This window comes from Williamsia sp. Y712, assembly GCF_059445525.1.
Genome location: NZ_JCAIUN010000002.1, coordinates 1 through 230,686 on the forward strand (window position 1 = coordinate 1; position 230,686 = coordinate 230,686).

At 63.5% G+C, this 230,686-nt stretch carries 210 protein-coding genes, 1 tRNA gene, 1 pseudogene and 1 riboswitch (1 of these 213 cut by a window edge); of the genes and pseudogenes, 127 read left to right on the forward strand and 85 right to left on the reverse strand.

Annotated elements, in window-relative coordinates; genetic code table 11:
• Positions 1-318: 318 nt before the first annotated feature.
• The 5 genes from AC1D75_RS14815 to AC1D75_RS14835 are packed head-to-tail and all read left to right on the forward strand — an operon-like array spanning position 319 to position 4,838.
• On the forward strand, positions 319-1,836 hold the full coding sequence (locus tag AC1D75_RS14815; RefSeq protein ID WP_495516097.1) for a catalase: 1,518 nt from the start codon (positions 319-321) through the stop codon (positions 1,834-1,836).
• 42 nt (positions 1,837-1,878) lie between these two features.
• On the forward strand, positions 1,879-2,529 hold the full coding sequence (locus AC1D75_RS14820; protein ID WP_495516885.1) for a glycosyltransferase family 2 protein: 651 nt from the start codon (positions 1,879-1,881) through the stop codon (positions 2,527-2,529).
• A complete protein-coding gene (locus AC1D75_RS14825; RefSeq protein ID WP_495516098.1) occupies positions 2,526-3,470 on the forward strand; it encodes an acyl-CoA dehydrogenase family protein in 945 nt (314 codons plus the stop codon). Before AC1D75_RS14820 ends, AC1D75_RS14825 begins: the two co-directional genes overlap by 4 nt.
• Entirely contained in the window at positions 3,467-4,231 is a 765-nt protein-coding gene (locus AC1D75_RS14830; protein ID WP_495516099.1) for a PIG-L deacetylase family protein, read from the forward strand. The genes AC1D75_RS14825 and AC1D75_RS14830 overlap by 4 nt, the downstream gene beginning before the upstream one ends.
• Before the next feature lie 10 nt (positions 4,232-4,241).
• On the forward strand, positions 4,242-4,838 hold the full coding sequence (locus AC1D75_RS14835; RefSeq protein ID WP_495516100.1) for a class I SAM-dependent DNA methyltransferase: 597 nt from the start codon (positions 4,242-4,244) through the stop codon (positions 4,836-4,838).
• A 7-nt stretch (positions 4,839-4,845) separates the two neighbouring features.
• Here AC1D75_RS14835 and AC1D75_RS14840 read toward each other — a convergent pair whose 3' ends face one another.
• Together AC1D75_RS14840 and AC1D75_RS14845 are read right to left on the reverse strand one after the other, a co-directional pair.
• On the reverse strand, positions 4,846-5,463 hold the full coding sequence (locus AC1D75_RS14840; RefSeq protein ID WP_495516101.1) for a GAF and ANTAR domain-containing protein: 618 nt from the start codon (positions 5,461-5,463) through the stop codon (positions 4,846-4,848).
• 147 nt (positions 5,464-5,610) lie between these two features.
• Positions 5,611-6,018, reverse strand: a complete 408-nt coding sequence (locus AC1D75_RS14845; protein WP_495516102.1) for an STAS domain-containing protein — start codon at positions 6,016-6,018, stop codon at positions 5,611-5,613.
• Between the two features lie 429 nt (positions 6,019-6,447).
• Here AC1D75_RS14845 and AC1D75_RS14850 point away from each other — a divergent pair, with 429 nt between their 5' ends.
• From AC1D75_RS14850 to AC1D75_RS14860, 3 genes are all read left to right on the forward strand, one after another.
• Entirely contained in the window at positions 6,448-6,603 is a 156-nt protein-coding gene (locus AC1D75_RS14850) for a hypothetical protein (RefSeq protein ID WP_495516103.1), read from the forward strand.
• 119 nt (positions 6,604-6,722) lie between these two features.
• A complete protein-coding gene (locus tag AC1D75_RS14855; protein WP_495516104.1) occupies positions 6,723-8,255 on the forward strand; it encodes a flavin monoamine oxidase family protein in 1,533 nt (510 codons plus the stop codon).
• Positions 8,256-8,401: 146 nt separating this feature from the next.
• Complete coding sequence (locus AC1D75_RS14860; RefSeq protein WP_495516105.1) at positions 8,402-10,429, forward strand: HAD-IIA family hydrolase; 2,028 nt, start codon at positions 8,402-8,404, stop codon at positions 10,427-10,429.
• Positions 10,430-10,491: 62 nt separating this feature from the next.
• Here AC1D75_RS14860 and AC1D75_RS14865 read toward each other — a convergent pair whose 3' ends face one another.
• Positions 10,492-11,346 carry a shikimate 5-dehydrogenase gene (locus AC1D75_RS14865; RefSeq protein ID WP_495516106.1) on the reverse strand — a complete coding sequence of 285 codons (855 nt, stop codon included), beginning with the start codon at positions 11,344-11,346 and terminating at the stop codon, positions 10,492-10,494.
• A gap of 51 nt (positions 11,347-11,397) precedes the next feature.
• Between AC1D75_RS14865 and AC1D75_RS14870 the strand changes: the two genes are divergently transcribed.
• The 15 genes from AC1D75_RS14870 to der all read left to right on the forward strand — a co-directional run bounded on the left by AC1D75_RS14870 (position 11,398) and on the right by der (position 27,833).
• Complete coding sequence (locus AC1D75_RS14870; protein WP_495516107.1) at positions 11,398-11,682, forward strand: hypothetical protein; 285 nt, start codon at positions 11,398-11,400, stop codon at positions 11,680-11,682.
• An 11-nt stretch (positions 11,683-11,693) separates the two neighbouring features.
• Entirely contained in the window at positions 11,694-12,512 is an 819-nt protein-coding gene (locus tag AC1D75_RS14875) for a TlyA family RNA methyltransferase (protein ID WP_495516108.1), read from the forward strand.
• A gap of 29 nt (positions 12,513-12,541) precedes the next feature.
• A complete protein-coding gene (locus AC1D75_RS14880; protein ID WP_495516886.1) occupies positions 12,542-13,513 on the forward strand; it encodes an NAD kinase in 972 nt (323 codons plus the stop codon).
• A complete protein-coding gene (recN, locus tag AC1D75_RS14885; RefSeq protein ID WP_495516109.1) occupies positions 13,513-15,288 on the forward strand; it encodes a DNA repair protein RecN in 1,776 nt (591 codons plus the stop codon). The genes AC1D75_RS14880 and recN overlap by 1 nt, the downstream gene beginning before the upstream one ends.
• Before the next feature lie 92 nt (positions 15,289-15,380).
• A complete protein-coding gene (gene steA, locus AC1D75_RS14890; RefSeq protein ID WP_495516110.1) occupies positions 15,381-16,568 on the forward strand; it encodes a putative cytokinetic ring protein SteA in 1,188 nt (395 codons plus the stop codon).
• Positions 16,569-16,654: 86 nt separating this feature from the next.
• A complete protein-coding gene (locus AC1D75_RS14895) occupies positions 16,655-17,578 on the forward strand; it encodes a copper transporter (RefSeq protein WP_495516111.1) in 924 nt (307 codons plus the stop codon).
• A 209-nt stretch (positions 17,579-17,787) separates the two neighbouring features.
• Positions 17,788-19,554 (forward strand): CTP synthase, encoded by a 1,767-nt coding sequence (pyrG, locus tag AC1D75_RS14900; RefSeq protein WP_495516112.1) that lies wholly within the window; start codon positions 17,788-17,790, stop codon positions 19,552-19,554.
• On the forward strand, positions 19,551-20,198 hold the full coding sequence (locus AC1D75_RS14905) for an NUDIX domain-containing protein (RefSeq protein WP_495516113.1): 648 nt from the start codon (positions 19,551-19,553) through the stop codon (positions 20,196-20,198). The genes pyrG and AC1D75_RS14905 overlap by 4 nt, the downstream gene beginning before the upstream one ends.
• 16 nt (positions 20,199-20,214) lie before the next feature.
• Positions 20,215-21,141: a site-specific tyrosine recombinase XerD gene (xerD, locus tag AC1D75_RS14910; RefSeq protein ID WP_495516114.1), complete on the forward strand. Its 927-nt coding sequence runs from the start codon at positions 20,215-20,217 to the stop codon at positions 21,139-21,141.
• 134 nt (positions 21,142-21,275) lie between these two features.
• Positions 21,276-22,172, forward strand: a complete 897-nt coding sequence (locus AC1D75_RS14915) for a ParA family protein (protein ID WP_495516887.1) — start codon at positions 21,276-21,278, stop codon at positions 22,170-22,172.
• A gap of 2 nt (positions 22,173-22,174) precedes the next feature.
• A complete protein-coding gene (locus tag AC1D75_RS14920; RefSeq protein ID WP_495516115.1) occupies positions 22,175-23,089 on the forward strand; it encodes a segregation and condensation protein A in 915 nt (304 codons plus the stop codon).
• Entirely contained in the window at positions 23,082-23,924 is an 843-nt protein-coding gene (gene scpB, locus AC1D75_RS14925; protein ID WP_495516116.1) for an SMC-Scp complex subunit ScpB, read from the forward strand. The genes AC1D75_RS14920 and scpB overlap by 8 nt, the downstream gene beginning before the upstream one ends.
• A gap of 47 nt (positions 23,925-23,971) precedes the next feature.
• A complete protein-coding gene (locus AC1D75_RS14930) occupies positions 23,972-25,714 on the forward strand; it encodes a pseudouridine synthase (RefSeq protein ID WP_495516117.1) in 1,743 nt (580 codons plus the stop codon).
• Positions 25,715-25,740: 26 nt separating this feature from the next.
• On the forward strand, positions 25,741-26,409 hold the full coding sequence (gene cmk, locus AC1D75_RS14935; protein WP_495516888.1) for a (d)CMP kinase: 669 nt from the start codon (positions 25,741-25,743) through the stop codon (positions 26,407-26,409).
• Entirely contained in the window at positions 26,406-27,833 is a 1,428-nt protein-coding gene (gene der / locus AC1D75_RS14940; RefSeq protein WP_495516118.1) for a ribosome biogenesis GTPase Der, read from the forward strand. Before cmk ends, der begins: the two co-directional genes overlap by 4 nt.
• A 59-nt stretch (positions 27,834-27,892) precedes the next feature.
• On the opposite strand, the gene AC1D75_RS14945 is transcribed toward der, so the two are convergent.
• The 3 genes from AC1D75_RS14945 to AC1D75_RS14955 all read right to left on the reverse strand — a co-directional run bounded on the left by AC1D75_RS14945 (position 27,893) and on the right by AC1D75_RS14955 (position 30,331).
• Positions 27,893-29,464 carry an HNH endonuclease signature motif containing protein gene (locus AC1D75_RS14945; RefSeq protein ID WP_495516119.1) on the reverse strand — a complete coding sequence of 524 codons (1,572 nt, stop codon included), beginning with the start codon at positions 29,462-29,464 and terminating at the stop codon, positions 27,893-27,895.
• Between the two features lie 64 nt (positions 29,465-29,528).
• A complete protein-coding gene (locus tag AC1D75_RS14950) occupies positions 29,529-29,879 on the reverse strand; it encodes a DUF4180 domain-containing protein (RefSeq protein WP_495516120.1) in 351 nt (116 codons plus the stop codon).
• Positions 29,876-30,331: a helix-turn-helix domain-containing protein gene (locus AC1D75_RS14955; RefSeq protein WP_495516121.1), complete on the reverse strand. Its 456-nt coding sequence runs from the start codon at positions 30,329-30,331 to the stop codon at positions 29,876-29,878. Before AC1D75_RS14955 ends, AC1D75_RS14950 begins: the two co-directional genes overlap by 4 nt.
• Positions 30,332-30,522: 191 nt before the next feature.
• Here AC1D75_RS14955 and AC1D75_RS14960 point away from each other — a divergent pair.
• Positions 30,523-30,596: transfer RNA gene (locus AC1D75_RS14960), tRNA-Pro, on the forward strand.
• Between the two features lie 628 nt (positions 30,597-31,224).
• Here AC1D75_RS14960 and AC1D75_RS14965 read toward each other — a convergent pair.
• The 3 genes from AC1D75_RS14965 to AC1D75_RS14975 form a co-directional block, all read right to left on the reverse strand.
• Positions 31,225-31,743: a methylated-DNA--[protein]-cysteine S-methyltransferase gene (locus tag AC1D75_RS14965; RefSeq protein ID WP_495516122.1), complete on the reverse strand. Its 519-nt coding sequence runs from the start codon at positions 31,741-31,743 to the stop codon at positions 31,225-31,227.
• A 93-nt stretch (positions 31,744-31,836) separates the two neighbouring features.
• On the reverse strand, positions 31,837-32,448 hold the full coding sequence (locus AC1D75_RS14970; RefSeq protein WP_495516123.1) for a DJ-1/PfpI family protein: 612 nt from the start codon (positions 32,446-32,448) through the stop codon (positions 31,837-31,839).
• Between the two features lie 126 nt (positions 32,449-32,574).
• Positions 32,575-33,393, reverse strand: coding sequence for an Fpg/Nei family DNA glycosylase (locus tag AC1D75_RS14975; RefSeq protein WP_495516124.1), 819 nt, complete (start codon positions 33,391-33,393; stop codon positions 32,575-32,577).
• A gap of 106 nt (positions 33,394-33,499) precedes the next feature.
• On the opposite strand from AC1D75_RS14975, the gene AC1D75_RS14980 reads away from it, so the two are divergent.
• The 4 genes from AC1D75_RS14980 (at position 33,500) to crtI (ending at position 37,572) form a co-directional block, all read left to right on the forward strand.
• On the forward strand, positions 33,500-34,261 hold the full coding sequence (locus AC1D75_RS14980; protein WP_495516125.1) for a class I SAM-dependent methyltransferase: 762 nt from the start codon (positions 33,500-33,502) through the stop codon (positions 34,259-34,261).
• 194 nt (positions 34,262-34,455) lie between these two features.
• The gene (gene idi / locus AC1D75_RS14985) at positions 34,456-35,022 is read left to right on the forward strand and encodes an isopentenyl-diphosphate Delta-isomerase (RefSeq protein ID WP_495516126.1); all 567 of its coding nucleotides are present in this window, start codon (positions 34,456-34,458) and stop codon (positions 35,020-35,022) included.
• Between the two features lie 49 nt (positions 35,023-35,071).
• On the forward strand, positions 35,072-35,992 hold the full coding sequence (locus AC1D75_RS14990) for a phytoene/squalene synthase family protein (protein WP_495516127.1): 921 nt from the start codon (positions 35,072-35,074) through the stop codon (positions 35,990-35,992).
• Positions 35,989-37,572 (forward strand): phytoene desaturase family protein, encoded by a 1,584-nt coding sequence (gene crtI / locus AC1D75_RS14995; RefSeq protein WP_495516128.1) that lies wholly within the window; start codon positions 35,989-35,991, stop codon positions 37,570-37,572. Before AC1D75_RS14990 ends, crtI begins: the two co-directional genes overlap by 4 nt.
• Positions 37,573-37,615: 43 nt before the next feature.
• Here the strand turns inward: crtI and AC1D75_RS15000 are convergent, their stop codons facing one another.
• The 5 genes from AC1D75_RS15000 to AC1D75_RS15020 all read right to left on the reverse strand — a co-directional run bounded on the left by AC1D75_RS15000 (position 37,616) and on the right by AC1D75_RS15020 (position 44,859).
• Positions 37,616-39,121: a phytoene desaturase family protein gene (locus AC1D75_RS15000; RefSeq protein ID WP_495516129.1), complete on the reverse strand. Its 1,506-nt coding sequence runs from the start codon at positions 39,119-39,121 to the stop codon at positions 37,616-37,618.
• A complete protein-coding gene (locus AC1D75_RS15005) occupies positions 39,118-40,266 on the reverse strand; it encodes a glycosyltransferase family 2 protein (RefSeq protein ID WP_495516130.1) in 1,149 nt (382 codons plus the stop codon). Before AC1D75_RS15005 ends, AC1D75_RS15000 begins: the two co-directional genes overlap by 4 nt.
• A 78-nt stretch (positions 40,267-40,344) precedes the next feature.
• Complete coding sequence (locus AC1D75_RS15010) at positions 40,345-41,451, reverse strand: polyprenyl synthetase family protein (RefSeq protein WP_495516131.1); 1,107 nt, start codon at positions 41,449-41,451, stop codon at positions 40,345-40,347.
• 155 nt (positions 41,452-41,606) lie between these two features.
• Entirely contained in the window at positions 41,607-43,034 is a 1,428-nt protein-coding gene (rox, locus tag AC1D75_RS15015) for a rifampin monooxygenase (protein WP_495516132.1), read from the reverse strand.
• 223 nt (positions 43,035-43,257) lie between these two features.
• Positions 43,258-44,859 (reverse strand): alkaline phosphatase D family protein, encoded by a 1,602-nt coding sequence (locus AC1D75_RS15020; protein ID WP_495516133.1) that lies wholly within the window; start codon positions 44,857-44,859, stop codon positions 43,258-43,260.
• A gap of 226 nt (positions 44,860-45,085) precedes the next feature.
• On the opposite strand from AC1D75_RS15020, the gene AC1D75_RS15025 reads away from it, so the two are divergent.
• From AC1D75_RS15025 to AC1D75_RS15040, 4 genes are read left to right on the forward strand one after another with little or no spacing between them, the layout of a single operon-like run.
• Positions 45,086-46,351: an MFS transporter gene (locus AC1D75_RS15025; RefSeq protein WP_495516134.1), complete on the forward strand. Its 1,266-nt coding sequence runs from the start codon at positions 45,086-45,088 to the stop codon at positions 46,349-46,351.
• 8 nt (positions 46,352-46,359) lie between these two features.
• On the forward strand, positions 46,360-46,737 hold the full coding sequence (locus AC1D75_RS15030; RefSeq protein ID WP_495516135.1) for an ArsR/SmtB family transcription factor: 378 nt from the start codon (positions 46,360-46,362) through the stop codon (positions 46,735-46,737).
• Positions 46,738-46,783: 46 nt separating this feature from the next.
• Entirely contained in the window at positions 46,784-47,233 is a 450-nt protein-coding gene (locus tag AC1D75_RS15035) for a helix-turn-helix transcriptional regulator (protein WP_482139787.1), read from the forward strand.
• A gap of 5 nt (positions 47,234-47,238) precedes the next feature.
• Complete coding sequence (locus AC1D75_RS15040; protein ID WP_482139785.1) at positions 47,239-47,649, forward strand: VOC family protein; 411 nt, start codon at positions 47,239-47,241, stop codon at positions 47,647-47,649.
• A 23-nt stretch (positions 47,650-47,672) separates the two neighbouring features.
• Here the strand turns inward: AC1D75_RS15040 and AC1D75_RS15045 are convergent, their stop codons facing one another.
• Positions 47,673-48,770 carry an ATP-binding protein gene (locus AC1D75_RS15045; protein WP_495516889.1) on the reverse strand — a complete coding sequence of 366 codons (1,098 nt, stop codon included), beginning with the start codon at positions 48,768-48,770 and terminating at the stop codon, positions 47,673-47,675.
• A gap of 157 nt (positions 48,771-48,927) precedes the next feature.
• Between AC1D75_RS15045 and AC1D75_RS15050 the strand changes: the two genes are divergently transcribed.
• On the forward strand, positions 48,928-51,315 hold the full coding sequence (locus AC1D75_RS15050; protein ID WP_495516136.1) for an ATP-binding cassette domain-containing protein: 2,388 nt from the start codon (positions 48,928-48,930) through the stop codon (positions 51,313-51,315).
• Positions 51,316-51,441: 126 nt separating this feature from the next.
• Positions 51,442-52,071: a class I SAM-dependent methyltransferase gene (locus AC1D75_RS15055; protein ID WP_495516137.1), complete on the forward strand. Its 630-nt coding sequence runs from the start codon at positions 51,442-51,444 to the stop codon at positions 52,069-52,071.
• Positions 52,072-52,080: 9 nt separating this feature from the next.
• Here the strand turns inward: AC1D75_RS15055 and AC1D75_RS15060 are convergent, their stop codons facing one another.
• Positions 52,081-53,388, reverse strand: coding sequence for a TerD family protein (locus AC1D75_RS15060; protein ID WP_495516138.1), 1,308 nt, complete (start codon positions 53,386-53,388; stop codon positions 52,081-52,083).
• A gap of 142 nt (positions 53,389-53,530) precedes the next feature.
• Between AC1D75_RS15060 and AC1D75_RS15065 the strand changes: the two genes are divergently transcribed.
• On the forward strand, positions 53,531-55,906 hold the full coding sequence (locus tag AC1D75_RS15065; protein WP_495516139.1) for a Tex family protein: 2,376 nt from the start codon (positions 53,531-53,533) through the stop codon (positions 55,904-55,906).
• 15 nt (positions 55,907-55,921) lie between these two features.
• Here AC1D75_RS15065 and AC1D75_RS15070 read toward each other — a convergent pair whose 3' ends face one another.
• On the reverse strand, positions 55,922-56,719 hold the full coding sequence (locus AC1D75_RS15070) for an MBL fold metallo-hydrolase (RefSeq protein ID WP_495516140.1): 798 nt from the start codon (positions 56,717-56,719) through the stop codon (positions 55,922-55,924).
• A 34-nt stretch (positions 56,720-56,753) separates the two neighbouring features.
• Here AC1D75_RS15070 and AC1D75_RS15075 point away from each other — a divergent pair, with 34 nt between their 5' ends.
• Complete coding sequence (locus tag AC1D75_RS15075; RefSeq protein ID WP_495516141.1) at positions 56,754-58,733, forward strand: phage holin family protein; 1,980 nt, start codon at positions 56,754-56,756, stop codon at positions 58,731-58,733.
• A 16-nt stretch (positions 58,734-58,749) separates the two neighbouring features.
• Here AC1D75_RS15075 and AC1D75_RS15080 read toward each other — a convergent pair whose 3' ends face one another.
• Positions 58,750-59,796 (reverse strand): aldo/keto reductase, encoded by a 1,047-nt coding sequence (locus AC1D75_RS15080; RefSeq protein ID WP_495516142.1) that lies wholly within the window; start codon positions 59,794-59,796, stop codon positions 58,750-58,752.
• A 164-nt stretch (positions 59,797-59,960) separates the two neighbouring features.
• Between AC1D75_RS15080 and AC1D75_RS15085 the strand changes: the two genes are divergently transcribed.
• Both AC1D75_RS15085 and AC1D75_RS15090 read left to right on the forward strand, forming a co-directional pair.
• The gene (locus tag AC1D75_RS15085) at positions 59,961-60,569 is read left to right on the forward strand and encodes a TetR/AcrR family transcriptional regulator (RefSeq protein ID WP_495516143.1); all 609 of its coding nucleotides are present in this window, start codon (positions 59,961-59,963) and stop codon (positions 60,567-60,569) included.
• 25 nt (positions 60,570-60,594) lie between these two features.
• Complete coding sequence (locus AC1D75_RS15090; protein WP_495516144.1) at positions 60,595-61,755, forward strand: endonuclease/exonuclease/phosphatase family protein; 1,161 nt, start codon at positions 60,595-60,597, stop codon at positions 61,753-61,755.
• Positions 61,756-61,860: 105 nt separating this feature from the next.
• Here AC1D75_RS15090 and AC1D75_RS15095 read toward each other — a convergent pair whose 3' ends face one another.
• Positions 61,861-64,284 carry an ATP-dependent Clp protease ATP-binding subunit gene (locus AC1D75_RS15095; RefSeq protein ID WP_495516145.1) on the reverse strand — a complete coding sequence of 808 codons (2,424 nt, stop codon included), beginning with the start codon at positions 64,282-64,284 and terminating at the stop codon, positions 61,861-61,863.
• Positions 64,285-64,444: 160 nt separating this feature from the next.
• On the opposite strand from AC1D75_RS15095, the gene AC1D75_RS15100 reads away from it, so the two are divergent.
• Positions 64,445-66,772 carry a galactose oxidase-like domain-containing protein gene (locus AC1D75_RS15100; protein ID WP_495516146.1) on the forward strand — a complete coding sequence of 776 codons (2,328 nt, stop codon included), beginning with the start codon at positions 64,445-64,447 and terminating at the stop codon, positions 66,770-66,772.
• Positions 66,773-66,777: 5 nt separating this feature from the next.
• Here AC1D75_RS15100 and AC1D75_RS15105 read toward each other — a convergent pair whose 3' ends face one another.
• Positions 66,778-67,551 (reverse strand): hypothetical protein, encoded by a 774-nt coding sequence (locus AC1D75_RS15105; protein WP_495516147.1) that lies wholly within the window; start codon positions 67,549-67,551, stop codon positions 66,778-66,780.
• A 210-nt stretch (positions 67,552-67,761) separates the two neighbouring features.
• Here AC1D75_RS15105 and AC1D75_RS15110 point away from each other — a divergent pair, with 210 nt between their 5' ends.
• From AC1D75_RS15110 to AC1D75_RS15120, 3 genes are all read left to right on the forward strand, one after another.
• On the forward strand, positions 67,762-68,112 hold the full coding sequence (locus AC1D75_RS15110) for a cupin domain-containing protein (RefSeq protein WP_495516148.1): 351 nt from the start codon (positions 67,762-67,764) through the stop codon (positions 68,110-68,112).
• An 80-nt stretch (positions 68,113-68,192) separates the two neighbouring features.
• Positions 68,193-68,573, forward strand: a complete 381-nt coding sequence (locus AC1D75_RS15115; RefSeq protein ID WP_495516149.1) for an ArsR/SmtB family transcription factor — start codon at positions 68,193-68,195, stop codon at positions 68,571-68,573.
• Positions 68,570-69,043 (forward strand): SRPBCC family protein, encoded by a 474-nt coding sequence (locus AC1D75_RS15120; RefSeq protein ID WP_495516150.1) that lies wholly within the window; start codon positions 68,570-68,572, stop codon positions 69,041-69,043. The genes AC1D75_RS15115 and AC1D75_RS15120 overlap by 4 nt, the downstream gene beginning before the upstream one ends.
• A 4-nt stretch (positions 69,044-69,047) precedes the next feature.
• Here the strand turns inward: AC1D75_RS15120 and AC1D75_RS15125 are convergent, their stop codons facing one another.
• The 3 genes from AC1D75_RS15125 to AC1D75_RS15135 all read right to left on the reverse strand — a co-directional run bounded on the left by AC1D75_RS15125 (position 69,048) and on the right by AC1D75_RS15135 (position 72,025).
• Complete coding sequence (locus AC1D75_RS15125; protein ID WP_495516151.1) at positions 69,048-69,995, reverse strand: phosphotransferase family protein; 948 nt, start codon at positions 69,993-69,995, stop codon at positions 69,048-69,050.
• Complete coding sequence (locus tag AC1D75_RS15130) at positions 69,992-71,521, reverse strand: hypothetical protein (protein ID WP_495516152.1); 1,530 nt, start codon at positions 71,519-71,521, stop codon at positions 69,992-69,994. The genes AC1D75_RS15125 and AC1D75_RS15130 overlap by 4 nt, the downstream gene beginning before the upstream one ends.
• A 99-nt stretch (positions 71,522-71,620) precedes the next feature.
• Positions 71,621-72,025, reverse strand: coding sequence for an NTP pyrophosphohydrolase (locus AC1D75_RS15135; protein WP_495516153.1), 405 nt, complete (start codon positions 72,023-72,025; stop codon positions 71,621-71,623).
• Between the two features lie 81 nt (positions 72,026-72,106).
• Here AC1D75_RS15135 and AC1D75_RS15140 point away from each other — a divergent pair, with 81 nt between their 5' ends.
• On the forward strand, positions 72,107-73,093 hold the full coding sequence (locus AC1D75_RS15140) for an LLM class F420-dependent oxidoreductase (RefSeq protein WP_495516154.1): 987 nt from the start codon (positions 72,107-72,109) through the stop codon (positions 73,091-73,093).
• A 19-nt stretch (positions 73,094-73,112) separates the two neighbouring features.
• On the opposite strand, the gene AC1D75_RS15145 is transcribed toward AC1D75_RS15140, so the two are convergent.
• Positions 73,113-73,772, reverse strand: coding sequence for an SRPBCC family protein (locus tag AC1D75_RS15145; RefSeq protein WP_495516155.1), 660 nt, complete (start codon positions 73,770-73,772; stop codon positions 73,113-73,115).
• A gap of 95 nt (positions 73,773-73,867) precedes the next feature.
• On the opposite strand from AC1D75_RS15145, the gene AC1D75_RS15150 reads away from it, so the two are divergent.
• A complete protein-coding gene (locus tag AC1D75_RS15150; RefSeq protein ID WP_495516156.1) occupies positions 73,868-74,371 on the forward strand; it encodes a DsbA family protein in 504 nt (167 codons plus the stop codon).
• 29 nt (positions 74,372-74,400) lie between these two features.
• On the opposite strand, the gene nhaA is transcribed toward AC1D75_RS15150, so the two are convergent.
• Positions 74,401-75,807: a Na+/H+ antiporter NhaA gene (gene nhaA, locus AC1D75_RS15155; protein WP_495516157.1), complete on the reverse strand. Its 1,407-nt coding sequence runs from the start codon at positions 75,805-75,807 to the stop codon at positions 74,401-74,403.
• A gap of 118 nt (positions 75,808-75,925) precedes the next feature.
• Between nhaA and AC1D75_RS15160 the strand changes: the two genes are divergently transcribed.
• A complete protein-coding gene (locus AC1D75_RS15160) occupies positions 75,926-77,473 on the forward strand; it encodes a carboxylesterase/lipase family protein (protein WP_495516158.1) in 1,548 nt (515 codons plus the stop codon).
• A gap of 6 nt (positions 77,474-77,479) precedes the next feature.
• On the opposite strand, the gene AC1D75_RS15165 is transcribed toward AC1D75_RS15160, so the two are convergent.
• Positions 77,480-77,725: an alkyl sulfatase C-terminal domain-containing protein gene (locus tag AC1D75_RS15165; RefSeq protein WP_495516159.1), complete on the reverse strand. Its 246-nt coding sequence runs from the start codon at positions 77,723-77,725 to the stop codon at positions 77,480-77,482.
• Positions 77,726-78,071: 346 nt separating this feature from the next.
• On the opposite strand from AC1D75_RS15165, the gene AC1D75_RS15170 reads away from it, so the two are divergent.
• The 3 genes from AC1D75_RS15170 to AC1D75_RS15180 are packed head-to-tail and all read left to right on the forward strand — an operon-like array spanning position 78,072 to position 81,968.
• Positions 78,072-79,871: an alkyl/aryl-sulfatase gene (locus AC1D75_RS15170; RefSeq protein WP_495516160.1), complete on the forward strand. Its 1,800-nt coding sequence runs from the start codon at positions 78,072-78,074 to the stop codon at positions 79,869-79,871.
• 55 nt (positions 79,872-79,926) lie between these two features.
• Positions 79,927-80,415, forward strand: coding sequence for a PH domain-containing protein (locus tag AC1D75_RS15175; protein WP_495516161.1), 489 nt, complete (start codon positions 79,927-79,929; stop codon positions 80,413-80,415).
• Positions 80,412-81,968, forward strand: coding sequence for a PH domain-containing protein (locus AC1D75_RS15180; protein ID WP_495516162.1), 1,557 nt, complete (start codon positions 80,412-80,414; stop codon positions 81,966-81,968). Before AC1D75_RS15175 ends, AC1D75_RS15180 begins: the two co-directional genes overlap by 4 nt.
• Here AC1D75_RS15180 and AC1D75_RS15185 read toward each other — a convergent pair.
• Both AC1D75_RS15185 and AC1D75_RS15190 read right to left on the reverse strand, forming a co-directional pair.
• On the reverse strand, positions 81,961-82,845 hold the full coding sequence (locus AC1D75_RS15185; protein WP_495516163.1) for an AraC family transcriptional regulator: 885 nt from the start codon (positions 82,843-82,845) through the stop codon (positions 81,961-81,963). The two genes, AC1D75_RS15180 and AC1D75_RS15185, sit on opposite strands and share 8 nt — an antisense overlap.
• Before the next feature lie 79 nt (positions 82,846-82,924).
• Positions 82,925-83,740 (reverse strand): HAD family hydrolase, encoded by an 816-nt coding sequence (locus AC1D75_RS15190; protein WP_495516164.1) that lies wholly within the window; start codon positions 83,738-83,740, stop codon positions 82,925-82,927.
• Positions 83,741-83,866: 126 nt separating this feature from the next.
• Here AC1D75_RS15190 and AC1D75_RS15195 point away from each other — a divergent pair, with 126 nt between their 5' ends.
• Positions 83,867-84,838, forward strand: a complete 972-nt coding sequence (locus tag AC1D75_RS15195; RefSeq protein WP_495516165.1) for a sterol desaturase family protein — start codon at positions 83,867-83,869, stop codon at positions 84,836-84,838.
• A 44-nt stretch (positions 84,839-84,882) separates the two neighbouring features.
• Positions 84,883-86,397, forward strand: coding sequence for an ATP-dependent DNA ligase (locus tag AC1D75_RS15200; RefSeq protein WP_495516890.1), 1,515 nt, complete (start codon positions 84,883-84,885; stop codon positions 86,395-86,397).
• A gap of 28 nt (positions 86,398-86,425) precedes the next feature.
• Here AC1D75_RS15200 and AC1D75_RS15205 read toward each other — a convergent pair whose 3' ends face one another.
• From AC1D75_RS15205 to AC1D75_RS15215, 3 genes are all read right to left on the reverse strand, one after another.
• A complete protein-coding gene (locus AC1D75_RS15205) occupies positions 86,426-87,343 on the reverse strand; it encodes an SDR family NAD(P)-dependent oxidoreductase (protein ID WP_495516166.1) in 918 nt (305 codons plus the stop codon).
• A gap of 104 nt (positions 87,344-87,447) precedes the next feature.
• A complete protein-coding gene (locus AC1D75_RS15210) occupies positions 87,448-88,866 on the reverse strand; it encodes an acyl-CoA reductase (protein ID WP_495516167.1) in 1,419 nt (472 codons plus the stop codon).
• Positions 88,863-90,227: a hypothetical protein gene (locus tag AC1D75_RS15215; RefSeq protein ID WP_495516168.1), complete on the reverse strand. Its 1,365-nt coding sequence runs from the start codon at positions 90,225-90,227 to the stop codon at positions 88,863-88,865. The genes AC1D75_RS15210 and AC1D75_RS15215 overlap by 4 nt, the downstream gene beginning before the upstream one ends.
• Positions 90,228-90,343: 116 nt before the next feature.
• Between AC1D75_RS15215 and AC1D75_RS15220 the strand changes: the two genes are divergently transcribed.
• The 3 genes from AC1D75_RS15220 (at position 90,344) to AC1D75_RS15230 (ending at position 94,053) form a co-directional block, all read left to right on the forward strand.
• Complete coding sequence (locus AC1D75_RS15220; RefSeq protein WP_495516891.1) at positions 90,344-91,006, forward strand: TetR/AcrR family transcriptional regulator; 663 nt, start codon at positions 90,344-90,346, stop codon at positions 91,004-91,006.
• A gap of 243 nt (positions 91,007-91,249) precedes the next feature.
• Positions 91,250-92,527, forward strand: coding sequence for a cytochrome P450 (locus tag AC1D75_RS15225; RefSeq protein ID WP_495516169.1), 1,278 nt, complete (start codon positions 91,250-91,252; stop codon positions 92,525-92,527).
• Positions 92,528-92,658: 131 nt separating this feature from the next.
• Positions 92,659-94,053: an ABC transporter substrate-binding protein gene (locus AC1D75_RS15230; protein ID WP_495516170.1), complete on the forward strand. Its 1,395-nt coding sequence runs from the start codon at positions 92,659-92,661 to the stop codon at positions 94,051-94,053.
• 104 nt (positions 94,054-94,157) lie between these two features.
• Here the strand turns inward: AC1D75_RS15230 and AC1D75_RS15235 are convergent, their stop codons facing one another.
• From AC1D75_RS15235 to AC1D75_RS15245, 3 genes are all read right to left on the reverse strand, one after another.
• Positions 94,158-94,796: an FMN-dependent NADH-azoreductase gene (locus tag AC1D75_RS15235; protein WP_495516171.1), complete on the reverse strand. Its 639-nt coding sequence runs from the start codon at positions 94,794-94,796 to the stop codon at positions 94,158-94,160.
• Between the two features lie 98 nt (positions 94,797-94,894).
• Positions 94,895-95,647: a dienelactone hydrolase family protein gene (locus AC1D75_RS15240; RefSeq protein ID WP_495516172.1), complete on the reverse strand. Its 753-nt coding sequence runs from the start codon at positions 95,645-95,647 to the stop codon at positions 94,895-94,897.
• A 56-nt stretch (positions 95,648-95,703) separates the two neighbouring features.
• Positions 95,704-96,069: a YybH family protein gene (locus AC1D75_RS15245; RefSeq protein WP_495516173.1), complete on the reverse strand. Its 366-nt coding sequence runs from the start codon at positions 96,067-96,069 to the stop codon at positions 95,704-95,706.
• Positions 96,070-96,160: 91 nt separating this feature from the next.
• Here AC1D75_RS15245 and AC1D75_RS15250 point away from each other — a divergent pair, with 91 nt between their 5' ends.
• Genes AC1D75_RS15250 through AC1D75_RS15265 form a run of 4 tightly spaced genes read left to right on the forward strand, consistent with a single transcriptional unit; the run spans position 96,161 to position 99,083 of the window.
• Positions 96,161-97,039: a LysR family transcriptional regulator gene (locus tag AC1D75_RS15250; protein ID WP_495516174.1), complete on the forward strand. Its 879-nt coding sequence runs from the start codon at positions 96,161-96,163 to the stop codon at positions 97,037-97,039.
• Complete coding sequence (gene bluB / locus AC1D75_RS15255; RefSeq protein ID WP_495516175.1) at positions 97,039-97,680, forward strand: 5,6-dimethylbenzimidazole synthase; 642 nt, start codon at positions 97,039-97,041, stop codon at positions 97,678-97,680. Before AC1D75_RS15250 ends, bluB begins: the two co-directional genes overlap by 1 nt.
• A 58-nt stretch (positions 97,681-97,738) precedes the next feature.
• Entirely contained in the window at positions 97,739-98,089 is a 351-nt protein-coding gene (locus AC1D75_RS15260) for a GntR family transcriptional regulator (RefSeq protein WP_495516176.1), read from the forward strand.
• 1 nt (position 98,090) lies between these two features.
• A complete protein-coding gene (locus tag AC1D75_RS15265; RefSeq protein ID WP_495516177.1) occupies positions 98,091-99,083 on the forward strand; it encodes a DUF1648 domain-containing protein in 993 nt (330 codons plus the stop codon).
• Between the two features lie 124 nt (positions 99,084-99,207).
• Here AC1D75_RS15265 and AC1D75_RS15270 read toward each other — a convergent pair whose 3' ends face one another.
• The 5 genes from AC1D75_RS15270 to AC1D75_RS15290 form a co-directional block, all read right to left on the reverse strand.
• The gene (locus AC1D75_RS15270; protein ID WP_495516892.1) at positions 99,208-99,879 is read right to left on the reverse strand and encodes an isochorismatase family protein; all 672 of its coding nucleotides are present in this window, start codon (positions 99,877-99,879) and stop codon (positions 99,208-99,210) included.
• Between the two features lie 5 nt (positions 99,880-99,884).
• Positions 99,885-101,411 (reverse strand): sugar ABC transporter ATP-binding protein, encoded by a 1,527-nt coding sequence (locus tag AC1D75_RS15275; protein ID WP_495516178.1) that lies wholly within the window; start codon positions 101,409-101,411, stop codon positions 99,885-99,887.
• Entirely contained in the window at positions 101,408-102,445 is a 1,038-nt protein-coding gene (locus AC1D75_RS15280) for an ABC transporter permease (protein WP_495516179.1), read from the reverse strand. Before AC1D75_RS15280 ends, AC1D75_RS15275 begins: the two co-directional genes overlap by 4 nt.
• A 52-nt stretch (positions 102,446-102,497) precedes the next feature.
• The gene (locus tag AC1D75_RS15285) at positions 102,498-103,628 is read right to left on the reverse strand and encodes a substrate-binding domain-containing protein (RefSeq protein WP_495516180.1); all 1,131 of its coding nucleotides are present in this window, start codon (positions 103,626-103,628) and stop codon (positions 102,498-102,500) included.
• A gap of 70 nt (positions 103,629-103,698) precedes the next feature.
• Positions 103,699-104,442 carry a maleate cis-trans isomerase family protein gene (locus tag AC1D75_RS15290; protein ID WP_495516181.1) on the reverse strand — a complete coding sequence of 248 codons (744 nt, stop codon included), beginning with the start codon at positions 104,440-104,442 and terminating at the stop codon, positions 103,699-103,701.
• 360 nt (positions 104,443-104,802) lie between these two features.
• On the opposite strand from AC1D75_RS15290, the gene AC1D75_RS15295 reads away from it, so the two are divergent.
• Together AC1D75_RS15295 and AC1D75_RS15300 are read left to right on the forward strand one after the other, a co-directional pair.
• A complete protein-coding gene (locus tag AC1D75_RS15295) occupies positions 104,803-105,216 on the forward strand; it encodes a GlcG/HbpS family heme-binding protein (RefSeq protein ID WP_495516182.1) in 414 nt (137 codons plus the stop codon).
• 57 nt (positions 105,217-105,273) lie between these two features.
• Positions 105,274-106,110, forward strand: a complete 837-nt coding sequence (locus AC1D75_RS15300) for a mycofactocin-coupled SDR family oxidoreductase (protein ID WP_495516183.1) — start codon at positions 105,274-105,276, stop codon at positions 106,108-106,110.
• A 181-nt stretch (positions 106,111-106,291) separates the two neighbouring features.
• On the opposite strand, the gene AC1D75_RS15305 is transcribed toward AC1D75_RS15300, so the two are convergent.
• The 4 genes from AC1D75_RS15305 to AC1D75_RS15320 form a co-directional block, all read right to left on the reverse strand.
• The gene (locus tag AC1D75_RS15305) at positions 106,292-106,717 is read right to left on the reverse strand and encodes a cupin domain-containing protein (RefSeq protein ID WP_495516184.1); all 426 of its coding nucleotides are present in this window, start codon (positions 106,715-106,717) and stop codon (positions 106,292-106,294) included.
• A 62-nt stretch (positions 106,718-106,779) separates the two neighbouring features.
• Positions 106,780-107,565, reverse strand: a complete 786-nt coding sequence (locus AC1D75_RS15310) for a 2OG-Fe(II)-dependent halogenase WelO5 family protein (protein WP_495516185.1) — start codon at positions 107,563-107,565, stop codon at positions 106,780-106,782.
• A gap of 134 nt (positions 107,566-107,699) precedes the next feature.
• A complete protein-coding gene (locus AC1D75_RS15315) occupies positions 107,700-108,932 on the reverse strand; it encodes a CaiB/BaiF CoA transferase family protein (RefSeq protein WP_495516186.1) in 1,233 nt (410 codons plus the stop codon).
• 141 nt (positions 108,933-109,073) lie between these two features.
• The gene (locus AC1D75_RS15320; RefSeq protein WP_495516187.1) at positions 109,074-109,745 is read right to left on the reverse strand and encodes a GntR family transcriptional regulator; all 672 of its coding nucleotides are present in this window, start codon (positions 109,743-109,745) and stop codon (positions 109,074-109,076) included.
• 166 nt (positions 109,746-109,911) lie between these two features.
• On the opposite strand from AC1D75_RS15320, the gene AC1D75_RS15325 reads away from it, so the two are divergent.
• Together AC1D75_RS15325 and AC1D75_RS15330 are read left to right on the forward strand one after the other, a co-directional pair.
• A complete protein-coding gene (locus AC1D75_RS15325) occupies positions 109,912-110,835 on the forward strand; it encodes a hydroxymethylglutaryl-CoA lyase (protein ID WP_495516188.1) in 924 nt (307 codons plus the stop codon).
• Between the two features lie 45 nt (positions 110,836-110,880).
• Positions 110,881-111,204 carry a DUF4286 family protein gene (locus AC1D75_RS15330; RefSeq protein WP_495516189.1) on the forward strand — a complete coding sequence of 108 codons (324 nt, stop codon included), beginning with the start codon at positions 110,881-110,883 and terminating at the stop codon, positions 111,202-111,204.
• A gap of 94 nt (positions 111,205-111,298) precedes the next feature.
• Here the strand turns inward: AC1D75_RS15330 and AC1D75_RS15335 are convergent, their stop codons facing one another.
• From AC1D75_RS15335 to AC1D75_RS15345, 3 genes are all read right to left on the reverse strand, one after another.
• Positions 111,299-113,473, reverse strand: coding sequence for a glutamine synthetase III family protein (locus tag AC1D75_RS15335; RefSeq protein WP_495516190.1), 2,175 nt, complete (start codon positions 113,471-113,473; stop codon positions 111,299-111,301).
• Positions 113,474-113,638: 165 nt separating this feature from the next.
• The gene (locus AC1D75_RS15340; protein ID WP_495516191.1) at positions 113,639-114,178 is read right to left on the reverse strand and encodes a GNAT family N-acetyltransferase; all 540 of its coding nucleotides are present in this window, start codon (positions 114,176-114,178) and stop codon (positions 113,639-113,641) included.
• 31 nt (positions 114,179-114,209) lie between these two features.
• Positions 114,210-114,647, reverse strand: coding sequence for an NUDIX hydrolase (locus tag AC1D75_RS15345; RefSeq protein WP_495516192.1), 438 nt, complete (start codon positions 114,645-114,647; stop codon positions 114,210-114,212).
• An 83-nt stretch (positions 114,648-114,730) separates the two neighbouring features.
• Here AC1D75_RS15345 and fadD8 point away from each other — a divergent pair, with 83 nt between their 5' ends.
• The 8 genes from fadD8 (at position 114,731) to AC1D75_RS15385 (ending at position 125,429) form a co-directional block, all read left to right on the forward strand.
• A complete protein-coding gene (gene fadD8 / locus AC1D75_RS15350) occupies positions 114,731-116,356 on the forward strand; it encodes a fatty-acid--CoA ligase FadD8 (protein ID WP_495516193.1) in 1,626 nt (541 codons plus the stop codon).
• Positions 116,357-116,517: 161 nt separating this feature from the next.
• Complete coding sequence (locus tag AC1D75_RS15355) at positions 116,518-120,228, forward strand: nitrate reductase subunit alpha (protein ID WP_495516194.1); 3,711 nt, start codon at positions 116,518-116,520, stop codon at positions 120,226-120,228.
• Positions 120,228-121,892: a nitrate reductase subunit beta gene (narH, locus tag AC1D75_RS15360; RefSeq protein ID WP_495516195.1), complete on the forward strand. Its 1,665-nt coding sequence runs from the start codon at positions 120,228-120,230 to the stop codon at positions 121,890-121,892. Before AC1D75_RS15355 ends, narH begins: the two co-directional genes overlap by 1 nt.
• Positions 121,889-122,533 carry a nitrate reductase molybdenum cofactor assembly chaperone gene (gene narJ, locus AC1D75_RS15365; protein ID WP_495516196.1) on the forward strand — a complete coding sequence of 215 codons (645 nt, stop codon included), beginning with the start codon at positions 121,889-121,891 and terminating at the stop codon, positions 122,531-122,533. The genes narH and narJ overlap by 4 nt, the downstream gene beginning before the upstream one ends.
• A gap of 5 nt (positions 122,534-122,538) precedes the next feature.
• Positions 122,539-123,285 carry a respiratory nitrate reductase subunit gamma gene (gene narI, locus AC1D75_RS15370; RefSeq protein ID WP_495516197.1) on the forward strand — a complete coding sequence of 249 codons (747 nt, stop codon included), beginning with the start codon at positions 122,539-122,541 and terminating at the stop codon, positions 123,283-123,285.
• Positions 123,282-124,496, forward strand: coding sequence for a nitrate/nitrite transporter (locus tag AC1D75_RS15375; RefSeq protein WP_495516198.1), 1,215 nt, complete (start codon positions 123,282-123,284; stop codon positions 124,494-124,496). Before narI ends, AC1D75_RS15375 begins: the two co-directional genes overlap by 4 nt.
• 8 nt (positions 124,497-124,504) lie before the next feature.
• Entirely contained in the window at positions 124,505-124,918 is a 414-nt protein-coding gene (locus tag AC1D75_RS15380; protein ID WP_495516199.1) for a helix-turn-helix transcriptional regulator, read from the forward strand.
• Positions 124,919-125,000: 82 nt separating this feature from the next.
• Entirely contained in the window at positions 125,001-125,429 is a 429-nt protein-coding gene (locus tag AC1D75_RS15385) for a VOC family protein (RefSeq protein ID WP_495516200.1), read from the forward strand.
• Positions 125,430-125,500: 71 nt separating this feature from the next.
• Here AC1D75_RS15385 and AC1D75_RS15390 read toward each other — a convergent pair whose 3' ends face one another.
• Positions 125,501-126,700 (reverse strand): RtcB family protein, encoded by a 1,200-nt coding sequence (locus AC1D75_RS15390; RefSeq protein ID WP_495516201.1) that lies wholly within the window; start codon positions 126,698-126,700, stop codon positions 125,501-125,503.
• Positions 126,701-126,808: 108 nt separating this feature from the next.
• Here AC1D75_RS15390 and AC1D75_RS15395 point away from each other — a divergent pair, with 108 nt between their 5' ends.
• A complete protein-coding gene (locus AC1D75_RS15395) occupies positions 126,809-127,375 on the forward strand; it encodes a DUF1990 domain-containing protein (RefSeq protein ID WP_495516202.1) in 567 nt (188 codons plus the stop codon).
• A 92-nt stretch (positions 127,376-127,467) separates the two neighbouring features.
• Here AC1D75_RS15395 and ppk2 read toward each other — a convergent pair whose 3' ends face one another.
• Positions 127,468-128,331, reverse strand: a complete 864-nt coding sequence (gene ppk2, locus AC1D75_RS15400) for a polyphosphate kinase 2 (protein WP_495516203.1) — start codon at positions 128,329-128,331, stop codon at positions 127,468-127,470.
• Positions 128,332-128,348: 17 nt separating this feature from the next.
• On the reverse strand, positions 128,349-131,537 hold the full coding sequence (locus AC1D75_RS15405; protein ID WP_495516204.1) for an ATP-binding protein: 3,189 nt from the start codon (positions 131,535-131,537) through the stop codon (positions 128,349-128,351).
• An 87-nt stretch (positions 131,538-131,624) separates the two neighbouring features.
• Between AC1D75_RS15405 and AC1D75_RS15410 the strand changes: the two genes are divergently transcribed.
• The gene (locus tag AC1D75_RS15410; RefSeq protein WP_495516205.1) at positions 131,625-132,674 is read left to right on the forward strand and encodes an LLM class flavin-dependent oxidoreductase; all 1,050 of its coding nucleotides are present in this window, start codon (positions 131,625-131,627) and stop codon (positions 132,672-132,674) included.
• Between the two features lie 62 nt (positions 132,675-132,736).
• Positions 132,737-133,897, forward strand: a complete 1,161-nt coding sequence (locus AC1D75_RS15415; protein ID WP_495516206.1) for a hypothetical protein — start codon at positions 132,737-132,739, stop codon at positions 133,895-133,897.
• A 19-nt stretch (positions 133,898-133,916) separates the two neighbouring features.
• Here AC1D75_RS15415 and AC1D75_RS15420 read toward each other — a convergent pair whose 3' ends face one another.
• Entirely contained in the window at positions 133,917-135,482 is a 1,566-nt protein-coding gene (locus AC1D75_RS15420) for a hypothetical protein (RefSeq protein WP_495516207.1), read from the reverse strand.
• 177 nt (positions 135,483-135,659) lie between these two features.
• Here AC1D75_RS15420 and secA2 point away from each other — a divergent pair, with 177 nt between their 5' ends.
• The 8 genes from secA2 (at position 135,660) to gcvP (ending at position 145,359) form a co-directional block, all read left to right on the forward strand.
• Entirely contained in the window at positions 135,660-138,119 is a 2,460-nt protein-coding gene (gene secA2 / locus AC1D75_RS15425; RefSeq protein WP_495516208.1) for an accessory Sec system translocase SecA2, read from the forward strand.
• 46 nt (positions 138,120-138,165) lie between these two features.
• Entirely contained in the window at positions 138,166-138,765 is a 600-nt protein-coding gene (locus AC1D75_RS15430) for a CDP-alcohol phosphatidyltransferase family protein (RefSeq protein WP_495516209.1), read from the forward strand.
• Positions 138,766-138,816: 51 nt separating this feature from the next.
• A complete protein-coding gene (gene gcvH / locus AC1D75_RS15435) occupies positions 138,817-139,221 on the forward strand; it encodes a glycine cleavage system protein GcvH (RefSeq protein ID WP_495516210.1) in 405 nt (134 codons plus the stop codon).
• A 230-nt stretch (positions 139,222-139,451) separates the two neighbouring features.
• On the forward strand, positions 139,452-139,907 hold the full coding sequence (gene garA, locus AC1D75_RS15440) for a glycogen accumulation regulator GarA (RefSeq protein ID WP_495516211.1): 456 nt from the start codon (positions 139,452-139,454) through the stop codon (positions 139,905-139,907).
• Between the two features lie 35 nt (positions 139,908-139,942).
• Positions 139,943-140,632: a transcriptional regulator FtsR gene (gene ftsR / locus AC1D75_RS15445; protein ID WP_495516212.1), complete on the forward strand. Its 690-nt coding sequence runs from the start codon at positions 139,943-139,945 to the stop codon at positions 140,630-140,632.
• A gap of 112 nt (positions 140,633-140,744) precedes the next feature.
• On the forward strand, positions 140,745-141,263 hold the full coding sequence (locus AC1D75_RS15450; protein WP_495516213.1) for a bifunctional nuclease family protein: 519 nt from the start codon (positions 140,745-140,747) through the stop codon (positions 141,261-141,263).
• A 309-nt stretch (positions 141,264-141,572) separates the two neighbouring features.
• Positions 141,573-142,226 (forward strand): MerR family transcriptional regulator, encoded by a 654-nt coding sequence (locus AC1D75_RS15455; protein WP_495516214.1) that lies wholly within the window; start codon positions 141,573-141,575, stop codon positions 142,224-142,226.
• 28 nt (positions 142,227-142,254) lie between these two features.
• A riboswitch (glycine riboswitch) is annotated at positions 142,255-142,349 on the forward strand.
• Between the two features lie 193 nt (positions 142,350-142,542).
• Positions 142,543-145,359: an aminomethyl-transferring glycine dehydrogenase gene (gene gcvP, locus AC1D75_RS15460; RefSeq protein WP_495516215.1), complete on the forward strand. Its 2,817-nt coding sequence runs from the start codon at positions 142,543-142,545 to the stop codon at positions 145,357-145,359.
• Positions 145,360-145,402: 43 nt separating this feature from the next.
• On the opposite strand, the gene AC1D75_RS15465 is transcribed toward gcvP, so the two are convergent.
• The 9 genes and pseudogenes from AC1D75_RS15465 to AC1D75_RS15505 all read right to left on the reverse strand — a co-directional run bounded on the left by AC1D75_RS15465 (position 145,403) and on the right by AC1D75_RS15505 (position 157,004).
• A complete protein-coding gene (locus AC1D75_RS15465; protein ID WP_495516216.1) occupies positions 145,403-146,575 on the reverse strand; it encodes a substrate-binding domain-containing protein in 1,173 nt (390 codons plus the stop codon).
• A 183-nt stretch (positions 146,576-146,758) separates the two neighbouring features.
• On the reverse strand, positions 146,759-148,942 hold the full coding sequence (locus tag AC1D75_RS15470; protein WP_495516217.1) for a malate synthase G: 2,184 nt from the start codon (positions 148,940-148,942) through the stop codon (positions 146,759-146,761).
• Positions 148,943-149,041: 99 nt separating this feature from the next.
• On the reverse strand, positions 149,042-149,950 hold the full coding sequence (locus AC1D75_RS15475; RefSeq protein WP_495516218.1) for a 3-methyladenine DNA glycosylase: 909 nt from the start codon (positions 149,948-149,950) through the stop codon (positions 149,042-149,044).
• Positions 149,947-151,023 (reverse strand): hemolysin family protein, encoded by a 1,077-nt coding sequence (locus AC1D75_RS15480; RefSeq protein WP_495516219.1) that lies wholly within the window; start codon positions 151,021-151,023, stop codon positions 149,947-149,949. The genes AC1D75_RS15475 and AC1D75_RS15480 overlap by 4 nt, the downstream gene beginning before the upstream one ends.
• Positions 151,016-152,407, reverse strand: a complete 1,392-nt coding sequence (locus AC1D75_RS15485; RefSeq protein ID WP_495516220.1) for a hemolysin family protein — start codon at positions 152,405-152,407, stop codon at positions 151,016-151,018. The genes AC1D75_RS15480 and AC1D75_RS15485 overlap by 8 nt, the downstream gene beginning before the upstream one ends.
• Before the next feature lie 115 nt (positions 152,408-152,522).
• Positions 152,523-153,964: pseudogene (guaB1, locus tag AC1D75_RS15490) on the reverse strand (GMP reductase).
• Positions 153,965-154,086: 122 nt separating this feature from the next.
• On the reverse strand, positions 154,087-155,529 hold the full coding sequence (gnd, locus tag AC1D75_RS15495; RefSeq protein WP_495516221.1) for an NADP-dependent phosphogluconate dehydrogenase: 1,443 nt from the start codon (positions 155,527-155,529) through the stop codon (positions 154,087-154,089).
• Between the two features lie 98 nt (positions 155,530-155,627).
• Positions 155,628-156,575, reverse strand: coding sequence for a M56 family metallopeptidase (locus tag AC1D75_RS15500; RefSeq protein ID WP_495516222.1), 948 nt, complete (start codon positions 156,573-156,575; stop codon positions 155,628-155,630).
• Between the two features lie 12 nt (positions 156,576-156,587).
• Positions 156,588-157,004: a BlaI/MecI/CopY family transcriptional regulator gene (locus AC1D75_RS15505; RefSeq protein ID WP_495516893.1), complete on the reverse strand. Its 417-nt coding sequence runs from the start codon at positions 157,002-157,004 to the stop codon at positions 156,588-156,590.
• Positions 157,005-157,322: 318 nt separating this feature from the next.
• On the opposite strand from AC1D75_RS15505, the gene AC1D75_RS15510 reads away from it, so the two are divergent.
• From AC1D75_RS15510 to AC1D75_RS15545, 8 genes are all read left to right on the forward strand, one after another.
• Positions 157,323-157,754: a PaaI family thioesterase gene (locus tag AC1D75_RS15510; protein WP_495516223.1), complete on the forward strand. Its 432-nt coding sequence runs from the start codon at positions 157,323-157,325 to the stop codon at positions 157,752-157,754.
• Positions 157,755-157,762: 8 nt separating this feature from the next.
• A complete protein-coding gene (locus tag AC1D75_RS15515; protein ID WP_495516224.1) occupies positions 157,763-159,022 on the forward strand; it encodes a DUF6986 family protein in 1,260 nt (419 codons plus the stop codon).
• Between the two features lie 273 nt (positions 159,023-159,295).
• Positions 159,296-159,598: an urease subunit gamma gene (locus tag AC1D75_RS15520; protein ID WP_495516225.1), complete on the forward strand. Its 303-nt coding sequence runs from the start codon at positions 159,296-159,298 to the stop codon at positions 159,596-159,598.
• 8 nt (positions 159,599-159,606) lie between these two features.
• Positions 159,607-159,936: an urease subunit beta gene (locus tag AC1D75_RS15525; protein ID WP_495516894.1), complete on the forward strand. Its 330-nt coding sequence runs from the start codon at positions 159,607-159,609 to the stop codon at positions 159,934-159,936.
• Positions 159,936-161,657, forward strand: a complete 1,722-nt coding sequence (locus AC1D75_RS15530) for an urease subunit alpha (protein ID WP_495516226.1) — start codon at positions 159,936-159,938, stop codon at positions 161,655-161,657. The genes AC1D75_RS15525 and AC1D75_RS15530 overlap by 1 nt, the downstream gene beginning before the upstream one ends.
• Positions 161,657-162,319, forward strand: a complete 663-nt coding sequence (locus AC1D75_RS15535; RefSeq protein WP_495516227.1) for an urease accessory protein UreF — start codon at positions 161,657-161,659, stop codon at positions 162,317-162,319. The genes AC1D75_RS15530 and AC1D75_RS15535 overlap by 1 nt, the downstream gene beginning before the upstream one ends.
• A gap of 107 nt (positions 162,320-162,426) precedes the next feature.
• Positions 162,427-163,104, forward strand: a complete 678-nt coding sequence (gene ureG / locus AC1D75_RS15540; protein WP_495516228.1) for an urease accessory protein UreG — start codon at positions 162,427-162,429, stop codon at positions 163,102-163,104.
• A 10-nt stretch (positions 163,105-163,114) separates the two neighbouring features.
• The gene (locus AC1D75_RS15545) at positions 163,115-163,795 is read left to right on the forward strand and encodes an urease accessory protein UreD (protein ID WP_495516229.1); all 681 of its coding nucleotides are present in this window, start codon (positions 163,115-163,117) and stop codon (positions 163,793-163,795) included.
• A 1-nt stretch (position 163,796) separates the two neighbouring features.
• Here the strand turns inward: AC1D75_RS15545 and AC1D75_RS15550 are convergent, their stop codons facing one another.
• Both AC1D75_RS15550 and AC1D75_RS15555 read right to left on the reverse strand, forming a co-directional pair.
• Complete coding sequence (locus AC1D75_RS15550; protein ID WP_495516230.1) at positions 163,797-165,323, reverse strand: NAD(P)/FAD-dependent oxidoreductase; 1,527 nt, start codon at positions 165,321-165,323, stop codon at positions 163,797-163,799.
• Positions 165,324-165,465: 142 nt separating this feature from the next.
• On the reverse strand, positions 165,466-166,140 hold the full coding sequence (locus tag AC1D75_RS15555) for a GNAT family N-acetyltransferase (RefSeq protein ID WP_495516231.1): 675 nt from the start codon (positions 166,138-166,140) through the stop codon (positions 165,466-165,468).
• A gap of 127 nt (positions 166,141-166,267) precedes the next feature.
• Here AC1D75_RS15555 and AC1D75_RS15560 point away from each other — a divergent pair, with 127 nt between their 5' ends.
• From AC1D75_RS15560 to recD, 9 genes are all read left to right on the forward strand, one after another.
• A complete protein-coding gene (locus tag AC1D75_RS15560; protein ID WP_495516232.1) occupies positions 166,268-167,527 on the forward strand; it encodes an NAD(P)/FAD-dependent oxidoreductase in 1,260 nt (419 codons plus the stop codon).
• Entirely contained in the window at positions 167,524-168,339 is an 816-nt protein-coding gene (locus AC1D75_RS15565; protein ID WP_495516233.1) for a DUF1365 domain-containing protein, read from the forward strand. The genes AC1D75_RS15560 and AC1D75_RS15565 overlap by 4 nt, the downstream gene beginning before the upstream one ends.
• Entirely contained in the window at positions 168,339-169,601 is a 1,263-nt protein-coding gene (locus AC1D75_RS15570) for a class I SAM-dependent methyltransferase (RefSeq protein WP_495516234.1), read from the forward strand. The genes AC1D75_RS15565 and AC1D75_RS15570 overlap by 1 nt, the downstream gene beginning before the upstream one ends.
• Positions 169,602-169,607: 6 nt before the next feature.
• The gene (locus tag AC1D75_RS15575; protein WP_495516235.1) at positions 169,608-170,360 is read left to right on the forward strand and encodes an SDR family NAD(P)-dependent oxidoreductase; all 753 of its coding nucleotides are present in this window, start codon (positions 169,608-169,610) and stop codon (positions 170,358-170,360) included.
• Between the two features lie 82 nt (positions 170,361-170,442).
• Complete coding sequence (locus tag AC1D75_RS15580) at positions 170,443-170,946, forward strand: pyridoxamine 5'-phosphate oxidase family protein (protein ID WP_495516236.1); 504 nt, start codon at positions 170,443-170,445, stop codon at positions 170,944-170,946.
• A 26-nt stretch (positions 170,947-170,972) separates the two neighbouring features.
• Positions 170,973-171,410 (forward strand): acyl-CoA thioesterase, encoded by a 438-nt coding sequence (locus AC1D75_RS15585; protein WP_495516237.1) that lies wholly within the window; start codon positions 170,973-170,975, stop codon positions 171,408-171,410.
• A gap of 73 nt (positions 171,411-171,483) precedes the next feature.
• Positions 171,484-174,774 carry an exodeoxyribonuclease V subunit gamma gene (recC, locus tag AC1D75_RS15590; protein WP_495516238.1) on the forward strand — a complete coding sequence of 1,097 codons (3,291 nt, stop codon included), beginning with the start codon at positions 171,484-171,486 and terminating at the stop codon, positions 174,772-174,774.
• Positions 174,775-174,777: 3 nt separating this feature from the next.
• Positions 174,778-178,080, forward strand: a complete 3,303-nt coding sequence (locus tag AC1D75_RS15595; protein ID WP_495516239.1) for a UvrD-helicase domain-containing protein — start codon at positions 174,778-174,780, stop codon at positions 178,078-178,080.
• Positions 178,077-179,918 carry an exodeoxyribonuclease V subunit alpha gene (recD, locus tag AC1D75_RS15600; protein ID WP_495516240.1) on the forward strand — a complete coding sequence of 614 codons (1,842 nt, stop codon included), beginning with the start codon at positions 178,077-178,079 and terminating at the stop codon, positions 179,916-179,918. The genes AC1D75_RS15595 and recD overlap by 4 nt, the downstream gene beginning before the upstream one ends.
• Here the strand turns inward: recD and AC1D75_RS15605 are convergent.
• Positions 179,898-180,692 (reverse strand): PIG-L family deacetylase, encoded by a 795-nt coding sequence (locus AC1D75_RS15605; protein ID WP_495516241.1) that lies wholly within the window; start codon positions 180,690-180,692, stop codon positions 179,898-179,900. The genes recD and AC1D75_RS15605 overlap by 21 nt on opposite strands.
• A gap of 120 nt (positions 180,693-180,812) precedes the next feature.
• Here AC1D75_RS15605 and AC1D75_RS15610 point away from each other — a divergent pair, with 120 nt between their 5' ends.
• From AC1D75_RS15610 to AC1D75_RS15630, 5 genes are all read left to right on the forward strand, one after another.
• Positions 180,813-181,070, forward strand: coding sequence for a LapA family protein (locus AC1D75_RS15610; RefSeq protein WP_495516242.1), 258 nt, complete (start codon positions 180,813-180,815; stop codon positions 181,068-181,070).
• A 77-nt stretch (positions 181,071-181,147) separates the two neighbouring features.
• Positions 181,148-182,818, forward strand: coding sequence for an alpha/beta hydrolase (locus tag AC1D75_RS15615; protein ID WP_495516243.1), 1,671 nt, complete (start codon positions 181,148-181,150; stop codon positions 182,816-182,818).
• A gap of 48 nt (positions 182,819-182,866) precedes the next feature.
• A complete protein-coding gene (locus AC1D75_RS15620; RefSeq protein ID WP_495516244.1) occupies positions 182,867-183,460 on the forward strand; it encodes a sulfite oxidase-like oxidoreductase in 594 nt (197 codons plus the stop codon).
• Positions 183,457-184,173 carry a ferredoxin reductase gene (locus AC1D75_RS15625; RefSeq protein WP_495516245.1) on the forward strand — a complete coding sequence of 239 codons (717 nt, stop codon included), beginning with the start codon at positions 183,457-183,459 and terminating at the stop codon, positions 184,171-184,173. The genes AC1D75_RS15620 and AC1D75_RS15625 overlap by 4 nt, the downstream gene beginning before the upstream one ends.
• Positions 184,170-185,243, forward strand: a complete 1,074-nt coding sequence (locus AC1D75_RS15630; protein ID WP_495516246.1) for a threonine aldolase family protein — start codon at positions 184,170-184,172, stop codon at positions 185,241-185,243. The genes AC1D75_RS15625 and AC1D75_RS15630 overlap by 4 nt, the downstream gene beginning before the upstream one ends.
• Here the strand turns inward: AC1D75_RS15630 and AC1D75_RS15635 are convergent.
• The 4 genes from AC1D75_RS15635 to AC1D75_RS15650 are packed head-to-tail and all read right to left on the reverse strand — an operon-like array spanning position 185,218 to position 188,534.
• The gene (locus tag AC1D75_RS15635) at positions 185,218-186,588 is read right to left on the reverse strand and encodes a TIGR01777 family oxidoreductase (RefSeq protein ID WP_495516247.1); all 1,371 of its coding nucleotides are present in this window, start codon (positions 186,586-186,588) and stop codon (positions 185,218-185,220) included. The genes AC1D75_RS15630 and AC1D75_RS15635 overlap by 26 nt on opposite strands.
• Before the next feature lie 31 nt (positions 186,589-186,619).
• Positions 186,620-187,213 carry a TIGR03086 family metal-binding protein gene (locus AC1D75_RS15640; RefSeq protein WP_495516248.1) on the reverse strand — a complete coding sequence of 198 codons (594 nt, stop codon included), beginning with the start codon at positions 187,211-187,213 and terminating at the stop codon, positions 186,620-186,622.
• Positions 187,210-187,965, reverse strand: coding sequence for a class I SAM-dependent methyltransferase (locus AC1D75_RS15645; RefSeq protein ID WP_495516249.1), 756 nt, complete (start codon positions 187,963-187,965; stop codon positions 187,210-187,212). The genes AC1D75_RS15640 and AC1D75_RS15645 overlap by 4 nt, the downstream gene beginning before the upstream one ends.
• A gap of 41 nt (positions 187,966-188,006) precedes the next feature.
• A complete protein-coding gene (locus tag AC1D75_RS15650; protein ID WP_495516250.1) occupies positions 188,007-188,534 on the reverse strand; it encodes a VOC family protein in 528 nt (175 codons plus the stop codon).
• A 26-nt stretch (positions 188,535-188,560) separates the two neighbouring features.
• Here AC1D75_RS15650 and AC1D75_RS15655 point away from each other — a divergent pair, with 26 nt between their 5' ends.
• The gene (locus AC1D75_RS15655; RefSeq protein WP_495516251.1) at positions 188,561-189,400 is read left to right on the forward strand and encodes a helix-turn-helix domain-containing protein; all 840 of its coding nucleotides are present in this window, start codon (positions 188,561-188,563) and stop codon (positions 189,398-189,400) included.
• A 9-nt stretch (positions 189,401-189,409) separates the two neighbouring features.
• Here AC1D75_RS15655 and AC1D75_RS15660 read toward each other — a convergent pair whose 3' ends face one another.
• Positions 189,410-189,790 (reverse strand): hypothetical protein, encoded by a 381-nt coding sequence (locus AC1D75_RS15660; RefSeq protein WP_495516252.1) that lies wholly within the window; start codon positions 189,788-189,790, stop codon positions 189,410-189,412.
• Between the two features lie 159 nt (positions 189,791-189,949).
• Between AC1D75_RS15660 and AC1D75_RS15665 the strand changes: the two genes are divergently transcribed.
• Together AC1D75_RS15665 and AC1D75_RS15670 are read left to right on the forward strand one after the other, a co-directional pair.
• Positions 189,950-191,611, forward strand: a complete 1,662-nt coding sequence (locus tag AC1D75_RS15665) for an FAD-binding dehydrogenase (protein WP_495516253.1) — start codon at positions 189,950-189,952, stop codon at positions 191,609-191,611.
• Between the two features lie 322 nt (positions 191,612-191,933).
• The gene (locus AC1D75_RS15670; protein ID WP_495516254.1) at positions 191,934-192,617 is read left to right on the forward strand and encodes an AbiV family abortive infection protein; all 684 of its coding nucleotides are present in this window, start codon (positions 191,934-191,936) and stop codon (positions 192,615-192,617) included.
• 86 nt (positions 192,618-192,703) lie between these two features.
• Here AC1D75_RS15670 and AC1D75_RS15675 read toward each other — a convergent pair whose 3' ends face one another.
• From AC1D75_RS15675 to AC1D75_RS15685, 3 genes are all read right to left on the reverse strand, one after another.
• The gene (locus tag AC1D75_RS15675) at positions 192,704-193,504 is read right to left on the reverse strand and encodes a hypothetical protein (protein ID WP_495516255.1); all 801 of its coding nucleotides are present in this window, start codon (positions 193,502-193,504) and stop codon (positions 192,704-192,706) included.
• Between the two features lie 347 nt (positions 193,505-193,851).
• The gene (locus AC1D75_RS15680; protein ID WP_495516256.1) at positions 193,852-194,466 is read right to left on the reverse strand and encodes a hypothetical protein; all 615 of its coding nucleotides are present in this window, start codon (positions 194,464-194,466) and stop codon (positions 193,852-193,854) included.
• 166 nt (positions 194,467-194,632) lie between these two features.
• Positions 194,633-195,796, reverse strand: a complete 1,164-nt coding sequence (locus AC1D75_RS15685) for a hypothetical protein (RefSeq protein ID WP_495516257.1) — start codon at positions 195,794-195,796, stop codon at positions 194,633-194,635.
• A 156-nt stretch (positions 195,797-195,952) separates the two neighbouring features.
• On the opposite strand from AC1D75_RS15685, the gene AC1D75_RS15690 reads away from it, so the two are divergent.
• From AC1D75_RS15690 to AC1D75_RS15705, 4 genes are all read left to right on the forward strand, one after another.
• A complete protein-coding gene (locus AC1D75_RS15690; RefSeq protein ID WP_495516258.1) occupies positions 195,953-196,411 on the forward strand; it encodes a cupin domain-containing protein in 459 nt (152 codons plus the stop codon).
• A gap of 199 nt (positions 196,412-196,610) precedes the next feature.
• Positions 196,611-197,432, forward strand: coding sequence for an SDR family oxidoreductase (locus AC1D75_RS15695; RefSeq protein ID WP_495516259.1), 822 nt, complete (start codon positions 196,611-196,613; stop codon positions 197,430-197,432).
• A gap of 39 nt (positions 197,433-197,471) precedes the next feature.
• The gene (locus tag AC1D75_RS15700; RefSeq protein ID WP_495516260.1) at positions 197,472-198,695 is read left to right on the forward strand and encodes an acyl-CoA dehydrogenase family protein; all 1,224 of its coding nucleotides are present in this window, start codon (positions 197,472-197,474) and stop codon (positions 198,693-198,695) included.
• Positions 198,692-199,723, forward strand: coding sequence for a phosphotransferase family protein (locus tag AC1D75_RS15705; RefSeq protein ID WP_495516261.1), 1,032 nt, complete (start codon positions 198,692-198,694; stop codon positions 199,721-199,723). The genes AC1D75_RS15700 and AC1D75_RS15705 overlap by 4 nt, the downstream gene beginning before the upstream one ends.
• Before the next feature lie 31 nt (positions 199,724-199,754).
• Here the strand turns inward: AC1D75_RS15705 and AC1D75_RS15710 are convergent, their stop codons facing one another.
• Complete coding sequence (locus AC1D75_RS15710; protein ID WP_495516262.1) at positions 199,755-200,429, reverse strand: winged helix-turn-helix transcriptional regulator; 675 nt, start codon at positions 200,427-200,429, stop codon at positions 199,755-199,757.
• Positions 200,430-200,601: 172 nt separating this feature from the next.
• Between AC1D75_RS15710 and AC1D75_RS15715 the strand changes: the two genes are divergently transcribed.
• Positions 200,602-201,423, forward strand: coding sequence for a class I SAM-dependent methyltransferase (locus AC1D75_RS15715; RefSeq protein ID WP_495516263.1), 822 nt, complete (start codon positions 200,602-200,604; stop codon positions 201,421-201,423).
• Between the two features lie 12 nt (positions 201,424-201,435).
• Here AC1D75_RS15715 and AC1D75_RS15720 read toward each other — a convergent pair whose 3' ends face one another.
• The 3 genes from AC1D75_RS15720 to AC1D75_RS15730 form a co-directional block, all read right to left on the reverse strand.
• Positions 201,436-202,392 carry an alpha/beta hydrolase family protein gene (locus tag AC1D75_RS15720; protein ID WP_495516264.1) on the reverse strand — a complete coding sequence of 319 codons (957 nt, stop codon included), beginning with the start codon at positions 202,390-202,392 and terminating at the stop codon, positions 201,436-201,438.
• Between the two features lie 52 nt (positions 202,393-202,444).
• The gene (locus AC1D75_RS15725; RefSeq protein WP_495516265.1) at positions 202,445-203,653 is read right to left on the reverse strand and encodes a polysaccharide deacetylase family protein; all 1,209 of its coding nucleotides are present in this window, start codon (positions 203,651-203,653) and stop codon (positions 202,445-202,447) included.
• A gap of 131 nt (positions 203,654-203,784) precedes the next feature.
• Entirely contained in the window at positions 203,785-204,408 is a 624-nt protein-coding gene (locus tag AC1D75_RS15730; RefSeq protein WP_495516266.1) for a QsdR family transcriptional regulator, read from the reverse strand.
• Between the two features lie 64 nt (positions 204,409-204,472).
• Here AC1D75_RS15730 and AC1D75_RS15735 point away from each other — a divergent pair, with 64 nt between their 5' ends.
• Entirely contained in the window at positions 204,473-205,705 is a 1,233-nt protein-coding gene (locus AC1D75_RS15735) for an acyl-CoA dehydrogenase family protein (RefSeq protein WP_495516267.1), read from the forward strand.
• Positions 205,705-206,853, forward strand: a complete 1,149-nt coding sequence (locus AC1D75_RS15740) for an acyl-CoA dehydrogenase family protein (RefSeq protein WP_495516268.1) — start codon at positions 205,705-205,707, stop codon at positions 206,851-206,853. The genes AC1D75_RS15735 and AC1D75_RS15740 overlap by 1 nt, the downstream gene beginning before the upstream one ends.
• 14 nt (positions 206,854-206,867) lie before the next feature.
• Here the strand turns inward: AC1D75_RS15740 and AC1D75_RS15745 are convergent, their stop codons facing one another.
• Positions 206,868-207,152: a 4a-hydroxytetrahydrobiopterin dehydratase gene (locus AC1D75_RS15745; RefSeq protein ID WP_495516269.1), complete on the reverse strand. Its 285-nt coding sequence runs from the start codon at positions 207,150-207,152 to the stop codon at positions 206,868-206,870.
• Positions 207,153-207,237: 85 nt separating this feature from the next.
• Between AC1D75_RS15745 and AC1D75_RS15750 the strand changes: the two genes are divergently transcribed.
• The 5 genes from AC1D75_RS15750 (at position 207,238) to AC1D75_RS15770 (ending at position 211,894) form a co-directional block, all read left to right on the forward strand.
• Complete coding sequence (locus AC1D75_RS15750) at positions 207,238-207,747, forward strand: SRPBCC family protein (protein ID WP_495516270.1); 510 nt, start codon at positions 207,238-207,240, stop codon at positions 207,745-207,747.
• A gap of 274 nt (positions 207,748-208,021) precedes the next feature.
• Positions 208,022-208,366, forward strand: coding sequence for a hypothetical protein (locus tag AC1D75_RS15755; protein ID WP_495516271.1), 345 nt, complete (start codon positions 208,022-208,024; stop codon positions 208,364-208,366).
• A 182-nt stretch (positions 208,367-208,548) separates the two neighbouring features.
• Positions 208,549-209,055, forward strand: coding sequence for a MarR family winged helix-turn-helix transcriptional regulator (locus AC1D75_RS15760; RefSeq protein ID WP_495516272.1), 507 nt, complete (start codon positions 208,549-208,551; stop codon positions 209,053-209,055).
• Entirely contained in the window at positions 209,048-210,646 is a 1,599-nt protein-coding gene (locus AC1D75_RS15765; RefSeq protein WP_495516273.1) for an MDR family MFS transporter, read from the forward strand. Before AC1D75_RS15760 ends, AC1D75_RS15765 begins: the two co-directional genes overlap by 8 nt.
• A gap of 333 nt (positions 210,647-210,979) precedes the next feature.
• Entirely contained in the window at positions 210,980-211,894 is a 915-nt protein-coding gene (locus tag AC1D75_RS15770; RefSeq protein ID WP_495516274.1) for an alpha/beta fold hydrolase, read from the forward strand.
• Here AC1D75_RS15770 and AC1D75_RS15775 read toward each other — a convergent pair.
• Entirely contained in the window at positions 211,842-212,285 is a 444-nt protein-coding gene (locus AC1D75_RS15775) for a MarR family winged helix-turn-helix transcriptional regulator (RefSeq protein WP_495516275.1), read from the reverse strand. The genes AC1D75_RS15770 and AC1D75_RS15775 overlap by 53 nt on opposite strands.
• Before the next feature lie 82 nt (positions 212,286-212,367).
• On the opposite strand from AC1D75_RS15775, the gene AC1D75_RS15780 reads away from it, so the two are divergent.
• The 3 genes from AC1D75_RS15780 (at position 212,368) to AC1D75_RS15790 (ending at position 216,569) form a co-directional block, all read left to right on the forward strand.
• On the forward strand, positions 212,368-212,739 hold the full coding sequence (locus AC1D75_RS15780; RefSeq protein ID WP_495516276.1) for a cupin domain-containing protein: 372 nt from the start codon (positions 212,368-212,370) through the stop codon (positions 212,737-212,739).
• Between the two features lie 126 nt (positions 212,740-212,865).
• The gene (locus tag AC1D75_RS15785; RefSeq protein ID WP_495516277.1) at positions 212,866-214,599 is read left to right on the forward strand and encodes an ABC transporter ATP-binding protein; all 1,734 of its coding nucleotides are present in this window, start codon (positions 212,866-212,868) and stop codon (positions 214,597-214,599) included.
• Entirely contained in the window at positions 214,596-216,569 is a 1,974-nt protein-coding gene (locus AC1D75_RS15790; protein WP_495516278.1) for an ABC transporter ATP-binding protein, read from the forward strand. Before AC1D75_RS15785 ends, AC1D75_RS15790 begins: the two co-directional genes overlap by 4 nt.
• Positions 216,570-216,587: 18 nt before the next feature.
• On the opposite strand, the gene AC1D75_RS15795 is transcribed toward AC1D75_RS15790, so the two are convergent.
• The 3 genes from AC1D75_RS15795 to AC1D75_RS15805 all read right to left on the reverse strand — a co-directional run bounded on the left by AC1D75_RS15795 (position 216,588) and on the right by AC1D75_RS15805 (position 218,653).
• Entirely contained in the window at positions 216,588-217,022 is a 435-nt protein-coding gene (locus AC1D75_RS15795) for a VOC family protein (RefSeq protein ID WP_495516279.1), read from the reverse strand.
• Between the two features lie 84 nt (positions 217,023-217,106).
• Positions 217,107-217,508, reverse strand: coding sequence for a YybH family protein (locus AC1D75_RS15800; RefSeq protein ID WP_495516280.1), 402 nt, complete (start codon positions 217,506-217,508; stop codon positions 217,107-217,109).
• Positions 217,509-217,627: 119 nt separating this feature from the next.
• Positions 217,628-218,653 (reverse strand): LLM class flavin-dependent oxidoreductase, encoded by a 1,026-nt coding sequence (locus AC1D75_RS15805; protein ID WP_495516281.1) that lies wholly within the window; start codon positions 218,651-218,653, stop codon positions 217,628-217,630.
• 187 nt (positions 218,654-218,840) lie between these two features.
• Here AC1D75_RS15805 and AC1D75_RS15810 point away from each other — a divergent pair, with 187 nt between their 5' ends.
• Complete coding sequence (locus AC1D75_RS15810) at positions 218,841-219,959, forward strand: phosphotransferase family protein (RefSeq protein WP_495516895.1); 1,119 nt, start codon at positions 218,841-218,843, stop codon at positions 219,957-219,959.
• The gene (locus AC1D75_RS15815; protein WP_495516282.1) at positions 219,956-221,071 is read left to right on the forward strand and encodes an Rv3169 family protein; all 1,116 of its coding nucleotides are present in this window, start codon (positions 219,956-219,958) and stop codon (positions 221,069-221,071) included. The genes AC1D75_RS15810 and AC1D75_RS15815 overlap by 4 nt, the downstream gene beginning before the upstream one ends.
• 12 nt (positions 221,072-221,083) lie before the next feature.
• On the opposite strand, the gene AC1D75_RS15820 is transcribed toward AC1D75_RS15815, so the two are convergent.
• Positions 221,084-221,569, reverse strand: a complete 486-nt coding sequence (locus tag AC1D75_RS15820) for a MarR family winged helix-turn-helix transcriptional regulator (protein ID WP_495516283.1) — start codon at positions 221,567-221,569, stop codon at positions 221,084-221,086.
• A 117-nt stretch (positions 221,570-221,686) separates the two neighbouring features.
• Between AC1D75_RS15820 and AC1D75_RS15825 the strand changes: the two genes are divergently transcribed.
• The 3 genes from AC1D75_RS15825 (at position 221,687) to AC1D75_RS15835 (ending at position 223,634) form a co-directional block, all read left to right on the forward strand.
• Positions 221,687-222,151: a DoxX family protein gene (locus AC1D75_RS15825; RefSeq protein WP_495516284.1), complete on the forward strand. Its 465-nt coding sequence runs from the start codon at positions 221,687-221,689 to the stop codon at positions 222,149-222,151.
• 105 nt (positions 222,152-222,256) lie between these two features.
• Positions 222,257-222,736: a nitroreductase family deazaflavin-dependent oxidoreductase gene (locus AC1D75_RS15830; protein WP_495516285.1), complete on the forward strand. Its 480-nt coding sequence runs from the start codon at positions 222,257-222,259 to the stop codon at positions 222,734-222,736.
• A 4-nt stretch (positions 222,737-222,740) separates the two neighbouring features.
• A complete protein-coding gene (locus AC1D75_RS15835; RefSeq protein WP_495516286.1) occupies positions 222,741-223,634 on the forward strand; it encodes a hypothetical protein in 894 nt (297 codons plus the stop codon).
• 33 nt (positions 223,635-223,667) lie between these two features.
• Here AC1D75_RS15835 and AC1D75_RS15840 read toward each other — a convergent pair whose 3' ends face one another.
• From AC1D75_RS15840 to AC1D75_RS15850, 3 genes are all read right to left on the reverse strand, one after another.
• Positions 223,668-224,885: a cation:proton antiporter gene (locus AC1D75_RS15840; RefSeq protein ID WP_495516287.1), complete on the reverse strand. Its 1,218-nt coding sequence runs from the start codon at positions 224,883-224,885 to the stop codon at positions 223,668-223,670.
• Positions 224,886-225,025: 140 nt separating this feature from the next.
• Positions 225,026-225,415, reverse strand: a complete 390-nt coding sequence (locus tag AC1D75_RS15845; protein ID WP_495516288.1) for a DUF732 domain-containing protein — start codon at positions 225,413-225,415, stop codon at positions 225,026-225,028.
• A gap of 44 nt (positions 225,416-225,459) precedes the next feature.
• Positions 225,460-226,857, reverse strand: a complete 1,398-nt coding sequence (locus AC1D75_RS15850) for a hypothetical protein (RefSeq protein WP_495516289.1) — start codon at positions 226,855-226,857, stop codon at positions 225,460-225,462.
• A gap of 170 nt (positions 226,858-227,027) precedes the next feature.
• Between AC1D75_RS15850 and AC1D75_RS15855 the strand changes: the two genes are divergently transcribed.
• On the forward strand, positions 227,028-227,459 hold the full coding sequence (locus AC1D75_RS15855; protein ID WP_495516290.1) for a DUF309 domain-containing protein: 432 nt from the start codon (positions 227,028-227,030) through the stop codon (positions 227,457-227,459).
• Here AC1D75_RS15855 and AC1D75_RS15860 read toward each other — a convergent pair.
• Complete coding sequence (locus AC1D75_RS15860; protein WP_495516291.1) at positions 227,422-228,960, reverse strand: flavin-containing monooxygenase; 1,539 nt, start codon at positions 228,958-228,960, stop codon at positions 227,422-227,424. The genes AC1D75_RS15855 and AC1D75_RS15860 overlap by 38 nt on opposite strands.
• 60 nt (positions 228,961-229,020) lie before the next feature.
• Here AC1D75_RS15860 and AC1D75_RS15865 point away from each other — a divergent pair, with 60 nt between their 5' ends.
• Entirely contained in the window at positions 229,021-230,112 is a 1,092-nt protein-coding gene (locus AC1D75_RS15865) for an AraC family transcriptional regulator ligand-binding domain-containing protein (protein WP_495516292.1), read from the forward strand.
• Here the strand turns inward: AC1D75_RS15865 and AC1D75_RS15870 are convergent.
• Positions 230,015-230,686, reverse strand: partial view of a HugZ family pyridoxamine 5'-phosphate oxidase gene (locus AC1D75_RS15870; RefSeq protein ID WP_495516293.1) — the 3' portion only. 159 nt of this gene lie beyond the right edge of the window; 672 of the gene's 831 nt are visible here — the last part of the coding sequence; its start codon lies off the right edge, out of view — the gene reads right to left on this strand; it ends in the stop codon at positions 230,015-230,017. The genes AC1D75_RS15865 and AC1D75_RS15870 overlap by 98 nt on opposite strands.

Here is a 230,686-nt window from a genome sequence, read left to right on the forward strand (position 1 = left end):
CGATGGTACTGCACCCTAATCAGTGTGGGAGAGTAGGACACCGCCGAACACAATTTGCGAATACCCTGTATTCACAGTCTCCGGACTGCGAATACAGGGTATTTTGCTATCTCCACCCGATTCTTCATTACCCTTCCGCTGTGTGTCCGTTTCTATGCGGTTTACTAGGCTGCTTCTTCGGTGTGCGTCCATCAAGGACCATTTGTTTCGGTAGCTACCGGTTTCGGGAGTTGCCGTTGTGGGTACCTGAGACGTGGGAGAGCGGCTCCAGCCCCAACGTCGGCCTCCCGATGGCCTATTCCGAGCATGGAGGTGCGCATGTCTGACGAGCAGATCTTCACGACAACTGACGCCGGCGCCCCGGTGGCAAGCGATGAGCATTCGTTGACCGTTGGTGCAGGCGGTCCGATTGTCCTGCACGATCACTACCTGATCGAGCAGATGGCCCAGTTCAACCGGGAACGAATCCCGGAACGGCAGCCCCACGCCAAAGGCAGCGGCGCGTTCGGTGTTTTCGAAGTCACTGCGGACATGTCCGCCTACACGTGCGCCGCAGTGTTCCAGCCGGGTGTCGCCACCGAGATGGCGGCACGGTTCTCCACTGTCGCAGGGGAGCGTGGGAGCCCTGATACGTGGCGGGATCCTCGCGGATTCGCGCTGAAGTTCTACACCACCGAGGGCGTTTACGACATGGTCGGAAACAACACCCCGGTCTTCTTCATGAAGGACCCGATGAAGTTCCAGCACTTCATCCGGTCTCAGAAACGTAGGGCCGACAACAACCTCCGTGACCACGACATGCAGTGGGACTTCTGGAGCCTATCCCCGGAGTCGGCGCACCAGGTGACCTGGTTGATGGGTGATCGCGGTATTCCGCGCAGTTGGCGCCATATGAATGGCTACAGCTCCCACGCGTACCTCTGGGTCAACAGTGAAGGTGTGAAGCACTGGGTGCAGTATCACTTCATCACAGACCAGGGTCACGAGTTCTTCACACAGGACGAGGCCGATCAGATGGCTTCGATCGACACGGACTATCACACGCGAGACCTGTTCGAGCACATCGATGATGGTCAGTTTCCGTCGTGGACGCTGAAGGTTCAGTTGATGCCATTCGATGATGCGGTGTCGTATCGCTTCAATCCCTTTGACGTGACGAAGGTTTGGCCGCACGGCGACTACCCGCTGCATGAGGTCGGGCGAATGACGTTGAACCGGAATCCCACTGATCACCACACGGAGATCGAACAGCTGGCGTTTGAACCGAACAATCTTGTTCCCGGTATCGGGCTGAGTCCGGACCGGATGTTGTTGGCCCGTGGGTTTTCCTACGCCGACGCGCATCGGTACCGCATCGGTGCCAACTACAAGCAGATACCGGTCAACGCATCGAAGTATCCGGTGCATTCGTACTCCAAAGATGGCGCGATGCGCGTCACGAAAGTGAGTGATCCGGTCTACGCGCCGAACTCGAAGGGCGGACCCGCCGCGACCACAGGTTTCCAAGTGGATCCGGGGTGGGCGGCCAACGGTGAGATCGTTCGGTCGGCCTACGTGGACCACCCGGAAGACGACGACTTCGGGCAGGCCGGGACAATGGTGCGTGAGGTTCTCGACGACGCCGCACGAAAGCGGTTGACCGACAACATTGTTGGTCATCTGCTGAATGGTGTCACTGAGCCGGTGCTGGCCCGGGCCTTCGACTACTGGAAGCGAGTCGATCCTGATCTGGGCAGCGCGGTCGAAGCCGGCGTTCGTGCCAAGGCCGATGAGCTCGACCCCAAGGCCGCTGAGCAGAGCAATCCGGCACGGGCCGGCGCACAACAGAAGGCGTAGGGAGTGTCAGGTCCTGGACGTGGGCCGCAGGAGATCGTGGTCGTGGTTCCTGCGCACAATGAGATGGCAGTTTTGCCTGAGTGTTTGAGTTCGATCGAGATCGCCAGAGGAGAGGTGGATGTTCCGGTTCGGGTGGTTGTGGTGCTCGATGACTGTACGGATGGAACTGCGGGTTGCATCCCGTCCGACATCGCCGCGATCGAGGTGACGGGACGGTCCGTTGGCCAGGCCCGCAAGGCTGGGTTCGACCACGGCACATGGGGCAGCAACACGTGGTTCGCCACCACAGATGCCGATTCGGTGGTTCCTCCGAACTGGCTGAGCGAACAGGTGATGGCGGCTGCCGAAGGCTGGGACGCCTTCGTCGGCACCATTGCCGCCCGCGATTGGAAGGAGTGGCCACCGGAGGTTGCCGAGAAGTTCTTGTCCGAGTACCAGCCCATGGACGGGCATCGCCATGTGCATGGAGCAAATCTGGGAATGTGGGCGTCGGTCTATTTCGAGGTTGGTGGGTTTGCGCTGGTCGATCATGACGAGGACGTCGATCTGATCGCCCGCCTGCGACTTGCAAGGGTGCCGATCTGTTGGAGCGGACGGGCCCCCGTCCTGACGTCGACGCGACGTGTCGGCCGTGCATCGGGCGGCTTTGCCGACTATCTGGCGGACCTCGGCAGAGCCGGGGAAGCGTCGTGACCAGCGAAGCGATAGCGCGAGCGATCAAGATCGTCTCTGACTCCGAGTTCAGCCTTCCGTTGCCGGGGGAAGGTGACACCGGCGGGCGATTTCGCGCGTTGACGCGCTTGACCCGCAACGACATCGCAGTGGGGCGCATGGTCGAGGCGCACTGCGATGCCGTGGCAATCCTGCACGAACTCGGTGGGCCGGGAGTCGGCCCTGGTGAATTATGGGGTGTGTGGGCTGCGGAACCGCCGGCCCCCGTGGTGACTGCGGTAATCGAGTCGGGGACGTGGACGCTGAACGGGACCAAGGTCTGGTGTTCGGGCGCTGTGGGCTGCACCCATGCGCTGGTGACAGCGAAAGCCGATGGATATCGGCGCTTGTTTGCGGTGGATCTTCGGTCCAGCGGCGTGCACGCGGTGGCGAGTGACTGGCACACCCCGGGCATGGCCGAAACCAACACTGCCGCGATCGAATTCGACCATGTTGCAGCCCGGCCGGTCGGTGAACCCGGGGCCTACCTGGACAGGGCCGGATTCTGGCACGGCGGTGTGGGTGTTGCCGCCTGCTGGTTTGGTGGTGCAGTCAAGGTGGCGCAGCCTTTGTATGACAAAGGAGAATCCGCCGGCGATGACATCACGCTGATGCATCTGGGTGCGGTCGATGCGCTCCTGGCCACCGGAAGTGCACAGCTGAACCAGGCTGCGCTCGACATCGACCAGAGCCCGCACGATATGGCAGCCGCGCGTCGTCGCGCCTTCGGTGTGCGGTGGTCGATCGAACAGATCGCGACCGGGGTTCTCGACCGGGTGGCTCGTGCGCTCGGGCCGGTTCCACTCGTCGGCGACGCCGAGCATGCGCAGGCGGTCGCAGATCTGAGCGTGTACATCCGGCAGTCGCACGCCGACCGGGATCTGGTGGAACTCGGCAAGCTTGCCGCGGTGCAGGCGCCATGACCTCATCAGAGCGTTTCGGTGCTGTACCCATCAACGAGCAGGGGACCACCGAGGATCATTGGCAAAGCTGGCTGTCCGGACGTGATTGGCCGCTGTTCGAAGCGCAGGTCGAACGACTGATCGTGCTTGCCGCGCACCCCGACGACGAGATTCTGGGGGCAGGCGGCATCATGATCGCCGCAGCCGCGGCCGGCATCGAGGTGGTGCCGGTCTGTCTGTCCGACGGATCGGGTTCGCATCCGGGATCTCCAACCTTGTCACCGGGTGAGCTCGGCGTCCGTCGGCGCGATGAGCTCGACGTCGCGACGAAGGTTCTGGGAGTCAGCACATCTCGTTGGGCGGGTCTGGCGGATGGAGAACTCGACCGGGAACACGATGCGATGACCGCAATCATCGATGAGATCTGCGACGAATCGTCCGTTGCATCCACGGGCCTACTCACGGTGTGGGAGAACGACGGTCATCCGGACCATCAGGCGGTGGGACGTTGTGCGCGGGAGATCGCCGTGCGTCGTGGGCTCGATCTGTGGCAGTACCCGATTTGGATGTGGCACTGGGCAACTCCCGGTGATCCACAGGTCCCGTGGGACCGTTTGCGGTGCCATCGACTTTCGGCGGCCGCACTTGCCACCAAGCGTGCCGCGATCGCGGCTTTCGACACTCAGATCAACCCGCTGTCACCGGACCCGGCTGACCAACCGGTTCTGCTGCCACACATCCTCGAACGGTTGACCCGCACACACGAGTACGTTTTTGCCTGAAGGGGCCATATTGGACAACAGCTATTTCCACGCGATGTATCGCGCCAGCGATGATCCCTGGGGCTTCAACACCCGCTGGTACGAGCAGCGCAAGTACCAGCTGACGCTGGCGGCGTTGCCGCAACAGCGGTATCGGAACGCCTTTGAAGCGGGTTGCTCGATCGGTGTGTTCTCCGAACTGCTGGCCGAGCGGTGCGACACGTTGTTGGCGGTTGATCTCAGTGAACGGGCCACCGCGATCGCTACAGAACGACTGGCTCCGGTCGCCGATCGGGTGCAGGTTCAGACGCGGGATTTCGTCGAGGACTGGCCGAACGGGAGATTCGACCTGATCGTCCTCAGCGAGGTGCTCTATTACCTCGACCCGACGCAATTCGAGGCGGTGATTCGCCAATCACGGGAGGCCCTGACCGACGATGGCGACCTGGTTGCCGTGCACTGGCGTCGCAAAGTCGAGGAGTATCCGACGAGCGGAGACGTCGTTCACGACCGGCTGTCGCGGACCGATCTGTCGCAGGTTGCTGGGTACGGCGACCGTGACTTTCGACTGGACATCTATCGCAAGACACCGGGGCAGACGGTCGCCGAACTCGAGGGGCTTGTGTGAACCCGGTTCAGCGGTTTTCGGGACCTGCTTCGACCACGCTCTTTGCCACATCGACGAGCTTGACGTTGGAATCCTGTGACAGTTTGGCCAGGAGTCGGAAAGCCGCAGTCGAATCGAGGCGATAACGCTCCATGATCATGCCCTTGGCCTGACCGATCAGATCCCGGCTGTTCAGGGCAGTGCGGAGTTGTTCCTTTTCGCGCACGGTCGAGAAGGCGATGGCGGCGTGCGCAGCAAAGAGCTGACCGATCGAGCGCGCTTCCTCGTCGAAGGTTGCGACGGACGTACTGTGCAGGTTCAGCGCGCCGAAGTTCTCGCCGTCGACGTACAGACAGAAACACGCCATCGAAGCGATGCCGAGTTTGTCCGCTGCGGTCGTGAATCGTGGCCACCGGGGCTCGGAACGCATATCGTCGATCCACACGGTTTCTTCGCCGACCGCGGACCTGATGCAGGGGCCTTCACCGAGCTGTTGTTGCAGCGCATCGGAGTGGCCGGCGAGGTCGCCGATGTATACCGGCGTCTCCACCTGGGTATTTGCGGATACAACCGTGACGCTTGCGTATTCGGTCCCGGGAATCGTGTCAACCGCCGCCTTGGTTATTGCACGCAGAATGGTCTCCATATCGTTGCTTTCGGAGCGCAATTCTCGCGCCACCTCAGCCATGCGATTCGTCAAAACCAACTGTGAACAATCCATCGCTGCCCCCTTTTTCTTCAGACCTTCGACACTATAGATACGTGATACGCCGCGTTCCTATCTTCGTGGAGATCAGGGGCTGATCGGTCCAGACATCGCGGCGATGGCAGCTTCGATGGTGGGGTAGATCGTCAACGTCTGGTCGAGACCGACCAATCGCAGGGGTCGGGCGGTCGATGGGCCATCCGCGACGACCCCGAACGAGCCGAAAGGTGCGATGGCCTCGTGCGCGGTGACCAGCACGGACATACCGGCAGAAGACAAGAACTCTGCGGCGGTCAGGTCGATGATCAAGCCGCTGGGCTGACCGGTCAAGATCTTGCCAACCGCTTCTGCGAGTTCTGGTGCGGTCAGGATGTCCATGCTGCCGGTGACAGCCAGCACGGCCAGCTCACCGTCGTGGGCGGTGACCACCGATACGGCAGCACTACCAGAATTGGTGGCGCCGGAATCAACGAATTCCGGGTTCTTGGGGTGCACAGCCAGTCCTTTCGACCTCTAATACAAAGAGCTCGACCGTGCCAATTCTGGCGATCGAAACTCGCGGCTGCTGTCTCGACCGGCTTACCCATTTTGCCACACTGCCGTGGTGCCCGTACCCACCGCACTACCCGGCTCGCACAGTGCCTGACGCACAGCCCGACGCAGCAGGGTGAGCGCAGGCGGCGAGGATTGGGGACGAGCTGTGGGTCAGGCGGAGCGGGCGGAAGACGTGGTGATGGCGCTGGATACCTCAAGTCGGGTGCCGGGAATGTGAGCCCCAGCACGGGGGTGTTTGAGTCCGTTATGTCTGGGTAAACAGACACAGCGGGTTACGGCACACACGTGCTGAAACAGTCAAAGCCCAGCGAGTGGGAGTACGGGCCGCCGGCCTGTAGCCCCCCCACCGCAACGACGTCTGGAGTTCATTTGATCACCATCGGAGCTATCCTCCTCATCCTCGGATTCATATTCAGCGTCCCGATTCTCTGGACGATCGGACTGATCTTGGTTGTTGTCGGCGCAGTTCTGTGGGTGCTCGGTGCCACCGGGCGCAAGGTCGGAGGCCGGACTCACTATTACTGAGTCTCGATACTGATGAGCCCAAGCCCTCTGGGGGTCCACGGACCCCGGAGGGCTTCTCATTGCCCAGACTGGGTCGCTTGACCCAACTTTTTCCTCTTCGCCGGGTTACGATTCCGGCCATGCTCACCCACGATGCGAACAGTGCAGGTCAGCGGCCACCAACGGCGGGTTCGATGTCCAGGCGGCAGCTCCTCGGAGCTGCCGCTCTGGGAACCGTCGGCTTCTCGGTCGGTGGGAGCCTGTTCGGTGCCGGGGCGGCGTTCGCGGGTCCGGGCGGCAATCCCGACTCGCAGACGTATGACGTTGTGGTGGTCGGTGGTGGGTTGTCCGGTCTGGCTGCGGCCAAGTCGGTCGCCGAATCCGGCCGGTCGGTGCTGGTTCTCGAGGCCCGCGAACGCGCAGGCGGACGAGTCCACAACATTTCGACACCCAAGTTGGGTGTGACCCTGGATGCCGGTGCGGAGTTCATCGGGCCGACGCAGACGCATATCGCTGCGCTGGCCCGCGAATACGGTGTCGCCACGTTGCCCACGTACAACGAGGGAGACAGTGTCTTCTGGAACAGCGGACAACGGTCCACCATGCCCAGTGCGCTGGGCCTCCCCATCGATCCGGCGACCCCGGAAGCAGGCCTGGCCCTTGCGGAGGTTGAACTCCAGGGACTCCTGAACTTTCCGGTGGGCCAGCCATGGAATCATCCCGACGCCGCGTATCTGGACTCGGTGACGTGGAAACAGTGGCTGGAAAGCCGGACCATGTCGCCGACCGCACGCATGTTGCTCGGTTTGGCCAGTTCGGCTGCGCTGTCGGCGGAAGCCGATGAGTTTTCTGCCCTCTACTTCTTCAACTACGTGGCAGCTGCGGGTGACGAAGCGAATCCGGGCAGTCTCATCCGGCTGCTGAGCACCGCAGGCGGCGCGCAGGAACGACTGTTTGTCGGCGGCGCGGCGCTGATACCACTTCGCATGGCCGCCGAACTCGGTGAGCGGATCGTCTATAACGCGGCAGTTCGTTCGATCGGGTGGACCGACGACGTCGCCACGTTGTCCACCGATGTCGGAAACATCAAGGCGCGCAAGGTGATTGTTGCCATGTCGCCGGCGATCAGCGGCCAGATCGACTATCTGCAGGGCTTGCCTGCGCAGCGTGCGGGACTGCACGCGGGGTACCGGATGGGTGCAGTGAGCAAGTTCGCCGCCGTCTACAGCAAACCGTTCTGGCGGACCAAGGGGCTGTCGGGACAGGTGATCGGAAACGGTGACCCGATCGACGTCTGCTTCGAGAACTACGCCGAAGGCAACCACGTCCTGATGGGTTTCATCTCCGGTGACGCCATGCGTCGACTGGACGGGGCTCCCGAGGAACAGATCGTCGCCGAATGCACCGAGAACCTCGTCGACTATTTCGGGCCCGAAGCGCGTGATCACCTCGACCACGGCATCTTCAAATGGGATCTCGAGCCCTGGTCACAAGGCGGGCCGGTGGCAGTCAGCAGTCCGGGCACGCTCACGCGGTACGGCTGGGCACTGCGCGCGCCCGTCGGCCCGATCCACTGGGCGGGCACCGAGACGTCCGACTACTGGACCGGATACATGGACGGGGCCGTTCGTTCCGGGCAGCGGGCCGCCGGTGAAGTGGTGAGCCGGCTGTGAGGAATGCTTTTCTCGAATTAACTGTTTGACGTAGTAAGCGGCTATCCTGGCTAGCGGCCATTTGGCCATTCCAACCGAACTACATAGCGTGAATCCATCGATTCTGCGGTCTCCGCAGGTGGTGTGATCGTGACGAAAAGGCAGACGTGAACGACAGACGTAACGGCAACGGCAGCAGTCGAGGCAACTCCAACACCGGTCGGCCGACCGATCGCCGCGATGGATCCGACCGTGGTGGATCCGACCGGGGTGGTTTCGTCCGCAGTGGTGCTGACCGGAGCGATCGCAACTTCCGAAACGATTCGAACGCACGTCGTGGCACCGGCTCGGCCAACCGTCCGCCGGAGCCCCCGCTTCCCGAAGACGTTCGCCCGCAAGACCTCGACACCGAGGTGCGTCGCGACCTGCTCAGTCTCGACAAAGCGAACTCCGACATGGTTTCACGCCACCTGATCATGACGTTCCGCCTGCTGGACGAAGATCCGCCGCTGGCCCTTGAACATGCCCGTGCCGCCCGCCGCCGTGCCGGTCGTATCGCCATGGTGCGCGAAGCTGCCGGCCTCGCCGCATACAACGCCCAGGAATGGGCAGAGGCGCTCTCCGAACTGCGCGCGGCAAAGCGTATGTCGAGCGGCAATGCGTTGCTGCCGATGATCGCGGACTGCGAACGCGGCCTGGGCCGTCCCGAGCGGGCGATCGATGTGGCACGCAGCGACGAGGGTCGCACTTTGACCGGCGAGGCCGCCGCCGAGATGCGGATCGTCGAATCCGGTGCACGTCTGGACCTCGGTGAATTCGACAAGGCAATCGTCACGCTGCAGACCAGTGACCTCGACCCGTCGCGGGTCGGGACCGATGCAGCCCGCTACTTCTACGCATACGCCGCGGCCCTGCTCGCCGGTGGACGTCGTGAAGAGGCGATCACCTGGTTCATGAACGCGGCCGCTGCCGACGAAGACGACCTCACCGACGCCGAACAGCGTCTGATGGAACTGTCCGACCCGGACTACGACTCCGAGTCCGACTCCGAGTCCGAGTCGGAGTCGGCGGACGAGGTTTTGACCGCACCTGTGCAGCAGGTCCGTGCGCAGGCCCCGGCAGCTGTTGCCGAGCAGGCAACCGTTGTCGAGACGGTCCGACCCACGCTCGTCCCGGCCGCGCCCGCCGCAGCCGGTGACCGGTTGCGGGATGCCTACGACGCCCTGCTGCTCGATCTCGACGGCACGGTCTACGCAGGCAAGCTGGAGATCCCGGGTGCCAAGACGGCGCTGGACGCCGGAGATCAGAAGAACTTCTACGTCACCAACAACGCCAGCCGATCGCCGGACACGGTCGCAGAACATCTGCGCGAGTTGGGTTTTGCCGCCGAGCCCGACGAGATCGTCACCAGCGCGCAGACCGCAGCCCGGATGTTGGCCGAGCGACTGCCGATGGGTTCTCGGGTGCTGGTCGTCGGCACCGAAGCACTGGTTCACGAGATCCGTTCGGTCGGACTCGGCGTGACCCGTAGCGCTGACGATCGTCCGGCCGCTGTGGTGCAAGGACATTCGACCCAAACCGGGTGGGAGATCCTCTCCGAGGCGGCTCTGGCGCTGCGAGCCGGTGCCCTGTGGGTGGCCTGCAATGTGGACGCGACGGTTCCGACCGAACGCGGTCTCCAGGTGGGCAACGGTTCGATGGTCGCGGCCGTCGCCCATGCCACAGGTCTGGAGCCCTTGGTCGCCGGTAAGCCGGCTGCGCCGTTGATGATCGACGCCGTGAACCGCAGTGGCGCGAAGACCCCGCTGGTTGTCGGCGACCGTCTCGACACGGACATCGAAGGCGCCAACGCGATCGAGGCGGACAGCCTGCTGGTGCTGACCGGTGTCAGCACCGCCACCGATGCGCTCAACGCACCCGAAGCGCAGCGTCCGACGTTTGTCTCTGCTGATCTGAGCGGACTCAACGCCGCCGCGGACGACATCATCGTCGGACCCCGCCCGGGCTGGCATGTCAGTGCACTCGACAGCACGCTGACCGTGGTCGCGACCGACGATGACGTCGATCCGGCAGGTGTCCTCTATGCGGTCCTGCATGCCGGCTGGTCGAACGAACCCACCGCAGCAACGTGGACGGTCGAAGCTGCTGAAGAGAAGGCACAGGACGCGCTGAAGAGCGCAGGCCTGCTCGCCTGAACTGATCCAGACCTGAACAGATCAGGCCTGAACAGATCAGACCTGAACAAGATCTGATCTGTTCAGGCTCGGGAGAACTCCGAGGCTGCGGTGACCTGCGCGTCGGTGGGTCGCACTCCGGTGTAGAGCACGAACTGCTCTGCGGCCTGGAGTGCGATCACCTGCGCGCCGGTGATCACGGTCTTCCCTCCGGCGGCGGTGATGAGCGGCGTCTGCGAAGGCATCGCCACCACGTCGAACACCGCGTGGGCCGCCTCGACCGCGGCGGCGGTGAACGGCATCCCCTCGGCATCTGGGCCTGCCGCCATCCCGATCGGCGTCGTATTCACCAGCAACTCGGCGTGTTGCGTACCCAGATCGGGTTTCCAGGTGAAGCCATATCGCTCCGCCAGCGCGGCCCCGGTCGACTCGTTGCGCGCGACAACAACGGTGTCCGTGAAGCCCTCGTCGCGCAATGCGGCGACCACGGCCTTGGCCATCCCGCCGCTGCCTGCGACCGCAACCGAGCTGCTGGTGGGGATGCCGCTGTTGCGCAACAGGTTTGCCGCAGCCTGATAGTCGGTGTTGTAGGCGTGCAGTGTGCCGGACTCGTTGACGATCGTGTTCACCGAATCGATCGCGGCTGCCGAATCGTGCATCACATCGATGAGGTCGATGACCGCTTCCTTGAACGGCATCGAGATCCCGGCGCCGCGAATGTCGAGTCCCCGGATTCCCGCGATCGCCGCCGGTAGATCCGTGGTGCGAAATGCCTTGTAGACGTAATCGAGATCGAGTGCGTTGTAGAGGTAATTGTGGAACTTGGTGCCGATATTGCTCGGCCGTCCCGACAACGAGATACACAGCCGAGTATCGCGGCGCAGGACTCGAGCGTCGGGTGCGGTCGGATCCGGGCGCGTTCCGGTGGTGGAGGTCATCCCTGGACGCTAACAATCAACTGGCCCGAGATCGACTAACCTTGGCAGGCGATGAACCAACCCCTGCCCGGACCCAGACCCACTCCTGGACCGACTCCCGGACCACGACCGACCCCGGGCCCCGTTCCGGCCCCGGTCGCACCTGCTGCTGCCGTCGATCCGGAGACGATCCGGCGCGATGTTTCGGCGTTGCTCGAGCAGGCCGACAGTGTGGCGGCTTCGGCGGATGAGAGTACCGGCGGCGAGGCTCTGGTTCAGCTGGCCAAGCAGGCTCACCTGCTGGAACAAGCCCATACGGTGATCACCGACGCCCTGGAGAAGGTCGATCGTGTCTGAGCGTGTGCGCAATGGCGCGTAGGGCACGCCTCGATGCCGAGCTGGTGCGTCGGGGTGAGGCCCGGTCTCGGGACCATGCACGGGACCTGATCGAATCGGGTCTGGTCAAGGTCAACGGCACGGTGGCCACCAAACCGGCAACCAATGTGGACCTCGGCGCGCCGATCGTGGTTGCAGAAACCAACGATGAGGGCTGGGCCTCACGTGGTGCCCACAAGTTGCTCGGCGCGCTGGCGGCTTTTGAGCCGCTCGGTGTTTCGGTGTCCGGCAAGCGATGCCTCGATGCGGGTGCGTCGACCGGCGGTTTCACCGACGTCCTGCTTCGTCGCGGTGCCGCCGAGGTGGTTGCGGTCGACGTCGGTTACGGCCAGCTCATCTGGCGCATCCAGAATGACGACCGCGTATACGTGCACGATCGCACCAATGTCAGGAGTCTGACCGCTGAGCAGATCGGTGGTCCGGTGGACCTGGTGGTGGCAGACCTGTCGTTCATCTCGCTGAACCTGGTGCTGGCAGCGTTTGCCGATTGCGCCAACATCGGAGCCGACCTGTTGCCCATGGTCAAACCGCAGTTCGAGGTGGGTAAAGACCGGGTTGGATCCGGGGGAGTGGTGCGCAGTGCCGAACTTCGTGCGCAAGCGGTCACTGCCGTGGCGGAGACCGCCGCGGGTCACGGCCTGCAGACGCTGGGTGTTGTGGCCAGCCCGTTGCCGGGTCCGTCGGGCAATGTTGAATACTTCCTCTGGCTGCGTAAGCAGACCGAACCCGCCGTCGTAGATGACAATGTGCGCATGGCAATTGCCGAGGCGATCGAGAAAGGGCCCCAGTGAGCGATCTGGTGGGTGACCCTGTTGTAGAGATGCCGGTTGGAGAGGTGGAGCCCGAGGAACGTCAGTTCCTTGTTGTCGCCCACACCGGCCGCGACATCGTGCACACGACCATGGCGGTGATAGCGAAACGGTGCGCGGACGCCGGAATCGGTTTGCGGGTCATCGATCACGACATCATGCCCACACCGCCGGGACCGCCAAGTTTGGGCACCGTGTACCCGCTCGACCTCGAGGAACTCCGCGATATCGGCGCCGACGTCGCTGTGACTCCGGCCGGTGGACAGTCGGCGGCAGGCTGCGAGGTGGTCATCGTGCTCGGCGGCGACGGCACATTCTTGCGGGCCGCCGAACTCGCGCATCCGCTGTCGGTGCCGGTGCTCGGAATCAATCTGGGGCACATCGGTTTTCTCGCCGAGGCAGAGGCGAATCGGGTCGACGAGGTGATGACGAAACTCGTCGACCGCGATTACTCGATCGAGGATCGCATGACGCTCGACATCAGCATCCGGGTCGACGGGCGGGTGGTCGCACAGACCTGGGCCCTCAACGAGGTCAGCATTCAGAATCTATCGCGGCAGGGTGTGCTGGAGCTGATCACCGAGGTCGACGGACGTCCGGTTTCCGCATTCGGTGCCGACGGCATCCTGGTGTCGACGCCGACCGGTTCCACGGCTTACGCGTTCTCCGCGGGCGGTCCGGTGATGTGGCCTGATCTCGAGGCCATCCTGCTGGTGCCGTCGAATGCTCATGCTCTGTTCGCTCGGCCGATGGTGACCAGCCCCCGCTCGCTCGTTGCGGTCGAGGTGATGGCACGCGGGCAGGACGCACTTGTCGCCTGCGACGGGCGCCGCAACATCGAAGTACCGGCCGGTGGCCGGATCGAGGTAGTCCGTGGTCGCAAGCCGGTGCGCTGGATCCGTATCGATTCCGATCCGTTCGCCGACCGGTTGGTGCGCAAGTTCGAACTGCCGGTGACCGGGTGGAGGGGAAGGCAAACCTAGTGCTCGAAGAAATCTCGATCAGCGGTCTGGGAGTCATCGACAAGGCCAGCGCCGAGTTTCATGAAGGCCTGACGGTGCTGACCGGCGAGACCGGTGCCGGCAAGACCATGGTGGTCACCAGCCTGCATCTGTTGTCCGGTGCGCGGGCCGATGCCGGCCGCGTCCGCACCGGCCAGAGCCGGGCCGTTGTGGAAGGACGTTTCCGGACCGCGGGAACCGATGCCGCGGAGGTGCTCGATTCATCCGGCGCCGAGTTGGACGACGACGGCACGGTGATCGCTGTTCGCACTGTCAATGCCGATGGCAGGTCCAGGGCTCATCTCGGTGGCCGTTCGGTCCCGGTCGGACTGCTCGGTCAGTTCACCAGTGGCCAGTTGGCGATCCACGGACAGAATGACCAGCTCCGGTTGCTGCGCGCGGAACATCAGCGCGTTGCGCTCGACCGGTTTGCCGCCGGCGCCGTGACCAAACCGCTCAAGGCGTACCGCGAGGCGCGCGAGCGGTGGGTGACGCTGGCCGATCAGCTGCGCGAGCGACAGGCCAATTCGCGGGAGATCGCGCAGGAGGCCGACCGCCTGCGGTTCGGCGTGGACGAGATCGACAAGGTGGCGCCGCAGGCCCGCGAAGACGAAGAGATCGCGGCCACGGTCCGACGCCTCGGCGATCTGGAAACCGTGCGCGCCGCGGCCGCAGCCGCCCTGGTGGCGGTCACCGGTGCCGACCCGAACTCCGACGCACAGCTCGGAGGTTCGGTGCTCGATGGTCTGGGTGTGGCCCGTACCGCCGTGAGCACGATCAGCGACGACACGCTACGGGGCCTGTTGCCGCGGATCGAAGAGGCACTCAGTGTCGTCGGGGACATCGGCGAGGAACTGAGCGGATTTTTGTCGGGCCTGCCGGCAGATGCGGCAGAACTCGAACAGTTGTTACAGCGCCAGGCCGAACTCAAGTCGCTGGTCCGCAAATATGCCCCGGACATCGACGGGGTGATTGCGTGGGCCGATGCCGCCCGGTCGCGACTGACAGAGATCGGTGACTCCTCGGAAACCCTCGAGGACCTCTCTGCCCGGGTCACCGCCGCCCGCGACGACGTGGGTGCGGCGGCAGGCAAGCTGACCAAGGTGCGCCTCAAGGCCGCCAAGTCGTTGGCCACCAAGGTCAGTTCCGAACTGACCGGCCTGGCGATGGGGGATGCCCAGCTCGAGGTCACCGTCTCGCCGGATGATGCGACCGACAACGATCGCCGGTCGCTCGAGATCGACGGACGGAAGGTTCATGCCGGTCCCGATGGCACCGACAAGGTGGAGTTCGGGCTCGTGGCGCATGCAGGTGCGCCGGTGCGGCCGATCGCCAAATCGGCGTCCGGTGGTGAGCTGTCCCGCGTGATGCTGGCGTTGGAGGTGGTCCTCGCCGGCCCGGGTGGGGGCTCCACGATGGTGTTCGACGAGGTCGATGCCGGTGTCGGTGGTCGCGCGGCCGTCGAGATCGGTCGCAGACTCGCCCGCCTGGCACAGGCACACCAGGTCATCGTGGTCACGCACCTGCCGCAGGTGGCGGCCTTCGCCGACAATCACCTGTTGATCGGAAAACAGACCTCGTCGGGGTCGAAATCGGCCAAGGCTTCGTCGGTGACGAGTTCGGTGGCCGTCCTCGATCGGGACGAGCGGGTGGCAGAATTGGCCAGAATGCTTGCCGGACTGGGTGATTCGGATACCGGAAGGGCACACGCCGAGGAACTTCTTGGGACCGCAGAGCAAGAGAAGGCGGCTTTCTAAGCCTGATGCACGTGTTGCTCGTGTGACAAAAGTGGCGTGTGTTACGGCGCGCCTCCAACAAAAGTGTCGAGTAGTGGTTCAGTGTTGCCCGCATGAGGATGCCTGCCCTGCTGTCACGCACAACCGAAACTCTGCCTGGGATCAGCGGTATCGCCAGGATCGACAAGAACACAAAACGACTGCTGTCCAGAGTCGGCCCCGGGGACATCGTGATCCTCGACGAGGTCGACCTGGACCGCATCACGGCCGACGCACTCGTCGCCGCTGATGTGCTGGCCGTCGTGAACGCTTCGACGTCCATCTCCGGTCGTTTCCCCAACCTCGGACCCGAGCTGCTGGCAGCATCGGGCATCACCTTGATCGACGATGTCGGCATCGAGGTCTTCAAGCGCATCAAGGACGGCGCCAAGATCCGCGTCGACGAAGGTGGCCTGTACTCCGGCGAGCGCAGGCTGGCGAAGGGCACCGAACTCGGCGAGCGTGAGATCGCCGATCTGATGATCGACGCCAAGACCGGCCTGGTCGATCACCTCGAAGCCTTCTCCGGCAACACCATCGAGTTCATCCGCAGCGAGTCACCGCTCCTGATCGACGGCGTCGGCGTACCCGATGTCGACGTCCGCATCGAGGGTCGCCACGTCGTGGTGGTCGCTGACGGACCCGATCACGTGGCCGACCTCAAGCGACTCAAGCCGTTCATCAAGGAGTACCAGCCGATCATGGTCGGTGTTGATGGTGGCGCCGACACCCTCATGGACATGGGCTACCGCCCGGACCTGATCGTGGGCGATCCCGAAGGGATGCGGGCGGCAACACTCAAGTCCGGCGCCCAGGTTGTCCTGCCCGCCGACCCGGACGGCCATGCCCCGGGACTCGAGCGCATCCAGGACCTCGGAATCGGGGCGATGACGTTCCCGGCCGCCGGATCCGCAGCCGACCTCGCGCTGCTGCTCGTCAACCACCACGAAGCCGCGCTCATCGTCACCGTCGGCCACCCTGCCTCGATCGACGAGTTCTTCGATCGCAGCCTTCGGGAGTCGAATCCATCGACGTTCCTCACGCGGCTCAAGGTCGGCGCAAAACTCGTCGACGCAAAGGCTGTCGCCACCCTGTACCGCTCGCGGGTTTCCGGCGCGGCCATCGCGCTGCTGATCCTGGCCGCACTGGTGGCCATGATCGTTGCGGTGATGATGTCGAGCAGTGGCTCGGAAGTAACCGACTGGGTCGTCGACCAGTGGGACCGCCTCACCGACTGGGTCCAGCGCGTGTGGAATGAATGATCGCCGCCACTGACCTCTGACCCCCACCGAACCCGCAGGGGTTCGCTCTGGCTGGTCCGATCCAATACCCTTGGAATGAGATTTTTGTGATTTCGCTTCGCCAGCACGCTATTTCGCTGGTCGCGGTGTTCCTTGCCCTCGCCGTCGGGGTGGTGCTGGGATCCGGATTTGTTGCTGACACGTTCGGATCGGCCAGTGATGCCCAGGACGAGCGGGAGCAGGAACTGCGCGACGAGAACCAGCAGCTGACCAACAACCTCAACGCCGCCAACAACTTCGACACCGCGATCGCGGGACGACTGTTGGCGGGCTCCCTGACCGATCGTCCGGTGTTGATCATCACCGCGCCGGGCGCCGACGAGGGTGATGTGGCGGCGGTCAAGGACAACCTGAACAAATCGGGAGCCATCCTCAGTGGACAGCTGGCACTGACGGACACGTTCGTGAGTGATCAGAGCGCGGAGAAGATGCGTTCGATCGTCGACCAGTCGATACCCGCAGGCAGCACGTTGAACACCGAATTGACCGACTCCGGTGGTCGCGCCGGTGATTTGTTGGGATTGTTGCTCGGCCTGTCACCGGACGATGCGGAGCCGCAGGTCGACTCCGTTGACACAGACGCCGGTCTGGCAGCACTCAAGCAAGGCGGATTCATCGACTACGCCGAAGGCACGGTTGCGCCGGCTCAACTCTCGATCATCGTGACAGGCAACAAGTTTGCCGATGACTCCGGTGCGCGTGGACAGGTGATCGCACGTTTTGCAGGCGCCTACTCCGAGCGTGGCGCCGGCACTGTCCTGGTGGGCCGGGCCGGTTCGGCCGAGGGCTCGTCACCGATCGCTGTGGTCCGGGCCGACCCGGCGTTGAACGCAGAGGTCTCCACGGTCGACAACGTCAACCAGGCGACCGGCCGGATCACCGCCGTCCTGGCGCTGACAGACGAGCTCGGCAACAAGCACGGCGCCTATGGCACGGGGCCCGGAGCCACCGCAATCGCGCCGGAGAGCTGATCTGGATCTGCACTCGACAGGATCTGCATAAGACGCCACGTGTCATCTGCGCCACAATGGGGTGCAGGGCACGTGGCGTTCATGTCTGCATAGCCCGATTCTGAGCAAGCGCCACGTCGTGTCAACAGCAAGAAACCCGGCCATTGGTGTTACCGTGGAGTCCCGTAGGTAGGCAAGGATTTCTTGCCGCAGTACTAACGGGAGAAGCGTTGCGTCCATTACGTCATGTGCGGTCAGGCACAAAGCACATCTTCGTGACCGGGGGCGTTGCATCGTCGCTCGGTAAAGGTCTGACGGCTTCGAGCCTCGGCCAGTTGCTCACGGCGCGCGGATTGCGCGTCACGATGCAAAAGCTAGATCCTTATCTCAACGTTGATCCGGGAACGATGAACCCGTTCCAGCACGGCGAGGTGTTCGTCACCGAAGACGGCGCGGAGACCGATCTCGATGTCGGCCACTACGAGCGCTTCCTCGATCGGGATCTCTCCGGATTCGCGAATGTGACCACCGGACAGGTGTATTCCACCGTCATCGCAAAAGAGCGTCGCGGTGAATACCTCGGTGACACCGTTCAGGTGATCCCGCACATCACCGACGAGATCAAGCGCCGCATCCTGGCGATGGGCCAGGCCGACAACGACGGCCAGATCCCCGATGTCGTCATCACCGAGATCGGTGGCACGGTCGGCGACATCGAATCGCAGCCGTTTGTCGAGGCGGCACGTCAGATCCGTCACGACGTGGGCCGGGACAATGTGTTCTTCCTCCACGTGTCGCTGGTCCCGTACCTGGCACCCTCGGGCGAGCTGAAGACCAAACCCACCCAGCACTCGGTCGCCGCGCTGCGCAGCATCGGTATCCAGCCCGACGCGTTGATCCTGCGTTGCGACCGCGACGTCCCCGAGGCGCTGAAGAACAAGATCGCGCTCATGTGTGACGTCGACATCGAAGGCGTCATCTCGACACCGGACGCGCCGTCGATCTACGACATCCCCAAGGTGCTGCACGCCGAGCAGCTCGACGCGTACGTCGTCCGCAAGCTCGGTCTGCCGTTCCGGGACGTCGACTGGACCGTGTGGGGCGAACTGCTCAAGCGGGTCCATGAGCCTCGCGAAGAGGTCACGATCGCGCTGGTCGGCAAGTATGTCGAGCTGCCGGACGCGTACCTGTCGGTGACCGAGGCCATCCGGGCCGGCGGGTTCGCTCATCGGGCTCGCGTGAACGTGATGTGGGTGCAGTCGGATGACTGTGCCGACGACGCCGGAGCGCAGGCAGCGCTTGCCGATGTCGACGGCATCCTGATCCCCGGTGGATTCGGGATCCGCGGTATCGAGGGCAAGGTCGGCGCCGTCCGGTATGCGCGCACCCACAACGTTCCCCTCCTGGGACTGTGCCTGGGCTTGCAGTGCATCGTCATCGAGGCGGCGCGTACTGCAGGGCTTGCTGATGCGAGCTCCACGGAGTTCGATCCCGAGACCCCGTACCCGGTGATCTCGACGATGGCGGATCAGGAAGATGCCGTCGCCGGTGAGGCCGATCTCGGCGGAACAATGCGGCTCGGCGCGTACCCGGCGAAGCTGGAGCGCGGCTCGGTTGTGGCCAATGCCTATGGCTCCGTTGATGTTTCAGAACGTCACCGGCATCGTTTCGAGGTCAACAACAGCTACCGCGACAAGATCGCCGAAAGCGGTCTGGTGTTCTCGGGCACGTCGCCGGACGGCCATCTCGTGGAGTTCGTCGAGTACCCGCGTGAGGTTCACCCGTTCCTGGTCGGCACACAGGCCCACCCGGAATTGAAGAGCCGCCCGACGCGTCCGCATCCGTTGTTCAGCGCATTCGTGCGGGCATCGCTGCGGTACAAGATGGCCGAGCGTCTTCCGGTGAACGTCCACGGTGACGAAGAGGTCGATCCCGATCTCGACTCCGCTCTCGACGTGACCGCTGCCGAGGCGGGCGCCAAAGAGGCCGGCATTTGAGCGAGCGTCATGAGTTCCGGACTCTCGGAACCGACGTTCACTACGACGGGGCGATTGTTGCGCTCCGTGTCGACGAGGTCGCGATGCCGGGGGGGACCACCGCCAAGCGTGAGGTGGTCGAACACCACGGCGCGGTGGCGGTGGTCGCGGTGAACGATCAGGACGAGATCGCGATGGTGCTGCAGTACCGCCATCCGATCGGCCGGCGTCTTCTCGAACTCCCTGCGGGTCTGCTCGACGGGGGTCCGCAGGAGAGTCCCGTCGATGCGGCCCGCCGGGAACTGCTCGAGGAGACCGGTCTTGCCGCCGCTCAGTGGCAGGTCCTGGTCGACATCGACGTCTCACCCGGATTCACCGACGAAGCCCTGCGGGTGTATCTGGCCGCCGGGATAACCGAAGTGCCGCAGCCGGATCCGGAGCACGAAGAAGCCGACATGACGCTGCACTGGGTGTCGCTCGGTGAGGCGGTGCGACAGGTGTTGTCGGGCGAGATCGTCAACGCGACGGCCGCGGCCGGGATTCTGGCCCTGTCCGCCGCACGGTCACAGTCGATTCCGTTACGTGATGTCGACGCTGCCTGGACCGACCGTCCGGTGGCGTTCGCCAACCGCAAGGCCGACAACGACGGGGCCGGTCGATCATGAACGCGCGCCGAACCTCATGAACCTCGCGGATCAGGTGCAGGTGTACCTGGACCACCTCGAGGTCGAACGGGGTTCGGCGCGTAACACTTTGCAGTCCTATGCCAGGGATCTGCGGCGGTATCAGGAGTATCTGAGCTCACGTGGGATCGAGGCGCTCACCGACGTCACCGAGGCTGACATCCGGGAGTTTCTGGTTGCGCTGCGCCGCGGTGATGCCGACAACGGCAAGCCGCCGCTGGCCGACAGCTCGATCGCGCGAACCCTGGTGGCCACGAGAGGTTTTCACAAGTTCGCCGCCGCCGAGGGGATCGTGCCGGACGACGTCGCGCATGGCGTGGCGCCGCCCAAGGCGCCGCGCCGGCTCCCGAAGAGCCTGCCGGTCGACGAGGTCCTGGCGATCCTGACCGCCAGCGGCGGTGAGGATGCTGCGGACACCCCGCGGTCGTTGCGGAATCGGGCGTTGCTCGAACTGCTGTACAGCTGTGGTGCGCGGATCTCGGAGGCGGTCACCCTCGACGTCGACGACATCGATACCGAGTCCCGATCTGTGGTGTTGCGGGGCAAGGGGGGCAAAGAACGGATTGTGCCCGTGGGGCGTCCGGCCATCGCCGCGCTCGACGCCTATCTCGTGCGCGGCAGGCCCGTGCTCGTCTCGAAATTCAATCCGGCGCTGTTCCTCAACTCACGTGGCGGCCGGCTCAGTCGTCAGAGCGCCTGGCAGGTCCTGGTCGACGCATCCGAGCGGGCCGGATTGGACAAGGCGGTTTCACCGCACACATTGCGACACAGTTTCGCCACGCACCTGCTCGACGGTGGCGCGGACGTCCGCGTGGTGCAGGAGCTGCTCGGGCATGCGTCGGTGACCACCACGCAGGTCTACACGCTCGTGACCGTCGGAACGATGCGTGAGGTGTACGCCCTCGCGCATCCGCGCGCCCGATGAGACCCGTCAATATCGGGCTGTGGACCCTCATAGCGGTGAGCCTCCACAGCGCCGACGCGCCGACCCACTAGGCTCTGGGTGTGACAACGCCGCAGCCACCTGAATACGGGCGCGGGCGTGATGCGAATCAGTTGATGATCTCGGCACCGCCACGCGGTGTAGAGGAACTCGACCGCGAAAAGCCCAGCGCACCCGGAGAGCTCGGGCCGACCGGTCGCGAACTGCGTCCGGTGCCCGAACCGACGCCGCTCGATCGGCATGGTCCTGCCACGGTGGTCGCTGTCTGTAATCAGAAGGGTGGCGTTGGTAAGACCACGTCGACCATCAACCTGGGTGCCGCGCTGGCCGAATGCGGCCGTCGGGTGCTGTTGGTCGATCTCGACCCCCAGGGCGCGTTGTCTGCCGGCCTTGGCGTGCCGCACCATGAACTCGACCTGACGGTCCACAACATGCTCGTCCCACCGCAGATCTCGGCTGAAGAAGTCCTGATGCGTACCCGGGTCGAGGGCATGGACCTGCTGCCGTCCAACATCGACCTCTCTGCGGCCGAGATCCAGCTGGTCAACGAGGTGGGCCGCGAGCACACGCTGGGCCGCGCACTGCATCCGCTGCTCGACCGCTACGACTACGTGCTCATCGATTGCCAGCCGTCGCTGGGACTGCTCACCGTCAACGCGCTTGCGTGTGCCGATACCGTCGTGATCCCGATGGAGTGCGAGTACTTCAGCCTGCGCGGACTGGCGCTGCTCAACGACACCATCGACAAGGTGCGCGACCGACTCAACCCGCGGCTCACGCTCGGCGGCATCCTGGTGACGATGTTCGACGCCCGCACCCTGCATTCCCGCGAGGTGATGCAGCGCGTGGTCGAGGTGTTCGGCGACAAGGTCTACGACACCGTGATCAGCCGGACCGTGCGATTCCCCGAAACCAGTGTCGCCGGTGAACCCATCACCTCATGGGCACCGAAATCAGGCGGCGCCAAGGCGTATCGGGCACTGGCCCGCGAAGTCATTCACCGCACGCGCTAGAGATGACCGAACCGTCAGAGACCGAGCCTTCAGAGATCGGGTCCTCGCAGGTTGAGGCGCCGGAAGATGACACGCCCGGAGTTGATTCAGCGGTACCGACGCCCGCGACAGAGCCGGTGATTACCGGGAAATCGCGGTTCCAGGTCAAGCTGACGAACTTCGAGGGCCCGTTCGACCTGCTCCTCAATCTCATCGGTCAGCACCGCCTCGATGTCACCGAAGTCGCGTTGCATGAGGTGACCGACGATTTCATCGCCTATACCAAGCTCCTCGGTGCCGAGATGGAACTCGACCAGACGACGGAGTTCCTGGTGGTGGCGGCGACGTTGCTCGACCTGAAGGCCGCACGTCTGCTGCCCTCGGGTGAGGTCGAGAACGATGAGGACCTGGCGTTGCTCGAAGCCCGCGACCTGCTGTTCGCGCGATTGCTCCAGTACCGGGCCTACAAACAGGTCGCGATGCTCTTTGCGGAGCTGGAAGCTGCCGCACTGCAACGTTATCCACGCGGGGTTTCGTTGGAACCCCGATTCGAGTCGCTGCTGCCCGAGGTGACGATCGGTGTCAGTCCGGCGGTGTTTGCCGAGGTGGCGGTGGCGGCGATGACACCCAAACCGGTCCCGCAGGTGGGGCTCGGGCATCTGCACATCGAGAAGGTGTCGGTACCGCAACACGCGTTGCGGATAGGGGAGATCCTTCGGCACGCCGGTGCCGGGGTGTGGGTCAGCTTCACCGATCTGGTTGTCGAATGCGGCAGCGGCCTCGAGGTGGTTGCCCGGTTCTTGGCACTGTTGGAGCTGTTCCGCGAGCGGGCCGTGGCGTTCGAACAGCCCGAGGCCCTCGGATCGTTGTTGGTGAGCTGGACAGGCGAACTCGTAGACGCTCAAGTGATCGTCGAGAAGGGCGAAGACTATGGCTGAGGAAGTGCCGGCTGAGGAAGTGCCGGCTGAGGAAGTGCCGGCTGAAGAAGTGCCGGCTGAAGAAATACCAGCTGAAGAGTCGCAGGAGACTCCCGGGCCCGAGGCGGACGAGGTGTCGGATGCGTTGGCCGATGCTCTGTCCGAGGACGATGCTCCAGGCGGCGACACGTCGGACGCCGACCTCCCGGTGGAGGACCTCCTCGCCGACGACGAACTCCGGTCGGCACTCGAAGCGATGTTGCTCGTGACGGACACACCGGCGCCCACCGATCAGCTGGCGTCGGTGCTGGAAGAGAAGACCTCGCGGGTCCAGGCGATGCTGCGGCAGATGTCGAATGAACTGACCGATCGAAACAGTGGCATGGATCTCCGCTACGCCGGCGACGGCTGGCGGTATTACACCCGCAACGACTACGCGCCCTACGTCGAGCGACTCCTCCTTGACGGAGCTCGGACGAAGCTGACGCGTGCGGCGCTCGAAACCCTGGCCGTGATTGCCTACCGCCAACCGGTCAGTCGATCTCGGGTCAGTGCGGTGCGTGGGGTCAACGTCGACGGTGTGGTGCGCACACTGCTGGCACGCGGATTGCTCGCCGAAGTCGGAACAGACTCCGATTCGGGTGCAGTGACGTACGGCACGACGGAACTATTCTTGGAACGTCTGGGGTTGGCTTCTTTGGGCGAGTTACCGGATCTCGCGCCGTTGCTTCCTGACGTGGACGTCATCGACGCCCTCGGAGATGAGATCATCAGCGACCCGCGATTCGCCAAACTGGCAGGTAACCCGTCAGACTTGAAGAACAAAACCAACAACATCACCGTCGATGACGATTGAGCTGCGCATTGCAGATCGATCAATACGACGGGAATTAGGGATAGAGAATGGCACCCGCTAGCCGAGACGGCAAACCGGACAGAAGCAACAACAACCAAGGCAAAGGGCGAGCTCCTCGCGAGGGCGGACGGTCGTTCGACGACCGTGACGCCAAGCCTTACTCCGAGCGTGGCAGTCGGCCCACCGGAGATCGTGGTGGCAGGCCCACCGGCGAACGCGGAGGTCGACCTACGGGTGACCGCGGCGGACGGCCCACCGGCGGCGAGCGTGGCGGACGGCCCACCGGTGATCGCGGCGGTCGGCCCAGCTTTGGCGATCGTGGCGGACGGCCCGATGGCGAACGTGGCGGACGGCCCACCGGAGATCGTGGTGGAAGGCCTACCGGCGGCGGCGATCGTGGCGGACGCCCCAGCTTTGGCGATCGTGGCGGACGGCCCGATGGCGAGCGTGGCGGTCGGCCTACCGGTGATCGCGGCGGACGGCCCACCGGCGGCGAGCGCGGTGGCAGGCCCACCGGTGATCGTGGAGGTCGGCCCAGCTTTGGTGATCGTGGCGGACGGCCCGATGGCGAACGCGGTGGACGGCCTACCGGTGATCGCGGCGGACGCCCCACCGGCGGCGAGCGCGGTGGTCGGCCCACAGGTGAGCGCTACGGCAACCAATCGCATGAGCGTGGCGGAAAGCCGGCTCATGAGCGTGGCGGAAAACCGTCGTACGAACGCGGTGGAAAACCGGCATTCGAACGCAGTGAAAGGCCCGCTTACGAGCGTGGCGCGCGGCCCAGCGGCGAAGACTTCGGTCGTCCGACCGGTGACCGGCCCGCGAATCCGAGCGCAGAGCGCAGTGGCAACGCCACTGCCGGAAGGCCCGCGGGTAAGGCGACCAAGGGTGCCGCCGAAGCACGGTTCAAGAAGACTCATCGCAAGGGCGTCAACCCGGAGCGCGGAGCTCGTTCGGCCCCTGACGCGAAGAGCGGCCAGGCTCGGCTGAACAATGCAAAACCCGCCCGCGACCAGAATCCGCTGGATGCTTCGGAAGATGGCGCCACCTATGTCGAGGGTGGATTGCGTCTGCAGAAGGTGCTCGCGCAGGCCGGAGTCGCCTCACGGCGCGGTGCCGAGGAATTGATCGCGGCCGGTCGCGTCGAGGTCGACGGTGAGGTCGTCCTCGAACAGGGTCTGCGGATCAATCCCGAGACTGCGGTGGTCCGCGTTGACGGATCCCGTGTGGTGGTCAACGAGGAACATCAGTACCTCGCGCTCAACAAGCCCAAGGGCTGGCAGTCGACGATGTCCGACGAGTTCGCCCGTCCGTGTATCGGTGACCTGGTTGCCGAGCGCGTCATGTCGGGACAGAGGCTGTTCCACGTCGGCCGCCTCGACGCCGACACCGAAGGACTCATTCTGCTCACCAATGATGGTGAGCTGGCGCATCGTTTGATGCACCCGTCGTTCGAGGTACCCAAGACCTACATGGTGACCGTGCGCGGAGAGGTGCATCGCAACCTGGGTCGCACCTTGCGCGACGGTATCGAGCTCGACGACGGTCCGGCCAAGATCGACAAGTTCGCGTTGCTCGACGTGAACCAGGGCATTTCGCTGCTCCGTCTGACGCTGCACGAAGGTCGTAAGCACATCGTCCGTCGAATCCTTGACGCTTCCGGCTTCCCGGTTATTCGCCTGGTGCGCACCGACATCGGTGCGGTCAACATCGGCGAACAGCGTCCGGGCACCTTGCGGGTCATGGGCAACGATGAGATCGGCGCGCTCTACAAGGCGGTGGGAATGTGACCAGCCCAGGGGTGATCACGTCCGGTGTGATCGCCATCGATGGTCCGGCCGGAACCGGCAAATCGAGTGTGGCGCGCCGCGTGGCTACCGCGTTGGACGCCAACTACATCGACACCGGAGCCATGTATCGGGTCGCGACCCTGCGCGCACTGCGGGCGGGTGCGGCTCTGGACGATCCGGACGCGATCGACAAAGCGACTGAGGGCGTACGCATTTCCGTCAACAGCAACCCGACCAAGCAGGTCGTGTTGATGGACGACGAGGATGTCTCCGATGAGATTCGTCGCGACGAGGTGACTCGCGCGGTGTCGGCCGTCTCGGCCGTGCCCGCGGTGCGTACTCGTCTGGTGCAGGCTCAACGTGATCTGGCACAGAACGGACTCAGCGTGCTCGAGGGCCGCGACATCGGGACCGTTGTGTTCCCTGATGCCGCGCTCAAGGTGTACCTGACCGCATCACCCGAGGTTCGTGCGCAGCGGCGACATGATCAGAACCTCGCCGCAGGAATTGACAGTGACTACCAGACGGTGCTCGCGGACGTGATCCGTCGGGACCATCTGGATTCGACACGGCCGACGTCGCCATTGCGGCCGGCCGATGATGCCGTACAGGTCGACACCACCGACATGGGCATCGAAGAGGTGATCGCCAAGCTGGTTGAGTTGGCGCGCAACCGGATTGGGGTAGAAGCATGAGTGACAATTTTGACGGGGCAGCAATCTCGTCTGACGGAATGTGGTCGGATGAATCCGACTTCGAGCTCGCTGAGCTCACCGATCTGGGCGTTGATGGCGCACCGTTGGCGGTGCCCGTTGTCGCGATCGTCGGTCGCCCGAACGTGGGCAAATCGTCGCTGGTGAACCGCATCCTCGGACGCCGTGAAGCGGTGGTCGAGGACATCCCCGGCGTGACCCGCGACCGTGTCTCCTACGAGGCATCGTGGGCCGGACGTCGATTCATGGTGCAGGACACCGGCGGTTGGGAACCTGACGCCAAGGGTCTGCAGCAGTCCGTGGCTCGCCAGGCCGAGATCGCTATGAAGACGGCCGACGCAATCGTGCTGGTTGTCGACACCACCGTGGGCGCCACCGCCACCGATGAAGCGGTGGCCAAGGTGCTGCGGCGCTCGAAGACCCCGGTGTTGTTGGCGGCCAACAAGGTCGATGACGAGCGCCTGGAAGCCGAAGCGGCCGCCCTGTGGTCGTTGGGACTGGGGGAGCCGTTCACGGTGTCCGCCGCCCACGGTCGCGGTACCGGTGACCTGCTCGACCGAATCCTCGAAGCCCTTCCTGAAACGCCTCGCGAATCCACCACGATGGGTGGCCCGCGCCGAGTTGCGTTGGTTGGCAAGCCCAACGTGGGCAAGAGCTCGCTGATGAACAAGCTCACCGGTGAAGAGCGTGCAGTGGTCGACAATGTCGCCGGAACCACGGTCGACCCCGTTGACGAACTGGTCGAACTCGGTGGACGGGTCTGGAACTTCGTCGACACCGCCGGCTTGCGCAAGAAAGTGACGCAGTCGAGCGGACATGAGTTCTACGCGTCGCTGCGTACCCGGTCGGCCATCGAGGCCGCCGAGGTCGCGGTGCTGCTGATCGACGCGTCGGAGCCGATCACCGAGCAGGACCAGCGAGTTCTGACGATGATCATCGAAGCCGGTCGCGCATTGGTGATCGCGTTCAACAAATGGGATCTGGTTGACGAGGATCGCCGGTTGCAGTTGGCCAAGGAGGTCGACCGCGACCTGTCCCGCGTGCCCTGGGCTCGGACGGTCAACATCTCCGCCCACACCGGTCGGTCTGTGGCAAAGCTCGTGCCCGCACTCGATACGGCGTTGGCGTCATGGGACAAGCGGATCTCGACCGGACAGCTCAACAACTGGCTCAAGGATGTCATCGCCGAGACCCCGCCACCGATGCGTGGTGGGCGTCTGCCTCGCGTGATGTTCGCGACCCAGGCTGCCACTCGGCCGCCGACGTTCGTCTTCTTCACCACGGGCTTCCTGGAGGCCGGCTACCGCCGATTCCTGGAGCGAAAGCTGCGTGAGGCCTTCAACTTCGACGGTTCGCCCGTCCGGGTGAACGTCCGAGTCCGTGAGAAGCGCGAGCGCACGAAGTAGGACGAGATAGCTTGCACCCCCTGCCCCGATCAACATTGTTGGTCGGGGCAGGGTCATGTTCAGGCAACTTTAAGCCACTTGAAGTTTCGCCATCCGTAGTCGATGTTGAACACCTGCGCCTCGACAGATTTCTTATCGAACACGGTGCGGGCGCGTTGCAGGAACCATTCGGCGTCGGCGTCGCTGTTCGGGTTCCACATCTCCGGGTTGGTGAAGTATTTCTCCGGGAAATGAGTGTTGTTCGGCTGCAATGGTTCCAGCGATCCGCGGTGGCGCCACCCGACCCGTCCCTGCCAACCCGGCGGGCCGGTACCTTCGGTGATGATCTCGGTGATCCACCCGGTATCACCATCGGTGACCTGGGCATGATCAGGCCCACAGACCAAGGTCAGCACGGTGATATCGGTGCGACCGCCTTTGGCCCACTCCCGAATGTGGTGGACCGCGCACTCTGAGGCCGGGGCATCACAGCCCGGACGCGAACAGCCCCGCTCGGCGGCAATAAGGGCGAGTCTTTGGTCTGCGGTGGCCAACCGTTCTTCACGTCCCAGATATAGCGGGCGGTGTTTGTCGTCGAGCAACGCCAAGAACTTGCGGCTCACTCCGGCGAGCTTGAGGGCATCCTTGACGGCCAGGACCCCGCCGGAGGCGGTGGTGGCCAGGCCGGTTTCCTGTTCGAGTTGCTCCAACGTCATCGTGACGATGACCTGCGCGGGTAGACCGCGGTGAGTGCCGAGTTTGCCCTGCCCGACCACCATTTCCATCAGCTTCTTGAATGCATCATGGTTGCGTTGCCCCGGTGTGCGGGTATCGCGCTCGGCCGCCGCGCGGAGGGCGTCTTTGTCGGCCTTGTCGGCGTTGCCGGTCGGTGAGTCCGGATCGTTCGGATTGTTCATGCCCTTGGCTGCCCACTTCGCGGCCACCACATCCCACAGCGCTTTGGTCGCAGGATCCAACGTGCCTTTGATCCCGGCCATATGGTCTGCGCCCTGTTTGGATACTGATAGCTCTCGTTTCTGCGCACGGTCGGCGTCGTCGAACTCGCCGTCCGGGTTCAGATGGGCATGTAGGTGCAGACCCACCTTTTTCAGCTCATCCGGGTCCATCGTCCGAGCGGCATCGGCCATCAGCCTTTCTCCGTCGGACCACAATTCGAGGTTGCTGCGGATCGTGCCGGGCAGGTTACGCAATATGTCATCGATGACGTTGTAATGCGCCACCCCGATCGCACCATCACGCAACGCCGACCACGTGTTGGGGTAGACCGGTGCGGTGACTTCACCCGATGGGGTGTGCCACTGGCCCACGCGTTCAGCGCGTTTGGACCGGGCGCTGGCCTGAGTCGTGGAAATCCGTAAATGATGACGCAGGAACTTGTTGTGTTTGAGCCCTTGTTTGGCGGCGACCGAGCGTTCCCGTAGTTCGACCGCCACCCGTACTTTGACGGCTTCATCACGGCGGGTTTGGGTTTCGATCGCTTGGGCGAGTTCGACGGTCTCCTTGTCCGACAGGTTCGCCAACGAGATATCAACAAGTCTGCGGGACAACACTTCACGGACAGCAACGACCTCCTCCGCATCAAGAGCCATGCCCTCGATACGGTCGATGAGATGTGCCACCCCCGCGGTCATGAAACAGTTCTATCAGCACCCACCGACAAGCCCTTGACCAGGAGTTTTTCGAAAGGTGGTGCAGTCAGGCAAGTCTGGCTTGTACGTCATCGATCGAGTCGACAAACCACACATGACGTCCGCGGTTGGATTCGCGCACAAACGCCGCCAGCGGTTCGCTGTGTGAGACCTCTGTGGAGATATCGCCGACGATGGCGATCACGACGCGGTACTGGACCATCTTCTGGAGGTACTCACCTGCGACGCCCGTTCTGAGGTCCAGGAAGCCCTCTGGCAGACGATTGATGGGTATCGCTACTGCTGCCACCTTGTGCCCCCATGTTGCTCCGATGGCGTCCAGAGCTGCCACGGGTTCCCCGGTGTCGTGATAGATCATCAGATCGTCGCCGTTTCGGGTCTGCTGGAACATCGTCATGAGAAGTTGCCTCCTTCGGTCAGGTCGCGGAGCAGGATCAGGACGTCTGCGGTGTCGCTGATGCTGCCTTGCGCAATCACTTTCAGTGAGCGGCCATCGGGGCCGGGGGCTGTGGTCAGTCGTAGTGGGTGACCGCGATCCCGGCCGCCCGCCGCGGCGGTGAGCACGGTGGCGATGCGGTCCCAGTCGCCTGGTTTGAGGTTGTCGAGGTCGACGACAACGGTGCTGTGTTCGGTGACGTCCGCTTCGGGAAGCAGTTGAGGCATTGTTCGGGGGCTGGTGTTGCCGGCACCTGCGACAAACGCGGCCAGATCAGTTCGGGTGATCCGATACTGCTTGCCCACGCGGGCGGCGTGCAGCCTCCCATCGCGGATGTATGCGCGGATGGTTCGCACATGCAGTCCGAGTTCGTCCGCCACCTCGTCCGCCGACAGGTAATTCGAGGTCGTCACGAAAGGTCAATATACATACAGATAGGGAAGTTTAGGGAGTTCTTTTGAGTGGGCGTCTGTGAGCTATCGCCAGTGCGGACAGCTGTCGAGGACTTGGAGCTGCACGGCCGTGTCGGGCCGTCTACCAGGCGATTTTCGCTGTGGGCGGTGCCTGAGGTAATCTCATTCAGCGCCCTTAACGGGGAGTGCCACGGGCTGTGGCGCAGCTTGGTAGCGCACTTGACTGGGGGTCAAGTGGTCGCAGGTTCAAATCCTGTCAGCCCGACAACAAAAAGCCTGGTCAGAGACACTCTGACCAGGCTTTTTCTGTTTCTGTAGACGTTGCGGATGATGACGTGAAGTCCCCGGTGTTCGCCGGCTGTAGGAAGCAGGAGGCCAGCAGGGAGGCAGCAGGATCAGTCCGGCCAGACGTGAAGGATTGGGATCAGGAGTCCGGTTGTTATTGGCTCGCACCTCGATCACCACCCGGTCGCCCTCAACTTCACAGAGCCCACACCCAGATGGGATCTCTCGGGCATCAACAGCCGGAAACCTCAGGGAAGAATGTAGGATCCCCGAGACACCCGCCATCGTCCACCACTGCACTGGAGAAACGCGATGAACAAATACATGGCAGACAGAGGGATTCAGGCCAGCATCGTCACGACGGGTCTACTGGCAGTCCTTACCGCCGTGTCCTATAGCCCGCCAATGCTCGCGGTGTGGGCGGTGTCGCTGGCGACGACGAGTTGGGCCATTTGGAACGTGACGGCCAAGCATCGTGCCGCATAAGCCGCGGACGTCTCTGTCGTAGCGGCAAGTTGCCGAGCGCATCGGGGGTTGTTGACTCTGCGTTCGGCCGCTACAAATTGCCCGGCCTTCGCCTATATGCCTTTGGCTGCCGATGTTCGCTTTCAGAACAACGTGGGCGGAGTCGCACCCTCGAAGTCGAGTAGCCATCGTTTTGTCTGCAGGCCTTGCCCTTTGTCGCCGCCTGAGTAGCCGCCCAGGCCGTCAGCGGCGACGACGCGGTGGCATGGGATGAGCAGAGGTACGGGGTTGATGCCCATGAGGGTGCCGATACTTCGGGCGGGGACGCCGGTGCCGCTTCGCGCTGCGAGTTCGCCGTAGGTGATCGTGTCTCCTCGCTTCACGGTTTTCTCGAGTGTGGTGAGGACGGCGCGGGCGACGTCGGACATGTGGTGCAGGTCGAGCGGAAGATCGAATTCGGTCAAGTTCCCGTCAAAGTAGGCGCGGAGCTGGGCAAGCCCCTCGACAAGCAGGGGATCGTCTGGCGCAGCGTTCGTCCGCGGTGGAGCCCGCCACGCGACTCGCACGATCGTCTCACCGCTACTGGAAACGGTGATCGCGCCGACAGGTGTTGGCAGCGAGCCGGAGGTGATTCCGTCAACCTGCTGATCTTCGTGCGTCACGTAGGCCGAGGATAGTCTCACCAACTGGCTGACTTGCCGGCGTTGAACTGGATAGACCCATTGTTGGGGTGAGTAGACAGCTGCTGTCGCAGTTCACAACCCGTGTAGTTCCGCGAATCGATCGTGCGTTGGGTCGGTCTGAATTGCGAGTTCGATCACGTCGGCAGCTCGTTGGGCTGTCTCCGCGCCGCATAGTGAGCTGATCAAGGCCGCGGTCATGTCCATGCCCGCCGCGACACCGGACGAGGTCCAGCGATCACGGTCCTGCACCCACCGCGCCCGGGGGAGCCAGTCCACCGTGCTGCCCTGCTCTTGCGCCCATCTGAACGCCAACTTGTTCGACGTTGCTCTGTACCCGTCGAGGAGCCCGGCCGCAGCGAGCACCGCCGATCCCGTACACACCGATGTCACCAGTCGGCATTGTGTCGCGTACGTGCGCAGCCAGTCGAGGAAAGCTGTGTCTGACACCAGTGTGCGGGTACCGATGCCGCCGGGGATGAGCATGATGTCGGCAGGTGGTGCGTCGTCGTAGTTGCGATTCGCAATGACAGTGACGCCCTGGGAGCTTGCGACGGGCCGCGCCGCGGGCCCGAGGAAGCTGACGTCGAACTCATCCGGCAGAACACTGAACAACTCGACCGGGCCGAATACGTCGAGAAGTTCAAAGCCGTCGAACAGAACAATGGACACTGTGCGTCGAGACATGCGGCGACGTTACCGCCTGATTCTGGGAGATGGACTGTGCAACAGGGAATCCTTCGTAGGCGGAACCTGTGATTGCGTGAATGCGACAAACCAGCTTCCGCTGCGGCCTGCTGTCTGCTGAGTTGCTCACGACTGCTCTCGTGAACACCACCATGTCGTGCGCCCACCGACGGTGCCGCGTGACATCGGCGCCCCACACCGGGGGCACACGGCGCCAGTCTTCCGATACGGGATGATCTCCCCGGTGTGGACGCCGCCCTTCTTGATCGCGGATCGGATGGCACGGCGCAGGACGACACGCAGGTTGTCGAGATCGTCGGTGGTGAGGGTCTTGGCGCGGCGTGCCGGCGACAGCTCACACTCCCACAGGACCTCGTCGGCGAGCAGGTTCCCGATCCCGGCGATGGCCGACTGGTCGAGCAGCCTGGCCTTGAGAGGCGCTCCACTGGAACCGATCCGATGCCGAAAGTCCTCGCGCGAGATCTCCGCGGCATCCGGGCCGAGTGCGTCGATATCTGGTTCCAGGCGCACGCGGCCGAGGCGGCGTTTGTCGAAGAGTCGGAGTTGACCCCCGTCGTCAAACGTCATGGCGAAGCGCGTCCACTCGGGTTTATCTGTGTCGCGCTCACCAACGTGCGGATCACCGCCACCGTAAAGCGAGGTCTGGTCACCGTCGGGTGCTGTGACGATGATGCGTCCGCCCATGCCGAGATGGATGCCGAGCCTGGGACCCGCTGACCCGTCGGCTGTTTCGGTCTCGCACCACATGGCTTTGCCGCGACGGCGGGCCTCGGTGAGCTTGCCGCCCTTCAGCGCCCGGGCGATCTCACCCGGGCGGTGTGGGCGACACTCAAACGTGTCGGTGTCGTCGATATCGACTATGACCCGGTTCAGCGCTTTCTCGACGACCTGTCTGGCGTTCTCGACCTCGGGAAGTTCCGGCATTCGTCCGGTATACCCGGCGCGACCCACTCACGTGGGGAAGCCCCGGGTGCTGAGTACTTTGTGCAACGTTCCTCCGATGCGGTGGGTGCGGAGTAATTTCGAGCCTGTGTCGTTCGAAGTTCCGCCGGACGCTTACGCCCGGTTCATGGGTCGCTACTCCGAACCTCTGGGCGCTGCATTCGCTGATGCCGCGGGGGTTGGGGGAGAACAGCGTGCAGTCGATGTCGGGTGCGGTCCGGGAGCTCTTACCGCCCATCTGGTGTCGCGACTCGGAGTCGATCACGTGTGGGCCATCGACCCGTCATCGTCCTTCGTCGACGCCACCCGCGCCAGATTCCCCGGGATCGATGTTCGCCCGGCGGTAGCCGAGGACCTGCCGTTCGAGGCGAACTCGTTTGACGTGACGCTCGCGCAGTTGGTCGTGCATTTCATGACCGATCCCGTACTCGGACTTGCCGAGATGGCTCGCGTGACACGGCCGGGCGGGACCGTCGGAGCCTGCGTCTGGGACCTCGGCCCGAACGAGCGAGGACCTATCTCGCTGTTGTGGAGGATGGTTCGCGAATTGGATCCGGATGCTCAGGATGAATCCGACCTGGCCGGCGTACGGCAGGACCAATTGGCGTCGCTGTTCACTCGAGCAGGCATCCGCGACATCGAGCCCAGCGAACTCACAGTCCGGGCGACGTACAACAGCTTTGACGAATGGTGGGAGCCCAACACCTACGGGATCGGCCCCGCGGGCACCTACGTTGCCGGACTATCCCCAGAGCGGCGAAACGCTTTACGTGAGCGATGTGCCGCTGCACTGCCGGACGCGCCCTTTGAATTGGGGGCCACTGCCTGGTGTGCGGTCGGCAGGACTTGATGTCGGCAGTGTGTGACCGTGCAATCAGCCGACTCATCTCGCCAGGATCGCGGTTTTCATAACCGTCGGGGGAGACGGTTGATTCTTCGAGAGCGCGCACGAACTCGGGTTGGTGTTTGTGTAGGACATCCATCGCTTCGTCGGTTCCGAATATCGGATGACAAACTACAGATACCCGAGTGAACGAGGTATGCATGACCGACGACTTGGTCGTCCTGGCCGACTCCGATGGACAACCGTGTGGGACCGCCGACCGGACGACGGTGCACACCACGGACACGCCTTTGCACTTTGCCTTTTCCTGCCATCTGGTGGACGAAGGTCAGCTGCTGATGACCCGACGTGCGTTGAGCAAGCGCACCTGGCCGGGAGTGTGGACGAACTCATTCTGTGGACATCCGCGACCAGGCGAATCGGTCGAGGACGCGATTCACCGATATGCGCAGCGCGAGTTGGGGATCGATGTCGAGGGGCTGCGGTGCGTGCTTCCGGAGTTCCGCTACCGGGCGGTCGATGCCAGTGGTGTGGTGGAGAACGAGATATGTCCGGTATTCGTCGCGAGTCCGGTGGGCGAGCTGCGCCCGGACCCCGACGAGGTCGCGGAGTACGCCTGGTCGGCCATCTCGGACATATGGACGCTCGCTGAACGCACCCCCTGGGCGGTGAGCCCGTGGTTTGTCGAACAGGTCCGCTCGTTGCCGGGACCAGACCCGTACGACCATGTGGCCGAGCCCATCCGGATTGCCCGCCGGCCCGAATAGAGGGCAGTAGGTGACGAGAGCAAACGATCCGAGGGCAAGGACAGATCTGATGGTGCAAACACGGAGGCGCAACGCAGACGCGTTGCAGCCCTATCTGCGGTACGACGCAGCCGCCGACGCCAGTGCCGCGTTGGTGATTCGCCGATACTCATCGTCCTTCGGGCTCGCGACGCGGTTGCTCGGCGGACAGGTCCGACAGGATGTGTGCAACATCTACGCGCTGGTGCGCGTGGCCGACGAGGTCGTGGACGCGCCGCGACCCGGCCAGGGCAGCGTTGATCGGCTGATCGAACTCGACAAGCTCGAGCAGGAAACGTACGCGACGTTGGAGACCGGATCGAGCACCAATCTTGTTGTCCATGCGTTTGCGCGCAGTGCCCGGCGGGTCGGCATCGGACAAGAGCTGATCGCCCCCTTCTTCGCGGCGATGCGCACCGACCTCCAGCACGTGGACCACGATTTCGCGAGCCTCGCGACCTACATCTACGGCTCGGCTGAAGTGGTCGGCTTGATGTGCCTGCGGGCCTTCGTCGCCGATGAACCAAATCCGGCACCGCTCTATGACGAGCTCGCCCCAGGGGCGAGACGACTAGGGGCGGCGTTCCAGAAGATCAATTTCTTGCGAGATTTCGGCGACGACACCGACGGGCTCGGACGGCGTTACCTCGTCGGACTCCAGCCTGATGAACTCGACGAAGAGATCTGGCACAACTGGCTCGACGACGTCGAATTGGACCTGTCCGCGGCCGCGGAGGTCATTCCCTGGCTTCCGCGCGGCTGCCGCGTGGCGGTGTGCACCGCTCACGATCTGTTCGCTGAGTTGACCCGCCGTCTGCGAGCGACATCACCGGCCGAGGTGCGACGTCGCAGAGTGCGCGTGCCCAATCCGGAGAAGGTACGCATCGCTGCCTCGGCCGCACTTCACCGCGGTCGACCTGTCACTTTCGACAAGGAGACCAGTCTTTCGTGACCGCCACACCGAAAAAAGTAGTCATCATCGGCGGTGGTGTTGCCGGGTTGGCGACTGCCGCCTTGCTCGCGCGTGACGGACACGACGTCGACCTCGTCGAAAAGAATGAGGACCTCGGCGGTCGGGCCGGATCGTGGGCGCACGATGGGTTCCGGTTCGACACCGGCCCCTCCTGGTGGTTGATGCCCGAGGTGTTCGACCACTTCTTCGAACTGTTGGGCACCTCGACGGCAGAGCAGGTCAAGCTGGTGCGCCTCGACCCCGGGTATCGGGTGTTCTTCGAGGGCTTCGACAAACAGATCGACGTCGAGGGTGACGAATCGAGCAATCTGTCGTTGTTCGAAACCATCGAACCGGGCGCCGGCACAGCGCTGAGTGGCTACCTCGACTCCGCCCGCAACGCATACGACATCGCCGTCAAGCGTTTCCTGTACACCAGTTTCGACTCTCCGCGCGCTTTCCTCAGTCGCGAGGTGCTGCGAAACCTCCCGACGCTGGCGGTGCTGCTCACCAAGTCCCTCGAGTCGTTTGTCTCGCAACGGTTTTCTGATCGAAGGTTGCAGCAGGTGCTCGGCTATCCCGCGGTGTTCCTCGGTTCTTCACCCGAGCGCACACCGGCGATCTATCACCTGATGAGCTGGCTCGACCTGGCCGACGGTGTCCGCTACCCCGATGGCGGTTTCACGACGTTTGTCGATGCGCTGTCCAGGCTCGCCACCGAGCAGGGGGTGCGGGTGCACACCGGTACGTCGGCGACCGCGATTCTGACGCAGTCGCGAAAAGGCCGGGCGGCCATGGGGCGCCGTCGACATGAGGTTGTCGGGGTCCGGGTGCAGGATCGCCGCGGTGGTGAACGAGAAATCGCAGCGGACATCGTGGTCGGTGCCGCGGACCTGCACCACGTCGAGACCAAACTCCTGCCGACCAATCTGCAGACATTCCCCCAACGATGGTGGGACAAGGCGACATCGGGGCCAGGAGCGGTACTGGCGTATCTCGGCGTGAGTGGCAATCTGCCGGAGCTGGCCCATCATTCGCTGTTTTTCACCGACGACTGGACGACGAACTTCGACGCGATTTTCGAGGAGCCGACCCACATGCCGGATCCTGCGTCGCTGTACGTGTGTCGGCCGTCCGCGACGGACGACTCGGTGGCCCCGGCCGGCCACGAGAACGTTTTCATCCTGGTGCCCTCGCCCCCGGACCCAGGTCTTGGGCACGGCGGGATCGACGGCAACGGTGATCCCGACATCGAAAAGGTCGTCGACCACGCGATCGCGACGGTGGCGCAGTGGGCTCAGATCCCTGATCTTGCCGAGCGGATCGTGGTCCGCGGCACCGTGGGACCGGCCGACTTCGTCGACGACGTCAACTCGTGGTCGGGCAGTGCGCTCGGACCGGCACATACATTGCGCCAGAGCGCATTCCTGCGGGCAACCAACCGATCACGCAAGGTCGAGGGTCTGTATTACGCGGGTTCGAGTACGCGTCCGGGGATCGGCTTGCCGATGTGCCTGATCAGCGCCGAACTCATCCGAAAGCGACTGCGGGGCGACCGGTCGGTCGGGCCGTCCAGCTGAACCTCGCCCGGTGAATCCAGTGCCCTCCACGAGGACATCGGATTCACCGGCCCGGTGGCCGACCGGCCGGACCGATGAGGTCTGAGACGATCCGCGCCGACATCATCACCAGCGGGAGTCCGCCTCCTGGATGGGCCGAGCCGCCCACCAGATAGAGGCCGGGTACCGGTGAGGTGTTCGGTGGCCGAAGGAATGCCGCGCGTGCACCGTTCGACGACGACCCGTAGATCGAACCGCCCGGAGTCAGCGTGCGCCGCTCCAGATCGGCGGGCGACACCACAATCCGGTGGCGTACGTGCGACCGCAGATCGAGGCCGCGGTCGGCCATCACCTGCATCACGTGATCGGCGTGTGCGTCGACGACTCCCGGTGCATCCCAATCCATTCCGTGCTCGGGATCCTGGCGGGCCGCGTTCACCAGCACAAACCAGGCACCCGTTCCGGGACCGGGAACGATGGCGGGGTCATCGGGTGCCGAGACGTACACCGTCGGACGTTCCACGGGCCGCGGTGATCCCTTGAACCCGAAGACTGCATCGAACTCGGCGTCATAATCCTCGGCAAACAGAACCGTGTGGTGGGCCACCTCGGGTGGATTGTCGAGCGCAAGCAGGATCGCGAACCCCGACAACGACGGAGTGGCGCTGCGCAGTCGGGCTGCCACCCGGCGGGTGGTGCGCGAGGGGATCAGGCGCTCATACACCTGTGTGGCATCGGCGTTCGCGACCACCAGATCCGAGCTCCGGACGGTCCCGTCCACGAGCTGTACTCCGGTGATATGTCCGCGTGAATCCGTGGTGAGACGGGTGACCTCGGTGTCGAGCTCGATCGTGCCACCGAGGGCAACAAACCGATCGCGGATCGCTGTGGCGATCTCGCCAAGGCCCCCGGCGACGTACCACGACCCCCAGGCCTGCTCCGACCACGGAACCGATGCGAGAGCCGCGGGCGCGCGCCGGGGATCGGATCCGGTGTAGGTGGCGTACCGGTCGAGCAGTTGCACAAGACGTGGGTCCTGCACGTAGCGGCGACCGAGTCCGCGCAGAGAACGCCACGGCGCGATGGTCACGAGGTCAGACCAGGCCCGGAACCCGCCGAGCAACCGCCGGATCTCCAACGGAGACTCCAGGAATGGTTCGTGCGTGACGTCCCAGATGGACTCCGCCCGATCGAGCAGCGCCGACCACTGCGCACCACAACCAGGGCCCAGCATCGCATCCATGGCGGCCGGTATTTCCTCGAGCGTGCCCGGCATGTCCAGTTCTGTGCCATCCGGGAACCGGTATCGGGCAGCCGTCGAAAGCCGTTGCAGTGACAGCACATCGTGCACCGACGCTCCGGTGGAGGTGAACAATTCTTCGAGCACATGCGGCATCGTCACCAAAGAAGGTCCGGTGTCGAAACGAAAACCGTCATTTTCGATGACCCCGAGCTTGCCGCCGATGTCCGCGGTCTGCTCCAGCACGGTGACGTCATGTCCACCGGCCTGCAACCGCAATGCGGCAGCCAGACCGCCGACTCCGGCGCCGACAACGATGACCCGGCTCATCTGTTCACCTCGATCGATCGACCTTTCCACTGGAGGAGCCCCCTCCGGCGCGCGACCGCGGAATCGACTGTGAGGGCGGCAAATGTGAGGACCGAGACCGGATGGGCCAACGCGTCCGGCCACACTTGTCCACCGGTGGTACGCGCAGCGATCACCCGTGAGGCAACTCCGGCGACGTATCCGACTGCGCCGGTGCGTGATCCGGTCAGTGCGCCCAAAAATGGGACCACATACATGAGCACGAGCAACGCCATGACCGCAAGTGAGCCCGGCGCCGAACCGAAAGCGTTCCACAGCGACTTGCCGTATCCCGCCCGGACTGCGCGCCACCCCTCGTACATTCGACAGGCTGCGATCTGGCTGCCGTCCGCCGCGACTCCGTGACCGCCGGCCCGTTTCACCGCACGCAAGAGTGCGATGTCCTCGAGTATTTCGTCGCGCACGGCGGCGTGTCCGCCCGCGCGTCGGTAGGCGGCGGCGTCGACGACGATCAGCTGCCCATTCGCTGCCGACATGGACGGACGCGGCGATCGTTCTGCGATACCCAGGGGGAGGGTGCTCATCCAAGACCATTGCAGCAGTGGTTGCACCAATCGCTCGCCGACCCCGACGGCGATCTGCCGGGGATAGGGGCTCAGCAGGTCGAGGCCGGTGCGCCGCAACAAAGCCACCGAGGACGTGAATGCGCACGGTTCGAGTACGACGTCGGCGTCCACGAACACAAGAACGCCACCGGGCGGTGCCGATTGCGATTGGGCCAACTCGGAGAGCTGGTGGCAAGCCCACGGTTTGCCCAGCCACCCGGGCGGAAGAGGCGCGCCGGCGACGATCTCGAGTCGGGGATCGCGCCGCGCAAGCGCCTCGAGCACGGTACCGGTGCCGTCGGTGGATCCGTCGTCGAGCACGATGACACGCGCCGGCCCGGGCCATTTGTCGGCCGCGGCCAGGACGCTGGTCACGCAACGCTCTGCCACCGCCACTTCGTCTCGCATGGGAATGAGGACGGTCAGGGGTTCGGCATCCGCGGAGTCGGTGGGCACCGGTCGCCGGACCCGGATCGCGTTGTCAACGGTCAACGCGAGTGAAGCCGCTGCCAGTGCGGTGCCGATCGCCACCAATCGCCGCGGAATGTCACTGCGTCGCATCGAATCTCTTCTGCACCAGAATCTTCCGGTGCTGTGGTCGGGTGTCAGGTCCTTGTATCGACCATATCGCCTCGATCATCAGGATTTGCGCCACACACACCGCTCGACCAGGCCGGTCAATGCTGTCCGGGTCAGATCATCGACCGGCAGCGACTCCACGATGCGCATCGCATTGTCGGTCAGCTCGGCGATTTTCTCCTCGATTGCAGAGTCAGCTCCGGTTGCGACGAGCACGGACCGGATCGCTTCGAGATCGTCGTCGTCGACGTTCGGGTTGCCCAGGCAATCCCGGAGGAGCTCCCTTTGCGACCAGTTACCCCGCGATTCGGCCACGGCCATCAGTAGCGTGCGTTTGCCCTCGCGGATGTCGTCGATCGCCGGTTTGCCGGTGACCTCGGGATCGCCGAAGACACCCAGCAGATCGTCGCGAAGCTGGAACGCCTTGCCTGCCGTCAGTCCGATCTGGTCGTAGAGATGCAGGAGAAGCTCGTCCGCTCCGGCCAGGGAGCCGCCGAGGCGGAGCGGATGGCTGATCGTGTACTTGGCGCTCTTCAACCGGAGGATGAGGTCGGTGCGAGATCGGGAGATGTCCGCTTCGGTCTGACTGAGCATGTCCAGGTACTGGCCTGCGTAGGCCTCGTCACGCATCTGCGACCACATGGCCCGGACCGCGCGACGCGAATGGACGTCCAGGGAATCGGTGGCCATCACGGCCAGATCGTCGGACCACGACAGGCACATGTCTCCGACGAGGATTGCGACGGCCGAACCGTGATTGTCGCTGTCACCCAGACGATGCTGTCGAGCGTGGTCGTCGGTGAACTGTCGATGCATGGTGGGAAGTCCGCGACGGGTGTCGCTGTTGTCCATCAAGTCGTCGTGGATCAGTGCCGCGAGATGGAACAGTTCGATTGCCGCGGCCATCTCCGGAATCCCCGTGACCTGATCGCCGCCGGTCGCACCGTATGCACCCCACATACAGAACTGTGCGCGGATCCGCTTTCCACGGGCCAGCGTGTCCGTGATCGCGGTGGTCAGCGGCGCGACTTCTGCACTCAGGCCGCGTAAGAAGTTGGAGTGATCGAACACGTGAGTGCTCAGGGCATCGTTCGCGAGTGCCGTGATCTCACGGTGCCGGTCGCGGACGAGCTCATCGACGGACGGGGTGATGGTTTGGTACTTCATCGACTGCATGTCTCGTTCTCCGTGTCCGGGCGTCAGTTCGGCAAAAACTTGTTGCACTGACCGTTCGGAACAGATGGCGGGATCGGATGGGTACCGATCACGATGGTGACGGTGATTGTGACGTTCAAGCGGGTGTGTGAACGCGCGTCGAAGATTCAGGTCGCGGCAGCGCCAAACCATCGGGGCAGGTGATCGAGGAGATCGTGCTGATCGTCGCCGATCCAGGCCACATGACCGTCCGGTCGCAGCAATACCGCGGGCACGTCCAACTCTTCGCTTTTGTCCACGATGTGGTCGACCCGATCGGCCCAACCCACCGCCGACAGCCGGCCGGTCTGGTCGAGGAGTAGCCCGCGACCGGCATGCATCAGCCCGTAGAGGCGACCGTTTTTCAGCTCCAGGTCGCGCATACGCCGGCCGACGAGCTCATGGCCCTCACCGAAGTCGTAGCGGATCCCGATGGCAGTGATGATCTCGGTGATGAACGTGTTCGCATCGTCGAAATCCATCAGCGACGAGAACAGTTCGCGTAGCGCGAGCGCGCCGGGATCGGTTGCCATCAGCGCCATCTGGGCGCGGGTGTTCTTCAACACGGCCGCCCCCACGGGATGTCGTTCGGCTTCGTAGGTGTCGAGCAAACTGCGTGGCGCCCAACCGTTGATCTCGGCGGACAGCTTCCAGCCGAGGTTGAAGGAATCTTGGATGCCGAGGTTCAGTCCTTGCCCGCCGACCGGCGGGTGGATGTGTGCCGCGTCGCCCGCCACGAACACCCGGCCGACCCGATACCGCTCGGCCTGCCGGGTGGCGTCACTGAATCGGGACAACCATCGCGGAGAATGCACCCCGAAGTCGGTGCCTGCAGTCACCCGCAGCTGTTGTCTGAGTTCGTCCAGAGTGGTTGGAGTGGTGCGGTTCTCGGCCACCGCCGCCGCGGGTACGACGACCCGGTACAGACCGTCACCCAGCGGTCCGATGCCGAACCGCAGCTGTGTTTTACGGATTTCGGTCATCACAGCGACGAGAGTCTCTGGATCGGCCGTCAGCTCTACCTCACCCAACAGTGTGTCGACGCTGGAGTTTTCGCCCGGAAATGCCACGTCAAGTAGTTTGCGCACCGTGCTACGGCCGCCGTCGCAACCGACGACGTAACGCGAGCGCAGTGTTGTCCCGTCGGCCAATTCGACGCTCACGCCCTGATCGTCCTGTTCCAGGCCGACCAGCTCACGACCCCGCCGGATCTCGGCCTCGAGTACGGTGGCGCGCTGCGCCAGTAGTCGGTCGGTGACAGGTTGCGGTATTCCGAGTACATAGCCATGTGCGGTGTTCAGATGGTTGGGCGGTGGCTTGGCGATGCCCGCGAAGAATCCGCCGACCGGATACTTTTGGCCCGCTTCGAGAAACTGTTCCAGTACACCGCGCTGATCCAGCACTTCGATGCTGCGCGCGTGCAGGCCGAGCGCGCGGACGATCTTCGTCGGCTCTGTGTCCCTCTCCAAGACCACGGTGTGTACGCCGTGCAATCGCAGTTCGGCCGCCAACATCAAGCCGGTCGGGCCACCGCCGGCGACGATCACATCAATCATGGAATTCCCATCAGCAGAGCCATATTTCACGACTCCGCGAGTCCTGAACGCAGTGTGTTCTGGTTACGACGGGTGATTCTGCAGCACTACCGGGGTCTTGCGGCAAGACCCCGGTTGCGCTATATGTTGAAAGAGGCAGGGATCGGGAAACCGCCCTGCTTTTGTGTTTGTCAGAGCTTCTTCAGCGCGATATCCGTGCGGTCGACTGTGCTGTGTACTGGGGTTACGACGCGGTGAGCACCTTGGAGAACAGGCTGGCGCCCTGCTTGTCACGCAGATTCACCGTGAATGTCCGGTTCTCTGGGTCGATGGTCACCTCTCCGAAGTGCTGAAAGCCCTCCGCAGGAGAGATGTTTGATTCTTTGGGGGCGTGTACGAACTCGTACTGGGCACCGAATGTGCCGTCCAATGGACTTTCGGGAAACGCGCCGGCGTTGAGTGGGCCGGACACGAATTCCCAGAAGGGGGCGAAATCGGAGTATCCGGCGCGATTCGGATCGTAGGAAATTGCCGCGGTGTAGTGCACGTCGGCAGTCAGGTACACGATATTCGGGACGTTCTTGGTCTCCGACAAGATCTTCGCGAACGCGATCTCGCGACCCAACGGTGCACCTGGATCGCCCTGGGCCACCGCCTCCATCGATTTTGGTCCGTTGCCGGGGTCGGTTGCCTTATCGGGCACCACAATGGAGATGGGTAGGTCGTTGGCGACGACCTTCCACCTCGCCTTCGACGTCTTCAGCCCGTCGATGAGCCACTGGGTCTGCTTCGCGCCCAACACACCTTCTGGGCTGTTGGTACTCCAGGCATTGGGATTCGGGTCCTTGTAGCTGCGCATGTCCAGCACAAAGACGTCCAACTCGGGACCGTACGAGATCTTTCGGTACAACCGCCCGCCGACTGCCTCGCTTGGCAGCACCGGCTGCCACTCCTGCCAGGCCTGCGCGGCGAAACCGGCCAGCTTGTCCACATCGTTTTCGGTGTATCCCTTGCGGTCTTGTCCGGCCAATGATTCGCCGGGGAACCAGTTGTTCACCACTTCGTGATCGTCCCACTGCACCACCTGTGGCACGTGCGCGGCAAAACGGCGGTAGTTGTTGTCGGTCATGTTGTAGGCGTAGTTACCGCGGAAGTCGTCGAGTGTCTGTGCCACATGTGATTTCGCCGGCGAGGTGACGTTGACATAGGTTCCGCCATCACTCTGCTGCTGAGTGCCGGGCACCGGCCCGTCTGCGTAGATCGCATCACCGGAGTGGATGAAGAAGTCCGGTTCCAGATCGGCCATCGCGCCGAAAATGGTCATCCCGCCGAGGCTTTCGTTGATGCCCCAGCCCTGTCCGACAACGTCGCCAGACCAGAGGAAATGAACTGGCGCCGACTTCTGGGGGACGGTGCGGAATACGCCGGTCGCGGCCTCGGATTTCGCGCCGTCCTCGCCCTCCAAAGTGACGCGGTAGTGCACGGTTTGCCCTGGCTCGAGGCCGGTCAGCCGAATCCGGCCGGTGCCGTCGGAGGTCGGGGACAACACAGGTCCGGTGAATCGTTGTGTGTTGGCGAAGGACTCGGTCGCCGACGTCTCGACGATCATCGTCGATTGAGCGTCTGACCGTGCCCAGATCAGTGCGCCGTCAGTGCGTGGATCGCCTGATGCGATGCCGTGGGTCAGGCGTGGACGCGGTACCACCAATCCGGTCGACAGCGGCGCTGCCGACGAACCTGAGTTTCCGCAGGCGGCAAGTGCGCCTCCGGCGGGAACAAGAAGGGCGCCGATGGCGGACGCGCGGAGCAGGGTTCGGCGGTTCATCACCGGAGTTTTCTGACGCATCGCTAAAGGTTGTCTTGGGTAGGAAGCGCATGACCGAACTCCAGGCACCCGGGCAGCGAACGGGAGATTTCGGACAGATGAAGCTTGCCGGCTCAGCCGAGACTGCCCTGATCAGCCGAGACTGCTTTGCGCGTGTCAGACCCACTGTCGTCGACCCCCGATAGGTTGTATAGTTGCGCAAGTATGCACGTATTAGACACGACGAGCCCAGTTGGGATGGGGGATCGTGCTTGAAGTTCTGGCTGTGCGAACGTTCCGCAGGCTGTTCGCTGCGCAGCTTGTCGCGTTGGTGGGCACGGGGTTACTGACGGTCGCACTTGGTTTGCTCGCGTTCGACATTGCAGGTAGCGATGCAGGCGCGGTGTTGGGTACGGCGTTGGCGATCAAGATGGTTGCGTATGTTGTTGTGGCGCCGGTGATGTCGGCGGTGGTCGATAGGATTCCCCGCAAGGTCGTGTTGGTTTCTGCGGATGGCGTGCGCGCGATGATCGCGGTGCTGCTGCCGTTTGTGGATCAGGCCTGGCAGATCTATGGACTCATCTTTGTGTTGCAGGCGGCGTCGGCGACGTTCACCCCGGCATTTCAGTCGATCATTCCGTCGGTGCTTCCCGAGGAGGACGACTACACGCGGGCGTTGTCATTGTCGCGGTTGGCGTACGACCTGGAATCGTTGGCGAGTCCGGTGATCGCGGCGGGATTGTTGACGGTGATCACCTACAACTCACTGTTTGTCGGTACCGCACTCGGGTTCGTGCTGTCCGCAATATTGGTTGCCACCGCCGTTCTGCCGTGTGTGCAGCCGGCGGATCGGTCGGGACCGTTGATGCGCAGGGTTACCATCGGATCTCGAATCATGTTGGCAGATCCGGTCTTACGCTCCCTGCTTGCGCTCAACATGGTGGTTGCCTGCGCGTCGGCGATTGTTCTCGTGAACACCGTTGTCTACGTGCGTGGAATGCTCGGCGGCTCCAGCGCGGGCGTGGCCTTGGCGTTGGCCTGCTTCGGGACCGGTTCGATGGCAGCGGCCATCGGTGTGCCACTTCTGCTGCACGTGCTCGGGGTGCGCCGCGTGATGATCTGTGGCGCAGCCATTTTGCCGGTTGGCCTGGCTGTGACCGTGGTGATGCTGTACTCATCACCGCCACCCGCGGTGGGATGGACGGTGCTCGGCACGGTGTGGGTGGTGTTGGGTGTCGGAACCTCGCTGGTCAACACGCCGGCGGCGCGATTGATTCGGGATGGGTCCACGCAGCAGAACTGGGCTCAGGTATTCGCAGCCCAGTTCTCGTTGTCCCACGCGTGCTTTTTGCTGACCTACCTGATCGCGGGCTGGGTTGGATCGCAGGTGAGTCAGTCGGCGGCCGCGATCGTGTTGGCCCTGATGGCTACACTTGCCACCACTGGCGCGGCGATGATCTGGCCGGCACGTCCGGTACATCCGGCGCACAGACCGGTAGGGGACAAACAGGATGCCCGGAGTGGCGCGAAGTGAAAAGGGCGATGACTGCGATGGCAAAGAAGTCACCAGCAGTGCAGAATGCGCCGTCAAGCCTGGCGCATCCGGTCGCGCCTGATCAGGCCCGTCTGGACGCCGCGTCGAGCACCTTTCGCATGCTCTCGGATCCAACTCGTCTACATATCTTGTGGCTGCTGACCCACGGCGAGGCTGACGTCTCCGCTCTCATCGAGTCTTCTGCAGCATCGCGGACAGCTGTCAGCCAGCATCTGGCGAAGCTGCGATTGACCGGACTCGTCGACACCCGTAAGGACGGCAGGCGGGTCATCTACCGGATCCGCGATGGTCATCTGGCCCGTTTGGTGGCTGAGGGCATGAACCATGCCGATCACGTCGTCACCGGTGAACCGCCGCATGAGTAGGGCTTTGCCCTCGACCCAGAAGTGAGCGCGTGGCACGATTGGACGCGTGACCAGCGCCCCCACGCATACGCAGAAGCTGACTGATCTTGCACTGTTGCGCCGTGTGCGCGACCGCATCGACCGGGAACATGCGCAGCCATTGAACGTGGAAGAACTCGCGCGGGGTGTGAACATCTCCGCCGGCCACCTGAGTCGTGAGTTCAAGCGTGCTTACGGTGAGTCGCCCTACTCCTATCTGATGACTCGGCGCATCGAGCGTTCGATGGCGTTGCTCCGTCGCGGTGATATGAGCGTCACCGAAGTGTGCTTCGAGGTCGGCTGTTCATCGCTCGGCACATTCAGCACCCGCTTCACGGAGTTGGTCGGAGTGCCGCCGAGTGTTTATCGCCGTGAGTCGGCCGACGGGTCCGCCGGGATTCCGTCCTGTGTGGAGAAGCAGGTGACCAGACCGGTCAGGAATCGAGAAGCGCGCACCGCCGACCCACAGCTAGCGTGAAACCCATGGACATCACAATTCATTCAAGTTTCCTTCCGCACAACGATGCTGAGGCCGCGCTGGGCTTCTACCGCGACACGCTCGGCTTCGAAGTACGCAACGACGTGGGCTACAACGGGCTGCGCTGGCTCACGGTTGGCCCGGTCGGCCAGCCCGACGTGAACATCGTTCTGTCCCCGCCGGGTGCCGACCCCGGAACCACCGACGAAGAACGCCGGACCATCGAAGAGATGATGGCCAAGGGCACGTACGCAAGTCTGTTGCTGGCGACCAAGGATCTCGATGCCACCTTTGAAAAGGTGCAGGCCGGCGGCACCGAGATCGTTCAGGAACCGACCGAACAGCCATACGGGGTCCGCGACTGCGCCTTGCGTGATCCGTCGGGCAACATGGTGCGGATCCAAGAACTGCGCTGACTCCGGCAGCCCGGTCGCCCGCGTCAGCCGACGGCGGCCGGCATCGGGACCTGGACGTCGGCCCCGCCTTCCTCGGTGATGCGTGCACCCATTTGTGTGAAGGTCGGTGAGGTGATGAAACCACCCGCGAACAGTGCCTGACCTTGGCGGAACTCCGGGGATTCGGCGAGCATGTGTTCGGGCACGAACCCGAACACGTCGGCCAATTCTGCGAGATCACGCGGCGCGTTCATCCGCATCAGGCACAGGTTGTCGCACTGGGACAGCACGTTCGGGTGGATCTTCGTCGGACGCTGCGTCGATAGAAGCAGCCACAGTCCGAACTTGCGTCCTTCGGCGGCGATCTGGACCAACTGATCGATCAGTGCTTTCTCGACAGCCGATGTCGCGACCGGCGGACAGATGTTGTGCGCTTCGTCGATGACGATCAGGATCGGGCGACGTTCTTCTCGTTGTGCCCACAGCTGTTCGAGCACACTGAGTGCGGCCACTTTGGGTTCTGCCGCGTGCGAGAAGCCACCGAGGTCGAGAACGGTGGCACGGGGCCGCGAGGCGACCACGTCGGTGACCGGCACGGCACCGCGAGACCAGAGATCCCAGTCGAGCACCTGCAAATTTTCGATGCGGGTGGCGAGTCGTTGCTTGCCCTGATCGTCGGAGTTGCGTAATGCGGCCAGGAAGGTCTGCTCGTTGAAACCTGCGACGGCATCCGAATCGGCATGTAGGAGCACGTTGTATTCGTCGGCGTCCGCGATCGGATCAATCTGAAGCACCGCTGCTTTGGCCGCCAGCGACAATGCGAGGAACCGCGTTCGAAGCTGTTCTCCGTTGCGGTTGGTGGAGTGCAGAACCCGGATATCGGACTCTGAGATTTCACGGGCGATATCGGGGTCGGCGCCGTCGCGGACGTCCTGCAGGCGAGTGAAATCCGCATTCGGGTCGAGGATGAGCAGCGGTAACTCGGTGTGGAGGATCAGTTGTTCGAGAATCACGCCGAGTGCGTAGGTCTTACCTGAGCCGCTTTGTCCGCACCAGAACGTGTGCCGATTGAACTTTGCGGCCGAGATCGTCACCTCGACATCGGGGTCGTTCTTGTCGGTTCCGACCTTCATTGTCACCATTGTTGCGCCTTTCTCCAGACTCTGCGGCATCACAATATCCCGCAGGGACTTCTCGGAGATCTTCATCGGCGATGCCTGTTCGACTGAGCAAACGTCGGGCACCATGGTCGTAGCCCAGAAACGACGCTTGTCCGCAGATATGGAGACTTGACCAAACATGGCCACCAAGAAGCAGACCCAGCCGCCAGAACTGCACGTGGCCGACAGTCACGACATGATTCGGGTGCAGGGCGCCCGCGTCAACAATCTGAAAGACATCAGCGTCGAGATCCCGAAGCGCCGGCTGACGGTGTTCACCGGGGTGTCCGGCTCGGGTAAGAGTTCGCTCGTGTTCGGCACCATCGCCGCGGAGTCTCAGCGGATGATCAACGAGACCTACAGTGCGTTTGTGCAGGGGTTCATGCCCACCCTCGCGCGGCCCGAGGTCGACGTCCTCGACGGTCTGACCACCGCGATCATTGTTGATCAACAACGGATGGGTGCTGATCCGCGGTCGACGGTTGGTACGGCCACCGATGCCAACGCGATGCTGCGCATCCTCTTCAGTCGAATCGGGAAGCCGCACATCGGCTCACCCCAGGCGTTCTCGTTCAATGTCGCCTCGATTTCCGGAGCGGGCGCGGTCACCATCGAAAAGGGTGGTCGCGAGACCAAAGAGCGCCGGAGCTTTTCGATCACCGGCGGTATGTGCCCGCGATGCGAGGGCCGCGGATCGGTCTCCGACATCGATCTGACCGCGCTGTACGACGAAACCAAGTCGCTCAACGAAAGTGCCATCACGATCCCGGGTTACAGCATGGATGGCTGGTATGGCCGCATCTATCGCGGTTGCGGCTATTTCGATCCCGACAAGCCGATCAGCAAGTTCACCAAGAGGCAGTTGAACGATCTGCTCTACCGCGAGCCGACCAAGATCAAGGTCGACGGGATCAACCTCACCTATGCCGGTCTGGTCCCGCAGATCCAGAAGTCGTTCCTGTCCAAGGACGTTGACGCGATGCAGCCGCATATCCGCGCGTTTGTGGAGCGGGCCGTCACGTTCACCATCTGTCCCGACTGTGACGGCACCCGACTCAACGAAGGGGCGCGGTCGTCGAAGATCAACAAGGTCAGCATCGCTGACGCCTGTGCGATGCAGATCAGTGACCTTGCCGACTGGGTGAGTGGACTCAAAGAGCCGTCGGTGGCCCCGCTGCTGACAACCTTGCAGCGGACCCTCGACTCTTTTGTCGAGATCGGCCTCGGCTATCTCTCGCTGGACCGCTCGTCGGGCACGTTGTCCGGTGGTGAAGCCCAGCGCACCAAAATGATTCGACATCTCGGATCGTCGCTCACCGACACCACCTACGTCTTCGACGAACCATCCATCGGCCTGCACCCCCATGACATCGAGCGGATGAACACGCTGCTGCTGCGTCTGCGGGACAAGGGAAACACCGTACTGGTCGTAGAGCACAAGCCGGAGACCATCGCCATCGGTGACCACGTGATCGACCTCGGTCCGCGGGCAGGCAGCGACGGTGGCCAGGTGATGTACGAGGGAACGGTCGAGGGGTTGCGGGCCAGCGACACGATCACCGGTCATCACCTCGACGACCGGGCTTCGCTCAAGACCGAGGTGCGCGCCGGCTCCGGGATTTTGGAGGTGCGTGGTGCGTCCACCCACAACCTGCGTGATGTGGACGTCGACATCCCGCTCGGTGTGTTGGTTGTCGTCACCGGTGTGGCGGGCTCGGGCAAGAGTTCACTGATCCACGGTTCAGTGGCCGGCAACGAAGGCGTGGTCACCGTCGACCAGTCCGAGATCCGCGGCTCACGGCGCAGCAACCCGGCGACATACACCGGACTGCTCGAACCCATCCGCAAGGCGTTTGCCAAGGCCAACAACGTGAAACCGGCACTGTTCAGCGCCAACTCCGAAGGTGCCTGCCCCACCTGCAAGGGCGCCGGCGTGATCTACTCGGACCTCGCGATGATGGCCGGTGTGGCGACTCCCTGCGAAGAGTGTGAGGGCAAGCGTTTCCAGGCCGCGGTACTCGACTACCTCCTCGGTGGACGCGACATCAGCCAGGTATTGGAGATGTCGGTGGCTGAAGCCGAGGCGTTCTTCGGCGAGGGCGAGGCCAAAATACCTGCCGCACACAAGATCCTTGAGCGGCTGGTCGATGTCGGCCTGGGATACATCAAACTCGGCCAACCGCTTCCGACCCTGTCCGGTGGCGAACGGCAGCGGCTCAAGCTGGCGACCCAGATGGCAGGCAAGGGCGGCGTCTATGTGCTCGACGAGCCGACCACCGGCCTGCACCTCGCGGACGTCGAAAATCTGCTCGGTCTGCTCGACCGCCTGGTCGACTCCGGTAAGTCCGTCATCGTCATCGAGCACCATCAAGCGGTGATGGCCCACGCTGACTGGATCATCGACCTCGGTCCCGGCGCCGGTCACGATGGCGGCCAAGTCGTCTTCGAAGGCTCACCGGCGGACCTCATCGCTGATCGGTCGACGCTGACCGGCGAACACCTCGCCGCATACGTGGGAGTTGAGTGACCGGCTCCGGACCTTGGTAGCAGCTGACCGGGGTCACATGGCACTAGGGTTGTAGGGGAGTGGCAACGTCGTCCTACCGGGTCGACGTTGTTCGAGCACCGGTCTGACCCCAGGGAGTTACGTAAAGTGAGCGACGACGTGCCACGTGATCGTGTGCCGACCAAGTGGGAAGAGATCACTGCGGCTGACCCCACACATTCGACTCGGTACGCCGAGCGGTTTCGGTCGATGGCTGCCAAAGGCCAGGACATCGTGGGTGAAGCGCGGTTGATCGATGCGATGTTGGTCCGCGGCGGGCGGATCCTCGATGCAGGTTGCGGTCCGGGCCGTCTCGGTGGGCACCTGTATGCGACCGGGCATCAGGTGGTCGGGGTCGATGTCGATCCGGTGCTCATCGCGGAGGCCGAGGCGGATTATCCGGGCCCGACGTGGATTGTCGGTGATCTGGCCGAACTCGATCTGCCGGGCCAGGGGATAGCCGCAGACTTCGACGTCATCCTGTGCGCGGGCAACGTGGTCACGTTTGTTGCACCGTCAACCCGGCGCGATGTACTCAGCGGATTTGCACGGCATCTGGCTCCAAATGGCCGGGTGGTCATCGGATTCGGTGCCGGCCGGGACTACGAGTTCTCCGCCTTCTTCGCCGACGCCGAGGCGAGTGGTCTGGTGGTCGACCTGTTGATGTCCACGTGGGACCTACGTCCGTTCTCCGACAACTCCGACTTCCTGGTGGCGGTGTTCTCGAAGCCGCAGTGACGACTGTCTCTACGTGGGGCACTTCCCGCTGTACTTGTTGAGGCCAAGACCCTTGTTGGCTTTCTTGCTGCGGCCTTTGGGTCCGTCTGCCGGTGAGCGCACCCAGTTGCTCTTCGAGTCCAGGCCGGGCATCTTCTCGCTACCGATCCGGCTGTAGCGGGTCTCACCGTCGACGGTCAGAACGCCGTCCTGGACATCGATGTGGGCAACGGTCGCCCAGAACGAGTTCTTGCTGTTGCCGACGTAGACAAGGATCTCGTCGGCATCAGCGTCAGGCAGACCACCTTTGCCGGCGCGGCCGTAGCGGATCGCCACCCGTGGTCGACCGAACTTGTCGATGGCGCCACCGCCGTTGTCGACGCTTTGATAGATGTTGACGAGCAGATCACCGTTTTCATTCGGGATGACCCGAACCTGTTCTGTGGCAGGCTTATTGCCTTTACCTGGGCCCCTGCTGTCTCCATAGTGGTGCATGAACGGCCACTTCTTCAGGTTTCCCTGATGGCCTTTGTCGCCGCTGATGACGACGTAGTCGTTGGTGACCTCGTTCCGGCAGAAGAAATAAACGTCAAGGTCGCCGGTGCCGTATTTTGTGACATTGCCGTTGTCGTCGTAGGTCGCACCGCGGCCATCCCATTCCAGCCCGACGGTCAGCACCCAGTCGTTGTCGCCCTGCGACTTTCGGAGATCAATCTTCGCGATCTGACTGGGGGAGTCCTTGGTGAGAGCGACCTTCACCTTGTCGAATGAGATCGTCGACGACGATGCCGCTTGTGGCTGCGATTCGGCCGGCACGGGCGGGATGACGCCAGGCTGGGCAACCTCCGGCGTTGTGGGCTCCTCGACGTCGATGCCGTGCTCGACAGCGAGTGCAGCAAGACCTTGGCTGTAGCCCTGCCCGATGGCATCGATCCGCCAGCCGGCGCCGCGACGGTACAGCGCGACGGCCTGAAGGACGGTCTCGGTTGTCAGGTTCGGCGGAGCGAAGCGAAACTGCTGGGAGCTACCGGCAACTTCGATCGAGAGTCCCGGTACCGCGGCGAAATCGATGTTCTGGGCCTCGGTGCTGGCAGTGAGAAGAATGCGCTGGACGCCATCGGGAATCGAGCTGAGATCGACCGTGATGCTGTCGTCCGACGTCAGTGCAACGCCAAATGCCTTCGGGTTGTTGAAGAAGATGAAGTCACCATCCGAACGCACTTTGCCGTCCTCGGCGAGCAACACCGCAGCGAGATCCACCAGCCCGGATTGCCCGGTCGTGGATATGCGGACGACGTAACGATCGTCGACCAGATCTGTTCTCGAGCCCTTGGTCATCTCCAGCACAGATCAGTCCCGTTCTGTAGTAACAGTCGACGGTTCGTCGGTCTCGCCCATGTTAACGACGTGGCCATGCCACCGCTGTCGGCCATTGTCAGCCTGCTTCGGTAGGGTTCAGCGGGTGATATCGACCCCAGCTGTGAAGTCCGTGAATGCTCGTATCGCCGAAGAACTCGATGTTCGGGAAGAACAGGTGGCGGCAGCGGTAAAGCTGCTGGATGAGGGCTCGACGGTGCCGTTCATCGCCCGGTACCGCAAAGAGGCCACAGGCAGTCTGGATGACATTCAGCTCCGTACCCTGGATGAACGGCTGCGGTACCTGCGGGAGCTCGATGAGCGGCGGGCAGCAGTGCTGGCCTCGATCGAGGAGCAGGGCAAGCTCACCGACGAACTGAAGGCCGCGTTGAACGCCGCCGAGACCAAGTCGCGCGTCGAAGACATCTACCTGCCGTACAAGCCCAAGCGGCGCACCAAGGCGCAGATCGCTCGCGAGAATGGCCTGGCCCCGCTGGCCGAGCAGCTGCTGAGTGATCCGTCGCTGGTTCCTGAAGATGTCGCGGCCGGATTTGTGTCCGAGAATGTTGCGGATGCGGCAGCAGCCCTGGAGGGCGCGCGCCACATCCTGATCGAGCAGGTCTCGGAAGACGCCGAGCTCGTCGGCGCGGTGCGGGAGAAGTTCTGGAAGGAAGGGTCGCTGCGGACTGCCGCCAAGTCGGAATCGGTGGCGAATACCCCTGCGGCACAGAAGTTCCGCGACTACTTCGAATACGGCGAACCACTCGACAAGATGCCGTCGCACCGCGTGCTCGCTGTCATGCGCGGTGAGAAGGAAGAAATGCTGTCGCTGACACTCGACGGGGGTGACGACGACGGCTACCAGGCGATGGCGGCAGCGTCGCTGGGCGTGGACGTCGCGAACTCCGGCCCGGCAACGCCGTGGCTCATCGGAACCGCTCGTCTGGCCTGGCGCACCAAACTGATGATCACTGCGATGGTCGACGCCCGCGTCCGGCTGCGTCGTGCTGCTGAAGAAGATGCGGTGGCGGTGTTCGCCCGCAACCTCGGCGACCTGCTCCTGGCCGCGCCCGCCGGCGCTCGCACGACCCTGGGCCTGGACCCCGGATTCCGGACCGGTGTGAAGGTGGCGGTGGTCGACGGCACCGGCAAGGTCCTCGACACCTGCGCGATCTTCCCGCACCAGCCGCAGAACCAGTGGGACAAGTCCAAGGCGACACTGGGCGCGTTGGTGGCCCGCCACGGCATCGAACTGATCGCGGTCGGCAACGGCACAGCCTCTCGGGAAACCGACGCGCTGGCCGGTGAACTGATCGCCGAGATCGGCAAGGCCACCGGTAAAGCCCCGGCCAAGGCGATGGTCAGTGAGGCCGGCGCCTCGGTCTACTCGGCCTCGGAATACGCCTCGCATGAGTTCCCGGACATGGACGTCTCGTTGCGCGGTGCGGTCTCGATCGCCCGCCGGTTGCAGGATCCGCTGGCCGAGCTCGTGAAGATCGAGCCGAAGTCGATCGGTGTCGGGCAGTACCAGCACGACATCACCCCGGGCATCCTCGCTCGCAGCCTCAACGCGGTGGTCGAAGACGCCGTGAACGCCGTCGGTGTCGACCTCAACACCGCATCGGTGCCGCTGCTCTCGCGGGTATCCGGCGTAACGAACACGCTGGCGGAGTCCATTGTGGCTCACCGCGATGCGACCGGACCGTTCCAGAGCCGCAAGGCATTGCTCAAGGTTCCGCGCTTGGGGCCCAAGGCTTTTGAGCAGTGTGCCGGCTTCCTTCGCATCCGGGAGGGCGACGACCCCCTCGATGCGTCGGGTGTGCACCCCGAGGCGTACCCCGTGGTCCGCAAGATCCTTGATCGATCCGGTGTCACCCTCGCGGAACTGATCGGCAACGAGCGTGCGCTGCGTGCGCTGCGTCCGGCCGAGTTCGCCGATGACCGGTTCGGTGTCCCGACGGTCACCGACATTCTCGCCGAACTCGAAAAGCCCGGTCGTGACCCGCGTCCGGCGTTCACCACCGCAACATTCGCCGCGGGCGTCGAGAAGGTCGCCGACCTCAAGCCCGGCATGGTGCTCGAAGGCGTTGTCACCAACGTGGCCGCATTCGGCGCCTTCGTTGACGTGGGCGTCCACCAGGACGGACTGGTTCACGTTTCCGCGATGTCCGACAAGTTCATCTCCGACCCGCATGAAGTGGTCAAGTCCGGACAGGTCGTCCGCGTCAAGGTGATGGAGGTCGACGTCGACCGGCAGCGGATCGGGTTGTCGCTACGCCTGAACGACGAGCCCGGTGCCGGAAAGGCCAAGCCCGAGCGCGGCAGCAATCAGGGTGGAAATCAAGGCGGCAATCAGGGTGGTCAGCGCCGTGGACCGCGTCCCGATCAGCGGGGCAACCCCAAACGCGACAACAACTCCGGGCGGAAGTCGTCCACCCCGGTGCCTGCCAACGGGTCACTTGCGCAGGCGCTTCGCGACGCGGGGTTCGGGAACAAGTAGCCACACTCGCCGGGTCTACTCAGGCAGCGATCCGCCGGGCTCCAGCTCGGTCGCACGCAATCCGGTCTCGGTGGCGAGCTGTACGAACTCGCCACCGGGACCGAAGAACCGCTCGGGCCGGACCCTGCCCATCCCGACCGGCCACAACGTTCCGAAGTGAATGGGCACCACACGGTGGGCCGAGATGATCTCCGCGGCGCGCACTGCGCGTGACGGATCCATATGTCCCGCGCCCAGCGTCGGACCCCAGCCGCCGACCGGGAGCAGGGCCAGGTCGATGTCCGAAACCCAGTCGGCCAGAGCCGGATAGAGGTCGGTGTCACCGGCGAAATAGGTGCGCTTGTCGCCGGTGATCACGTAACCCAGCGCCGGCGTTGTCTGCGGCCCGCGGCGCCACCTGCGCCCGTCGTGGTCGGCGGGCACTGCCTGAATCGACAGTTCGCCGATCGATACGGCGTCACCCGGCCGCACCTCGATCAGCCGGTCGCCGACGTCGCGTAGCGCAGGCAGCGAGTCGGGAGCACCCGACGGCACCACGATCGGCACGTTCTCGGACAGGAGCCGAAGCGACGGTAGATGCGTGTGATCGGCGTGCAAGTGGGACAGCAGGACGACGTCTGGACTCTGAACCGTGAGGCCGGAGGGGACAGGGCCTCGTCGGCGGCGTAGATGTCCGACCCGTGAGGTGAGCACCGGATCGGTCATCACGGTGGTGCCGCGGTCTTCGATCACCGTGCTCGCATGCCCGAGCCAGCGCAGCGCCACGCCGACACGGTCATCGTCGTCTGCGCCCGGTGTCGCCCCCACACGCATTACGATCCCAGAGATCACGCGAAAGGGATGCCCTATGCGCACCACCGCCCGGCTGGTCGGCCTTCTCATCGAATTCGCCGTGTTGTGGCTGTCATCGGCGATCGCGATCTTGCTGCTCGATGTGGTGTTCGACGGAATCTCACTGGTTTCGGTGAACATCGGGATCCCGACGTTGTCCAAGTTGCCGTCGGCGTTGTTGGTTGCGCTGGTCTTCGGTGTGCTCAGCGCAGTGTTGTGGCCACTGTTCGTTCGGCTGATGTCGTGGGTCGGGCCAGCGGTGCTCTTCTTGTTGGTCTTCTTCGCCAGTGGCGCAATCATGCTGTTGACGCTGTACATCGTCCCGGTGGCATCGGTCGAAAGAGCCTGGGATGCAGTCTTGATGGCGACGCTGCTGTCGTTGTTCACCTCGTTTGTCGGCGGCGCGATCGCGTCCCGCTCGAATACCGCCTATCGGCTGATGCAGGTGCGCAGGCAGAGACTTCGTCGCAATCACCCGCCCGTTTCCGGCGAACCCGGACTGCTGTGTATTCAGATCGACGGCCTCGGCCACGATGTGCTGCGTCGGGCCATCGCGGACGGTGTCACCCCGGGACTGGCTGCGATGGTCAGACAGACGCACACCCTGATCCCGTGGCACACCGATTGGAGCAGTCAGACGGGGGCAAGCCAGCTCGGCATCTTGCACGGCTCGAACCACAACGTGCCCGCATTTCGTTGGTATGACAAGGCCACCGGCAAGATCGAGGTCTTCAGCAATCCGCGTGACAACGAGGACCGCGAACTCGAACGCGCCGACCACCCCGGGCTTTTGGCAATCGACGGTGCCAGTCGCGGCAACCTGTTCACCGGAGGTGCAGAAGACAATGTCCTTGTCGTGAGCCGAATGCACGGGGCGCGCCTCGGCGGTGGTGCAGGCTACTCGTCGTATTTCGCCGATCCCTCGAGCGCGTTGCGCACCCTGATCAGGATGGTCGCCGAGGTGCAACGGGAGTTGCGGCAGTCGTGGCATCAGCGTCGCGCCGACATTCGACCGCGCGTACCCCGCGGCGGCACGTATCCGCTGGTGCGAGCGTTCACAACGGTACTGGCCACGGATGTCACCGTGGCAGCGGTTGTTCGGGATCTGATCGGTGGTCGGAGCATCATCTACGCGGACCTCATCGGCTATGACGAGGTGTCACATCACTCGGGGATCTCCCGACCCGAAACGCTGAAGGTGCTGACCAAGATCGACGAGGAGGTCCGGATGCTCGTTGCCGTGCTCGATCAGGCGGATCGGCCTTACCACGTCGCCATCCTGTCCGATCATGGGCAGAGTCAGGGTGCGACCTTTCTGCAGCGCTACGGAGTGAGTCTGGAACAGCTCGTCCTGCGACTGTGCGGTGAATCAGTAGCAGTCAGCACATCTGGCGACCAGCAGGCCGGTGCCGAGGGCGCCGGGTACGCCGCGGCCAGCGTCCGCTCAGCGAAAACGCCCGAGAAGCAGGCCCCAGACGAGGGGATACCGGTGGTACTCGGGTCGGGCAATCTCGGATTGATCAGCTTCCCGGCAATATCCGGCCGTGCCGACATGGACGCCATCGACGCCGCACACCCGGGACTTCTCGATGCGTTGCGTGCACACCCCGGTATCGGATTTCTGCTTGTCGCACGGGCATCGGGCGGCTCTGTTGTCCTCGGTGCCGACGGCACGGTGGATGTCGCCACCGGCAGCGTCGAGGGCATCGACCCACTGGTGGACTTCGGGCCGGACGCACTCCAAAAGATCCGCCGGACCGACACATTCGAGAATGTCGCCGACATCATGGTCGGGGGTGCGTACTGGCCCGAGACCGACGAGGTGGCCGCATTCGAGGAGCAGGTGGGCTCACACGGCGGGATGGGTGGCCCACAGAGCAGGCCATTTCTGCTGTGTCCCAGCGTGTTGCCCGCGCCGCCCGAGAACCTGCACGGTGCCGAGGCAGTTCATGCGGTGCTCGCCGGCTGGCGGGACCAGGCAGATACCCGACGGTGACGAGAACTACTCGGGTTCAGCCTGTTTGGCCGGCACCACGCTCAGGGAGGGGACGCCGCCGCAGCGTTTTGTGTTGCAGCGCGGGAGGTACGTAGGCCTGGTCGAGCGTGCCGATATCGGTACCCGGCGGGACGATCTCGTCGATGCGGTCGAGGATGTCGTCGGAGAGCGTCACCTCGAGGCCGGCGAGAAGATCGTCGAGTTGCGTCATGGTGCGTGCTCCGATCAGCGCGCTGGTGACGCCGGGGTGGGCGATCGCGAACGCCATCGCGAGATGCGTCATCGGCAGGCCCGCCTCGGCGGACAGCGGTATGAGCGCTTCGACGGCGTCGAGGCGACGTTCATCGCTGATGGCTTTGAAGAAGCCCGCGCGGACCAGGTCGGACTGTTGGCCCTTTCGGGCGCGGCCGGTGAGCATTCCTTGCCCGAGTGGACCCCAGACGAGCACGCCCATTCCGAAGCCTTGAGCTGTCGGCAGTACCTCGGCTTCGATGCCGCGGTTGAGGATCGAGTAGGGCGGCTGTTCGGTGCGGAGCCGCTCGAGTCCTCTCTGTTCGGCCACCCACTGAGCGTCGATGATGTTGGAAACGGGGGTATTTGACGAACCGATCGCCCGGACCTTGCCGCTGCGGACCAGGTCGGTCAGTGCCGACAGGGTTTCCTCGATGTCGGTCTGCGGGTCGAGGCGATGGATTTGATACAGGTCGATGTAGTCGGTCTGCAACCGGCGCAGGGATTCCTCCACCGCGGTGATGATCCAACGTCGGGACGTTCCCTGCCGGTTGGGATCGTCGCCCATCGGTCGACCGAATTTGGTTGCCAGGACGGCGTTTTCGCGACGGCCCTTGAGTGCTTTGCCGACGACCACCTCGGATGCACCTTGCGGGGGTAACGAGTAGGCGTCCGCGGTGTCGATGAAGTTGATGCCGGCGTCGAGTGCCTTGTGAATGATGCGAACCGAGTCGTCGTGGTCGGGATTGCCCATCGATGCGCCGAGCATCAATGTGCCGAGAGCGTAGGGGCTGACCTTGATGCCGGTCCGGCCGAGGGTGCGGTACTGCATGGGATGCCTCCGATGGAGTGGGATCTGATGGCGATCGGCGGTTCGGGCGGTAGGGTTTACACCCATAAACGGAAAGCTCTTCCACAACTATATGGAATAGCCTTCCGGTATGGCAATACCTAAGCGGAATATCTTTCCGAAATAGCTGCAAGAGGGGGAGGACCATGGATACCGTGGAGTCGGACGAATCGCCGCAGCGGCCTCGTCGCAAGCGGGCCGATGCGCAGCGCAATGTCGATGCCCTGCTCGACGCCGCGAAGGCTGTCTTCGCGGCCTCTGGGGTGGACGCGCCCGCCAAGGAGATCACCGACCTGGCCGGCGTGGGCGTCGGGACGCTGTACCGGCACTTTCCGCGCCGCGCCGACCTCGTCGCGGCGGTGCTGGAACATGGGATCGACGCCTGTGTCGACGCTGCGGTGGCACTCCGCGACACATATGAGCCGACCGAGGCGCTCGCCAAGTGGGTGCTTCGGTACACCGAGTTCGTCGGGACCAAGCGCGGGCTCGCCTCGGCGCTGCATTCGGGTGACCCGGCGTTCGACTCGCTGCCCGACTACTTCATGCAGCGTCTCGAACCGGTTGTCGCATCCTTGCTCGATGCTGCGGGCGGGGAGGTCCGTTCTGATGTCAGTGCGACGACCGTGCTGCATGCAGTCGCGTTGCTGTGCCAGCCGGTCCCCGGCGAGGATCTCGCGTACAACCAACGCATGGTCTCTGTGTTCGTGGATGGTTTGCGGCCGACCGCCGATAGTCTGTCTTCCCAGAGAGGCTAATTGGTAGCAAGGGGAGGGCGGCGGCATGGCGCTTTCGGTGGATCAGAACGTCCATGCGGTCAAGGACTGCCCGATGGCGATCGGGGCGGCACTGCCCGCGCTGGCCGAACCTGCTCATATTCGCAGTGCAATCGACAGCGTTGGAACACGATTGCGTGATCAGGCGCCTTTTGTTGCCGGCGGCTCGGGTATTGGTGCGGCCGTTGGTGCGTCGACGGGTCTCGGGATGGGTCGGGGTCTGTTGTTCGGCGCCACGACGGGTGCCTTGTTCGGGATGCGCGTGGGTCGCGTCCGTCTGCGCTCAGCGGTGGGATCAGGTGCGGTGCCGGCGATGACGCCCGTCGCGACCGAGACGTTGCGAGTCATGGAGTTCAACGTGCATGGCGGGATGGGTGCACCCGGAAAGTTCTTCGCCACCGCGGCCAAACTCGATCTCCTCGCCGAGACGATCAAACGGGAACGACCCGACATCCTCCTCCTGCAGGAACTCGACAACTATGCGGTGCGGTCGAATTTCGTCGACACGCTGGGCGCGCTCGTCAAGCGTCTGAGGCCCACCGGGGCCGTGATGACCGCGGCGATCGACAAGGTCAACGGGCGACGAGAAGGTACCGGCGTCATGACGTTCAACGGTGTCACAATCACCGATGCGCGAGGTCTGCGAATAGGAGATGCGCTCGGCGACAACACCGCCCGCCGTTTCCGGGCAACCGCTGATGCCTGGGCCGCGGTGGTGAGCGCAAAGCTGGGCCAGACCTGGCTACCGTTCGGGGGTATGAAGGAATACCAGCCGCGGGTGGCCACCGATGCGATGGTGCGCACCGTGGGCGGCAACAGTATCCGGGTGCTGTCGGGGCATTTCAGTCCACCGCAGCATGGGATCGACGAGCCGAAACGTCAAGTCGATCCGGTGGTGGCAACGATCGGCGCGTGGCAGGGGCCGACGATATTCGGCGCCGACTTCAACATCCGCGACGGATCACCCGAGTTTGCTCGGGAACATGAGGTATTCGCCGCGGCCGGCATGACCGAATCGACCGCCGGGGCACCACCCAACAGCGATCGGGTGTACGCGTCGGGCCACTTCTCGGCCGCGGATCCACGCAAGTTGGTGACCCCGCAGGCGGTGACGCGAGCAAGTGATCACGATCCGGTCGTAGTCGAGCTGACGCTCCGGGCCGACTGACCCAGAAAATCTGCTCCACATACAACGATCGCTCCACCTGCAGCGCACTGCAAGTGGAGCGGATCGTGTTATGTGGAGCGGATCGGAGGGGTTACCTGGATCAGGTCAGCTGACGGTCAGTTCCAGCTCACCGTCGTTGACCTCCACCGAGACCTTGCCGCCGTCGATGAGGACCTCGTCGAGCAGCAGGTCGGCGATGCGATCGTCGACCTCCCGCTGGATCGAACGCCGCAACGGGCGCGCACCGAACTCGGGCTGATGCCCGTGCTCGGCAATCCAATCGACCGCAGCATCGGTGAAGTCGATCTCGATGCCCTTGGCGCCGAGCCGTTTCCGGCTGTCCTCCAGCAGCAGATCGGTGATCTGGTGCAGCTGTTCCTCGTCGAGCTTGCGGAAGATGACGATCTCATCGATCCGGTTGAGGAACTCCGGCCGCATCGATTCACGCAGCCGCCCCATGATCCGGTCGCGAATCGGCTTCTCCGAGGCCTCGGTGTCACCGGAATTGAATCCGAGTCCACCGGACTTGCTCGAGATGATGTCCGACCCGAGGTTGCTGGTCATGATCAACACGGTGTTCTTGAAGTCGACGGTGCGGCCCTGACTGTCGGTCAGGCGTCCGTCGTCGAGAACCTGGAGCAGCGTGTTGAAGATGTCCGGGTGGGCCTTCTCGATCTCGTCGAGCAGGATCACCGAATACGGATTGCGACGGACCTGCTCGGTGAGCTGCCCGGCTTCGCCGTATCCGACGTAGCCCGGAGGCGCCCCGATGAGCCGGCTGACGGTGTGACGCTCGCCGTACTCGCTCATGTCCAGTCGAAGCATCTTCGACTCGTCTCCGAACAGCGAGGCAGACAACGCCTTTGCCAGCTCGGTTTTGCCGACGCCGGTGGGTCCGAGGAACAGGAAGCTGCCGACCGGACGATCGGGATCACTCATTCCCGTCCGGTTACGACGCACCGCCCGGGCGATCGCCTTGACAGCGTCGTCCTGCCCGACGACCCGCTCGTGCAGTTCGTCTTCGAGCCGGCGGAGCCGTTCCTTCTCCTGCTCGGTCATCTGAGCTGCCGGAATTCCGGTGGCCCGCGACACCACATCCGCGATGTCCTCGGCGGTCACGTCGAGCACAACTGCCGGCTTGTCGCTGCCGCCGTCGAGACGCGCCTGAAGCCGGGCGGTCTGGTCTCGAAGCTGAGAAGCCTTCTCGTAATCTTCGTCCGCCACCGCCTTTTCTTTCGCGGATTCGATTGCAGCGAGCTGCTTGCGAATCGCCTCGCTGTCACCACTGGGTGTGGTCAGCTGCATGCGGGCACCGGCCTGGTCGATCAGGTCGATTGCCTTGTCCGGCAGGAACCGATCGCCGATGTAGCGTGCAGACAACTCGACCGCGGCAGTGATCGCCTCGTCGGAGTAGCGCACACCGTGGTGCTCCTCATACCGGCCACGTAGACCGGTGAGGATCTCGATGGCATCGGCGATGCTGGGTTCGGGAACCGTCACGGGCTGGAACCGGCGTTCGAGCGCCGGATCCTTCTCGATGTTCTTTCGGTACTCGTCGAGTGTGGTGGCACCGACGATGTGCAGTTCACCGCGAGCCAGCTTGGGCTTGAGGATGTTTCCGGCATCCATCGAACCGTCGGCTCCGGCACCTGCGCCTGCGATGGTGTGAACCTCGTCGATGAAAACGATCAATTCGTCGGAGTGTGCGACGATCTCGTCGATCACGCCGTTGAGTCGTTCCTCGAAGTCGCCGCGGTACCGCGTACCCGACACCATGCTCGAGAGATCGAGTTGGACGATCCGTTTGCCGACCAACCGGTCGGGGACGTCACCGTCCACGATTCGCTGGGCGAGACCTTCCACGATCGCGGTCTTGCCGACACCGGCCTCGCCGACCAGCACCGGGTTGTTCTTGGTGCGCCGAGACAGGATCTCGATGGTCTGCTGGATTTCGTCGGCGCGTCCGATCACCGGGTCAACGCCGCCCGAACGTGCGCGTTCGGTCAGGTCGAAACCGTATTTGTCGAGACCTGGGGTGGCGCTGTCAGCGGTTTCGGTCGCTGCTGAACCGCCCTGTACGGCGGACTGCAGGCGTTCGGGGGTGACCCCGGCAGATGCCAGGAGTCGTCCCGCCGCACGATCCTGATCCCCGGCGAGTGCCAGGAACAGGTGCTCCGGATCGATGAAGGCCGATCCAAAGGCCTGGGCAAGCTGATGTGCCTCGAAGACCGCGGTCCTCACTGCGGCGCTCAGGGTGGTGGTGCCGACACCTGTCGCGGGACCGTGGTTCGGCAAACCCTTGTCGACGGCGGCGATGACGGTTGCAGGTGCAGCGCCCGCACGCTCCATGAAGCTGCGGACCGGTTCCTGATCGGCCATGACCCGCAGGATGTGAAGGGCGTCGAGCTCGGTGTCGCCGCGACCCGCGGCAAACTTGGCCGCGTCTGCAACGAGGGCCTGGGTGGATTTGCTCATCAATCGGCTGATGTCGATGCGGCGCGGGCCTTCGGGCCCGAAGAATGCTGCCATTCGGAAGCCTCCCTTAAAGAGTTGAGTGCATACGACTCAATTAACATGAGCGTGGTCCGATCAATTCCCGTACGCGGGTGCCATTCAGCTGAACGACATGATGTGCGTCACAGTCCGCCTAAACTTCGAGGAACGCGCATCGCTGTCGAGGGGGCTCGTCATGGCCGGAGTTGCAGTACCCGTTCCAGGGTGGTTCTCACCCATCAATCAGGACTGTGGGGTCGCGGTCGGTGATGTCGACGGCGACGGCACAGACGACGTCGTCGTCTTGTTGGTCGACAACCCGCCGGGCCAGAACGGGGCCTCATATCGAGTCGGCCATGCCGTTGCCGGTGATGGCACCGCGACCAACTGGAGTCCTTGGCATGCGATCCCGGACTGGTTTGGTTGGGAGAATCAGGGCGCGTCCATAGCGCTCGCGGACCTCGACGGCTCAGGACAACTGGATCTGGTTGTACTGGTCGTCGACAACCCCGCCGGGCAGAACCAGGGCTACCTGAAAATCGGTCGGAACCTCGCGCCCGATGGTGCAGTCGCCGGCGGCTGGACGGGATGGCAGCAGATCCCGGATTGGTTTGGTTGGGAGAACCAGGGCGCGGACATCGCGTTGACCATGCTGGACGGGGCGCACGCGATCGTGGTGCTCGTCGTCGACAATCCGAACGGTCAGAACAGTGGTCAGTTCCGCGTCGGGCGGGGCCTGCGTGCGGACGGCACGCTCGCCGGCGGCTGGGGCGACTGGATCGGGGTGCCTGATTGGTACGGCTGGGAAAACCAGGGCGCCGGCCTCGCGGTGGCCGATCTCGACGGCGACGGTCGTCCGGAGTTGATCGTGCTGGCCGTCGACAACCCGAACGGGCCCAATACCGGGCAGGTCACCGTCGGGTGGGGTTTGACCGCCTCCGGGCACTGCGTCGACGGATGGAGTGTGTGGGATGAGCTGCCCGACTGGGGTTTCGACGACAATCAGGGTGCCTCCCTGGCGTTGTTGCCACATCCCGGAGCGCGGCCGGAGCTGGCGGTGCTCACCGTCGCCGGACCTACGGGCACCGGGTCGCTGCGCATCGCCCCACTGGTCCTGGACATCGACGAGGGCCATCACCACGGCGCGTGGCGGATCCTGGACTTCGGCACCGAGATCAACCCGGTACACGCGGCATTGCTGCACACCGGAGACGTCCTGTTCTTCGCAGGCTCCGGCAACGACGAGATCGCCCATGCCGCACACGCATTCCGCACCAGGCTGTGGCACTACCCGGCCCCTGATCTCGATGCCCCTGGCACCCCGATCGACCTGTTCTGCGCCGGGCAATGCGCGCTGCCGGACGGGCGGATCCTCGCTGCGGGTGGCACCGAGCGCTATGACCCGTTCTACGGACTGACCGACGCGCTGATATTCGATCCGGCGGCCGGGCAGTGGGTGCGGACGGCCGATATGGAGTTCGGACGGTGGTACCCGGCGCTGGTGACCCTGCCGGATGGACGTGCACTCTCGGTGTCAGGGCTCGGCGACAACCACCTGTCGGTGATTCCCGAGGTCTACGACCCGGCGACAGGCACGTGGTCGACGCTGCCGAACCCGGGGCCGATACCGATGTACGCGAATCTGGTGGTGCTCATCGGCGGCAAGATCTTCTATACCGGCGCCCAATACGGCGGCAACAACGGGATGCGGCCGAGTGTGTGGGATCCGGCAACCGGGCATGTCACAGAGGTGCAGGGCTTGCTGGACCCAGGTCTGCGCAACCAGGCGTCCAGCGTCCTGCTGCCGCCCGCCCAGGATCAAAAGGTGATGATCGTCGGTGGCGGCGGATTCGATATGCACAGTCCCGCACCAGCTCTGGCCGATACGCGCATTGCGGATCTGTCGGAGGCAGAGCCGAAGTACATCGCTGGGCCGCCGCTCATGCATGCCCGGATGCACGTCTGTGCGGTGTTGTTGCCCGACCGGTCGGTACTCGCGACGGGCGGTTCGGGGATGGAGGAGATGGCACACGACGCGCCGCCTTTTGCCGAACTCTTGAAGTCGGGAGCGGGTGCGTGGGAGCACACGGCCACCTCGCGGGTTCCGCGGCTGTACCACTCGGTGGCCTTGCTTGCCCCGGACGGGAAAGTCATCACGGCGGGGTCGAATCCGCAGCGCCGCACCGTGGAGACGCGTATCGAGATGTTCTTGCCGCCGTATCTCTTCCACGCCGAGCGGCCCGCATTCGATCTTGCGCTCGATCATGTCGACTACGGCGACACGCTCACCGTGACAGTGCAGGGGCAGCGGGCATCGCGGGAATTCTCGCTGATGCGGCCGGGGGCGACAACGCACTCGTCAGACAACGAACAACGCCTCGTCGACATCCCGTTCACCGGAGCGGCGACCGCGACGCTGCAGTTGCCAAGTGATCCGTCGCTCGTTCCACCGGGCTGGTACCTGTTGTATGTGGTTGACACCCATGGCGTTCCGTCGATCGGGAGATGGCTGAACATCTCCTGACCGCCTCAGTCGGACGCTTGCTGAACGCCGGCCTGTTCAACTATCGATGCAGCCTGCTCGACCCAAAAGGCGGCATGCGCCTGGCCGGTGGCCAGTGCGGCGTTGACATCCCCGGTGGTCGCCAACACGTCCGCCGATGTGTTCGCGGTCTCGGTTGCCCCGAGCAGCAGTAGTTCGGGCGCTTGGAACAGCACCGCGGATGCTGCTTCGATGCCGTCGACCGCGGCGGCCTGCTGCTCGGTGGTGACAATTGCAGTTGACGGCGGGTTCGGCGTGATCGGTTGATTGAGTGCATCGAGGACCCTGGTCCGGCCGGTGTCGAGGTCTTGTCCGCCCGCGATCTTCATCGATTCGACAACGGCGACGGTGAGTGCGTTCTGCGCCCGGGGGAGTACCAGGGTCAGATCGTTCACGATGATCCCCGTCATCGCGGAGTGTGCCGGTTCGGTCACCGAATGTGCCGCAATGCCAGTCGATTTCGGAACCGATCCGGTGGTCGCATACGCTGCGGCGAAGACTCCGGGCGATTGGAAGGCGGCGATCGGCACGGTGGTCACACCCTGGATGAGATACGGGCAGATGAGACTGCAATACAGTGACTGATTGCGAAGCACGGTCGCTGGTATCTCACCGGTGATCACCACGGTGGGCTGGACCGCGAACGAAACAGGTTCGGCGGATCGCCTGGCGTCGGGTGACAGGGTGCCACCGAACGCGATGGCGCCGATGACTGTGATGGCCGCGGTCAGAGCAGTGAATACGCGAACAGTCGGATTCATCGGCCGACTCCTGAATGCATTGATGGCGGATGGGCGGTGTGCACTGAAATCTACGCTCGTCGCCCCACCATCACCCATGGTTCACACGTATGAGGGGGAGGCGACGGGGCGATTACCGTTTTGTGCCCGTCGATCGGATCGTGCAACGCTCAGGGTCCGATAGCGTGTTCCCTTGAGGCTCCGCCGCCACGATGTGAAAGAGGTTCGAGTATGGACGAGACTGATTCCACCCTGGACGTGCTCTCCGCCGAGCGCCTGGATCTGGCCCGCGACGACGCTCACGGACGCAGCGCCGACATACTTGTGCACGACGGGCCGCTGCGGCAGAGCTTGGTGGCAATGATCGCCGGGTCTGAACTCCGGGAACATAATTCACCACCTGCGGCCAGCCTGCTGGTCCTTCGCGGTTCGATCAGGGTCTCCAGTGGTGAGGGCGACGTTGTTGTCGGGGCGGGCGAACTTCGTGGACTGCCTCATCATCGGCACAGTGTCACCGCAATCGATGACGCAGTCTTCATCCTGACCACGGTCACCGGAACCGGTGAGCCCTCTCGTCGTTGAGCTGACGGCCTGGATGTATCGGGTTAAGTAACCAATACTTAGCCCTTGCGCTCACTGTTGCGTTCTTGATAGTTTGCCTTATGGCTCAGTATCAGCAGGAATTGAACGGCGTCTTTCAAGCCCTCGCCGACCCGACCCGTCGGGCGGTGCTGGGACGACTGGGTCAGGGGCCTGCCAGTATCACCGAGCTGGCCGAGCCGTTCGACATGGCGCTGCCGTCATTCATGAAACACATCCGCATGCTCGAAAGCAGTGGCTGGATCCGGACGCACAAAGCCGGGCGGGTGAGAACCTGCGCGATCGAGCAGAGGCAGTTCACGGTCGCCGAAAGCTGGCTGGCTGAGCAACGCGCGGTCTGGGAAGGCCGCACCGACAGACTCGAACAATTTGTCATGTCCAACCAGAGCGGCATCTCCGATCAAACAGACACTTCCGATGACAAAGAGGAGACAACACCATGACCATCACCGATTCTGCCCTCGACCTCACCGTGTCCCGAATCATCAAGGCACCGCGCGACGCCGTCTGGTCGGCATGGACCGACCCCACAAAGTTCGCGCAATGGTGGCTGCCTGCTCCCGCGACCTGCAAAGTCGTGCAGATGGATCTGCATCCGGGCGGCGCGTTCGAAACCGAGATGAGCGAGGACGGCGCCGACTTCTCACCACATATCAGCGGCTGTTTTCTCGCGGTCGACAACCTCGAACGCATCGTGTTCACCACCGCACTGGTCGCCGGGTGGCGGCCGGCGCGTGAACCCTTCATCACCGCGGTCATCACGTTCGCCGATCATCCAGAGGGCACAGAGTATGTGGCCACCGCGATGCACAAGGACGGCGCAGATCGGGAGATGCACGACTCGATGGGCTTTCACGATGGGTGGGGGACCGTCACGCGGCAGCTCGCAGAACTTGTCGAGCGCGGGGCCTGACCACTCATCCGGTGACAAACGTGTGCCGAAAGGTGCTGTGCGCGTTGTCCAGATACGCTGCCCGTCCCGGCTCGTCGGGCTCGTTGGTGTCGACGGCGTTGGTGTCGAGGGCGTAGGCGTAGTCCTCGATCCACTTGCATCTCGCCAGAAATGCGGCGCGTTCGAGAAGGCTGGGCTCCGCGATCACGGCGATGCGTGCGACCGCGGTTGCCGCGGTGGGTCCGAGATCCCGGTAGATCAACGCGATATCGCGGGCCGGGTCGGTGAGTGCCGCGTCGGTCCAGTCGATGATTCCGGTCAACGCTCCGGATGGCGGGTCGACGAGCAGGTGTTCGGCCCCTAAATCGTTGTGGCACAAGGTGCTATAGGTCGGGTTGGCAGGTGGCGCCGTGGCGAGGAACTGCCAGAGGTGGGTCCGGTGGCCGGCCGGGAGATAGGCGTCGATCCGGGCCGCGGCGGACGTCGCCTCGACAAGCCACAGCTCGAGCGGATGGTCGTCGTGCGGCAGATCGACCTCATCGGACAGCCGGTGCAGGGTGCGCAGCAGTGCGCCGAGTTGACTTGTCATGGATCGAAGATCGTGGCGTGTCGACGGATGGGGTGTCGAATGCAGGTATGGCTGTCCCGGCAGCTTTCGATAGATGACCACTCCTGCGACTTCATCGGTGACGAGAAAGTCGGGGATCGCCACGTCGAGCTGGGGTCGCAGATGTTTGAGCAGTCTGCTCTCGGTCGCGACGGCGACTGCCCGCTGCGGTGGGGATTGCACGTTGACGCGCACGATGAACTCGTCGGCAACCTCGAGCACCAGGTTTTCGTCCCCACGCGAGAGGACGCGATGACGGGCATCGGTCGCCCACAAGCGGTGCTCAGAACACAGCTTGCTGACCAGCAACCCGATCTCTTCGGTCGGCGGGGCCTTGGCGGACATCCATTCAAAGGTAGCGCTCACTCGTCCCCCTCGATGATCTGAAAGACCGGAGTCGATGTTTTGGTCGGCAGCGCAACAGCATTCGAATACGCCGTAGCCCAATCGTCCGGCAGATTCGCTTCGATACCCTGCCGGCGGCCGCGGGATTTCAGCTCCTTCATCAGTAGCCCGCCACTGAAGCCGAAGAAGGTCTGGGCAGTCAGATTTGTCAGGATTCGTGGGTCCTCCGGTCGTCGCGGAACGTGTTTTGACTGCCGTCGGACGATCTCGAACACCGTTGGCTGCGCGGCGCTGTTCCATTGATCCCAGCGCAATCCGCCCCAGTGCACGCAGTGCGCGACGAAGACGATGACCGGTATGCCGGGCCAATTCGCGATGACCTGCTCGGGCACCGCGGCCGCACCGCCGGCACCTTTCATGGCTTTCCATTCGGCCTCCATCCACTGGCGACGCATTTCGGTGTCATTCGCGGTGTCGAGGAATGCCTTGATCAGTCCGGTGTCCTGCGACAGCAGGGTGAGGGCAGCGTCGCCGGACTTCACCGTTTTACTCGTCGGATCGACGACGTACCAGGTATTCGACTCGAAACTCACACCCGCTCTGCGGAGGGCGTCGGTGACTTCGGGACCCTCTTTGGCGAGGTTGTCCATGACCTTGCGCAGAAGGCCCGGCGCGGCAAATCCTGGACCGAAGCTGAACTTCGCCGAGTCCCAGGTGTTGATCGAGGCCTGCGAACCCTCGCCGACCCCGAGTTCGTGCCAGATCGCCTGGTTCACCGCCTGGCGTTTTGCCGAGTCGGATGCCAGTCCGGAGGGTTTGTCGCCGGCATGGCTGGGGCCGACGTAGATGTAACCGCCGGGAACTCTGTCGGCCGGGCGGGGTTTCACCGTGCGAAGCAGGTAGTTCCCGGTCAGCAATCGATTTCGTCGGATCGCGTCGTACAAGGCGTCGATGTATCTCGGATCGTCGCGTGGATCGGAGCGCGCTGAGTCGGAGTTCGGTACACCGCCCGATCCCGTCGAGGCTCTGGGACCGATGATGGTCGGCCAGTTCGCGGCGTCGTGCATGGCCCGGAACTCGAGTGCCTGATCCACCGGAACGCCGCCGGTTCCGGGCGCTCGACCTTCCACCACATCGACGGCCGCCGCCAACCGCGCGTCCTGCTTGATCCGTGGGATGGCGAGGACGGCAGACCAGGCGGCGGGATCGAGTTTGAGTACCCGCATGGTGTCGACCATGCCTCTGACCCACAGCATTCCGAGCGAGATGGCGAGCCTGTCCGTGTCACCGCGAAGTAGCAGATCGCGCATGGCGGCAGACATGCTGACCGGATCACCGGTCCACGGGACGTGTCCCAGCGGAGCCTTTGACTGCAAACCCGAACTCTGGTCGTCGCGCTGCAGGAAAGCTTGGACGGCACGGTTGCCTGCGTGGTGTTGCAGGTGTGCGAGATTTCGGCCCGTGGGCGGTGATGCCCGCTGTGGTGGCGCCGGATGTCCGGCTGAGGTACTGGCCACCTTCTCGGTCGCCGCTCCGTGCGATCCCATATCCCAAGTGAACCCGTGAATCGCGCTTTCGCGAATCGTTCCCAGTCAGCCGTCAGGGCATAGATTGTGGCGCCAAAGGGCATCCGATCGCGCGGCCACTCAATCTCGGACGCTGCGCGGGCCGAAGATCTGCGCACCAAGTGTTGTCACACGATCTCGGAGTTCTCGATCGGCGGTGACCACGGCGCAGGGCCGGTCTGATTGGGCAGCAACGAGTTCGACGATCTGATCGTCGCCCGATCCGGGTGCGTTGACCACCTCCACGGTTGGTGACGAATCGATGCCGCGGGCCTGTCCTTCGACCACGAGGACGACGTGTGGGCGATCGGCACCGGTGAATCCACGCTCGCCGAGTCCACGCTCGGCAAGATCTGCCAAGCCGTCGCGAAGTCGTTCCGTCGCGGCTTTTCGATCCCGCCACCACCCATCAGGTTTGGATCCCACCACGTTGGCGGCGTCGATCACGATGATCGGTCGCTGGTCCGCGTTGTTGTTCTCCGGCATCGGTCCATTGTGGGCGCACGTCCGTCATCCGGGCCAGTCTGTGCGGAGGCGGCCGTCGTCTTCGCTGGCTAGGATCAGGGGATGCGATTCGGAATGTTTGTTCCCCAGGGTTGGCGTTTGGATCTGGTCGGTATCGACCCCGCAGAGCAGTGGGCGGTGATGCGCGACCTCGCGGTACGCGCCGACCAGGGCGATTGGGATTCGCTATGGGTCTATGACCACTTCCATACCGTTCCGGCTCCCACCGAGGAGGCGACGCACGAGGCGTGGACGCTGATGGCTGCTTTTGCCGCATCGACCTCTCGGATCCGGCTCGGTCAGATGTGCACGGCGATGAGCTACCGCAACCCGGCATACCTGGCCAAGGTGGCGGCCACCACCGATCTCATCTCGGGTGGCCGCGTGGAAATGGGGATCGGCGGCGGTTGGTACGAACACGAATGGCGCGCGTACGGCTACGGATTCCCCTCTGCCGGAGAACGTTTGGGGCGCCTCGACGAGGGCGTGCAGATCATGAAGCAGGCCTGGACCACCGGGTCGGCCACACTCGACGGCAAGCACTACCAGGTTGATGGCGCCATCTGCCGTCCACTTCCGTTGCAGGACGGCGGTATTCCGCTGTGGATCGCCGGTGGTGGCGAGAAAGTGACGTTGAAGATCGCCGCCAAGTACGCGCAGTACACCAACTTCGACGGCACCCCCGAAGGGTTTGCGCACAAATCGGCCATTCTGCGCACGCACTGCGACAACGTCGGAACCGACTTCGACGCGATCGTACGTTCGGCCAACTACAACATCGCAATCGGTAGCACCGAGGCCGAGGTGCAGCAACGACTGGACACCTTGGTAGAACGCCTGACCCCCTACGTCGGCCCAGAAAAGGCCGAAGCGTCGCTGGGTGCGTTCCGTGACATGCCGGGTGTCGGCACACCGGAGCAGATCATCGAAAAGCTGGGCGCACTCAAAGACCAGGGCTTGGCGTACGGCATCTGCTATTTCCCAGAAGCCGCCTACGATCTGTCGGGAATCGAACTCTTCGAAAAGGAAGTGATCCCCGCGCTCCGGTAGTCCCACCGGCCGACAGCGGCTAGGCGTCAGGGGTTCCGGTACCGAGATAGAAAGCGGTGGTACGCATCTCGGCGGCGCGAGCAAGCTCCTCCGGCGTCCCCGAGGCGATCGAGGCGTCGGCCCAACGTCTGCTGCTGTCCGACAGGAACGCCTGGGCCTGCTCGGTCTGCGCCCAGCCGGTGTCCTGAGCGGGTGCAGCGCCGCTGTTGGCGAGATGGTGTGCCAAGCCGAGTAGGCCCAGGTCCCATCCGATACCGACGGCGCCTGGACCGAACGCCTGCCACCGAAGGGGTTCGACGTCGGCGCTGTGCTCGAGAACAAGCCGCGAGCTGTCTGTAGTCAATGATTCGAGGCGGACGGACAGCTCGCTGACCTCGCCGCCGAACTCCCAACTGACGGTGAAGCCGCGCGGTGCCTCGCAGCTCTTGATGGTGCCGCCGGCGTTTCCTTCGATCTGGTAGGTGCCACCCAGACGTAGATCACCACTGACCGGTGCAAACCACCGCACCAGACGCTCGGGGTTGGTGCAGGCATCCCACAGGTCATCGATCCCGGTGGCGTAGGCCTGACGCAGTGACGCGACCGTTCGGACCGCCGATCCGTTGTCGGTGATGGTGACGGTGCGCGTCACGGCGTCGATCTGTCCCTGCGCGGTGGTGGCGAGATCCGGGTCCGTCATTGTCTGCTCCCTCGGTGTTGGTGCGATTGTGTCCATTCTCCGTTGTGGGCGCAGGCGGTCACAAAGGTGGTCGAGCACGAAGATTCTCTGTGAGAATGTTCCGGGTGATCGATTTCAATCCAGACCGGCACCGCTATGGAGACGCCGACGCTCCGGTTCGCATCGTCGAATACGGCGACTTCCAATGCCCGGGTTGCAAGATGCTCGCGCCCATTCTCAAACAGTTGGTCGATGAGTCCGGCGGCCGGATCTGCTTGGTGTTCCGGCATTTTCCGGTGTTCGAGGTGCACCCCTTCGCGCTGACAGCGGCTCTTGCAGCGGAAGCCTCGGGCAGCCGCTTCTGGGAGATGCACGAACAGCTCTACGCACACCAGGACCATCTCGACGACGACAGTCTGGCCGAGTACGCCGCGCGCGCGGGTGTTGCCGGAGCGGTGACCGGTCTGCAGGCGCAGCAGTACAAGGCGGGCGTCTCGGCCGACTACACGCGCGGCATCGACGAGGGCGTCCGCGCGACACCGGCGCTGTTCATCAACGGTGCCCGGTACGAGGGAGACTTCGATCTCGAGACCCTGCGTGCGGCAACAACCGACCGCTGATCGCGTCAGGGTATGGGTCAGGGTCAGGGTCAGCGGAGCGTGGGATCGAGCCACGGGCCGTCGGGAAGACTCGGCGGATTGTCGACATCGTCGACGCTGCACAGCGGAAGTCGCTCACCGAGATAGCGGAGCAGCAGCGACCCGATGATTGCGGCGATGGCGGAGCCGGCGAGGACTCCGATCTTGGCGTCCTGCCGGAGCACTGGATCGGTGAACGCGAGATCAGTGATGAACAGCGAGATCGTGAATCCGATTCCCGCGAGCACGGCTCCACCGATCAGATGGCCGTACCGCACCTGCCCGGGCAGGCGCCCCCAGCCCAGTTTGAGTGCGATCCCGGTGGCAACCGAGATGCCCACGCCGTTGCCCACCACCAGGGCCACGATGATGCCGATGGTCACCGACGACGAGGCAGCTGCGGAGATTGCGTCTGCGTTGAGCAACACTCCAGCGTTCGCCAGACCGAACAGCGGCACCACAACCAGCGCGCTCACCGGGTGCAGGGCGTCTTGCAGCCGTTCGTTGGCGGGCACGGTCGCGCGCAGCGCTGTCGCGGCCAGTCTGGCCCGCCGCGCGTCGACCCGCTGCAAGGCCAGCCGTCCATAGACCCGGACGCGGACCTGCTGTTCGGGTTCGACCGCGGCCGTCGGGATCAGGACACCCAGGATGACTCCGGCCAGCGTGGGGTGAAGCCCAGACTCGTAGACCGCCGCCCACAGCACGAGTCCCACCAGGATGTACGGGCGCAGCATCCAGACCCCGGCCCACCGCATCACGGCCAGCGCGGCGACCGCCACGAGGACAACGGCCAGTGCGACGAACGAGACGTCATCGGTGTAGAACACCGCCAACACGGTGATGGCGCCGATGTCGTCGACGATGGCCAGTGCGAGCAGGAAGAGCCGGATCTGGTCGGGACAGCGCGGACCGAACAAGGCGAGGATTCCGAGTAGGAACGCGGTATCCGTGGAGATCGGGATGCCCCAGCCGGCGGCCGCCGGGCCGGTCGGCTGGAAGGCCAGATAGATCAGCGCGGGGAGTATCAGCCCGCCGAGCGCGCCGAGCACCGGGACGATGACGGTGCTGCGATCACGGAGATCGCCGACGGTCACCTCCCGGCTGATCTCCAGTCCGACAACCAGGAAGAAGATCGCCATCGCCGCGTCGTTGATGATGTGCTGCAGATCCAGCTCTGTGGACCAGTTGCCCACTTGCAGCACCACTTCGGTGTGCCAGAACGAGAAGTAGCTCTCGCCGGGGATGTTGGCCCAGACCAGTGCGAGGACGGTGGCGGCGAGCAGAAGACCCGCACTACCCGACTCCTTGGAGAGGAACTGCAGGGTGCGTGGGGAGATCGGACGTCTCGTCGACCTGAGCCGCGTGGTCGGACCTGGACCGATCGGCAGTGCCGTTGCCTGGGGGTTGTCGCTGGGCATGGTGGATATTGTGCGCCAGTGCGTCGGCTTGTACCGGCCAGCACCCCTCGAAACACATACTGTGGATCACCTACTGTGACCAGAGCGGGCACTGTGGCGCCGAGCGGAGACTCCTGAGATGACTGATGATCGCACCGTGGTGAAGACCACGAATGGCCCGGTTCGTGGACTCGATGACGGAACCACCAGGTCGTGGCGTGGAATCCGTTACGCCGCACCGCCGGTGGGTGAACTACGGTGGCGTGCGCCCGTACCGCCACAGCCGTGGACCGATGTTGCCGACGCGACGGTGTTCGGTGCGGTGGCACCGCAACCGAGCAACCCCGTGATCAGACTCGGGCAGGACGTCATCCAGGACGAGGACTGTCTGAGTCTCAACGTCTGGTCGGCGTCGACCGTCGGCCCTGCCGATCGTCGACCGGTGATGGTCTGGCTCCACGGCGGCGCGTATGTCTTCGGATCGTCCAGCCAACCGCTCTACGACGGTCGTGCCCTGGTGTCCGGCGGTGACGTGATGTTGGTGACGGTCAACTACCGACTCGGCGCCCTGGGATTCCTGGACCTCTCGTCGTTGAGTACCGACCAGCGGACTTTCGACTCGAATCTGGCTCTGCGCGACATCATCTTGGCGCTGGAGTGGGTCCGCGACAACATCGAAGCGTTCGGCGGGGATCCCGATCGGGTGACGCTGTTCGGTGAATCGGCAGGCGGTTCGCTGGTCACCACCTTGTTGACCATTCCGTCGTCGCGTGGGCTTTTCGCCAGGGCGATCGCTCAGAGCGCCCCGGCGACATCGGTGTACGACAGCGCTCGCGCGGCACGGGTGGCCGGGATGTTCTTGGAGAAGGTGGGGGTCGAGGCGGACGACGTCGCGGCGTTGGCCGACCTCGATGTGGACCGAATCGTCGCGGCGGGTCAGGCGTTGTTCAACGATGTACCGGCCAGCTCGCCGGGCACGCTGGCGTTTGCGCCGACGGTCGATCGTGACCTCTTGCCGGACTACCCGTTGGCCGCCTATCGCGGGGGGAAGTCCCATCCGGTTCCTCTGATCATCGGAACCAACAAAGATGAAGCATCCCTGTTCAAGTGGATGAAATCGCCGCTGATGCCGATCACGCCGGACGCGATTCGGTCGATGTTCGCCGAGATCGCCACTGAACAGCCAGGATTGACCCTGCCGACTGAAGCCGAGATCGGGTCGGCCTACACGGGGATGAAACTCAAGGCCGCAGGCCTCGCGGTGGCGCGGGACATCGGGTTTCGGATGCCGACGCTGTGGCTGGCCGACGGACACAGTGCGGTGGCTCCGGTGTACCTGTACCGGTTCGACTGGGCCACACCGATGTTGCGGGCGCTCCGAGTCGGAGCCACACACGCCACCGAGTTGCCGTACACGTGGGGAAATCTGGTGATCGGCAGCAAAGACATCACCTTCAAACTCGGTGGGATGAAGGTGGGTAAGGCGTTGTCTGCCCGCATGCTGAAGCGATGGGTGTCGTTCGCCATCGAGGCCATTCCGAACGGGCTGCCCGGTGATCCGGAATGGCCACCCTACGAACCCGGACGGCGCGCGACGCTGGTGATCGATCGATCGGATTCGATCGTCGACGACCTCGACAAAGAATTGCGCGAAGCCTGGGGCGACGACGTCTTGAATTTCTTGTGACCGCTGCTACGGGGTCACGATCGGGAACGCCGGATCGAACTCATCGACGACGTCGGCCAGAGTTGACAATGCTGATTGATCGCCGCCGAATGCGACGACCCCCGCTGTGGCGATCTCTGGCGCTGTATCAGGCCGAAGCAGGAGCGCTGTCAGCGCTTGTTTGGGGCCGGCGACGGTCAAATCGCATTGTCCTGTGGTCGTTGCCGGGCGTTGAGAACACCGCGTTTGACATAGCCATGCAGGCGTCCTCAAAAGTTTGCCTCACCTTTTCCGATCTGTCGCGATAACCGGATATTCGTTCGACAACAATTGATTATCTATTATCGCTACGACACCGATCGTCGAACGGTCTCGAGGGTGGGCGGACGGAAGTTCGAAACATGCTGGTCTGCAGGCGAAGTCAAGGTTGCGGTCGGTCGTACGGTAGGTTGCCGGGCCGATTCGGGCGGTATACCTGAGATGAATGCGGGATCAATATGAACTTTCCGACTCGATATAGCGCTTTGGCGATGTTGCCTGCGCAGTGAGTGATATTTTTTGCCACACGGCCGTTTCGGCGGTCCACAAAGGTCGATCACCAGCTTTTCGAGGAGTGCCGATGTCTGCTGACTTTGCCGATCGCACTGACTTCACCAACGCCAATCGCGGCCTGGTCGCAGTGTTGGAACCCGCGCAAGTGCACGCCGCTGATGGTCGCGTGGTTTACGACGCGGCCGGTTTTGCATCTGCAACGAGTGGGGATTGCCCGGACACCGCGAATCCGAGTCTGTGGCGCCAGGCGCAGCTGACCGCGATTCACGGGTTGTTCGAGGTCACCGGCGGCATCTACCAGATCCGCGGCTACGACCTGTCGAACATGACGATCGTCGAGGGCGACGTCGGGGTGGTCGTGATCGACCCACTGGTGTCTGCCGAATGTGCGGCGGCGGGGCTCGCGCTGTACCGGGAGCACCGCGGCGACCGTCCGGTCAGCGCTGTCATCTATACGCATTCGCACATCGACCACTTCGGCGGTGTGCTCGGTGTGGTCGATGCCGATACCACTGTCCCGATCGTCGCACCCGAGCATTTCCTGCAGCACGCGGTCTCCGAAAACGTCTACGCCGGCGGCGCGATGCTGCGACGTGGGATGTTCCATACCGGGATCGTGCTCCCCGTGGGTGCAACCGGCACTTTGGGTGCGGGACTCGGACCGAGCACTTCGAATGGGACGGTCGGGCTCATTGCACCCACCTTGGACATCACGCACACCGGTCAGGAGGAGACCTTCGACGGGGTGCGGATGATCTTTCAGGTCACGCCAGGCACCGAAGCCCCGTCGGAGATGAACTTCTACTTCCCCGACCATCGCGCACTGTGCCTGGCGGAGAACGCAACTCACAACCTGCACAACCTCCTCACGCTGCGCGGTGCGGAGGTGCGCGATGCCCGCAACTGGTCTCGCTATCTCGCCGAGGCGATCGAGATGTTCGCCTATGAGTCCGATGTCGCGTTCGCCTCGCATCACTGGCCGACGTGGGGCACGAATGAGTTGATCCGGTACCTCACCGAGCAGCGCGATCTCTACGCCTACCTACACGATCAGACGTTGCGTCAGGTGAACCAGGGATTGGTCGGCACCGAGATCGCCGAGAACTTCCAGATGCCACCCGCCCTGGACGCCGCGTGGCACACCCACGGGTATTACGGCTCGGTCAGCCACAACGTCAAAGCGATCTACCAGCGCTATCTCGGTTGGTACGACGGCAACCCGGCGCATCTGTGGCAGCACCCACCGGAGGGTGCCGGTGCCCGGTACGTCCGGGCGATCGGGGGGATCGATGCGACCGTCGCACAGGCGAAGGGGTTTGCCGATGAGGGTGATCTGCGTTTCGCTGCCGAGCTGGCGAGTCACGCGGTGTTCGCCGAGCCGGACCACGCCGGCGCGAAGGCGGTGTTGATCGACGTCCTGACGCGCCTGGGCTACGGCTCGGAGTGCGCGACGTGGCGGAACAATTTTCTGGTCGGTGCGAGCGAGGTCGACGGTCCGACACATCCCGCCGAAGTCAGCGCGGCGGGCATGGCCACCGCACTCACCGTCACGCAGGTCTTCGACAGCATCGCCATCCGCGTCAACGGACCCCGAGCCTGGGACGTGACGGCGCGAATACGCTGGCACTTCACCGATCTCGACGAAACGTACCGGATGGAACTCTCCAACGGCGTCCTGATCCACTACCCGACGCGCCGGACCGACCCGGCCGACCTGGTGGTGACACTGACGAAGCCGCAACTACTCGGCTTGCTGGCCGGTGCCGGTACCGACGGCATCACCCTGGACGGCGACGCGACGGTGATCAGCAGGATCGTCGGACTGACCGACGAACCCGACCCCGGATTTGCGATCGTCACCCCGTGATCGCGTGAGCGCCTCCTGAATTTGCCTCAGCGCCAGAACGAATAGGCTGTGCGGCATGGACCGCGCGCCACGAGCACCACGAAATCGCATCGATCCGCGGGCCCGGTTGTACTGGTTGATCGAGTGTGGTCTCTGGTTGCTCGTCAGTGTGATCGCGCTCCTGCTGCCTGCGATCATCTGGACCTCTGTGCGTCCCGGCTTCCTGATCGCCTTCGCCGTCGTCGGGTTGGTGCTCCTGTGCTGGTCGGCGACGATGCCGATCCTGCGGTACCGGGTCCACCGCTGGGAGGCAACGAACACCGCGGTCTACGCAAAGACGGGATGGCTCTCACGGGAGTGGAAGGTCGCACCGCTGTCGCGGATCCAGTCGGTGGAGGCCAAACGCAATCCACTGCACCAACTGCTGGGGTTGGCGCAGGTCTCGGTGACAACGGCATCCGCCCACGGCGACATCATCATTCAGGGACTCGACAAGGACGTTGCCGACAACCTGGTCGCCGAGCTGACCGTGGCCACCGAGGGAACCGTCGGAGATGCCACGTGAGTGAAGTCCCAGTCCAAGGGTTTCCGGCAGAGGAAGACTGGCAGCGCCTCGACAGCGGGATGATCGGCGCAGCGTTGATCCGGATGGTCATCCTCATCGCTCCGGTGGCGTTCGGGTGGGTGGTTCTGGGACAACGTGATCCGTCGGTCGCAGGCACGCTTGTCGTTCTGACCGTGATGGCGGTGCTGGTGCCGAGTTTCTACATCTTGCAGTACCTGCGATTTCGATATCGGCTGACCGCCACGGAACTCCAGATCACCTCAGGCCTGTTCGTCCGTCGTACACAGCGGATCCCGCTGCACCGGATCCGGACCGTGGACATCATCGCCAAACCTGTTCTGCGTCTGCTGTCGCTGGCGATCGTCACCATCGGAACGGGGGAGCAGGTCACGGCGCGGAACACCGCACTGCGTCTGGATGCGGTGAGTACATCCGTTGCGGCCGCGCTCCGCGCGGAACTGCTGGGGGCAGCCGGGATGCGCCGCGCCGGTACCTACGGCGCTGGTACAGACAGCGCTGAACCACGTGGCGCCGAGACGGCATCGGTTGATTCTGTGCCGGTGGTACTGCGGTTGCGGTGGGTGTGGATGGTCTACGCAATAGTCGGCGTGTGGTCGCTGGTTGCTCCGGCCGCGGTTTTCGGATTTGCATACCAGGGCCTGCAGGTTCTGGGTCGCAGGCCCGACACCGTTGTGGGCTGGTACTTTTCGGAGTACCTCGAGCAGGTGTCGTTCGCGCTGTGGTTTCTCACGACCGTCGGGCTCTTCGTGCTGATCGGTGTGGTCGGGGCGGCGGCGCTGTTTGTCGAAGCCTGGTGGAACTACACGCTCGTGTACGAACAGCACGGACGGTTTGTGGCCACCCGAGGATTGCTGACCACGCGCTCGTTCACCGTCGATCAGTCCAGACTGCGTGGCGTGACGGTGTCCGAGGCACTGACGACCAGACTTCTCGGAGGGGCTCGGCTCGTCCCGATTCTCACGGGTGTCAGCGCGGATCAGCAGAACACCAAATCGGGGGTGTTGGTGCCGACGACCACCCGCGACGTGCCGATCGTGTTGGCCAACACCTTGTTGTCGCAGCCGGTGCTCAGTGACGAGCGACTCGGACATCATTGGCTGCACCGGCATCCGCGGGCAGCGCAGCGGCGCATCATGTTCCGCTACCTCATGCCCGTGGTTGTCGCTGCGGCCGCGCTGGCCGTGGCCGTCTACCTGTGGTCTTGGCCGCCCGCGCTGTTCGTCATACCGGTGGTGGCTGCTGCGGCGCTCTATCCGGCGGCCATCGGAAACTTTTCCGGTCTCGGCCATCGGATCGAGGATGGCTACCTGTTCAGCAGGCGCGGATACTTCTTTCGGAGGTTCGACGCTGTGCAATTGCGTGGCGTGAGCGGCGTTGCGATGTGTCAGACGATCTTTCAACGACGGCTCGGTTTGGCGTCGGTCATCGCAACCACGGCCTCGGGCGAGAAGGCTTATCACGTGGTCGACGTCGACCTGGCGACCGCGACGGATCTGGCGGTCGCACTTGGTGGCCGTGTGTTCGTCAGCTGAGCGCGGCCGGGCTGTGGTCCTGGGCTGGTTCGATGGGCAGCCACAATTCCCCGGTGCCGGTCTGCTTGTCGTCGGAGAGTTCGACCTTGACCATCTCGGGCCCATCAATGAGCCGGAACGGGTTGGCGGGAAACCACTCTGAGTACGCGGCAGGCCACAGTTGTTGCAGGGACTCGGGAAGTGGGCCGGAGGATTCGAAAACAACCCACAGGCCGGCCGCGACATCAAGGGTGTCGAGGCCTTCTGGGGCGGGCCGACTCGTGGCAATCGCGTGGTAGTAGTCGATTTCCGTTCCCTCGGCGCGAGTCTCGTCGAAGTCCGTGCAAACGGAGACGATTCCGTTCGGTTCCTGATCGCCGATTTCGGTGAGGATCTTGTCGAGCGAGTCGGGGATGCTGCGTTCGAATTCGATGATCGCCGGGTTGCCTCCGGAGTACACCAACGGGATTCGGCGTTTGCGTCCGACGATCCGGAACGCATCCTTCTGAACAAGGCGGTATTGCATGTCTGTACGTCCTTCGATTGTCAGGTGAAAGGTCAGTCGCGGCTGGGAACGCAGGCGAGTACCGGGTTGTCTCGCCTCGACGGGGCCCACGCCATGCATCCGTTTGAAGGCCCGCGTGAAGGCATCGGCGGACGAGTAGCCATACCGCACGGCGATGTCGATGACGGACTCTGTGCCGCCAACCACAGCTGCAGTGGCAACCGTGAGCCGACGACGGCGGATGTAGTCGGACAACGACATTCCGGCGAGTGCGGAGAAGACCCGCCGAAAGTGATGCTCGGAGGTCAGCGCCAGGCGAGCCAGGTCGGACACGTCGATGACACCGCCGAGATTGTCTTCGATGGCGTCCATTGCGCGATTCCAGCGTTCCATGGGATTCACGCTAGCGGCGCAGGTAGACCTGCCGCCCGACAATCTGTGCCCGGATCTATCGGGTCGATCGGGACCTGCGTCAGCGGCCCGCGACGAGAGATTCGAGGTAGACCGCGACACCGTCGTCGTCGTTGCTCGGCAAGACCGCGTCGGCAACTGTGAGTGTGTCCGGGGCCGCGTTCGCCGGACACAGTGCGACCCCGGCCCAGTGCAGCATGGGCAGATCGTTGATCGCGTCGCCACAGGCGGCGACTTCGGACGGATCGATACCCCACTGGGTGCACAGGCGCGACAGTCCGGTGGCCTTCGAGACACCGTCGGCTGCCATCTCGAGATACGGGGCGCCGGAATGGGTGGGGGTCACCTGCGGCATGCCTGCCGCGGCGACCGTGCGGAACAAGTGTTCACTGGTCACCTCGGGATGTCGGGCGACGATTTTCACGATCGGTTCGGTGTCGAGCACGGACGAATCAGACAGCTCCATCGTCGCCGGGTCGCGATGATGATCGGTGAACTCGCACAACGCCGCGTAATCGGGATCGGCAACAAACCTGGTGGGTCCGACGGAAGCGAAGACCGTTCCGGGGACCAGCGCCCGCACCCGCGACATCGTGTCGTGCGCGATGTGTACCGGTAATGGTTGTACGTCGATGACTTTCGGGGTGCCGTCGGCGAGGTCGAGGAGGACCGCGCCGTTGGCCGCCACCGCGAATCCGCGGAAGCCGCAGGAGGCCGCCAACGTGTGGACCGAGTGCTGCGCACGGGCGGTCGCCCACACCACGATGATGCCCGTCTCGGCTGCCGCGGCCATCGCCGACGCCGTTCTCGCGCTCACCGCTCGGTCGGAGTTGAGAAGTGTTCCATCGAGGTCGGTTGCCACCAGGCGAATGCTCACTCGTACATGATGCCAACACAGCTCAGGGGTCCTGTACGCTCACGTACCAATCAAGAGTTACACCCTGGATCACAGTGTAACGTCAAGAGGTGAATCTGGGTCTGACCAGTTGAGAAGGGGACCAGTATGGACACCGCAGTGCCGGTGTTGACGGCATTACCTGAGCCGTTGCGTGATCCGGTGGCCCTGGCGATCCCGTTCTTCATCTTGTTTCTGCTGCTCGAGATCGCAGCAGCCCGCATCCTTGAACACCGGGAGGCCGCTGTCCCCGAAGGGGCACATCAAGCCGCTGTCTCCGAGGATGTGACTGTTGCTGATCGACCAGGTCCCGGCGCCTATCTGAGGGCTGATGCGCGAGCCAGTATTTCGATGGGCCTGGTCTCCATCGTCACCACCGCGCTGTGGAAGGCACTTGCCCTACTGGTCTACGCCGCACTGTTCGCCTACGTGGCGCCCTGGCAGTTGTCCGCCGACCAGTGGTACACGTGGGTCATCGCACTGGTCGGCGTTGATGTGCTCTATTACGTCTATCACCGCTGCGCTCATCGGATTCGGCTGATCTGGGCCACACACCAGGCGCACCACTCCAGCGAGTACTACAACCTTTCGACGGCCCTGCGGCAGAAGTGGAACAACAGCGGCGAGATCGTCATGTGGTTGCCTTTGCCGCTCTTGGGTGTGCCGCCGTGGATGGTCTTCTTCGCGTTCTCGGTGAGTCTGGTGTACCAGTTCTGGATTCACACCGAACGCATCGGGCACCTCGGTCGCCTGGTTGAGTTCATCTTCAACACCCCGTCCCATCACCGCGTCCACCACGGCCGCGATCAGGAATACCTCGACAAGAATTACGGAGGCATCCTGATCATCTGGGATCGCATGTTCGGGACTTTCCAGAAGGAACTGCATCGTCCGCACTACGGGCTCACCAAGCCGGTGGACACATACAACATCTGGCGACTGGAGACGCGCGAGTACGTCGCGATCGCCGGCGATGTCCGGCGTGCGGCGCGGTGGCGGGACAAATTCGGGTACGTCTTCGGTCCGCCGGGATGGCAGCCACGACAGTCCGCCGCCGCCGAGGTCATGTCGGCGAGCTGAGCGACCCGCAATCGGGTGTCGGTGCTGATCGCTACCGTGGTGGTGTGTTGCTTGCAGAGGTTGTGTCCACGAGTGCGGCTGTGGCCGGTACCCGGTCGCGGAAGACCAAGTCGGCCGCACTTGCGGCGCTGATCAAGGCGTGTGCGCCCGACGATGTCCCCGCCGTGGTGTCGTGGTTGTCGGGCGAAGTGCCGCAGGGACGTCTGGGTATCGGATGGCGCACCCTGGCCGACGCGCGAACCGAGCCTGCGGCGGATTCCGCGTGGACCGTCGCAGAGGTCAACCAGCTCTTGACCGAACTGGCCCAGACGTCCGGTGCAGGGTCTGTGGCCCGGCGCAAAGAACTGCTCACGCGGCTGATGTCCGCGTCCACGGACGATGAACAGACATTCCTCATCCGTCTACTCACCGGCGATATGAGGCAGGGCGCGGGCGAAGGGGTGATGACCGATGCGATTGCGGTCGCGGCCGACCTGCCTGTCGACGTGGTCCGGCGTGCATTCATGCTGTCCGGTGATCTGGCGGTGACAGCTGTCGCCGCGATCAGCGGTGGGGCGCAAGCGCTGGGGGAGTTCGCCTTGAGCGTGGGTCGTCCGGTGCGACCCATGCTGGCGTCCCCGGCCACCTCACTTGCCGATGCCCACACTGCGCTCGGTGGTGCGGTGAGTGTCGAATACAAGCTCGACGGTGCCCGTATTCAGGTGCATCGCAAGGGCGATGAGGTCGCCATCTATACCCGCACACTCAACGACATCACCGATCGAGTGCCTGAGCTGGTCGACCTGATTCGCGAATTGCCGTGCGAATCCGTGGTTCTCGACGGTGAAACGCTGGCGTTGAACGACTCCGGCCGCCCACGCCCATTTCAGGAGACGATGAGCCGGTTCGGTGCCACGTCCAAACGTGAACTCCTACTGCACCCCTACTTCTTCGACTGTCTCCATCTCGACGGCGTCGACCTGCTCGATGAACCCCTGTCCCGTCGTCTGGATGCACTGGACCGCGTTGCGTCCGAGCATCGCATCCCATCACTGGTCGCCCCGGATCTCGCCGCGACCGAGATGCACCTCGACGCCGCGCTCGCGGCCGGCCACGAGGGCATCATGATCAAGGCCCTCGACTCGGTGTACGCGGCCGGGCGACGCGGCAAGACCTGGCAGAAGGTCAAGCCTGAGCACACGTTGGACCTGGTGGTGATCGGTGCCGAATGGGGATACGGCCGCCGGACGGGCTTTCTGTCCAACCTGCATCTGGGTGCGAGGGATCCCGACGGCGGCGACCCGATCATGGTCGGCAAGACGTTCAAGGGTTTGACCGACGAACTGTTGCGTTGGCAGACAGACGAATTCCCGAAACACGAACGCAACCGCGACGACCACACGGTGTACCTGACGCCGGCACTGGTTGTCGAGATCGAACTCGATGGTGTGCAGGTCAGTTCGCGCTACCCGGGTGGGGTGGCGCTCAGATTCGCCAGAGTTCTCCGCTATCGACCGGACAAGACTGCGGCGCAGGCCGATTCGATCGATGCGGTCCGTTCTCTGTTGCCCGGCCGGTGACCGGCAGTGTTCTGAGCTGGGGAGTGTCTCAGATCGGAAAGGCGACCCCGGTCAACTCCTCCGAGACTGTCCATAGCCGCTGCTGGACGTCCACTTGATGAGACTTTGGGCTGGACGTGACCAGCACAGGATTGCCGCGTTGTTCCATGAAGCCACCGGGTCCGTAGTACTGGGCCCCCAGCACGCCAGGGTCGGTCGAGGCGCGCAGGATCGGTAAGGCCCCCATGTCTGCGGACTGGAAAAGGAACTTCGCGGCCAGGTCCTGAGCCCAGCGGAGCTTCGCGGGAGTGTGTCGGGTCAAATTGGTATTCGCGCCGCCAGGGTGGGCCGCGACGGCGATGGTGGTGGTGTCCGCGGCCGCGAGTCGTTTGTCGAGTTCGTAGGTGAACAAGAGGTTGGCCAATTTCGACTGTGCGTAGGCTGCTGCCGGGGAGTAGCTGTGTTCGGAGTGCAGGTCTGCGAAATTGACGCCGGCCCGGACCTTATGGCCCAGGCTAGTGACCGTTATGACTCGTGATCCCTCGACAGGTAGCAGGTGGTCGAGGAGGAGCCCGGTCAGCGCGAAATGTCCGAGATGGTTGGTGGCGAATTGCAATTCGTAGCCATCTTCGGTGACGGTCTTGGGAGTGAACATCACCCCGGCATTGTTGATCAACAGATCGATGCGGGGGTGCATGGATCCGAGCACGGCCGCGGCGTCTCTGACTGATTGCTGTGATGCCAGATCCAGTTCCTGGACAGAGACTTTCGCGTGGGGGTGGGATGTGAGGATCCGTTCGGCGGCTTCCTTGCCCTTGGTCGTATCGCGCACGGCGAGGACCACGTGTGCTCCGCTGCCCGCGAGTACAAGTGCGGTCTGGTATCCGAGACCCCCGCCGCCGCCGGTGATGATCGCGACGCGGCCGCTTTGGTCAGGTACTTCGGTCGCGGTCCATCGACTACTCATTGGGATGCTTCTTCTTTCAGATCTGGCGGTAGAGGAGTGCCCAGCTCGACTGAGGGACGAGCTGAGCGCTCTACCTGGGAGGCCCCAGCAACTGCTGATCTTGGTCAGGCGTCTTCGTCGGACATCCAGTGCACGAAGCGCTGAAGCGAGTACATGGCGTCGTGGGGGCTTCCGAGGACGTGTTTGGCCGCGGACCCCAGACGGACGACGCGTTGCGCGCCGGCGCAGGCGAGTCGATCGCGCAGCGCGGTTTTGCGTTCGTAGGGGTAGATACCGATCGTCTGTGTCGCGACATTGACGAACGGAACTGCAGCATCGAGTGATTCGACGTGGACGACATTGATGGTCTTGCCGCTGGGGTGAAAGGAGACTCGCTCATCGGAGAGCACGACCATGCCGGCTCCGTCGAAGGTGCCCCACACTTTGTATTCGCCGCCCATCATCTGAAGCATTTCGATCTCTTCGCGCATCTCGGAAGGGATTGGTGGTGCTGTGGCAGAGGCGGTCTCGCGGTCGACACCCAGGCGTTCAACGAGCTTCGCGCAGTATTCTTCGATGCCTTTGCGGTCGCCTTCGGCATACACGAATCGGCTCGCGAGGCAGGCTTCCTGGTTGAACAGTGTGGCGTCTTCGGCAGTCTGTTCGGCCACCGCTTCGATGGTCGCCTGGTCGGTGAAGGCTTCTTTGCCGAGCATCGAGATCGACGTCTTGGGGTCGAACGACACGAGTTGCAGACCTGGTCCGAGGTAGCGGATGACGTTGTCGATGGCCGGTCCGCCGCCCCAGGCTGCGATCTTGTCGAAGTACTGCGGGCGGTACAGGGTTCGTTCGATGGTTTCGTCGCCACCGCGCCAGTAGATGGCTGACATCGAGCGCACAACCGGGTGGTCGGGATCAATGTCGGCCATGGTGCGCAGTACGGCGACGGTGGTGAACGGGTCGCTCGATGGCATCTTGAAGAGGTTGACCGCCTTGACCAACGCGCCCTGGGCAATCGAGGAGATGCAGCCCGCCGGCGAATTACCTGCCAGCATGTGGACCATGCGTGGTGGGAACGCGCGGATCGCTCCGGAGTTGCCGTGGATGTCGGTCCGTGAAACCCAGCCGTCGAGGGCGGCGGGGTTTGCGAAGTTCGACTCGATCATCGAGGTGAGCATGCCCCGTTCGAGTAGATACGGCGCACCGCGGTACAGGTTTTCGACCACGCGACGTGGTAGTGGATTGGTCTCCACGACGCGTTCGAGTGCTTCCTGCATATACGGGTTACGTTCCAGCGCAAGTTGTTCGCCGGTCTCGACCAGGAAATCGATGATGTCGTCGACCTTCACGTCGAGCAGAGGCGGAAGTTCCGAACGCGGTTGGATCAGCTGGTCCAAATCGATTTCGGGCGTGGTGAAGTCGACGCCGAGGTCGCGTGACCGGTGCCGGACCGAGGCGTCGGTGACGAGTTTGCCGCGAATAAAGAAGTGTGCGGCGACAGCAGGTTCTTGATCGGTCGGCTGAGAATTGAGGTCGATACTCATGAAATCCCCCGAACATAGGCGTCGGTGGTGCCGGAGCAGCTGATCTTGTCGCCGCCGGGCAGATCGGAGTATCGGCTGATGTTGTCGCGGATGGAGGGGCTGCGGTTCCCGCAGGCGCAGGGGTTGTAGTCTGCGACGATCTTGTCGCCTGAGATGACACCGTTCCAGCGACCATCGAGGGACAGGTCGAAAAACGCTGCGCGCCCTTCGATTTCTCCGGTCGACGACGGAAGGAGATTTTCACCCGTCTCATCAAGGAGTAGCAGCATCAACCATGGCGGGACGTGATAGCGCTTGGCGCTGCAGCGTGGCATGGCCGCGTTGATCTCCTGCATGCCGTACATCTGGAACACGCGCTCATCTGCGAGGTTGAAGGTCTCCATGATGTATTCGAAGTAGTCGGGTGGGAGGTTTGCCCCTTTGAGCCCGCCGCCGATGTAGATGGTGTTCTCTGGATGAAAGTCGTTGCCGCCGAATCCCATTTCGCGTACTGCCGCTGCGATCGGATAGAGCGAGGCAAACATTCCCGAAAGGAGCATCTTCTCGTTGCGGCCGATCACAAGGGCTTCGGCCGAGATCGTCAACGCCTGTTCCATGATCTGCTGACGCGCGGCGGAGGTTGCCTCGAACCTGGCCATGTCCGCGGGCCGCGCGGTGCCGTCTGCCATCGCTTTGCGCAAGGTCACCATGCTGGTGATCTGGCCGATCGTGATCGGCGGGACCGGATACAGGAAGGGCTCGGAGTCCGGGGACGTGAAGCCATCGATGAGCGCATCACGGATCGTGAGATTGCGCGGCGCTGTCGCTGTCGGAGCCAGGCCATACAGCTTGCGGCCGTCGCCCGGCGTTGAACCCGAACCCCAGGCGAACGAGCGAATCGCCTCACGCCGGTTCCATTCGAGGTCCGCTTGTGAAGAGTTCATCATCGCCGACTTGCCGGTGGTACCACTGGAACAGCACAGAAAATGCCCGGCACGTTCCAACCTGCCGAGCCATTCGTCGATATCCGAAACGTCTTCTAGATCAACATTTTCCACCGGGTTGGTGGATATGGTTTCGAGCCACCTGCTGAGCCTGTCCCACTTCTGTTCCACAAGCCACCCCTCGGGATAGCTCTTGTAGGCGGTGTGTGCGAACAGTAGCGGGACGAGGTCTTCCTGCGTCTTCACCTCAGTGATGCCGGCCTCGTCAGCGCGGTTCTGCAGCAGTCGGATTCGTCCGAGCCGATCCTGAAACAACTCGTTTGCCGCCTCCAGCTGAAGAGGTAACAACTCGGCTGCGGGAACGTCGTAACATTCGTTCGCATCCACCATGCTGGTCAACCTCGTGAGGGCCGACCCCGTATCGAGCGATGTGGCCATCTGATTTCCCCTTTAGTTGTGGACTGTCGGTGGACTGCACTTAACCGTATTGGCACCACAGACGTATACTTATTGAGAAAATCGGGTCTCCGGTCCTGGCGGTGGTAGACGTGTCGATGCACGTCGAAGCGGTAATCCGCGCTATTTTTGAACAGATGACAACACGTCGAGGACGGCCGACCCATGCCGAGGCCAAGGAGCTGGACCAGCAGTTGCGCGAAGCTGCGGTTGCAACCTTCCTTCAGCACGGGTACGACGGCACCACGATGGAAGCGATCGCGCGCGCTGCGGGGATCACGAAGCGGACGCTTTACGCCCGTTATGCGGACAAGCACGAACTCTTTGTCACGGTGATTCCATGGGCGCTTTCGCGTCTTGATGAGCAAGACGTGGTCCACGAACCCGAGGGGGACGACGTGGCCGCATCGCTCATCGCGATCGGTCGCGGGGCGATTGCCCGCGCCGTGGATCCGCGGACTACGCAACTCATGCGGCTGGCGATGTACGAGACTTCCCGGTTTCCCGAGTTCGATGTCAAACCAGAATCGATGGCGTGGTCAGCCCAACATCGGGCTGTCGCTGACGCTCTACGCCGTCACCAGAGTCGACAGGGTCTCGTGATCGCCGATGTCGAACTGGCGGCGGAGCAGTTTCTTGCCATCGTTGTGGTCTTGCCCGGTCGGCTGGCCGACTTCGGGGTCTTCCGCTCACCCGAGGAAGAGGAACTGCGCCTTCAGCACGCGGTCACGCTGTTTCTATATGGCATGCTGCCCCGCTGAGCCCTCGCGGGGCTTGGTCACCACGAATGGCGAGCCGGTGGGACCGGCTGATCGGTGCTGAGATTTTAATATCCGGTTTCGTGTACATAATCGAGTCTTGGGGTTATGCTCGTCACACCTTGCGCCATATGCCCAGGTCAGGCGAGCGGAGCCCTCTTCGCGACGCGATCTGCCGGCGTCGGCAATGCACACGACCGCAGGGGATAGTGCCATCAGGCGAGCCCAATGATCCCGGGAGATTCCATGAGCGACTTCGACTCGATCGACTACTTCACCAACGCTTCGATTGTCGATGATCCGTACCCCTACTACGACCACTTGCGGTCGAAATGCCCCGTTCAGCACGAACCGGTTCACGATGTGGTCACGGTGACCGGCCTCGAGGAAGTGGTCGAGGTCTACCGGGATACGGAAACCTACTCGGCCTGCAACTCGGTGTCGGGACCCTTTCCTCCACTTCCTTTCGTACCGGAAGGTGACGACATCGGCGCTCAGATCTTGGAGTTCCGTGACCAGATGCCGCTGAGCGAACACATGGTCACGATGGACGCTCCGGAGCACACGCGCGCTCGAGGGCTCCTCAATCGTCTGTTGACTCCCAAGCGACTCAAGGAAAATGAGGAGTTCATGTGGCGCCTCGCGGATAGTCATCTCGACGAGATTGTTGACAAGGGTAAATGCGAGTTGATCGAGGAGTACGCAAAGCCGTTCTCGCTGTTGGTGATAGCTGACCTGCTCGGTGTTCCGTCAGAGGACCATGAGATCTTCCGTGATGTGCTCGGCGCACCCCGAAAAGGTTCGCGCCCAGGCACGTTGGAAAACGAACCGCTGATGCACAACCCGCTCGCGTTTCTCGATGACCGTTTCACAACGTACATCGAAGATCGCCGCCGCGAGCCTCGCGATGACGTACTCACCGGCCTCGCCAACGCCAAATATCCAGACGGTTCAACTCCCGAGGTCATCGACGTCGTGCGTTCGGCGACCTTTCTGTTCGCCGCCGGTCAGGAAACCACCGTCAAGCTGATCAGCGCCGCGCTCAAGGTTGCCGCCGAGCGTCCGGACCTGCAGCAGTTGCTCCGCGAGGACCGGAGCCGCATCACGCTGTTCCTCGAAGAGACCCTCCGGTTGGAAAGCCCGGTCAAGAGTGACTTTCGACTTGCTCGCACCAGCACGACACTCGGTGACGTCGAGATTGCCGCCGGGACCACGGTGATGTCCGTACTGGGCGCGGCCAACCGCGATCCCCGTCGTTTCGAAGACCCCAATCAGTTCAAGATCGATCGCCCGAATGTTCGTGAGCACGTCGCGTTCGGGCGTGGAGTCCACTCGTGCCCTGGTGGACCGCTCGCTCGCGCCGAGGGCCGAATCAGCCTCGAGCGCATGCTTTCACGGATGGGTGACATCAGGATCTCCGAGACCGAGCATGGTCCGGTGGACAACCGCCGCTTCTCCTATGAGCCGACCTACATCCTGCGCGGTCTGACCGAGTTGCACCTCGAGTTCACACCTATCTCATGAGCGGGTCGCGACGGTAGTCGCCGCAGGCTCCGACTGATCCATTGGCGACGCGGCGCAGGAACTCCGCGGTCGGTATGCAGATTCAATGGCACAGCCTTGCAGATGTGCCCTTTCGACATAGGAGGAGCAAGTTGAAATCACACCACTCGGTCATCGCTTTGATGGCCGTTGCGCTGATCGTCGCCGGCTGTAGTAGCCGTAGTGGCGACAGTGGTGACAAGAACGACGGCGGCGGCGGCGGTACGTCCGCGTCTGGAGAGGCCTCAGCAACCGCATTCGGTGACCTGGGTGAGATCTGCGGCACCGGATCGCCGAAAGGTTCTCCTGCACAAGGGGTTACCGGCACCGAGATCCATGTCGGTGTAGCATCGGACATCGGCTTCACCAAGGTTTCCGAATTTCCGGATGCGGCGAAGGTCTTCACGTCATGGTGCAACGAGCAGGGCGGAATCAACGGTCGCAAGATCGTCGCGACCACCCGCGATTCGAATCTGCTGCAAGTGCGCCAGCAGATGGTGACGGCTTGCCGTGAGGACTTCGCCCTGGTCGGCGGAGGTCATGCGTTCGATGGGCTGGGCGTCAAGGAACGTCTTGGGTGCGGGTTGCCGAGCTTCCCGGCTCAGGTGGCCCAACCACAGTCCGTGGGCTCAGACCTGGAGGTCAGCGCATCGCCGAGTCGGGTCGCCGGCTACGACCCGTTCTACGGAATGGGAGAGTGGCTCATCCAAGATGCCTATCCTGAATCTGCTGGAGCGATCGGGATCATCAGCGGAGATTCGCCGGTTGTGAAAACCACGGGCGATCAGTCAGAAGAAGCCCTGACTGCGGCGGGGGGCACCGTGATCTATCGCGATTCATATCCCCCGACAGGGATCGCCGACTGGACGCCCTATGCGCAGACCATCAAGAACAAGGGCGTGAAGGGTCTGTTCTTCTACGGGGTGCCGGAGCAGTTGGCGAAGCTCGAAAGTGCGCTCACCGACATGGATTACAAGCTCGATTGGATCAATCCGGGAAACAACGCGTACAACGACTCGTTCATCGAGGCATTGGGCACGTCTGCCGGCGAGCAGAACAATGTGGTCGAACTCGGCGGAGTTGCGCCGTTGGAGAGTTCGGATGAGGTGCCGGCGATGCAGCAGATCCATGACCTCTACAAGCAATATGCGCCGGACGCAGAATTGACGTTGCCGTCGATCCGAGCATTCTCTGCGTGGCTGCTGTTCGCCAAGTCGGCGGCAAGTTGCGGGGATGATCTGACGCGGACGTGCACCTACGACGCTGCCATCCAAGAATCGGCGTGGACAGGTGGTGGGCTCACGGCACCGGTCGATTTGACACCGGGCGCCGCGCCGTCGCCCTGCTTCAACGTCGAGCAGGTGACGCCGGACGGCTGGATAGCCGCCGATTTCCAACCTGACAACGGTCCGTATCGCTGCAACATTCCGGCCTACAAGTACCAGAAAGACTATGGCAAGGCGATGACACTCGCTGATGTCGGCAAAACCATGGCCGACATAAACTAGAGGCCGTGACCGGGTAGCGACTCTGCGAGTCGCTACCCGGTGACGCAGGCCGCATCAAGACGGCGATGCGCGGGCTCCATAAACGATTCCTGGGTCGCCGCCGCTCAAATCTGTTGTGCGAGTTCGACAACTCTGTCGCGGGCGGCCGCCGTGGAGGTGGTGGCCTGCTCGGTGAACGGATCCAGAGCCGGGATCCGTCCGACGAGCGTCAGATCGGAAGTCACCACATCGACTTTCATGCCCAGAGCCGTACCCAAGACCTGTACCAGCGGGGGCACGGTGTGGTCGAGGCCTTCGTCTTTGGCGCCGGGACCATATGCCAGGCCACGTGAGGAGATGATGACCACCGGGATCCCGGCGAATGGCTGATCGGGTGTGTCGTACGGTGCGGTGGTTCCCAGAACGTGGATGTGGTCGATCCAGGCTTTGAGGGTGGACGGAATGGACCAGTTGTACATCGGTGCGCCGATGACCACCGCATCTGCGGTGGCTACCTCGGCGATCAGTTCGGCCTGCAACGTTTCGGCTTCCGGCGCCACATCCTCGACATCAACCCGGAGCCGCGGCGCGTAATGCAGGCCGGCATCGGAGATATGCGGTACCGGATCGGCGTGCAGATCTCGATACGTCACGGTGCGGCCCTCGCCGCCCTCGAGCCACGTTGTGGCGAACAGTCCGGTCAGGTCGCGGGAGACCGATGTCTTCGGATTGGCGGAGGAATCGATGTGCAGCAGCGTTGGCATCTACCCATTCTTGTTGTTGCCGGCGACAAAAGCACAAATTGCAGTCATAAACACACGTAGCAACGTGTGCTTATGACTGCAATTTGTGCTTTTGCGGGTCAGGGGGTGAGGTTCTCCCGGAAGAGACTCTCGAGGGTGTTGAAGTGGCGTTCGTCGGCATCGGCACGATAGGAAGGGATGTCCGACATCGTGAAGCCGTGGGGCGCATCCGGATACACCTCGGAGGTGTACAGCAGACCCGCTGCGTCGAATGCGCGTTCCAGGATCTCGATCTTTTCGGCAGGCATCGACCGGTCATTGTCGGCGTGCCCGAGGTACAGGCGCGCCCGCGCGCTCTTGGCCACGATATGTGGGCTGTCGACGGCGTCGGTCACAAGATTGCCCCCATGGAACCCGGCAGCAGCCTTGACTTGATCCGGTCGCGCACCGGCGGTACGCAACGCCAAGGCCGCACCCATGCAATATCCGGTGACACCGATCCCGTCGCCGCTGACGTCCGGCAGCTCGAGCAGGCGATCAACGTACTCGCCGACGTCCGCGGTCGCCAGGCCCGAGCCCAAGGAACGTACTCGGCCCATCGCGCCGGACATGAACTCATCACGGTAGGCGGGATCGCTCAGATCGCCCTGCACAGCGAGGTCCTCGATGGTGCCGTGGCGGTAGAAGGCGTTGGGGGCCATGACGACAAAACCCCAGCCGGCAATTCGGTCGGCCATCTCGTAGATGCGCGGGCGAAGACCGAAGGCATCCATATACAAGAGGACGCCGGGATGAGAATTCTCATCCGGTCGGGTTACATAGGCTTCCGCAACGCCGTGTCCGGCCTCGATCTCGATGGTGGTGCGCAACATGGACACAACGCTACCGGGGCCTCCCGTGCCGGTTTCGACGGGTCAACCCTCCGCTCTTACGAACTCGGGTTGACGAACTCGGGTTGGTCGAGCAGTCGCAGCCAGCTTCCGTCGGCTTGCCTGCGCGCCACCTGGGCGCGGGCTCCGGCCCCGTCTCGCGGTGGGGTCGAGGTCAGGGCGATGTTGCCGCTGACCAGCGTCGGAAGGGGTTCTTCTGGGTGGAATTGTGGGCGATGGGACAGGACCTGCGACCACAGTTCTTGGATCGCTGCGCGTCCCACCGTTTGCCCGCCGGGCGGATACGCCATCACCGCGTTCTCCTCGTAGAGCATGGCAACACCCTCGGCGTCGCCGGCATTGGATCGCTCCACAAACAGTCGAGTCAGGTCTTCGGGACGCTGCGCGGTCTCTCGGGGTGACATTGTTCATCCTTTCGTTGGTGTGATTCCAGCCTCGCCCGACTCCTGTGAGAAGTCCAATAGATTGTTCTGCCACATACTAGAATCTGGAGTTATGGAACTGAGGCAGTTGGAGTACTTCATCGCCGTCTCCGAGGAGGCAAACTTCACGCGTGCGGCCGAGCGCGTACGGATCAGCCAGTCGGGCGTGAGTGCCCAGATCCGGCAACTCGAACGAGAACTCGGTGCGCAGTTGTTCGATCGGTCCAGCCGGGTCGCCCGGCTGACCCCCGCGGGTGAGGCCGCGCTCGGCCCAGCACGTACGGCTCTTGCTGCGGTCGGCGCAGTGGGTCAGGCGGTGGATGACGTGAGCGGGCTCTTGCGGGGTCGGTTGTCGATCGGGATGGTGGTCGGCTGCACGATCACACCGCTGTTCTCCGCGATCGAGAAGTTCCGCAGTTCCTACTCGGGCATCGAAATAGCTGTCCAGGAGGCCAATTCAAACATGTTGGTGGACGACGTCCGAAATGGCATGTTGGACGTCGCCATTGTCGGCACCGCGGGTCCGGTCGGCGACGAATTGCAGGCATCCGTGATCGTAAGTGAGGGACTTGTGGCGTTGGTGCCGCCCGGGCATCACCTGTCAGATCGAAAGCGCATCGCAGTGACCGATCTGGCGGGTGAGCCCTTGGTGGCGATGCCGGTGGGAACCGGCCTGCGGTCGGTGCTGGACATCGCCTGCACTGCAGCCGCTTTCTCGCCCATGGTGGTGATCGAGGCCAGCGCCGGGGACGCTGTGCTGGAGTGTGCGGCCCGGGGGCTCGGGGTCGGAATCCTGAGCGAGTCGATGAGTGCGGATAATCGGGGACGGGTGCAAGTGGTCCCGATCGTGGGTGTCGACGTCCCGGCACACTTGTCCGCGGTCTGGTCCGCGCCGACGAGCCCCGCGGTGCAGGCATTCATTCCGATTCTCCGAGAGGCATTCGACCTGTGATGGAAGATCATTCGTTCACCGACACCGAGCGCGCGGCAGTCTATCGCGCCATAGCCGAACGACGCGACATGCGCACCTTCGTTGCCGGTGCGAACGTACCGGTCGAGGTACTCGAGCGATTGCTGCAGGCGGCCCACGCCGCGCCCAATGTGGGTCTGATGCAGCCCTGGCGTTTCATTCGGATCACTGATCCGCTCCTGCGGAAGCAGATTCACAGTCACGTCGATGACGAACGCCGGCGCACCGCACACGCGCTCGGCGAGAGGGCCGATGAGTTCATGGCACTCAAAGTCGAAGGCATCCTCGAGTGCGCAGAACTGTTTGTTGTTGCGCTGCGTGATGGCCGGGAGCGTCACGTGTTCGGTCGTCGAACCATGCCGCAGATGGATTTGGCCTCGGTGTCGTGCGCAATCCAAAATCTCTGGCTTGCAGCGCGTTCCGAAGGACTCGGTATGGGCTGGGTGTCGTTGTTCGAACAGCAGGTGCTCGCCGAGATCGTGTCACTGCCTGCCGGTGCCGAACCGGTGGCGGTGTTGTGTCTGGGGCCTGTTCCCGACTTTCCGCATCGCCCGGTTCTCGAGATCGAGGGGTGGGCGACAGGTCGTCCACTGAGCGAGTTCGTCGGCGAAAACGGGTGGTGAACTCTGGCCACCGCCGAATGGACTTGTTCTAGTTCAACTAGAACTATAAGGTGGTCGTGTGCTGATACGCGTGGATCCGGCAGCGCCACAGGCGCTCTATGAGCAACTCGCTGCCGCGATCAGAGGTGCAATCGTCCGCGGCGAAGTGGTTGCGGGGGAGCGACTTCCAGGAGCGCGCGATCTGGCCGAGTCGCTCGGGGTGAATGTGCACACCGTGCTGCGCGGCTACCAGGAGTTACGCGACCAGGGTTTGGTCGAACTCCGTAGGGGCCGAGGTGCGGTCGTCACGCACACCGCGGTGCCGGACGAAGTCGACCTGAGGTCGGCGATCGAGGCCGTGTACGCCGCCGCTCGGAAGCTGGGGCTCGGTGGCGAGGATCTGGCTGCAATGGTTCGGGAAGGATACTGAAATGGGTTCGCCTACAGGTGAAACGAAGCGACCGCTGGCGTCGTTGCTGGGCGTGGCGGTGACGATTCCGGTCATCTCAACGCTGGTTTCGACGATGCTGCTCAGCAGCTGGCGAGATGATCTGCCCGAACAGGTCGCGACCCACTGGGGTTCCGGTGGCGAGCCGGATGGCTTCACATCTGTGTCCGGCCTGATGTGGACGCTGATCATTGTGGGGATCGCGCTGATGGTGGTAGCGGTGGTGGCGGCCACGGCGTTTCGGGAATACACGGTGTGCGCGCAAGTCGTCAGTGGTGTCGCCGCGCTGGCAGGTTTCATCGCGACGTTGACGCTGGCGGCCACCGGCGTCCAGCGTGACAAGGTCGACGTATCCGCGGTCGAACTACCCTGGTGGTCACTGGTTCTCGCGTTGGCTGTGGGTGCTGCGTGTGCGATTGTGGTGCATCGATTGGTGCCGAGGTGGACGATGCCGGTAGATCTGGATCGCTCCACTGTTCCGATGAGGATCGAGCCGACCGAACGTGTGGTGTGGACAAGGACGGTACTCAGTGGCGGAATCCCACTGGTACTCATGGTGTCCGGCGTGATGATGTGCCTGCTGGTCGCGGTGTTGTCCGGGCAGTGGTTGTTCGTGGTTATGTCAGTGGCCGTCGCAATCGTTGCGGTGCTGATGTACGGGATGCGGGTGACGGTCGACCAGGCGGGCCTGCATGTCAGAAGTGTTGTCGGCTGGCCCGAGATCATCATCCCGGCATCGGAGATCGCCGCCGTCCGCACTGTCAAGGTCAGCGCGATCAAGGACTTCGGCGGATATGGCTATCGATTCGGATTTCGTGGGGACCTGAAGGGCGCCAAAGGGTTCGTCCTCAAGTCCGGTGATGGAATCCTCGTCGACCGGGTTGATGGCGGTCGCCAGATCGTTGTGGTCGACGATGCGGATACCGGAGTGCGTTTGCTCGAGGCATACCGAATGCGTGCCCAAGATCCGGCTTGAGGTTTGAGGGTGTCCCATGAACGCGGTCACGCCCGAGTTTTCCCGGCAGGATGTGCGCTTGGAAAACTCGGGCGTCAACTGTTTACGATCCGTTGTGCAGATCGAAACCGGATATGGCGAAAGATCAGGGCGTCAGCGAACCCAGGATCGTGATCGCGGTGTCCAGATCGATGATGTCGGCGTATTTCGCACCGACGTCAAAGAGGTTGGAATCGTGGATTTCCTGGCTCCGGTCGCCGCAGGCCTCGTTCACCACCTTCGGTATGAATCCGTGTTGCATCGCGTCGGTGGCGCTGGCACGTACACACCCCGAAGTGGACACCCCGGAAATGAGAACTGTGTCAACACCGTTGGCCGTCAGCGTTGACGCCAACGAGGTCCCGAAAAAGGCCGACGCGTACTGCTTGACAACAACGATCTCACCCGCGATCGGTATCAGCTGTGGCACAAAGGTGCCCAACCCATCTGGATGATCGGCCTCGAGGAACCGCAGGGCCGCGACCTTCTTGGTGAACAGTCCTCCGTCCGCAAGCCCGGGGGCATATTCGACCCGGGTGTGGACAACGAGGATGCCGGCAGCTCTGGCGGCTTCCACCAATGTCGAAGCCCGCTCGATGACGGTCGGATCAGGCAGGCACAGTGGTGATCCCGGCCGGAAATAGGCCTCCAGCATGTCGATCATCACCAGTGCCGGACGGCGGCCCCAACCGAGTGAGCCGCCGAATCCTGCCTGCTCGTAGTCCTGATGCTTGGTGACGCCGGACTTGTCGACACCCGGCCTTTCAATCGCACCGATTTCGGTCACGCCGAAACCTCGACTGCCCGCTCACACGCTTCGAGTAGGGACTGTTCGCTCAGCTCGGCTTGCGGGAGTTCCGCAACGATCTGCCCGTCGTGGAGGACCAACACACGGTGACAGATCGCCGCGAGTTGTTCGTGGTCACCGGAGAAGACCACAACCGATGCGCCGTCGGCAGCCAGATCGGCAACACGATCGAGCAGCTGACGGGAGGCTCCGGCATCCACGCCCTGGGTGGGTTCGTCGAGGAGGAGTACCGAGGGCTTCATCTGCAGCCACTTGGCCAACACCAGTTTCTGCTGATTGCCGCCGCTGAACTGGCGAACCTGCCAATACGGTTGCGCAGGAACCATACCGGAGTTCTCGACCAGCTCCAGTGCATCTTCGCGTTCCTTGCGCCAGTTCGTCAGGAGACCGAACTTGGTGTATTTGCCCAGAGCGGGAAGCGTCGCGTTCTCCACGGTTGACGCATCGAGCCAGACACCGTCGCGATGACGGTTTCCCGGAACCAATGCCAGCCCGGCCGCGATTGCCGCGCGGGGTTTGTCCGCGGGCACGTCCGTCCCGTTCACGGTGACCGTTCCCGCCGTGCGTGTCAGCTTGCCGGCAAGCAGGAGGGGGAGTTCCTCATGACCCATCCCGGCAAGGCCGGTGAACCCGACGATCTCGCCGCTCTGGACGGTCACCGACAGGTCACGGACAACTCCGCCGCTGACGCCTTCGAGAACCAGTTGCGGTGTGGGTTTTTGGGCCTTTGCGGGTGGATCGGGGTAGTACTCGGTCAATCGACGTCCGAGGATGTCTGCGACGAGGTCGGAGCGGGTCAGCCCCTCGGTGGACCGGGTCAGTACCCGCTCACCGTCGCGCAGCACAGTGACATTGTCACAGTCGTCGAGAACCTCACCGAGACGATGGCTGACAAAGATGACACTCGAACCGAGGTCGGCAACATTGCGCATCATTGCTGTGACCTGGGCGGCTTCGCTGTGTGAGAGCGAGGCTGTCGGTTCGTCGAGGATGAACAGATGACCCTCGTGCCCGTCACCCAGGGCCCGAACCGCACGCACCAAACCGACAAGTGCGCGCTGTGCGGGACTGAGATCGGAGACCATCGTGTGCAACGGCAGTTCGATGCCGATTCGATCAGCGATCTCGCGACAGGCTCTTGCTTCCTTACGGTCTTGCACCCAGCCAAGGCTGCGCGCGCCGTAACCGGTTGCAACTCCGATGTTCTCGAGCACGGTCATCTCCGGTGCAAGACCGAGGTCCTGATGGATGACGGCGATGCCGTGGTCGGCGGGGTTGTGGACCGGGAGGTCCAACTCCTTGCCGAACAGCTTCACCCGGCCGGTCTCGGGCCGGTAGTAGCCTGCCAGGCACTTGATCAAAGTGGACTTGCCACTTCCATTTTGACCAACCAGTGCGTGCACCTCGCCACGCTGCACCTGCCAGGTCAGAGGGTGCAACGCGTAGTTTCCGTCGAACTGCTTTGACAGATCCTCGATCTCGAGTGCCGGGCCCGTGCTCATTTCGCTGCGCCCCGCCGTTTGCCGACCAGCTTGGCCAGTGCGACCGCGATCATCAGAGCCAAGCCGTTGAACAGCGGGCTGACCCAGGATGCCGCGCCGGCGAGCTGTAGGCCGGTGATGCCCACGACCAACAGGTACACCGCCACCATCGTGCCGATCGGGTTGAAGCGACCGACCGTGATCGCGGTGGCGCCGAGGAATGTCGCGGCAAAAGGCGCCAGCAGGTACTGGTTACCGATGCCCGGATCGATGGCGCCCAGGTTGCCCACCAGGATGATTCCGATGATCGCGCCGACCAGACCCGACACCACGTAGGTGACGGTGCGGATACGGGCGACAGAGATACCGGCGAGCAGTGCAGCGTCCCGGTTGCCTCCGATGAACAGCATGTAGCGGCCCACCGGCGTGCGCTGGTAGATGAACCACAACACCACCACGAAGATCCAGGCGTACCAGGTGGTCATCGGCAGGCCCATCAGTTTTGCCCGCGAGAGCTCCACATAGAAGTCCGGGACGCCGGTGACGATCTTGGAATCGGTGATGGCATAGCCGATTCCGGACAGTGCGGTGAACATGCCGAGAGTCGTGATGAACGAGTCGACGCCGATCTTGACGACAAGTAGGGCGTTGATCAATCCCACCACCACGCCGACGGCAAGGGCGACAAGGATGACGACCGCGGGTGAGTATCCGTTGGTCGACATGACCGCGACCACACACGCACTGGTCACCATCACGCCGGGGATCGCGAGGTCGAAGTCCCCGGTCCGTAGTGCGAGGGTGGCGGCCAGTGCCAACAGCAGGATGATGGCCTGCGAGTTGATCATCGCCGAGACGATGCCCGTCGACCTGAACTCGGGCAGGAACAGTGCGCAGATCGCAAACGCCAGCACCAACAGACCGACAAGCGCATAGCGCTCCACGATCGACGTACCTTGACGAACTTTGTGGGTGTTGGCCGGCTTTTCCGGCTTGTTGGGAGTTGCCGCGTTGCCCGTGGACGGGGCGACTACGGCACCAAGGTCATTACTCATGATTTCTCCGGTGTGTGTGGCCGCGGGCATGTGCATGCCCGCAGGGCGACGGCTACTTCGCCCAGGCCTCGGTGAAGGCGGCCTGGAAATCGGTGTAGTTGGGGTTCACTGCGTCATTTGAGTCACCGACGTTTGTGCTGTCGATGAGACGGGTCGGGATGACCACTCCGGACGGCTGCGCCCCGGTGATCGCCCGAATCGCGTCATCGAGCATCGTCCAGCCGAGCCATGCCTCGGGCGGTGCCGCCACGGTCACGTCTTGGCCCTTGCCCGAGCGGATGGCGTCGAGACTCGAGGCGATCCCGTCACGGCCGAGGATCTTTGCGTTCGGGTTCTTCATCGCAACGGTCGGCTCGACGAAGGTGACGCCGGAGTCCCATGCGGTGAAGATGTAGTCGGTCTTCGAGTCACGGGTCATCTCGGTCTGCACCTTCTGCGGCAGATCTGTTGCAGCGTTGGCCAGGTCGATGTCCAGGGCGGTCAGCTTGCAGTCGTCGGGGCAGTACTCGTCGTAGACGCCCTTCGCTCCATTGGCCATGTTCTCGTAGATCTCGATGGCGGTCGGCTGTGCGAGAACCGTCGTTGCGGTGCAACTCGAATCGGCCAACGTCCACGCGGCAAGCGATGCGCCATCGGCGGTGTAATCGGCGCTGATGTTGGAGAACACGCCATTTGCCAGCGGGGCGCTGGCGTCACCGGAGAGTGCGTTGATCACCGGGATCCCGGCGTTTTTGGCATCGGAGAGGGCTCCGGCCAACAGCGCAGGTTCGACACCGAGCAGCACGATGGCGTCTGCCTTCTGAGCGATTGCCTGTGACACACCCTCGTTGAACTTGTTGGTCTGACCCTGACCGTCGAAAATCGTGGTCTTGACGCCGGCTGCCGCGGCAGCCTCGTTGAAGCCGTTGGTGGCGGCGGTGGTGAACTCGTTGGTCACCACATTGATCATCCAGATGCTCTTGCCCTTGGCGGCGGCGAGATCCAGGGGAGCCTTGGGGGCCACCAGCGGTGCGGGCTCTTTGGCAGCCGAAACCAAGTCGGTTGTGGCGGTGGTGCATTCAGCATTGCCGGCCGCCTTGTTCGACGAGCCGCTGTTGCTGCTGTCGTCGGTGGCGCTGGTACATCCGGCAAGTAGGGATCCCACAGCGAGCGCTGTGACCATCCACGATGCGGTCTTCTTCACGAAGTCCTCCTGATTGGTATTCGGGTTGGGGGTTGATGCTTCTTCGGAGCTGTGGAGCAGTGGTGTGGATTCAGTGCTCGCGGAGCAGGCTTCCGGAGCCGCGAACCTGATCGGTGATCCCGTTGGTGCGCAGCGCATGCCACCAGGTGGCAGCGTTGATGGCGATGACCGGTTTGCCCAGCCAACGCTCGGCCTCGTCGGCGAGGCCAACCATCGACAGATTGGTGCCGACCTGCACGATCGCGTCGATGTCGGGGCCGTCGACCTCAAGGATGCTCTGCCGCAATGTATCTTCGGAGACCCTCGCGATGTCAACCGCGGACGGGCATTTCAAACCCTTGAGATTGACGACGTCGTATCCGGCTTCGGTGAGGAACAGGCGCACCATGTCGTCGGCGATCGGCTGGTACGGAGTGATGACACCGAGCCGCTTGGCACCGAAGAGGTCGAGCGCGCGGCGTACGGCATCAGCACCGGTGGCCAGCTTTTTGCCGGAGAAGGTTTCGATCTGCTCGGTGAACAGTCGGTTGCCTTCGATTCCGCCCCAGAAGGTTTCAGCCGACATGCCCATCACCAGGTAGTCCGGATCGCAGGTCAGCACGCGCTCGCACGCCGCATTGATCTCGGCACGGATCTGGTCGAGCAGGCCCTCGAAGTCTTCGTTGTTCGTCAGGGTTTGATTCCGGATGTGGATCCGTGCGACGTGGGGGGTCACCCCGGGCACTGTCATGCGGTAGTAGTCCGGCTCAACGACCGTATTCGTCGAAGGTGCGAGAACGCCGAAGACGTTGCGCCAGCCGAGTACGTCAACCATGAGACTCCTTTGGGGATTGCACACAACGTGTGGTGTGCCAAAACTGATTCTGTGTACATCGTGAGATGCGGTGTTGCCGCACGTTAACGAAAGCTACGGCAGTTCCGTCACGAAACAATAGCGGTAGAGACGCGTGTTTACAGGGAGTTTACTAGAAGAAGCCCATGAATCCGGCCTGCGGAAAGGCCCTTTATGCTCCTGAGCTGCGCTAATGATCTAAACAAAGTTGTATACATAATGGTTGACCTTGGACGGTTGTGCAGTCATAATTGTGTGCAGTTCGATCACATGAAGCAAAGCAAGCGGTGCATGACCACCTCAGGTGGATCGTCGACCCCCCCGCGAGGAGAAGGAGCAGCCATGGCCACTCAACGAACGGTCTTGACCTTGGATGACGCGGAGGCCGTGGTGGCGACAGCTCGTGCCAAGGCCATCGAGATCAATGTCCCGATGGCTGTGACCGTCATCGATCATGCAGGTCAGATGATTGCGTACATCAAGATGGACAACAGTCCACTGATGGCCGAGCCGATGGCAAAAGGCAAGGCGTACACCGCTGTTGGCATGGGTCAGCCCACGTCGATGTGGGAAGATGCCGGCGCAGCGAGTCCGTCTTTTGCCGGATCGATCACGGCAATCCCGGGCTTCACGCCTTTCGGCGGCGGACTTCCGCTCCTGGTCGACGGAACACTCGTCGGTGCCATCGGAGTGAGCGGTGGAACGACCGAAGATGACATCAAGGTGGCGACCGCGGGCGTGTCCGCGATCAAGTAACCAGCATGGCTCCAACGTTTTTGACCGAATGATCATCAATGAGAACAGGATTTGAACATGGGTAAGTTTGACGGACAGGTCGCCTTCATCACCGGTGGAGCGCGTGGACAGGGCCGCTCGCATGCGGTTCATCTCGCCGAACAGGGTGCTGACATCGTCATCATCGATTCGCTCAAAGACAACGCAACCACCCCGTACGGAATGGCCACGCAGGCTGATCTGGACGAGACGGTCGGCCTCATCGAAGGGCTGGGACGTAAGGTTCTGGCGCGCCAGATCGACGTGCGGGATCTGGACGGGCTCATCGCCTTTGCCGACGAGGTCGTCGAGAAGTGGGGCAAGATCGACATCCTGCTCGCCAACGCAGGCATCATGACCGCTGTGCCGGTTGCCGAGATGAGCGCCGAGGTCTGGGGCGAGACCGTCGACATCAACCTGACGGGTGTCTTCAACTCCTTCCGCGCGGTACTGCCGCACATGGCGAAGGCAGGCTACGGACGTGTCGTGGCAACCTCGTCGGGTGGCGGGCACATCGGATTCAACAACCTCGGCCACTACTGCGCCGCCAAGTGGGGCGTCATCGGCCTGGTGAAGTCTGCGGCAATGGAATTGGCCCAGTCCGGCGTGACCGTCAACGCTGTCACCCCGACCAACGTCAACACCGACATGATCCGCAACGCATCGTGCGAGGCGTTGTTCCTGCCGGGTATCGAGAACCCGACCATCGAACAGATCGAATCCGCATACGTCATCAACCCGATGGGTGTGCCGTGGATCGAGCCGATCGACGTCTCGCGGACCATCGCATTCCTCGTCTCGCCGGAGTCGAAGTACATCACCGGTGAGACCATCGGCCCACTGGCCGGTTCGGGTGCCACCAACGGCGCTGCGTAACAACAGGTAACCCGCACCTTCTCGCGCAGCGGGGTCCTTCGAATGTTCGCGCATTCGAAGGGCCCCGCTTTGCTGTGCCGGTGGTACCGGGGAAACAAAGCAGCGCCCCGGCCGAGGCCGGGGCGCTGCTCGTCCGCCAAAATCACCTTGGGGGGGAAGGTTTTTCGGCTGGTCTGGGGGCCTACCGCTTTGCTCGCTCGGCGAGCTCGGCGTCGGTGTACCAGGTCTTACGGGGCGGGGACTTGATCTCCAGCTGGATGGTGTCCTCGAGGGCTTCGCTCATGTGCGGCACTCCGCGCGGGTGCAGCCAGGTGTCGCCGGCCTCTGCGATGAACTCTTCGCCGCCGATCACCAGGCGAAGCTTGCCGCTCAGACAGTATCCGATGGACTCGTGATCGTCGTGCTGATGCATCGGGTCGACCATGCCCTTGCCCTTGAAGGCCTCGACAAAGATCATGTCCTGGCCGACCATCAGCGCGCGGACGGTCAGTTCACCCTCTTCGACGGTATCCTCGATCAAACTGACCGGATCCGACGGGATGTCCGAGTTTTTGGTGAACAAGCGTCCGCTGGGCTTGATCATCCGATCTTCGATGTCGATCGCCATGGTTTCTCCTTCAATATTGTTGGGCTGTAGAACTTTTTGGGCTTCGAACTGTGATGGTGGGGTCAGGACCACATCAGGAGGTCGTTGTCCTTGGTGCCGAGGAACGATCCGATCGACACCCGACCCTCGGCGGAGTTTTCGCCTGCCGAGATCCTGTGGGGGTTGCGGGGGTTGAACAGAACAACCTCGCCGACCTTCGGTGCAAAGGTGAAGCTTTCGATCGAACTGTCGGATTCGATGTCGCCGCTGGGCAATCCGCGCGCGGGATCTTCACCTTCGGCCGGAATCCACGGGCTGTTGTAGACGGTGGTCTCGCCGCCTGCGGAAGGGCACTGGGTGTAGAGGTTCCAGGTGATCTGGTCCTCGATCTCGCCGATCGCCCAGTCGGGCGAGTTGTACGGGGCGTAGTCGGCGTGCAAGTGCACGCCGTTGGAGGCGATGCGCACGACGACGGGGCAGTAATCGCCAAACCCCGGCTCGGTGGGCACGCGGATTTCGCCGTGCGGGTGGTACTCGCCGAGCATCGTACGGAAGCGTTCCGGGACATCGACCGATTGTGCGTAGAGCTTTTCTTGCGCGGCAACGGCGGCCGGCACGGCGTCGAAGAATTCGGCTTTGCGGCCGCCATCCTGGCGGTACTCGTACATGACCAATCCGAGGTAGTGGGTCGGTGTTGCAACGCTGTACGACTTGAGGTCGGGGGAGGTGTGTACGGCCTGTGAGAACGCGGCGCATTCGTCAGCGGTGGCGAAGTTTTCGATGCGGATCGCGGGGATCTCGTTGCGTATCAGGGCCGCCAGCGATTCGGCACTCAATTCGGCTGCGGTGTTCTGCTTCCATGCAGGCATGTAAATCGGTCCTCTCTACGATCCCGTGTTGCGGATTCTTACGATGAAATGTCGCAGCGGGAGTACTTGGTTAGTTAGTCTTGCATACAAAATGGAGACGTGGTTGCGGCTGCGTTACATCTGGACCAAACGGTTCAGATCGCGCCTGAACTGCGCAGATCCGCGATTTCCTGTGCTGTCCGGTTCAGCGCGGAGGTCAGGATTTCGGCGGTGTGCTCGCCGAGTTCCGGGCCGAGCCACCTGATCGAGCCCGGCGTCGAGGACAGTTTCGGTGCCACGTTCTGCACCGGGAACTCGCCGAACAGCTTGTGCTGCACCTTCACAATCGCCTCGCGGGCGATGAAGTGTGGATCGTTCATCATGTCCCGGGCCTGGTATATCCGTCCGGCGGGCACACCTTTTTCCTCGAGGAGCACCAGCAACTTCTCGGACTCCTGTGTGCGCGTCCACTCTGCGATCAGGTCGTCGAGTTCGGTCTGCCGGATGCCACGTTCGGTGTGATTGAAGTACCGGGGATCGGATGCCAGTTCGGGCCGACCCATGGCATCAACCAGGCGTGCGAAGACGGTGTCCTGGTTGGCGGCGATCAGGATGCTGCTGTCGTCGGCGGTCGGGTAGACGTTGCTCGGCGCGACATTGGGGAGAATCGACCCGGTGCGCTCGCGCTGGTAACCGGTCAATTCGTATTCGGGCACAGTGGATTCCATCATGGCGAGCACGGCTTCGTAGATCGCCGAGTCGACCACCTGTCCGCGGCCGGTTCGCTGCACGCCGTGCAGGGCCACCAATGCGCCAATCGTGGCGAACACCGCAGCCAGCGAGTCACCGATCGAGATTCCGGTGCGGCTGGGCAGGCTGTCCGGATCGCCGGTGATGTGACGCAATCCGCCCATGGCCTCGCCGATCGAGCCGTAGCCCGCACGCGGTGAGTATGGACCGGTCTGGCCGTAGCCGGTGACGCGCACCATGATCAGTTTGGGGTTGACGGCACTGAGTTCTTCGTAGCTCAGGCCCCACCGTTCGAGGGTTCCCGGTCGGAAGTTCTCGATCAGGATATCCGCCGAGGCAATGAGATCGCGGGCGATCTGCTGTCCTTCAGGGGTGCGGAGGTTGCAGGTCACCGACTTCTTGTTGCGCGCCACAACGGGCCACCACAGCGACTGGCCTTGCGAGCTCTCGCGGCCCCACTGACGCATCGGGTCGCCCTTGCCCGGATCTTCGAGCTTGATGACCTCGGCGCCGAAATCGGCGAGCAGCTGGCCGCAGAACGGGCCTGCCAGTAGCTGGCCCATCTCGATGACCCTGAGATCGGAGAGCGGACCCGACTGGTCCGGGGTCTCGTTTCCTTCGATGTGTGAGGTGGACATATCAACTTCCTCTGCGGTTGGAGCCCGATCGAGAATCGAGCTGTGCTGTGCGCGAACGGCATACGAATTCGACCCCGGTCGCATGTCCCGGGATGTGGATTGTGGTGACGACCTTTGTCGGTCGTCGTCAGATATGACTGATCAGTCCAGGACGGCGCCAATGCCTTTGAAGATCCCGACCCCCGATGTCTGTCCGGTGTCCGGTCGGAGCATTCCGGCGCGAGCGTTGTGTATGTGACAGCGCATCACGGACTCGGCCCACTCCGGGTTGCCGGCTCGGACCGCGGCAACGATCTCGAAGTGGTGAGACAGGCTGCGGGACAGAGCGTCTTCTTCGAAGTGTTTGTAGTTCACGGTTGCGAGATTGATATGCCTGACGGAGGTGAGTGTCGCTGCGAGCTGGCTGCTTTGGGTCTTCTCGGTCAGAATGGCGTGGAACTGGCGGTTCAGTTGTGCGATTGCCGGGAAGTCCCGGTCACCATCGGCCCTGCCGAGGTGCTGCATGTGGCCGGCCAGTTCTTCGAGTTTGTCGATCTCCTTGTCCGACAGCCGCCCGACGGCCATAGCGGTGGCGACCGGCTCCAAAAGGAGTCGGAGATCGAAGATCTCGGTCAGCCGCTCCGCAGTCCATGTTGCAACGCGGGCGCCCTTGTTGGGTGACATCACCACCAGGCCTTCTGCGGCAAGGCGTGCCAACGCCTCGCGTATCGGAGTGCGGCTGACGTTGAGTAGGGCTGCCAGTTCCACTTCGCCCAGCCGGTCGCCTGCGTTCCACTGACCCTCCACGATTTTGGCGCGTAGAAGATCAGTCACGCTTTGCGATGCTTGCGACACCAAGTACCTCCCTCGATTGCATACATCCTATCGCGGGTGTTCGACTCAGACAACCAAAAATGGCTTATATGAGCCAATTTCTGTCGATTTACACACCTGCAACATTCAACTTGCATACATTCCAAACCTGCGGGAAAATCTGGGCATGGGAACTGAAGTGTCGCGCGAAACGAAAGAGCCCCAGTCGGTGACGATCGTCGAGGTGTCACCCCGTGATGGGTTGCAGAACGAGGCAACGCTGTTGTCGACGGGGGCCAAGCTCGAACTCATCAACAACCTGGTCGGTGCCGGTCTGCGGCGCATCGAGGCAACCAGCTTCGTACACCCGGGGCGCGTCCCGCAGATGGCGGATGCCGAGGCGCTCGCCGCGGCCCTCCCGCGCGGGGAGGTCTCCTGGATTGGATTGGTGTTGAACGAGCGCGGCCTCGACCGGGCCATCGCTGCCGGCCTCGACGAGGTCAATATCGTTGTGGTGGCCTCCGATACGTTCAGTGCTCGCAATCAGGGCACCACCACCACAGAAGGTATTGCGCTCTGGTCGAGTCTGGCCACGCGTGCGAAAGGCGCCGGACTCAAGACGACGGTGACCATTGCGGCCGCATTCGGCTGTCCGTTCGAGGGTGAGGTCCCGGCGGCCCGGGTCGGCGAACTCATCAAGCAGTGTGTGGACGCCCAACCCGACGAGGTGGCGCTGGCCGATACGATCGGTGTCGGCGTTCCGGCGCAGGTGGTCGAACTCGCGGAGTACGCAGCGAAAGAGGCGGCAGGCCTGCCGGTTCGGTGGCACTTCCACAACACCCGCAACACCGGGTATGCCAATGCCCTCGTCGCGTTGCAGTCCGGGGCGTCGGCGCTCGATGCCAGCCTCGGCGGGATCGGTGGATGTCCCTTCGCACCCGCCGCAACCGGAAATATCGCCACCGAGGATCTTTGGTATCTCCTCGAACGCAGCGGCGTGCGAACCGGTCTCGACGTCGAGCTGCTGATGTCGGGGGCGCTGCGGCTCGGCGAGATGCTGGACACGACGGTCCCGGGTCAACTGTCCCGCGCCGGCACGTTCCCGGGCTGACACATTCAATTCACTGCAGTACATCGAGATGATCTGGGAGACACCATGGCCAAAGGTTTGTACATCGCCTTCACCCACCCCCGCGACGATGAGTCGGACGAGGAGATGAATCGGTGGTACAGCAACCATCACCTTCCCGAGATCCTGTCGCTGGAAGGGGTTCAGAGCGCAACGCGGTACCGCTCGCGGGAAGACGACCCGAAGTACCGATACATGGCGGCCTACACCCTCGAGGGCGACGACCTGGACGAGATCGTGGCGCGCATCCACGCCGATGCCCCGAACCGGACGCCCACCACCGCGACTCGTACCGATCCCGGCTCCGAGTTCCGGCTCTTCGATTTCGTGGAGCATCAGCAAAGCAAGTAGCACGCAGGCGAGCGGGCGCCACCGACAACCGAACCGCCGTACACGAGGGTGTACGGCGGCTCGGTTGGTGTCGGTAGCCGATCAGATCGGCGAATCAGAGGATGTAGAGCATCTCCTGGTAGGTCGGGAGAGGCCAGAGATCGTCGGCGACAACACTTTCGAGGGTGTCTGCCGCGAGTCGGACCGCGGCCATCGCGGGAAGCAAGGTGTCCCGTGCGTACTTGGCCTCTTCGAGGCTGCCTTCGACGTGGACACCGAGTGCTGATTTCAGGGCCGCCAAAGCTGCGGTCAGCTCTTTCATCGGCTCGGTGACCATGTTCAGCAATGTGATGTCTGGTTCGATACCGGCGGCTTTGAGGGCGCCCACGTTGGTGGCGATCTCGGTCTGGTACCGGATGGCGGCAGGCATGACCAGCGTCGAACCGATTTCCAGGGTCAGCTTGGCCTCGACTGCGATGGTCAGGATGTACTGTTCCAGGCCGATCTCGTAGCGGCTGTACATCTCGCGATCGTTGAAAACTCCGTACTTGGAGAACAATTCGATCGACGACTCCGAGATCAACTCGGGCAGTGCGTCGACGGTTGTCTTCAGGTTCGGGAGACCCCGCGACTGCGCCTCGATCGGCCAGTTGTCGGAGTAGCCGTCACCGTTGAACACGACGGCGCCGTGCTCGGTGATGATGTCGGTGAGGAGTGTCTGTACGGCAGAGTCGAATTCGACGCCTTCGGCGATGGCCGTCTCGAGCACGGTGGCGCAGTAGTCGAGTGAATCGGCCATGATCGTGTTGAGTACGACCATGGGCTCGCTGACGGTCTGCATCGATCCCGGAGCACGGAATTCGAATCGGTTACCGGTGAACGCAAACGAGCTGGTCCGGTTCCGATCGCCGGGGTCGGTGGGCAGTACCGGCAATGTGTCGACACCGATGAGCATGGTGCCCTTGCCCTTTGACGATGTTGCCGCACCCTTGGCGATCTGATCGAAGACGTCGGCCAGTTGCTCGCCGAGGAAGATCGAGACGATGGCCGGGGGAGCCTCATTGGCGCCCAGGCGGTGGTCGTTGGTTGCCGATGCCACCGACACCCGAAGCAGCCCGGCATGCAGATGCACCGCCCGGATGACGGCCGCACAGAACACGAGGAACTGTGCGTTCTCATGGGGGGTGTCGCCGGGTACCAGGAGGCTGCCGAACTTGTCGTTGCCGAACGAGAAGTTGACGTGCTTGCCCGAACCGTTCACACCGTCAAAAGGCTTCTCGTGGAAGAGGCATTCCATACCGTGCTTCTTGGCAACCGTTTTGAACGTCGTCATCAGGAGCTGCTGGTGGTCTGCCGCGATGTTGCCGCGTTCGAACATCGGCGCGATCTCGAACTGGCCGGGTGCGACCTCGTTGTGACGGGTCTTGGCGGGGATACCGAGCTTGAAGAGTTCGCGCTCGGTATCCATCATGAAGCCGAGTACTCGTTCGGGGATAGCGCCGAAGTAGTGGTCGTCGAATTCCTGCCCCTTGGGGGGTTTGGTGCCGAACAGAGTTCGCCCGGCATTGAGCAGATCGGGACGCGCCAGGAAGAAGTGGCGATCGACCAGGAAGTACTCCTGCTCCGGTCCACAGAAGGCGACGACATTGCCGGGATTGGCGTGCCCGAACAGCTTCAGCACCCGCTCCGCATGTTTACCCATGGCCTGCTGTGAGCGCAGAATCGGGGTTTTGTGGTCGAGTGCTTCACCGGTCATCGAGACGAACACGGTTGGGATGCACAGGGTGTTGCCGTTCGGATTCTCGAGCACGTAAGCCGGACTCGTGACATCCCAGCCGGTATAGCCGCGGGCTTCGAAAGTGTTGCGCAGGCCGCCGTTCGGGAAGCTGGAGGCATCTGGTTCACCCTGGATCAGGGTTTTGCCCTGGAACTCGGCGAGAGTCGAGCCGTCGCTCGATGGTTCGAGGAAGCTGTCGTGCTTTTCAGCGGTCAGCCCGGTGAGCGGATAGAAGACGTGGGCGTAGTGGGTGGCGCCCTTCTCGAGCGCCCAGTCCTTCATCGCGGACGCGACGGCGTCGGCGACGGCCGGGTCGAGTTTGCTGCCCTTTTCGATGGTGGAGATCACCGACTTGTAGACGTTCTTCGGCAGCCGCTTCATCATGACCGACTTGTTGAAGACGTTTGCGCCGAAGATGTCTCCCGGCGCCTCGGTGATATCGAAACTGACCGGAGGAGGCTGGTACGCCTCGACTGCAGTGATGGCGGCAAGCCGGATATTGTTTCCGCTCATTCGTTCATTGCCCTTCTCGCGGGTCTCACTGGTGCAATAAGCCCTGACCTGCGAACTCTACGAACGATCGGTAACGGACTCGTTTCGTCGCAGTGACGATGGAAAGCAGAGTTGACCGGGTGTTACGGATTGGTTGCGTCCGGCCCCAACCTGTCCGGTTTGTGGTCAGCGACCGGACGGCCGGTCGATGCGGAAGGCGTGGTGCTGTCCGTCGTCGATCGGATTGTCCGGTTTGAGGTAACCGGTGGCGACCTGGGTGAAGCCCGCCGACAGCAGAGCTCGCCACGACGCGGGATTGGTGACGGCCACCGGGACGATGATTGCCGTGGTCTTGGGTCGATCAACCCAGCAGATCTCCACCATTCGGCGGATCATCAGCGTTCCGTAGCCGCGTCCGGTCATCTCGGCTTCTCCGATGAAGTAGTCGATCGACATGGCGAACTCGGGCACCCTGAGCAGGGTTTCCAGTTCGGCGAGATCATCTGGATAGTCGGCAAAAAAGTACCGCTGGATCAGTCCGATGGGGAGATCTTCGTAGAGAACGATGAAGTCTTCGCACGGTTCGGTCCCGTCGATGCTCCCGCCGAAATCGCGTTCGACCGCTTCATCAGAGGTGTCGTGATTCCAGAAACGGGCGACATGGGGATTGCCCAGCCACTTTTGGATCAGAACAAGATCGTCGCGCTCGGTATGCCGAAACCGCATCCCTTCACTGTCCGCGCCGAGGTCACGGAGGTCAATTTTTCTCCGGGGATGGTTTGTCGGCGATGAGTGCGGGGAAGATGTGATCGCGTAGCAGGGGCGCGAGCTGCGGTGATGTGTCCGTGCGGTCATACCAGCGTAATTCCGCGATCTCTCCGGCAGGCTGCGGTTCACCGGTCAGCTCGGCGCAGAAGATGTGGCCGCACACCAGGGTGTCGGCTTCGTTGGCTGCCGCGGCGGTGAAGGTCCCGAGCTCGGTCAGGTCCTGCGGCGCGATCTCGATGCCGATCTCTTCGAGCACTTCGCGTACCGCTGCCTCGATCGGGCTTTCGCCGGCCTCGAGCTTGCCGCCGGGCAGCATGAAAGCGGTGGTACCGGACTTCCTGACGGTCAGCACCTGTGAAGCGCCGTTGTGGAAGCAGACGGCGGAAACGGTCAGGGTGGGTGACGTGCGTTCGGTATCCGTGCTCATGGGACAAATCATGCCGGGTGGACTCGCCGGGCACGCAACCGGAATGCTTCCACAAATCTAGAACACGTTCTAGTGTGTTCAGCATGACTGATTCTGCGGACGCGACCACCGAATTCGATCACCTACGCGGCGGCACCCACCTCGGCCACCTGATGGTGGCTGCACTCAAGCGACATCACAACGATCCGGTTCTGTTCCTGGGGGACACCACGCTGACCGGCGGTGAGATGGCTGCGCAAGTCAGTACTTACGCGCAGGCCTTCGAGTCGCTCGGTGCCGGTTCCGGTACCGCGGTCGGACTGCTCGCACTGAACCGGCCGGAGGTGCTGTTCGTCATCGGCGCCGGTCAGACACAGGGATGGCGCCGGACCGCGCTGCACCCGCTGGGCTCGCTCGATGATCACGCGTACGTTCTCGGCGACGCGCAGATCGCGACTTTGGTCATCGACCCGGTGCCGATGTTCGTCGAACGGGCGGTGGCGTTGTTGCAGCGGGTCGACAGCCTCAAGCAGGTCTTGACGCTCGGGCCGGTGCCGGCCGAACTCGCCGACGTCGCACGAGACGTGACCGCCGAGGCCCGGCGATTCGATCCACGACCGCTGGTCGCCGCGGATCTGGCACCGGACCACATCGTCTCGATCACCTATACCGGTGGTACCACCGGAAAACCGAAGGGCGTCATCGGGACTGCGTCGGCCATGGCGACGATGACCCAGATCCAGCTGGCCGAATGGGAATGGCCCGAACATCCACGCTTTCTGATGTGCACACCGTTGTCGCATGCGGGTGCGGCCTTCTTTGTGCCCACCCTGATGAAGGGTGGCTCGATGGTGGTGCTGGCCAAGTTCGATCCGGCAGAGGTGCTGCGGACGATCGAGGAGCAGAAGATCACGGCCACCATGCTGGTTCCGTCGATGCTGTATGCCCTGCTGGACCATCCGGATTCGCGCACGCGTGATCTGTCGTCGTTGCAGACGGTGTACTACGGCGCCTCGGCGATCAACCCGGTGCGGCTGGCCGAGGCCATCGAGCGGTTCGGGCCCATCTTTGCCCAGTACTACGGCCAATCCGAGGCGCCGATGGTGATCAGCTATCTGCCCAAGGACGCCCACGACGAGAAGCGACTGTCGAGCTGTGGCCGGCCCTCGGCATTCCTGCGTACCGCTCTGCTCGGTGACGACGGCAAACCGGTTCCGGTGGGGGAGCCAGGTGAGATCTGTGTTGCCGGTCCACTCCTCGCGGGCGGCTACTGGGGACTTCCGGAGGCGACCGCCGAAGCGTTCCGGGATGGCTGGCTTCGAACCGGCGATGTGGCCCGCGAGGACGAGGACGGATTCTGGTTCATCGTCGATCGCACCAAGGACATGATCGTCACCGGCGGCTTCAACGTCTTCCCCAGGGAAGTCGAAGACGTTGTGGCCGAGCATCCTTCGGTTGCTCAGGTCGGTGTGATCGGCGTTCCCGACGAGAAGTGGGGTGAGGCCGTGACCGCGATCGTGGTGCTGCGCAGCGATGCGTTGACCGACGACGTCTCGATCACGGCGATGATCTCGGAGATCCAGGATGCGGTGAAAGACCGGAAGGGTGCGGTGCAATCGCCGAAACGCGTTATCGTCGCGCAGTCACTGCCGCTGACCGCACTGGGGAAACCGGATAAGAAGGCGTTGCGCAAGGAGTACTGGAGTGAGAGCGAGCGGGCCGTCGGCTGAGCGTTTGTCACTCTTGGGGCGTTTGTCACTCTTGGGGCGTTTGTCACTGTTGGGCCGGTAGCGGCGGGTTCGAATCGGACAGTATCGGGTAGTTCGATTCGAACTTTTTCTTCTCTTCCATAAACACTCTTGCGGACCATGAACTTTCGTACCATGTTTCCATGGCCCGGTCTTCTGACGTTCAGGGTGCGGCTGCCCAAGCCCTCCTCGACTTCGGCAAGTTCTTCACGCGGTGGGACGAGACCGACGATGCGCGTGCGGTTTTTCGGGAGGGTGGACGTGCCGGCGACGTCTTCTATCGCGACCGGTGGAGTCACGACAAAATCGTCCGTTCCACCCACGGCGTCAACTGCACCGGCTCGTGCTCGTGGAAGGTCTACGTCAAAGACAGCATCATCAGCTGGGAGACACAGGAGACCGACTATCCGTCGGTGGGACCGGACAGTCCGGAGTATGAGCCACGCGGTTGTCCCCGCGGTGCCGCGTTCTCGTGGTACACGTATTCGCCTACGCGAGTTCGTCATCCGTATGCCCGCGGTGTACTCGTCGAAATGTTCAGGGAAGCCAAGTCCCGCCTGGGCGACCCGGTGCTCGCCTGGGCCGACGTCGTCGGCGACCCGTTACGCCGCAGGTCATATCAGCGTGCGCGGGGCAAGGGGGGCCTGGTTCGGGTGTCCTGGGACGAGGCCATCGAGATCGCTGCCGCAGCGCACGTCCACACCATCAAGACCTACGGACCGGATCGCTGTGCCGGATTCTCACCGATTCCGGCGATGTCGATCGTTTCGCACTGTGTCGGGACCCGATTCGTCCAGCTGATCGGCGGTGTGATGACGTCGTTCTACGACTGGTACGCCGACCTGCCGGTGGCCAGTCCGCAGGTCTTCGGGGATCAGACCGACGTCCCGGAGTCGGGCGACTGGTGGGACGCCACATATCTGATGATGTGGGGCTCCAACGTGCCCGTGACCCGCACCCCCGACGCCCACTGGATGGCCGAGGTCCGCTATCGCGGCACAAAAGTGGTCACGGTCAGTCCCGACTACGCCGACAACTCCAAGTTCGCCGACGAATGGCTGCCCGCACAGGCCGGGACCGACGGCGCGCTGGCGATGGCGATGGGGCACGTCATTCTCACCGAGTTCTTCGTCCGGCGTTCGGTGCCCTTCTTCATCGACTATGTCCGGACTTACAGCGACCTACCTTTCTTGATCCATATCGACGAACACGACGGTGGGTTCGTGCCCGGAAAGTTCTTGACCGCAGACGAATTGGGCGGTTCGCACGGCGATCTCGTCGAGAACAGCGTCTGGAAGACGGTGGTCCTGGACGAGGCCACGGGTGAGCCGGTGGTTCCCAACGGGTCCATCGGATTTCGCCACGGGCAGGCCGGCGAGGGGCGGTGGAACCTCGATCTCGGAACAGTCGATCCCGCGTTGAGTTTGCATGGTCGTGCCGACAGCGACAACGTCGAGATCATGATGCCGGCGTTCGATGCCCCCGACGGCTCGGGCTCGGTCCTGCGGCGCGGTGTTCCGGCGATCCGGGTGAACGGACATCTTGTCACCACGGTCTTCGACCTGATGCTCGCCCAATACGGAGTGGGCCGGGGCGGTCTGCCGGGGCAGTGGGCGAGCGGATACGACGATGTCAGTACTCCGTACACGCCCGCGTGGCAGGCCGAGATCACCGGCGTGCCCGCGGAGGCGGCCATCCGGGTGGCCCGTGAGTTCGCCACCAACTCGGTCGAGTCCGGCGGTCGGTCGATGATCATCATGGGAGCGGGTATTTGCCAGTGGTTCCACGGCGACGCAACCTACCGCGCGATCCTCTCGATGTTGATCCTCACCGGATGTATGGGTCGAAACGGGGGTGGCTGGGCCCACTACGTTGGCCAGGAGAAGTGCCGACCCCTCACCGGTTGGATCTCCTTGGCCAACGCGCTCGACTGGTCGCGGCCGCCGCGCACGATGGCCGGAACGTCCTACTGGTACATGCACACCGATCAATGGCGCAACGACGGGTACTCGACGACGTCGCTGGCGTCACCGTTGTCCCGGGGCACGCTCACACACGAACACACCGCGGACGCGATCGCGCAGTCGGCACGTCTGGGCTGGATGCCGTTCTATCCGCAGTTCGATCGCAGTCCCCTCGACATCGCAGACGAAGCCGACGCCGCGGTCGAGGACGGCGTGGACAAGAGTGTCGCCGATCATGTGGCCCGCCGACTCTCCAACGGCGAGCTGACGTCAGCGATCACCGATATCGATGCTCCGCAGAACTGGCCCCGGACGCTCGTGCTGTGGCGGTCGAACCTGATGGGATCGTCGGCGAAAGGCAATGAGTACTTCCTGCGGCACCTGCTTGGCACCCATCACAACGTGATGGGCGCCGAAGACCCCGCGACACCTCGGCCCCGGGATGTGTTGTGGCACAGCCAAGCGCCTGAAGGCAAGCTTGATCTGCTTCTGTCCGCAGACTTTCGGATGACGTCGACGACCCTGCTCTCGGACGTGGTGTTACCGGCCGCCACCTGGTACGAGAAACACGACCTGTCCGCGACCGACATGCACCCGTTTGTGCACGCCTTCTCGCCTGCCATCGATCCGCCGTGGGAGGCCAAATCAGACTTCGATCTGTTCCACCTTCTCGCCCAGAGGTTTTCGGATCTGGCCAAGACTCACCTGGGGGTGCGGCGAGATCTGGTCAGCGTGCCGATGCAACACGACACACCGGGGGAGATCGCCGCGCCCCACGGACGGGTGGATGACTGGCAGGAGGCCGGCATCCGGGGGGTGCCCGGACGAAACATGCCCACGTTCACCGTCGTCGAACGCGACTACACCGCGATCGCCGACAAATTGGCCACGGTGGGCCCCTTGGTCGAGCGCCTGGGATTCACCGTCAAGAACATCACCTACGACCTCGCGGAGCAGAGCAACCGGCTAGCCATCTCTCACGGCGTCATGGCGGGCGGGGCCGCAGCAGGGCGTCCGGCCATCGACACCGACGTCAAACTTGCCGACGCGATCCTGACCTTTTCCGGCACCACAAACGGTTCCGTGGCCGTCGACGGATTCCGGAAGCTGCAACGACGGGTGGGCAGGCGGCTCGACGATCTTGCCCTCGGGTCGGAGGAGAGGCGCATCACCTTTGCCGACACCCAGAAGGGACCGGTCGCGGTACTGACGTCCCCGGAGTGGTCCGGATCGGAGACCGGTGGCAGGCGCTACGCCCCGTTCACGCAGAACATCGAACGGCTCAAGCCATTTCACACACTCACCGGCCGCATGCACTTCTACCTCGACCACGACTGGATGATCGACATCGGTGAGTCGTTGCCGATCTACCGGCCCCCGCTGGACATGCACCGGTTGTTCGGCGAACCTCGGCTGGGACCGGACGGTGCCCAGCAGATCACCGTCCGATACCTGACACCCCACTCGAAGTGGTCGATCCATTCCGAGTACCAGGACAACCTGCTCATGCTGTCGTTGTCCCGTGGCGGTCCGACCGCATGGATCAGCCCGCAGGACGCGGCAGCCATCGAGGTGGCCGACAACGACTGGATCGAATGCGTCAACGCCAACGGGGTGATGGTGTGCCGTGCGATCGTCAGCCACCGGATGCCGGTGGGGGTGGCCTTTGTCCACCACGCACAGGACCGCACGATCGACGTGCCGAAATCGGAGGCCACCGGGAGGCGCGGCGGCATGCACAACTCGGCAACCCGGCTGCTGGTCAAACCCACACATCTGATCGGCGGATACGCCCAATTGTCCTACGCCTTCAACTATCTGGGGCCGGCAGGCAATCAACGCGACATGGTGGCAACCATTCGCAAACGCAGTCAGGAGGTGAAGTACTGATGCGTGTGATGGCCCAGGTGGGCATGGTCATGAATCTCGACAAGTGCATCGGGTGCCATACGTGTTCGGTGACGTGCAAGCAGGCTTGGACAAACCGTGCCGGCACCGAATATGTGTGGTTCAACAATGTGGAAACCCGTCCGGGACAGGGGTATCCGCGCCGTTACGAAGACCAGGAGAAATGGCGGGGTGGTTGGCATCTGAACTCCAGGGGCAAACTGCGATTGCGCACCGGCGGTCGACTGCAGAAACTGTTCACGCTGTTCGCCAGTCCGGTCCAGCCGACCATCGCCGACTACTACGAGCCCTGGACCTACGACTACCAGACCCTGATCGACGCGCCGCTCGGCGACGACTTCCCGGTTGCCCGACCCAAATCGTTGCTGACCGGTGAGAACACCAACATCAAGTGGTCGGCCAACTGGGATGACAACCTCGGCGGCGCAACAGAATACGGCGATCAGGACCCGATCGTGGCCAAACTTCGACGGGACTGCGAGGATGCGGTCAAGTTCAGTTTCGAACAGACCTTCATGTTCTACCTGCCCAGGATCTGCGAGCACTGTCTGAACCCGTCGTGCATGGCGTCCTGTCCGTCCGGCGCCATCTACAAGCGCAGTGAAGACGGGATCGTGCTCGTCGACCAGGACCGATGCCGGGGATGGCGGCAGTGCATCACGGGGTGTCCGTACAAGAAGATCTATTTCAATCACAAGTCGGGCAAAGCCGAGAAGTGCACATTGTGCTACCCGCGGATCGAGGTCGGTCAGCCGACGGTGTGCTCGGAGACGTGTGTCGGTCGGTTGCGATATCTCGGGATCTTTCTCTACGACGCCGATGCGGTGACAGAGGCTGCGTCCACACCCGACGATCAAGATCTCTACGAGGCCCAACTCGATCTGCTCCTCGACCCCCACGATCCCGCGGTCGCGGCGGCCGCGCGCGCCGACGGCATCCCGGACGACTGGCTCGACGCCGCGCGCCGTTCTCCGATCTACGCGCTGGCCAAGAAGTTTCGGGTGGCACTGCCACTGCATCCGGAATACCGCACCATGCCGATGGTCTGGTACGTACCGCCACTGTCACCGATCGTCGACCTGTTGGCCGAGCAGGGGCACGACGCCGAGAACCGGGGCACCCTGTTCGGTGCCATCGACGCACTGCGAATTCCGGTGGAGTACCTCGCCGAATTGTTCACCGCCGGTGACACCGACCTCATCGACTCGGTACTCAAACGCCTCGCCGCGATGCGCGCTTACATGCGGGATATCACCCTTGGACGTGAACCCGATGCCGGCATCCCGGCATCGGTGGGAATGTCCGAAGAGGAGGTCTACGAGATGTATCGCCTCATGGCCATCGCCAAATACGAAGACCGCTACGTGATTCCGACGGCGCACCTCGAACAGGCCGAGAAGCTGGAGGAGACGGCATGCTCGCTGGACCACGACGGCGGCCCGGGGATGTTCGAATCGTCCGCGTTCGGTGAAGCCAGTGGTCGCGCGGTGCCGGTGTCGGTGGAGACGTTCCACGCGCTCAAGCAGCGTCAGACCAGCGACACCGCAGCCGGTGCGAGCAGCATGGCGGATCGCGTGAACCTGTTGAACTGGGACGGAAACGGCACTCCCGCAGGCCTGTTCCCCGATCGGACAAAGGCGCCATGAGGTGGCCGGGGGATCGCCGCGCCGACCATCGGGTGGTCCACCAGGTGGCATCGCTGTGTCTGTCCTACCCCGATGCCGCATTGTTCTCGAAGATCGGGTTGGTCAGGGCGGCACTGAATGAGATCGAGTGCCAGGCCACCACCGGGCCGCTGCGACGCTTCGTCGACCATCTCGTGGCAACTGATGAGGTCGCGCTGGGCCGCGAGTACGCCGAGGTCTTCGACCTGTCGAGCAAACGTACGCTGTACCTCTCGTATTGGACCGACGGCGACACCCGCCGACGTGGCGCGGCGCTCGGCGAGTTCAAACAGCTCTATCGAGACAGCGGATTCCTCGTGGATCTGGGCGGCGAATTGCCCGACCACCTACCCATCGTGCTCGAGTTCTGTGCGCGCGCCGATCCAGTGGTCGGTCTCGGGGTGCTCACCAGATATCGGGTCGCGATCGAATTGATCCGGTTCGGGTTGCTCGACCGCGGCACGCCGTACGCCGACGTGCTCGAGTCGGTGTGCGCAACCCTGCCAGGTGCGTCACCCGCCGACAGAGCGGCGGCCCTGGCGATGCGTCCTCCGATACCGGTGGAGACCGTCGGCCTCGAGCCGTTCGATCCGCGGCTGCTGCCCATCGCCGGGACGAGGTGAGGGCGGTGGACATCCTGCTGTGGGGCGCGATCCCGTATCTGGTTCTGCTGCTCCTGATCGGCGGCACCGTCTGGCGTTACCGGTACGACAAGTTCGGCTGGACAACACGATCGTCAGAGCTCTACGAATCGCGGCTGCTGCGCATTGGTTCGCCGCTCTTCCACTTCGGCATCCTGGTGGTGATCATCGGACATGCGATCGGTCTGCTCATCCCGGAATCCTTCACCGACTCGCTGGGAATCTCCGAAGACCTCTACCACCTGAACTCCGCGTTCTTCGGCCTCATCGCCGGTATCTGCACCTTGGCCGGACTGGTGATCCTCATCTACCGCAGGCGGCACACCGGCCCGGTGTTCATGGCGACGACCCGCAACGACAAGGTGATGTACCTCGTCCTGACGTCGGCGCTGCTGCTCGGCTTGTATTGCACCCTGCTCGGCGCCCTTCCAGACCAGAAAGGTGTCAACTACCGGGAGACGGTCTCTCCCTGGTTCCGCTCGATCTTCCTGCTGCAACCGGACATCGATGCGATGAACAAGGCGCCGCTGCGTTTTCACATCCACGTCCTGGTCGGGATGTTGTTGTTCGCGATGGTGCCGTTCACCCGACTGGTACACATGCTGACCGCTCCCGTGCACTACCTGTTCCGGCCCTACATCGTCTATCGCAGCCGTGACAAGACGTCGGCCTCCGGCAGCCATTCATACGGGCGGGCCTGGGCTCCGGTCGGGACGAAGGACCGCGACCGATGAGTACGTCGACGGAACCGTCGATCGACCGTGGTGCACAGACCCGCAACCTCGTCCTGGCGACGGTTGCATTCGGGATCAGCTTCTGGGCGTGGAACCTGATCGGCCCGCTCGGAGTTCGGTACGCCGATGACCTGGATTTGTCGTCGACACAGAAGTCGGTACTGGTGGCGATTCCGATTCTGGTGGGTTCGCTGGGACGCATCCTGACGGGTGCACTCACCGATCGGTTCGGGGGCCGGTCGATGTTCACAGTGCTGCTGCTCTCGTCGGTCCCGTTTGTGGTGTTGTTGGCAATCGGTGGGCATTTCGACAGCTACGCGACCTTGATCGTCGCGGGATTCTTCCTCGGTGTCGCCGGAACCACGTTCGCGGTGGGCATCCCCTTCGTCAACGCCTGGTATGACAAGTCCCGCAGGGGTTTTGCCACCGGCATCTTCGGTATGGGAATGGGCGGCACCGCCTTTTCCGCGTTCTTCACGCCCCGGTTCGTCGACTGGTTCGGTTATGTGACAACACATCTGATCATCGTCGCCGCGCTCGTGGTGATGGCGGCGGTCTGCTGGATGTTCATGCGCGATTCCCCTCGGTGGTCGTCAAACCACGACGCCGTGGTCCCCAAACTCATCGGTGCCGCAAAACTGCCGATCACCTGGGAGATGAGCTTTCTCTATGCCGCGACGTTCGGTGGCTTCGTCGCGTTCTCGACCTACCTGCCCACCTACCTCAACGAGGTCTACGAGTTCGACCTGGAGGGCGCCGGTACCAGAACCGCCGGATTCGCGCTCGCGGCAGTGATCGCGCGGCCCGCAGGCGGCATATTGTCCGATCGTTTCGGTGCGCGTCTGATCACGGTGATCGCCACCATCGGAGCGGCGGGCTTGGCAATCTGGATGATCACCAAGCCGCCGGTCGAGATCCCGGCCGGTATCAACTTCGTTCTGATGGCGGTGTGCATGGGTCTGGGCTCGGGCTCGGTGTTCAGTTGGGTGGCCAAGGAAGCGCCCGCGAAAAGGGTCGGCGCGGTCACCGGCATCGTCGGTGCCGCAGGCGGGCTCGGCGGCTTCTTCCCGCCGCTGGTCATGGGAGCCACATACAACGAGGCCGATCACAGCTACACCGTCGGCCTCACGTTGCTGGTGATCGTTGCCGCACTCGCGGCGGTGTTCACGGTGTTCGGTATCCGTGGCCGCCGTGCCGAAAATCCGCCATAGTGGTGGCCGTGGCGAGTGTTTCGACAACCCGGCATCTGTTGCGGGCCCGGGATCTGATCGACGCGGAGTATTCGACGGCACTGACCGTCGAGGAGATGGCGGCCGCGGCGCGGTTGTCGCGCGCCCACTTCACCCGGTCATTCGCCAAGACTTTCGGGCAGTCGCCGCACACATATCTGCAGACCCGCCGGCTCGAACGGGCTGCGGCACTGTTGCGCAACACCGACTATTCGGTAGCCGATGTCTGTGTGGCAGTTGGTCTTCGCAGTGTTGGTTCGTTCACCACGAGTTTCAAGAGGACATTTGGTGAGACGCCCGCGCAGTATCGCGCCAGTCGTCCACCCGCAGCGCGGCGGATCATGGTTCCGACGTGTGTGGTGCGCACCTTCGGCCGGCCATCCCCGGATAGTCGCATCGGATAGAGCACAAGGGGAGAAGACCGGGACGGTTGTGCGGGGTTACGTTCGAACCACCGATTCGAACAACCAGTCACGGGAGGTCACGATGTTGAAAATTGCCAGCGCGCAGGTGTGGGTTCACGACCAGGATGAGGCCTTGAAGTTCTATACCGACAAGCTCGGGATGGAGGTCCAGGCAGACGTGTCGTTGCCCGAGATGGACGGATTCCGGTGGCTGACGGTGTCCCCGCCGGGGCAGGACGACGTCAGCATCGTGTTGATGGATGTCCCTGGTCCGCCGATGCTGACCGAATCGGCCAGGATCGAGATCTTGGAACTGGTCTCCAAAGGCTTGGCCACCGCCGTATTCCTGACCACGGAAGATTGTCGGGCGGAATACGAGCGTTTGTCGGCGCGCGGTGTCGAGTTCACCGATCTGCCCGAACAGCGCCCGTACGGGATCGACGCCGGCTTCCGCGATCCCTCGGGCAACAGCTTCCGGTTGACCCAGACGATCGATGTCGCTGCCGTCTAGACAGGCGATGACGCTGTGGGGCACCCGATTTGGAGTGCCCCACAACGTATGTGCGGGTGGCGGTCGCCCGCTCAGCCCTTGACGCAGACCACCTGCTTGAGGTGTGCCACCACTTCGACCAGGTCCGTCTGCGCGGCGATCACCGAATCGATGTCCTTGTAGGCGGCCGGTATCTCGTCGACGACGCCGGCATCCTTGCGGGACTCGACGCCCTCGGTTTGTGCGACCAGATCTTGCGCGGTGAACATCTTTCGGGCCTTGGTCCGGCTCATCTTCCGCCCCGCCCCATGTGACGCGGAGTAGAAGGACGCCTGCGACCCGAGACCCCGCACGACGTAGGAGCCCGTCCCCATCGATCCGGGGATCAATCCCAGCTCGCCCGACCCGGCCCGGATCGCACCCTTCCTGGTCACCAACAGTTCGATCCCGTCGATCACCTCGGTCGCCACGTAGTTGTGGTGACAGGAGATCGGTTCGGAAAACTGCACCGGCCGCGTCGGAAATGACTCCCGTACAGCCGAACACACCAGTTGGAGCATCACCCGACGATTTCTCGCCGCGTACTCCTGGGCCCAGGTCAGATCGCGACGGTACGCATCCATCTCCGGGGTTCCGGTGAGGAACACGGCAAGATCGCGGTCGGGGAGATCGGCGTTGTGCGGTAGACCCGCGGCAACCTGCATGTGCTGGTCCGCGAGCGATTTCCCGATGTTCCGGGATCCGGAATGGAGCATGATCCAGACCGACGAATCACCCTCGGAAACACAGACCTCGATGAAATGGTTACCGCCACCGAGTGTCCCGAGCTGCGTGTGGGCGCGGGTATCCAGGTTCTGGACACTCCGATCGAGGTCACCGAACCGGGACCAGAAATCACCCCAGCCGCCACCGACATCCATCCCCCGTAGGTTCACCGGCCGCTTGTGGGCGCGGAATCCCACGGGGACCTCTGCCTCGATGGCCGAACGCAGTCCGGAAAGGTCGTCGGGAAGATCGGATGCGACCAGATCTGTTCGCACAGCTGCCATTCCGCAACCGATGTCGACGCCGACCGCAGCCGGACAGACCGCGTCGCGCATCGCGATCACCGAACCCACCGTCGCGCCCTTGCCGACATGGACATCGGGCATCACCCGAACACCGTGGACCCACGGGAGAGCCGACACCCGGCGTAGCTGCTCGCGGGCCTGCACCTCGACAGACGCCTCGTCAACCCACAGAAGGGTCGAGGCGACTGCGCCGGAAAGCGGAACGGGGTAGCAGGTGTTCATGATGGTTCCTTGATTGCGTTGTCGGCCATCGGTCGACGGCCCGGGCAACCGTAGGCTTCTGTCGTAGGTACCGTCCACCGATTATGTCGGCGTCGGTAACCTCATGAGATGACCGGTCGCAGCGCCAGGCCGCTGAAGTCGCACATCGCCACGCGGTTGCGTGGCATGGCGTACAGCTATCCGGAAATCGGCGCGACCCGGTCTGCGCTCCCAGGCGGCTATCACCACATGCACCGGGAAGTGGTCGTCGGATCTGGTCGGCAGTGTTTCACCGAAATCGCCGATGCGATCGAAACCTGGCAGGTACAACTCGGTGCCGGCATACGGGTCTTCGCGTCGGCGGAGGCCATCGAGGCAGGTACCGTCGCCCGGGTTGCGGTCGGGGTCGGACCGCTGAGGCTCAAAGCCCCGGTCAGGGTTGTGTACGTCATCGATGAACCCGACCGCCGCGGATTTGCCTACGGCACACTCGTCGGTCACCCCGAATCGGGGGAAGAACTCTTCTGTGTTGAATTGCGGGACAACAACTCTGTGGTCTTTGCGGTGACGGCATTCTCGCGTCCACAGACCCTGCCTGCCCGGCTCGCCGGCCCGTTGGGCAGGTACGGCCAGAGTTTTATCACCGGCAGATATCTCGGGGCGATGCGTGTGTGGGAAGCCCGCAACCGCGGTTGACCACAGAAGCACACGGTCCAGTCATAAGCACACGTTGCACCGTGTGCTTATGACTGGACCGTGTGCATCTGTAGAGGTCCTCGGCTGGCCCGTCAGTCCTCTTTGTCACCGATCAGTTCGGCCACATGGTTCGGGACGTAGGTGCTGATCTCCCGGGAGGGTCGTTGGTAGGTGCCGGTGTCGATGGGATGTTCTGGCAGTTCGACTTTCGGCTTCACGACTTCGTGGTACTCGATCGTTGACAGCAGGTGCGACATCATGTTGATCCGGGCGTGTTTCTTGATGTCGGACTCGACGACGTACCAGGGGCTGTTGGGGGTGTCGGTGTGCACCATCATCTCGTCCTTCGCGCGGGAATAGTCTTCCCAGCGATAGACCGACTCGAGGTCCATGGGACTCAGTTTCCATTGGCGCACCGGATCATCGAGGCGTGACCGGAAGCGTCGCAGTTGCTCGGCGTCCGACACCGAGAACCAGTACTTGCGCAGGATGATCCCGTCATCAAGGAGCATCTGCTCGAATATCGGCGTCTGGCGCAGGAACAGCGAATGTTCTTGTGGCGTGCAGAATCCCATGACCTTCTCCACGCCGGCCCGGTTGTACCACGAGCGGTCGAAGAGGGTGATCTCACCGGGCGCCGGAAGATGCGCGATATAACGCTGGTAGTACCACTGACCTCGTTCCCGGTCGGTGGGTGCGGGCAGTGCGGCGACCCGGACCACGCGAGGGGAGAGGTATTCGGTGATCCGCTTGATCGTGCCGCCCTTGCCTGCGGCATCGCGGCCTTCGAAGACGACAACCACACGGGCTCCGGTCTCCTTGGCCCACTCCTGCAGTTTGACGAACTCCGTTTGCAGACGGAAGAGTTCGGCCTCGTAGATGTCGTTGGGGATCTTCTTCGGCTTGGTGCTCTTCTTCTTGCCGCTGCTCTTGCTCCCGGATCCTGTCTTTCCCATTGATGAAGCCTACTGGCTCACGGAACGAACTTCGGGCCGAAACTCTCGATACGTTGCAGCAGCGTGGTCGATTCCTGATTGCGAGCGAGATGGCGAGCTTTCTCGTATGCCGAGCGCGCGGATTCCAGATCCCCGATCGCCAATCGATACCGGGCGTTGGTGAGGTGTAGATGCGGTTCGGCATACCGCTGGCCGAAAGTCTGCAGGTGCTGCTCGGCGGCCGTGAGCAATTCGGCGACCTCGTCGAGGCGATCCGCGGCCAGCGCGGCCTCGGCGTAAAGGTCGTAGTAGGCGGAACCACCTGTGTTCGGGCCGGCCTCGACGGCGGGGCGCAGATCGCGCAGGCGTTGCAGGCCCTGCTCACGGTTGCCGAGTATGACTTCGGCCCACCAGTACATCGACTCGCTGAACGCACGCAGGAAGTCGAATGGCCCGTCCGCCACCGAAGCCATCCAGGCGCGACCGGTATCGGCCGTCCACTGCGGATCGGCGGCCAACGCACCGGCCAGCATCGCAAAACTGCCTGCGGCATTGCGGCCGTATGCGTCCGGTGTCTGGTCGATCAAACGTCGGAAGCTCTCCCGTCCGGCGGCGACACCGATGTGCATCGTGGTCATCCAGGCGAAAAACGCATAACCGAGCAGATCCCAGTCATGCTGTAGCCCGTGCATCGCGGTCTGGTCCAACTGTTTGCGGATCTCCTGGGCGTGGGCCAGAGATCTGTACGAACTCCCGATCTTGCCCCGGTCCCACTCGTTCACGCCCCACGCCTGATATCCGATGATCCCGATCGCGGGGTCGTCGGATTCCATTGCAGCGTGGTACATCTCGGTCGCGAGCTCATGCGCACGATCGAGAGCCAGTGACTGTGAATAGGATGCCCACCGGGAGTATCTGAAGTCGGCGACGTTGCGCAGATCGCCGATGGACGCCGCGAGTTCTTCACCACGATCGAGATATTCGGTGGCGGCGGCGAGATAACCGTCCCGGGCACCGATGACCGAGACCAGGAGGCCGACCGCTTCGAGTTCGAGCCGCTGGTCACCATCAGCGCGAGCGAGTGAACTGCACGCCCCCAACTGCCATTCGGCGGATTCGTACGAGAACCGCATCAGCGACTCATGTGCTGCGGCCAACAGGGCGCGCGCGGTGACCTGGCGTTCCGAGAGCGGGCCTGCCGACCACAGATGATGGGCAAGCTCTCCGAGTCGGGTGCCGCCGGATTCGGTGAGGTGGCCTGCGATCTTCATGTGCAGACGCCGGGCCCGCAGTGGTGGAATGCTCTCGACGATCGCCTCGCGCACCAGATCGTGGGCGAAGAAGACGGTGTACGGATCGTTGGGGCCGGTTTCGATCACCGAGTGTTCCTCGGCCGGTTCGAGAGTGTCCAGCACGGTTTCGATGGGCATGGACGCGGCACCGGCAAGCAGTTCGAGGTCGACCCGTTTACCGATGAGCGCCGCGACCTCCAGCAGTTCCATCGTCGCAGCGGGCATGTGGTCCAACCGGCCCCGGACCACGTCTCGTACGCCGGCAGGCACGCCGCCGGGTGCCGCGGCGATCGGCGAGAGTTCGCCGTCGTCGGAAAGGGTGCGTGCGAGTTCGCGGGCGAAGAAGGCGTTGCCTTTGGTGCGCCGTCTCACCGATTCGACAACCTCGGGGACCGGACGGCTGCCGGTTTCACGGTGGATCAGTTCGCCGATGGCGTTGCTGTCGAGCGGGCCGACGGCAATACGGAGCTGCGACGGGAGACGACTGAGCTCGGCCAGTGTGTTGCGCACGGTTTCGCGACGGACCCCGTCGCCGGTACGAATCGCGCAGATCACCACCAACTGCGAGAGCTGCGCCTTGGCCACGTGGGTGACGAGTTCGAGTGATGCGCTGTCGGCCCATTGGATGTCGTCGAGCACGACGATGAGTGCGGTACGCCCGGACAGTTGCGCGAGCAGAGCCGCCACCTGCGTGTGGAGTCTGAATCTGGCTGTCGCATCGGGTATTTCGAGCTGCGGTGACAGCGTGTCCCGGCCGTCGACCAATTCGCCGAGTTCGTTGCCGGACAACATGTTCCGTTCAGCATCTGTCAGGTGCGGCACGAGATCGTTCAGGATCTTGACCCAGGGCCACATCGCCGGTGCCGCGCCGCCCTCCAGGCAATGTCCCCACAGGGTCAACGGGCTGCCGGGGCGATGCGTGTGCTGGGCGCATGCGGCGATCAACGTGGTCTTGCCTGCACCGGCCTCGCCTTCCACGATGATCACCGAGCCGGCGCCGCCGGACACGGCGACGATCGCGTTGTCGATACGCGCGCGCTCATCGAGTCTGCCGATGAGCGGCAGTGCGGTGTCCGGCCTCGGCGGGGTGTCCTGGGAGTCCGCAGCCGTCGGCTGATCCCCAGATACCGCGCCTGCCGCCGCGGTCCTCACGAGTCGGGTACGTGGGTTGAGATGCGGGGCGTGGGCGAGGATGTCTTTTTCGAGTTCGCGCAGTGTGGGCCCCGGGTCGACACCGATCTGCTCGGACAGGATCCGTCTGGCATCGGCAAGCGCCGCAAGAGCATCGGACTGCCGACCCATCCGGTATCGGGATATGGCGAGCAGGGCCCAGAGTCCTTCGTTGAGGGGCTGAGCCCCCAGTGCCTGTTCGACGTCGGTTGCCAAGAGCTGGGTCTCGCCGAGTTCGAGGCGGATCTCAAACGACAGTTCGAGTGCGACACCGTGGAGTCGAGCGACGTGTTCGGCGGCCCCGTCGCGAAACGAGAGGCCTTCGAACTCGGGGAGCAGCGGTGCGTACACGTCGAGGGCCGACCGCAATGCACCTGCCGCCGAATCGAATTCATGGCGAGAGTGCAGATCCCTGGCCAGTGCGATGTCGCGGTTGAATCGGTGCAGGTCGACATCGTCATCGGCAGTGATCAATACGTATCCGGAGCCCCTGGTGACCAGGACGCTCGGCTGGGCGCGCGGCGCACGATCGGGTTCGAGGATTCTGCGCAGGCCTGAGATGTAGGCCTGGAGGGAGGCTTCGGCGCGATCAGGTGCGGCATCGCCCCAGATTCCGTCGATGAGTCGATCGCTTGTGACCGCATGTCCGTCGGCGAGAATCAACTGCGCAAGAAGAGCTCGTTGCTTCCGGGTACCGATGGCCACGCCGCCGCCGTCCATGGTGGCCGACAGGCCTCCGAACAGCGAATACCGGCGCACGCTCACCCGAGTAGTTTAAGCACCATCAGGTGCATTCTCCGAGGTTCGGAGGTTGTCGCGATGTAAGCATGTGCCAGGAGAAGGGTGAGCGGGATGAGCAGGTCGGAACAGGGTTTTCCCATCGAGTTGGGACTGGACACGTTCGGTGACCGGACCGCAGGCCCCGACGGTGAACTCGTGCCGTACGACCAGGTGATCCGCGAGGTGGTTGCCGAAGGGGTTCTCGCCGACCAGTTGGGTCTGGACTTCTTCGGAGTAGGGGAGCATCACCGCGCGGATTTTGCGGTGTCGGCTCCAGAGGTGGTGCTCGCCGCGATTGCCGCACACACATCCCGCATTGCGCTGGGAACCGCGGTCACCGTTCTCAGTTCGGACGACCCGATCCGGGTCTACCAGCGATTTGCCACTCTCGACGCGATCTCTGGAGGCCGCGCCGAAGTTATTCTGGGCCGGGGTTCGTTCACCGAATCGTTTCCACTGTTCGGGTTGGACCTGAGTCAGTACGAAGAACTGTTCTCCGAGAAGCTCGACCTCTTTGCGGCCTTGCGCGACGAGGGTCCGATCGTCTGGTCCGGTGAGACACGCGCGCCGCTGACCGGCCAACAGGTGTATCCCAAGACCGCAGCAGGCAGCGTACGAACGTGGATCGGTGTCGGTGGGTCGCCGGAGTCGGTCGTCCGAGCCGCTCGGTACGGAATTCCATTGGTGCTGGCGATCATTGGCGGCGAACCACTCCGATTCAAACCATTTGTCGATCTCTACCATCGGGCATTGAAGGAATTCGACAAGCCATTGCTTCCGGTGGCGATGCATTCGCCGGGTCACCTCGCCGACACCGACGAGGGCGCACGAGACGAACTGTGGCCGCACTATCGCGATCAGATGGCCCGAATCGGCGCCGAACGAGGCTGGCCGCCGCCCACCCGTGACCAGTTCGAGCAGTCGGCAGGGCCAGAGGGGTCGGTGTACGTGGGCTCACCTGAGACGGTGGCGGCCAAGATCATTCGCAATGTGAACGCGATGGGTGTCACGAGGTTCGACCTCAAATACAGCAACGGGACACTGTCGCACGAGGCCAAGATGCGCAGCATCGGACTGTATGGCACCAAGGTCGCCCCGATCGTCCGGAATGCACTGGCCTGAGAGGGTAAAGTCCGATCAACCGTTGCCCGTCGTGTGCATCGGACCCCGGGGGAGGACGTCACGTGGCCAGCAGCTCAGGTCCGGTATCGGTCACCTGTCGGACCGAATACCGGCGACCGGTGCACAACCGGCTTGCCACCATTGCGAGTGCGTTGGCGATCATCGCGATGATCGAGTTGGTTGTACTGACCATCGCCGACGTCGATCCGGCGATCACCGGTGCCGCGGTCATCGCGACGCTCGGCCTGGGGCTGCTCATTGCGGCGATCGGCAGAGTGATCGACCTGCCCGCCGTCAGCGTGACGGTCGACGATGCGATGGTGCACCTCGGTAACGCAGGTGTGGCGATCAACTCGTTTCCGCTGGACGATCTGCTGTCGGTCAAGCAAAGTGCCGAGTTGTCCGCCGACACGTCGATGTCGCGGTCGAGCCGCACCGATCAGTTCCGCGTCCAGGGGTGCCGCTATCTGCAGCTCCGGTTTGCGAGCAACCCGGATCAGGAGTGGCAGGTTGCCGTCATCGAATCGGATCCGGCGGCGGCCGAGGTGCTCGCCCGGTTGCGTGCGCGCCAGCCTGCCAAACGGAAGGTGTTGATCGGGATCGGCGGTGACGGCCGCGTTTCCGGCCGCCTTGTGAAGCCTGCGGCCGCACAGCCCGACTATCGTCCGGCCGACCCCGAGGCAGGTCGACCGGTTCCCCGAATTGCCAACGCCGGCAGCAAGGAAGCGGCGCAACGACTGTGGCAGGCTGCCTGCCGCCAACACGATGCGATTCTGGTCGATTACGCCCAATACGAACTCGAACCCGAACTGGTGCTGCGGTATCCGGCCGTCACCGACGTCTCGGTCGAATCGGTGGCCAATTTCCACACCGCGCTGGCCCGGGCGCAGGACCTACGGAGCGACGAATTTCCGATGAGTCTTGATCGTGCCGACGAGTACCAGCAAGCGGTGACCGAGGCAGGTAAGGCGTGGGCCGAATGCGAGAATTACGGTCGCGCAATCGGATCCGATCTGTTGGATGCGGGTGATCAGCAGGAACTCTCTACTGCGCTGTCGTTGTTGGAGAACGCCCGAACATCTGAGGGCAGCGAGCAGGCCGACTATCTCGACCGTATCCACCGGATCGTCACCGACCTGGCAGACCGGGGCAGTGTGCATCCGCAGCAGCAGGCGTTCGACGAGATCGAGGCGGGCAGGCGGCGGGCACTCGAAGCCCAGTAGCGCTCCGCCGCTGGCCATCTCAGTCTTCGGGGATGAACTGTCCGTCAAGACTGTAGTAGGCCACCTCGTCGTCCTGTCCGACCCTCACCGAGATGATTGTCCGGTAGTCCTGCAGCACGTACTGATGTGAGGTCTGGATGTCGACGGCGGCACGGTCGACGGCCTCGACCTGGTTGCGCCGCATGTGGTCGTCCCGGACTGCATCGAACGTGTCGGCAGGCAGGCTGTCGAACGTGACGGAACCTTCCCTGAGTTGACCGGAGGTGTTCTCCGATGACCTCATTGCCACGAAGAACCCCGGGACGATACTCGCCGAACCGGTGCGGTCCGGGGCGGTGAAGTCGATCAGTACACCACCCGAGTTCTGGATCGTGCCTGCCCCGATGTTGGGTGTGCCGGTCACCGTTCCGCGGATCTCGAAACGGTCGATGATCGGGACATCGGTTGGTAGACCGGCTTTGGTCATCGCCAGTTGTGCCTGGGTCATCGCGGCCGCGAAGTCGGCCGGGTCGAACCAGGTTGCGATGTTCCCTTCGGTATCGGCCTGGATTTGGGCCTCGATCCGGAAGTCCTCGCCAAACGTCGCGGTGGCCAGAACCGGGAGATTGTCACCGGAACGCGAGATCGTCATCGACTGGAACTCGCGGGATTGTTCGGGCAACGCCGCGGCCATCCGCTCGACGATCGTCGTGAACTGCATCCCGGAGAGATCGGCTGCCCGGAATGTGCGCGGTGATCGCTGCGTAGTGCTCGATCGGTCCGGGCCGTACCATTTGTCGCTGCTCGGCGAGTAACTCATGCCGATGCTCTCGCCGGTGGCCGGGTCGTAGACCTGGATCCGATCGCTGCCGCTGGTGCCCAGATCCAGCGTCAAGATGTTGCTCGACGCCGCCGGACCCAGGGCCTCGACCTGGGCCAGCATCGCATTAATCCGTTCCTGCGGAGCCCCGAGCGACTCATCGCTCATCGATGAGCTGAATCCTTTGTCGGGCAACGAAACCGAGACATGCCAACCAGTGCTGACCCCGAAGAACAGGGCGGCGGCGACCGCGATGGTGATCACCGGAAGGAACACTGTTCGTTTGGCGGGATGATCGCCGAACTCGATGTCCTCGGCCGGATGTTCGTCACCTCGATCCAGCAGAACCGTGCTCGGACGCGGCGGGATGAAAGCCTCCGGCAGACGATTGTCGGCGTTGTGCAACAGATTCGCGGCCATGCCCTTGGGCATCGCCGAGAGCCAACGCGCTCGGTAATCGGTGTCGTTTGGCGGCGAGATGGTCGCCGTGACCAGCGTCGGCTGGATGTTCGAGGCGTCCAGGCTCGACCGGGTCAGCGCCTCGACAGCGACCGGGACGTTCAGTGTGGAGTGACCGCCCGCGACCAGACCGTCGATGCGTCGTGGTCGCGGCGCTGCGACGACTGCCGCGATGGACAGGGGAACACCCACTGCCAAGGCCACCGCCCAGTGGTTGTATGCGCCGAGGCCGACCCCACATCCCAGGAGAGCGCCGGCGACGACCGCCCGACCCGTCTGGCGAAACACCAACGACCCCACCGCACCGCCACCGAGACCTGCGCCCATGGGAGACCTTCCGCCTCGAATTCCGTCAGCGTTCGCATCCTATGGTCACTGTGACCAGCAGGGAAGTGGCAAAGCCCGAGGCCGCGCCGCAGCCCGCCGCGTACGGTTACTGCGATAGCGCTTCCGCGTACGGTGGAGCACGGCAGTTTTGTCAGATGGACTAAGGAGTACGGCTCGGTGGGAAAGCTCACGAACAACATGTGGCGGCTGCTGGGGGCACAATCCTCGCGCAACCAGTCGAAGTCCCTGACACTCATCAAGAAGGCAGATTCTCATGACAAGTGGGCTGCCGACCTCGATGACAAGGACTTCGCCGCCACAGCGGAGAAGCTCGACATCACCGATCCCGAAGGCGACGACCGGGCCCGTTTCCTGGCACTGGCCCGTGAGGCCGGAGATCGCACGCTGGACATGCGGCCCTTCGACGTCCAGCTCCAGGGCGCGCTGCGTCTGCTCGAGGGCGATGTCATCGAAATGGCCACCGGTGAGGGCAAAACCCTGGCCGGCGCCATCGCAGCGATCGGGTTTGTGCTGCAAGGCCATCGGATTCACGTCATCTCCGTCAACGACTACCTGGCGACCCGTGACGCAGAGTGGATGAAGCCGCTCTTCGATCTCTTCCACATCGTCTCGGATTCGGTGTCGGAGAACTCCACCCGTGAAGAGCGCAAGGCCGCCTACGACTCCGACATCGTCTACGGATCGGTCAACGAGATCGGGTTCGACGTGTTGCGCGACCAACTCGTCACCCGCCCGGAAGATCTCGTCTCGCCGAAGCCCGACGTCGCGATCATCGACGAAGCCGACTCGGTGCTCGTCGACGAAGCGCTGGTGCCCCTGATCCTGGCCGGTTCGGCGATAGGTGAAGTGCCGGACAAGCCGATCCACGACGCCGTCACAAAACTCAAGAAGAACCACTACGAGATCGACGCCGAGGGTCGCAACGTCTACCTGACCGATGAAGGTGCCGCCTTCATCGAGGGTGAGCTCGGCGGTATCAACCTGTACGACGAGGAGCACGTCGGCACCACACTGGTGCACGTCAACGTTGCGATGCACGCCCACATCCTCATCGAGCGCGATGTGCACTACATCGTTCGCGACGGCGGCGTCCACCTGATCAACGCCTCCCGCGGCCGGGTGGCCCAACTCCAGCGCTGGCCGGACGGTCTGCAGGCGGCAGTCGAGCTGAAAGAAGGCCTCGCACAGACAGATTCCGGCGAGGTCATCGACACGATCACGGTGCAGGCCTTGATCGGCCGTTATCCGAAGGTCTGCGGAATGACCGGTACCGCGGTCGCCGCCGGCGAGCAGCTGCGGCAGTTCTACGAGCTCGCTGTCTCGCAGATCCCCCCGAACACCAAGAACATCCGCGTCGACGAGGTCGACCGCGTCTACGACAACAAGTCGAACAAGGCCGACGCGGTCGTCGAGTTCGTCAAAGAGATCCACGAGACCGGACAACCGGTTCTCATCGGTACACACGACGTTGCCGAATCCGAAGAACTTGCCCATCTACTCGGCCGTGCGGGCGTGGAGTCGGTCGTTCTCAATGCCAAGAACGACGCACAAGAAGCGAAGATCATCGCCGAGGCGGGTGCCAAGAGTGCTGTCACCGTCTCCACCCAGATGGCCGGACGCGGTACCGACATCAAGCTCGGTGGCTCGGCGGGCCAGAAAGATGCAGGCGAGTCGAGCCCGGAGCGCGACGAGGTCGTCGAACTCGGTGGCCTGTGCGTGGTGGGAACGGGTCGGCACGACACCGAGCGGCTCGACAACCAGCTCCGCGGTCGCGCGGGACGACAGGGCGATCCCGGTCGGTCGGTGTTCTTCTCGAGCGTCGAAGATCCGCTGGTCACCCGAAACCTGACCCTCAAGCGCGATCCGGTCAGTTCATCGGAAGACGGATCGCTCGGGTCGAAGGGCGTGGACATCATCGAGCAGGCCCAGCGGATCGCCGAGGGTGTGATGCTCGAACTGCATGCCAACACGTGGCGGTACAACCAATTGGTGAACCAGCAGCGCGAGATCATCGTCAAACGCCGCACGAGCCTTCTCACCACCGATGCCGCGTTGCAAGAGTTCAAGGAAACCGAGCCGGAGCGCTACCGCGAACTGACCGGAGAGACCGTCAAGACCGAAAAAGCCGACACGGCCGGGAAAGCCGACACGGCCAAGACGGAGGAGGCTGCTGCCGTGAACTCCGAAGGAGGGTCGGTCGAAGTCACCGTCGACAGCGCCAAGACCCCGGTCCCGGCGGCCGAGCCTGTCCCGCACGACGTTCTCGAGCAGGCAGCGCGCGAGATCATGCTGTTCCACCTGGACCGGGCATGGGCCGATCACCTGGCGTACGTCTCTGATGTGCGCGCCAGCATCCACCTGCGTTCCATCGGCCGCGAATCGCCGCTGGACGAGTTCCACAAGCTGATCCTCGGCGAGTTCAGCAAGTTGCCGGGCGAAGCCGTCGAGAATGCGCGCAAGACATTCCGGGAGGCCGTCATCACCGCGGACGGGATCGATCTGGATCAGGCCGATCTGCGGCGTTCGACCACCACCTGGACGTACATGGTCCACGACAGTCCGTTCTCGTCCGGTGGTGCCAAGGCGCTGCAGGGCATCGTCGGCATCTTCCGGTAGCGCGGGCCGAAGAGCCCTCGCACCGGGGTATGACAGGCTGGTCGTCATGGAAGAGACCGATCCGGATCCGGTCGTAGAGTCGGATCGGGTGTTCACTGTGCCCAACCTGCTCAGTGGACTGCGGCTGATACTCATACCGGTTTTCTTGTGGGTATTGCTGGCCGAAGAGGCCGACGGTTGGGCGTTCGCGATCCTGTTCTTCGCAGGGCTGTCGGACTGGGCGGACGGCAAGATCGCGCGGCTGATGAACCAGTCGTCGCGGTTGGGCGCATTGCTCGATCCGGCAGCGGACCGCCTGTACATGATCGCGATACCCATCGGACTCGCGATCCGCGGCATCATCCCGTGGTGGCTGGTCGCGATCTTGTTCGGCCGCGACCTGTTGTTGCTGGCGACGGCGCCGTTGCTGCGGAGTCGGGGGATCACCGCGCTCCCGACCATCTACATCGGCAAAGCCGCGACGTTTGCGTTGATGTACGGATTCCCGATGATCATTGCCGGGCAATTGGATTCGATCATCGGTGACATCGTCTACCCCTGTGGTTGGGCTTTCCTGATCTGGGGTACCGGGATGTATGTGTGGTCGTTTGTTCTGTACTGGGTGCAAGCCGTGCTGGTTGTTCGTGCACTGCCCCCGGTGCGCTAGATTCTCACAACAGACGATGTTCCATGTGTAGAGGCGAAAGGCAGCACACACGTGACCCAGAAGCAGGCTCCTGACGATCTGCACTACACCGCCGAACACGAGTGGGTGCAGAAGGTGTCCGACCGTACGGTTCGGATCGGGATCACCGACTACGCACAAGATCAGTTGGGTGACGTCGTATTCGTCCAGTTGCCGGCGGTCGATGACGTCGTCGAGGTCGGAGAATCGTTTGCCGAGGTCGAATCCACGAAAAGTGTGTCCGATATTTTCGGACCCCTCAATGGCGTGATCTCGGCGATCAACGAAGATCTGGAGGCGAGCCCCGACCTCGTCAATTCGGCGCCTTACGAGCGTGGCTGGTTGGTCGAGATCACCGTCGGTGCCGACGACGACCTGGATGAATTGGTGAGCGAAATGCTCGACGCGGCCGGCTACGCCGCCATCACGTCCGGATAAGCACTCCGGCGAAGCGCGGCGGCGCTCGATTCACACGCACAGTATGCAGCGGGTTTATGCATGTGTGGCCCGTGGCAGGGTACGGTCTAAGTCACGGGTAATGCCCCAATCCACTCGATGAGACCGGATTCGGCGGGTCAGTAGTTGGACCGCCGAACGCCGCCGCAATCACCGTGGAAAAACAAGGCTCGAATCCGGGCCGCGGGGACAATTACGAAGAAGGAGAATTGGTGAGCGACAACGAGAAGGACATCGAAGCTCCGGTAGAGACCACATCGGTCTTCCGGGCCGATTTCATCAAAGAGATGGAATCGACCGGTGGTTCTGCCACATCCGCGGACAGCGGTGTGGAACGGCTGTCTGCGGGCACCGCATTGCTCGTGGTCAAGCGCGGCCCCAACGCCGGCTCTCGTTTTCTGCTCGACCAGGCGACCACCTCGGCCGGTCGGCACCCCGACAGTGACATCTTCCTCGATGACGTCACCGTGAGCCGTCGACATGCTGAGTTCCGCTTGGGCGACAACGAGTTCCAGGTTGTTGACGTCGGCAGCCTGAACGGCACGTACGTCAACCGTGAGCCGGTGGATTCCGCTGTGCTCGCCAACGGCGACGAGGTTCAGATCGGCAAGTTCCGCCTGGTGTTCCTGACCGGTCCCAGTAGTGACGAAGGTTCCGCGGACGCGTGACCTCACCGGCGGCGGGGCAGCATTCTGAAGGATCGATGTCTATCGGCTCGGTCCTCGATCAGCTGCGCGGAGAATTCCCCGACGTGACGATTTCGAAGATCAGGTTCCTCGAATCCGAAGGTCTGGTCACCCCGCAGCGGTCGCCGTCCGGATACCGCCGGTTCAGTCGCGCCGACTGTGAACGACTCCGGTTTGTCCTGACCGCGCAGCGTGATCGTTACCTGCCGCTCAAAGTCATCAAAGAACAACTCGACGAGATCGACCGCGGTACCCGTCCGGAAGCCCCGGCGGGTACCCGGTTGTTGTCGTCGGCAAAGAACTGGGTGGCCCCGGCCACCGATTTCTCGCAGAACGGTGGCGGGCGTCTGAGCCGCGACTCACTGCTCGAACGCACCGGCGTCGATTCCGCGTTTGTGACCGAACTCGTCGACAACGGGTTGCTGGTTCCAGGACCGCGGGGATTCTTCGACGAAGACGCGGTGCGGCTGGTGACGGCGGCATCGGCGCTGGCCAACTTCGGTGTCGGGGCGCGACACCTGCGTGCGTTCAAGGTCTCGGCCGATCGCGAGGCGGGACTCGTCGCGCAGATCGCCAACCCCATCGCCAAGGGTAAAGGGACCGGTGCCCGTGATCGCGCCGAGGAGATGGTGCGAGAAATCGCAGCACTGTCCGTCACCCTCCACACGCAGCTCGTCAAGCAAGCGGTACGCGAAGTTCTCGACTGAAGACCCGATCTTCCGGACCGGTCCGGAGTTTCTCGGTCGTCGCGCGGGCATCCTTGCCATAGGATTAGGGCGGTGAAGCATTCGCCCACACAAGCTTGGGAGGGCCGACCGCATGAGTGAAATGCGCGTAGTAGGTATCCGAGTGGAACCGCCACAAAGTCAACCGGTGCTGCTCCTACAGGAAACCGCCGGAGAACGTTACCTGCCGATCTGGATCGGTCAGAGCGAAGCAGCGTCAATTGCCCTGCGGCAAAAGGGCGTTGAACCTCCCCGTCCCTTGACCCACGACCTGATCGTCAACCTGATCAGTGCTCTGGGCCACGAACTTCTCGAGGTTCGGATCGTGGACATGCAAGAGGGCACGTTCTACGCGGACCTGGTGTTCGCCGGAGACCTGCGGATCTCCGCCCGGCCGTCGGACTCGGTGGCCATCGCGATTCGCGCCGAAGTCCCGATCTACGCCGAGGAATCGGTGCTTGCCGAAGCCGGTCTACTGATGCCATCGGATGATCCGGAAGATGCGGACGACGAAGAGCCCACGGCCGAGGTCAAAGAAGACGAGGTCGAGAAGTTCAAGGAGTTCCTCGACTCGGTGTCGCCGGACGATTTCAAAGCATCTGGTGGGGCATAGCCCCGTGCTCTGGCGGGCACAACCGGCGGATCGCGGCAAGGCACGGATCCGCTCGTGGTGCCCGCATTTGGGTCTGGCGAGTCTGGTCACGGAACGGAAACTGTGGGGTCACAAAACGCCTAAAGCTCAACTTTAGGTTAAGGGTTACAGCGAGTCGCGTTGATCCGGACCCGCTGCGGCCATACGGTCTTCACATACCCGCGAAAGTTGCGGAGATGTGATTTTGATCAGTCAGTGCGCGTAAACTTGGCCCGTCGGAGCCAGGTAACACACACCGGCGGTCACCGACCAGCACGCGAGGAGAACCCAGTGGGCGATCAGCCACACGACGGTGAGAACGGCGACCGCAGGACGCACGATGCGTCCCCCGAGACAGACACTGCGATCGGCGGCTCCAACAAGCCAGGTCAAGGCTCTCTGGCTGACATCGCACCGGGGCTGTTCCCGAACGACACCGTGCCCGACGAACTCGTCGGCTACCGGGTTCCCAGTGCCTGCCAGATCGCCGGAATCACGTACCGGCAGCTCGACTACTGGGCCCGCACATCACTGGTCGTGCCCTCGATCCGCAGCGCCGCCGGTTCTGGTAGCCAGCGCCTGTATTCGTTCAAGGACATCCTTGTCCTGAAGATCGTCAAGCGTCTGCTCGACACCGGGATCTCGCTACAGAACATCCGGGTCGCCGTCGACCACCTGCGTAAGCGTGGCGTCGAGGATCTGGCCCGCATCACGCTGTTCTCGGACGGCACCACCGTCTACGAGTGCACCTCGGCCGAAGAGGTTGTCGACCTGCTCCAGGGCGGTCAGGGCGTGTTCGGCATCGCCGTCAGTGGCGCGATGCGCGAGCTCACCGGAACCATCGCAGACTTCCCGGCAGAACGCGCCGATGGCGGCGTGACAGAAACTGCACCCGAGGACGAATTGGCGTCGCGCCGCAAGAGCCGCGCCCGTCGCACCGGCTAGGACATCTGCCCGTACACTGGGTCTGCGTCGCAGCGACACGGGAGAGAGCCATCCTCGAGATGGCCGCCGAAGGAGCAATACCTCTCCGTCAAACTCTCAGGCATCAAGGACCGTGTCGACGTCGGCGTCTCTGGAGAGTGACGGCAGCATCCGTCCGCCCATGGTGAAAGGCCGCGTCCGCCGCGGCTGAATCTCTCAGGCGTTCTGCGGGCACAGGCCTTGCAGGATAGGACAGAGGGGGAGGACCGGCGTCCGGCTTACAGTCGGCACTACACGTGGTCGGCTCTCGTGGCGGACCACCGCGGAGGTCCTATCCATGACCGGCACACCCTTCACAGATCGCCACATCGGCCCGGACGCAGGCGAACTCGACCGCATCCTCACACTTGTCGGCGCGACCTCACTCGACGACTTAGCTCGCCAGGTGGTGCCGTCGGGGATTCTCGACACCCCGGACGACAACGGTCTTGGCGTGCTGCCGCCCGCCATCTCCGAACACGAGATCCTGGCCGAACTGGCCGGCCTGGCCGGTGAGAACACCGTTGCCACCTCGATGATCGGCCTCGGCTACTACGACACGCTGACGCCACCGGTGCTGACCCGCAACATCATCGAGAACCCGGCCTGGTACACCGCATATACGCCGTATCAGCCCGAGATCAGCCAAGGCCGTCTCGAGGCACTGCTCAACTTCCAGACGATGGTTTCCGACCTGACCGGTATGGAGGTCGCCAACGCTTCCATGCTCGACGAGTCGACGGCAGCCGCCGAGGCCATGACGCTCCTCCGGCGAGCAGGCAAGAGCAAGTCGCCGCGATTCCTGGTCGACGCAGATCTCTTCCCGCAGACCGCCGCGGTGATCGCCACCCGCGCGCAGCCACTCGGAATCGAGGTCGTGACCGCTGATCTGACCAAGGGGCTGCCCGAGGGTGAGTTCTTCGGTGTCCTGGCCCAGACGCCCACCGCCTCCGGTCGGGTGATCGACAGTGCGGCACTCATCGAGGCAGCGCATGAACGCGGCGCCCTGGTTGCGGTCGGAGCCGATCTGCTGGCCATGACGCTGATCACCCCGCCCGGTGAACTCGGTGCCGACGTCTGTTTCGGCACCACGCAACGCTTCGGTGTGCCGATGGGATTCGGTGGTCCACACGCGGGATACCTTGCGGTGCACGCCAAGCACGCGCGTCAGCTTCCCGGCCGTCTCGTCGGGGTCTCGAAAGATGCCGACGGCAACCTCGCATACCGGTTGTCGCTGCAGACCCGCGAGCAGCACATCCGCCGGGAGAAGGCGACCAGCAACATCTGCACGGCGCAGGTCCTGTTGGCGATCCTTGCCGCGATGTACGCCAGCTATCACGGCGCCGACGGCCTCCGGGCGATCGCCCGGCGGGTCCACGGTCATGCCGAGTCGATCGCATCCGCGCTCGGCGACAAAGTGGTCCACGCCAAGTACTTCGACACCGTGCTGGCACATGTCCCCGGACACGCCGAATCGGTGGTCGCCGCCGCGGCTGCACGCGGAATCAATCTGCGTCTGGTCGACTCCGATCACGTGTCCGTCTCCTGCGATGAGGCAACCACCGACGCACACGTGGCAACTGTCCTCGATGCCTTCGGAGTGACCGCAACCGAGCCGGTCTGCGCCGGGGTTGTCGATCGGACCTCGGACTTCCTCACGCACCCGGCGTTCAACCGCTACCGCACCGAAACCGCGATGATGCGCTACCTGCGGACCCTCGCCGACAAAGACATCGCATTGGACCGCAGCATGATTCCGCTGGGATCATGCACCATGAAGCTCAACGCGGCCGCCGAGATGGAGGCCATCACCTGGCCGACCATCGCCAGGCTTCATCCGTTTGCGCCCGCCGATCAGGTGAAGGGGATGCGCAAGATCATCGCCTCGCTCGAGGAGTGGCTGGTCGCGATCACCGGCTACGACCGCGTCAGCCTGCAGCCCAATGCCGGCTCGCAGGGTGAATACGCCGGACTGCTCGCGATCCGCGAGTACCACCGCAGTCGCGGCGACGACGCCCGCACGGTCTGCCTGATCCCGTCGAGTGCCCACGGCACCAACGCCGCATCCGCGGTCATGGCCGGAATGCGGGTCGTGGTGGTCGCCTGCCGTGAGAACGGTGATGTCGATGTCGATGATCTGCGCGCCAAGATCGATGCGAACGCCGCCGAACTGTCGGCGATCATGATCACCTACCCGTCCACCCACGGTGTGTTCGAGCACGAGATCGGTGACATCTGTGCCGCGGTTCACGACGCCGGAGGTCAGGTCTATGTCGACGGCGCCAACCTCAATGCTCTTGTCGGAGTGGCGCGGCCGGGCCGGTTCGGCGGTGACGTCAGCCATCTCAACCTGCACAAGACCTTCTGCATCCCGCACGGGGGTGGTGGCCCGGGTGTCGGACCGATCGGTGTGCGCGAACACCTCGCACCGTTCCTGCCCGGACATCCGCTTGCCGACGAATTGCCAGGGGAACTGACGATCTCGGCAGCGCCGTACGGATCCGCATCGATCCTGCCGATCACCTACGCCTACATCCGATTGATGGGTGCCGAAGGACTGCGGCAGGCCACACTCACCGCCATCGCGTCGGCGAACTACATCGCCGCCCGACTGCGTGATCATTACCCGGTGCTGTACACCGGCGCCGGTGATCGGGTTGCACACGAATGCATCATCGACCTACGTCCCCTGACCAAGAGCAGCGGCGTCACCGTCGATGATGTCGCAAAACGCTTGGCAGACTACGGTTTCCATGCGCCGACCATGAGCTTCCCGGTGGCGGGCACTCTGATGATCGAACCCACCGAAAGCGAGAATCTCGACGAGATCGATGCCTTCTGCGATGCGATGATCTCGATCCGCGGCGAGATCAGCAAGGTCGAAGACGGTCAGTGGTCAGTGGACGACAACCCGCTGCGGGGGGCACCCCACACCGCTGAATGTCTGGTCGGGGAGTGGGAGCACGGATATGACCGCCTGGTCGCCGTCTATCCGAACGGGCTGCCGTCCGCAGGCGGGCGGGCCAAGGTGTGGCCGGGTGTGCGCCGGATCGACGGCGCGTTCGGCGACCGGAACCTGGTATGCAGCTGCCCACCGGTGGAGGCTTTCGCCTGACCGATCTGCCGCCTGGTCGATCAGTGGCCTGGTCGACCGGGCGTCAGCTGCGGCGCGTGAGCGTGTCGGTGATGGCGTTCTGAGCCTCTGCCGGCGGCGGGGGCATCGGGGACGGTGTCTCCGGGAAGTCCACGGCCGCAGTCGGCGCCGGTAGCGCACCGCCACCACGGAAACCTGACTGGGTGAGCGCGGTGATGTGTTCCGGTGAATGCACGTAGCTGATGAACTCGTCGACGGCATCACGCTGCGCGACGTCGACCTGTTCGCCGGTCAACGTGATCACCGGGAAGTCGGCCATCGGAGTCGGGCCGGTCGGTAGCAACGACACGACACCCTCGTTGCTGCCGTCCTTGGTGAGCACGTAGAGCTGCTGCTCGGTGATCGGTACCGCATGGATGGCCCCGGTCGCAGGGTTCGCTTCCTGCGCGATCATCTGCACACCACTCTCGGACGACCCGAGGTCGGTCGGAGGTGCTTCGGACTGCATCGTTTGCAGAGTCGATGTCACCAGCGACGAGGTCGCGTCTTCCACGGTCAGGGCGCCTCTCGGGGTCCGGGAGACCTCCATCGCGATGGCCTGGGCCGCGAGCGCGGTGGCATCGGATTGTGGACCCGTCGGCATCGCCATCTTCAATGTTCCCCAGCCGGGCAGCCCCAACCGTTCCATCGCTGCCTCTGACCGCTGCAGGGTGGGGACTTCGAGCCAGCTGAGGTTGCCTTGCATCGCTTCCTTCGCCGCGGCGGGGATGGCCAGCATCACCGGCGATGTCACCAGCGACTCCGGCGTGCCGTCTACGATCTCCGGCTTGCCGACCGACAGCTGTGAACTCCACACCGACGACTGCGGGATCCAGGCCGCCGGATACTGTCCGCGCGATGCCTGGTCCCAGGTGCCGGTCAGACCCTCGAGAGTCACTTTCGCATCGGCCGGACGCACATCGATGGTCACGCACCAGTCGCGGTTGATCGGTTTCGTGGCGTTGTATTCGGCGGCGACGGACTTCAGCGGTTCGGTCAACCCTGGATCGCTGACGATCGCGACCGTGAGATCGCCTTCCACACAGCGTTTTGCGGCATTTTGGCCCTGTTCGGTGATCCGGTCACCCAACATCGACCAGAGAACGCCGCCGGCCACGAGCACCACGACAAAGGCAATGAGAGCCAGAAGGCCGCGGCTGACACCTCTACTGCCGCCGGCTCTGCGATGCTCGCCCACACACACCCCGATCCACGTATGACATGACAACCCGGACCCGCACACTTCCGGACCGGTGATCGGTCACCGGTCCGGAAGGCGGCAGCTGTCGTTGGGCAGTCTATGCGCTGCGCTGTTGTTCGTGCGACAGGTCACACAGCGGGTGGGCCGTGCAGATGACCCGGCTGATGATCAGCCGAACCGTCAGGCGTTCGCCGCCTTGAACTCGCGGCGACGACGATGCAGGATCGGCTCGGTGTAGCCGTTCGGCTGCGAGCCACCTTCGATGATGAGCTCCTTGGCGGCACCGAACGCGATGTTCGAGGCGAAATCCGGAGCCATCGGCCGGTACGTCGGATCCCCGGCGTTCTGCTGATCGACAACCGGTGCCATCCGCTCGAGCGCGGCAACAACATCGGACTCGGTGACGATGCCGTGGTGCAGCCAGTTGGCCAGCAACTGGCTGGAAATCCGCAGAGTGGCACGGTCTTCCATCAGTGCGATGTCGTGGATGTCCGGCACCTTCGAGCAACCGACACCGGCATCGATCCAGCGGACGACGTAGCCCAGGATCGACTGGCAGTTGTTGTCGAGCTCTTCGAGCTTCTCTTCGTCCGACCAGTTGGTGTTCGGGGCGAGCGGGATGGTCAGGATGTCGTCGACCGACGCCGGCTCACGCTTGGCGAGCTCGTCCTGGCGCTTGAACACGTCGACCTGGTGGTAATGCAACGCGTGCAGGGTGGCCGCGGTTGGCGACGGCACCCATGCCGTGTTGGCCCCGGCCTTCGGATGGCCGATCTTCTGCTCGAGCATGTCGGCCATCAGATCGGGCATGGCCCACATGCCCTTGCCGATCTGCGCCTTGTGTTGCAGACCTGCATGCAGACCGGTGTCGACGTTGAAGTCCTCGTAGGCCTTGATCCACTTCTGCGACTTCATCTCTGCCTTGCGCACCACGGCGCCGGCTTCCATCGAGGTGTGGATCTCGTCGCCGGTGCGGTCGAGGAATCCGGTGTTGATGAAGACCACACGGTCCTGAGCGGCCTTGATGCAGGCCTTCAGGTTCACGGTGGTGCGACGCTCTTCGTCCATGATGCCGACCTTCAGCGTGCCGGTTGGCAGGCCGAGGACCTCTTCGACGCGGCCGAAGAGTTCGACCGTGAACGCGACCTCATCGGGGCCGTGCATCTTGGGCTTGACGATGTAGATCGACCCGGTCCGCGAGTTCTGCAATGGGTGGGTCTGCATGCCGTGGGTGCCGATGAGCGCGGTGAACAGGGCATCGAGGATACCTTCGGGAACCTCGGAACCGTCGGCGGTGATGACGGCATCGTTGGTCATCAGGTGACCGACGTTGCGCACGAACAACAGTGAGCGTCCGTGCAGGAGAAGGCCGGAACCGTCGGGTGCGGTGTACGCGCGATCCTGGTTGAGGACGCGGGTGAAACTCTTGCCGCCCTTGGTGACCTCTTCGGACAGATCGCCCTTGTTGAGGCCGAGCCAGTTGCGGTAGCCGGTCACCTTGTCGTCGGCGTCGACCGCGGCAACCGAATCCTCGAAGTCCATGATGGTGGTGATGGCCGATTCGACCAGCACGTCCTTGACGCCAGCAGCGTCGGTCGAGCCGATCGGGGAGTCGGCGTCGATCTGGATCTCCAGGTGTAGGCCGTTGTGGCGCAGCAGGATTCCGGACGGCTGCGCCGCCTCGCCGGTGTACCCGACAAACGCTGCCTGGTCGGCGAAGCCGGTGGACGCGCCGCCGGCCAGGCTGACCACAACGGTCTCACCGTCGACCACGTACGACGTGGCGTCGGCGTGCTTGCCGTTTTCGAGGGGAACGGCCTCGTCGAGGAAGTTCTTGGCGAACGCGATGACCTTGTCGCCGCGGATCTTGTTGTACGAGGTGCCCTTTTCGGCGCCGTCGGCCTCGGGGATGGCATCGGTGCCATACAGCGCGTCGTAGAGCGAACCCCAGCGCGCGTTGGATGCGTTCAGCGCAAACCGGGCGTTGAGGATCGGGACCACGAGCTGGGGTCCGGCGGTGGTGGTGATCTCGATGTCCACGCCGGTGGTGGTGATCTGGAAATCGGCGGGAACCGGTGTGAGGTAACCGATGTCGGTCAGGAACGCCTTGTAGGCGGCGAAGTCGAAGTCGGCCGGGGTGGCCGCCTTGTTGTCGCGGTGCCACTGATCGATCTTGGCCTGGAGGTCGTCGCGGATCGCCAGGAGTTCGGCGTTGCGCGGGCCCAGGTCGTTGATCACTGCCGCCGCGCCCGACCAGAACGCATCCTGATCTACTCCGGTGCCTGGCAGGGCCTCGTTGTTGATGAAGTCGTACAGAACCGACGCAACCTGCAAGCCGCCGTCGACGGTGACGCGCTGAGCCATAACCGGCCTCACTCTCTTTCGATCAAGGGCACTGATGCCGCATATGTTACTCGCTGGTAAGTAGTGGATCGAGGCGGGGAGAATCATCTGCCCCGCAGATCAGTTGTGACCGGTCCGCCCGGTCAGGCGGCGGCACCGTTCGATCAGGTCGGTGCGTAGTCCCTGGGCCCGACGTGCGAGCTCAGACTGCACGCGGACGTACTCCGCCCGTCCCGCCGGTTCCTCGATCGGAATCGGCGCCATGCCGAACTCTGACAGGTCGTACGGGCTTGCCCGCATGTCGATCTCGCGATGCTGTAGCGACAAATCGAATGCGTCGGCGACGATGTCCGACGGGAGCAGAGGTGCCAGTTTGTATGACCACTTGTAGAGGTCCATGCCGGCGTGCAGACAGCCTGGTTGTTCGAACTCGGGCTGTGTATGACGATTTAACACTGTGAGGTTCAGTGGCCTTGCAGGCGGGGTGAAGAACCGGAAGGCATCGAAGTGGGTGCAGCGAGGCGGTTGCGACCGGACCACGTCATCGGTCTCGGCAGGGCTCAGCCGCAACGGAACCCCGGCATGTCGGATCTGTTCGGGTGATGCCTGATAGACCATCGCCCACTCGTGCATCCCGAAGCAGTTCAGGCGAGGCGTCCGGTCGGCGGTGGCCGAGAGCAGATCGACGATGTAGTCGAGCGTCTCGCGGCGTTTGTCGAGGAAGTCGCGGCCGACGGTGACGAGGTCTGCACTTCGGACGTAACCGCGGTAATCGAGGTATCGCCGCGAGCCCCGGCCGTCCAGTCCGACCCCGTACCCGGGGTGCCAACGACGTAGCTGCGCAGGCCGGAAGCTGTAGTACGTGAACATGAAACCCCACACCGGATGCACCACATCACCTGCTTCGGGATCGGTGTACCGCGGTGGATGGCTTCGCAGGAGATCATCGATTCGGCTGCGGTGCTCGGCGGCCGTGGCCTGCCATTGCGACTCGAGGAGTCGGTCCACGAGCACTCCGGGTGCGGTCATACCCGGTGTGTCTCGTCGCGCACCGTCCCGACGAACTCCTCGACGAGGTCCTCGAGGGCAACCACCGCGACCGTGCGGCCGTTGTCGTCGACCACCGCGGCCAGATGCGAGCTCGTGCGGCGCATGGCGTTGGTGGCCTCGTCGAGTGCGGTCTTGTCGGCCAGCACCGGCAACGGATGGATCTTGTCGACACCGATGATGCTGTCGGGACCGACGGCGTCGTCGAGGATCTCGTCGAGCACGTCCTTCAGATGCAGATATCCGGTGTAGGTGCCATCGGTTCCGCGGACCGGGTAGCGGCTGAATCCGGTGTCGATGACGGCCTGCTCGATCGAACCGAGGGTGGGCCCGACGCGTCCGGTTTTCGGATCTGCGGTGACCTGCACGCTACGGAGCTCGATGAGCGGGATCGCGACCTCGAGGACGGTGCGGCCCGACGTCTGGAGTGCACGGGTGAGCCGGGCGTGTTCCTCTTCGTCGATCAGACCCTCGCGTCGGGACTCGCCGAGCATCTGCGCGAGTTCATTCGCCGAGACCGTGGAGTCGAGTTCGTCCTTCGGCTCGACCCGCAGCAGACGCAGCGACAGGTTGGCCACCCAGTTGTAGAACGCGATCAACGGCCGGGCGAGCTTGATGAACATGAGATGGGCGGGGACCAGGAGCATGGCCGATCGCTCCGGGCCTGCCAACGCAAGATTTTTCGGGACCATCTCGCCGAGGAGGATGTGCAGCACAACAACCAGCGACAGCGCCAGGGTGAACGAGATCGGGTGTAGGAGTTCGTGCGGAACGTGGACGAGTTCCAGCGGCTTTTCGATCAGGTGCGCAATCGCGGGCTCGCCGATCCGGCCGAGCAGGATCGAGCAGATGGTGATGCCCAATTGCGCTGCGGCCAGCATCAGCGAAAGGTGCTCGCCGGCTTCGATCACCGTGCGGGCACGACGTTTACCCTGCTCTTCCAGGGCTTCGAGACGGTCACGCCGCGCGGAGATCAGCGAGAACTCCGCGCCGACGAAGAAGGCGTTGCCGGCCAGCAACAGCACGGTGAGCACGACGCCCCACAGATCACTCATCGGTTGCCTCCGGCTCGTCGGATTCCGGTTGCGGGGTGACCGCCACGGTGTCGATGCGGCGACCGTCCATCCGCACCACGCGGGCACGCCAACGCTGTTCGGGCTCGTGCTCGGAGGAGTCGTCGTCATCGTCGGTTCCGGTGTAGCGGACCGGGAGGTCGACGATGTCGCCTTCGCGGGCGATCCGGCCGAGCTCGAACATCAACAGACCACCGAGGGTGTCGTATTGGCCCTCGGGTGCGCGATAGCCGATCGCATCGAGGAGTTCATCGATGCGGAGCAAACCGTTGAGGAGATACCCGTCACCGTCCCGCTGGACGTCGGCCTCTTCGTCGTCGTGTTCGTCGGTGACGTCACCGACGATCTCCTCGATGAGGTCCTCGGTGGTGACGATGCCTGCCGTGCCGCCGTACTCGTCGACCACAACGACAACCTGGAGGCCGTCGGCGCGGATCTGATCCATCAGCGAGTCTCCGTCGAGACTCGCCGGGACAACCGAGACCGCGCGGGCCAGCGTGTGCAATTCGGTGGTGCTGCGCTGGGACATCGGTACGGTGAACGCCTGTTTGACGTGGACGACGCCACTGATGTTGTCGAGGTCGCCGCCGTCGAGCACCGGGAACCGGGAATATCCCGTACGCGACGACGCCAGGATCAGATCGCGAACGGTGTCGTGGATGTCGAGTGTCTCGACGGTGACACGTGGTGTCATCAGGTCTTCCGCGGTGAGGGTGCCGAATTGCAGCGATCGATCGACCAGTGCGGCGGTACCAGGGTCGAGTGCACCCTGACGAGCCGAATTGCGAACCAGCGATCCGAGTTCCTGCGGTGATCGGGCCGACCGCAGTTCCTCCGCGGGCTCGACGCCCAACCGGCGGACCAACCAGTTGGCGGTGCCGTTGAGTGTGTTGATCAACCACCGGAACGTCGCCGAGAACAAGCTCATCGACCCGGCCGTGGCACGTGCGGTCGGCAACGGCTTGGAGATCGCAAGGTTCTTGGGGATGAGCTCGCCGAGCACCATCGACAGCGACGTCGCGATGACGAGCGCCAGGATCAGTGAGGTCGCCACCGCAGCGCTGTCGGGGATTCCGATCAGTTCGAACAGCGGCTCGAAGAGCTGCGCGAGAACCGGTTCGGCGATGTAGCCGGTGATCAGGGTGGTGATGGTGATACCTAGCTGGGCGCCGGAGAGCTGGAACGACAGCGTTTTGTGTGCCCGGCTGACCTGCCGCGAACGAAGGTCGCCCCTGGTCCGGACGTCGTTCTCGACGGTGGACCGTTCGAGCGCCGTGAGTGAGAACTCGGCCGCGACGAACAGTGCGGTACCCAGGGTGAGGGCGATGAAGCCGAGCAGACTGCCGATCAGGATCAGCGCTTGCATCAACGATCACCGCTGTGGGTGACGTCTCGAGGTGCCATGGGCACCAATCCGGCCTCCAAACTCAGGGGGAGCAGGCGAGTGATGATCGCCTGGATGTCGATTCGATCCTATCGGGTCACCAGCCCGCGGGCAGGGGCCGTCCTTCTGCGAAGCCGGCCGCTGACTGAACACCGAGGACCACTTTCTCGTGCAGTTCCTCGAGCGAGCGTGCGCCCACATACGTTGCCGTCGACCGGATACCTGAGCAGATGTGGTCGATCAGGTCCTCGACACCGGGCCGTTCGGGGTCCAGCGCGATCCGCGAAGTGGAGATACCTTCGTCGAACAACGCCTTGCGGGCGCGGTCGAATGAGGTGTTGATCGCGGTGCGCGCGGCGACCGCACGCTTGGAGGCCATACCGAAGCTCTCCTTGTAGGGCAGTCCGGTTTGATCCCATTTCAATTCGCCGGGGCTCTCGTGGGTTCCGGCAAACCACGAGCCGACCATCGCATTCGATGCTCCGGCAGCCACCGCCAATGCCACATCCCGTGGATGTCGAACACCGCCGTCGGCCCACACGTGGGCACCTGATTCTCTTGCCGCAGCAGCACATTCGGCAACTGCCGAGAACTGTGGTCGGCCGACCCCGGTCATCATGCGGGTGGTGCACATCGCGCCGGGTCCGACACCGACCTTGACGATGTCCGCCCCTGCAGAGATCAGGTCGCGGGTTCCCTGTGCCGTCACCACGTTGCCCGCGCAGATGGGTACGCCGAGGTTGGCGTCCGCGATCTGTTCGAGGACGACGAGCATCTTTTCCTGATGGCCATGTGCGGTGTCGACGACGATGAGATCGGCCCCTGCCTGCACCAGCGAGATCGCCTTGCCGCGGGCGTCTCCGTTGACGCCGACCGCGGCGGCGACCCGCAAGCGGCCGTTGGCGTCGAGGTTGGGCTCGTAGATGCCGGCGCGTACGGCTCCGATGCGGGTCAGAACACCCGCCAGTGAGCCGTCGGCCTCGGTGAGCACCAGCAGATCGGAATGCGTGGCATCGAGCAGCTCGAAAAGTTCACGGGGCGGCGTCGCCACCGGCGCCGACACGAAGTCGGGGTCGAGGACCTCGGTCAGCCGAGCGAAACGGTCGACATCGGCACAGGATGCTTCGGTGACCACGCCGATCGGGGTCGCGGCGTCGGAACCGAGTACCACCACGGCGCCGTGGGCACGTTTGGGCAGCAGCGCCACCGCATCGGAGATCGCAGCATCGGCGCCCAGGACAACCGGGGTGTCCGCGACGAGGTGGCGTCCTTTGACAAAGGAGATCATGTCCGCGGCCGCGGTGATGGGCAGATCCTGTGGCAGCACGACCAAGCCACCGCGGCGGGCGACGGTCTCTGCCATCCGGCGTCCGGCCACAGCCGTCATATTGGCGACAACCAGCGGATGGTGGTGCCGGAACCATCGACGGAAGAAAGGTCGACGTCGAATCGTGACGCGATGTCCGAGCGACCGGGCACCACGAAGACGTCGTCGTACGTCAGGTCATGGCCGGGGAGGTGATCATCGAGGAATCGCACGTATGTCAACTCTACGCAAGATCGGGCACGACCACCGCAAACGCGCCACCTGTACGAAGACGCTCCACAAATATGTGGAGCGTCTTCGTGTTTCTGGAGCGTTTGGCTCTGGCCAGGTGAGATCAGGCCTGGATCTCGGTGCGGCCTTCGCTCCAGAGGGTGTGGAATGCGCCCTCTTTGTCGACACGCTGGTAGGTGTGCGCACCGAAGAAGTCACGCAGTCCCTGTGTCAGGGCGGCGGGCAGCCGCTCGGCGCGCAGCGCGTCGTAGTACGACAGCGACGACGAGAAGGCCGGGACCGGGATGCCCATGGTGGTCGCGGTGGCAACCACCTCTCGCCAGCTGTCGACGGCGTTCTCGACCGCTTCGCGGAAGTACGGCGCCAGCAGCAGGCTCGGCAGTTCGGGGTTCTCGGCGTAGGCCTCGCGGATGCGATTGAGGAACTTGGCCCGGATGATGCAGCCGCCCCGCCAGATGGTGGCGAGGTCACCGGGGTGAACGTTCCAGCCGTATTCGTTGCTGCCTGCGGCGATCTGATCGAAGCCCTGCGCGTAGGCGACGACCTTGGAGGCGTACAGCGCGCGGTTGATGGCGTCGACGAACTTCTTCTTGTCGGTGGGGGCGGCCGAGAGGGTTCCCGACGCCAGTCCTTGCGCCTGCTTGCGCTGGGCGGTGGCGCTCGACAGCGCGCGGGCGAAAACGGCCTCGGCGATTCCGGTGGTCGGGATGCCCAGATCAAGTGCGGACTTCACGGTCCAGCGGCCGGTGCCCTTCTGGCCTGCGGCGTCGACGATGACGTCGACGAGTGGTTTGCCGGTCTCGGCGTCGACCTGGCTGAGCACCTCCGCGGTGATCTCGACGAGGTAGCTGTCGAGGTCGCCGGAGTTCCACTCGCGGAACACGTCGGCGATTTCGCTGACCGGCATGTCGAGTGCCTTGCGCATGAGGTCGTAGGCCTCACCGATGAGCTGCATGTCGGCGTACTCGATGCCGTTGTGGACCATCTTCACGAAGTGGCCGGACCCGTCCGGGCCGATGTGGGTGCAGCAGGGCTCGCCGTCGACGTGCGCGGAGATCGACTCCAGGAGCGGGCCGAGAGACTTGTACGACTCGACGGGACCACCGGGCATGATCGAGGGACCGTTGAGTGCGCCTTCTTCACCGCCCGAGATGCCGGCGCCGACGAAGTTCAGGCCACGTGCGGACATGGCGGCTTCGCGACGAATCGTGTCGGTGTAGAGCGAGTTTCCACCATCGATGATGATGTCGCCCTTTTCCATCAGGCCTGCGAGCTCTTCGATCACGGCATCGGTGGGGTCGCCTGCCTTGACCATGATCAGCACGCGCCGCGGTTTCTGTAGCGCACCGACGAACTCTGCCATCGTCTCGGTGCGGACGAAATCACCTTCGGTGCCGTATTTCTCGACAAGGGCATCGGTTTTGGCGATGCTGCGGTTGTGAAGAGCCACGGTATGACCGTGACGGGCGAAGTTGCGGGCGATGTTGGAACCCATCACCGCAAGGCCGGTGACCCCGATTTGGGCGCGAGCAGCTGAATCAGTCATTGGTACACCATATGACGAAGGAAACGATGACGAAGGTCGGAGGTCCCGGCAGCGCCCGGATCACCCCATTTTCGCCGGCTTCGGTCGTTTGCGGTGTGTCAGCTCTCGATGAGGCGGCGCAGTTCGTTGAGCCAGGGAATCGCGACGGCGAGGGTGGGCAGGACCAGAATCGCAGCCGCCACGACGTACGCAACGGCTGAGATCAATATCGTCGGGCGGGTGTCGGAGAGGCGTTTGACCCGTGCGAGCGTGGTCGGACCGCCGATCGCCATGGCGCCGCTCGGCGCGACCGAATCTGCGCAGGCCACCAGGGCCCGGCCGAGCTGTTTGCGACCGGTGGTTCGGATGGCGGAGTCGTCAGCGAGGAGTTCGACCAGAAGTTGCACCGCACCCAGGGCCGACCGACTGCGGACAAAGCGCGGGAAGGCGTCGTGGACGGCGATGAACGCTTCGAGGATCAGGTCGTGGCGAGCGCGCAGATGTGCGCGTTCGTGACTGATGACGGCTTCGAGTTCGTCGCGGGTCAGACGTGCGACCGTGCCCTCGCTGAGGACAACACGCTGTCGGAGGCCGGGCAGGCAGTAGGCCATCGGTTGATCGACCTCGAGCATCCGGACGTCGCGAGCGCTCAGTGGGCTGTCGGGTGCGGACCGATCCATCCGGTCGAGCAGGTCGATCAGCTGGCGGTGGGCAGACCGGCGGGCGCGGGTGCGCATGGAAACGCGAATGACGCTGTAGATCAGGCGCGCGCCGACGAAGAGGGTGAGCAGGAAAACCGTGACATAGATGGTCCAGAGAACAATGCCCAGACTCGCCACTTCCTCGATCGGGTTGGCGATGGGTCGACCCTGCTCATCGAGGGTCAGCATGTTGGAGGCGATGGCCAGACCGCAACTGAACGCGGACAGCACGGCCGCGAGCGCGATCGATTGCCATAAAGCCATGGCAGCGCGCGGTGCACGAAGAGGCCACTGGGCAGCGGCGAGCCAGCTCGGAGCCGGCCACACCAGGATCACAGCGACGATCCCGAACACTAACGCGTTCACAACAAGGTGTTCCTACTGGTCAGTGAGGCGGTGAGGCTCGCGGTCTGTTCCACGTGCCGATTCCAATTCGTCGAGGGCGCGTCGCAATGCATCTGCCTCGTCTGCGCCGACTCGTCCCACAAACGATACAAGGGCGGCCTGACGTGAACCTGCTTCGTCGGCCTCGCTGAGCGCGTCGACCATCAGACTGGCCACGAGGTGCTCCCGTGGATGCGTTGCGGAGTAGCGGTGCGCGCGGTCGTCGCGGAGTTGTGTGACCAGATGCTTCTTGGCCAATCGTTGCAGCACGGTCATCACCGTCGTGTAGGCCAGTTCGCGGTCGGCAGAGAGCGCCGCGTGTACCTGACGCACCGTTTGTGGCTCGTCCGACGACCACAAATTGTCCATGATGACTCGCTCGAGTTCACCCAACCCGTTCATTCTTCTCACTTTACTTTTCTTCTCATCAATCAGCTCAACGCCCATCTCCATAATTTTTCTCCCGAGACGCTTGACACATTGGTAAGGCTAGCCTACATTCTTATTTACGAGGACCGCGCGAGCGTCCTGAGGGCTGCAGAGACCCCCGGTCCACGCCACAGCAGGCCCCACCGACAAGGTGGGGCCTGCTGTGTTTTCGGGACATGATGGCGAGCACCGAAAGTGGGGCGGCGAACCCTCCGGGGCAGCCGCGGCCGAACTTTGACAAACTTGAGGGCGCATCGCTGCGTCCTCGAAGCGCGGCCCGTCGTAGAGGAGATCTGTTCCGTGACAGAGACCACCGATCCCAGCTCGTTCGATCCGACCAGCTGGACGGCCCGAGGGTTCGACGCCGAACTGGGACTTCACTACGTCGAGGCGAACGCCGACGGCGTTTCGGCGCAGTTCACGATCACCGACAAGCTCCTGCAGCCGTTCGGGATCGTCCACGGCGGCGTCTACTGCTCGGTGATCGAATCGGTGGCGAGCATGTCGGGCCAGGTGTGGTTGAACGCCAACGTCTCCGCTCAGGGGCACGTGGTTGGTGTCAACAACAGCACGGACTTCTTGCGTGCGGTGACAACCGGGGCGATGACCGCGAAGTCGAAGCCCATCCACCGGGGTCGGCGCCAGCAGTTGTGGGAGGTCGACATCTCCGACGAGAACGGAAAGCTGATCGCGCAGGGACGCGTCCGGCTCCAGAACATCACTGAAGGCTGAGGCAACCCATGACCGAGGCGAGTCGACCGACCCACATCGGGATGTCGCAACCGGCGCGGGAGCGTATCGATGCGGTGCTCGGCGCCGTCGATGCCGAACTGGATCGGGATTTCGCGGGCGACCGCCTACTGCAGCAGCAGCCGGCCCATACCGTCTACATCGGCGCGGCCGACGTGGAGATCGACACGCCGGCGGCCTGGGGTGCCGAAGCGCTTCGAATTGCCGATGGTGCGCAGGCGATCCTGGCAGATCTGGATGAACACGGCGTGATGCCCCTCGTCCGTGATCGCCTGGCAATCCGGCCGATCGAGGATTTGCGGATCGACCTCGAGGACGGCTACGGATGGCGTCCCGATGACGTCGAGGACCAACATGCCCGCGCTGCAGGACAAACCCTCGCCCGCTGGGCGGCTGCGGGAGACGCCGCACCTCGCGTCTTCGGCGTTCGATGCAAGGGCCTGGGTGTCGCCGAACGGCCTCGCGGGCTGCGGTCGCTGGAGATGGTGCTGGACAGTGCCGGGGGCGTTCCGGCTGGTTTCGTGTTCACCGTGCCGAAGTTGCGGCACGCGGCGCAGGTCGATGCGGTGCTCATGATCTGCGAGGAACTCGAACGGGCGCACGGGTTGCCGACGGGGGTGCTCCGGTTCGAATTGCAGATCGAGAGCCCGCAGGCGGTCCTGGGTGCCGATGGGCGGGCGACCGTTGCGGACGCGCTCCATCGTGGTGGTGAGCGGTTGACCGGATTGCACTATGGCACCTACGACTACAGCGCAGCGTGCGGCATCGTCTCGGCGCAGCAGTCGCTCGAGCATCCGGTTGCTGACCATGCCAAGGCGGTCATGCTGGTGGCGGCGGCACAGACGGGCGTGTGGGTGTCCGATGGCTCCACCCAGATCGCGCCGGTGGGCGCACCCGAGGTGGTCGAGGCGGCGCTGCGTAGGCATCACCGGCTCGTGACCCGCGGGCTGGAACACGGCATCTATCAGGGCTGGGATATGCACCCCGGTCACCTGGTGACGCGTTGGCTCGCGGTGTTTGCGTTCTTCCGCCAGGCGATGCCGCCCGCGGCGACGCGATTGCAGGCGTATTTCGACCGGCAGAGTTCGGAGTTCATCGACGAGCCGGCCACAGCGCAGTCGCTGGCCCTTGTGATCCTGCGCGGACTCGCAGCCGGTGCCTTCACCGAAGCCGACGTTCTCGCCGTCGGTTCGCGATGTTCGGCCGATGCGCTGGCGGCACTACGCCAAAGTGGTGGCGTGCTGCGCTGACCGGCAAGGCCACGGTCGAGATCCTCGCCGGTGGGTGTCACGGCACCGAACCCCTTGCACCGCCGTCGATTTCGTGGGGCGTCGCGTGCGGAGTCGGACGTTGCGGCCTGGAGGCCCGAACGCCCTGATCCGAGGCGTCGACAACCTTCCGGGCCTGCGCGTGACCGGCCTTGAAAGTGCGTGGATGAAATGCTCGACGCGCCGCCCAAAGGTCTGCGTGGCAGTATGTGTCGGACATACTTGTCCGTCGGCTGTGTCATCGAGGAGGAAACCGTGCGTCTGTCGCCGCATGAACAAGAGCGACTGATGATCTCGTACGCGGCCGATCTTGCCCGCAGGCGACAGGGACGCGGCCTGCTCCTCAATCACCCCGAGTCGGTTGCGGTCATCACCGATCACATTCTCGAAGGCGCTCGCGACGGTCGGTCGGTTGCCGAGTTGATGTCCTCGGGTCGCGAGGTGCTGACGCGCGCACAGGTCATGGACGGCATCCCCGAGATGCTGCACGACGTCCAGGTCGAGGCCACATTCCCGGACGGTACCAAACTCGTCACCGTCCACAATCCGATTTCGTGACAGGATCGATGATGGCTGAGCAAAACCTGATACCAGGTGAAATACTCTGTGCCCCAGGCGAGATCATCCTCAACGAGGGTGCTGACGTGCTCGAGGTCGTGGTGGTCAACAGCGGCGACCGTCCGGTGCAGGTCGGTAGTCACGTGCATTTTGTGCAGTCCAATGCCGCCCTCGATTTCGATCGCGACATCGCGTTCGGCCGTCGGCTGAACATTCCCGCAGGCACCGCCGTTCGGTTCGAGCCGGGACTTTCGGCAACTGTCGAGCTGGTCCCGATCGCCGGAACGCGGGAAGTCCATGGAATCTCGTCGAACCCGCCAGGAAGGCTGGACGCCTGATGGCATCGTTGAGTCGTGAGCGCTACGCCGAGCTGTACGGCCCCACGGTCGGCGACCGGATCCGGCTGGCCGACACCAACCTGCTGATCGAGGTCACCGAGGATCGCTGCGGTGGTCCAGGGCGCGCGGGCGAAGAAGCGGTCTTCGGTGGTGGAAAGGTCATCCGCGAGTCGATGGGGCAAGGACGTGCGACACGTGCCGAAGGTGCCCCCGATACGGTGATCACCGGCGTCGTCATCCTCGACCACTGGGGAATCATCAAGGCGGACCTGGGAATTCGTGACGGACGTATCGTCGCACTCGGCAAAGCGGGCAACCCTGACACGATGGACGGCGTACACCCCGACCTCGTGATCGGCCCGTCGACCGAGATCATCGCAGGCAACGGCAAGATCATCACAGCCGGCGGTATCGACTGCCACGTGCACTTCATCTGCCCGCAGATCATGGACGAGGCACTCGGCAACGGCATCACCACCTTGATCGGTGGTGGCACCGGACCGGCGGAAGGCAGCAAGGCGACAACCGTCACGCCAGGTGCCTGGCACCTGGCCTCGATGTTGTCGGCCACCGATCACTGGCCGCTGAACATCGTGCTGCTCGGCAAGGGCAATACGGTCAGCCTGGAGTCGATGCGCGAGCAATTGCGCGCCGGTGCTTCGGGTTTCAAACTCCACGAAGACTGGGGCAGCACCCCGGCGGCCATCGACGCCTGTCTTCGCATCGCCGATGAATCCGGTGTCCAGGTGGCACTGCACTCCGACACCCTCAACGAGGCCGGGTTCGTCGAGGAGACCGTCGCGGCGATCGCCGGACGCGGAATCCACGCGTATCACACCGAAGGCGCCGGTGGCGGGCATGCGCCGGACATCATCACGGTGGCGTCCTACGCGAACGTCCTGCCCAGTTCCACGAATCCGACGCGGCCGCACACGGTCAACACCCTCGACGAACACCTCGACATGCTGATGGTCTGTCACCATCTCAATCCCAGTGTCCCCGAGGATCTTGCGTTCGCAGAGAGCCGGATCCGGCCATCGACCATTGCCGCCGAGGATCTGCTGCACGACATGGGGGCGATCTCGATGATCGGTTCCGATGCGCAGGCGATGGGCCGGATCGGTGAGGTGGTCCTGAGAACCTGGCAGAGCGCGCACGTCATGAAGGCGCGGCGCGGTTCGTTGGCGGGGGATGGGGCCGCGGACAATCACCGAGCCCGGCGGTACGTGGCCAAGTACACGATCTGCCCTGCCGTGGCCCATGGTCTGGACGACGAAATCGGTTCGATCGAGGTAGGGAAGCTCGCCGATCTGGTCCTGTGGGAGCCTGCGTTCTTCGGTGTCCGGCCGCATGCGGTGATCAAGGGTGGCGCGATCGCGTGGGCCGCCATGGGTGATGCCAACGCGTCGATCCCGACGCCGCAACCGGTGTTGCCAAGGGCCATGTTCGGTGCGTCCGCGCGTGTCGCGGCTGCGACGTCGTTGAGTTTTGTTGCGCCACAGGCGATCGAGGACGGGCTCCCGGATCGACTGGGCCTCGACCGCCGACTGGTGCCGGTGAAGAATGTGCGTCATATCGGTAAGGCCGATATGCCCGGCAACAGTGCGCAACCAGAGATCCGCGTCGACCCGGACACGTTCACCGTCACCATCGACGGCGAGGTCTGGGATCAGCAGCCCGCGAGCGCCCTGCCGATGGCTCAGCGATACTTCATGTTCTGATGACCTCACCCGAGAGTCTTTCAGCCACCAGGCATCTGGGAATGCTGTTGACCCTGGCCGACTCACGACTGCCGGTGGGTGGTCACGTCCACTCCGGCGGACTCGAGGAGGCGATCAGTTCCGGATCGGTTCGCGACCTCGACAGCCTCCGCGACTTCCTGGTGCGCCGGGTCAGTACCGCCGGTCTTGTCGCGGCATCGATCACCGCTGCCGTGGTCGCCGGCACCATCGACGTTGCGCAGGCCGAGGTGGAGGCTGATGCACGCACGCCGTCCGCTGCGGCCAGACGGGCCTCGCGCGCACAGGGGCGTGGCATGCTGCGTCTGGGCAAAAAGGTATGGCCCCAGCAGGATTGGAGTCTGCTCCCGGCACGTCCGCATCTCCCGGTGGTGAGCGGTCAGGTCGCGCGGGCGGCCGGATTGAACCCGCATGAGAGTGCGATGGTGCTCATCTACACAACCATGACGGGATCTGCGACAGCTGGTCAGCGGTTGCTGGCGCTCGATCCCGGCGACGTCGCCCTGTTGGGTGTGCAGCTGACGGAGCTGTGTGAGCAGACGGCGGCGCAGGCTGCGCAAGGGCTCGCCGACCTATCCGATCCATTTCTTGATGTACTCGCTCAGCGGCACGAACTCCGGCCGATGCCGCTCTTCGCGTCATGACCGGCACCCGATAGACCGCCCCATCACGCAGCAGACAACCACGACGCAGCAGACAACCACGACGCAGCAGACAACCACCACGCAGCAGACAAAAAGGGAGACAGCTCTTGCCACCGCATCTGATCGACGGAGCGCCGCATACGCACGACCATGCCCGGCCGAAACGGAATCGGGTGCCGGGCGAGGCACTGCGCATCGGCATCGGCGGCCCCGTCGGCTCCGGTAAGACCGCACTGGTTGCCGCACTGTGCAGGCAGTTGCGAGACGAGTTGTCTCTGGCGGTGTTGACCAACGACATCTACACCACCGAGGACGCCGATTTCTTGCGTCGCAACGCCGTACTGCCGGACGAGCGGATCACCGCGGTCCAGACCGGCGGGTGCCCGCACACCGCCATCCGCGACGACATCACCGCGAACCTCGACGCCATCGACGACCTGGTCGAGGCCAACCCACCGCTCGATCTCATCCTCGTCGAATCCGGCGGCGACAACCTCACCGCGACATTCTCGACCGGTCTGATCGACGCCCAGATCTTTGTGGTGGACGTGGCAGGCGGCGACAAGGTGCCGCGCAAAGGTGGTCCCGGCGTGACGTTCTCGGATCTGTTGGTCGTCAACAAGACCGATCTCGCGCCGATGGTCGGCGCAAACCTCCAGGTGATGCGCGACGACGCCGAGCGGGTGCGGGAAGGTCGCCCGACGGTTCTGATCTCGCTGACCGACGATCCGGCCGCGACCGATGTACTGCGCTGGGTCCGGGAGCAGTTGGCCGCGGCGCTCTGACCTGTCTTCGATGCATACCGAGGTATATCTCGAGACCGCGAAAGGGCGATCTCCGCGCATCCGGGCCAACGGCGGTCTGGCTGCACGTCAGACCGGCGTCGACGTGTTGCACCTGATCTCGACGGCTGCGACGCCGCTCGGCGGGGACACCATCGACATCCATGTGGACGTCGCGTGCGGGTCGCGGCTGACGTTGTTCAGCGTGGCTGCCACGTTGGCACTACCGAGTCGCGGCGAGCCGCGGTCGCAGCTGAACTGGCACATCAGCGTGGCCGATGGCGCCGAGTTGGTGATCGATCCGCTACCGACGATCGTCGCGGCGCATGCCGTCCATCAAAGCAATACGACGGTGTCGATCGCCGGATCGGGGACGGTCCGGATCTGTGAACGTGTGCAGATCGGCCGGTTCGGTGAGGACGACGGTGCCTGGTCCGGGCGATTGAGCGCTGATGTCGACGGCACCGCGGCAGTTCGGCACCAACTGCGACTCGGCAAGACCACCCACGACCGACTGGGAGCACCGGCCGTGCTGATCAATGAATTCTGCTATCCCGATGATCGCGCAGATGTGGTCCATCCCACCGCGGCGGCCACCCGATTGCGGCCGGCTGCCGGGGGGAGTCTGACCACGGTGCTCGCCGACACGATGCCCTCCGCGGAGCGTCTTGCCGGCGAGCTGGCGGCCTGCTGAACTAGCTGGCGGCCGGTTTGGCGTCGCCTTCGGACGGGCCCGAAGCTTTCGTGCCTTCGGGCGTGCCCGATGTTTTTGTATCTGTCACCTTGCTGTCTGTGGCGGGCACCGGATCGGACAGAACCGGCTTGCTGTTGGGCGGTCCGGCGACATCGTCGCTCTTGTTCTGAGCCTTTTCCAGCTGGGCCAGGCGGTCGAGCGCGTTGCGGGCAAGCGTCTGCTGCTCGGTGATCGTGAGCTGCGACCGGCCCCTGGTCATGAAGGCGAACGACCAGTCGACAATCGTGTTCAGGCGACTCCGGAATCCGACGATGTACACCAGGTGCAGCAGCAACCAGCCGAGCCAGGCGAAGAAGCCCTCGGTCTCGATGTTCTTCTTGAACCCTGGTACCGGGACGGACGCGACTGCGCTGAACTTCGAGATCGTGGCCATCGATCCCTTGTCCCAGTACTTGAACGGTTCGCGTTCTTCGGGCGTCTTGCCTGCGAGCCCGGCCTTGATGGCGTCGGCGGCGTACTTGCCGCCCTGGATCGCGCCCTGCGCCATGCCCGGAACGTCCTCGACCGACATCATGTCGCCGACGACGAAGACGTTCGGGTTGCCCGGAATCGAGAGGTCGGGCAGCACCTTGACGCGGCCTGCGCGGTCGAGTTCGACGCCGCTCTGCTCGGAAAGCTGTTTGCCGAGCGGGCTGGCCGCGACACCGGCCGACCACACCTTGCACTGCGATTCGATGCGTCGGGTGGTGCCGTCTTTCTCCTTGACCAGCAAACCGTCGTAGTCGAGGTCGACGACCATCGCGTTGAGCTGGATCTCAACACCCATGCTTTCCAGGCGTTTGGCGGCCTTGGTGCCCAGATTGGCGCCCATCGGCGGGAGGACGGCCGGAGCCGCGTCGAGCAGGATCACCCGGGATTCGGTGGGGTCGATGTTCCGGAAGGCGCCCTTGAGTGTCTTGTTGCTCATCTCGGAGATCTGCCCGGCCAATTCGACACCGGTCGGCCCCGCTCCGATGACGACAAACGTCAGCAGCCGGGCCCGTTCCTCATGGTCGTCGGACAGTTCGGCCTGTTCAAAGGCGCCCAGGATGCGACCGCGCAGTTCGAGGGCGTCGTCGATGGTCTTCATACCCGGTGCGAACTGCGAGAAGTGATCGTTGCCGAAGTACGACTGATCAGCACCGGCCGCGATGATCAGACTGTCGAACGGGGTTTCGGTGATGCGTTCGAGGAGGCGTGAGGTCACCACCTTGTTCTCGAGGTCGATCTTCTCGACGTTGCCCATCAGAACCTTGGCGTTCGCCTGTTTGCGCAGGATGACGCGGGTGGCGGGAGCGATCTCACCTTCGGAGATGATGCCGGTCGCGACCTGATAGAGCATCGGCTGGAAGAGATGGTGGGTGGTGCGCGCGATCAAGGTGACGTCGACATCGGCCTTCTTCAGGTGCTGAGTCGAGAACAATCCGCCGAAGCCGGAGCCGATGACCACCACCTTGTGCCGGGTCGAAACTGCAGTCTCCTTGCTCATGACCATCTCCTGTCAATTGGCGAATTGCGGCCGGGATCTCTGGGGAGTGGTGGGATCCGCACCATGCCTACGGTAGTTGGTGGCCGGGGTTTGGTCGCGCCAAGGTGCAACCCGACCGCATCGTCGGGTAAAGACCGCCGGGTCAGGCGATCAGATGTGTGCTGGTGCGCGCAGCCTGCGCCCACGCGAAGTTGTTTGCTTCCCAATCGGTGCGGAGAATCTCGTACTCGACCTCGCCGCGCTCGGACCCGGCGATCGTGGTGTCGGCGCAGTCGTGCAGACGGACCAGACGCAGGCCGCAGTGCTCCATCACCCGCCTGGACGCGGTGTTGACCGCCATCGTGCCTGCGAAGAGCCTGCTGACCTTCAAGTCGTCGAATGCCAGCCGGACGAGAGCGCGGGCACCTTCGGTTGCCAACCCCTTACCCCACATGCTCCGGCGCAGCCGGTAGCTGAGCTCGAACTCTGATTCGGGTGAATGACGAGGTGCGCGGACGGCGAACCAGCCGATGAAGCTGCTCGCGGGCTCGGGGTGGCCCACCGAACGCGCAGCCACCAGGTCGAGCCGGTCGAGGGCGACCCACAGTCCCGCACCGCTGCGATGTGTCGCCTCGGCCACAGCTCGGGGGATCGTCCATTCTTCGATCACCTCGCGTGGTGTCGGCGTACCACCGGTCACATATCGCATCACCGCTGGATCGCGGTCGAGTTCCACAAGGTGGTCGGTGTCGCGGTGCGACACCGGCCGCAACACCAGGCGGTCGGTCTCGATGATCAACAATTTCCCCGTTTCGAAAGCGCGCTTGCGTGGCACCATACATTCTCCGAGGCGCTTGGTGGGAGGCATTGGGTCAGGGCGGTGTACCGGTGACCGATTGAAGCTGAGCTGGTGTGATGGGTTGAGCACCTACACTGACGTGGTGCGGCGTTCGAAATGTTTTCGTATGACGACGGTGGCGGTGGTCGGGTCCGGTGTGTCCGGACTCACCGCCGCATATCTGCTTCGCACGAACCATCAGGTGACGCTCTATGAGGGCGACGACCGCCTCGGTGGCCATGCGCACACCCATACCCTGGGCTCCGGGCACGCGGCCGTTCGCGTCGATTCCGGATTCATCGTCCACAACCACGACACCTACCCGTTGCTCCGAAAGCTCTTTTCGGAGTTGGGGGTTGATGTGGCGCCGACCGAGATGAGCATGAGCATCAACGACCGGTCCTCGGGTGTCCAATACGCAGGCGGTCGCGGGTTGCCGGGGATCTTTGCCCAGAGGCGCCGGATCCTCGATCCCCGGTTCGTGTGGATGTTGTTGCAGATCAAGCGCTTCCATCGGGCCGCCGCCGCGCACCTCGCCGACGCCGATGACGAGGACCTCAGTACGTACGGCGAGTTCCTGACCCGGCACGGATTCTCGGAGCACTTCATCAGGATGTTCGCGATCCCGCTCGTGTCGTGTGTGTGGTCGACCGGTTCGGCGAGATCCCTCGACTACCCGGCGCGCTATTTGTTTGCCTTCCTCGACAACCACGGGATGCTCACCGTCAAGGGTTCGCCGCAGTGGTACACCGTGCACGGCGGTTCCGGCACGTATGTCGACCGCATCGCAGCGACCCTCGACGACGTCACGACCGGGGCCCCTGTCACGCGTATCGAGCGAGGCGACGACGGTGTGCGAATCAGTGCGCCAGGACACCCGGACCGGGTTTTCGACCGAGTGGTCATCGCGACCCATGCCGATCAGGCCCTCGACCTGCTGGCAGATGCCTCAGAAGCCGAAAAGCAGGTCCTCGGAGCCTTCGGTTACGCGGCAAACGAAACGATCCTGCACACCGATTCCTCACTGATGCCGACCGTTGCCGGGGCCGGTGCCAGCTGGAACTACCTCACACCGGACGCGGGTGCCGACGACGCCGCGCCGGTGGTGACCTACTGGATGAACCGCCTGCAGCGCCTACCCGGACCAACGCAGTACTACGTGACACTCAACGGCAGGGATCGGATCAAACCGGATTCGATCATCGCATCCATGGCATACACACATCCGGTATACACGCCGGAAGCTGTTGCCGCACAGAAGCAATTGCCGGAAGTGTGTACCGCGCAAACGGCGTTCGCCGGTGCTTATCATGGCTGGGGCTTTCACGAGGACGGTGTTCGTTCGGGTGTCGCGGCCGCAGCGCATTTCGGGGCCGATTGGGTATGAAAGCCGAGGCGGTACTGCCACCCACGCCGGCGCTCGTGCCGGGGCGGGTGCGGCATGTGCGGCGGACACCTCTGCGGCACGGTTTCGATCACCGTGTGTACCAATGGCTGGTCGACCTCGATGAGCCACCGCCGATTCCTGCGGCGTTGCGTCCTTTTGCCCGCATATACGCCAAGGATCACCTCGGAGATCCGGGACCGCGTGCCGAATTGTCCGATCAGGCTGCCCAACTGCTCCAAATCAAACGCAATGTGGCGAACTACCTGGCAGTGCACGGTGTCGATCTGGGCCCGGACGGGCGGGTGCTGATGCTGGCGAACGCTCGGGTGCTCGGATACGTCTTCGATCCGTTGACCGTGTTCTGGTGCTGTTCGGGAGACACTCTGCGAGGGGTCGTCGCCGAGGTGCACAACACCTACGGTGAGCGCACCGCCTACCTGCTCGAGCCTCGATCCCAGCCCGAATCCCCGCCCGAACCGATAGTCGGAAACCTGCGGACGCAGGTGCCGAAGCACTTCTACGTCTCACCGTTCAACGACGTCTCCGGCGACTACGACATTAATGTCCGGCTCGATCCGGAGTCGGTCGGCGTCTCGATCAGTCTGCTCCGCGCAGGCACATCGATGTTCACCGCGAGGTTCGACGGGCGCCCGGCCGCGTACACATCACGTCTGCTGATCCGCACCCTGATCACCAATCCGCTCATGCCGCAACGCGTTTCCGCACTCATCGCGATCCATGGCGTGTGGTTGTGGCTTCGCCGTCTCCCGGTCGCGGCCCGGCCCGCGCATACACCGCCCGAAGGAGTTTGATGTCCGACCTGGCGCAGCCGGCGCAGCTACCCGAGCTTGCCGAGCCTTTCTGTTTGCGGCGACCGATCCTCGGTGGTGTCTGTTTTCTGGCCAGTCTTGCCCGGCTGTTCGTCAACCAGGCCGTCCGGCGCACACCGGTGCAGGTCAGCTATCCCGACGGCACGGTCCGCGGCGGTGGCGATGCGTCCGGCCCGCGCCTGGAGGTGGTTCGCCCCAAGTCGTTGCACGAACGGATGGGCCACAATCCCAAGATCGGGCTGGGCGAGGCATACATGGCAGGCGATTGGCGGGTCGCCGACGGCAGCGATCTGGGCGAGGCGCTGACCCCGTTTGCGGCGCGGCTGACGTCGCTTGTTCCGGAACCCTGGTGGAAGCTGCGGATCTTCGTCGACACCAAGATCCCGCACCGTCACAAGAACACCCCCGAGGGTTCGCGCCGCAACATCGGCGCACACTATGACCTCAGCAACGACCTCTTTGCCACCTTCCTCGATCCGACCATGACCTACAGCTCGGCGATGTTCGACCCGGCACGTCCACCGGCCTCACAGGACCTGGAGCAGGCCCAGTACCGCAAACTCGACGCGATCCTCGACCAGGCCGGTGTGAAGGCCGGTAGTCGGGTGCTGGAGATCGGGACCGGGTGGGGAGCGCTGGCGATCAGGGCCGCAGGACGTGGCGCTCACGTGACCACGGTGACGTTGTCGAGTGAACAGCTCGAAATGGCCAAGGAGCGGGTCAGCGCCGAAGGTGTGATGGGCATGGTCGATATTCGGCTGCAGGACTATCGGGCGGTGACCGGCGTATTCGACGCCATCGTCTCTGTCGAGATGATCGAGGCGGTGGGCGAGGAGTTCTGGCCGACGTACTTCGGCAAGATCGATTCGCTGTTGGCGCCCGGCGGCACGGTTGCCATCCAGGCGATTCTGATGCCTCATCAACGAATGTTGGCCACCCGCAGATCGTTTGGATGGATTCAGAAGTACATCTTCCCAGGCGGGCTGATCCCGTCGTTCGAGGCGATCGAGAAGACGCTCGCGCAGCACACGACGTTGCGGGTCACGGAGCGTCACGACTTCGGTCAGGACTACGCCGAGACACTGCGCCGGTGGCGGGCGTCGTTCACACGGCACCGGCAGACCGTGACGCAGTTGGGTTTCGACGAGACCTTCATGCGGATGTGGGAGTACTACCTGGCGTACTGCGAGGCCGGATTTGCCTCGGGCTATCTCCAGGTCAGCCAGATACAGATACGGAGGTGACCTGATATGACAGTGGACCTGGCCGGGAAGAGGGTCTGGGTGATCGGTGCGTCGAGCGGTATCGGCGCGGCAACCGCCCTGGCGCTGGTCAAACGAGGTGCCCACGTTGCCATCTCGGCCCGCCGTGACACCGAACTGCGTGAGGTGGCCGGATCGGCGATGACCGTCGCGGTTGCCGACGTCACCAACCGTGACTCGGTCGATTCGGCGGCCGCGCACGTGCGCGAGGCCCTGGGCGATATCGACGTGGTGATCATCAACGCCGGGTTCTGGGAACAGATGGACGCCGCCGAGTGGGACCGTGACCTGTTCGAGCGCCATGTGCAGGTGAATCTGCTCGGCATGAACAACTGCATCGGGGCCGTACTTCCACAGATGGTGGAGAAGGGCGCAGGCACGATCGTCGGTGTCGCATCGGTGGCCGGCTATCGCGGCCTTGGCGGCGCCGAGGCCTACGGCGCCACCAAGGCCGCGCAGATCAACATGCTCGAAGGGTTGCGTGTTGCGCTGCGCCGGAAGGGCGTCCGTGTCGTGACGGTCTGCCCGGGTTTCGTGAAGACGGGTCTGACGGAGTCGAACACGTTTCCCATGCCGTTTCTCATCGAGGCGGACGAAGCCGCCGAATCGATCTGCCGGGGTCTCGAGCGTGCTCAGATGGAGATCGTCTTCCCGGTTCCGATGGCCGCGTTGATGAAGGTGGCGCGTCTGCTGCCGGTCCGGTTGTGGGCACGGGTCTTCTCGGCGCGCGGCGCGATGTAGGGCGAGCGGATTCGATCAACGATTATTTTTCGGTGTGGCCGTGGTCGGTATGGCAGAGGGACGCCCGACCTGAGGAGACACCATGGGAGTTCACCCGACCGCACGATTCGACGATCGTTTCAGTCGTCCGGGGGCGGTGGCCGCCGACTGGGAACAGATATCGGGGATCCTGGCACGGGCCGAGTTGTATTGGGTGACAACGGTGCGCCGCGACGGACGGCCGCATGGCACGCCGCTGGTCGGGGTGTGGTCCGACGACCGTTTTTACTTCTGTAGCGGACCCGATGAGCAGAAGGTCCACAACCTCGCGGTCAACGATCAGGTCAGTGTCACGACCGGGGTGAACACCTGGCAGTGCGGCTGCGACGTGGTGATCGAGGGCACCTCGCAGCGGGTCACCGGTCAGGCGGAGCTGGCCTCGATTGCCAAGGCCTACTTCGGCAAATACGGGGACGCGTGGGCCTTTGAACCCGCGGAGGGTGGTTTCGGAACCGGCGACGATTTTGCCCTGGTGTACCGCGTCACACCGCAGAAAGTGTTCGCGTTCGAGAAGGATCCACACGGGCAGACCCGCTTCGACTTCTGAGGATCGTCACCACTACTGTGACATCGGTGAGTGACACGACAGGCGCCACCGAGGTCTCGCTGCAGCTGCGGTGGGGCGATATGGACGTCAACAACCATGTGAACAACGTGCAGTTCGCCCGGCTCTTCGAGGAAGCCCGCGTGCGCGCGGTGTCGGGCTGGATCCGCGACGGCTACGGTGCGGTCGCGATCCACGTCGCCCGGCAGGAAATCGAATTCGTCAGGCCTTTGCTCTACACCCCTGAGCCCGTCACCGCGCAGGTCTGGGTGAGTCGGCTCGGAGGCTCGTCTTTCGACTTCGGCAGTTCACTGACCGACGCATCGGGAAACGTTGTCGCCCTCTGTGAGACGACCGTCGTGGCAGTGCATTCCGAAACCGGCAAGGTTCTGCAGATCTCGGACGAGATGCGGGTCTTTCTGAAATCGAAGTCCGCTGATCCCGTTCCACTGCGCCGTCGGTCCTGATCACGGTCTCGTGGTCGCCTCGGGTGTCGGGCATTCGTGATACACCGGGGATGACAACCGGAAGGGGCCCTGCGTGCTGAGACTGCACCGCGCCGAGCGCACCAGCACGTTGGTGACCGCGCTCGCCGACATCTTGACGACCGTGCCGTCGGATCCGTTTGCTCGAGAACTGGTTGCGGTACCTGCGCAAGGTGTCGAACGGTGGCTGACGCAGCAGTTGTCGACCCGACTGGGTGCGACCGGCGGCGGGGCCGACGGTATCGCGGCCAACGTACTTTTTCCCCATCCGGCCGCGCTGGTCGATGACGTCATGGCGCAGGCCAGTGGTGTCGAATCCGGTCAGTTCGACGACGACCCGTGGTCCACCGGGCGGATGCTGTGGACGTTGCTGTCGGTCATCGACGACGCCGTCGACGATCCGGCCTGCGCGATCCTGGCCCGGCACCTGGGCCACTCGTCCGACGGGAAGGTCGGTTCGAAGTCGCCGGGTTTCCGGATCGGGCGGCGATACGGGACCGCGGAGCACCTGACCGCCCTGTTCCGGGGATACGGAACCCATCGCCCGCAGATGATCAACGACTGGCACAACGGACACGACACCGATGGTGCCGGCGAGCCACTCGATCCCGATCAGCGGTGGCAGGCCCATCTGTGGCGACTGCTGCGTCAGCGCATCGATTCGCCCAGTCCTCCCGAACGGCTCGAACAGGTCTGTGCGAGCTTGCTCGATCGATCAGATGTGGTGGATCTGCCCGAGCGGATCTCCCTGTTCGGCGTCACCCGTCTCAGTGCCGAGCAGTTGCAGGTCCTGGCCGCCCTCGGTGCGCATCGCGACATCAATCTCTTTCTGCCGCATGCCAGTCCGGCGATGTGGAAGAAGCTGCAGTCGAAGAACGCGCCCATCCGTCGCAGCGAGGTTGTCGTGCGCGACATCGAACATCCATTGCTGGCGTCGTTGTCCCGCGAGGTTCGCGAACTCCAGATCAACCTCTCCGCCGTTGCCGCGGATGATGTCCACCACACCGACGTACATGCCCGCGGCGGTACGCATCTCGAGCGTCTGCAGGATGCGTTTCGCGCCGATCAGGTCGCGGAACCCAGTGGGCGGGCAGATGGCAGTGTTCAGGTCCATTCCTGTCACGGTGCCGCGCGTCAGGTCGAGGTGCTACGCGAACTCGTGTTGCGGTTGTTCCAGGACGATCCGACACTCGATCCGCGCGACGTGATCGTCATGTGCCCCGACGTCGAAACCCACGCGCCGCTGATCCGGGCCGCATTCGGCCAGGTGAGTCATGCGCATCCCGGTCACGAACTGCGCGTACGCCTGGCAGACCGGGCACTGCGCCAGACCAACCCGCTCCTGGATGTGATGACCGACCTGCTGTTGCTGGCCGGGGGTCGGGTCAAGGCGAGTGAAGTACTCGACCTGTTGGACACGCCGCCGGTGCGGAGCCGATTCGGTTTCGGCGACGATGATCTCGAACGTCTGCGGCAATGGACCGCCGAATCCGGAGCCCGCTGGGGGATCAACGACAACCAGCGAAAACCGTTCGGGCTGGGAGGGTTCAGACAGAACACCTTCGACGCCGGACTCGACCGGATCCTGTTGGGTGTGGCCGCCGACGAGACGGAACTGGGCTGGCTCGACACCGCACTGCCGCTTGATGACGTGGACAGTGCCGACGTCGAGTTGGCAGGCAGATTCGCCGAGTTCATCAGCCGGCTCGACACTGCGCTGACCAGTTTGCGTGGTCCGCGTCCGGCAACACAGTGGGCAGAGAATCTGGCGACTGCACTGGATCTGCTCACCGCGGTACGCCCTGCCGACGCGTGGCAGCGGAGTCAGGCGCTTCGGGAACTGTCGTCGGCCACCGAACACGGCGGCGATACAACAGTGCGGCTCGCCGACATCCGGGCCATGCTGTCGCATCGGCTGGCCGGGCGTCCGACCAGGGCCAACTTCCGGACCGGTGAACTGACGGTGTGCACGATGGTCCCGATGCGGGCCGTGCCGCACCGGGTCGTCATCCTGCTGGGGCTCGATGACGAGAGCTACCCGCGTGTCGGCGGTATCAACGGCGACGACATCCTGGCGCGCAATCCCTGTGTCGGAGAACGAGATATCCGTAGTGAGGATCGTCAGTTGCTCCTCGATGCGACCATGTCGGCGATCGACAAGCTCATCATCTTGTATACGGGCACCGACCCGGTGACCGGTTTGCGCAGGCCGCCTGCGGTCCCGGTGGGCGAACTACTCGACACCGCAGATGCGATGCTGGCCGACGGCTCGACAGTGTCGACGTCACATCCGTTGCACGGCTTCGACCCGGCGAACTTTGCTGCCGAAAATCCCCTCAGCTTCGATCGCACGGCGCTTGCCGGGGCCGTGGCCACCCAATCGGTTCAGGTCTGCGAACCCGGATTTCTGCCGAAGCCACTGCCGCAGACGTCCGGTGATGTGGAGTTGTCCGACCTGATCGCCTTTGTCGAGCACCCGATGCGAGCATTCTGCCGCCAACGGCTGGGTATGTACCTCCCCGGCGACGACGAAGAGCTCAACGATGTGCTCAGCGCCGACATCGACGGTCTGGGCAAGTGGGCGATCGGCGATCGGATGCTGCAGGCCCGGCTTGGTGGAGCAGACGCCGAGGCGCTGCGCGGTGCCGAACTTCGGCGCGGAACCCTGCCACCGTTTCTTTTGGGCGCGAAGGTGTTCGGAGAGATCTCCGGTCTGGTCGAGTCGCTCGTGACTGTGGCGGCACCCCTCTATGAGGCACATCCCGACGTGATCGACGTGACCATCGATCTGGGCGACAACCGGCGGCTGACCGGGACCGTCCCGTCGGTCCATCGCGGCACGCTGGTCCGGACCATCTACTCCCGGCTGGCGGCAAAACACCGCCTGGCCGCGTGGGTCGGCTTGTTGGCGCTGGCTGCGTCCGGCTCCGACGTCAGCAGCTCCGTTGTCGTCGGCCGCGGATCGTATGGCCGCGTCCGGCGATCGACATTGGCAGCGCCGCCGAATCCGATTGCTGTGCTGCGTCAGATCGTCGACCTGCGCGATCGAGGTCTGCAGTCGCCACTTCCGTTGCCGACGGCCGCTGCCGCCGAGTACGCAGACCGTCGCCATCGTGGCGACGACACCGCTCTGGCCATGGACGCAGCCGACAAGAACTTCATGAACAAGTTCGGCGGCGACGCACAGGACGTCTACGTCCGGTACCTGCATGAGGGAGATTTCTCGGCCGTGATCGCCGAACCGGCGGTCGCAGAGGAAAAGGACTGGGATGAGCAGGGATCTCGTTTCGCGGCAGGCGCGATGCGGTTGTGGACGCCCTTGCTGGAATCGGAACAGGTGCGCTGAGACATGATCCAAAGTCCCATCGCGCCGGTCACGTTCGACATCACCGGACCGTTGCCTTCCGGCACCACCGTGCTCGAAGCCAGTGCCGGTACCGGAAAGACCTATGCCATCGTTGGTTTGGCTGCTCGGTATGTCGCAGACGGTGTTCCGCTGTCCGACCTTCTGCTGGTCACATTCAGCCGCTTCGCCACCGCCGAACTCCGTGAACGCACACGACTGCGGCTGACCTCGCTCGCTGCTGCCCTGACCGATCCTGCGGCCGCGAGGGATTCGGACGACCCGCTGGCCGCGATGCTCTCCGCGGGATCGCCGGGCGAGGTCGAGATACGGCGCAGACGCCTGGCAGATTCGGTGTCCGACTTCGACGCGGCCACCATCGCCACCACTCACACTTTCTGCAGCCGCATGCTCGACGGACTCGGCGTGGCCGGGGATTTCGAGAATGACATCACCCTTGTCGAAGATGTCAGTGACCTGATCACCGAGGTCACCGACGATCTGTACCTGCATCGCTTCAGTGGAAACGGCGCAGCGCCGTTCAGTCTGGTCGAGGCCCACTCCTTCTGCAGGCAGGCGGTCTTCCAGCGGCAGGCGAAGCTGTCTCCCATCACCGACCCCGACACCGACGAGTATCAGCGGATCGACTTCGCGAAGACGGTGATAGCCGAGGTGGAGCGCCGCAAGCGGCAGACGAACATTCGCGACTACGACGACCTGCAGATCCTGCTGCGCGATGCGCTTGAAGACCCCGAGCACGGCGAGCAGGCATGTCGTCGGGTGCGGAGCCGATTCCAGGTGGTTCTGGTCGACGAGTTCCAGGACACCGACCCGGTGCAGTGGGCGATCTTCCGGTTGGCCTTTCACGGGCACACCACCCTGGTGCTGGTGGGTGATCCGAAACAGTCGATCTACGCGTTCCGCGGGGCCGAGGTGTTCAGTTACCTCGAAGCCGTTCGGGCCGCCGACAACCATCAGGCACTGCCCACCAACTGGCGCAGTGATGCCGATCTGGTCGAGGCGCTCGACCGTGTCTATGGCGGTGCGGCACTGGGTAGCCCCGAGATCGTGGTGCATGAGGTCGGGGCCACACATACCGAGTCGCGATTGCCGGGCCAGATCCCATTGCGACTGCGTTACCTGAACCGCCGGGGCCACGGACCGATGGGCAAGAGCGGATTCCCCGCGCTCGACCGGCTGCGACGTTCGGTGGCCGACGATGTCGCCGCGGACCTGACCCGACTGCTGAATTCCCGGACGCCGTTGTGTGGCGCCGGAGGCGAACGTCCGGTGGCACCCGGCGACATCGCCGTTCTCGTCCGAAATCATCGGCACCTCACGATGATCCAGGCGGCGCTGGACAGCAGGGGAGTGCCGTCGGTGCTGGCGGGCGGTACCAGTGTTTACAGCACGCAGGGTGCGCTCGACTGGTTGTGGCTGCTGCAGGCGATGGAACAACCCAGCCGAAGCGCGCGTATCCGATTGGCTGCACTCACGCCATTGCTCGGATGGACCGCCGCAGAACTGGATTCCGGTGCCGACGGGCTGACCGCTGACATCAGCGCGTTGATCCGTGAACTGGTCGCCGTGTATCACGAGTCGGGTTTTGCGGCCGTATACGAACATCTCTCAGGGGTTCGCGACGTGCCCGGCCGGGTGCTGTCCGTGGTCGGTGGGGAGCGTCGGCTCACGGATCTGACCCACGTGGCCCAGCTCTGCAATCGTGCCGTGGTTGAGGAGGGTTTGGGTCTGACCGCATTGGTGCGCAGACTCGGACAGTTGATCAACGACCCGACGTCCGGCAATCAGGCTGACCAGAGCCGGCGCCTCGACAGCGACGCCGCGGCCGTGCAGCTGCTCACCGTGCACCGGAGCAAGGGGCTCGAGTTCCCGATCGTCTATGTGCCGTATGGCTGGGACGGGGCGCAACATCCTTCACCGGACACGTTCCTGCTTCACGATGAGGCGGGCAAGCGACTGCTCGACATCGGTGGCAAGGATGCACCCGGCTACCGCGATCGCCGGGAGGCCTCCGCGACCGAGGACAACGGTGAAGAGCTGCGACTGCTGTACGTTGCGTTGACCCGCGCGGCATCGGCGGTCGTGGTGTGGTGGGCGCCGGGGACCTCGGCACGGTCGTCGCCACTGCACCGATTGCTCTTCAGCCGCGACCGGTCGAATCCCGATCCGCGACCGGTGGTGCCGGACGACGCGAAGGTAGGCCAATTCCTGACGGCCTGGGGCGAGACCGCCGGCGACCGGGTGCGGGTGGAACCGGCCGACTACGGGACAGAGGGCGACCTACCGTGGGTGCCGCAACGGGCCGAAACAGGCGAACTCGCGGTGGCGCGATTCACCCGCCACATCGACCACACCTGGCGGCGCACGTCGTATTCGGCCCTGGTCGCCGGTACGCATCATGAACCGGCGGTGGCCAGTGAACCGGAGTCGGAGGTCAAGACCGACGAGCAGGTCACCGAGCCACTGGACGTCCCGGTCACCGACGGGGCAGGCGACCTGCCGCATCCGTCGTTGATGAACACCCTGCCTTTTGGTGCGGCATTCGGAACCCTGGTCCACGAGGTGCTCGAGGTCATCGACACCGACGCCACCGACCTGGCGGCCGAGGTGGCAACGCGCTGCCGGGACGCGGTGGCGATGTGGATGGCGCAGGCCGATCCCGAGGTGCTCTCGACCGCACTGCTTGCGGTCCTGCGGACACCGCTCGGGTTGCAGCCGGAGACAACCCTGGGGCAGCTGGCGACCAGGGATCGGTTGGCCGAGCTCGACTTCGAGTTTCCACTCGGTGGCGACGAATCGACCACGCTGCGCGCGATCAGCGATTTGATGGACACCCATCTGGCGGCCGACGACCTGCTCGTCGGTTATCCGCAGCACCTGCGCGGCGTGCAGGCGCCCCCGCTGCGCGGATTCCTTGTCGGCAGTATCGACGCAGTCCTGCGACTGCCAGGCAACCGGTTCGTCATCGTCGATTACAAGACCAACCGGACCGCACGTGGGGATCTCAGTGCGCTCGACTACACGCCGGAGCGGATGGCCCGCGAGATGATCAACTCGCACTATCCGTTGCAGGCGCTGCTCTATTCGGTTGCCCTGCACCGATATCTGCGGTGGCGGTTACCGGGGTACGACCCCGAGGTCAATCTCGCCGGCGCCCAGTACCACTTCGTCCGGGGCATGATCGGTCCCGACACCCCAGCCGGATGTGGTGTCTTCCAATGGCATCCGCCGGCATCGCTGATCGTCGCGGTCTCAGATCTGATCGCCGGAAGGACAGTGCAGCTGTGACGGTGCAGTACGACGCGCGGATTGCGGTCAATGCCCATCCCACACTGGTGCCGTTCAACGCCGCCGGTGTGCTCAGTACTGCCGATGTGCATGTGGCGCAACGGCTGGCGGGTCTGAGCAAGGCGGATATCGATCCGAATGTTCTGCTCGCGACCGCACTTGCGGTCCGGGCCGTGCGATTGGGTTCGGTCTGTGTCGAGGTCAACCGGCTGTCCGAGGTCGCCATCGACGAGGACGAATTCGGCGTCGACCCCGATTCGCTGCCGTGGCCCGATGCGGCAGCGGTCGTCGCTGCACTCGAGGTCAGTCCGCTGGTGACCGGATCGGCGTCCGGTCCGCTGCGCCCACTGCACCTGGCCCGGACGCCGGAGGGCCCGTTGCTGTACTTGCGGCGGTACTTCCTGCAAGAGCAGCGGATCCGTGAACTCCTCGACGACCGAACACACAGCCACCCGGAGATGAATGCCGATCGGCTGCTCACCGGTCTGCGGAGGCATTTTCCCGATGAGGGACCTGATCGGCAACGGATCGCTGCCGCGTTGGCCAGTGCCGGTTGGACCACCGTGATCGCCGGTGGACCGGGCACCGGCAAAACCCACACGGTCGCACGGGTATTGGCGTTGATGTTCGACGAATACGGTCCCTCCTTGCGGGTGGCGCTGGCAGCGCCGACCGGCCGGGCAGCAGCCCAGCTGGAAGAATCGGTGCGGTCGCAGGCCGATGAACTGGGCTTGCCAACCGACCTCACCGCGACCACCCTGCACCGTCTGCTGGGTTGGAAACCGGGGAGCCGCAGTCGATTTGCGCATGATTCGGGCAATCGGCTGCCGCATGAACTGGTGGTCGTCGATGAGACGTCGATGGTCTCACTGACCATGATGGCCAGACTGCTCGACGCGTTGCGGCCCCAGGCGCGGCTGGTCTTGGTCGGTGATCCCGATCAGCTCGCCTCGGTCGACGCCGGTGCCGTGCTGGCCGATCTGGTCTATCGGCCGGTCACCGAGCAGATCAACCCGATCCTCAAGACACTGATCGAACCGGATCTCGTGGACGACCGCAGCGATCCCGATGCCCTTGACGCCGACGAGAGGTCGCGGTTGGCGGGAGGGGTCATCAGGCTGACCAAGGTGCGCCGGTTCGGCGAGCAGATCAAAGGTCTGGCCGCTGCGGTTCGTGACGGCGACGCCGATTCGGTGATCGATCTGCTCGCGGCCGGGCACAGCCAGTTCGAGTTGGTCGATCCCGGTGACCTGGGGTCGGTGCGTGATGACATCGTCACCACCGCCGATCAGATGCGACGTGCAGGTGCACGGGGTGACGCGCAGACCGCCCTTGCGGGCCTACACACCCACCGCCTTCTGTGTGCGCACCGCGAAGGCACATCGGGCGTCGAACACTGGTCTCGGCAGGCGATGGAGTGGATCGGGACGACCGCGGGTGCGCAGGACTGGTACCCCGGCCAGCCGTTGTTGGTCACGGCCAACGACTACGACACCGGCATCTTCAACGGAGATACCGGCGTGGTGGTGAGCAGCGGTGGACGGTTGATGGTCGCGTTCCGGCGCGGATCGGCGGTGAAGATGCTGCATCCTTCGCAGTTGGTGGCGGCGGTCCCGGTGTATGCGATGACAATTCACCGCAGCCAGGGATCTCAGTACGAGTCGGTGTCGGTGGTGATACCGCCGGATCGCTCCGCATTGCTGACGCGGGAGCTGCTGTACACGGCGATCACCCGGGCCAGCGGCCACGTGCGGCTCATCGGTACAGAAGAGTCCATCCGCGCCGGTGTCGAACGAAAAGTGCTGCGGGCCAGCGGTCTACGGACGTCCGTCGGCTGAATCGGCCGGCCCGGAGAAATCCAGGGCGTCCAGGGGATCGGCAGCCAACGGTATCCGCAGGAACCACTCATTGCGGATCACCTGGCGGCGGGTCTTCTCGGGCAGCTCGGCCAGCATCGTCATTGCGCCACCGCGGTCCATTTCGGAGCGGTGAGCTTGGAGCGCCTTCCATTTGATGTCGAGCCACTCCGACACATCGATGGTGGTGTCCACGGTGTTGTCGGGTATCCCCGGCAACGGTCCGGCCGGTCCGCCCGTTTTGCGAACCTCCGGCCACAGCACTTGGGCGGCCGAGTGGGGCATCGTCGCGAGATAGAGCAGCCGGGTCCGCCACGGTGCACCCGCTTCCGGATACAACTGACCGAACGCGGCCGCGCCGATGGCGGCAACAGTCGCCCGATGCGCCAGGACGTGATCGGGGTGCCCATAGACACCGAGTGGGTCATACGTCGCGATGGTGTCCGGCCGGAATCGCCGGATGTGGGCGACGATCTTTTCGACCACCTCGTCGAAGGGTGCATCACAGAACGCCGGTTGGTCTGGTGCTGACTCGGGAAACGGCCGGTCTGCGTACCCGAGCAGTAGGGGAGGTCCGGCCTTCAAGAGTTTCAGCGAGGCCTCGAGTTCGCGGCCACGGAATGTTCCTTCTGCCCACGTACACGTGATCACGGCGGTGCGTCCACCACGCTGCGCGCAATGTGCCAGCACTCCACCGGTCCACATCGCCTCGTCGTCGGGGTGCGCGTGGATACAGAGCAAACTGGGATGGGGCACTCCGCCACCCTAACGCGGTGCCCGGCGAAACAATCTTCGATGGCGCAAGCAGCGAAATTGGCACAACTTCGTCTATCCGGAGCGTGCCGAATTGTCCGGTCGACGGACTATTGTCACGTTATGTCCAAAAGTGCAGGCACGTCGTCTTCCAACATCTTCTCCAAGGTCTCGCCGGCCGGCTGGGCTGCCCTGATTCTTGCGATTATCGCGGTTATCTTTGTGCTTCAGAATCGTGATTCGACATCCATCACGCTTTTCTGGATCGATGTCACCTCACCGCTCTGGTTCACCCTGCTGATGATCTTTGTCGTCGGCTGGGTGGTCGGCATCCTGATGATGCGTGGCCGTAGCAAGAAGAAGGAAGTAGTAACCAAGTAACCGGTTCTGCTTGTGTGCAGATGCCCCTGCTAGCTTCTGAGGATTCACCATTCGGGTGAGTTGAATACGGAGGCACAGTGACACTGCGCTGGTCGAAAGTTGTGCCAGGACGATATGTTTTCGGCGGGCTGGTCGTTGCCTTGGTTGCGATCTGGTTCTCGTTGACTCCTTCGCTGCTTCCCCGGAGCGCGCTGTTCCAAGGTGTCATCAGCGGTGCGTCCGGCGCTTTCGGTTACGGACTCGGCGTGCTTGTTTCGATGTTGATCCGCTACCTCGGTATGCGCGAAGTCCCTGAGAAGTACAAACGAATCGGTTGGTTTGCCCTGGCGGCCATCGCGCTGATCGGTACGATTCTGATGCTCGTCTCATTTGGTCTTTGGCAGCACGACCTTCGGGATCTGATGGACGTCGAGTCGTTTTCGGCGAAAGGCTATCCGCTGCTGGTCGTACTCGCAGCGGTGGCGTTCGTGCTGTTTGTTGCCATCGGGCGTGCATTTGTGCGGTTGACGCGATGGGTGTCGGCGAAGGTCAGTCGTGTTGTGCCGCCACGGATCGCGGGATTCGTCGCTGCGGCTCTGGTAGTCGTGATCACTGTCGGTGTGCTCAATGGTGTGGTCACACGCGTGGTGATGTCGAGTCTCAACGACAGCTTTGCGGCGATCAACAACGAAACCGACCCCGACACCGAACCTCCGTTGTCGACGTATCGTTCGGGTGGACCCGACTCGCTGGTGACGTGGGATTCGCTCGGACGCCAGGGCCGGATCTTCGTCTCGAACGGCCCGTCTGTCGAAGATCTGTCGGCGTTCAACAATGCACAGGCGACGGAACCGATCCGCGCCTACTCCGGACTGGCCTCAGCTGACGGGTATCGGCCCGAAGCCGAACTCGCTGCCGACGAACTCGTGCGTGCCGGTGGCCTGGAGCGTGGCGTGATCGCGGTCGGAACCACCACGGGCACCGGGTGGATCAACGAAAGTACCGTCAGCGCACTGGAATACCTGTACAACGGCAACACCGCGGTGGTGTCGATGCAGTATTCGTACCTGCCGAGTCCGATCTCGTTCCTCGTCGACCAGGAACGGGCTCGCCAGGCCGGACGTGCGTTGTTCGAGGCGGTGTATGCGAAGTGGAACGCGCTTCCCGAGGATTCACGTCCGAAGCTGGTGGTCTTCGGCGAGAGCCTCGGTTCGTTCGGTGGTGAAAGTGCGTTCAGCGGAGTCGAGGACATCGCCGCTCGCACCGACGGTGCACTGTTCATCGGCCCCACCTACACCAACGAGATCTGGGAACAGACGACCGACGACCGGGAACCCGGTTCACCGCAATGGTTGCCGGTGTACGGAGATGGGGAGACGGCGCGGTTCGTTGCCCGGGCCTCTGATCTCGAGTCTCCGGGGGCGTCGTGGCCGGGGCCGCGGATCGTGTACCTGCAGCATCCGTCGGACCCGATCACCTGGTGGTCGCCGAGCCTGGCGCTTCGTAAGCCGGACTGGCTCCGCGAGTCGCGTGGGTACGACGTACTCGACAGTGTTCGCTGGATTCCGTTGGTGACCTTTTTGCAGGTGTCGGCCGACATGGCCGACTCCAACAGCGTGCCGGACGGCCATGGACACACCTTCCACGCCGATATCGCGAACTCGTGGGCAGCCATCCTCGATCCAGAAGGTTGGACCGCCGACGACACGCAGCGCCTGCGTCAGGTCCTCACCGACCAACGCGAAAACCCGGCCCAGCACGAGGACTGAGTCGATGATGGGCTGCGGCAGGCGGCCCGGCAGCGCACACTGGCAGGCATGGCCATCATCAACAAGGGTTTCGGGACCCGTCGCCGACAAAAGGACGAACGACTCCCACCGGGGCAGTATCTGACGAGTGACTTCCCGGTTCTGTCGGCCGGTCCGACACCGCTGATCGACCCGGTGGAATGGAATTTCGAGGTCAGCCTGCTCGACGGGCAACGCAAGAGCTGGTCGTGGGACGAGTTCATGTCGCTTCCGCAGCAAGACATCACGGTTGACATCCACTGTGTGACGGCATGGTCGAAGCTGGCGACGATGTGGCGGGGTGTGTCGCTCGACGTCCTCCTCGGCGATGAGGTCGATCCCGACGGATACCTGATGGCCCACTGCCATGGCGGATATACCACCAACGTCCCGTTGGAGGATGTGCTCGACGGGCAGGCGTGGATTGCGCACACCTTTGAGGGGGAGCCGCTCGAAGCCGAACACGGTGGGCCGGCGCGACTGCTGATCCCACACCTGTACTTCTGGAAGTCCGCGAAGTGGATCAGTGGGCTCACCGAGATGGCGCAGGACGTTCCGGGTTTCTGGGAGAGCAATGGCTATCACAACCATGGGGACCCGTGGAAAGAGGAACGGTATTGGTGAACGGCTGGCGGCCGGCGATGCTTGTCGCGGCGTCGATGGAGACGCCGACCGCCCGGACCCTCCGACTACAGGTGCCCGGCCGTGGTCGGGTGTTACCGGGCCAGCACATCGACATCCGTTTGACCGCGGAGGACGGCTACCAGGCAGTGCGGTCGTACTCGGTGGCGGGGGTGTTCGGTGATGATTTCCTCGAGACGACGGTGCAAGAACTCGTCGACGGCGAGGTGTCGCCCTACCTCATCGGAGATCTCGAAGTCGGTGATCAGGTGGAGATTCGCGGACCAATCGGTCGCTGGTTCGTCTGGCGCCCCGCGGATCCGGCACCGGTGCAATTGATCGCCGGTGGTTCGGGTGTGGTGCCGCTGATGTCGATGATCCGGGAGCGCGAAAAGGCAGGCACGACGGTGCCGTTTAGTCTCCTGTACTCGGTGCGCAGCCCGGAAAACGATTACTACCGGGCCGAACTCGACCAGCTGAGCTCGACTGGACGTCTGCAGGTCGACTATGTGTACACCCGTCGTGCGCCTGCGGATGCCCAGCGGCGACCGGGACGACTGACATCGGATGAACTGGCATCGTTGGTGATCCCGGTGGATCAACAGCCGGAGTTCCGGGTGTGCGGACCGACAGCGTTCGTCGAACAATGTGCCCGGTGGTTGCTGGACCTGGAATACCCCGCGAACACGATCAGGACGGAAAGGTTTGGTGGATGACATCCATGTCGGAACCGGCGGATCAGCTACACGATCCGCAGTGGCGGGCGTTCGCGTCGGACAACTACGCCGGAATGCTGCCCGAGGTGCTCGCCGCACTGGCGGCGGCCAACGGCGGACATCAGCCCTCGTATGGTGATGACGCCTATACCGAGCAGCTCAGACGTGTGGTCCGCCGCGAGTTCGGTGCGCGGGCGGAGGTGTTCCCGGTGTTCAACGGAACCGCCGCCAACGTGGTGAGCCTGACGGCGATGCTGCCCCGATGGGGTGCGGCGATCGTGTCGGAGTCCGCGCACGTCCACAACGACGAGGGTGGTGCGCCGGAACGGGTCAGTGGCATCAAACTCCTCACGGTGCCGACGAGTGACGGGAAGCTGACACCGGAATCCATTGCGACGCAGGCATATGGGTTCGGTGATGTGCATCGGGCGCAGCCCCTGGCGGTCAGTCTGACCCAGTCGACCGAACTCGGAACCCTGTATTCGCGCGATGAGATCGCGGCCATCTGCGAGTACGCCCACGGGCAGCGGATGATGGTCCACGTCGACGGTGCCAGAGTGTGGAATGCTGCTGCTGCGCTGGGTCTTTCGCTCGGCGAGTTCACCGCTGCCGCGGGTGTTGATGTGGTGAGCCTCGGTGGGACCAAGGTGGGTGCATTGGGGGCGGAGGCCGTGGTTGTCATCAACCCCGACTCGGTAACCGGCACCGACTACATCCGCAAGCTCAGCATGCAGTTGGCGAGCAAGATGCGTTTCGTCTCGGCGCAGTTGCTGGCGCTGTTCGACGACGGCACGGCGTTGCGGGCCGGGGCACACGCCAATGCCATGGCCACCCGGCTTCGCGGTCTGCTCGACGGGACGCCCGGCCTCACGATCACCCAGCCCACCGAGGTGAACGCGGTGTTTGCCACGCTCGATCCGGTGGTGGCGGAGCGGGTGCGTTCGGTGTGGAAGTTCTACACCTGGAACGAGGCCACCGCCGAGGTTCGGTGGATGTGTTCGTTCGACACCACACCCGAGGACGTCGACGGGTTCGCCTCGGCGATCAAGTCCGAACTCGCGACTCGGTGACGGGCCGGTCGGGGTCGCCACCGAGTTGGTGACGTAACACCTCGTCGATCTCGGTCATCCGGAACCGGTGGCCCACCGCCGTGAGACGTGCGGCGCTCACGCGCTGATTGGCCAGCGCCAGTTCTTTGGCACCCTCTGATCCGAGGATGACCTGTGGGCCCAGGCTCGGGACCGGGATGATCGCAGGCCGGTGTACCGCTCCGGCCAGCGCGGAGGTGTATTCGGAGTTGCGGACCGGGTTCGGCGCAACCGCATTGACCGGACCGGAGAGTCGTTCGTCGACGATCGCGCGATAGTAGATGTCGATGAGATCGTCGATGCCGATCCAGGACAGCCACTGGTTTCCATCGCCGAGCCGCCCGCCGAGTCCGAGGGTGAACAGCGGTCGCATCAACTTCAGGGTTCCGCCCTCCGCTGCCTGGACGATTCCGGTCCGGACGTTCACCACCCGCGCTCCGGCGGCGGCTGCCGGTGACGTGGCATCTTCCCAGTCGGATACGACGTCGGCGAGGAAACCGTCTCCGCGCGAGGAGTTTTCGTCGAGTACCGAATCTCCGCGGTCGTAGCCGTAGAACCCGATGGCTGACGCGCAAACAAAAGTCGGGGCGGGGTCGGTGATGCCGGCAACACGTGCAAGTGCTGCTGTCGGCTCAATCCTGCTGTCCCGGATCGCGGATTTGTGTCCGTCGTTGAATCGCCCGGCTATCGACGCGCCGGCCAGATGCACCACGGCATCGACACCTGCCAAGAGGTCGTCGGCGGGATCGGTGGGGTTCCAGCGTCGTTCGTCGGGGCCCTCGGGGGCGCGTCTGACCAGGGAGATGACGGGGTGACCGCCGGTGGTCAGCAATGCTCGAAGAGCGGTTCCGACAAGTCCCGACGCGCCGGTCATGGCGATCGTCAAGGGTTTACCGGCCAACGGCATCGCCCAGGCGTGGGCAGCCAGATCGTCGGCCAATTGCCGGTGCCGGTAACGAAACATCGGACGCAGCAGTGCCGTCGGGACAGCGGTGTCCACGGTGTCGGTCACCTTGGTGGTCTGCGGATCGATCTCCGAGAAACCGTGGTGGTGGGTCCATGTCATCACCAACCGCAGCGGCCACGAATCGAGTTGATCGACAAACTGATTCGGTGGGTGGAAGCGCGTCGGCTGATGTCGGGCCACCCACTTCAGGCCGCATCCGAACGACAGCACGGCGGTGCCGTCCTCCAGCGAGTCGGCTTCCTTCACCAGTGATGGCGGTGCCCAGGGTGGTGACAGGCGCGCGAAAGCTCCTGGCCTGCCGTGCCAGGCGAACACTTCGTCGATGGGTGTGGAGACCGTGCTCGTGTACGTAATGCCCATATTGTCCAGGCTACGCAGGGATTCGATCCGGCTACGGTGCTTTCCAGTGCGGATCCCTGCCCAGCAGTCCGAGCAGCCTGTCGTGGAGGGGAGCGGTGTCCGGTACGTCCACGATCGGTCCGAACACGACGATGCCGGGGCCGAAAGCCTCCGGTACACGCATTATGTCGGGCATGTCCTGGACGCCCTGCCACGCCGCTTCGACCTCGGCAGGATCAATTCGGTGTTCGAGTCCGAGCGCACGTGCCAGATCCCATCCATGGACCACCAGGTCGGCGCTTGCGACTCCATCGACGTGGTCGGCGAACGTGGAAGGCCCCATGGGTGTCTCCACCGTGGACTCGGCGACTGCGGTATCGGCAAGGGCCCGTTCGATGTCAGCGCGGGCGTGGTTGAACGCACCGAGCGGATCGGCGTCCACGGTCGGTGCCGGTGACAGTGTCTGCTCCAGGGGAGCGAACATCGCGGACTGCATGTCCACGATGTGCTGCAGCACGTCGGCCGCGGTCCACTCGGCGCACGGGGATGGCGAAGACCAGCGGTCCGGCGGCGCTGCGGCGATCACCGCGGCAAAGGTTGTGGCGCGGCGGGCATATCTGTCGGCAATGGTTTCGGGACCGCTCATCGGCTGACCTCCCTGGGAAGTAGGACGTACCCGGTGTAACCGTAGTGGGTGCCGTGGTCCCTTCGGACGTTTATCTCCTGACCGACCAGGTCGAGATCGGCAGACGCGTCGGGTAACTCCTGCCTGAGCTCGTCTATCCGCAAGCCCAAGGGGATGTAGTACTCATCCCAGTCGGTCTCGGGCAGGAGATAGGTGGCTGCGACCGTCCAGCCGAGTTCGATTGCCGCGGAGACATTTTGGCCGGTCGTTCGCATTTCCGGATACGCGGAGTTCCAGAATTCGGTGGCGCCGGCCGACGGTGTCCCGGTGAGCCAATCCGCCTCGGTCAGCACCAGCGCACCGCCCGGCGCCAAAAGGCGGCGCCACGACGTCAGAGCGTTGTCGAAGCCGATGATGTAGGCGGCACCTTCGGCCCACACCAGATCAAAGGAATGATCGGGGTAGTTCAGGTCTTCCATCGAGACGTTCGAGACCGTCACCTGGCTGCGTAGGCCTGCGGCCTTGGTTTTCGAGACCAGTTCGTCAAGAAATGGCTGATGGGTGTCGATGGCGGTGACATGCGCACCGAGGCCTGCCAGAACCATGGTGGCAGGCCCGGTGCCTGCGCCGATGTCCAGGATTCGGAGTGGACGATCCCCGGCCGAAGCGGTGTGGAAAGCAGCGAGGCGAAACAGGAGTTCGGTCGTCGTCTCGGAACCCGGTGCCTCGCGGGGCAAGCCCACATGCGCGGCGAAGAACAGATCTTCGATCATGAAGCGGATGCTGCCACCTTGCCCGAGCACGGGCAACGCTTTTACGCTCCTGCGCCCTGTTGGGCCGCCCATTCGGCTACCCGGGCAGCACTCTGCTCGTCGGAGAGGTCCTCGACCCGTGTCATCACCGTCCACCTGATGCCGAACGGGTCGCGGAGTGATGCAAAGCGGTCACCGGAGACAAACGTCTGTGCCGGCTCGCGCACGGTCGCGCCCAGTTCGATGGCCCGAGCGAGCACCGCATCGACATCCGCAACGTAGACCGACAGGGAGTAGCAGTCGGAATCACCGGACTGTCGGGGGATCAGGCCATACTGGGAATCGGGATCGCCGAGCTGCAACTTGCCGTTGTCGAAGTCGAGTACGGCATGGGCGACGATCTGCTCGCCGTCCGGTCCGGGGAACTCGGTGCTCTGGCTGAGGGTGGCAGAGAAGACGTCTTGGTAGAACGCGATGGCGTCTTTGGCAGGAGTGACGACGATGAACGGGGTCAGGGAGGTGAAGCCATGTGGCACACCGTGTTCTGTGTGTTGTCCGTGAGCTGCAGTCGTAGTTGTCATGGAATCCATGCTGACCGTGGGTGCAGGGGGCAGGCTTGAACAAACGCGACAAGATGGACCCCGTCAGCACACCGCCGAGGGGCCAACTGAATCCCGGGCGCGACGGCGTGCGACTACACCGAATACCGTTGTCGCCCGGCGACCTGTTGCGGCACGTGTGGATAGCGGTCTGGGATCTCGACATGCCGGTGCTGCAGCCGGTACTCGAACATCCGGGCGGCAATGTGGTGATCGAACCTGATCGGGCTGCACTGTATTGCGTGAGCCAGGGGACCAGCGAACAGAAGTTGCAGGGCCGCGGGTGGGCTGCCGGGGTGTTGCTGCGTCCGGCCGCGATCACCGTGATGACCGGTCGGTCGATGGCCCCCGGATCACGGTCGGGCCCGGCGTTGCCGATCGGTATGCCCTTGCCCATCCCCGGCGACGACGACCTCACCGCTTCGGTCCGAGCGGCGATGACCGCTGAAGATCGCAGTCCAGAGGACAGATACCAGCAGGCGGCTCAGTTGTACGAGCGGTGGGCTCAACGATGGTCGGTTGATGAGGAAGGCATTCTGATCAACCGGGTGATCGACCTTGTCGAGGACGATGGCGGACCACGACGGGTGGCCGACCTCGCTGCGGCGGTCGCCGTGTCGACCCGCGCCCTGCAGCGCCTGACAGTGCATCGCACCGGGCTGAGCCCCAAATGGCTGATCCAGCGGCGTCGACTACAGGATGCGGCGATGGCCTTACGCAGAGGTGACGCGACGATCGCTGATGTGGCGGCTGAACTGGGGTACTCCGATCAGGCCCATCTGGCACGCGAGTTCAAGGCAGTCATCGGGCGCACGCCCAGTGACTACCTGCGCGAAGCGACTTCCGAGACGTCCTGATCGTTCATTTCAGGCGCGACGCCGCAGTCCTAACAGTCCGCGCACCATGGATTCGGCGGACGAGACCGGGGCCATCAGCTTTTCGGCGATATCGACGATGTTTTCGACCCGGCCGGCAATCTTCTCCATCCTCTCGACAACGCCGACCATGTTCGTCACCATCGCATCCACCCGGGACAGTGTCGCCGAGAAGTCATCGAGGGCACCACTGAGACTCTCCAGCGTTGTGTCGAATCCGGTCATCGCCCGGTCGAAGTCGGTCAGTGCCGACCCGAGGCCTTCGATGAGCGAATCCATCTGTCCCACAGTTCGATCGGCATTGAGGGCGGCCTGGGCCAGCGTGCGGAAACGTTGTCGGTCGGGATCGTCCGGAGAATCCTTGGTTGCCACCGGTCCAGTATCGCCCGCGTAGCGCCTCGATGAGACCTGGATGGACGCAAAGGGCTCGTGTTCACAACACACTGCAAGTCCTTCCCTATGCTCACAGGGGGCGTAGAGGAACTCCGAAGCGCCTTTCAGTGATGAACCATGGCAGGCAGGGGTGTACGGGTGTCCGAGCAATTTGATGTGATCGTTGTCGGCGCGGGTCTGGCGGGTCTGGTCGCTGCTCACGAGTTGGTCAAGGCCGGCAAACGAGTGGCCATCGTCGACCAGGAGAACGAACAGAACCTCGGTGGACAGGCGTTCTGGTCGCTCGGCGGTCTGTTCATGGTGAACACGCCGGAGCAACGCCGACTCGGGATCAAGGACTCTGTGGAACTCGCACGGGCAGACTGGCTGGGGTCGGCTGGGTTCGATCGAGCTCGTGAAGACCATTGGCCACGTCAGTGGGCCGAGGCGTACGTCAATTTTGCTGCCGGTGAGAAGCGTTCATACCTTCACGAACTGGGCCTGAAGGTGATGCCCACCGTCGGATGGGCCGAACGCGGTTCCGGATCGGCGAGCGGACACGGAAACTCGGTACCGCGCTTCCACATCACCTGGGGTACCGGTCCCGAGGTGGTCCGGGTCTTCCGGGAGCCCGTCCTCGCCGGTGCGGCCAAGGGCCTGGTCACTTTCAAATACCGACATCAGGTCGACGCGATCATTGTCGAGGACGGACGGGCAGTAGGTGTCCGGGGGACGGTGCTGGTCCCGTCGACCCAGCCACGCGGGGTGTCGTCGAGTCGGGAACGGGAATCGGACTTCGAACTTCGAGCGCAGGCGGTTGTCGTCACCTCCGGCGGCATCGGCGGCAACTTCGAGTTGGTGAAGAAGAACTGGCCCACCGATCGATTGGGTCCGGCACCCGAGCACATGATCACCGGCGTGCCCGCCCATGTTGATGGTCGGATGCTGCAGATCACCGAAGATGCGGGCGGCAGCGTGGTCAACCGTGACCGGATGTGGCACTACACCGAAGGAATCCAGAACTGGGATCCGATCTGGCCCGATCATGCGATCCGCATCATCCCGGGCCCGTCGTCACTGTGGCTCGATGCGACCGGAAAGCGCTTGCCGGTACCGAATTTCCCCGGATTCGACTCGCTGGGCACGCTTGGGACGATCACCCGTGGCGGCCACGATTTCACCTGGTTCATCCTCACCCAGGCGATCATCGAGAAGGAGTTCGCGCTCTCTGGCTCGGAGCAGAACCCTGACTTCACCGACAAAGATTTCAAACTGCTTCTGCAGCGGGTGAAAAAGGGAGCAACCGGTCCGGTCGAGGCATTCAAGGAACACGGTGCCGACTTCGTGGTTCGTGACAATCTGCGAGATCTGGTGGCGGGCATGAACGAGATCACCCCCGGACCACAGTTGGATTTCGACCAGGTGGCCGCCGAGGTGCGCGCGCGCGACAGTCAGATCGACAACAACTACACCAAAGACATGCAGATCATGGCGATTCGTAACGCGCGTAACTACCTCAGCGACAAGCTGATTCGGGTGGCCACGCCGCACCGCCTGGAAGACCCCAAATATGGTCCGATGATCGCGGTCCGTCTGCACCTCGTGACACGCAAAACCCTGGGTGGTCTGGAGACGAACCTCGACTCGCAGGTGATCCGCCACGATGGCAGTGCCTTCGACGGTCTGTATGCCGCAGGCGAGGTCGCCGGATTCGGTGGCGGCGGGGTCCATGGCTACAACGCACTGGAGGGGACCTTCCTTGGTGGTTGCATCTTCTCCGGTCGCGCGGCCGGTCGAGCACTGGCGCGTGACCTCGGCTAGGTCCTATTCGACCTGTTCAGGGTCCTCGATACCGGGTTCCGGTTCGGCGAGGATTTTTTGCCAGGCCGCTGCGAAGGTTTCGTTGACGTGCTGGGCACGTTGCGGGGTACTATTTTCCAGCTCCTCCCTGGTGAGCAGCCCACCGCTCCGCGTCCCAGGACGATGTCGACGTGGCGCTCTTTCTGCCGAGTCGTGAGTTCGAGCCCGATGCCCGCGAGTTCGCCCTCGCGAGCATCAGGAGCGGTTCCCGGCCCGGCAGCTTCAAGGTCGTCCCGCGGAATGTGGGCTAGGTTCTGTCAGAGGTGCGATACATCATTGCTCCATGACCCTCCGGCTCACAGCAGATTACTCACGCCGCTATTGGCATGTGTTGATAGCAAACGTCGTTGCACTGATCGACGATGCAAAAGCCCTCTTGGACAACGATTCTCCTGGTCGAGCCCGCTCGCTTCTGGTTCTCGCGCAGGAGGAATTGGCTAGGGCTAATGCGGTCTACTCAGCGTCGTTGACCGCGTGGGAAAGCGGTGGGAAGGTCGAGTTATCCGCACCCCCGGGCGGCCCGAAGCATCACCTGGCTGTGTCGAACAGCCACCGCGACAAGATCGCCGCGACCGACAACTTCGCGCTCGACCTGGGGCCGTTCTGGGGTGACTACAGCGCATGGGAGACAGGGGTCGTGCCCGAGCCAGGCCGATTGCCCGCCGATGTCGATCGTGAGAAGCAGGCTGGGTTCTATGTTGCGTCGGTCCCGGGTAAGGGCGGGCACTTCGAGTCCCCGCTCGATATCGAGGTAGCGCCTGTCGCCGCCGAACTGGAACGGGTCGCCCAACTCGCCGAGATGGCACTCATCAGCGACCACACGCGCAAGCAGGCGCTCGACACCTCCGGTGAGGACAGCGCCCAAGACCTGTACTGGGTTGTGCTGCGCTACGCGCATCCTGAGATCTACACCGAGTTCGTGGGCGACGCGGAGGATCCGCCCAGCAACGAGCTACCCGAAAAGTAGAGCGACGCCCCGGTCGAGCAGATCAACACCGGGGCGTCGAGGTGTGGCCTCACGAGCCCGTTTTGAATCTAGCTACCGGGGTGCGCCTACTGCGCCTCAAACGATTCAGGTTCGTCGCCGTAGTCGTAGCGGGGTCGACGATCGAACGCAGCGCGGAGTTCCTCGTCGTCCATGATGTAGTAGGTATTCGCGACCTCATACGCGATACCCCGGTTGACCCTCACGAAGGTGGCTTTGAGTCCGCAGGGATCGTCGACGTTGCAGACACCGCACTTCTTGCGATTGTCCTCGTTCATGTGATCCTTGGTGAGCCTGACCAGTGCCTCCAGCCAGCGGTTGCGGGCTGCGTAGATCAGGTTCAGCCGCCGCTCGGGATCGTCGGTGGACGTCAATAGACTCTCGGAACCGCCACCCGATCCCCACACCGCGATCTCGCCGACGAGACCTTTGTCGAGTTTTGTCAGCGTCCGCTTGGTCAGGCACGGAGTTCGTTCGTTGCACACGCCACACCGCCCGCCGCCATCGTCGGCGATGTGCTCCTTGGTCAGCTCGACGAGTGTCCTGCGAGTCTTGATCAAGGACGCTATCGCGGTCTCGATCTGAGCCTCGAAGTCGACCGGCGGCTTCGGTGGCGGCACAGGTTTCATGGGACGCACGGGAGTCGTCGCCACCTGTCGGAGCCACTCGCTTCGCTGTTGGGCCTCCCGCCGATCAGCGCTGACGTAGCGCAGCAATGCCTTTTGGTCCTCGACCGACAGCATGGCGGTGTGAGCATTGGGCCTGATCTTGGCCTTTACACGGTAGTCCCGGAACTGAGGTCGCGTCAGACCGTAGTGCTTGCAGAAGTCGCGCACAGATCGACGCGCGAGCGGCTCATCATCGGACAAGGGGGTAGACCTCCTGGTGCGTCGCCGCGACCAAGACATCACCGACCCCGATGTGACTGACCCGCCTGCAGAGCGAGCCGATAACCCATTAGGCTGAAGCAGTATCGCCAAATACGCGTCGAGCCCTGTCGGAGTCCGCTCTGGCAGGGCCTCGGCGTCTCTGGGCAGACCCGGGTGAGCCTGCCGTTCACCATCGTAAGCTGCGACACCGACAACCTCGATCACACTGTGGATAACTCTGCGTTTCACGTGCGAAAAACGCGTAGGTGAACGAGTGACGGCCACCCAGCACTCCCGAATAAGGCCGCTGAAAAGGCGATATCTCTAATAAGGGGATAACCGATGTTTCAAGTGGTTGGCCAACACTGCCAAATACTTGTCCGAACGCGCTGCCAGGTTCGGGACTCTTTAACCGGAATGTCCACGCCGGAGGCGGTTTTGGCGATACCGGCGCAATCGTCGAGTTGTTGTTTGTCATCGTGATGATCAACTGTGCCGGCAACCCTCGATGGGACTTGCCGAGCAGATTGCATTTTCAAATCGCTTTGAGCGCATCGTGACGCTGTTGGCCCATCGAGCGGGTATCGCGCTCGGCGCCAACTCTTCACCCTGCATGTGTTAAACCGGCCGACTGCTTTCAGGCCACGGATCCGGGAGGAGGTTTGTCCTTTGGTCAACCGCAACTCTTGCCGCACGAAACCGAACAACGACGAATACCCCGCCTTGGTAAACGACGAGCGGTCCGAGGCCACCAACAGGTGACGCAACCCGGTGAACTCGACCTTGCGGGAGATCCGTTCATGCACCCGCACAATCTCGGTGACCTCACTGTCAGACATATCCGACGACGAATAATCATTGATATCAGCGAGCAACAACTCCAGCTCGAGATACTTGGCCACCAACACCGGAATCGAAGAAGAATCAACCGTCACGTCATCAGATGGATCGTCAGTCATCATGCCTTCCAGCGCATCTGATCGAAATCTTTCAACCAGGCTACCCAGGAGAACGTGACGTGTCGAATGTTTGTTCGAGTAATAGTACGGCCCCGATGCGGCGTACTCGCTGTGGGGCAACGAGTTACGCGCGCCAGAGTCGCCGGCCCACTACTTCGAAGGTCGGTGGTCAGCCGACGCGTTCGGGCGGTATGGACTTCTCGTCGGCCTCCTCGGCCTCGTCGGCCTCGTCGGCCTCGTCGGCCTCGTCGGCTGCAGCGACTGCTTCGGCGTGTGCTCTCGGGCTCGCGGCGCGCGCTCGCAGATCGAGGTGGTAGGAGATGATCGCCAGTGTGAACAGTCCGACCGCCAGGCTCACGAGCGCCCCGAACCCCTCGGTGGCAAAGTCGACCAAGGCGTTGAGCATGGTGGAAATCAGTGCGGCATAACGTAGGAACTGCAATGGCCAGAGTTTGTCGGTGCGATTGCGGGCGATCATCGCCGGTACCGCAAGCGCCAATGTGGCGATGGCGCTCACCAGAGAGATGGCGCCGGCTGCGTCCCTTCCATCGAGGTCGAGTACCACGTTGTCGCTCTCGTAGGAGCCGTCGACCGTCAGCCCGACAACGGTGAAGATCAATGCGATAAATGCCGAGAAGACCAGCAACCAGCACATGATGGGCAGCCACCGCGGATTGAGCAGGAATTTCGGAATCAACCGCGGTGCCCACTGCTGCAGTGCGTGGAGTCGAGCCGATGCGATGGGAGCGCTGATGAGCAGTTCGCGGATGTTCTGGGCGGTCTCTGGGTCGGCGTCGAGTTCCTCCGCTCGTTCCACCATCCGTAGAGCGAGTTCGCGGCGGTGGGCCTGGAGCCCGCGGGCCACACCGTCGGCGGCGATGGCGGCTGCCGACGCGAGGTTCTCGTTCGCGCTCAGTGGCCTTATCTCCCTCATGATCCGACCGATGACGATCACGACAACCACCAGCACGTACATGATCTCCGCCGACGGTCCATAGAAGTAGTCGTTGTCCTTGGTGACGAACTTGCCGACCTCGTCGAGGAAGAGCCCGAACCCGATACCGCCGAACAACACGGTGGCCATCCGTGACCCGTTGCCGAGAAACCACCAATTCACCAGCAGCGCAAGCATCATCAATGCGCCGCCGTACAGGGCGTGAGCGATGTGAAGGCTTCCGCCACCGACCTGCGGGTAGTCGGTCAACCAGAGATATGCCCTGGTAACCAGGATGGTGGCGATCGCAATGATCATGAATGCCTCGGCTGAGGAGGTTCCCAAGGCGTTGCGGGTGAACAACCCGATCTTTGGCACCCGGCGGACGGTCGATGTCACAGCACTCCTCGGCTCGTCGAAATATGTAGGCGGACAATTATCGATCGAATTGTAGGCGCGCGCCCGCGCGGATATGTCTCATAACGGAAGCAAGGGGAGATGTCTGTTTTCTTTCGAAGCCGGGTGAGCTGCGGTAATCCCGCATACTCTGTGCTGATGATGAAACTAATCCGGTCGGTAACTGCGGTGGCGGCCTTGTCCTGCGCCGCACTGATGGTGCCGACCACCGCGAATGCAACACCCGGTGAGGGCATTTCCGCGGTGACGCTTGCCGATATCGAGATCCCCGCCGATCTCTTGCCCTTCATTCCCGATGGTTTGCATGCCGTGGCCAAGCAGATCACCATTGCCCCTGGTGGAACGACCGGCTGGCATTACCACGACGGTCCAGTCGTGGGAATCGTGCAGGCAGGCACACTCACTCACCCCGGGCCGGACTGTAAACCGGTGATCTACAAGACCGGACAACTCATCAACGAGCCCGCAGGCGACGACAATGTCCATCAAGGACAAAACCTCGGCAAAGTGCCGGTGATTCTTGATGTCGTCTATCTCGAACCCCTGGGCGCTCCGCTTTTCGAAGACGCGACTGCGCCACCCTGCGCCGCCAAATAGCACCCCAATCCACGGACGGCCGATAAAACCGCCGACCGTGCCGAAATAGCAATCGAGCGGGCGGAAATAACAATCACGCGGTCACGGACCTTCAATGGTTCGAGGGTTTGAGTGTATTTTCGACCCGGCCGGCGGCAATTGCGGCACCTTCGACAGCGTTTTGGGCCCGTTCGACGGTGGGGCCTCTAGCATCGGTTGGGTGAAGATCGCAGGAAAAGTTGCCGTTGTCACCGGAGGTGGCGCCGGAATCGGTGCGGCCCTGGCTCGGGCGTTGGCCGCCGCGGATGTGAGTGTGTTGGTCGCAGACCTCAACGCTCCGGCCGCCGACGCTGTGGCGGCACAGATCGCCGCGACACATCCGGTCCGCGCGATCGCGATGGGCGGTGACGTCTCCGACCCTGAGATCCTGGAGGCGATGATCGGCCGAGCCGCGGCGGAGCTGGGGCCTGTCGAGATCTTTTTCGCCAACGCCGGAACCACCGCGGGGTTGGGTCTGGACACCTCCGACGCACTCTGGGAAGTGGCACTCGACGTCAACGTCATGGCGCACGTGAGGGCTGCCCGGATCCTGGTTCCGCGGTGGCTGGAGAGCGGCAGCGGCTATTTCGTGTCCACGGCATCGGCGGCGGGTCTGCTGACCCAGATCGGTTCGGCACCGTACTCGGTGACCAAGCATGCGGCGGTCGGGTTTGCCGAGTGGTTGTCGGTGACCTACGGCGATCAGGGGATCGCGGTCAGCTGCCTGTGTCCGATGGGGGTTGAGACCGCTTTGCTACGCGAGGGCTTCGAGACGGACACACCAGGTGCGTCGGTGGCTGCGCGGGCGGTGACCGAATCCGGTGCAGTGCTCAGTCCGGCGGATGTGGCCGATCAGGTGCTGGCAGCGATGGCAGATGAGAGATTCTTGATTCTGCCGCATCCAGAGGTTCTGGACTTCTACCGTAACAAGGGCTCCGACTACGACCGGTGGATCGCAGGCATGCGGCGCTTTCAACGCCACCTGGTCGCGGACGGGGACTGACGCCAATCGCCCGACGACAACGAATGTAGGTATGTGGCAATGGATTTTGCGTACTCCGACCGCTGCGCCGACTATCGTGGGCGCCTGCTGGCCTTCATGGACGAACACATCTATCCGGCTGAGGAGGTTTATGCCCAGCAGATGCGTGCATCCGGCGACCCGCATTTTGATCCACCGATCATCGAAGAACTCAAGACCGAGGCCAAAGCACGTGGCCTGTGGAACCTCTTTCATCCCGACCCCCGGTTCGGACCGGGCCTGAGCAACTCCGAGTACGCACCGCTGGCCGAGATCATGGGTCACAGTGCGTTGCTGGCACCCGAGGCGTGCAACTGCTCGGCTCCGGATACCGGCAACATGGAAGTGCTCAGTCTGTTCGGTACCGACGAGCACAAAGAGAAATGGCTCGCTCCGCTCCTGGACGGGACGATCCGTTCCGCGTTCGCGATGACCGAACCCGCTGTGGCCAGTTCCGATGCCACCAACATTCAGATGAGCATGCAGCCCGACGGTGACCACTGGATCCTCAACGGCCGCAAATGGTGGACGTCCAATGCCCTGCACCCCAACTGCAAGGTACTGATCGTGATGGGCAAGACCGATCCGTACGCGGCGGTGCACGCGCAGCAGTCGATGATGGTGGTTCCGATCGATGCGCCGGGAGTCACAGTGCTGCGCAACCTTCCGGTTTTCGGCTATCACGACCGCGAAGGCCACGCCGAGGTCCTGTTCGAAAACGTCCGGGTGCCGGACAAAGACGTGCTCGCGGGCGCCGGAGCCGGGTTCATGATCGGGCAGGCCAGGCTCGGACCGGGCCGTATCCATCACTGTATGCGAGCGATCGGCATGGCCGAACGCGCTCTGGAACTCATGTGCACCCGAGCCTCCCTGCGCATTGCCTTCGGGAAACCGCTTGCTGCGCAATCGAATATCCAGGACTGGATCGCCGAGGCCAGGATCGAGATCGAGATGGCGCGTCTGCTCACGCTGAAGGCGGCGTGGATGATGGACACCGTCGGCAACAAAGCGGCCCGCAGCGAGATCGCCGCGATCAAGGTGGCTGCCCCGAACATGGCACTGAAGATCGTGGACCGCGCGATTCAGGTCCACGGCGGTGGTGGCGTCTCCGATGACTTCCCGCTGGCGAGCATGTACGCCCATCTGCGGGCGCTGCGCTTGGCTGACGGTCCCGACGAGGTACACAAACGGACGATCGCGCGTCAGGAACTCGGTCGGTACCGGAAGATCGGTGCACAGTCGTGAGTGGTGTGGTCGGGATCGACACCGACGCCGTCTCCACCTGGATCACCGGTCTGGGAATCGGCGCCGTAGAACCCATCACGTTCGACCGCGTCGGCAACGGTCAGTCGAATCTGACGTTTCGGGTCCAGGATGCAGCCGGCTCCCGGTGGATCCTGCGACGGCCGCCGTTGGGCACGCTGCTCGCATCGGCCCATGACGTACTGCGTGAGCATCGGATCATGTCGGCACTGCACGACACCGCGGTTCCGGTGCCGGAGATGATCGCCACCACCTCTGATCCCGCGATCACCGATGCGCCGCTGGTTCTGATGAGCTTCATCGACGGTGCGGTCATCGACAATCCGGAGGCAGCGGCAGCTTTGTCGGTGGACCAGCGCCGCCAGATCGGACTGAGCCTGCCCCGCGCACTCGGAACCATCCACGCGGTGGACCTCGACGCCACCGGGCTGTCCGATCTGGCCAGTCACAAACCCTATGCGGCGCGGTTGCTGAAGCGCTGGAGTGCGCAATGGGACCATTCGAAAACCCGTGAGGTCGCGGAGATCGCCTCTGTGGCACAGGCTTTGGCGGACCATACTCCCGAGCAGGCCGAGCTGACGCTGGTGCACGGCGACTACCACCTCAGCAACGTCATCACATCGCCGCAACACGGTCAGGTGGTCGGTGTCGTCGACTGGGAGTTGTGCACGCTGGGGGAGCCGCTGGCCGACCTCGGCAACCTGCTCGCCTTCTGGCCGGAATCCGGTGACGGATTGACCGGGCATTTCACGGTGCCCACCGCACCGGGCTTTCCCAAGCGTGCCGAATTGATCGAGGCCTACGCCGAGGCGACAGGACGGGACGTCGGCCAGATCGGGTACTGGCACACGATGGCCCTGTGGCGGCTGACGATCATCGGCGAAGGAATTGTTCGGCGCCTGCTGAATGATCCCCGGAACGCTTCGCGGGACGGTGGGCTGACCAGGCAGGTTGTCGACGATCTCGTTGCGCGGACCATTCAGGTGGGCGAAGAGGTCTCGATTCTCTGACGCACTGAGGGCGCCGGCCAGTGCTTACGGTTCAGACCGGCCGCGGGATCCGTGACATCTGGCCCTGACCAATCCAGTCGGGTATCCCACTGCGGATGTCGCGCGCGGCAGTGATCTCGACGTCGCCGCACTTCAGCGCAGCGTTCCAGGAGCGATCGCCACGCCAGATCGCGGTCAGGTCCCGCAGCGTCGCGTCCACGGTGGCATCGATGTCGAAACCGGGATCGTAGTCGCATACATCGACGTCACCCCCGGACACCACCAGCCACCACCGGGACGCCTTGGCCGGGACTCCGGCCAGACGGAAGGCCACCACCGTCCGCGAGCGCGGCCACTGCTCGACGGGGACGGTGCGGCGAATGTCCCATAGCAACAGGTGCGGGTCGAGGTCGGCTTCACCGAGCTCACCGATCCAGCGCATGCCCCACGAATTGAGCGCCTGGACGACTGTCGACAACTCTTTCCCGCTCTCGGTGAGCGCATATTCTGTTCTGCCGCCATCGATCTCGCGAGTGATGATCCCGGCGCGTTCGAGCGTCCGCAGTCGCTTCGACAACAGCGCCGGGGACATCTTCGGGACCCCACGCCGCAGTTCGTTGAAATGACTACTGCCTGCAAGCAGTTCACGCACCACCAGCAGGGTCCACCGCTCGTCGAGAACCTCCATGGCCTTGGCGACGGGGCAGAACTGACCGTATCCAGACATCGGGACTCCTTGCGTTGTCCTTGCCAGTACACACCCAGTCCGTTCGACACACCAGTACAGATTCAGAACCTGAACCGATACAGATCTGGAACTGGAAGACGCAGCGAGGTGGTTGCAACATCGAAGACGTCAGAGATCCACAAACCGTTACCTCAGACCAAGGAGTCCGGCGATGGCAACACGAACAACAACCCCAGACCCGATCAAGATCAAGCACCGAGCGCTGTGGGCGTCCGGTGACTATCCAGCCGTCGCCACCGAGGTGATCGCAAACCTCGGTCCGGCGCTGGTCGACGCGGTGGGAATCCGCGCAAACGAGCGCGTACTGGACGTCGCCGCGGGTTCGGGTAACGCAGCCATCCCCGCTGCCGAAACCGGTGCCGCGGTGGTCGCAGGCGATTTGACCCCCGAATTGTTCACGGCCGGGCGACAACTGGCCACCGAACGCCAGGTCGAACTCACGTGGCGGGAAGCAGATGCAGAAGCACTTCCTTTCGACGACAACAGCTTTGATGTCGTGATCTCATGCGTCGGTGCGATGTTCGCGCCACACCACCAACAGACCGCCGATGAGATCGTCCGGGTCTGCCGCGCCGGAGGACGGATCGGGCTGATCAATTGGACTCCGCAGGGGTTCATCGGCCAGATGTTCGCGACGATGAAGGCATATGCACCGCCACCACCTCCCGGTGCCCAGCCGCCGCCGTTGTGGGGTCAGGAGGACCACGTACGGACGCTTTTCGGCGACCGGATTGCCGACGTCACCGCGGTGAGGCAGACATTGAAGGTGGACCGTTTCGAGACCCCCGAAGAGTTCCGGGAGTTCTTCAAGGCGACCTACGGTCCCACGATTGCGGTCTACAAGGCCAACGCCGAAAACGCTGAGGCGACAGCGGCTCTGGACACCGGTTTGGCCGACCTCGCCCGCAATGCCCTTGATGATGACGGTGTGATGGAGTGGGAGTACCTGCTCTTCACCGCAGTCGTGAAGTGACGGGCAGATCGCTCATTCGGCGACTTGGTCTGCACTTTTGTCGGCCGCGTCGGTGATGATGTCGAGGACGCGCGTGTAGACCGGTCGGCCCGACGTGACAATCGAACCGTGGTCCTCGCCTTCGAAAAGGACCAACTGTGCACTGCCGTTTTCCCGGTGCACCGCGTCCACATAACGCTGGGACAGCGACGGCAGCACCGTGGTGTCCTTCGTGCCGTGCACTGCTATCACCGGGGTCCCGGGGTCGATGTTCTGGATGGGGTCGACTTCGGTGTAGCGGTCGGGGTACTGGGCGGGGGTACCACCGAGCGCGGTCACGATCCGATCGTCGCCGTTGCGGACCGCCTGCACCATGTCCAGCGGTCCGGCGAGCGAAATGACCTTGGTGGGCCGGAACTTCGGATTTGCACCCACCTCCCGGCTGTCGAGACGGTGTCTGGTGCCACCCCACACTGCGAGTTGCGCTCCGGCGCTGTGCCCGACCACCAAGGCGTCGTCGGTCTCGAGTTGCGGGTACTTCTTGTCGATCTCGACGACGTTGTCGAGTGCCTGCGAGACGTCCTCGAAGGTCGTCGGCCAGCCACCGCCGGATCCGACCCGTCGGTATTCGATGTTGTAGACCGCCAATCCACGGCCTGCGAGGTCGCGGGCGAGCGGATCGAAAAGACCGGCACCGAGTTGTGCTTGCCAGGCACCACCGTGGATCAGGACGACCAGTGGGATGGCGTCGACCTCCTGCGGACCGGCGGGCAGGTAGAGGTCGCCCCAATTCTGCTCCGGGTCTGTGCCGTCGAGCGTCGGGTAGTCGATCCGTTGGACAGTGATCTCGTCCAGTGATGGGACGGCGGAATCCTGGGCGACGGCCACGGATGAGGTCGGCTCAGCCGTGCCACTGTCGTCCGAACATCCGGTGAGCAACAGGGCGAGTGCGGCAAGGAGGCCGACCGGGCCGGACAAGTGGTGACGCATGGGGTGCCTTTCATCGAAGGACTGCTGAATCGGGATCATTGTGGAAAGGGAATCAATTGGTGGCGTCCACCGCGACCGGCGGCATGGCGATCCATGATTCCAATGCGCCCGGATCCTGTAATTCGATCCAGGCGATGACGTCCTGGTATGTCGCACAGATTGTTTCGGGTTTGTCGCAGACCTCGCTCATGAAGTCCGCGGTGGCGGGATTGAAGGCGTTCCCGCTCCAGTCGTTGAAGTGGTTGGCAATGACCAGCGGGGCACGATTCCCCTCGTATGCCCGCTTGTACATGTAGTCGTACGACTGTTTGACGATCGCACGGATCTTCGGGGCGTCGCCGGGTCGGTCTTTTGCCTTGTTGAAGGTGTACCAGTAGTTGTAGTCGAGCGCGGTCTGCCGGTGATTGAGCGGCGGCGACCACGTATACGGAACCGGGAACTCCCAGACACTGCCCACCTTGGTCGGCCAGTAGACACCGGGTTGGCGTGCCGCCTTTGACGAATCCCAGGTCATGTCGTGCGCGCCGAGAGCCGGAAACAGTTGACCCATACCGCCTTCGAGACAGGGTGTGCGTCCACCCTTGACGACATCGGTTCCGAATGCGAGGTCGGGCGCATTCGGCAGGTCGTTGATGGTCTTCCAGTCACTCATCAGGTGGAAGAACTCATCGAGTTCGTGGTTCCACTCCGCGGTCGACCAGTCCTTGCCGGGATTCTTCGTGCCTGCGCACCAGTGTCCTACGTAGTGGGTGCCCATTTCGTGACCGTCGTACCAGGTCTTGTTCAGGTACTCGACCTGTTCGATGACTTCTTCGTCGGTGCCACCGAATGCCAGGGCCGATTCACCCGGTTTGTATCCAGGGCCCTGATATTCGGATTTGTTGTCGTCGGTGAGGAAGTACAGGCCGGTCATCAGCGCGGTGAAGCGGGCGTCGACGTCCTTGGCGGTCTCGAGGAACAGGTCCCAGTTCTCCGACACCCCGACTCCGTCGAACGAGAAGAGGACGAACTGCGGTGGCTTTTCTCCGGCAACCAGTTTCCTCATCGGCACATTGCTCTCGGTTCGCACCGGTCCGCCGTTGTCGGAAGTGCCCGTGTCCGAACCGGATCGGTCGACGGCGGCGGCGGCGTTCGGATCAGCCGGCTGTACATAGCCCAGAAGGACGTCGGGCCGTTCGGCGCCACAGGCCGTGAGGATCAGCGCGATCAAGGCAATGTTGAGCGTCCACAGCTTCGCCCGCCTGCGGTGGTATTTCTGCACCCTGGTTCGCCTTTCGCCAGGGGAGCCGTCAGGTATCGGGCTTAGGCCTGGATCTGAGCGAGCCTAACACCGTAAATGTCCGCTTTGGCCGAATGACACTGCCTGGACCAGGCATTATTCGTTTGGTATCGCTAGCTGCTCGTGAGTGGTCGGCGACTTGCAGTGGTGGAACAGGCGCCTGCCAGCAGGAGTTCGACCATCGCTGTTGCCTGCTTCGGGGCGGGCGGTTGGCCGGTGATCATGTCACTCCAGATGAACGATTCGCCGACGCGCACGATCGCATATGCCAGTGCGGTGATGTCGACGTGCGGTCCGATCTCGGGAATTGCTTGTAGCCGCACCACATTCCACTCGATGAGTCGCCCCTGAACCACGCTGTAACGAGTGCTGAGTACGCGCAGCGCATATTCGGGATCGTCGGAGACAAAACGTGAGAGTGGGCGGTAACTGCGCACGGCCGTGGCCATCTCGCCGAAATTGTGCACAAATCGTTCGACGGTGGCGGGGTATCCCTCGCGGTCCTCCACTCGGCGCAACGCCTCGGCGACGATGCGCCACACGACTTCTCCGATGATCACCTCACGGCCTGCGTACCACCGGTAGATGGTCGCGCGGCCGATACCGAGTTCGCGGGACAGTTGCTGGACGTCGACCCGCCGGCCATCGCGAAACCAGCTGTGGGCGAGATCGATGACGTCGTCTCGGGTCGGGCGTGAAGACGCCGCGTCGCGACCGTTGACGGCTCCCTGAGACATAAGTAGATTTTGTCTCTGGTGGCCGTGTCGGTCAACCGAGACGGAGCAATGCGGGGGAGCACACATGGATTTGGATTGGTCAGAAGCCGACGCGGCCTTCCGGGACGAGGTGGTTGCCTTCCTCGACGAGAAACTCACGCCCGATCTGCGCCAGGCGGGTCGCCTCATGACGAGTGTCTACTCCGAGCATGAGGCGAGTATGGAGTGGCAGCGCATCTTGAACGAGCGTGGATGGGCGGCGCCTGCCTGGGCCGTCGAACACGGAGGGTGCGACTGGAGTCTGACCCAGCACTACATCTTCAGCCGTGAATCCGTCTTGGCGGGTGCACCGTCCCTGTCGCCCATGGGTATTCGGATGGTCTCGCATGCCATTGCCGCCTTCGGGACCGCGGAACAGAAAGACTTCTTCCTGCCGGGCATCCTCACCGGCGAGGTGTTCTTCTGCCAGGGGTACTCGGAACCAGAGGCGGGTTCGGATCTGGCGTCACTGACGATGGCGGCCGTCGACGAGGGTGACGATCTGGTCTGCACCGGAAGCAAGATCTGGACAACCCATGCGGCCGAGGCGAATTGGATGTTCTGCCTGGTCCGCACATCGAAGCATGAGAAGAAGCAGCAGGGCATCACCTTCCTGCTGATCGACATGACCTCACCGGGCATCGAAGTCCGCCCGTTGGTGATGACGTCGGGCGAACAGGTCCAGAACCAGGTCTTCTTCGATGGCGTACGCGTGCCGAAGTCCAACGTCATCGGCAAGATCGACGACGGCTGGACCGTCGCGAAATACCTGTTGGTCTTCGAGCGTGGTGGGGCAGCGGCGGCCCCCGCGCTACAGGTCATGGCGGAGTCGGCGGCCACGGCGGCCGCCGGTGTGCCCGGACCCGATGGCCGTCCGCTCATCGAGGATCCGGCGTTTTCCGCGAAACTCGCCGAGGCCGAGATCCGGACGAAGGTCCTCGAGATCCTCGAATACCGAACCTTGTCGGCGATGGCCTCGGGTAAGGATCCCGGACCGGCGTCGTCGATGCTGAAGGTGCTCGCGACGGAACTCAGCCAGAAGCTCACCGAGATCACCCTCGAGGCCGCGGGACCACGCGGGCGGGTGTACCAGCCGCACGCTGCCCGACCAGGTGGCCCGATCGCGGAGTTCTCCGAACCGGCGGGCGGATATGTCAGTGGTGAGCAGTGGCAGGCGGTGGCGCCCTTGCGCTACTTCAACGACCGGGCGGGCTCGATCTACGCCGGCAGCAACGAAATTCAACGAAACATTCTCGCCAAAGCAGCATTGGGGCTCTGATGGACTTCAGCCTGACAAAAGAGCAGGAACTACTTCGTGACGGACTCACCAAGTTCCTGGCCACGCGATATGGCCTGGAGAGCAGTCGCGCAGCGGCCAAGACCGGTGCCGGCTGGCAACCGGCGATCTGGGCAGGTTTTGCCGACGAGCTCGGAATCCTCGGTGCCACCCTGCCCGAAGAGGACGGCGGACTCGGCGGTGGTCCCGTCGAGCTCATGATCGTCACCGAGGCTCTCGGATTCGCGCTGGTTGTCGAACCGTTTGTCGACACCGTGGTGATCGGGTCCGGATTGCTCAGGCGGGCAGGCGGCGACCGGGCCGCGAAGATCGTCGAGAACATTGTTGCCGGTACGGCGATCACCGCGTTTGCCGCGACCGAGCCGACGTCGGGTCACAGCTACCGCGATGTGGCGACCACGGCACGCCGAGACGGCGATGAGTGGGTGATCAACGGGGTCAAGACGGTGGTGACCAGCGCGCCGCTGGCCAACCATCTCCTGGTCACCGCCCGCACCTCCGGATCGCAGCGGGACACCGACGGCATCTCTCTGTTCGTGGTCGATGTCGACCAGGACGATCTGCCTGCGGGGATCGACTCTCACGCCTACCGCACGATCGACGATCGTCAAGCCGCCGATGTGACGTTCACCGACCTGCGACTGCCCGCCGATGCCCTGCTGGGTGCGGAGGGCGGTGCCTGGGCGTCGATCGACAGGGCAGTCGACGAGGCCACCGCGGCAGTTGCATCCGAAGCGGTGGGTCTGATGCGGAAGGTGCTGGCGGACACCGTCGAATACGCAAAGCAGCGTCGGCAGTTCGGGCAGGCGATCGGCAGCTTCCAGGCGCTGCAGCACCGGATGGTCGACATGTACATGGAGGTCGAGCAGTCCATCGCCGCGGTCTACCTTGCCGTGCTCAATCTCGAGGCCGACCCGGTGGAGCGATCATTGGCGGTCTCGGCGGCCAAGGCCACCATCGGACGTTCGGCGCGGTTCATCGGCCAGAATGCGGTCCAGTTGCACGGCGGGATGGGCATGACAGAAGAATTGGCGATCGGGCACTACTTCAAGCGACTCACCGCGATCGAGTACGAGTTCGGTCCGGCCGACCAGCACATCGCCCGATACGCGGCGCTCTCCGCGCGCTGAGCGGGAGGCGTGTGTCAGGGGGCGAGATCGTCGATCTGGTGGGCGAGCATGGTGTCCTTGCCGGTGATCCCGCCCTCTGAATGCGTGCTCAGGGTGAATGTGACGTTGCGCCAACGGATATCGATATCCGGATGATGATCGGCGGCTTCGGCCGCCTCGGCAACGCGGTCGACCAACGTGATCGCTGCCGGAAAATCCGCACATTCGATCGTGCGGGTCAACGAATCTCCGGAACGCGACCAGAAAGTGAGGTCGGCGAGGGCCTTGGTGATGTCGGATTCGCTCAGTAGACCAGCCATCACCTGATGCTGCCAGGCTCTCGAAGATCGGGCAATACCCCGTTGCGGGGTGTTTCAGGCCCGGCTCGCCTGGCTAGCCTGTTGTATGACCACTGAACAAACGCAGTCCGAGAGAATCGAATCCGAGCGCTTGATTCGCGCCACCGCCGCTGACATCTTTGCCGTCCTCACCGATCCGCAGGGGCACGTCGCGATCGATGCGTCGGGGATGTTGATGGACGCGACCGGTGAGCGCGTGCGTGCTGTCGGCGACTCGTTTGTGGTGCATATGGACCGGGAAGCGTTGGGCGACTTTCCTCTTGGGGAGTACGACGTGACGGTGACCATCAAGACGTTCGTCCCCGACGTCGAGGTCTCCTGGACGATTCTCGGTCGTCTGCGACCGCAGATCGGTCACGTCTACGGGTATCGGCTCGAACCGGCGGCCGACGGTGCGACCAAGGTCATCTCGTTCTACGACTGGTCCGACATCCATCCGGAATGGCGAGAGAAGAACATCTTCCCGGTGATCCACACCAACTCCTTGGCCAGCACGCTCGGAGTTCTCGACAGAACCGTACGCCGCGGCTATCCGCGACAGGCTGCGCGCGACTAGTTCGACCGGCGACAGCGATCGCTGAATACGGACAGTAAGCTGACGCGGGGATTTGCCGGACTGCCGAAGCGCTCGACAAGATTGTGAGAACCGCACCATGACGAACTCCCTCGAAGTGATCGACCAGGGCACCATGCTCGAGTTCTGATTCGACGACGCGCTGCGCTATCACGGTCCACTCGCGCCAGGTGGCGTTGCGCACGCCTACAAAGTTCTGGAACGAGCGCTGCCTGCGCTGGCCAAGGATGGGCCGGTCGAACGGCGGGAGATAGTGGTGACAACCTCACACGGTGGCCCCGGTGTGCGGGACACTTTCGAACTCGTGACCCGGGCGGTCACCGAGGGTCGGTACACGGTCGACGGCACCCTGAAGCGGCCGGAACGCGGTATGACGATGGAGATCTACGTCTTCCAACTCGAATATCGCGGCAAGAGCGTCACGCTCGTGATCCGGGACGGATTCGTCGTCGACGAGTACATCACCCTCTCGCGTAAGGCCACCCGGAGCGCCGAAGAGGACGCGCGTCTGGTCGTGGTCAAGCAGGAAATGGCGGACCGTGTGATGGCGGTTCCGGCAGAAGAGGTCTACGACATCGTTCCGAGTGTGGTCACCGCATGACGGGCGTCGGCTGCCTCTGAACAACGCGTGGTGAGCGGGACCGCGGACCGGGTGGCCGGTTCACGGTCCCGCTCTGCATAGGGGGCAGGAATATCTGCCATGTGCACTTAGTTGATTTCTACATGCAACTTACATATAGTTGCGTAGCGCAATTAATTAGTAAAGGGGGGGTCGCGATGGCCATGTCCACTGAGACAGCCCGTGCGTTGATAGTCGATCTACACCTGCTCGGTCGGATGATGCGCAGAGCGCTTGCGTCCGAAGACGACGGCGAGATTCACCAGGGCGGTCTCGGCGTGCTGTCGGCACTGGCCGCTGGCGAACCCTGCCGGCAGACGGAACTCGCCACGGACCTGTGTCTGAGTCAATCTGCGCTCAGTCGTCACATCACCGAACTTGTCAACGGCGGGTACGTCGTCCGGCAATCCGATCCCGAAGACGGCCGCGCGACCCAGATATCGCTGACGCCGGCCGGGCACGAACTGTTGCACCGCAACCGCGATACGCGCGCTCGTGAACTCCAGAAGGTGCTCGCCGACTGGCCCGAAGCCGACGCCGAAGTCGCAAGGGTCGCGGTGCAACGACTCAAACAATCGTTCAACGAACACACGCATCGGACCGGACCGTCAGAGCCGACGTCCAATCACCCCGCGTCCAATCGCAAGGAAAGCCAGGAAATCTATGTCTAGCTCGACGACGGCGGCGGTGAAGCACGATCCGCTGGCGATGACACATCAACAAATCCTCAAGACGATGATCGGGCTCCTCGCGGGTCTGTTCACCGCATTGCTCAGCACCACGATCGTCGCGACGGCCCTGCCGACCATCATCGGCGACCTCAAAGGCTCACAGACGGCGTATGCCTGGGTTATCACCACAGCGCTGTTGGCCAACGCGGCCTCGACCCCGATCTGGGGCAAGCTTTCCGACATCTTCAACAAGAAGGTGCTCGTCCAGAGCTCGCTGGTGATCTTTGTCGTCGGGTCGATCATCGCCGGATTTTCACACAATGTTCCGATTCTGTTGGCAGCGCGCGTGATTCAGGGTGTCGGTATGGGTGGTCTGACCGCGCTGGTCGTCGCCATCATCGGCAGCATCGTCTCGCCCCGTGAACGTGGCCGTTATTCGGGATACATGGGTGCAGTGATGGCCGTGTCGATGTCGGGTGGTCCGATCCTCGGTGGTGTCATCGTCGACAGTCCGCTCGGATGGCGCTGGTGCTTCTTCGTGTGCGTGCCGCTCGCGGTGATCGCGCTGTTCCTCCTGCAGAGGACACTGCACATCAAGACCGATCGCAAGGAAGACGTCTCGATCGACTGGCTCGGTGCCACCTTGCTGACCGCCGGGATCTCCGTCCTGCTGATCTGGGTCTCATTCGCGGGCAAGGCCGGCTACTACGACTGGCTCTCCAAGGAGTCCGCGATGTACGTCGCCGGCGGTGTACTGCTGCTGCTGGCGACCGTGATGGTCGAGTCCAAGGTGAAGTCGCCGATCATCCCGCTCAAGATCGTCGTCGAGCGGACCACCGGCCTGGCCATCATCGCCTCGATTGCCGTCGGTCTGGGAATGTTCGGTGCGACGACCTTCCTCGGCCAGTACTTCCAGACCGCACGCGGTTTCTCGCCGACACTTGCAGGCGTGCTGTCCATACCCATGGTGGCGGGCATGCTGATCGGATCGGTCGGCTCGGGTCAGCTGATCAGTCGCTTCGGTAAGTGGAAGCCGTACATGCTCGTCGGTTCGACGTTGCTGATCATCGGCTTCGGCTTGCTGGGGACCATCGATCACGCGACCAACCTGTGGCTCGTCGGAGCGTTCACGATGGTCGTCGGACTCGGCACCGGAATGCTGATGCAAAACCTGGTCCTCGTCGTCCAGAACACGGTCAGTGTTCACAACATCGGCGCCGCCTCGAGCAACGTCGCGTTCTTCCGAACATTCGGCGGCGCGGTCGGTGTCTCGGTTCTCGGTTCGGTGTTGGCCACCCGCGTCGCCGATCTGTCGGCGTCAGGTTTGTCCAAACTGGGCATCCAGGGCGGTTCGTCGGGAGGCAATCTCGACATCGGTGCATTGCCCGATCCGGTTCAAACGGTTGTGCGAGCAGCCTACGGCGACGCCACCAGTGCGATCTTCCTGATCGCTGCGGCCGCAGCCGTGGTTGCGTTGATCGCAGTGGCGTTCCTTCCGAACCGCCCATTGCGCAAGACGATCGATATCGCGGCCGACGAAGATCCGATGCGCGAGGGTGGCACGCCACCGCGCGATCTGGTCGACGCCTGACCTACCGCACGACACCCAGCTGCAAAACCAGCTGGATATACGAAGACGAGCTGCAATATGCGGCTCGTCTTCGTATATCCGGTTGCCCGCGGTGGGCGGAGGTATGTCGGGAATCACGTTTGTCGACGACCTGGACCGGGCATCCGGAACTCGCGAAGGCAGGTCGATGAGCCGCTGGCCCGTATTGCGCCCATACTGTTGGGTGAGGAGTGTCAGGCTGTTCGATGCTCCGGGGGTCAATCCCGGTCAAGCCGGCACGAACCAGACCCACCCACGCGCCACAGCCGACAAATGTCTGGTTCCGGGTCACGCAGTAACCCAATGGGAGGCGACATGAACGAACTCCACCACATAGACCTGCACGGCGAGCGCATTGCGTATCAGGACGAGGGGAGCGGCGACGTACTCCTGCTGATCCACGGGATGGCAGGCAGTTCGACGACCTGGCGGGCGGTGGCGCCCCTCCTGGCCCGCACCCACCGTGTGATCGCACCCGATCTACCCGGCCACGGAGAGTCCGGCAAACCGCGCGGGGACTACTCGCTCGGTGCGTTCGCGGCGACCCTGCGGGATCTGCTGCGTGAACTCGGCATCGACAAGGTCACGGTCATCGGCCAGTCGCTCGGTGGTGGCGTGGCCATGCAATTCACCTACCAGCACCCCGAATACTGCGAACGCCTTGTCCTGATCGGCAGCGGCGGACTCGGTCCGGACGTCAACTGGACCCTGCGGCTCCTGGCAGCGCCCGGCGCCGAACTCGTGTTGCCGATCATCGCACCGAAACCGGTGCTGGCCGCCGGGAACAAGATCGGGTCATGGTTGGGCTCGGTCGGCATCCAGTCGCCGCGGACCGCTGAGACATGGCGGTCCTATTCGTCGCTCGCCGACCGCGAGACACGGCAGGCATTCCTGCGGACGCTGCGTTCGGTGGTCGATCATCGTGGACAGGCGGTCAGCGCGATGAATCGGCTGTACCTGAACTCGGAGCTGCCGACGCTGCTCATCTGGGGCGACGCAGACAAGATCATCCCGGTCGCACACGGGTACGCCGCACATGAGGCCATCCCGGGCAGTCGGCTCGAGGTCCTGCCCGGTGTCGGACACTATCCGCATGCCGAGGCTCCGCTGACGGTTGTGGAGATCCTCGAGGATTTCCTGGGGGTTGCACCCGCTCGGACCGCACCACCAGCTGAGATCACCAGCTCGGGCGGAGCCGTCCGGGTCCGGCGAGAACGTTCAACGACCTGACGAGCGCGTCGAAATCCTTGCGCGGTAGTTGTCCGTGCCACGAATCGACACATTCTTCGGCCGATTCCTGTGCCGCCTGGGTGCAGGCATGTCCACGTGCGGTGAGTTCGATGAGTTGGATGCGGCGGTCGAGCGCACTGGCCTCTTTTGTCAGGTAGCCGCGCTCGACCAGGTATGAGATGAGTTGTGCCGCGGCCTGTTTGGTCACCTGAAGCTGTTCGGCGATGTCCGTTGCCGTGGTCGGCCCCGATGATGCTGCGGCGAAGAGGAATCCATGGACCGGACGGACATCGGTGAAACCGCGCCGGGCCAGACCGTCCTGTATCCCGTCGACCAATTGCGCCGACAGCCTCAGTAGGGCCGATGCGGATTGCCAGTCGCTGTCAGTCATGTGGAGCAGTATGCCATCGACAGACAAGCTTCTTGTCTATATGGTCAAGTGACTTGTCTATTACTCAGTCAGGAGGCCTCCCATGCCGATCATCCCGTCTACCGATGCCACGGTTTTCTCCATGCACGGAAGCACTTTTCGCGCGTATGTGAATCCGACCCGGGGTAGCGAGCAACTCTGTGCCTGGCGCCTGGAGGTTCCGGCTCGCCAGGTCGGAGTCGCGCACCGCCCGGATCGCGAGGAGGTCCTGCTGATCCTGCACGGGGATCTGGAGGTGACACTCGACGGTGTCCCCGCGAGCGCGCGGACCGGAGATGTCGTCGTGGTCGGCGCGAACTGTGAGGTCAGGATCGATGGTGGAGGAGAGGATGCAGCGGTGTGGGTGAGCACCACCGCGGGATTGCTGGCCACCACCGCAGATGGAGAGGTGATCGCGCCGCCCTGGGCTCGGTGAGGCGTGGAGGTGAACCAGGGAGGTGAACCGCATGGACGCCTCTGCAAACGGACATCCGTGGACTCACGAATAATCCAGGTGAGGATGGATCTGCAGGCTTGCTAACGTCAAACATGTGACTGCCCCATGTTGACCCGCTTGCTACGCACCTACATGGGTGCCTATCGGTCCCAGCTGATGTGTGTTGTCGTACTGCAATTGGTGGCGACCGCCGCGATGTTGTACCTGCCCACACTGAACGCCGACATCATCGACTACGGCGTGGCCAAGGGCGATACGGGCTACATCATGCGAATCGGTGGATGGATGCTGGCGGTCTCGCTGGTCCAGGTCTGCGCCTCGATCGCGGCGACATACTTCGGTGCCCGCGCCGCGCTCGGAGCCGGCCGCGACATCCGCCACGACCTCCTGCATCGGGTCGACAGTTTTTCGGCCCGTGAGGTCGGAAGCTTCGGTGCGCCATCGCTCATCACCCGAACGACCAACGACGTCCAGCAGGTCCAGATGGTCGGGGTGATGGCCTGCTCGATGTTGGTGACCGCGCCCATCATGTGTATCGGCGGCATCGTGCTCGGCATCGGGGTTGGCGGCTCACTGGCCTGGGTTCTCGTGGTCGCGGTGCCCTTCCTCGGCGTGAGTATGGCCTACATCATCTACCGGATGGTGCCGGGTTATCGCGCGATGCAGACCCGCATCGATGTGGTCAACCGGGTCCTGCGCGAGCAGATCACCGGCATCCGTGTGGTCCGCGCCTTTGTCCGCGAACCGCACGAACGCGCCAGATTCTCCCGGGCCAACGACGATCTCACCAACGCGTCGCTGTACGTCGGACGGCTGATGGCACTGATGTTCCCGTCGGTCCTGCTGATCACCAACGTGACCATCGTCGTCATCATCTGGTTCGGCGGCCACCTGATCGAGGACGGGAGCGTTCAGATCGGCGCCCTGACCGCGATGATCGCCTACGTCACCCAGATTCTGATGGCCGTCATGATGGCGTCGTTCCTGGCGATGATGGCGCCGCGGGCTGCGGTATGTGCCGAACGGATCTACGAGGTGCTGGAGACCGAATCGTCAGTGGTTCCGCGGACCGACCCGACGCCGATGCGCGCGGATGCCGGGCTTGTCGAATTGCGCGCGGCGCGTTTCCAATATCCGGGCGCCGACGAACCAGTTCTGCGTGACATCAGCTTCACCGCACGCCCGGGAACCACAACCGCCATCGTCGGGTCGACGGGTGCGGGCAAGACCACGTTGCTCTCACTGGTGCCGCGGCTGATCGATGTCACCGGCGGCGAAGTGTTCGTCGGCGGCACGGACATCCGTGATCTCGACCCGGACGTGCTGCGGGCGGAAATCGGATTGGTCCCGCAACGGCCCTATCTTTTCTCCGGGACCGTTGCGTCCAACCTGCGATACGGCAAGGACGATGCCACCGAGGAAGAGATGTGGGAAGCATTGACCGTCGCCCAGGCAGCCGATTTTGTCCGGGACATGCCCGATCAACTCGAGACCAGGGTCGCCCAAGGCGGCACCACGGTGTCCGGTGGTCAGCGGCAACGTCTGGCGATCGCCCGCGCTCTGATCCGAAAACCCAAGATCTATCTGTTCGACGACTCGTTCTCCGCACTCGACCTGAGTACCGACGCGCGCCTGCGGGCGGCTCTGCGTCCGGCAACCCGTGAGGCCTGCGTTCTCATCGTGGCGCAGCGGATCACCACGATCGCCGACGCCGATCAGATCGTCGTCGTCGATTGTGGTGCGGTCGTGGGGATCGGTACGCACGACGAATTGATCGACACGTGCCCGACCTACGCGGAGATCGTGCAGTCGCAGCTGTCGGTGGAGGGACGGGCATGACGCGGCCGGGAGGTGGCGGCGGACCGTCGATGGGCGCCGTACCGGTGGAGAAACCCAAGTCCTTCGGCCCGTCCGTCAAGAGGGTGCTGCGCATGCTGGTCGCGCGCCGGCTGGCGGTGGGTGTGATGGCGCTCTTCGCGGTCACCTCGGTGGTCCTGACCGCTGTCGGGCCGCTGCTGCTCGGGCATGCCACCGACCTGATCTTCGCCGGAGTCATCGGCGACCAGTTGCCTGCAGGCCAGAGCAAAGAACAGGCGGTCGCCACACTTCGGGACCAGGGCAACGACACATTTGCCGACATGGTGTCGTCGATGGATCTCGTGCCCGGCGTCGGCATCGACTTCGGCGACGTCGCTTGGGTCCTGATCCTGGTTCTCGTCCTGTACTTCGTGTCCGCGGTGTTGAGCTGGCTGATGGGCCGTGTACTCAACGTGCTCACCCAGCGCACCGTGAGTGAGTTGCGCGCCGAGGTGGAGGCGAAGATCCACCGGCTGCCGTTGCGGTACTTCGACGGCAATCAGCGCGGCGACATGTTGAGTCGGGTCACCAACGACCTCGACAACGTCTCGCAGAGCCTGCAGCAAACGATCGCCCAGGTGCTCAATTCCGTTCTGACGGTGATCGCGATCCTGGTGATGATGGTCTGGATCTCGCCGCTGCTCTCGGTCATCGCGATCGTCACGATTCCCTTGGCGGTCATGGTCACCGCGATGGTGGCGAAAAGATCCAAACCGCACTTCATGGAGCAGTGGTCCAACACGGGCCGGCTCAACGGCCAGGTGGAAGAGGCCTTCTCGGGCCACGAACTGATCAAGGCGTTCGGTCGGCAGGAGGATGTCGAGCGGCGGTTCGACGATCGCAACGAAAAGTTGTACAGCGCCAGCTGGAAAGCGCAGTTCATCTCCGGAATCATCATGCCCGCCATCATGTTCCTCGGAAATCTCAACTACGTGGCCATCGCCGTGGTCGGTGGATTGCGGGTGGCAGCGGGGTCGCTGAGTCTGGGTGATGTGCAGGCATTCATCCAGTACTCGCGGCAATTCACCCAGCCGCTGACCCAGATCGGGTCGATGGTCAACCTGATGCAGAGCGGGGTGGCCTCGGCCGAGCGGATCTTCGACATCCTCGATGCCGAAGAACAGAGTTCGGATCCGGTGATGCCCGAGTCGCCGGCCACCAGCAAGGGGCTCATCACTTTCGAGGACGTGTCATTCCGATACGTACCCGACCGCCCACTGATCGAGAACCTGTCGCTGGTGGCCAAACCCGGACACATGGTGGCCATCGTCGGTCCGACGGGTGCGGGCAAGACCACGCTGGTGAACCTGATCATGCGTTTCTACGATCTGGATTCCGGGAGGATCGAGCTCGACGGTGTGGACACCTCACACATGACCCGTGATGATCTGCGTGAGCGGACCGGCATGGTCCTGCAGGACTCGTGGTTGTTCGGCGGATCCATCCGCGACAACATCGCTTACGGTGATCCTGACGCCGACGACGAGGCGATCATGGAAGCCGCCCGCGTCAGCCACGTCGATCACTTCGTGCGGGTTCTGCCCCAGGGATACGACACCGTCATCGATGAAGAGGGTGGCGGCGTCAGTGCCGGTGAGAAGCAACTCATCACGATCGCCAGGGCGTTCTTGGCGAAGCCGACCTTGCTCATCCTCGATGAGGCAACCAGTTCCGTCGACACCCGCACCGAACTCCTGATCCAAAAGGCGATGGCCGCACTTCGGTCCGATCGCACGAGTTTTGTCATCGCCCACCGGTTGTCGACGGTGCGGGACGCCGACACGATCCTGGTGATGGAGCAGGGCCGGATCGTCGAGCAGGGTTCACACGATGAACTCCTCGTTGCCCACGGTGCCTACTACCGCCTGTACAACAGCCAGTTCACCGGACCCATCGAGACCGACGAAGACGAGGCAGGCGAGTTCGAGACGCCGGAGTTGTCGAAGAGCTGACCGGGCGCCCGGCCGCGGTTACGGGTTGCCGAATTCGACGTTGCCGGTGTAGCCGACCATCCACTGGATGCCGTATTTGTCGGTACACATGCCGAAGCGTTCGGCCCATTCGACCTTGCCCAGCGGCATGGACACGTCACCGCCTGCGGACAGACCGCCGAACAGTCGATCGGCTTCGTCGGCGCTGTCGGCCTCGACCGACACGATGAAGTTGGTGCCCGCGGAGACCGTGCCCATCTGCTCGGGGACATCGGATCCCATGAGCACGCTGTCACCGAGGGGCAACGCGACGTGGGCGACGCCATTTTTCTGTTCCTCGGTCATTTCCATGTCGCCGGAATCCATGTCGCTGAAGCGGGCCAGCATCAACTCACCACCGAACACGGACTGATAGAACGTGAAAACCTCCTCGGTGTTGCCGTTGAAGTTCAAGTACGGATTCACTGATTTCATCGGGTGTCCCCTTATCGCAGTGGCCGATCACGTCCAGTGATTTTACTGAACGGTTGCGGACGCAGAAGGTGATCTCCAGAGTTGTTATTCGATGTCCATGGCAAATGAATGGTGCTCGTGTGTCACCGTCCAGCGGCCGTTCTCTTTGCGCAACCCGATGGTCAGTCGTAGTCGCCGATCGGGATTCTCGGCGAGGTCTTCGGCGGTACCGCAGCGCAGCAACATGTTCGCGAACGCGACGTCGGTACCGGAGGTGACGCTCATGTCGACGATGTCGAAGGTTGCCCCGGAGGCTTGCCACTTGAAGAACTCGGGCCACGTCTGCCGATATTCGTCGATACCCCGAACGCCGTTGTCCGGCGGTGGAACGTCGAACATGACGATGTCGGGGGAATGGTCGGCGACAACCGCGTCCAGGTCGCCGGCGCGGATCGCCTCGGCCCAACGGTTGATGAGTGTGCGGATCTGCGCGGTGTCATCGGACATGGTCTCGACACCTTTCTGACGGGTCGGCCCGCCGTTGAAGGTTTGATCCCTACATCGGGTCTGACCGCACCGATGCCGAAAACTCATCGGTCTGCCGCGGCGTGATGGGGGCGGCTCAATCAACCGGCTGCGGGTGTCCACCCCAGCTTCGGGCCGAGGTGCCCGGCCATGTCGGTGAGGATCTGCAGGTAGTCGGGATCGTCGAACGAGAACGGCAACGCAAAGGTTGTCTCCTGCGTCCGCTGGAATCCCGCATGGGAGAACAGCACATCGGCGATCTCGTCCGAGGTGCCGACGATGTCGGGGGCAAAGAGCATCTTGCGCGGGCCCTGCGGGGACTGCGTCCGGTCGAAACGTGCCGCGGCGTAGGCCCGGTACTTCCGTATTTGCTCGGGTGTGGCCGAGTCGGTCGGGATCACGACCAAACCCTGTGACACCCGGGCTTTCTCGGGGTGTCGATGGTGCGCGCGGTAGGCGTCGATGTGCTGTGCCTGAATGGTTGCGAAATCGAGTGAGTCCGAACCCTCGGCGGTGACCACCGAACTGGTCAGATAGTTCAGACCCTGTTGCCCGGCCCAGATCGCCGACGACAACATCCCGCCGTACCAGAGACGGTCGATCAGTCCGGGGGAGTGAGGCTGGACAATGCGCGAGAACTCTTCTATCCCAACGGTTCCCTCGAAGTCGCTGACCGGGACACCGCGTACGTTGTCCATGAGCCGGCGGACGCGGTCCTTACTGAAATTCTCGATCGCGTGCGTCTCGGGGTACAGGCTGGTCTTGAAGTTGTCATAGCGCATCGGAGTACCGACGGAAACGCCGGGATTGAGTCGGCCGCCGGAGAGGATGTCGACCGTGGCGAGGTCTTCGGCCAGGCGCAGGGGATTCTCGAGACCGAGTGGGATGACAGCGGTGCCGAGATCGATTCGGCTGGTCCGCTGGGTGGCGGCAGCAAGGACCGCAACAGGTGACGAGATCCCGAATTGCAGATGACGATGTCGCAGCCAGACACTGTCGAATCCCGGGTCCTCGGCGAGCTCGATGATTCTCAGGGTCGACTCATGGCCGTCGGCCGGGTGGGCCGGATCGAATCGCCCGATTGTGAGAAATCCGAGTTTCTCCAGTGGTTCACCGGGTAGTGGCACCGTTACCGTCCTTCGAGTTGGGATGCTGCAGGTGCGATGGCGGAGGAAAACAGCGAATCCCTGTCATCGCGTTGGGCACTCTGCTTTCATTACGCAACCAGCCGTATCGTAATCTGCGTCACATTTTGGACGAGGCGCGCAAGCTTCCGGAGGTATATCGGTGGCAGCTGACCGACCACTTGCAGACATGAAGTTGATGCGTTCGAGTCGGGATGCGGCCACACTTCCCCGGCGCCTCGCCGCCTGGTTGTCGACGGTCCTGCCCGGTGGGGTCACGCCTTCGGTTGTCCTCGACAGTGGCATAGACAGCAACGGGATGTCCTCGGAGACAATCGTGCTCACCGCCACCTGGGACCAGGGCGGCGAAACCACATCACGCCGATATGTGGCGCGAGTGACCCCGGCCGACGAGGATATACCCGTCTTTCCCGAGTATCGGCTTGACCACCAATTCGAGGTCATGCGTCTGGTGGGGGAGCTTACCGACATCCCGGTGCCGCAGGTGCACTGGATGGAACCCACCGGCGACGTCCTGGGCACACCGTTCTTCCTGATGGACCATGTCGACGGGATCGTTCCACCCGATGTGTTGCCATATACGTTCGGCGACAACTGGTTCCACGATGCTTCGGCGACGGAGCGGCGAGCCGTGCAAGATGCCACGGTGGCCGTCATCGCGAAATTGCACTCGATACCGGACGCAGAAACCACATTCGGCTTTCTCGGTGAGGGCGCTGCGGGTGACAGCGCCCTGCGGTGCAACGTCAACTGGTGCAGATCCTGGTATGAGTTCGCTGCCCGTGATATCGGTAGATCGCCGCTGCTGGAGCGGGCATTCGACTGGCTCGAAGAGCACTGGCCCACAGACGCCGAGGCGGCGCAGCCGGTCCTGCTGTGGGGTGATGCGCGATTGGGCAACACGCTATATCGAGACTTCGCGCCGGTGGCCGTACTCGACTGGGAGATGACGACCGTCGGTCCACGTGAGCTCGACATCGCATGGATGATTTTTGCGCACAACGTCTTTCAGCACATTGCCACCACGCTGGGAGTTCCCGGGATGCCGGACACCCTGACCGAACACGATGTGGTCTCCACGTATACCGAACTGACCGGCGTAGTCGTTGGCGACCTCGACTGGTTCTACGCGTACGCCGCGGTGATCTGGGGTTGTGTGTTCATGCGAACCGGGGCCCGGCAGGTGCACTTCGGCGAAATCGAGATGCCCGACGAGGTGGATGGACTGTTCCATCATCGGGCGCTCCTCGAACAACTCATCAGTACCGGCAAAGGGGAAGTGCAGTGATCGGACCGCTCGACGAGTACCCCATTCATCAGACGCCTCTGCCCATCGGACTCGTCGACTCGAGTGATCGAAACTTCTACGACCGCAGCTACTTTAATGCCCACGACCGCACCGGCGACATATTTGTGATCACCGGTGCGGGCTACTACCCGAATCTGGGCACCAAGGATGCTTTTGTGTTAGTGCGGCGAGGTGACGTGCAGACCGCGGTACATCTCGGAGACGCCATCGACTCCGATCGGCTCAACCAGCACGTCAACGGCTATCGGATCGAGGTGGTCGAACCGTTGCGGACCTTGCGTCTGATCCTCGAGCCCACCGAGGGCATTGCCATGGACATGACGTGGCAGGGTTCGTTCGACGTCTTGCAGGAACAACCGCACATCATGCGCACCGGCAGTCGAATCACACTGCAGGCGCAACGGTTTGCCCAAGTGGGCACGTGGAGCGGTACGTTGTCGATCGACGGCACCGACATAGCCGTCGATCCGTCGACGTGGGTGGGCACTCGCGATCGCTCCTGGGGTATCCGGCCGGTCGGGGAGTCCGAACCGCCGGGCCGGCCTGCTGATCCGCCATTTGAAGGCATGTGGTGGCTGTACGTGCCGCTGCGTTTCGACGACTTCGCGGTCGTTCTCATCATCCAGGAGGACCCGACCGGGCATCGGATACTCAACGACTGCACCCGGGTGTGGTCCGACGGGCGCACCGAACAACTCGGCTGGCCGCGGGTGGCGATCCGATACGCCTCCGGAACCCGGATCCCCACCGGGGCAACCATCGAATGCACCACGCCGGACGGATCCCCGCTGATACTCGAGATCGAATCCCGGCTGGCAGTACCGATACACGTCGGCGGTGGATACGGCGGCGACCCCGACTGGATTCACGGCACCTGGCACGGGGAGAAGTTCGTCGATCGGGTCAGCTACGACGTCACCGACGCCGCGGTTGCCGGCCGGATGATGTTCGGAGTCATCGATCATGTCGGAAGGGCGCTGTGCACCGGGCCCGGCGCTGACGGCGTGGAGGGATTCGGATTGTTCGAACATGGTGCGCTCGGGCGGCACGACCCCTCCGGGTTCACCGACTGGATGACCCTGGCGCCCTGATCATCTCCTTGTTCAGGGAGACGTTGTTCGGCGTGGTGGTGGCGAGTCGGCGTTGATCCGCTTGCCGATCGCCGTGAGTTGGCGGAGCTGGGCGCGACTGAGTCGATCGATGACCAGGGAGCGGACGTTGGCGGCATACCCGGGCGCGGTTTCGACCACCTTGTCCCAACCGGCTTCGGTCAGAACGGCATTGGTGAATCGTCCGTCGTCCGGGCACGGAAACCGCCTGACCCATTCCCGCTTCTCCAGGCGGGTGACCACGTGGGACAGTCGGGACAATGAGCCATAGGACATCTCGGCCAGTGTGCTCATGCGAAGCGTGCGATCGGGGGCCTCGGACAAGGCCGCGAGCACCTCGTACTCGAAGTGGGTGAGCTGGGCGTCGCGCAGTAGTTGTGCATCGAGTGCGTGGGGCAGGCGCGCCAACGCGGTCGCCACCTGGATCCAGGCGTCCATTTCTTCGTCGTCGAGCCACTTCGGCTCCGGCCCGCTCTGCATTGTCGAAGTGTATTACGGCCGGGAGTGCTTGACGCATCACTTGACGCATCAAGTTGATTCTTCGTACCCTCAACTTGATACGTCAAGTCAACTCCGCACATTAAGGCAGTTCAGACAATGAGTAACCCCATCATTCGTAACGCAGGCATCCTGGTTGGACGCATCGGTCTCGGCGTCGTCTTCTTGGCGCATGGACTTCAGAAGTTCCAGCAGAACGGATGGGCCGGACCGAAAGCCGGCTTCGAGATGATGGATGTGCCGCTTGCTCCGGTGTCGGCCTTCCTGGTCACCTGGCTCGAGATCCTCGGTGGCATTGCCCTGATTGCCGGCGTCCTGACCCCGATCGTCGGTGCTCTGCTGTTCCTCGACATGCTCGGTGCGCTTTTCATCACGCACATCGACAACGGCATCTGGGCGTCCGACGGCGGATACGAGCTGGTCCTGTCGCTCGGCATGGGCGCGCTGCTACTCGCCGTTGTGGGTGCCGGAAAGTTCAGCGTCGACTCAGTCCTCGGCACAAAGGTGAGCTGGTTTGCCGCCGACAACAAGCGCTCGAACGCTCTGGTCGGTGCCAACAGCTGACAACTCGCACCGAATTCCGCCGCGGAACCCGGTGCGCTCACCAGCGCGCCGGCTCCGCGGCCGATTGATGCGGTGGGTAGAGGTCGGAGTGGGTAGCCTGTGCCGGTGGGGATACTGACGCCGCTGGCGGTAAAGATTGGCGCGCTCTCGTGGATGCCGAAAATGCTTCCGCTGATCGAGAAGTCGGACGTGGGTCTGCAGCGTCTCACCAGGGGGCGAGTCAGTGTGCTCGACATCGCCGGACTTCCCAATATCGTTTTGCGGGTGCCGGGACGAAAGACCGGGACCGTTCGGTCGACCCCGTTGCTGTGCGCGCTGAAAGACGACGGCTGGCTGATTGCCGGTTCGTACTTCGGAAATCCGGAGATGCCCAGTTGGGTGCTCAACATCAGGGCCTGCAAGACGGCCGAGATCGTGCACCGCGGAAAGACGTTGAAGGTCAACTGGCGAGAGGTCGCCGGACCTGAGCGGGACGAGGTCTGGAAGATCCTGCTCGACACCTGGCCGAACTTTGCGATCTACGAAGAGCGGACCGAACGATTGATCCCGGTGTTCTTCCTGAGTAAGGTGACCGCCGACTCATAGGTCAGTGGCAGGGGCGATCGCAGTGGACATCAACGAGGTGGCCGACGAACTGTACGGTCTGGAACCGGCCGACTTCGTCGAGATCCGCACGGTCAGGGCCAAAGAAGCACGCGCCGCCGGGGATAGGGCGCTCGCCAACAAGATCGCCGGCTTGCGACGGCCGACCACCGTCGCGTGGATGGTCAACATCCTGTCCCGGGAGAACTCCGACGACGTCGAGAATCTGCTCGACCTCGGTGAGGCGATGCGTGAAGCCCAGCGCCATCTGGCCGGCGACGACCTGCGGACCCTGACCACCCAACGCCAACAGGGGGTGCGTGCACTGGCCCGGCAAGCCGGGTCACTGGCCGCAAGCAACGGGCATCAGGCGAGTGAGACCGCGCTCCGGGAGGTCGGTCAGTCCTTGCATGCGGCGTTGGCCGATCCCGAGATCGGAGAACTGGTCCGGGCCGGTCGATTGCTCTCCGCAGTCAGCTACAGCGGGATGGGTCCGGCCGGGTTGACGTTGGTCGGCGGAAGCGAACACAAGCGCACGCCCACCCGTGCGCCTCGCGACAAGGCATCAGATGACGCCCTCGACGCGGTGCGGGCACAGCTTGTTGCGGCGGAGGAAGCCGAGCGCACCGCGCTCTCGACGACCCGAGAAGCACAAGAGGAGGCCGACCGGGCCCAGACGGCCGTCGAAGACGCATCGGTTCGGGTGGAAGAACTGCGGGGGCAACTGACGCAGGCCGAACAAGAACTCCAATTCGCCCGCCGCGCCGAGGGGGTCGCAACAGAACATGTCGCGACGTCGGAGCAGGAGACCGAGCAGGCCCGCGAACAAGTGGCGCAGATCCGTAAAGAGATCGAATCACTCGCGACCGACCCCGATACGAGCGGTCGACCGCCGCGTTGAACGGCGTGACTGTCGTAGATGTGTTGCCGTCGGTCAGGTGAGCTCGCGGACGTCGACATGAGGTCCCCGACGCTCGAGCCACTGCGCGACCACACTGGACCCGACGCCGTGGATCACCACGCTGGCCATCACCGTGAACGTCATCGCGTACAGGGTGTCGTCGGCGATCGTGCCGTCCAGGGCATTGAACGCCAGGAGCCCGAAAACGATGGACGCCGTACCGCGCGGGCCGAGCATGCCGATCACCAATCGATCGACGCGGCCCAGGTCTGTGCCCATCAGAGACAGGTAGACCGGCCCGATTCGCAGAACGGTCAGCGCGGCGATACCGAGAATGATGATCTGCCAGACGAATTCGAACTCGAATACCAGGACCGACGCGCAACCGAACACAAACCACATGGTGAGCGCGGCGAGAGCACCAACGTCGTCGACAAGTGAGAGTTCTTCGTCGCTTGGCCCGCCCTTGCGTGTCGCCTTGTAGGCGATACCGCAGATGAACGCGGCCACAAAGCCATTGCCATCCACCTGCTGTGCGCAACCGTAGGCAAAGAGCGGAAAGATGACGAGGCTGATCCGGATCGACTGCTCGGTGGCGAACCCGCGACTCACGGACTGGTTGCTCAACCAGGCAGCGATGAAGCCGACAGCCGCACCGACAACAACCGCCGAGAGAGCTGCGGGCAGCGCGGTCTCGAGTGCGTCAGCCGGAGACTGTGCGTGCGAGTGGTCACCGGCAAGGGTGAGGGCAAAAATGAAGAGCGGCGCCACAATTCCGTCGTTGTAGCCACTCTCGACATTCAGGAGGTGACGTACCCGCGACGAGATGCGTTGATCTCGCAGGATGGATGATGCGGGTGCCAGGTCGATCGGGATGATGATGCATGCGATGAGCAGAAGGACACCGACAGACAGGCTCGGTAGTAGGGCAATACCCAACAGCACGGCCGCTGCGATCGAGAGCGGCATCGCGATCAGCAACAGCCGAAGCGAGATTCGGCGTTCGCCTGCGAAGTAGCCACCCTTGACCTCGGTGGCATCGACGAACAGCAGCACCGCCAGGATCAACTCGACAATTCGTTCGGCCACAACTGTGTCGAGTGCATTTCCGATGTCGTTGTTTGTGGTCAGTCCGATCGCGATGCCTGCCATGACCATCAGGAATGGTCCGGAGATCCGGAATCGTGCCATGCGACCCGCGATCAGGGACCAGCTGACGATCACCAGCATGGCGATCAGAATCGACGTCATCGTGTTGGCAGTTGTTTGCCGAAATCCCCGAGCATCCGGTGATCGTATACGTGGCCGTGGCCCGCTGCGACCGGACGCGGCCGGTCGCAGCGCGCGGCATATGTTGTGCCGGTGAGTTGTTGGGCGTTCAGCTCATGTACTCAGTTGCCGGTGAGTTTGCCGACGTTGCCCGGGCAGTAGATCGGGACCGCGATGTTGATCAACGTGCGCGACTTCGAGTCGCTCAGGCCGGTCGCGTCGGCGGTCAAGGTAATCGTGTCGTTCAGACTCGTCCCGTTCGTCAGTTCATCGCACACCGTCCGCGCGGCGGCGATCTGCTCATCAGTGTTGCCGAATGTTGCGTCCTGAGATTTCAGGGCCTCGGTATACGTCTTGTCCTGGACGTTGCCGGCGGCAGTGGAAGCACTGTCGATGGCCCGCTCAGCGCTGCTGCGCATCTGTTCGGTTGTATCCTGGACCTCCTCGCTGCTGCAGGCCGCTGCGAACAACAAGCAGCTGACAAAGGAAACCAGTGCCACAAGCTTTTTCATACCGTCTCCGTTTCGTTGACGCTCATGGGAGAGACGATATGCGATCAATCGGCAGGCTTGTCGATCCCGACCGAACTTGCCGGCGGGATTTGGTCGGAGGATCCGGGGCCGGACTCGGCCGGGGCATAGCCGATGGCAGGACGGGCGAGCAGTTCGACCGCGAGTAGTGCGAGGACGGCGATCAGAACGGTCATGATCACCACCAGACCCGAGGGATAATCCCAGAAGACCAGGACGATGATCGCGATCGCAATGATTCCGATGCGCAGCGGAAGCCGGAATCGCGCCGCAAACAGCTCGGCCGGGTGCGGGACGCGCCCACCGGCGTTCCCGCGCGTGGCGTTCATCCCCTTGCTGAATCCGCGGCGGATCGCGGCCGCCGAGGCGGACGATCCGGAGAGATATCCGATCAGGGCGATGACGATGCCCAGAACTGCAACGGCACGCAAGCTGGTGCGCAACGGCACCACGATGGTGTCGAGCAGCACCGCGGCCGCATCGCTCGACATGACATCCGGGGGGATGGCGTCGAGGTACACCGACCGTCCGATGCTGATCGAAACGGCGAGCAGCGCCATCGCGATGGCGATGGCGACGCCGACCAAGGAGAACGTCCGTCGGCGAGATCCGTTGGGCGCAGCCCAGATCGCCGCCGCCGCAACAAGCAGGGTGATCAGCGGCAGGATGGTGGCGGCCTTGTCCAGAGCGGACACCGCGCGCTGGGCCTTCACCAGATCGGGCGACTGGAAGATCACAAAGGACTTGTTGATATCGGGGATGTTCGCGGCGAACGAGAATCCGCGGTCGACCAGCGCGGTGCGGACGTTGTCGATGATCGGTTTCAGCTCGATGCTGACGGTGCCTTCATCGTCGATCTGTACGGCCTTGGCCGTATCCCCGGTCAAGACCGCCACCAGATTCTCGTGGGCCCGCCGGTTGGCGGCGGTCCACAGGGTCTTGAACTGATCCGAGGCGAGCAGGCGCTGGACCGTTTCATCGATGAACGATCGAGCTTGCTGGGTGAGCACCGGGGCCAAGCCGGTCACCGCGGGTGGAACGTTCGGAGCGTTCGCGGTCAGTGCGTTCAGAGCGTCGGTGGTGACCTGCTCGATGTTGGCGCGGGTCATGATCGCGTCGGTGATCTGCGCGGCCAATTCGTCGTGCAGAACGGTGTTTTCGGCCAGTGGCGCCACCGTTTGGATATATCGGTCGGTGTCGAGTACCTCGGCGCGGGCGAACCGTGCGACCACGGACGAGTAGGCAAGTATTGCGACGAGCACCAGAAGTATTGCGGCAGCGGTCCAGCGCAGACCGCGGTGGCCACGTCCGTCGGTTGTGTCAGCGGTTTTCGCGGTTGATACGGCCGCGTGCTCGCGTCGCAACCGCAGAAGTTCGGCGCGTTCTGAAGCGTCGAGCGGTTCGTCGCTGATGGTTGATTCCATGGTGGCGCCTCGCAATAGTCGGTGGCTACACGGCGGCGCACGCAGATCAATGCGCCGATCATCGACGCGCCGGCCATCAGCGTAAACCGATCAGCAACTGTGGGAGTGCGTCACGATAGAAGTTCACCCGTGGAAGGTGAGGAACAAACTGCAGGGCGAGGTGATGACACATGACCGACAACCGTGACCGGGATTCGGACGGTCGTGCACGGCAGGCACGACCACGGGATGCATTGGGGCGGCCACTGGCCTACGGGGCCGCGGGCGTGGAACCGGTGTCGGAGGAGCCACTTCCACCGGCAGAAACCATCGCCATGGCCACCGCACTACTCGAACAGGGCAGGCCCTTTTCCGCACATGAGGTGTACGAGGTCCGATGGAAGACGGGCCCCGACGCCGAAAACGACCTGTGGCAGGGCCTCGCGCAGCTCTGTGTGGCTCTGACCCATCAGGCCCGAGGTAACCACCGCGGAGCGATGCGACTGTTCGAGCGGGCGACCGAACGATTGTCGGCGTACGCGGATACCTCAGGACCGACGTACGGGCTCGACCTCGACGATGTGATCAGCGGTGTACGGCAGGAGATCGTGGGGACGAAGTGATCTGTGATCTCGGTGTGCCATGCAGTGTTTTGCCAAGATTTGACCGCAAGGTGGTCGCGGAGTCGAGCAGGTAGTTCTGCCGGACCTTCCAGGGGCTGCGGTCGCCCTGGCGGGGGAACGCATCGATCGACCGCTGGACGTAGCCCGAGGCCAGGTCGAGCAGGGGGCGTTCGGTGAGCGTGGGGTCGCGTTTGGGGACCACCGCGGCGTAGTTGTTGCGGTCCATGAAGTTCAGGACCTTGCAGACAAGTCGTGACGTCAGGTCTGCGCGCAAGGTCCACGATGCGTTGGTGTAGCCGATGCAGATGGCGAAGTTGGGAATGGCGCTGATCATTGCGCCCTGCCAGACGAATTGCTTCGACAGTTCGACTTCCTCGCCGTCGACCCGGAGGTCGAGGCCACCGAAAGCCAGGAGTTCGAGGCCCGTGGCGGTGACGATCACATCGGCGGGCAGGAACCGGCCCGACTCGAGGCGGATGCCTTCGGGTAGAACCGAATCGATGCGGTCGGTGACGATCTCCGCGTCGCCCTTCTTCATCGCCTTGAACAGATCGGCGTTGGGAATGGCGCACAGTCGCTGGTCCCACGGGTCATACGACGGGGTCAGATGCTCGGCCACCAGCGCGGCATCGCCGAGGATCTTGGTGCTCAGCTTGGTCAACAGTGCGCGGGCGGCTTGCGGTCGCCGCTGACAGAACTGATAGACGCCGATGGCGAACAGGATGTTCTTGGTGCGGATCAGTCGATGGGCAACGTGCGCGGGCAGGACGGCACGGAGTTTGTCCGCGATCTTGTCGCGGCTGGGAACCGCGCTGATCCAGGTCGGTGAACGCTGCAGCATCGTCACGTGGGCAGCAGTCGGGGTCATCGAGGGGACGAGGGTCACCGCGGTGGCGCCGCTGCCGATGATGACGACCTGCTTGTCGGCGTAGTCGAGGTCTTCGGGCCAGAACTGCGGGTGGACAACGGCTCCGGAGAACGTGTCGAGACCGGGAATGTCCGGTGAGTAGCCCTTGTCGTAGTTGTAGTAACCGGCGCAGGAGTACAGGAACCGGCAGCGCAGGGTCTGCTCGACAACGGCACCGACTGCGTCGCGCTCGTGCGTCGTGAGCGTCCACAGCGCGTCGGCGGTCGAGAAGTCGGCGGCCACGATCTTTGTGCGGTAACGGATCTTGTCGTCGATCCCGAACTCGTCGGCCGTCTCCTGGATGTATCGCAGGATCGAGGTTCCGTCGGCGATCGACTTCGCATCGCGCCACGGGCGGAATTGGTATCCGAGGGTGAACATGTCGGAGTCCGAACGAACGCCCGGATACCGGAACAGGTCCCAGGTTCCGCCCATGACATCGCGTGCTTCGAGGATCGCGTACGACAATCCGGGGCATTCGGTCTGCAGACGGTACGCCGCACCGATCCCGGACAGCCCTGCTCCCATGATCACGACGTCGAGATCCGCTTCTGGCGCGGTGTGCGTGGAATCGCCATTTGGTGAGATCGACATGTATCCAGTCTCCGTACTACCGACATCCGGTACTTGATTCTGTGCGACAACTATTTGATCATGGACGACATGTCCGTGATCCGATCGGCCGGTCTGCGGGGCTTTCGGGCACTGGCTGCCGAACTCGGCGGCGACGCGGAAGACATCGCACGATCTGCGGGCCTGCCGGCGGCCGCGCTCGACAGCGACGACCTCCTGGTATCCGATCTCGCGATGGCCCACACCCTCGAAATCGCGGCACAGCAGTTGGCCTGTCCGGATCTGGGCCTCCGACTGGCCGCGCGGCAGGACCTGGGCATGCTCGGACCGCTGGCACTCGCAATCGCGAACTCCTCGACGCTGACCGACGCCCTCGAATGCACGTCGAGGTACCTCTTCGTGCACGCCCAGTCGCTGAGTCTGGCGCTCGAAACAGATCCCTACGGCGTCGCGGGCGTGGTTGCACTGCGATACGGACCTCGCGCCGGGGTCGAGACGACCATTCAGGGCACCGACCTCGGGCTCGGTTTCCTTCATCGTTCGATCGAGCGACTACTCGGAGGCAGCTATGGGCTTCGGACGGTGGAACTGCCGTATAAACCCGTTGCGCCACTCGGTTGCTACGAGGACTTCTTCGGTGTGCCGGTTCGGATCAACCGGCAGTCGGCGATGCTGCGTGTGCCCAAAAGCATTGCTTCCCGGCCACTTGCCGGCGCCGATGAGAACCTGCGGATGTTGTCGCGGGCGTTCCTTGCGGAGCAGGTTTCCGATGCCGGTGCGGCAACGGCCCCGCGGGTGCGGGCGGCGGTACAACAGGTCCTGGGGACCGCACCACCCGAGATCGGTTCTGTGGCAAGGTTATTGGCAACACACCCGCGAACGTTGCAGCGTCGGTTGGCGGCTGAGGGCACGTCGTTTTCCGCGATACTCGATTCGGTGCGCCGCACAGAGGCGCGCCGGTACCTCACCACCACCGACATGCCCATGGGACAGTTGGCCGCCATGATCGGGTTGACCGAGCAGGCGACATTCACCCGATGCGCTCAGAGATGGTGGGGGAGTACGCCCACCAGCGTCAGGAAGGCCGGCCTTCGGCAGTCGGATCCGTCAGGGCCGCCTTCGCCCGCTTGGCCAGATCGACCGTCGCCATCCGCAGATCGGCTGCTGCGGTGATCGGTGTGGAGTAACCGACTCGCGTGTACGCGATTCCGCGAGGTGTGACCACGCGGAGGTCGAGACCATAGCGGTCGGCACCGGTGCAGGTGGCCTCGGTGGTGTCGGGGAATCCGCCGAGTCCCTGCGCCATCTCGACCAGAGAATCGGCGTGATCGTTGTTGAGATGCTCCATGGCGCGTGCGGCACCCGGTGTCACCGGATCGGGTGTCGCAGCCAGATAGGACTGCGCGGTCGCCGAATCCATCCGTCCGTAACCGCCCACCCACCGAACGCGCTCGACCCGCAGGATCCAGAGTGCGAAATCGCTGTAGTCCACGTAATACTTCGCGGCCGGGACCGCGGCCAGATGCGCCTCGCGGGCGGCGGCGAACTCGTCACCGGTCGGTCGTTCGACATGACCGGCGAGGGTGATCCGCGCGCTCGCCAACGGGTCGGACACAGCGTTGGGCGCGACGATGGCGATACTCGCCCGCGGATTGCCTGCCAGGTTCCGGCCGTGCTCGGCCATGTTCGACACGCACAGGACAGGTGCACCACCGAGCAGTCCGTAGGTGACGAACGACGCCCAGGG

Excerpts from the sequence above, each read along its gene's own strand:
- AC1D75_RS14815 (WP_495516097.1), top strand. The coding sequence starts at position 319 with ATGTCTGACGAGCAGATCTTCACGACAACTGACGCCGGCGCCCCGGTG.
- AC1D75_RS14830 (WP_495516099.1), top strand. The coding sequence starts at position 3,467 with ATGACCTCATCAGAGCGTTTCGGTGCTGTACCCATCAACGAGCAGGGG.
- AC1D75_RS14840 (WP_495516101.1), bottom strand. The coding sequence starts at position 5,463 with ATGGAGACCATTCTGCGTGCAATAACCAAGGCGGCGGTTGACACGATT.
- AC1D75_RS14855 (WP_495516104.1), top strand. The coding sequence starts at position 6,723 with ATGCTCACCCACGATGCGAACAGTGCAGGTCAGCGGCCACCAACGGCG.
- AC1D75_RS14865 (WP_495516106.1), bottom strand. The coding sequence starts at position 11,346 with ATGACCTCCACCACCGGAACGCGCCCGGATCCGACCGCACCCGACGCT.
- AC1D75_RS14870 (WP_495516107.1), top strand. The coding sequence starts at position 11,398 with ATGAACCAACCCCTGCCCGGACCCAGACCCACTCCTGGACCGACTCCC.
- AC1D75_RS14875 (WP_495516108.1), top strand. The coding sequence starts at position 11,694 with ATGGCGCGTAGGGCACGCCTCGATGCCGAGCTGGTGCGTCGGGGTGAG.
- AC1D75_RS14880 (WP_495516886.1), top strand. The coding sequence starts at position 12,542 with ATGCCGGTTGGAGAGGTGGAGCCCGAGGAACGTCAGTTCCTTGTTGTC.
- steA (WP_495516110.1), top strand. The coding sequence starts at position 15,381 with ATGAGGATGCCTGCCCTGCTGTCACGCACAACCGAAACTCTGCCTGGG.
- xerD (WP_495516114.1), top strand. The coding sequence starts at position 20,215 with ATGAACCTCGCGGATCAGGTGCAGGTGTACCTGGACCACCTCGAGGTC.
- AC1D75_RS14915 (WP_495516887.1), top strand. The coding sequence starts at position 21,276 with ATGATCTCGGCACCGCCACGCGGTGTAGAGGAACTCGACCGCGAAAAG.
- AC1D75_RS14920 (WP_495516115.1), top strand. The coding sequence starts at position 22,175 with ATGACCGAACCGTCAGAGACCGAGCCTTCAGAGATCGGGTCCTCGCAG.
- scpB (WP_495516116.1), top strand. The coding sequence starts at position 23,082 with ATGGCTGAGGAAGTGCCGGCTGAGGAAGTGCCGGCTGAGGAAGTGCCG.
- AC1D75_RS14930 (WP_495516117.1), top strand. The coding sequence starts at position 23,972 with ATGGCACCCGCTAGCCGAGACGGCAAACCGGACAGAAGCAACAACAAC.
- der (WP_495516118.1), top strand. The coding sequence starts at position 26,406 with ATGAGTGACAATTTTGACGGGGCAGCAATCTCGTCTGACGGAATGTGG.
- AC1D75_RS14945 (WP_495516119.1), bottom strand. The coding sequence starts at position 29,464 with ATGACCGCGGGGGTGGCACATCTCATCGACCGTATCGAGGGCATGGCT.
- AC1D75_RS14950 (WP_495516120.1), bottom strand. The coding sequence starts at position 29,879 with ATGACGATGTTCCAGCAGACCCGAAACGGCGACGATCTGATGATCTAT.
- AC1D75_RS14970 (WP_495516123.1), bottom strand. The coding sequence starts at position 32,448 with ATGTCTCGACGCACAGTGTCCATTGTTCTGTTCGACGGCTTTGAACTT.
- AC1D75_RS14975 (WP_495516124.1), bottom strand. The coding sequence starts at position 33,393 with ATGCCGGAACTTCCCGAGGTCGAGAACGCCAGACAGGTCGTCGAGAAA.
- idi (WP_495516126.1), top strand. The coding sequence starts at position 34,456 with ATGACCGACGACTTGGTCGTCCTGGCCGACTCCGATGGACAACCGTGT.
- AC1D75_RS14990 (WP_495516127.1), top strand. The coding sequence starts at position 35,072 with ATGGTGCAAACACGGAGGCGCAACGCAGACGCGTTGCAGCCCTATCTG.
- AC1D75_RS15000 (WP_495516129.1), bottom strand. The coding sequence starts at position 39,121 with ATGAGCCGGGTCATCGTTGTCGGCGCCGGAGTCGGCGGTCTGGCTGCC.
- AC1D75_RS15005 (WP_495516130.1), bottom strand. The coding sequence starts at position 40,266 with ATGCGACGCAGTGACATTCCGCGGCGATTGGTGGCGATCGGCACCGCA.
- AC1D75_RS15010 (WP_495516131.1), bottom strand. The coding sequence starts at position 41,451 with ATGAAGTACCAAACCATCACCCCGTCCGTCGATGAGCTCGTCCGCGAC.
- rox (WP_495516132.1), bottom strand. The coding sequence starts at position 43,034 with ATGATTGATGTGATCGTCGCCGGCGGTGGCCCGACCGGCTTGATGTTG.
- AC1D75_RS15020 (WP_495516133.1), bottom strand. The coding sequence starts at position 44,859 with ATGCGTCAGAAAACTCCGGTGATGAACCGCCGAACCCTGCTCCGCGCG.
- AC1D75_RS15030 (WP_495516135.1), top strand. The coding sequence starts at position 46,360 with ATGACTGCGATGGCAAAGAAGTCACCAGCAGTGCAGAATGCGCCGTCA.
- AC1D75_RS15040 (WP_482139785.1), top strand. The coding sequence starts at position 47,239 with ATGGACATCACAATTCATTCAAGTTTCCTTCCGCACAACGATGCTGAG.
- AC1D75_RS15045 (WP_495516889.1), bottom strand. The coding sequence starts at position 48,770 with ATGGTGACAATGAAGGTCGGAACCGACAAGAACGACCCCGATGTCGAG.
- AC1D75_RS15050 (WP_495516136.1), top strand. The coding sequence starts at position 48,928 with ATGGCCACCAAGAAGCAGACCCAGCCGCCAGAACTGCACGTGGCCGAC.
- AC1D75_RS15060 (WP_495516138.1), bottom strand. The coding sequence starts at position 53,388 with ATGACCAAGGGCTCGAGAACAGATCTGGTCGACGATCGTTACGTCGTC.
- AC1D75_RS15070 (WP_495516140.1), bottom strand. The coding sequence starts at position 56,719 with ATGCGTGTGGGGGCGACACCGGGCGCAGACGACGATGACCGTGTCGGC.
- AC1D75_RS15075 (WP_495516141.1), top strand. The coding sequence starts at position 56,754 with ATGCGCACCACCGCCCGGCTGGTCGGCCTTCTCATCGAATTCGCCGTG.
- AC1D75_RS15080 (WP_495516142.1), bottom strand. The coding sequence starts at position 59,796 with ATGCAGTACCGCACCCTCGGCCGGACCGGCATCAAGGTCAGCCCCTAC.
- AC1D75_RS15085 (WP_495516143.1), top strand. The coding sequence starts at position 59,961 with ATGGATACCGTGGAGTCGGACGAATCGCCGCAGCGGCCTCGTCGCAAG.
- AC1D75_RS15090 (WP_495516144.1), top strand. The coding sequence starts at position 60,595 with ATGGCGCTTTCGGTGGATCAGAACGTCCATGCGGTCAAGGACTGCCCG.
- AC1D75_RS15095 (WP_495516145.1), bottom strand. The coding sequence starts at position 64,284 with ATGGCAGCATTCTTCGGGCCCGAAGGCCCGCGCCGCATCGACATCAGC.
- AC1D75_RS15100 (WP_495516146.1), top strand. The coding sequence starts at position 64,445 with ATGGCCGGAGTTGCAGTACCCGTTCCAGGGTGGTTCTCACCCATCAAT.
- AC1D75_RS15105 (WP_495516147.1), bottom strand. The coding sequence starts at position 67,551 with ATGAATCCGACTGTTCGCGTATTCACTGCTCTGACCGCGGCCATCACA.
- AC1D75_RS15110 (WP_495516148.1), top strand. The coding sequence starts at position 67,762 with ATGGACGAGACTGATTCCACCCTGGACGTGCTCTCCGCCGAGCGCCTG.
- AC1D75_RS15115 (WP_495516149.1), top strand. The coding sequence starts at position 68,193 with ATGGCTCAGTATCAGCAGGAATTGAACGGCGTCTTTCAAGCCCTCGCC.
- AC1D75_RS15120 (WP_495516150.1), top strand. The coding sequence starts at position 68,570 with ATGACCATCACCGATTCTGCCCTCGACCTCACCGTGTCCCGAATCATC.
- AC1D75_RS15130 (WP_495516152.1), bottom strand. The coding sequence starts at position 71,521 with ATGGGATCGCACGGAGCGGCGACCGAGAAGGTGGCCAGTACCTCAGCC.
- AC1D75_RS15135 (WP_495516153.1), bottom strand. The coding sequence starts at position 72,025 with ATGCCGGAGAACAACAACGCGGACCAGCGACCGATCATCGTGATCGAC.
- AC1D75_RS15140 (WP_495516154.1), top strand. The coding sequence starts at position 72,107 with ATGCGATTCGGAATGTTTGTTCCCCAGGGTTGGCGTTTGGATCTGGTC.
- AC1D75_RS15145 (WP_495516155.1), bottom strand. The coding sequence starts at position 73,772 with ATGACGGACCCGGATCTCGCCACCACCGCGCAGGGACAGATCGACGCC.
- AC1D75_RS15150 (WP_495516156.1), top strand. The coding sequence starts at position 73,868 with ATGTTCCGGGTGATCGATTTCAATCCAGACCGGCACCGCTATGGAGAC.
- nhaA (WP_495516157.1), bottom strand. The coding sequence starts at position 75,807 with ATGCCCAGCGACAACCCCCAGGCAACGGCACTGCCGATCGGTCCAGGT.
- AC1D75_RS15160 (WP_495516158.1), top strand. The coding sequence starts at position 75,926 with ATGACTGATGATCGCACCGTGGTGAAGACCACGAATGGCCCGGTTCGT.
- AC1D75_RS15170 (WP_495516160.1), top strand. The coding sequence starts at position 78,072 with ATGTCTGCTGACTTTGCCGATCGCACTGACTTCACCAACGCCAATCGC.
- AC1D75_RS15175 (WP_495516161.1), top strand. The coding sequence starts at position 79,927 with ATGGACCGCGCGCCACGAGCACCACGAAATCGCATCGATCCGCGGGCC.
- AC1D75_RS15185 (WP_495516163.1), bottom strand. The coding sequence starts at position 82,845 with ATGGAACGCTGGAATCGCGCAATGGACGCCATCGAAGACAATCTCGGC.
- AC1D75_RS15195 (WP_495516165.1), top strand. The coding sequence starts at position 83,867 with ATGGACACCGCAGTGCCGGTGTTGACGGCATTACCTGAGCCGTTGCGT.
- AC1D75_RS15205 (WP_495516166.1), bottom strand. The coding sequence starts at position 87,343 with ATGAGTAGTCGATGGACCGCGACCGAAGTACCTGACCAAAGCGGCCGC.
- AC1D75_RS15210 (WP_495516167.1), bottom strand. The coding sequence starts at position 88,866 with ATGAGTATCGACCTCAATTCTCAGCCGACCGATCAAGAACCTGCTGTC.
- AC1D75_RS15215 (WP_495516168.1), bottom strand. The coding sequence starts at position 90,227 with ATGGCCACATCGCTCGATACGGGGTCGGCCCTCACGAGGTTGACCAGC.
- AC1D75_RS15220 (WP_495516891.1), top strand. The coding sequence starts at position 90,344 with ATGCACGTCGAAGCGGTAATCCGCGCTATTTTTGAACAGATGACAACA.
- AC1D75_RS15225 (WP_495516169.1), top strand. The coding sequence starts at position 91,250 with ATGAGCGACTTCGACTCGATCGACTACTTCACCAACGCTTCGATTGTC.
- AC1D75_RS15235 (WP_495516171.1), bottom strand. The coding sequence starts at position 94,796 with ATGCCAACGCTGCTGCACATCGATTCCTCCGCCAATCCGAAGACATCG.
- AC1D75_RS15240 (WP_495516172.1), bottom strand. The coding sequence starts at position 95,647 with ATGTTGCGCACCACCATCGAGATCGAGGCCGGACACGGCGTTGCGGAA.
- AC1D75_RS15245 (WP_495516173.1), bottom strand. The coding sequence starts at position 96,069 with ATGTCACCCCGAGAGACCGCGCAGCGTCCCGAAGACCTGACTCGACTG.
- AC1D75_RS15250 (WP_495516174.1), top strand. The coding sequence starts at position 96,161 with ATGGAACTGAGGCAGTTGGAGTACTTCATCGCCGTCTCCGAGGAGGCA.
- bluB (WP_495516175.1), top strand. The coding sequence starts at position 97,039 with ATGGAAGATCATTCGTTCACCGACACCGAGCGCGCGGCAGTCTATCGC.
- AC1D75_RS15265 (WP_495516177.1), top strand. The coding sequence starts at position 98,091 with ATGGGTTCGCCTACAGGTGAAACGAAGCGACCGCTGGCGTCGTTGCTG.
- AC1D75_RS15275 (WP_495516178.1), bottom strand. The coding sequence starts at position 101,411 with ATGAGCACGGGCCCGGCACTCGAGATCGAGGATCTGTCAAAGCAGTTC.
- AC1D75_RS15280 (WP_495516179.1), bottom strand. The coding sequence starts at position 102,445 with ATGAGTAATGACCTTGGTGCCGTAGTCGCCCCGTCCACGGGCAACGCG.
- AC1D75_RS15290 (WP_495516181.1), bottom strand. The coding sequence starts at position 104,442 with ATGGTTGACGTACTCGGCTGGCGCAACGTCTTCGGCGTTCTCGCACCT.
- AC1D75_RS15295 (WP_495516182.1), top strand. The coding sequence starts at position 104,803 with ATGGCCACTCAACGAACGGTCTTGACCTTGGATGACGCGGAGGCCGTG.
- AC1D75_RS15300 (WP_495516183.1), top strand. The coding sequence starts at position 105,274 with ATGGGTAAGTTTGACGGACAGGTCGCCTTCATCACCGGTGGAGCGCGT.
- AC1D75_RS15305 (WP_495516184.1), bottom strand. The coding sequence starts at position 106,717 with ATGGCGATCGACATCGAAGATCGGATGATCAAGCCCAGCGGACGCTTG.
- AC1D75_RS15310 (WP_495516185.1), bottom strand. The coding sequence starts at position 107,565 with ATGCCTGCATGGAAGCAGAACACCGCAGCCGAATTGAGTGCCGAATCG.
- AC1D75_RS15315 (WP_495516186.1), bottom strand. The coding sequence starts at position 108,932 with ATGTCCACCTCACACATCGAAGGAAACGAGACCCCGGACCAGTCGGGT.
- AC1D75_RS15325 (WP_495516188.1), top strand. The coding sequence starts at position 109,912 with ATGGGAACTGAAGTGTCGCGCGAAACGAAAGAGCCCCAGTCGGTGACG.
- AC1D75_RS15330 (WP_495516189.1), top strand. The coding sequence starts at position 110,881 with ATGGCCAAAGGTTTGTACATCGCCTTCACCCACCCCCGCGACGATGAG.
- AC1D75_RS15335 (WP_495516190.1), bottom strand. The coding sequence starts at position 113,473 with ATGAGCGGAAACAATATCCGGCTTGCCGCCATCACTGCAGTCGAGGCG.
- AC1D75_RS15340 (WP_495516191.1), bottom strand. The coding sequence starts at position 114,178 with ATGCGGTTTCGGCATACCGAGCGCGACGATCTTGTTCTGATCCAAAAG.
- AC1D75_RS15345 (WP_495516192.1), bottom strand. The coding sequence starts at position 114,647 with ATGAGCACGGATACCGAACGCACGTCACCCACCCTGACCGTTTCCGCC.
- fadD8 (WP_495516193.1), top strand. The coding sequence starts at position 114,731 with ATGACTGATTCTGCGGACGCGACCACCGAATTCGATCACCTACGCGGC.
- AC1D75_RS15355 (WP_495516194.1), top strand. The coding sequence starts at position 116,518 with ATGGCCCGGTCTTCTGACGTTCAGGGTGCGGCTGCCCAAGCCCTCCTC.
- narH (WP_495516195.1), top strand. The coding sequence starts at position 120,228 with ATGCGTGTGATGGCCCAGGTGGGCATGGTCATGAATCTCGACAAGTGC.
- narJ (WP_495516196.1), top strand. The coding sequence starts at position 121,889 with ATGAGGTGGCCGGGGGATCGCCGCGCCGACCATCGGGTGGTCCACCAG.
- AC1D75_RS15375 (WP_495516198.1), top strand. The coding sequence starts at position 123,282 with ATGAGTACGTCGACGGAACCGTCGATCGACCGTGGTGCACAGACCCGC.
- AC1D75_RS15385 (WP_495516200.1), top strand. The coding sequence starts at position 125,001 with ATGTTGAAAATTGCCAGCGCGCAGGTGTGGGTTCACGACCAGGATGAG.
- AC1D75_RS15390 (WP_495516201.1), bottom strand. The coding sequence starts at position 126,700 with ATGAACACCTGCTACCCCGTTCCGCTTTCCGGCGCAGTCGCCTCGACC.
- AC1D75_RS15395 (WP_495516202.1), top strand. The coding sequence starts at position 126,809 with ATGACCGGTCGCAGCGCCAGGCCGCTGAAGTCGCACATCGCCACGCGG.
- ppk2 (WP_495516203.1), bottom strand. The coding sequence starts at position 128,331 with ATGGGAAAGACAGGATCCGGGAGCAAGAGCAGCGGCAAGAAGAAGAGC.
- AC1D75_RS15410 (WP_495516205.1), top strand. The coding sequence starts at position 131,625 with ATGAGCAGGTCGGAACAGGGTTTTCCCATCGAGTTGGGACTGGACACG.
- AC1D75_RS15420 (WP_495516207.1), bottom strand. The coding sequence starts at position 135,482 with ATGGGCGCAGGTCTCGGTGGCGGTGCGGTGGGGTCGTTGGTGTTTCGC.
- AC1D75_RS15430 (WP_495516209.1), top strand. The coding sequence starts at position 138,166 with ATGGAAGAGACCGATCCGGATCCGGTCGTAGAGTCGGATCGGGTGTTC.
- ftsR (WP_495516212.1), top strand. The coding sequence starts at position 139,943 with ATGTCTATCGGCTCGGTCCTCGATCAGCTGCGCGGAGAATTCCCCGAC.
- AC1D75_RS15450 (WP_495516213.1), top strand. The coding sequence starts at position 140,745 with ATGAGTGAAATGCGCGTAGTAGGTATCCGAGTGGAACCGCCACAAAGT.
- gcvP (WP_495516215.1), top strand. The coding sequence starts at position 142,543 with ATGACCGGCACACCCTTCACAGATCGCCACATCGGCCCGGACGCAGGC.
- AC1D75_RS15470 (WP_495516217.1), bottom strand. The coding sequence starts at position 148,942 with ATGGCTCAGCGCGTCACCGTCGACGGCGGCTTGCAGGTTGCGTCGGTT.
- AC1D75_RS15475 (WP_495516218.1), bottom strand. The coding sequence starts at position 149,950 with ATGACCGCACCCGGAGTGCTCGTGGACCGACTCCTCGAGTCGCAATGG.
- AC1D75_RS15480 (WP_495516219.1), bottom strand. The coding sequence starts at position 151,023 with ATGAGTGATCTGTGGGGCGTCGTGCTCACCGTGCTGTTGCTGGCCGGC.
- AC1D75_RS15485 (WP_495516220.1), bottom strand. The coding sequence starts at position 152,407 with ATGCAAGCGCTGATCCTGATCGGCAGTCTGCTCGGCTTCATCGCCCTC.
- gnd (WP_495516221.1), bottom strand. The coding sequence starts at position 155,529 with ATGACTGATTCAGCTGCTCGCGCCCAAATCGGGGTCACCGGCCTTGCG.
- AC1D75_RS15515 (WP_495516224.1), top strand. The coding sequence starts at position 157,763 with ATGACCGAGGCGAGTCGACCGACCCACATCGGGATGTCGCAACCGGCG.
- AC1D75_RS15525 (WP_495516894.1), top strand. The coding sequence starts at position 159,607 with ATGATGGCTGAGCAAAACCTGATACCAGGTGAAATACTCTGTGCCCCA.
- AC1D75_RS15530 (WP_495516226.1), top strand. The coding sequence starts at position 159,936 with ATGGCATCGTTGAGTCGTGAGCGCTACGCCGAGCTGTACGGCCCCACG.
- AC1D75_RS15535 (WP_495516227.1), top strand. The coding sequence starts at position 161,657 with ATGACCTCACCCGAGAGTCTTTCAGCCACCAGGCATCTGGGAATGCTG.
- AC1D75_RS15545 (WP_495516229.1), top strand. The coding sequence starts at position 163,115 with ATGCATACCGAGGTATATCTCGAGACCGCGAAAGGGCGATCTCCGCGC.
- AC1D75_RS15550 (WP_495516230.1), bottom strand. The coding sequence starts at position 165,323 with ATGAGCAAGGAGACTGCAGTTTCGACCCGGCACAAGGTGGTGGTCATC.
- AC1D75_RS15555 (WP_495516231.1), bottom strand. The coding sequence starts at position 166,140 with ATGGTGCCACGCAAGCGCGCTTTCGAAACGGGGAAATTGTTGATCATC.
- AC1D75_RS15560 (WP_495516232.1), top strand. The coding sequence starts at position 166,268 with ATGACGACGGTGGCGGTGGTCGGGTCCGGTGTGTCCGGACTCACCGCC.
- AC1D75_RS15565 (WP_495516233.1), top strand. The coding sequence starts at position 167,524 with ATGAAAGCCGAGGCGGTACTGCCACCCACGCCGGCGCTCGTGCCGGGG.
- AC1D75_RS15570 (WP_495516234.1), top strand. The coding sequence starts at position 168,339 with ATGTCCGACCTGGCGCAGCCGGCGCAGCTACCCGAGCTTGCCGAGCCT.
- AC1D75_RS15575 (WP_495516235.1), top strand. The coding sequence starts at position 169,608 with ATGACAGTGGACCTGGCCGGGAAGAGGGTCTGGGTGATCGGTGCGTCG.
- AC1D75_RS15580 (WP_495516236.1), top strand. The coding sequence starts at position 170,443 with ATGGGAGTTCACCCGACCGCACGATTCGACGATCGTTTCAGTCGTCCG.
- AC1D75_RS15595 (WP_495516239.1), top strand. The coding sequence starts at position 174,778 with ATGATCCAAAGTCCCATCGCGCCGGTCACGTTCGACATCACCGGACCG.
- AC1D75_RS15610 (WP_495516242.1), top strand. The coding sequence starts at position 180,813 with ATGTCCAAAAGTGCAGGCACGTCGTCTTCCAACATCTTCTCCAAGGTC.
- AC1D75_RS15620 (WP_495516244.1), top strand. The coding sequence starts at position 182,867 with ATGGCCATCATCAACAAGGGTTTCGGGACCCGTCGCCGACAAAAGGAC.
- AC1D75_RS15630 (WP_495516246.1), top strand. The coding sequence starts at position 184,170 with ATGACATCCATGTCGGAACCGGCGGATCAGCTACACGATCCGCAGTGG.
- AC1D75_RS15635 (WP_495516247.1), bottom strand. The coding sequence starts at position 186,588 with ATGGGCATTACGTACACGAGCACGGTCTCCACACCCATCGACGAAGTG.
- AC1D75_RS15640 (WP_495516248.1), bottom strand. The coding sequence starts at position 187,213 with ATGAGCGGTCCCGAAACCATTGCCGACAGATATGCCCGCCGCGCCACA.
- AC1D75_RS15645 (WP_495516249.1), bottom strand. The coding sequence starts at position 187,965 with ATGATCGAAGATCTGTTCTTCGCCGCGCATGTGGGCTTGCCCCGCGAG.
- AC1D75_RS15650 (WP_495516250.1), bottom strand. The coding sequence starts at position 188,534 with ATGGATTCCATGACAACTACGACTGCAGCTCACGGACAACACACAGAA.
- AC1D75_RS15670 (WP_495516254.1), top strand. The coding sequence starts at position 191,934 with ATGACCCTCCGGCTCACAGCAGATTACTCACGCCGCTATTGGCATGTG.
- AC1D75_RS15680 (WP_495516256.1), bottom strand. The coding sequence starts at position 194,466 with ATGATGACTGACGATCCATCTGATGACGTGACGGTTGATTCTTCTTCG.
- AC1D75_RS15690 (WP_495516258.1), top strand. The coding sequence starts at position 195,953 with ATGATGAAACTAATCCGGTCGGTAACTGCGGTGGCGGCCTTGTCCTGC.
- AC1D75_RS15700 (WP_495516260.1), top strand. The coding sequence starts at position 197,472 with ATGGATTTTGCGTACTCCGACCGCTGCGCCGACTATCGTGGGCGCCTG.
- AC1D75_RS15710 (WP_495516262.1), bottom strand. The coding sequence starts at position 200,429 with ATGTCTGGATACGGTCAGTTCTGCCCCGTCGCCAAGGCCATGGAGGTT.
- AC1D75_RS15715 (WP_495516263.1), top strand. The coding sequence starts at position 200,602 with ATGGCAACACGAACAACAACCCCAGACCCGATCAAGATCAAGCACCGA.
- AC1D75_RS15720 (WP_495516264.1), bottom strand. The coding sequence starts at position 202,392 with ATGCGTCACCACTTGTCCGGCCCGGTCGGCCTCCTTGCCGCACTCGCC.
- AC1D75_RS15730 (WP_495516266.1), bottom strand. The coding sequence starts at position 204,408 with ATGTCTCAGGGAGCCGTCAACGGTCGCGACGCGGCGTCTTCACGCCCG.
- AC1D75_RS15735 (WP_495516267.1), top strand. The coding sequence starts at position 204,473 with ATGGATTTGGATTGGTCAGAAGCCGACGCGGCCTTCCGGGACGAGGTG.
- AC1D75_RS15740 (WP_495516268.1), top strand. The coding sequence starts at position 205,705 with ATGGACTTCAGCCTGACAAAAGAGCAGGAACTACTTCGTGACGGACTC.
- AC1D75_RS15745 (WP_495516269.1), bottom strand. The coding sequence starts at position 207,152 with ATGGCTGGTCTACTGAGCGAATCCGACATCACCAAGGCCCTCGCCGAC.
- AC1D75_RS15750 (WP_495516270.1), top strand. The coding sequence starts at position 207,238 with ATGACCACTGAACAAACGCAGTCCGAGAGAATCGAATCCGAGCGCTTG.
- AC1D75_RS15760 (WP_495516272.1), top strand. The coding sequence starts at position 208,549 with ATGTCCACTGAGACAGCCCGTGCGTTGATAGTCGATCTACACCTGCTC.
- AC1D75_RS15765 (WP_495516273.1), top strand. The coding sequence starts at position 209,048 with ATGTCTAGCTCGACGACGGCGGCGGTGAAGCACGATCCGCTGGCGATG.
- AC1D75_RS15770 (WP_495516274.1), top strand. The coding sequence starts at position 210,980 with ATGAACGAACTCCACCACATAGACCTGCACGGCGAGCGCATTGCGTAT.
- AC1D75_RS15775 (WP_495516275.1), bottom strand. The coding sequence starts at position 212,285 with ATGACTGACAGCGACTGGCAATCCGCATCGGCCCTACTGAGGCTGTCG.
- AC1D75_RS15780 (WP_495516276.1), top strand. The coding sequence starts at position 212,368 with ATGCCGATCATCCCGTCTACCGATGCCACGGTTTTCTCCATGCACGGA.
- AC1D75_RS15785 (WP_495516277.1), top strand. The coding sequence starts at position 212,866 with ATGTTGACCCGCTTGCTACGCACCTACATGGGTGCCTATCGGTCCCAG.
- AC1D75_RS15790 (WP_495516278.1), top strand. The coding sequence starts at position 214,596 with ATGACGCGGCCGGGAGGTGGCGGCGGACCGTCGATGGGCGCCGTACCG.
- AC1D75_RS15795 (WP_495516279.1), bottom strand. The coding sequence starts at position 217,022 with ATGAAATCAGTGAATCCGTACTTGAACTTCAACGGCAACACCGAGGAG.
- AC1D75_RS15800 (WP_495516280.1), bottom strand. The coding sequence starts at position 217,508 with ATGTCCGATGACACCGCGCAGATCCGCACACTCATCAACCGTTGGGCC.
- AC1D75_RS15810 (WP_495516895.1), top strand. The coding sequence starts at position 218,841 with ATGAAGTTGATGCGTTCGAGTCGGGATGCGGCCACACTTCCCCGGCGC.
- AC1D75_RS15820 (WP_495516283.1), bottom strand. The coding sequence starts at position 221,569 with ATGCAGAGCGGGCCGGAGCCGAAGTGGCTCGACGACGAAGAAATGGAC.
- AC1D75_RS15825 (WP_495516284.1), top strand. The coding sequence starts at position 221,687 with ATGAGTAACCCCATCATTCGTAACGCAGGCATCCTGGTTGGACGCATC.
- AC1D75_RS15840 (WP_495516287.1), bottom strand. The coding sequence starts at position 224,885 with ATGACGTCGATTCTGATCGCCATGCTGGTGATCGTCAGCTGGTCCCTG.
- AC1D75_RS15845 (WP_495516288.1), bottom strand. The coding sequence starts at position 225,415 with ATGAAAAAGCTTGTGGCACTGGTTTCCTTTGTCAGCTGCTTGTTGTTC.
- AC1D75_RS15850 (WP_495516289.1), bottom strand. The coding sequence starts at position 226,857 with ATGGAATCAACCATCAGCGACGAACCGCTCGACGCTTCAGAACGCGCC.
- AC1D75_RS15855 (WP_495516290.1), top strand. The coding sequence starts at position 227,028 with ATGACCGACAACCGTGACCGGGATTCGGACGGTCGTGCACGGCAGGCA.
- AC1D75_RS15860 (WP_495516291.1), bottom strand. The coding sequence starts at position 228,960 with ATGTCGATCTCACCAAATGGCGATTCCACGCACACCGCGCCAGAAGCG.
- AC1D75_RS15865 (WP_495516292.1), top strand. The coding sequence starts at position 229,021 with ATGGACGACATGTCCGTGATCCGATCGGCCGGTCTGCGGGGCTTTCGG.